This is a genomic window from Streptomyces sp. DF42 (genome assembly GCF_058267695.1).
Genome location: NZ_CM177859.1, coordinates 5474534 through 5699778, shown reverse-complemented (window position 1 = coordinate 5699778; position 225245 = coordinate 5474534). Strand labels below are relative to the sequence as shown.

The 225245-nt window shown below is 70.0% G+C and carries 206 protein-coding genes, 3 rRNA genes and 16 pseudogenes (2 of these 225 running past the window's edge); 98 read left to right on the top strand and 127 right to left on the bottom strand.

All coding sequences use genetic code 11. The features are described from left to right. The 4 genes from ACYUED_RS26150 to ACYUED_RS26135 form a co-directional block, all read left to right on the top strand. Positions 1–490: the 3' portion of a hypothetical protein gene (locus tag ACYUED_RS26150; protein WP_491285559.1), read on the top strand. It extends 167 nt beyond the left edge of the window; the window shows 490 of its 657 coding nt (coding positions 168–657); the start codon falls outside the window, past its left edge; the stop codon is at positions 488–490. Between the two features lie 64 nt (positions 491–554). Continuing rightward, a complete protein-coding gene (locus tag ACYUED_RS26145; RefSeq protein WP_491285558.1) occupies positions 555–839 on the top strand; it encodes a hypothetical protein in 285 nt (94 codons plus the stop codon). A gap of 100 nt (positions 840–939) precedes the next feature. Continuing rightward, positions 940–1617: a hypothetical protein gene (locus ACYUED_RS26140; RefSeq protein ID WP_491285557.1), complete on the top strand. Its 678-nt coding sequence runs from the start codon at positions 940–942 to the stop codon at positions 1615–1617. 421 nt (positions 1618–2038) lie between these two features. Continuing rightward, positions 2039–3472: a PE-PGRS family protein gene (locus ACYUED_RS26135; protein ID WP_266592434.1), complete on the top strand. Its 1434-nt coding sequence runs from the start codon at positions 2039–2041 to the stop codon at positions 3470–3472. Positions 3473–3765: 293 nt separating this feature from the next. Here ACYUED_RS26135 and ACYUED_RS26130 read toward each other — a convergent pair whose 3' ends face one another. After that, a complete protein-coding gene (locus tag ACYUED_RS26130; protein ID WP_491285556.1) occupies positions 3766–4605 on the bottom strand; it encodes a hypothetical protein in 840 nt (279 codons plus the stop codon). A gap of 39 nt (positions 4606–4644) precedes the next feature. Beyond that, on the bottom strand, positions 4645–4905 hold the full coding sequence (locus tag ACYUED_RS26125) for a hypothetical protein (protein WP_266844567.1): 261 nt from the start codon (positions 4903–4905) through the stop codon (positions 4645–4647). A 206-nt stretch (positions 4906–5111) separates the two neighbouring features. On the opposite strand from ACYUED_RS26125, the gene ACYUED_RS26120 reads away from it, so the two are divergent. Then, entirely contained in the window at positions 5112–5372 is a 261-nt protein-coding gene (locus ACYUED_RS26120) for a WXG100 family type VII secretion target (RefSeq protein WP_266519330.1), read from the top strand. Positions 5373–5654: 282 nt separating this feature from the next. Here ACYUED_RS26120 and ACYUED_RS26115 read toward each other — a convergent pair whose 3' ends face one another. From ACYUED_RS26115 to ACYUED_RS26085, 7 genes are all read right to left on the bottom strand, one after another. After that, positions 5655–5957, bottom strand: a complete 303-nt coding sequence (locus ACYUED_RS26115; protein ID WP_491285555.1) for a hypothetical protein — start codon at positions 5955–5957, stop codon at positions 5655–5657. Continuing rightward, complete coding sequence (locus tag ACYUED_RS26110; protein ID WP_491285554.1) at positions 5954–6460, bottom strand: DUF3592 domain-containing protein; 507 nt, start codon at positions 6458–6460, stop codon at positions 5954–5956. Before ACYUED_RS26110 ends, ACYUED_RS26115 begins: the two co-directional genes overlap by 4 nt. 127 nt (positions 6461–6587) lie before the next feature. Next, positions 6588–6830, bottom strand: a complete 243-nt coding sequence (locus ACYUED_RS26105) for a hypothetical protein (protein WP_491285553.1) — start codon at positions 6828–6830, stop codon at positions 6588–6590. Positions 6831–6919: 89 nt separating this feature from the next. Continuing rightward, positions 6920–11392 (bottom strand): FtsK/SpoIIIE domain-containing protein, encoded by a 4473-nt coding sequence (locus ACYUED_RS26100; protein ID WP_491294439.1) that lies wholly within the window; start codon positions 11390–11392, stop codon positions 6920–6922. A 153-nt stretch (positions 11393–11545) separates the two neighbouring features. Then, positions 11546–11683 carry a hypothetical protein gene (locus ACYUED_RS26095; RefSeq protein WP_491285552.1) on the bottom strand — a complete coding sequence of 46 codons (138 nt, stop codon included), beginning with the start codon at positions 11681–11683 and terminating at the stop codon, positions 11546–11548. A gap of 161 nt (positions 11684–11844) precedes the next feature. After that, the gene (locus ACYUED_RS26090) at positions 11845–13650 is read right to left on the bottom strand and encodes a serine/threonine-protein kinase (RefSeq protein WP_491285551.1); all 1806 of its coding nucleotides are present in this window, start codon (positions 13648–13650) and stop codon (positions 11845–11847) included. A 67-nt stretch (positions 13651–13717) separates the two neighbouring features. After that, entirely contained in the window at positions 13718–14566 is an 849-nt protein-coding gene (locus tag ACYUED_RS26085) for a menaquinone biosynthetic enzyme MqnA/MqnD family protein (protein WP_491285550.1), read from the bottom strand. A 307-nt stretch (positions 14567–14873) separates the two neighbouring features. Here ACYUED_RS26085 and ACYUED_RS26080 point away from each other — a divergent pair, with 307 nt between their 5' ends. Beyond that, complete coding sequence (locus ACYUED_RS26080) at positions 14874–15077, top strand: cold-shock protein (protein WP_003992177.1); 204 nt, start codon at positions 14874–14876, stop codon at positions 15075–15077. A gap of 147 nt (positions 15078–15224) precedes the next feature. Here the strand turns inward: ACYUED_RS26080 and ACYUED_RS26075 are convergent, their stop codons facing one another. Next, positions 15225–15797, bottom strand: coding sequence for a helix-turn-helix domain-containing protein (locus ACYUED_RS26075; RefSeq protein ID WP_491285549.1), 573 nt, complete (start codon positions 15795–15797; stop codon positions 15225–15227). 68 nt (positions 15798–15865) lie between these two features. Between ACYUED_RS26075 and ACYUED_RS26070 the strand changes: the two genes are divergently transcribed. Genes ACYUED_RS26070 through ACYUED_RS26060 form a run of 3 tightly spaced genes read left to right on the top strand, consistent with a single transcriptional unit; the run spans position 15866 to position 17626 of the window. Beyond that, a complete protein-coding gene (locus ACYUED_RS26070) occupies positions 15866–16606 on the top strand; it encodes an AzlC family ABC transporter permease (protein ID WP_491285548.1) in 741 nt (246 codons plus the stop codon). Further along, positions 16603–16917: an AzlD domain-containing protein gene (locus ACYUED_RS26065; RefSeq protein ID WP_491285547.1), complete on the top strand. Its 315-nt coding sequence runs from the start codon at positions 16603–16605 to the stop codon at positions 16915–16917. The genes ACYUED_RS26070 and ACYUED_RS26065 overlap by 4 nt, the downstream gene beginning before the upstream one ends. A gap of 58 nt (positions 16918–16975) precedes the next feature. Next, on the top strand, positions 16976–17626 hold the full coding sequence (locus ACYUED_RS26060; protein WP_491285546.1) for a class I SAM-dependent DNA methyltransferase: 651 nt from the start codon (positions 16976–16978) through the stop codon (positions 17624–17626). Between the two features lie 135 nt (positions 17627–17761). Here the strand turns inward: ACYUED_RS26060 and ACYUED_RS26055 are convergent, their stop codons facing one another. Further along, positions 17762–19681, bottom strand: coding sequence for an AMP-dependent synthetase/ligase (locus ACYUED_RS26055; protein ID WP_491285545.1), 1920 nt, complete (start codon positions 19679–19681; stop codon positions 17762–17764). Between the two features lie 103 nt (positions 19682–19784). After that, positions 19785–21524 (bottom strand): AMP-dependent synthetase/ligase, encoded by a 1740-nt coding sequence (locus tag ACYUED_RS26050; RefSeq protein WP_491285544.1) that lies wholly within the window; start codon positions 21522–21524, stop codon positions 19785–19787. A 303-nt stretch (positions 21525–21827) separates the two neighbouring features. Here ACYUED_RS26050 and ACYUED_RS26045 point away from each other — a divergent pair. Continuing rightward, positions 21828–22055: pseudogene (locus ACYUED_RS26045) on the top strand (SDR family oxidoreductase); the annotation flags it as partial. Continuing rightward, positions 22055–22421, top strand: a pseudogene (locus ACYUED_RS26040) (hypothetical protein); the annotation flags it as partial. The pseudogenes ACYUED_RS26045 and ACYUED_RS26040, both read left to right, overlap by 1 nt. Before the next feature lie 30 nt (positions 22422–22451). Here ACYUED_RS26040 and ACYUED_RS26035 read toward each other — a convergent pair. The 7 genes from ACYUED_RS26035 to ACYUED_RS26005 all read right to left on the bottom strand — a co-directional run bounded on the left by ACYUED_RS26035 (position 22452) and on the right by ACYUED_RS26005 (position 27216). Beyond that, positions 22452–23102 carry a TetR/AcrR family transcriptional regulator gene (locus tag ACYUED_RS26035; protein WP_491285543.1) on the bottom strand — a complete coding sequence of 217 codons (651 nt, stop codon included), beginning with the start codon at positions 23100–23102 and terminating at the stop codon, positions 22452–22454. A 51-nt stretch (positions 23103–23153) separates the two neighbouring features. Further along, positions 23154–23459 carry a DUF4229 domain-containing protein gene (locus ACYUED_RS26030; protein WP_491285542.1) on the bottom strand — a complete coding sequence of 102 codons (306 nt, stop codon included), beginning with the start codon at positions 23457–23459 and terminating at the stop codon, positions 23154–23156. A gap of 117 nt (positions 23460–23576) precedes the next feature. Next, the gene (locus tag ACYUED_RS26025; RefSeq protein ID WP_491285541.1) at positions 23577–24101 is read right to left on the bottom strand and encodes a GNAT family N-acetyltransferase; all 525 of its coding nucleotides are present in this window, start codon (positions 24099–24101) and stop codon (positions 23577–23579) included. Between the two features lie 20 nt (positions 24102–24121). Continuing rightward, on the bottom strand, positions 24122–24772 hold the full coding sequence (locus tag ACYUED_RS26020; RefSeq protein ID WP_491285540.1) for a UdgX family uracil-DNA binding protein: 651 nt from the start codon (positions 24770–24772) through the stop codon (positions 24122–24124). Positions 24773–24803: 31 nt separating this feature from the next. Continuing rightward, positions 24804–25967 carry an aminofutalosine synthase MqnE gene (gene mqnE / locus ACYUED_RS26015; protein WP_491285539.1) on the bottom strand — a complete coding sequence of 388 codons (1164 nt, stop codon included), beginning with the start codon at positions 25965–25967 and terminating at the stop codon, positions 24804–24806. 53 nt (positions 25968–26020) lie between these two features. Beyond that, positions 26021–26476 (bottom strand): Lrp/AsnC family transcriptional regulator, encoded by a 456-nt coding sequence (locus tag ACYUED_RS26010; protein WP_491285538.1) that lies wholly within the window; start codon positions 26474–26476, stop codon positions 26021–26023. A gap of 56 nt (positions 26477–26532) precedes the next feature. Beyond that, the gene (locus ACYUED_RS26005) at positions 26533–27216 is read right to left on the bottom strand and encodes a UbiX family flavin prenyltransferase (RefSeq protein ID WP_491285537.1); all 684 of its coding nucleotides are present in this window, start codon (positions 27214–27216) and stop codon (positions 26533–26535) included. A 90-nt stretch (positions 27217–27306) separates the two neighbouring features. Here ACYUED_RS26005 and ACYUED_RS26000 point away from each other — a divergent pair, with 90 nt between their 5' ends. Continuing rightward, entirely contained in the window at positions 27307–27912 is a 606-nt protein-coding gene (locus tag ACYUED_RS26000; protein WP_491285536.1) for a rhomboid family intramembrane serine protease, read from the top strand. Between the two features lie 223 nt (positions 27913–28135). On the opposite strand, the gene mqnP is transcribed toward ACYUED_RS26000, so the two are convergent. The 3 genes from mqnP to ACYUED_RS25985 are packed head-to-tail and all read right to left on the bottom strand — an operon-like array spanning position 28136 to position 30930. After that, positions 28136–29038, bottom strand: a complete 903-nt coding sequence (gene mqnP, locus ACYUED_RS25995; protein WP_491285535.1) for a menaquinone biosynthesis prenyltransferase MqnP — start codon at positions 29036–29038, stop codon at positions 28136–28138. Beyond that, complete coding sequence (locus tag ACYUED_RS25990; RefSeq protein WP_491285534.1) at positions 29035–30489, bottom strand: menaquinone biosynthesis decarboxylase; 1455 nt, start codon at positions 30487–30489, stop codon at positions 29035–29037. The genes mqnP and ACYUED_RS25990 overlap by 4 nt, the downstream gene beginning before the upstream one ends. A gap of 57 nt (positions 30490–30546) precedes the next feature. After that, the gene (locus ACYUED_RS25985; protein ID WP_491285533.1) at positions 30547–30930 is read right to left on the bottom strand and encodes a hypothetical protein; all 384 of its coding nucleotides are present in this window, start codon (positions 30928–30930) and stop codon (positions 30547–30549) included. A gap of 136 nt (positions 30931–31066) precedes the next feature. Between ACYUED_RS25985 and ACYUED_RS25980 the strand changes: the two genes are divergently transcribed. Beyond that, positions 31067–31489, top strand: coding sequence for a PLD nuclease N-terminal domain-containing protein (locus tag ACYUED_RS25980; RefSeq protein ID WP_491285532.1), 423 nt, complete (start codon positions 31067–31069; stop codon positions 31487–31489). Between the two features lie 91 nt (positions 31490–31580). On the opposite strand, the gene ACYUED_RS25975 is transcribed toward ACYUED_RS25980, so the two are convergent. Next, positions 31581–32501 carry a hypothetical protein gene (locus tag ACYUED_RS25975; protein ID WP_491285531.1) on the bottom strand — a complete coding sequence of 307 codons (921 nt, stop codon included), beginning with the start codon at positions 32499–32501 and terminating at the stop codon, positions 31581–31583. A gap of 174 nt (positions 32502–32675) precedes the next feature. Between ACYUED_RS25975 and ACYUED_RS25970 the strand changes: the two are divergent. Continuing rightward, positions 32676–32909 (top strand): annotated as a pseudogene (locus ACYUED_RS25970) (cytosine permease); the annotation flags it as partial. A gap of 77 nt (positions 32910–32986) precedes the next feature. On the opposite strand, the gene ACYUED_RS25965 reads toward ACYUED_RS25970, so the two are convergent. Further along, positions 32987–33322, bottom strand: a complete 336-nt coding sequence (locus ACYUED_RS25965) for an ArsR/SmtB family transcription factor (RefSeq protein ID WP_491285530.1) — start codon at positions 33320–33322, stop codon at positions 32987–32989. A gap of 96 nt (positions 33323–33418) precedes the next feature. Between ACYUED_RS25965 and ACYUED_RS25960 the strand changes: the two genes are divergently transcribed. After that, on the top strand, positions 33419–34402 hold the full coding sequence (locus ACYUED_RS25960; protein ID WP_491285529.1) for a quinone oxidoreductase family protein: 984 nt from the start codon (positions 33419–33421) through the stop codon (positions 34400–34402). Positions 34403–34460: 58 nt separating this feature from the next. On the opposite strand, the gene ACYUED_RS25955 is transcribed toward ACYUED_RS25960, so the two are convergent. After that, complete coding sequence (locus ACYUED_RS25955) at positions 34461–34763, bottom strand: hypothetical protein (protein ID WP_491285528.1); 303 nt, start codon at positions 34761–34763, stop codon at positions 34461–34463. 117 nt (positions 34764–34880) lie between these two features. Between ACYUED_RS25955 and ACYUED_RS25950 the strand changes: the two genes are divergently transcribed. The 4 genes and pseudogenes from ACYUED_RS25950 to ACYUED_RS25935 all read left to right on the top strand — a co-directional run. Continuing rightward, positions 34881–35594, top strand: a complete 714-nt coding sequence (locus tag ACYUED_RS25950) for a MerR family transcriptional regulator (protein WP_491285527.1) — start codon at positions 34881–34883, stop codon at positions 35592–35594. A gap of 60 nt (positions 35595–35654) precedes the next feature. Further along, positions 35655–36329 carry a hypothetical protein gene (locus ACYUED_RS25945; RefSeq protein WP_491285526.1) on the top strand — a complete coding sequence of 225 codons (675 nt, stop codon included), beginning with the start codon at positions 35655–35657 and terminating at the stop codon, positions 36327–36329. 168 nt (positions 36330–36497) lie between these two features. Next, positions 36498–37397, top strand: a complete 900-nt coding sequence (locus ACYUED_RS25940) for a transglutaminase-like domain-containing protein (RefSeq protein ID WP_491285525.1) — start codon at positions 36498–36500, stop codon at positions 37395–37397. Positions 37398–37499: 102 nt separating this feature from the next. Further along, positions 37500–39617, top strand: a pseudogene (locus tag ACYUED_RS25935) (DUF4158 domain-containing protein); the annotation flags it as partial. Positions 39618–39971: 354 nt separating this feature from the next. Here the strand turns inward: ACYUED_RS25935 and ACYUED_RS25930 are convergent. Together ACYUED_RS25930 and ACYUED_RS25925 are read right to left on the bottom strand one after the other, a co-directional pair. Continuing rightward, the gene (locus ACYUED_RS25930) at positions 39972–42137 is read right to left on the bottom strand and encodes a right-handed parallel beta-helix repeat-containing protein (RefSeq protein ID WP_491285524.1); all 2166 of its coding nucleotides are present in this window, start codon (positions 42135–42137) and stop codon (positions 39972–39974) included. After that, positions 42035–42604 carry a hypothetical protein gene (locus ACYUED_RS25925; RefSeq protein ID WP_491285523.1) on the bottom strand — a complete coding sequence of 190 codons (570 nt, stop codon included), beginning with the start codon at positions 42602–42604 and terminating at the stop codon, positions 42035–42037. Before ACYUED_RS25925 ends, ACYUED_RS25930 begins: the two co-directional genes overlap by 103 nt. Positions 42605–43278: 674 nt before the next feature. On the opposite strand from ACYUED_RS25925, the pseudogene ACYUED_RS25920 reads away from it, so the two are divergent. The 5 genes and pseudogenes from ACYUED_RS25920 to ACYUED_RS25900 all read left to right on the top strand — a co-directional run. After that, a pseudogene (locus ACYUED_RS25920) lies at positions 43279–43527 on the top strand (ADP-ribosylglycohydrolase family protein); the annotation flags it as partial. Between the two features lie 261 nt (positions 43528–43788). Then, a complete protein-coding gene (locus ACYUED_RS25915; protein WP_491285522.1) occupies positions 43789–44373 on the top strand; it encodes a recombinase family protein in 585 nt (194 codons plus the stop codon). A 429-nt stretch (positions 44374–44802) separates the two neighbouring features. Next, positions 44803–44934 (top strand): annotated as a pseudogene (locus ACYUED_RS25910) (site-specific integrase); the annotation flags it as partial. 116 nt (positions 44935–45050) lie between these two features. Next, positions 45051–45509, top strand: coding sequence for a nucleoside deaminase (locus ACYUED_RS25905; protein ID WP_491285520.1), 459 nt, complete (start codon positions 45051–45053; stop codon positions 45507–45509). A 73-nt stretch (positions 45510–45582) separates the two neighbouring features. Continuing rightward, the gene (locus ACYUED_RS25900; protein WP_491294438.1) at positions 45583–46536 is read left to right on the top strand and encodes an isopenicillin N synthase family dioxygenase; all 954 of its coding nucleotides are present in this window, start codon (positions 45583–45585) and stop codon (positions 46534–46536) included. On the opposite strand, the gene ACYUED_RS25895 is transcribed toward ACYUED_RS25900, so the two are convergent. From ACYUED_RS25895 to hemL, 8 genes are all read right to left on the bottom strand, one after another. Further along, positions 46523–46915, bottom strand: a complete 393-nt coding sequence (locus ACYUED_RS25895) for an SRPBCC domain-containing protein (RefSeq protein WP_491285518.1) — start codon at positions 46913–46915, stop codon at positions 46523–46525. The two genes, ACYUED_RS25900 and ACYUED_RS25895, sit on opposite strands and share 14 nt — an antisense overlap. A gap of 62 nt (positions 46916–46977) precedes the next feature. Continuing rightward, positions 46978–48078, bottom strand: a complete 1101-nt coding sequence (ccsB, locus tag ACYUED_RS25890; RefSeq protein WP_491285516.1) for a c-type cytochrome biogenesis protein CcsB — start codon at positions 48076–48078, stop codon at positions 46978–46980. Further along, positions 48075–49814, bottom strand: a complete 1740-nt coding sequence (resB, locus tag ACYUED_RS25885; RefSeq protein ID WP_491285514.1) for a cytochrome c biogenesis protein ResB — start codon at positions 49812–49814, stop codon at positions 48075–48077. The genes ccsB and resB overlap by 4 nt, the downstream gene beginning before the upstream one ends. A gap of 3 nt (positions 49815–49817) precedes the next feature. Then, positions 49818–50588 carry a cytochrome c biogenesis CcdA family protein gene (locus ACYUED_RS25880; protein ID WP_266519249.1) on the bottom strand — a complete coding sequence of 257 codons (771 nt, stop codon included), beginning with the start codon at positions 50586–50588 and terminating at the stop codon, positions 49818–49820. Position 50589: 1 nt separating this feature from the next. Next, positions 50590–51210: a TlpA family protein disulfide reductase gene (locus ACYUED_RS25875; protein ID WP_491285512.1), complete on the bottom strand. Its 621-nt coding sequence runs from the start codon at positions 51208–51210 to the stop codon at positions 50590–50592. Positions 51211–51276: 66 nt separating this feature from the next. Next, positions 51277–52593, bottom strand: a complete 1317-nt coding sequence (locus tag ACYUED_RS25870) for a polysaccharide deacetylase family protein (RefSeq protein ID WP_491294437.1) — start codon at positions 52591–52593, stop codon at positions 51277–51279. Positions 52594–52847: 254 nt separating this feature from the next. Further along, the gene (locus ACYUED_RS25865) at positions 52848–53546 is read right to left on the bottom strand and encodes a histidine phosphatase family protein (RefSeq protein WP_491285510.1); all 699 of its coding nucleotides are present in this window, start codon (positions 53544–53546) and stop codon (positions 52848–52850) included. Beyond that, positions 53543–54862, bottom strand: a complete 1320-nt coding sequence (gene hemL, locus ACYUED_RS25860; protein WP_491285508.1) for a glutamate-1-semialdehyde 2,1-aminomutase — start codon at positions 54860–54862, stop codon at positions 53543–53545. Before hemL ends, ACYUED_RS25865 begins: the two co-directional genes overlap by 4 nt. A gap of 338 nt (positions 54863–55200) precedes the next feature. Between hemL and ACYUED_RS25855 the strand changes: the two genes are divergently transcribed. Further along, positions 55201–55836: a hypothetical protein gene (locus ACYUED_RS25855; protein WP_266519239.1), complete on the top strand. Its 636-nt coding sequence runs from the start codon at positions 55201–55203 to the stop codon at positions 55834–55836. 506 nt (positions 55837–56342) lie between these two features. Here the strand turns inward: ACYUED_RS25855 and ACYUED_RS25850 are convergent. Continuing rightward, a complete protein-coding gene (locus ACYUED_RS25850; RefSeq protein ID WP_491285506.1) occupies positions 56343–57677 on the bottom strand; it encodes an alpha/beta hydrolase in 1335 nt (444 codons plus the stop codon). Positions 57678–57745: 68 nt separating this feature from the next. Here ACYUED_RS25850 and ACYUED_RS25845 point away from each other — a divergent pair, with 68 nt between their 5' ends. Then, entirely contained in the window at positions 57746–58363 is a 618-nt protein-coding gene (locus ACYUED_RS25845; protein WP_491285504.1) for a TetR/AcrR family transcriptional regulator, read from the top strand. Positions 58364–58367: 4 nt separating this feature from the next. Next, the gene (locus tag ACYUED_RS25840) at positions 58368–58871 is read left to right on the top strand and encodes a LysR family transcriptional regulator (RefSeq protein WP_491294436.1); all 504 of its coding nucleotides are present in this window, start codon (positions 58368–58370) and stop codon (positions 58869–58871) included. On the opposite strand, the pseudogene ACYUED_RS25835 reads toward ACYUED_RS25840, so the two are convergent. The 4 genes and pseudogenes from ACYUED_RS25835 to ACYUED_RS25820 form a co-directional block, all read right to left on the bottom strand. Next, a pseudogene (locus ACYUED_RS25835) lies at positions 58862–59248 on the bottom strand (WbqC family protein); the annotation flags it as partial. The gene ACYUED_RS25840 and the pseudogene ACYUED_RS25835 overlap by 10 nt on opposite strands. Continuing rightward, positions 59190–59878: pseudogene (locus ACYUED_RS25830) on the bottom strand (YdcF family protein). The pseudogenes ACYUED_RS25830 and ACYUED_RS25835, both read right to left, overlap by 59 nt. Continuing rightward, positions 59875–60243 (bottom strand): annotated as a pseudogene (locus ACYUED_RS25825) (hypothetical protein); the annotation flags it as partial. The pseudogenes ACYUED_RS25830 and ACYUED_RS25825, both read right to left, overlap by 4 nt. Positions 60244–60885: 642 nt before the next feature. Next, a complete protein-coding gene (locus ACYUED_RS25820; protein WP_491285502.1) occupies positions 60886–61266 on the bottom strand; it encodes a winged helix-turn-helix transcriptional regulator in 381 nt (126 codons plus the stop codon). Positions 61267–61422: 156 nt separating this feature from the next. Between ACYUED_RS25820 and ACYUED_RS25815 the strand changes: the two genes are divergently transcribed. Further along, entirely contained in the window at positions 61423–61830 is a 408-nt protein-coding gene (locus tag ACYUED_RS25815; protein WP_491285500.1) for a RidA family protein, read from the top strand. Positions 61831–61887: 57 nt separating this feature from the next. Here the strand turns inward: ACYUED_RS25815 and ACYUED_RS25810 are convergent, their stop codons facing one another. Further along, the gene (locus tag ACYUED_RS25810; protein ID WP_491285498.1) at positions 61888–62361 is read right to left on the bottom strand and encodes an SRPBCC family protein; all 474 of its coding nucleotides are present in this window, start codon (positions 62359–62361) and stop codon (positions 61888–61890) included. A 163-nt stretch (positions 62362–62524) separates the two neighbouring features. On the opposite strand from ACYUED_RS25810, the gene ACYUED_RS25805 reads away from it, so the two are divergent. From ACYUED_RS25805 to ACYUED_RS25780, 6 genes are all read left to right on the top strand, one after another. Further along, complete coding sequence (locus ACYUED_RS25805; protein ID WP_491285496.1) at positions 62525–64051, top strand: FAD-dependent oxidoreductase; 1527 nt, start codon at positions 62525–62527, stop codon at positions 64049–64051. A 355-nt stretch (positions 64052–64406) separates the two neighbouring features. Next, positions 64407–65084 (top strand): HemK2/MTQ2 family protein methyltransferase, encoded by a 678-nt coding sequence (locus ACYUED_RS25800; RefSeq protein ID WP_491285494.1) that lies wholly within the window; start codon positions 64407–64409, stop codon positions 65082–65084. Further along, positions 65068–65343 (top strand): CDGSH iron-sulfur domain-containing protein, encoded by a 276-nt coding sequence (locus tag ACYUED_RS25795; RefSeq protein ID WP_491285492.1) that lies wholly within the window; start codon positions 65068–65070, stop codon positions 65341–65343. The genes ACYUED_RS25800 and ACYUED_RS25795 overlap by 17 nt, the downstream gene beginning before the upstream one ends. 137 nt (positions 65344–65480) lie before the next feature. Beyond that, positions 65481–66464 carry an iron-containing redox enzyme family protein gene (locus ACYUED_RS25790; protein ID WP_491285490.1) on the top strand — a complete coding sequence of 328 codons (984 nt, stop codon included), beginning with the start codon at positions 65481–65483 and terminating at the stop codon, positions 66462–66464. A 126-nt stretch (positions 66465–66590) separates the two neighbouring features. Further along, positions 66591–68072, top strand: a complete 1482-nt coding sequence (locus ACYUED_RS25785) for an aminotransferase class I/II-fold pyridoxal phosphate-dependent enzyme (RefSeq protein ID WP_491285488.1) — start codon at positions 66591–66593, stop codon at positions 68070–68072. 55 nt (positions 68073–68127) lie between these two features. Continuing rightward, complete coding sequence (locus ACYUED_RS25780) at positions 68128–68694, top strand: cysteine hydrolase family protein (RefSeq protein WP_491285486.1); 567 nt, start codon at positions 68128–68130, stop codon at positions 68692–68694. A 57-nt stretch (positions 68695–68751) separates the two neighbouring features. On the opposite strand, the gene ACYUED_RS25775 is transcribed toward ACYUED_RS25780, so the two are convergent. From ACYUED_RS25775 to ACYUED_RS25755, 5 genes are all read right to left on the bottom strand, one after another. Further along, positions 68752–68880 (bottom strand): hypothetical protein, encoded by a 129-nt coding sequence (locus tag ACYUED_RS25775; protein WP_491285485.1) that lies wholly within the window; start codon positions 68878–68880, stop codon positions 68752–68754. A 20-nt stretch (positions 68881–68900) separates the two neighbouring features. Then, positions 68901–70388, bottom strand: a complete 1488-nt coding sequence (locus ACYUED_RS25770) for a sensor histidine kinase (RefSeq protein ID WP_491285483.1) — start codon at positions 70386–70388, stop codon at positions 68901–68903. Next, a complete protein-coding gene (locus ACYUED_RS25765) occupies positions 70389–71102 on the bottom strand; it encodes a response regulator transcription factor (protein ID WP_491294434.1) in 714 nt (237 codons plus the stop codon). 128 nt (positions 71103–71230) lie between these two features. Then, positions 71231–71824 carry an FMN reductase gene (locus tag ACYUED_RS25760; RefSeq protein WP_491285482.1) on the bottom strand — a complete coding sequence of 198 codons (594 nt, stop codon included), beginning with the start codon at positions 71822–71824 and terminating at the stop codon, positions 71231–71233. 43 nt (positions 71825–71867) lie between these two features. Further along, on the bottom strand, positions 71868–72962 hold the full coding sequence (locus tag ACYUED_RS25755; RefSeq protein ID WP_491285480.1) for an LLM class flavin-dependent oxidoreductase: 1095 nt from the start codon (positions 72960–72962) through the stop codon (positions 71868–71870). Between the two features lie 114 nt (positions 72963–73076). On the opposite strand from ACYUED_RS25755, the gene ACYUED_RS25750 reads away from it, so the two are divergent. Continuing rightward, positions 73077–73910, top strand: coding sequence for a DUF6597 domain-containing transcriptional factor (locus ACYUED_RS25750; RefSeq protein WP_491285478.1), 834 nt, complete (start codon positions 73077–73079; stop codon positions 73908–73910). A 138-nt stretch (positions 73911–74048) separates the two neighbouring features. After that, positions 74049–75473, top strand: a complete 1425-nt coding sequence (locus ACYUED_RS25745; protein WP_491285476.1) for an MFS transporter — start codon at positions 74049–74051, stop codon at positions 75471–75473. 35 nt (positions 75474–75508) lie between these two features. Here ACYUED_RS25745 and ACYUED_RS25740 read toward each other — a convergent pair whose 3' ends face one another. Beyond that, the gene (locus ACYUED_RS25740; RefSeq protein WP_491285474.1) at positions 75509–76399 is read right to left on the bottom strand and encodes an NADP-dependent oxidoreductase; all 891 of its coding nucleotides are present in this window, start codon (positions 76397–76399) and stop codon (positions 75509–75511) included. A gap of 124 nt (positions 76400–76523) precedes the next feature. On the opposite strand from ACYUED_RS25740, the pseudogene ACYUED_RS25735 reads away from it, so the two are divergent. Then, positions 76524–76919 (top strand): annotated as a pseudogene (locus ACYUED_RS25735) (winged helix-turn-helix transcriptional regulator); the annotation flags it as partial. Positions 76920–76987: 68 nt separating this feature from the next. On the opposite strand, the gene ACYUED_RS25730 reads toward ACYUED_RS25735, so the two are convergent. Beyond that, the gene (locus ACYUED_RS25730) at positions 76988–77461 is read right to left on the bottom strand and encodes a MarR family winged helix-turn-helix transcriptional regulator (RefSeq protein ID WP_491285473.1); all 474 of its coding nucleotides are present in this window, start codon (positions 77459–77461) and stop codon (positions 76988–76990) included. Between the two features lie 48 nt (positions 77462–77509). Then, entirely contained in the window at positions 77510–78013 is a 504-nt protein-coding gene (locus ACYUED_RS25725; protein WP_491285471.1) for a hypothetical protein, read from the bottom strand. Positions 78014–78143: 130 nt separating this feature from the next. Between ACYUED_RS25725 and ACYUED_RS25720 the strand changes: the two genes are divergently transcribed. The 4 genes from ACYUED_RS25720 (at position 78144) to ACYUED_RS25705 (ending at position 80769) form a co-directional block, all read left to right on the top strand. Next, positions 78144–78482 carry a YnfA family protein gene (locus ACYUED_RS25720; RefSeq protein WP_491285470.1) on the top strand — a complete coding sequence of 113 codons (339 nt, stop codon included), beginning with the start codon at positions 78144–78146 and terminating at the stop codon, positions 78480–78482. Between the two features lie 70 nt (positions 78483–78552). After that, entirely contained in the window at positions 78553–79329 is a 777-nt protein-coding gene (locus ACYUED_RS25715) for an SDR family NAD(P)-dependent oxidoreductase (protein WP_491285468.1), read from the top strand. Continuing rightward, positions 79329–79475 carry a hypothetical protein gene (locus tag ACYUED_RS25710; protein ID WP_491285467.1) on the top strand — a complete coding sequence of 49 codons (147 nt, stop codon included), beginning with the start codon at positions 79329–79331 and terminating at the stop codon, positions 79473–79475. The genes ACYUED_RS25715 and ACYUED_RS25710 overlap by 1 nt, the downstream gene beginning before the upstream one ends. 28 nt (positions 79476–79503) lie before the next feature. Continuing rightward, complete coding sequence (locus ACYUED_RS25705) at positions 79504–80769, top strand: tyrosine-protein phosphatase (protein ID WP_491285465.1); 1266 nt, start codon at positions 79504–79506, stop codon at positions 80767–80769. Positions 80770–80826: 57 nt separating this feature from the next. Here the strand turns inward: ACYUED_RS25705 and ACYUED_RS25700 are convergent, their stop codons facing one another. After that, complete coding sequence (locus ACYUED_RS25700) at positions 80827–82020, bottom strand: RtcB family protein (protein WP_491285463.1); 1194 nt, start codon at positions 82018–82020, stop codon at positions 80827–80829. Positions 82021–82225: 205 nt separating this feature from the next. On the opposite strand from ACYUED_RS25700, the gene ACYUED_RS25695 reads away from it, so the two are divergent. From ACYUED_RS25695 to ACYUED_RS25685, 3 genes are all read left to right on the top strand, one after another. Continuing rightward, a complete protein-coding gene (locus tag ACYUED_RS25695; RefSeq protein ID WP_491285461.1) occupies positions 82226–83080 on the top strand; it encodes a DUF3558 domain-containing protein in 855 nt (284 codons plus the stop codon). Positions 83081–83213: 133 nt separating this feature from the next. Beyond that, the gene (locus ACYUED_RS25690) at positions 83214–84128 is read left to right on the top strand and encodes a DUF3558 family protein (protein WP_491285459.1); all 915 of its coding nucleotides are present in this window, start codon (positions 83214–83216) and stop codon (positions 84126–84128) included. 183 nt (positions 84129–84311) lie between these two features. After that, the gene (locus ACYUED_RS25685; protein ID WP_491294433.1) at positions 84312–85667 is read left to right on the top strand and encodes a DUF2637 domain-containing protein; all 1356 of its coding nucleotides are present in this window, start codon (positions 84312–84314) and stop codon (positions 85665–85667) included. Between the two features lie 79 nt (positions 85668–85746). Here the strand turns inward: ACYUED_RS25685 and lysS are convergent, their stop codons facing one another. Then, positions 85747–87513, bottom strand: coding sequence for a lysine--tRNA ligase (lysS, locus tag ACYUED_RS25680; protein ID WP_491285458.1), 1767 nt, complete (start codon positions 87511–87513; stop codon positions 85747–85749). Between the two features lie 217 nt (positions 87514–87730). On the opposite strand from lysS, the gene argS reads away from it, so the two are divergent. After that, a complete protein-coding gene (argS, locus tag ACYUED_RS25675) occupies positions 87731–89497 on the top strand; it encodes an arginine--tRNA ligase (protein WP_491285457.1) in 1767 nt (588 codons plus the stop codon). A gap of 208 nt (positions 89498–89705) precedes the next feature. Beyond that, positions 89706–90488: a DUF4253 domain-containing protein gene (locus ACYUED_RS25670; RefSeq protein WP_491285455.1), complete on the top strand. Its 783-nt coding sequence runs from the start codon at positions 89706–89708 to the stop codon at positions 90486–90488. Between the two features lie 310 nt (positions 90489–90798). Here the strand turns inward: ACYUED_RS25670 and ACYUED_RS25665 are convergent, their stop codons facing one another. Together ACYUED_RS25665 and ACYUED_RS25660 are read right to left on the bottom strand one after the other, a co-directional pair. After that, on the bottom strand, positions 90799–93579 hold the full coding sequence (locus ACYUED_RS25665; RefSeq protein WP_491285453.1) for an ABC transporter substrate-binding protein: 2781 nt from the start codon (positions 93577–93579) through the stop codon (positions 90799–90801). 151 nt (positions 93580–93730) lie between these two features. Then, the gene (locus ACYUED_RS25660; RefSeq protein ID WP_491285452.1) at positions 93731–94633 is read right to left on the bottom strand and encodes an SAM-dependent methyltransferase; all 903 of its coding nucleotides are present in this window, start codon (positions 94631–94633) and stop codon (positions 93731–93733) included. Between the two features lie 313 nt (positions 94634–94946). Here ACYUED_RS25660 and ACYUED_RS25655 point away from each other — a divergent pair, with 313 nt between their 5' ends. Beyond that, entirely contained in the window at positions 94947–95129 is a 183-nt protein-coding gene (locus ACYUED_RS25655) for a hypothetical protein (RefSeq protein ID WP_491285451.1), read from the top strand. Positions 95130–95148: 19 nt separating this feature from the next. On the opposite strand, the gene hemB is transcribed toward ACYUED_RS25655, so the two are convergent. Further along, a complete protein-coding gene (hemB, locus tag ACYUED_RS25650; RefSeq protein ID WP_491285449.1) occupies positions 95149–96141 on the bottom strand; it encodes a porphobilinogen synthase in 993 nt (330 codons plus the stop codon). Between the two features lie 183 nt (positions 96142–96324). Here hemB and ACYUED_RS25645 point away from each other — a divergent pair, with 183 nt between their 5' ends. Continuing rightward, entirely contained in the window at positions 96325–97716 is a 1392-nt protein-coding gene (locus ACYUED_RS25645; protein WP_491285447.1) for an FAD-binding oxidoreductase, read from the top strand. Between the two features lie 99 nt (positions 97717–97815). Here ACYUED_RS25645 and ACYUED_RS25640 read toward each other — a convergent pair whose 3' ends face one another. From ACYUED_RS25640 to ACYUED_RS25620, 5 genes are all read right to left on the bottom strand, one after another. After that, a complete protein-coding gene (locus tag ACYUED_RS25640) occupies positions 97816–99519 on the bottom strand; it encodes a bifunctional uroporphyrinogen-III C-methyltransferase/uroporphyrinogen-III synthase (protein WP_491285446.1) in 1704 nt (567 codons plus the stop codon). Beyond that, complete coding sequence (gene hemC, locus ACYUED_RS25635) at positions 99516–100487, bottom strand: hydroxymethylbilane synthase (RefSeq protein ID WP_491285445.1); 972 nt, start codon at positions 100485–100487, stop codon at positions 99516–99518. Before hemC ends, ACYUED_RS25640 begins: the two co-directional genes overlap by 4 nt. After that, complete coding sequence (locus ACYUED_RS25630) at positions 100484–102280, bottom strand: glutamyl-tRNA reductase (protein ID WP_491285443.1); 1797 nt, start codon at positions 102278–102280, stop codon at positions 100484–100486. The genes hemC and ACYUED_RS25630 overlap by 4 nt, the downstream gene beginning before the upstream one ends. Then, positions 102277–103041, bottom strand: coding sequence for a redox-sensing transcriptional repressor Rex (locus ACYUED_RS25625; RefSeq protein WP_491285441.1), 765 nt, complete (start codon positions 103039–103041; stop codon positions 102277–102279). The genes ACYUED_RS25630 and ACYUED_RS25625 overlap by 4 nt, the downstream gene beginning before the upstream one ends. Before the next feature lie 247 nt (positions 103042–103288). Next, the gene (locus ACYUED_RS25620) at positions 103289–103570 is read right to left on the bottom strand and encodes a glutaredoxin family protein (RefSeq protein WP_491285439.1); all 282 of its coding nucleotides are present in this window, start codon (positions 103568–103570) and stop codon (positions 103289–103291) included. Between the two features lie 166 nt (positions 103571–103736). On the opposite strand from ACYUED_RS25620, the gene ACYUED_RS25615 reads away from it, so the two are divergent. The 3 genes from ACYUED_RS25615 (at position 103737) to ACYUED_RS25605 (ending at position 107208) form a co-directional block, all read left to right on the top strand. Next, positions 103737–104648, top strand: coding sequence for an HAD family hydrolase (locus ACYUED_RS25615; RefSeq protein ID WP_491285437.1), 912 nt, complete (start codon positions 103737–103739; stop codon positions 104646–104648). 336 nt (positions 104649–104984) lie between these two features. Continuing rightward, positions 104985–105758 (top strand): ECF subfamily RNA polymerase sigma factor, BldN family, encoded by a 774-nt coding sequence (locus ACYUED_RS25610; protein WP_491285435.1) that lies wholly within the window; start codon positions 104985–104987, stop codon positions 105756–105758. Between the two features lie 226 nt (positions 105759–105984). After that, positions 105985–107208: a DUF5667 domain-containing protein gene (locus ACYUED_RS25605; RefSeq protein WP_491285433.1), complete on the top strand. Its 1224-nt coding sequence runs from the start codon at positions 105985–105987 to the stop codon at positions 107206–107208. Between the two features lie 114 nt (positions 107209–107322). Here ACYUED_RS25605 and ACYUED_RS25600 read toward each other — a convergent pair whose 3' ends face one another. The 5 genes from ACYUED_RS25600 to ACYUED_RS25580 all read right to left on the bottom strand — a co-directional run bounded on the left by ACYUED_RS25600 (position 107323) and on the right by ACYUED_RS25580 (position 111137). After that, positions 107323–108375: a lysophospholipid acyltransferase family protein gene (locus ACYUED_RS25600; RefSeq protein ID WP_491285432.1), complete on the bottom strand. Its 1053-nt coding sequence runs from the start codon at positions 108373–108375 to the stop codon at positions 107323–107325. Between the two features lie 14 nt (positions 108376–108389). Next, positions 108390–109451: an NAD-dependent epimerase/dehydratase family protein gene (locus tag ACYUED_RS25595; RefSeq protein ID WP_491285430.1), complete on the bottom strand. Its 1062-nt coding sequence runs from the start codon at positions 109449–109451 to the stop codon at positions 108390–108392. Between the two features lie 280 nt (positions 109452–109731). Then, the gene (locus ACYUED_RS25590; RefSeq protein ID WP_003948845.1) at positions 109732–109830 is read right to left on the bottom strand and encodes a 30S ribosomal protein bS22; all 99 of its coding nucleotides are present in this window, start codon (positions 109828–109830) and stop codon (positions 109732–109734) included. A gap of 152 nt (positions 109831–109982) precedes the next feature. Then, positions 109983–110192, bottom strand: a complete 210-nt coding sequence (locus ACYUED_RS25585; RefSeq protein ID WP_016437488.1) for a helix-turn-helix domain-containing protein — start codon at positions 110190–110192, stop codon at positions 109983–109985. Between the two features lie 129 nt (positions 110193–110321). After that, a complete protein-coding gene (locus ACYUED_RS25580; protein ID WP_491285384.1) occupies positions 110322–111137 on the bottom strand; it encodes a phosphatase in 816 nt (271 codons plus the stop codon). A 208-nt stretch (positions 111138–111345) separates the two neighbouring features. On the opposite strand from ACYUED_RS25580, the gene ACYUED_RS25575 reads away from it, so the two are divergent. Then, positions 111346–111786 (top strand): hypothetical protein, encoded by a 441-nt coding sequence (locus ACYUED_RS25575; RefSeq protein WP_491285382.1) that lies wholly within the window; start codon positions 111346–111348, stop codon positions 111784–111786. A 36-nt stretch (positions 111787–111822) separates the two neighbouring features. Here the strand turns inward: ACYUED_RS25575 and ACYUED_RS25570 are convergent, their stop codons facing one another. From ACYUED_RS25570 to ACYUED_RS25540, 7 genes are all read right to left on the bottom strand, one after another. Beyond that, complete coding sequence (locus ACYUED_RS25570) at positions 111823–112995, bottom strand: acetoin utilization protein AcuC (protein WP_491285381.1); 1173 nt, start codon at positions 112993–112995, stop codon at positions 111823–111825. Continuing rightward, positions 112946–114163: an MFS transporter gene (locus ACYUED_RS25565; protein WP_491285379.1), complete on the bottom strand. Its 1218-nt coding sequence runs from the start codon at positions 114161–114163 to the stop codon at positions 112946–112948. The genes ACYUED_RS25570 and ACYUED_RS25565 overlap by 50 nt, the downstream gene beginning before the upstream one ends. Before the next feature lie 78 nt (positions 114164–114241). Beyond that, entirely contained in the window at positions 114242–114934 is a 693-nt protein-coding gene (locus ACYUED_RS25560) for a VC0807 family protein (protein WP_491285377.1), read from the bottom strand. A 69-nt stretch (positions 114935–115003) separates the two neighbouring features. Next, entirely contained in the window at positions 115004–115648 is a 645-nt protein-coding gene (locus ACYUED_RS25555) for an HAD family hydrolase (RefSeq protein ID WP_491285375.1), read from the bottom strand. Between the two features lie 60 nt (positions 115649–115708). Next, a 5S ribosomal RNA gene (gene rrf, locus ACYUED_RS25550) occupies positions 115709–115825 on the bottom strand. A gap of 95 nt (positions 115826–115920) precedes the next feature. Next, positions 115921–119038: ribosomal RNA gene (locus tag ACYUED_RS25545) — 23S ribosomal RNA — on the bottom strand. Positions 119039–119354: 316 nt separating this feature from the next. Continuing rightward, positions 119355–120880: ribosomal RNA gene (locus ACYUED_RS25540) — 16S ribosomal RNA — on the bottom strand. The 16S, 23S and 5S rRNA genes sit together here, the layout of an rRNA operon. An 846-nt stretch (positions 120881–121726) precedes the next feature. On the opposite strand from ACYUED_RS25540, the gene trpS reads away from it, so the two are divergent. Both trpS and ACYUED_RS25530 read left to right on the top strand, forming a co-directional pair. After that, positions 121727–122794, top strand: coding sequence for a tryptophan--tRNA ligase (trpS, locus tag ACYUED_RS25535; protein WP_491285373.1), 1068 nt, complete (start codon positions 121727–121729; stop codon positions 122792–122794). Between the two features lie 106 nt (positions 122795–122900). Further along, positions 122901–123053, top strand: coding sequence for a hypothetical protein (locus ACYUED_RS25530; RefSeq protein ID WP_491285371.1), 153 nt, complete (start codon positions 122901–122903; stop codon positions 123051–123053). A gap of 16 nt (positions 123054–123069) precedes the next feature. Here the strand turns inward: ACYUED_RS25530 and proC are convergent, their stop codons facing one another. The 3 genes from proC to ACYUED_RS25515 all read right to left on the bottom strand — a co-directional run bounded on the left by proC (position 123070) and on the right by ACYUED_RS25515 (position 125738). Continuing rightward, positions 123070–123882 (bottom strand): pyrroline-5-carboxylate reductase, encoded by an 813-nt coding sequence (gene proC, locus ACYUED_RS25525; RefSeq protein ID WP_491285369.1) that lies wholly within the window; start codon positions 123880–123882, stop codon positions 123070–123072. A 267-nt stretch (positions 123883–124149) separates the two neighbouring features. Further along, on the bottom strand, positions 124150–124944 hold the full coding sequence (locus tag ACYUED_RS25520) for an ABC transporter permease (RefSeq protein WP_491285367.1): 795 nt from the start codon (positions 124942–124944) through the stop codon (positions 124150–124152). Then, positions 124941–125738, bottom strand: coding sequence for an ABC transporter ATP-binding protein (locus ACYUED_RS25515; RefSeq protein WP_491285365.1), 798 nt, complete (start codon positions 125736–125738; stop codon positions 124941–124943). Before ACYUED_RS25515 ends, ACYUED_RS25520 begins: the two co-directional genes overlap by 4 nt. A gap of 232 nt (positions 125739–125970) precedes the next feature. Here ACYUED_RS25515 and ACYUED_RS25510 point away from each other — a divergent pair. After that, a pseudogene (locus tag ACYUED_RS25510) lies at positions 125971–126361 on the top strand (STAS domain-containing protein); the annotation flags it as partial. On the opposite strand, the gene ACYUED_RS25505 reads toward ACYUED_RS25510, so the two are convergent. The 4 genes from ACYUED_RS25505 to ACYUED_RS25490 all read right to left on the bottom strand — a co-directional run bounded on the left by ACYUED_RS25505 (position 126325) and on the right by ACYUED_RS25490 (position 128515). Then, on the bottom strand, positions 126325–127095 hold the full coding sequence (locus ACYUED_RS25505) for a class I SAM-dependent methyltransferase (protein WP_491285363.1): 771 nt from the start codon (positions 127093–127095) through the stop codon (positions 126325–126327). The pseudogene ACYUED_RS25510 and the gene ACYUED_RS25505 sit on opposite strands and share 37 nt — an antisense overlap. A gap of 200 nt (positions 127096–127295) precedes the next feature. After that, positions 127296–127793, bottom strand: a complete 498-nt coding sequence (locus ACYUED_RS25500) for an EamA/RhaT family transporter (protein ID WP_491285361.1) — start codon at positions 127791–127793, stop codon at positions 127296–127298. Between the two features lie 42 nt (positions 127794–127835). Beyond that, positions 127836–128180 (bottom strand): SH3 domain-containing protein, encoded by a 345-nt coding sequence (locus ACYUED_RS25495; protein WP_491285359.1) that lies wholly within the window; start codon positions 128178–128180, stop codon positions 127836–127838. A gap of 26 nt (positions 128181–128206) precedes the next feature. Beyond that, on the bottom strand, positions 128207–128515 hold the full coding sequence (locus ACYUED_RS25490; RefSeq protein WP_491285357.1) for an SH3 domain-containing protein: 309 nt from the start codon (positions 128513–128515) through the stop codon (positions 128207–128209). 182 nt (positions 128516–128697) lie between these two features. On the opposite strand from ACYUED_RS25490, the gene ACYUED_RS25485 reads away from it, so the two are divergent. Next, entirely contained in the window at positions 128698–130791 is a 2094-nt protein-coding gene (locus ACYUED_RS25485; RefSeq protein WP_491285355.1) for a serine/threonine-protein kinase, read from the top strand. 80 nt (positions 130792–130871) lie between these two features. On the opposite strand, the gene ilvD is transcribed toward ACYUED_RS25485, so the two are convergent. The 4 genes from ilvD to ACYUED_RS25465 all read right to left on the bottom strand — a co-directional run bounded on the left by ilvD (position 130872) and on the right by ACYUED_RS25465 (position 135407). Beyond that, positions 130872–132725: a dihydroxy-acid dehydratase gene (gene ilvD / locus ACYUED_RS25480; RefSeq protein WP_266519067.1), complete on the bottom strand. Its 1854-nt coding sequence runs from the start codon at positions 132723–132725 to the stop codon at positions 130872–130874. A gap of 161 nt (positions 132726–132886) precedes the next feature. Next, complete coding sequence (locus ACYUED_RS25475) at positions 132887–133501, bottom strand: TetR/AcrR family transcriptional regulator (RefSeq protein ID WP_491285353.1); 615 nt, start codon at positions 133499–133501, stop codon at positions 132887–132889. Next, positions 133498–134322, bottom strand: a complete 825-nt coding sequence (locus tag ACYUED_RS25470; RefSeq protein ID WP_491285351.1) for a sugar phosphate isomerase/epimerase family protein — start codon at positions 134320–134322, stop codon at positions 133498–133500. Before ACYUED_RS25470 ends, ACYUED_RS25475 begins: the two co-directional genes overlap by 4 nt. Positions 134323–134474: 152 nt before the next feature. Further along, complete coding sequence (locus ACYUED_RS25465; protein ID WP_491285349.1) at positions 134475–135407, bottom strand: Ppx/GppA family phosphatase; 933 nt, start codon at positions 135405–135407, stop codon at positions 134475–134477. 71 nt (positions 135408–135478) lie between these two features. Here ACYUED_RS25465 and ACYUED_RS25460 point away from each other — a divergent pair, with 71 nt between their 5' ends. After that, entirely contained in the window at positions 135479–136345 is an 867-nt protein-coding gene (locus tag ACYUED_RS25460) for a DUF3109 family protein (protein WP_491285347.1), read from the top strand. Between the two features lie 192 nt (positions 136346–136537). Here the strand turns inward: ACYUED_RS25460 and ACYUED_RS25455 are convergent, their stop codons facing one another. After that, positions 136538–138232 carry a BACON domain-containing protein gene (locus ACYUED_RS25455; protein WP_491285345.1) on the bottom strand — a complete coding sequence of 565 codons (1695 nt, stop codon included), beginning with the start codon at positions 138230–138232 and terminating at the stop codon, positions 136538–136540. 219 nt (positions 138233–138451) lie between these two features. Here ACYUED_RS25455 and radA point away from each other — a divergent pair, with 219 nt between their 5' ends. Both radA and disA read left to right on the top strand, forming a co-directional pair. After that, the gene (radA, locus tag ACYUED_RS25450) at positions 138452–139861 is read left to right on the top strand and encodes a DNA repair protein RadA (protein ID WP_491285343.1); all 1410 of its coding nucleotides are present in this window, start codon (positions 138452–138454) and stop codon (positions 139859–139861) included. An 80-nt stretch (positions 139862–139941) separates the two neighbouring features. Continuing rightward, positions 139942–141066, top strand: a complete 1125-nt coding sequence (disA, locus tag ACYUED_RS25445) for a DNA integrity scanning diadenylate cyclase DisA (RefSeq protein ID WP_266519052.1) — start codon at positions 139942–139944, stop codon at positions 141064–141066. Positions 141067–141305: 239 nt separating this feature from the next. Here disA and ACYUED_RS25440 read toward each other — a convergent pair whose 3' ends face one another. Next, positions 141306–142130: a hypothetical protein gene (locus tag ACYUED_RS25440; RefSeq protein ID WP_491285341.1), complete on the bottom strand. Its 825-nt coding sequence runs from the start codon at positions 142128–142130 to the stop codon at positions 141306–141308. Between the two features lie 166 nt (positions 142131–142296). On the opposite strand from ACYUED_RS25440, the gene ACYUED_RS25435 reads away from it, so the two are divergent. The 5 genes from ACYUED_RS25435 to cseC all read left to right on the top strand — a co-directional run bounded on the left by ACYUED_RS25435 (position 142297) and on the right by cseC (position 146866). Beyond that, positions 142297–143244, top strand: a complete 948-nt coding sequence (locus ACYUED_RS25435) for an HhH-GPD family protein (RefSeq protein ID WP_491285339.1) — start codon at positions 142297–142299, stop codon at positions 143242–143244. A 262-nt stretch (positions 143245–143506) separates the two neighbouring features. Beyond that, positions 143507–144046, top strand: a complete 540-nt coding sequence (locus ACYUED_RS25430) for a SigE family RNA polymerase sigma factor (protein ID WP_388841938.1) — start codon at positions 143507–143509, stop codon at positions 144044–144046. Then, a complete protein-coding gene (locus ACYUED_RS25425) occupies positions 144034–144687 on the top strand; it encodes a hypothetical protein (RefSeq protein ID WP_491285337.1) in 654 nt (217 codons plus the stop codon). Before ACYUED_RS25430 ends, ACYUED_RS25425 begins: the two co-directional genes overlap by 13 nt. Positions 144688–144797: 110 nt before the next feature. Beyond that, the gene (gene cseB, locus ACYUED_RS25420; RefSeq protein WP_491285335.1) at positions 144798–145502 is read left to right on the top strand and encodes a two-component system response regulator CseB; all 705 of its coding nucleotides are present in this window, start codon (positions 144798–144800) and stop codon (positions 145500–145502) included. Further along, positions 145391–146866, top strand: a complete 1476-nt coding sequence (cseC, locus tag ACYUED_RS25415; protein WP_491294432.1) for a two-component system sensor histidine kinase CseC — start codon at positions 145391–145393, stop codon at positions 146864–146866. The genes cseB and cseC overlap by 112 nt, the downstream gene beginning before the upstream one ends. 21 nt (positions 146867–146887) lie before the next feature. Here cseC and ACYUED_RS25410 read toward each other — a convergent pair whose 3' ends face one another. The 3 genes and pseudogenes from ACYUED_RS25410 to ACYUED_RS25400 form a co-directional block, all read right to left on the bottom strand. Further along, a complete protein-coding gene (locus tag ACYUED_RS25410; RefSeq protein WP_491285333.1) occupies positions 146888–147223 on the bottom strand; it encodes a hypothetical protein in 336 nt (111 codons plus the stop codon). 7 nt (positions 147224–147230) lie between these two features. Further along, a pseudogene (locus ACYUED_RS25405) lies at positions 147231–147398 on the bottom strand (helix-turn-helix transcriptional regulator); the annotation flags it as partial. Positions 147399–147514: 116 nt separating this feature from the next. Next, positions 147515–149095 carry an MDR family MFS transporter gene (locus ACYUED_RS25400; RefSeq protein ID WP_491285331.1) on the bottom strand — a complete coding sequence of 527 codons (1581 nt, stop codon included), beginning with the start codon at positions 149093–149095 and terminating at the stop codon, positions 147515–147517. Positions 149096–149218: 123 nt separating this feature from the next. Here ACYUED_RS25400 and ACYUED_RS25395 point away from each other — a divergent pair, with 123 nt between their 5' ends. Next, a complete protein-coding gene (locus ACYUED_RS25395; protein ID WP_491285329.1) occupies positions 149219–149830 on the top strand; it encodes a TetR/AcrR family transcriptional regulator in 612 nt (203 codons plus the stop codon). Here ACYUED_RS25395 and ACYUED_RS25390 read toward each other — a convergent pair. Continuing rightward, the gene (locus ACYUED_RS25390; protein WP_491285327.1) at positions 149827–150573 is read right to left on the bottom strand and encodes a M23 family metallopeptidase; all 747 of its coding nucleotides are present in this window, start codon (positions 150571–150573) and stop codon (positions 149827–149829) included. The two genes, ACYUED_RS25395 and ACYUED_RS25390, sit on opposite strands and share 4 nt — an antisense overlap. 637 nt (positions 150574–151210) lie before the next feature. On the opposite strand from ACYUED_RS25390, the gene ACYUED_RS25385 reads away from it, so the two are divergent. Continuing rightward, on the top strand, positions 151211–151810 hold the full coding sequence (locus tag ACYUED_RS25385) for an HAD family acid phosphatase (protein WP_491285326.1): 600 nt from the start codon (positions 151211–151213) through the stop codon (positions 151808–151810). Between the two features lie 133 nt (positions 151811–151943). Here the strand turns inward: ACYUED_RS25385 and ACYUED_RS25380 are convergent, their stop codons facing one another. Next, a complete protein-coding gene (locus ACYUED_RS25380) occupies positions 151944–154472 on the bottom strand; it encodes an ATP-dependent Clp protease ATP-binding subunit (protein WP_491285324.1) in 2529 nt (842 codons plus the stop codon). A 441-nt stretch (positions 154473–154913) separates the two neighbouring features. Here ACYUED_RS25380 and ACYUED_RS25375 point away from each other — a divergent pair, with 441 nt between their 5' ends. Beyond that, the gene (locus ACYUED_RS25375) at positions 154914–155522 is read left to right on the top strand and encodes an SCO3374 family protein (protein ID WP_491285322.1); all 609 of its coding nucleotides are present in this window, start codon (positions 154914–154916) and stop codon (positions 155520–155522) included. 8 nt (positions 155523–155530) lie between these two features. Here the strand turns inward: ACYUED_RS25375 and ACYUED_RS25370 are convergent, their stop codons facing one another. From ACYUED_RS25370 to ACYUED_RS25325, 10 genes are all read right to left on the bottom strand, one after another. Continuing rightward, positions 155531–155866, bottom strand: coding sequence for a histone-like nucleoid-structuring protein Lsr2 (locus ACYUED_RS25370; protein ID WP_491285320.1), 336 nt, complete (start codon positions 155864–155866; stop codon positions 155531–155533). A 318-nt stretch (positions 155867–156184) separates the two neighbouring features. Then, positions 156185–156736, bottom strand: a complete 552-nt coding sequence (locus tag ACYUED_RS25365) for an amino-acid N-acetyltransferase (RefSeq protein ID WP_491285318.1) — start codon at positions 156734–156736, stop codon at positions 156185–156187. Between the two features lie 9 nt (positions 156737–156745). Continuing rightward, entirely contained in the window at positions 156746–157153 is a 408-nt protein-coding gene (locus ACYUED_RS25360; RefSeq protein WP_491294430.1) for a BlaI/MecI/CopY family transcriptional regulator, read from the bottom strand. Positions 157154–157331: 178 nt separating this feature from the next. Continuing rightward, positions 157332–157511: a hypothetical protein gene (locus ACYUED_RS25355; RefSeq protein ID WP_491285315.1), complete on the bottom strand. Its 180-nt coding sequence runs from the start codon at positions 157509–157511 to the stop codon at positions 157332–157334. A 72-nt stretch (positions 157512–157583) separates the two neighbouring features. Then, positions 157584–158243 (bottom strand): hypothetical protein, encoded by a 660-nt coding sequence (locus tag ACYUED_RS25350; protein WP_491294429.1) that lies wholly within the window; start codon positions 158241–158243, stop codon positions 157584–157586. 129 nt (positions 158244–158372) lie between these two features. Next, positions 158373–159170: a type III pantothenate kinase gene (locus ACYUED_RS25345; protein WP_266519009.1), complete on the bottom strand. Its 798-nt coding sequence runs from the start codon at positions 159168–159170 to the stop codon at positions 158373–158375. A gap of 9 nt (positions 159171–159179) precedes the next feature. After that, complete coding sequence (gene nadC, locus ACYUED_RS25340; RefSeq protein WP_491285311.1) at positions 159180–160166, bottom strand: carboxylating nicotinate-nucleotide diphosphorylase; 987 nt, start codon at positions 160164–160166, stop codon at positions 159180–159182. Between the two features lie 5 nt (positions 160167–160171). Further along, entirely contained in the window at positions 160172–161902 is a 1731-nt protein-coding gene (locus ACYUED_RS25335) for an L-aspartate oxidase (RefSeq protein ID WP_491285309.1), read from the bottom strand. Further along, positions 161899–162900: a pantoate--beta-alanine ligase gene (panC, locus tag ACYUED_RS25330; protein WP_491285307.1), complete on the bottom strand. Its 1002-nt coding sequence runs from the start codon at positions 162898–162900 to the stop codon at positions 161899–161901. The genes ACYUED_RS25335 and panC overlap by 4 nt, the downstream gene beginning before the upstream one ends. After that, positions 162897–163844: a Rossmann-like and DUF2520 domain-containing protein gene (locus tag ACYUED_RS25325; protein ID WP_491285305.1), complete on the bottom strand. Its 948-nt coding sequence runs from the start codon at positions 163842–163844 to the stop codon at positions 162897–162899. The genes panC and ACYUED_RS25325 overlap by 4 nt, the downstream gene beginning before the upstream one ends. A gap of 185 nt (positions 163845–164029) precedes the next feature. Between ACYUED_RS25325 and ACYUED_RS25320 the strand changes: the two genes are divergently transcribed. Together ACYUED_RS25320 and ACYUED_RS25315 are read left to right on the top strand one after the other, a co-directional pair. After that, on the top strand, positions 164030–165250 hold the full coding sequence (locus tag ACYUED_RS25320) for a threonine aldolase family protein (RefSeq protein ID WP_491285303.1): 1221 nt from the start codon (positions 164030–164032) through the stop codon (positions 165248–165250). A gap of 240 nt (positions 165251–165490) precedes the next feature. Then, positions 165491–165621 (top strand): annotated as a pseudogene (locus tag ACYUED_RS25315) (transcriptional regulator); the annotation flags it as partial. A gap of 38 nt (positions 165622–165659) precedes the next feature. Here ACYUED_RS25315 and ACYUED_RS25310 read toward each other — a convergent pair. The 3 genes from ACYUED_RS25310 to ACYUED_RS25300 all read right to left on the bottom strand — a co-directional run bounded on the left by ACYUED_RS25310 (position 165660) and on the right by ACYUED_RS25300 (position 168290). After that, entirely contained in the window at positions 165660–166292 is a 633-nt protein-coding gene (locus tag ACYUED_RS25310; RefSeq protein WP_491285302.1) for an AAA family ATPase, read from the bottom strand. Between the two features lie 49 nt (positions 166293–166341). Next, a complete protein-coding gene (locus ACYUED_RS25305) occupies positions 166342–167013 on the bottom strand; it encodes a response regulator (protein ID WP_491285301.1) in 672 nt (223 codons plus the stop codon). A gap of 74 nt (positions 167014–167087) precedes the next feature. Next, on the bottom strand, positions 167088–168290 hold the full coding sequence (locus ACYUED_RS25300) for a sensor histidine kinase (RefSeq protein WP_491285299.1): 1203 nt from the start codon (positions 168288–168290) through the stop codon (positions 167088–167090). A gap of 118 nt (positions 168291–168408) precedes the next feature. On the opposite strand from ACYUED_RS25300, the gene ACYUED_RS25295 reads away from it, so the two are divergent. After that, on the top strand, positions 168409–169473 hold the full coding sequence (locus ACYUED_RS25295) for an SAM-dependent methyltransferase (protein ID WP_491285297.1): 1065 nt from the start codon (positions 168409–168411) through the stop codon (positions 169471–169473). A gap of 81 nt (positions 169474–169554) precedes the next feature. On the opposite strand, the gene ACYUED_RS25290 is transcribed toward ACYUED_RS25295, so the two are convergent. Beyond that, positions 169555–170706 carry an NADH-quinone oxidoreductase subunit D gene (locus ACYUED_RS25290; protein WP_491285296.1) on the bottom strand — a complete coding sequence of 384 codons (1152 nt, stop codon included), beginning with the start codon at positions 170704–170706 and terminating at the stop codon, positions 169555–169557. A gap of 31 nt (positions 170707–170737) precedes the next feature. Between ACYUED_RS25290 and ACYUED_RS25285 the strand changes: the two genes are divergently transcribed. Together ACYUED_RS25285 and ACYUED_RS25280 are read left to right on the top strand one after the other, a co-directional pair. Continuing rightward, complete coding sequence (locus tag ACYUED_RS25285) at positions 170738–171250, top strand: PH domain-containing protein (RefSeq protein ID WP_491285294.1); 513 nt, start codon at positions 170738–170740, stop codon at positions 171248–171250. Continuing rightward, complete coding sequence (locus ACYUED_RS25280; RefSeq protein WP_491285292.1) at positions 171247–172584, top strand: PH domain-containing protein; 1338 nt, start codon at positions 171247–171249, stop codon at positions 172582–172584. Before ACYUED_RS25285 ends, ACYUED_RS25280 begins: the two co-directional genes overlap by 4 nt. A 3-nt stretch (positions 172585–172587) precedes the next feature. Here the strand turns inward: ACYUED_RS25280 and ACYUED_RS25275 are convergent, their stop codons facing one another. Together ACYUED_RS25275 and ACYUED_RS25270 are read right to left on the bottom strand one after the other, a co-directional pair. After that, the gene (locus ACYUED_RS25275) at positions 172588–174108 is read right to left on the bottom strand and encodes a hypothetical protein (RefSeq protein ID WP_491285290.1); all 1521 of its coding nucleotides are present in this window, start codon (positions 174106–174108) and stop codon (positions 172588–172590) included. 135 nt (positions 174109–174243) lie between these two features. Continuing rightward, positions 174244–175371, bottom strand: coding sequence for an alpha/beta hydrolase (locus ACYUED_RS25270; protein WP_491285288.1), 1128 nt, complete (start codon positions 175369–175371; stop codon positions 174244–174246). A gap of 225 nt (positions 175372–175596) precedes the next feature. Here ACYUED_RS25270 and ACYUED_RS25265 point away from each other — a divergent pair, with 225 nt between their 5' ends. The 6 genes from ACYUED_RS25265 (at position 175597) to ACYUED_RS25240 (ending at position 180884) form a co-directional block, all read left to right on the top strand. Beyond that, a complete protein-coding gene (locus ACYUED_RS25265) occupies positions 175597–177408 on the top strand; it encodes a phosphatidylglycerol lysyltransferase domain-containing protein (protein WP_491285286.1) in 1812 nt (603 codons plus the stop codon). Positions 177409–177592: 184 nt separating this feature from the next. After that, positions 177593–178543, top strand: a complete 951-nt coding sequence (gene folP, locus ACYUED_RS25260; protein WP_491285284.1) for a dihydropteroate synthase — start codon at positions 177593–177595, stop codon at positions 178541–178543. Continuing rightward, complete coding sequence (locus ACYUED_RS25255) at positions 178540–179043, top strand: nuclear transport factor 2 family protein (protein ID WP_491285283.1); 504 nt, start codon at positions 178540–178542, stop codon at positions 179041–179043. Before folP ends, ACYUED_RS25255 begins: the two co-directional genes overlap by 4 nt. A gap of 315 nt (positions 179044–179358) precedes the next feature. Further along, complete coding sequence (folB, locus tag ACYUED_RS25250) at positions 179359–179718, top strand: dihydroneopterin aldolase (RefSeq protein ID WP_266518968.1); 360 nt, start codon at positions 179359–179361, stop codon at positions 179716–179718. After that, a complete protein-coding gene (gene folK / locus ACYUED_RS25245; RefSeq protein WP_491285281.1) occupies positions 179715–180326 on the top strand; it encodes a 2-amino-4-hydroxy-6-hydroxymethyldihydropteridine diphosphokinase in 612 nt (203 codons plus the stop codon). The genes folB and folK overlap by 4 nt, the downstream gene beginning before the upstream one ends. A 72-nt stretch (positions 180327–180398) precedes the next feature. Further along, positions 180399–180884: a DUF3180 domain-containing protein gene (locus ACYUED_RS25240; RefSeq protein ID WP_266518964.1), complete on the top strand. Its 486-nt coding sequence runs from the start codon at positions 180399–180401 to the stop codon at positions 180882–180884. A 54-nt stretch (positions 180885–180938) separates the two neighbouring features. On the opposite strand, the gene folE is transcribed toward ACYUED_RS25240, so the two are convergent. From folE to dacB, 6 genes are all read right to left on the bottom strand, one after another. Continuing rightward, positions 180939–181544 carry a GTP cyclohydrolase I FolE gene (folE, locus tag ACYUED_RS25235; protein ID WP_491285279.1) on the bottom strand — a complete coding sequence of 202 codons (606 nt, stop codon included), beginning with the start codon at positions 181542–181544 and terminating at the stop codon, positions 180939–180941. Positions 181545–181687: 143 nt separating this feature from the next. Further along, positions 181688–183727 carry an ATP-dependent zinc metalloprotease FtsH gene (gene ftsH, locus ACYUED_RS25230; protein ID WP_491285277.1) on the bottom strand — a complete coding sequence of 680 codons (2040 nt, stop codon included), beginning with the start codon at positions 183725–183727 and terminating at the stop codon, positions 181688–181690. Positions 183728–183910: 183 nt separating this feature from the next. Next, positions 183911–184471 (bottom strand): hypoxanthine phosphoribosyltransferase, encoded by a 561-nt coding sequence (gene hpt, locus ACYUED_RS25225; RefSeq protein WP_491294426.1) that lies wholly within the window; start codon positions 184469–184471, stop codon positions 183911–183913. A 52-nt stretch (positions 184472–184523) separates the two neighbouring features. Next, positions 184524–185567 (bottom strand): tRNA lysidine(34) synthetase TilS, encoded by a 1044-nt coding sequence (tilS, locus tag ACYUED_RS25220; protein ID WP_491285275.1) that lies wholly within the window; start codon positions 185565–185567, stop codon positions 184524–184526. Positions 185568–185779: 212 nt separating this feature from the next. Continuing rightward, positions 185780–186904, bottom strand: coding sequence for a zinc-dependent metalloprotease (locus ACYUED_RS25215; RefSeq protein ID WP_491285273.1), 1125 nt, complete (start codon positions 186902–186904; stop codon positions 185780–185782). Between the two features lie 91 nt (positions 186905–186995). Then, positions 186996–188708: a D-alanyl-D-alanine carboxypeptidase/D-alanyl-D-alanine endopeptidase gene (gene dacB, locus ACYUED_RS25210; RefSeq protein ID WP_491285271.1), complete on the bottom strand. Its 1713-nt coding sequence runs from the start codon at positions 188706–188708 to the stop codon at positions 186996–186998. A 79-nt stretch (positions 188709–188787) separates the two neighbouring features. On the opposite strand from dacB, the gene ACYUED_RS25205 reads away from it, so the two are divergent. Beyond that, on the top strand, positions 188788–189279 hold the full coding sequence (locus tag ACYUED_RS25205; protein WP_266518949.1) for an inorganic diphosphatase: 492 nt from the start codon (positions 188788–188790) through the stop codon (positions 189277–189279). 150 nt (positions 189280–189429) lie between these two features. Beyond that, positions 189430–191100 (top strand): threonine/serine exporter family protein, encoded by a 1671-nt coding sequence (locus ACYUED_RS25200; protein ID WP_491285269.1) that lies wholly within the window; start codon positions 189430–189432, stop codon positions 191098–191100. A gap of 57 nt (positions 191101–191157) precedes the next feature. Here ACYUED_RS25200 and ACYUED_RS25195 read toward each other — a convergent pair whose 3' ends face one another. Further along, a complete protein-coding gene (locus ACYUED_RS25195; protein WP_491285267.1) occupies positions 191158–192069 on the bottom strand; it encodes a DedA family protein in 912 nt (303 codons plus the stop codon). Positions 192070–192210: 141 nt separating this feature from the next. Between ACYUED_RS25195 and ACYUED_RS25190 the strand changes: the two genes are divergently transcribed. Next, positions 192211–192576, top strand: a complete 366-nt coding sequence (locus tag ACYUED_RS25190; RefSeq protein WP_266518943.1) for a YbjQ family protein — start codon at positions 192211–192213, stop codon at positions 192574–192576. An 18-nt stretch (positions 192577–192594) separates the two neighbouring features. Here the strand turns inward: ACYUED_RS25190 and ACYUED_RS25185 are convergent, their stop codons facing one another. Continuing rightward, positions 192595–193356: a MerR family transcriptional regulator gene (locus tag ACYUED_RS25185; protein WP_491285265.1), complete on the bottom strand. Its 762-nt coding sequence runs from the start codon at positions 193354–193356 to the stop codon at positions 192595–192597. A 229-nt stretch (positions 193357–193585) separates the two neighbouring features. On the opposite strand from ACYUED_RS25185, the pseudogene ACYUED_RS25180 reads away from it, so the two are divergent. Beyond that, positions 193586–194327 (top strand): annotated as a pseudogene (locus ACYUED_RS25180) (chloride channel protein); the annotation flags it as partial. A 36-nt stretch (positions 194328–194363) separates the two neighbouring features. Further along, the gene (gene gad, locus ACYUED_RS25175) at positions 194364–195764 is read left to right on the top strand and encodes a glutamate decarboxylase (protein WP_491294425.1); all 1401 of its coding nucleotides are present in this window, start codon (positions 194364–194366) and stop codon (positions 195762–195764) included. 4 nt (positions 195765–195768) lie between these two features. On the opposite strand, the pseudogene ACYUED_RS25170 reads toward gad, so the two are convergent. From ACYUED_RS25170 to ACYUED_RS25145, 6 genes and pseudogenes are all read right to left on the bottom strand, one after another. Further along, positions 195769–196547, bottom strand: a pseudogene (locus tag ACYUED_RS25170) (ABC transporter permease). Then, complete coding sequence (locus tag ACYUED_RS25165; RefSeq protein WP_491285263.1) at positions 196544–197521, bottom strand: ATP-binding cassette domain-containing protein; 978 nt, start codon at positions 197519–197521, stop codon at positions 196544–196546. The pseudogene ACYUED_RS25170 and the gene ACYUED_RS25165 overlap by 4 nt, the downstream one beginning before the upstream one ends. 72 nt (positions 197522–197593) lie before the next feature. Next, complete coding sequence (locus ACYUED_RS25160) at positions 197594–198235, bottom strand: PadR family transcriptional regulator (RefSeq protein WP_491285261.1); 642 nt, start codon at positions 198233–198235, stop codon at positions 197594–197596. Positions 198236–198263: 28 nt separating this feature from the next. After that, entirely contained in the window at positions 198264–198800 is a 537-nt protein-coding gene (locus tag ACYUED_RS25155; protein ID WP_491285260.1) for a DinB family protein, read from the bottom strand. Positions 198801–198940: 140 nt separating this feature from the next. Further along, a complete protein-coding gene (locus tag ACYUED_RS25150) occupies positions 198941–200401 on the bottom strand; it encodes an aldehyde dehydrogenase family protein (RefSeq protein WP_491285258.1) in 1461 nt (486 codons plus the stop codon). A 110-nt stretch (positions 200402–200511) separates the two neighbouring features. Next, positions 200512–201348, bottom strand: coding sequence for a Sco1979 family transcriptional regulator (locus tag ACYUED_RS25145; RefSeq protein ID WP_491294424.1), 837 nt, complete (start codon positions 201346–201348; stop codon positions 200512–200514). Between the two features lie 321 nt (positions 201349–201669). On the opposite strand from ACYUED_RS25145, the gene ACYUED_RS25140 reads away from it, so the two are divergent. Beyond that, positions 201670–202185 (top strand): ATP-binding protein, encoded by a 516-nt coding sequence (locus ACYUED_RS25140; RefSeq protein WP_491285257.1) that lies wholly within the window; start codon positions 201670–201672, stop codon positions 202183–202185. Between the two features lie 122 nt (positions 202186–202307). On the opposite strand, the gene ACYUED_RS25135 is transcribed toward ACYUED_RS25140, so the two are convergent. Continuing rightward, positions 202308–202526: a DUF397 domain-containing protein gene (locus ACYUED_RS25135; RefSeq protein WP_266520520.1), complete on the bottom strand. Its 219-nt coding sequence runs from the start codon at positions 202524–202526 to the stop codon at positions 202308–202310. A gap of 399 nt (positions 202527–202925) precedes the next feature. Here ACYUED_RS25135 and rpmB point away from each other — a divergent pair. The 4 genes and pseudogenes from rpmB to ACYUED_RS25115 form a co-directional block, all read left to right on the top strand. Beyond that, a pseudogene (gene rpmB, locus ACYUED_RS25130) lies at positions 202926–203153 on the top strand (50S ribosomal protein L28); the annotation flags it as partial. Positions 203154–203162: 9 nt separating this feature from the next. Next, positions 203163–203468: a 30S ribosomal protein S14 gene (rpsN, locus tag ACYUED_RS25125; protein WP_491294422.1), complete on the top strand. Its 306-nt coding sequence runs from the start codon at positions 203163–203165 to the stop codon at positions 203466–203468. Positions 203469–203581: 113 nt separating this feature from the next. Beyond that, positions 203582–204106: a hypothetical protein gene (locus ACYUED_RS25120; protein WP_491285256.1), complete on the top strand. Its 525-nt coding sequence runs from the start codon at positions 203582–203584 to the stop codon at positions 204104–204106. Between the two features lie 106 nt (positions 204107–204212). After that, on the top strand, positions 204213–204761 hold the full coding sequence (locus ACYUED_RS25115) for a DUF4232 domain-containing protein (RefSeq protein ID WP_491285254.1): 549 nt from the start codon (positions 204213–204215) through the stop codon (positions 204759–204761). A 47-nt stretch (positions 204762–204808) separates the two neighbouring features. Here the strand turns inward: ACYUED_RS25115 and ACYUED_RS25110 are convergent, their stop codons facing one another. Then, complete coding sequence (locus ACYUED_RS25110; protein ID WP_491285252.1) at positions 204809–205963, bottom strand: DUF2786 domain-containing protein; 1155 nt, start codon at positions 205961–205963, stop codon at positions 204809–204811. Between the two features lie 53 nt (positions 205964–206016). Between ACYUED_RS25110 and ACYUED_RS25105 the strand changes: the two genes are divergently transcribed. From ACYUED_RS25105 to ACYUED_RS25095, 3 genes are all read left to right on the top strand, one after another. After that, positions 206017–206319 carry a 30S ribosomal protein S14 gene (locus tag ACYUED_RS25105; RefSeq protein WP_491294421.1) on the top strand — a complete coding sequence of 101 codons (303 nt, stop codon included), beginning with the start codon at positions 206017–206019 and terminating at the stop codon, positions 206317–206319. A 61-nt stretch (positions 206320–206380) separates the two neighbouring features. Then, positions 206381–207112, top strand: a complete 732-nt coding sequence (locus ACYUED_RS25100; protein ID WP_491285250.1) for a Clp protease N-terminal domain-containing protein — start codon at positions 206381–206383, stop codon at positions 207110–207112. 51 nt (positions 207113–207163) lie between these two features. Further along, entirely contained in the window at positions 207164–208855 is a 1692-nt protein-coding gene (locus ACYUED_RS25095) for a bifunctional 3'-5' exonuclease/DNA polymerase (RefSeq protein ID WP_491285248.1), read from the top strand. Between the two features lie 356 nt (positions 208856–209211). Here ACYUED_RS25095 and ACYUED_RS25090 read toward each other — a convergent pair whose 3' ends face one another. Next, on the bottom strand, positions 209212–212283 hold the full coding sequence (locus ACYUED_RS25090) for an AfsR/SARP family transcriptional regulator (protein WP_491294420.1): 3072 nt from the start codon (positions 212281–212283) through the stop codon (positions 209212–209214). Positions 212284–212626: 343 nt separating this feature from the next. Further along, the gene (locus tag ACYUED_RS25085) at positions 212627–213526 is read right to left on the bottom strand and encodes a glycosyltransferase family 2 protein (RefSeq protein ID WP_491285246.1); all 900 of its coding nucleotides are present in this window, start codon (positions 213524–213526) and stop codon (positions 212627–212629) included. Positions 213527–213926: 400 nt separating this feature from the next. Here ACYUED_RS25085 and ACYUED_RS25080 point away from each other — a divergent pair, with 400 nt between their 5' ends. Then, on the top strand, positions 213927–214859 hold the full coding sequence (locus ACYUED_RS25080) for an NAD-dependent epimerase/dehydratase family protein (RefSeq protein ID WP_491294418.1): 933 nt from the start codon (positions 213927–213929) through the stop codon (positions 214857–214859). A gap of 283 nt (positions 214860–215142) precedes the next feature. Here ACYUED_RS25080 and ACYUED_RS25075 read toward each other — a convergent pair whose 3' ends face one another. Then, positions 215143–216771 (bottom strand): serine/threonine protein kinase, encoded by a 1629-nt coding sequence (locus ACYUED_RS25075; protein WP_491285244.1) that lies wholly within the window; start codon positions 216769–216771, stop codon positions 215143–215145. Positions 216772–216944: 173 nt separating this feature from the next. Between ACYUED_RS25075 and ACYUED_RS25070 the strand changes: the two genes are divergently transcribed. Further along, the gene (locus ACYUED_RS25070) at positions 216945–217739 is read left to right on the top strand and encodes an FHA domain-containing protein (protein WP_491285242.1); all 795 of its coding nucleotides are present in this window, start codon (positions 216945–216947) and stop codon (positions 217737–217739) included. Positions 217740–217794: 55 nt separating this feature from the next. Here ACYUED_RS25070 and ACYUED_RS25065 read toward each other — a convergent pair whose 3' ends face one another. From ACYUED_RS25065 to ACYUED_RS25055, 3 genes are all read right to left on the bottom strand, one after another. Beyond that, positions 217795–218022 carry a hypothetical protein gene (locus tag ACYUED_RS25065; protein WP_491285240.1) on the bottom strand — a complete coding sequence of 76 codons (228 nt, stop codon included), beginning with the start codon at positions 218020–218022 and terminating at the stop codon, positions 217795–217797. 31 nt (positions 218023–218053) lie between these two features. Continuing rightward, entirely contained in the window at positions 218054–220408 is a 2355-nt protein-coding gene (locus ACYUED_RS25060; protein ID WP_491285238.1) for a hypothetical protein, read from the bottom strand. Positions 220409–220489: 81 nt separating this feature from the next. Continuing rightward, a complete protein-coding gene (locus ACYUED_RS25055) occupies positions 220490–221224 on the bottom strand; it encodes a Crp/Fnr family transcriptional regulator (protein ID WP_491285236.1) in 735 nt (244 codons plus the stop codon). Between the two features lie 185 nt (positions 221225–221409). On the opposite strand from ACYUED_RS25055, the gene ACYUED_RS25050 reads away from it, so the two are divergent. The 5 genes in view from ACYUED_RS25050 to ACYUED_RS25030 are tightly spaced (at most 14 nt apart) and all read left to right on the top strand, a layout consistent with a single transcriptional unit that may run on beyond the window. Beyond that, positions 221410–222153 (top strand): hypothetical protein, encoded by a 744-nt coding sequence (locus tag ACYUED_RS25050; protein WP_491285234.1) that lies wholly within the window; start codon positions 221410–221412, stop codon positions 222151–222153. Positions 222154–222162: 9 nt separating this feature from the next. Then, on the top strand, positions 222163–222579 hold the full coding sequence (locus ACYUED_RS25045) for a hypothetical protein (protein ID WP_491285232.1): 417 nt from the start codon (positions 222163–222165) through the stop codon (positions 222577–222579). Continuing rightward, on the top strand, positions 222576–223778 hold the full coding sequence (locus ACYUED_RS25040) for a protein phosphatase 2C domain-containing protein (protein ID WP_491285230.1): 1203 nt from the start codon (positions 222576–222578) through the stop codon (positions 223776–223778). The genes ACYUED_RS25045 and ACYUED_RS25040 overlap by 4 nt, the downstream gene beginning before the upstream one ends. Further along, positions 223775–224917, top strand: a complete 1143-nt coding sequence (locus tag ACYUED_RS25035; protein ID WP_491285228.1) for a hypothetical protein — start codon at positions 223775–223777, stop codon at positions 224915–224917. Before ACYUED_RS25040 ends, ACYUED_RS25035 begins: the two co-directional genes overlap by 4 nt. A gap of 14 nt (positions 224918–224931) precedes the next feature. Further along, positions 224932–225245, top strand: the 5' end (the start) of a protein-coding gene (locus tag ACYUED_RS25030; RefSeq protein WP_491285226.1) for a vWA domain-containing protein. 337 nt of this gene lie beyond the right edge of the window; only the first 314 of its 651 coding nucleotides appear in the window; its start codon is at positions 224932–224934; the stop codon falls past the right edge of the window.

Sequence of the window (225245 nt, the reverse complement as noted above, 5' to 3'; positions counted from 1 at the left end):
CGCCGAGCGGAACTTCGGCCTCGTCATCGCCTCCCGTGGCTCATTCGTCGCCTTCACCGTCATCGTCGCCGGCATGTTCTGGAGCGCCGAGGACGACCAGCGCTGGACCCAGGACAAGGTCGTGCACGAGACAGAGAAGATCGCGGCCGACATGGAGAGCGGCGGGCAGGCACCCGGCGACAGCGACACCCCGGGCGCAGGCAGCTTCAAGACCCTGGTGGACACCGAGGTGCAGGCCGTCGTGAAGGGCAGCGGCCTCGGCCTGAGCGACGACTTCGCCACCCCTCCCCCGGGCGCCGTGGACAGCTACGTCATCACCGGCACCAAAGCCGACGACCGGACAGGGGAAGCGCAGCCCACCAAGTACCGGGCCTGCCTCGTCATCACCTCGGCGGACCCCGTCCCCAACGGCCTGCCCACAACCTCCGGTATCAGCGCGGACGTTCACGACTACGCGATCAAGACCAAGGTCATTTCGGGCAGGTGCTGAGAGCTTCGGCTGAAGCACCTGCGTCAATTCGACGGACAGACGAACAGAAGATTGAGGCCCACTCATGCCCGTGCCCCTGGAAGATCGCCTGGACTACATGTGCCGCCAGGACATGAACGCGATCGAGAGTGCGGTGAACGAAATCCGCACCGCTATGAAGAACGTCGACAACATGCTGCCGAAGACCTGGATCGGCAAGAAGGCCGACAACTGGCGCGCCGATCACGAGGGCCGCATGAAGCGGCTGAAGACGCTGTTCGACTCGTTCCCGGCGGAGGAGAACCGACTGGTGGAGCAAGCCCGCCGTAAGCAGTCGCAGATGGACAACAAGGGGCATGGTGGGGCTTGACCTCGGGCCCGGCTCCACAGAGGGAAGGGCGCTTGGCGCAAGCTAGGGTGGCTCGGTGTGGTGATGGGGCGGCAGCCCAGCACAGCGAGCAGGGAGACACATGGTGTTCGGCAAGAGCAGAGACGTCGACGAGCCTCCCGTCCCCGTAGTGCCCTGGGCCGATGCATGGGAGTTCGCCATCGGTGACGAGGAACGGCCCGCGGCCGGCCGGCGCAAGCGGCCCGTACTCGGCGTCCGGGCGTTCAGGGTCCCGCACGGCGGAGGAATGCAGCGGGTCAACGCCCCCTGCGCCTTCTTCCCTCCGCAAGGGTCCACGAACGATCTGCGCCTGTACGAAGACGCTGAGGGCCGCGCCCTTCTTTGCTCCGTCGACGGCCCCGAGGAGGCGGACGGCGCACGCCACTACCGCGTTCGTGACGGGCAGGGCCGGATCGTCGGCACGGTCCGCCGCATCCCGCCGCTCAAGCACGCCCTCAAGCCGACCTGGCGTCTTGAGCAACCCAGCCGTCCCGAGATCGTGAGCAGTGCGGAGTGGGCCAAGGGCGGGGTGACCGAGATGGTCCAGAAGGGCGCCGGCAAGTTGCTGCTGGGGGCCGTGCAGGCAGTGGCCGACATGGGGGCGGAGGGCGGCGACCAGCCCGGCAGGTCGCGCGTCCTCGAATGGAAGGCCGACGGTGAGCTGGTGATGACGTCGGACGGTCATCAGCGGTTCCTGCTCAGGGCGGACTGGCTGGACCGCCGCCTGGTCTTCGCCTATGCGCTCCTGCGTAGCTCCTGAACGCGGGGTGAGCGACAGTGACGTTCGGCCGCAGGCTGCCCCGGTGGAGCCGCCGATGGAGTCCGTCGACTGGCGATCGGTGATCCGGGCGGAGAGGGCGGCGACCATGGTTCCGGGCCGCGCACGCTGGAGCGGCGCGCCGCCGACGAGGTGGTGATGGTCTCGGCGGGCAGGGTAGGTCTCCGTGCGGGCGGGATGGCTGGACCGCCGCCTGGCGCTTGCGTCCCCGCTCGTGGGGTGACCGCTGAGCGTGGTGTGAGGGGGGCCTGAATCGCCCGAGGCACATGTGCACTCATGTAAAGGCACCATGGGCAGCGGCCGTTCGCCCCAACAGTCCCCTCCGTATCATGGTGCCGCCGCTCCCCACCGAATCCGAGCGGCTCTGTGTTAAAGGCTGTTGGGGGATGAAGCAAGCATGGGCATGAGGAATGTCAACCCGGACGACCTGGACCAGCTTGCGAAGCTCCTGGACGGTCGTGGGGGTATGCAGGACAAGCTGGACGAGGCATTCACCAGGGCGTCCCAGCTCGGCGTCACGAGCAAGCTGACCTCGCTCAAGCCCCTGCGCAGTTGGGTCACGGACGCGGCACCCGACCTCCGCAAGCGGGCCGTCTTCGCCCGGCTGGAGAGCGGCGACCCCCAAGCCGGCCTGCTCTGGGCCGGGTTCAGTGCCAAGGACATGGAGAAGTACAAGACGGAGCTCGGGCCGGACGCCCTGCTGCTGGCCAACTCCGTTGCCGCCAGCGACGATCCGAACGCCTACAAGTTCAAACGGCAGCCCGACGAGTCCCTGGCGGACTGGGTAGAGCGGCTGCAGGCCCACGCGATCTCCCAGATACCCGGTCTCCAGCCGCACGAGGAGACCATCGCCACCATGATCGGCCTCTACGGTGACTGGGGCTCCGTGACCGCCGCCACCGCCGTCGTCACCATCCAGGGCGCGGGGCTCACCAAGACGCTGCTCGGCAACTCCCTCAAGGCAGGCGCGCTGCGCACCTGGAAGACCCGCCTTGGCGTGGTCATGCGGGGTTCCGACAGCGGGCTCATCCGCTCGGCCGGCAATGGCCTGATCAAGTGGACTCCGAAGATTCGCTCCCTGAGCGCCCCCGGCTCCTGGCTGCCCGGACAGCTCGGCTCGATCTTCGGCCGGAGCTCCGCCTACCAGAGCCTCTCCCGCGTGCCGCTGACGTCCGGCCTCCGCGGTGACCTGATCGGCCAGGGCTACAACTGGGCCCGCTCCACCCCTCTCATGAACAGCCTCCGGGCCAACGGCGTCATCGACTTCCTGGTCGGCTCGGACGAGGCCGCCAAGATGTACGGCGGTTTCACACACTCGGGGCAGGCCGTCGCCCGGGCCGGAAACGCCAGCCTGATCAAGGTCTTCAGCAAGGCCGCCAACAGCCAGCGGTTCGCCAACTCCTTCGCGGAGGCCACGAACGCGGCGCGGGGAGCCGGCGCCCTGCGTACCGGCCTCGGCGCCGCGGCGAAGACCGCCGGATTCCTCCGCGGGGCGGGCATCGTCGGCGGCGTGCTGTCCACCGGCTACAGCGCCGCCAACGTCATCTCGCAGGGCAACCCGGTCACCGCCTTCAAGAAGAACGGCGCCGCGTACGTCGCCGACGTCGCGGAGGTCGGCTTCAACGCCTCGCTGACGGCCGCCATGGTCGCCCCGAACCCGGTGACCATCGGCCTGGCCGTGGGCACCGGCCTCATCTACGGCGGCGCAAAGGTGGTCCAGCACTGGGACGACATCAAGAAGGGCGCGGGAGAGGCAACCAAGTGGGTCGGTGACAAGGCAAAGGATCTGGGCAAGTCCATCGCCAAGTCCAAGGCGAATCCCATGAACTGGTTCTGACCGGCCGGCGGTCACCCCACGCCAACATCGGTCCCCGCACCACCGCAGCCGCCCGCACAGCACGAACACCCCCATCGTGACGAGCAGCTCGGCACACATAACCGGTCAGCCGGGCACCACGCCGCTCACCTCGCGCCGCTCAGCCCTGCATCCACTGACACCCGATCTTGAGGCCCTGGAGAAGGCCTCATCGAGTTTGTCCTGCATCCCGGCTCTGCCGTCAAACAGCTTGGCGAGCCGGTCCAGGTCGTCCCGGGTTAACGTTCCTCATGCTCGGCTCCGGATCTCTGCCGTCACTCGCCCCCGGTCGGCAGCTCTTCCTTGTCCGGCAGCAAATCCGTGATCTTCTCCCAGACCTCGGCCGAGTTGGAGCGAACCAGAACGAGTTGGCTGTCCGGGCCGACCTGGCCCGGCATGATCGGCTCCTCGGGCTGCTCGCGGATCCAGTAGCCGAGGGGCCCGCAGTCCCAGACGGCGAGAGCGCGGATCATGGTGGATGTCTGGCCGTCGTGCCTGCCGTCCCAGGCGGTCGTGATGCGCCAGGTGGCGTTGAGGGAGAGGACCAGGTCCAGGAACTGGCCTAGGGCCGGATCCTTGAGGTTTGTGTCCGCCTCGACGAGTGCCTTGCTTACGAGTTCGCGCGTCGCGTCGTCGTCCTCGCCCGGTTCCTCCAGCGCCACGAACGCGGCGTCCAGCGCCGCCATCTTCGTCACGAGGCGCACCTCGGGGGCGCCCTCCTCGGGCTTCTCCCCGCGATGCAGGTTGACCTTGCGGGCCAGTTCCCAGACGAGGGTGTTGGGTTCGATGGAGACGTACTCCGACTCCTCCTCGCCCGGCCAGCCGTCGTGCGAGATGACGGCTTCCTGGCCCACGACCACGCCGTGGTTGACCGGGCCGTGCTCGCCGGTGACCTCGACCTGGATCATCACCATGGGGTCGGCCAGCGTGCCGAGCAAGTCACGCAGCAGCGGCGCCAGTTCTCCCTCTTCGCCGACCAGGCCGATGCGCTGGAGCTCGACGAGTGACTCCCACAGTTCCTCGGGTGGTGTCTCGCCGTCCAGGAGGTGCGCGAAGACGGCGATGTGGTGGTCGGCCAGGCGGAAACGGGCTCGGGAGCTGTCGTACGAAGGCACTGGGCTGGGTTCCTTCCGCGAGGCGGCGTCAGCGCCGGCTCACTTCTTCTGGTTCTGCAGGTCCTTGGCGTCCTTGGTGCACTGGTGCGCCTCGTCGCGGAGTGCCTGGGCAACTGTGCCGCACGTCGTCTGCCAGCTCTTCAGCTTGCCGCGCACGTGATCCGCGTTCGGGCCCGACCAGGATTTCATGCCGACCGTGCTGTGCTTCTTGGCAGTGTCGACGAGGGCGTCGATATGGTCGGCCAGCGACCTCAACTGGCTGGCGCGGTGGTTGAGTTCCTGAATGTCAGGATTTGCCATAGCAGCCTCCCCCGCTGACTAAGAGCCTCAGCATACCGATCCATGGGTCTCCTTTTACCTGGACCCTCCCGCCCGGATGACCACGGTTTGTTCACCGGATGATCAGATCTCCGGCAGCACTGGACGACGGCTATGTGTGGTGCGGTAGCGTCCACTGTTGCAAACGGACAGTCCGGTTGCCTCTGAACCACACGGGGAGGATCGCCATGGATCGCGGTGCAGATCTTCAGCAACTCCGGGAGCTTTCCAAGCTCTTCGCTCACAAGGCTCACGACCTCCAGGTCCTGATCAAGGACCTGGACGGCAAGACGAGCCACAGCGAGGGCTTCTGGAAGGGCCCGAAGGCCGACCGTTTCCGCCACGACTGGCACGACGTCAAGCCGACGTTCTCGAAGTGGGTCGACACCCTGAACGAGGCCAGCAAGTCGGCGCAGACGAGTGCCGACAACATCGAGCGCGCCACCTGATCCCAGGCTGCCCGCGCGGATGACACTGCCCACCGGGGCGCCGGCCGAGAACCCACGGTTCCGAGTCGGCGCCCCGGCGGCGCGTTCAGGCCCCTTGGTGACACCTGCTCGCCCCTGGAGCAACCCCGCCGCCCGCCGTCCCCGTTGCCGCCCGAAGCGCGCACCGCGGAGACGAGCCTGCGAGCGGACGCGAATGCGATCGCATTCCGGAAGGGGCCGACCACGACGGTCGAAGTTCGACATCCCAGCCCAGGGCTCCGGTCCAGTGGAGAAGTCCGGTCCCTAGATCGCCTGGTGGTACATCCGAGCCTCGGTCGCCGACACCTTGTCCGGCTCGTTCCGGATGGCCGCGTCGATCACCGGAAGCAGCTTGTCGACCTGGTCATTCAGTCGTTTGTTGCGACCCTCCATCTCGCGGTGCCAGGCTCGCGCGTTCTTTCCGACCCAGACCTTGTCACCGCCGATGTCCTCGGTCGGGCGCTTGAGGGCGTCCCTGAGGCGGGCGACCTCCTTGGCGAGGGCACCGCGCAACTTCACCAGGTCCGCTTTTCTCGGATTGTCGACCTTGGGCTCGGAGCCGGTCACAGGTGTTCCCTCTCGTTCTCCGGTTTCTCCGCCATGTCCGCCTGCTTCCGGTCGGACAACAGTCTGCGCCGCCGTATGGTGAGGAAAATCGTCCCCGCCAGGAAGAACGCGGACACGATCAGTGACACCAGCATCGGCAGGGTCAGGACCGGTGGATTCTTCACCCAGGCCGTGGTGAGCACTCGGGTGGGGTCCTGCGGGTCGTAGGTGACCGATACGAGCTTTCCGGTCGCCAGGCCGCCGGGGCGTCTGCCGCCCCAGTCGCTCAGTGTCGGGTCGACCTCGCCCTTGGGGCCCTTGAACTGGATTTGGATGTTGCCGGGGCTACCGAAGTGGTCCCTCGGTGAGGACGTCACCTCCGCCCACGTGGCGACTCCGCGCGAACGCAGGTCGCTGACGAGCGAGTGCGCGGGAAGGGAGAAAGCGAGGAAAATACCGAGGGCCACGAGGAACAGGGTGAACAGCGTCAGGATCAGTCGCCGCTGTGGCACCGGCTGTCGCACAAGGGCGATCTTCCTACGTGACTCCTCCAACCGGGCTTTCTGTTCGCCGGTGTTCGGAGGCGGAGTCCAATCGTTCCGCGACCGCTTCGTCCTCTTCTTCTTCACTATGAGATCCGGTTTCCGTGAGTCACAACCCGAGCCGGCCGCCGACTGTCTTGGCAGCGCCGCCGATGCTCTTGCCGACATCCTTGACCGCGTTGGTGACGGCATGAATGGCCTTCTTGCCCGTATCGGTGTTGAGGGCGTAATAGGCGGCGTACCCAAGGCCGGCACCCACCAGGATGCCCGCTCCCACGGCCCAGCCGACCGGGCCACCGGAAGCGGCACCGGCACCGGCACCGGCACCGGCACCGGCACCGGCACCGGCCACGATCAGCGCCTCAGTGCCTCAGTGCCCCAAGTGGCGGCCATTCCGACGCCGAGAGACGCGACGTTCGACGTGACGGCGACATCGTGCGCTCAGCCGTTCATGACCCCCTGAATCGGCATGAACGACCCACCCGACACGAACAGGCCGCTGCCCGCCGATCCGCCGCCGCTGTTCGCGGGGAGGCGGATGCCGAAGAGTTCGCCGTCCGACGGGCTCTGCGGGGTCAGCAGCACGCCGTTGCGGGACTTGCGGGCCTCGACGGCGAAGCCTCGGTACTGACCGGAGAGGCTGTCCGTCGTGCCGGCCGCGAGCAGGCCGATGCCGCCGTCGGCGCCCTTGCGGACGACTGCCTCCAGGGCCTCGTCGAGGCTTGTGTCGTAGAGGAGTTCGGCGTCGTCGGCGACGACCACGTAGGAGCCGTTCGGCGCCTTGGCGGTCAGCTCTTCCAGGTCGTCCTCGCGGCTGTCGGCGTTGAGCACGCCCAGGACACCGTCCCTGCCCTCCAGGTCACGGAGCGGGGAGCGGCGCGGGGTGACCAGTACCACCGGGGTCCCGGCGCGCAGCAGCGACTCGGTCGCGGCCAGCAGCAGTGTGGAGCGGCCCGACTTGGGCGGCCCCGCGATGACGAAGCCGGGGCCGCTCTCCTCCAGGTCGACGCCGACGGGGTGGAGTTCGTCGCCGCCGACGCCGATCAGTGCCCAGAGGCGGGACGACGGGGCGAAGTCGGGGTCCAGGGCCAGTGCTTCCGACGCCGTGATGCGGGACGGCAGTGCGTCCACCCGCAGAGGGCGGCGGTCGGCGGGAATACGGGCGTAACGTGCTCGCGCCTCCTCCGCGATCTCGCGCAGGGCGCGCACCTGCGCCTGACCCGCCGGGTCCTCGGCCAGAAGGCCGATCTGGGTCTCGTTCACGCCTGTGTCGGTGATCCGCAGCGCACGGCCCGGAGGCATGTTCTTCGGGACCTCGCGAGGCTGGAGTCCGGCCGTGGCGTAGTCGCTCGGGTCGGCGAAACGCATGACGAGCCGGTCCGCGAAGGCGGAGGAGACATGACCGCTGAGGCCGCTGCGGTCGGCCGTCATGACCACTTTCAGCCCCACTGCCGAACCTTCACGGAAAATTCGCTGGGCCGCTTCGAGCAGCGAGCCGTAGTTGTAGTTCTCGAAGGTGGAGGCGAAGCCCTCCCAGCTGTCCAGGAGGAGCACCATCCACGGCAGCCGGTCCTCCGGCGCCGCTGCGGCACGCTGCTCGGCGGTGCTGGACGCGCCCTCCATCGCGAGCAGGCGCTGCCGGCGGGCGATCTCCGCGAGCAGGCGGTCGATGAGACGTCGTACGCGGTCGGGTTCGTCGCGGGTGACCACGGCGCCCACGTGCGGCAGGCGCATCAGCGGCAGGAGGGCGTTGGAGCCGCAGTCGATGCCGTAGAGGTGCACGTCGTGCGGGGAAGTGGCGCGAGCCAGCGAACCGGCCAGCGTGCGCAGGGCCGTCGAGCGGCCGGAGCGGGCACCGCCGAGCAGCAGCGTGTGTTCGCCGTGGACCGGGTCCAGGGCGAGCGGCGTGCGGCTCTGCCTCGCGGGAAGGTCGATGAGGCCGTACGGGATCGGTGCCACGTCGGCACCGGAGCCCGCCGCCCCGTATGCCTCCAGTTCCTGCAGGGTCACCTGCTCCCCCAGCGGCGGCAGCCACGGGCTGCGCTGTTCGCCGTAGCCCATGCGGGCCGCGCCGTCGCGGACCGCGTCGACCAGGACCGCCAGGTCGGTGACCATGGTGCCGTCGTCGTCGGCCTGGTTCTGCTTGGGGAGCGGGCGGCTGTAGGCGTTCCAGGCCAGGGGCTGGAGCGTAGCCTTCGGGCCGGTCTGGCCCGTTGCCGGGCGGCGGCCACCGATACGGGCCGACTGCACGCCGACCAGGGACTGGGCGCCGGAGCGGACATACATGCGACCGGGGGTCGACTTCGCGATGGCGCCCGAGTCCGGGGCGTCGATGACGTCCTGGGATTCCGAGGCGTCCGTTACGCGCAGCGCGATCCTGAGGTTCGTGTTGGCCCGGATGTCCGCGCTCACCACACCCGCCGGGCGCTGTGTCGCCAGCACCAGGTGCACGCCCAGTGAACGGCCTCGACGGGCGATGTCGACCAGGCCCGCGATGAAGTCCGGGAGTTCGGCGACCAGGGAGGCGAACTCGTCGATCACCAGCACCAGTCGGGGCATCGGCTCCAGCTCGGGGCGGAGCTTGCGGGTGTCGTTGTAGTCCTCGATGTCCTTGGCGGCCGCGTCGAAGAGGATCCGCTCGCGCCGGTGCAGCTCTGCCGCGAGCGAGGCCAGGGCCCGCTCGGTCAGGTGGGCGTCGAGGTCGCTGACCATGCCGACGGTGTGGGGCAGCCGGGCGCAGTCCATGAAGGCGCTGCCGCCCTTGTAGTCGATGAGGACGTAGTTCAGGGCGTCCGGACGGTTCGCCACCGCGAGTGAGGCGATGATCGTCTGCAGCAGCTCCGACTTACCGGCACCCGTCGTACCGGCCACCAGCGCGTGCGGTCCGTCCCTGCGGATGTCCAGGACGAACGGGCCGTCCGCCGCGATGCCGATCGGGGCGGCGGTCGTGGCGCCACCCGTGTGCCAGATGCGTTCCACGTCCGCACCCGTGGGGTTGGGCATGTTCAGCAGGTTCAGCAGCCGGGCCGAGGTCGGCAATGCGGCGCCGGCGTCGTCGCGGCTGACGTCCCGCACCGGTGCCAGGGAGCGGGCGAGCAGCTCGCACCACTCGTAGGTGACCTGGTCCGCCAGGATGTCGCCCACGCCCTCCATGCCGTAGCCGCGCACCCGGACGTGGTGGGCGGCGTCGGGGGACCAGGCGACGACGGCCTTGCACTCCTCGGGGAGGAGTCGCTCGTCCTCGTCGATGCAGAGGGCGATGATGCCGTACTGCGGTCCCTCGGTGAGGAGTTGGGGGACGCCGGGGACGCGGCGGAGGAGGCGTGCGCCGTCCAGGATGAGCAGGATGTTGGCGTCCGGGTACAGCTGCCCCATGGCGTTCTGCTGTTCGCGGGCCGCCTTGCGGCGGGTCAGCTCGTTCAGCAGCTCGTTGACCCTGCGGGTGATGCCCTCGGAGTCGAAGCCGACCAACGCCACGCAGTCCTGCCCCTGTTCGGGGTTGGTGTGGGGCAGCCAGTGGGTCCAGTGCCACTCGGCTCCGGCCGCCTGGGTCGCCGACAGGGACACGAGGGAGAGGTCCCGGGGGCTGTGCAGTACGGCGGCCTGGACGCTGATCCACCGGGCGGTGGCCATCGCCCGTGCGCGGTCACCGGCGATGCCGACGACGCCGAGCCTGGCGAAGGGGAGGGTGACCGGGACGTCCGGCAGGACCGGGGGCTGCGGGGTGTCCTCGTCGCCCGACAGGCCGCCGCGCGCCAGGGCGAGTTCCACGTCGGACTCCAGCCCGCCGACGCCGATCCTGAGCAGCATCGCGTCGGGGTCGGTGAGACGGCGCTCCCACAGGCGACGACGCGGGCCGGTGGCGAAGAGCAGGATCTCGGCCGGGTCGGGGGCGTCCTGGCGGCGGGCGCGCTGCTCCTCCTTGCCGAGGACGGCCAGTTCGGCCTTGTGTTGCGCGAGGTCCTTCTTGTACTGCTTCAGCGAGGTCTTGTCCTTCTTCTTGCCCTCGCGGTTCTCGCTGATCCACTGGCCGAGCATCATCAGCGGGCTCATGAGGCAGAACGCCAGCATGTAGACCTGTTTGGTGACGAAGTACATGCCCAGCCCGAAGAACAGGGGCATGATCGCCATGAGGAGCTGGAACTTGGCCTTCTCCCCCTTGCCGGGCGGGACCGGCACCACGAGCCGTCGACGTGGTCTGAGGGGGGACAGCCTGGGCGGGCGGTTGTAGGCGAGGCCGCCTTCGCTCATCAGGGACAGATGCGCGTCGGGTTCGGCCACCCGGTCGAGGACGAGGAGCGAGTCGCCGACCCGGACGACGCCGCCGAGCGGCCAGGACGCCCCGGTCTCCACCGCTTCGTCGTCGAGCAGTACCTCGGCGCCGCCTTCGGCGCTGACCTTGGTGTCGCCCTGCAAGTCGATCGTCACCCGGAGCGCGACCTGCGGCAGCGACGGGTCCGACACGGGCAACGTGCAGGTCGGCGCGGATCCCACGGTTGCCGCTCCCACGCCCAGCCGGACCACCCGGCCGGCCGCGGGTCCGCCGGCCACCCTCAACTCGTACTGGCCGACCGGCTCGCCCTTGCGCAGGAGCGGGCCTATCGAGTCGTCCACGGAGACGCGCATGCCGTCGCGCAGTACGGTGGCGGCCGGTGCCGCCGGATCGCAGTACAGACCGTCGGCCCACAGCGAGGGAGCCCGGGTGTCGGCCGCTCCGTAGCCGGGCATCGGGACCGCGGTGGTGCCCGGCATCTGCACCACGTTCCCCGCACCGTGGCCTGGGTGGGGTGCGGGGTGCCCGAGGGCCGCCCCCAACACCTCCGCGACGTCGCCGGCGGTGGCCATGTCGTCCGTTGCGATCACAACGTCGTGCGGCTCACCACCTTCCTGCACGACCGTGACCAGCATCCGCATGGCGGTCATCCTCCCGTCGGCCCCTGTGGCCACCTGCGTTACATCAGCTAACGGAGACTAATGGCAGTGGCTGCTTCCGCGCTCGGCCGCCCGTGCATCGGGCGTCGGGCGACGAGCGGCGGACACCGGCCGCCGGACCGCCGGCATCGCATGTCAGACCGTCGGCATCGCGTAGCTGTCCGGCCCGTTCGTCACCATCAGCCGGTTTCCGGAGAGCGCGATCTGCCAGTCGTCGCTTCTGTCCTTGTCGTCGGGCCAGGTCCAGCGGACCCGGCCGGTCTTGGCATCCATGCCAGAGACACCGCCCGCCAGGGAACTGCCGACGCTGCAGAGCGTCGTGCCTGCCCGGAGGAACGCTGTCGCAGACACACTAGTGATCGACGGTACGCATGGGAGCGGCGGGCCCGCTGATCCCCCGCTCGTCAGATACCCGAACCTTGGGGCGAAGCCCTCTACTCCACCCGCGACATCCGAGCCGCAGGGTTCCCCTCCGCCTCGCTGTCCGACACGTACTTCAGATCGTCCCCCACCCGCGACAACCGCACTGTGTGCGCCGCCGGGTTGCATCCCGCGTGGTTGGACTTCGCGCCCACCGACGTCGCGACGATCTGCTTCTTCGTGACCGTCTTGACGGTCAGTACGTCGTTGCAGACGCCGCCGAGCTGGTCGGTCTGGCGGAGTCGGCCCAACTCCTCGCCCACGCCCGCCTGGTGGACGGTCAGCCGGAAGGTGCCGACCGGCAAGGCGCCGTCGAGGGCGAGGCCCTGGCCCTCCCAGGTGCCGAGGTAGGTGGCGGGGACGGCGGGCGGGGCGCCGGCCGCCGTCCTGGAACCCTCACTCGGCGTCGCACTCTGAGCGGTACTCGGCGCCGCACTCGAAGCCGCAGTGGGCGCCGGCGAGTACGCCCCCCGGCCACCTCCCGCATCGTTGTGGCCGCCGCTGCCCGGCAGCAGGTCGAACACGAACACCGACCCCACCGTCACCGCCGCCAGCGCTCCCGCGACCGCCAGCGCCACCGTGCAGCTCAGCCGGCGTCCCCGTCCGCCGTCCCCCGGCGTGGACGCCGCGGCCACGGACACGGAGAGCCTGCCCGGCCGCTGTTCGACGGGAGGTGCGTCGCGCGGCTCGGGTACGGAGGCAGGCGCAGGCGCAGCCGCCGGCATCACCGGCGCCGGCCCGAACTCCCCCGCCGTCGGCCGCCCGGCCTCATTTCCACCGGCCGTCGCCCCATCTGCGCCGGTTGCCGCCTCATCCCCACCGGTCGCCACACCGTCCCCACCGGTGGTCGCCTCATCCCCATCAGCCGGCACTGCGTCCCCGACCGAAGGACTGCTGAACCCCACCGGCCCGGAAGCCGCCTCTCTCACCTCAAGGTTCAGCAGCTGTACGGCGCTACGGCTCACCTGCTCCACCAGCGCCCCCGGCAGCCATCCGCCCGCCACCATCCGCGCCGCCCCCTCGGGAGCGATCCGCCGTGCCACCTCGCCCGGAGTCGGCCGCTGCGTCGGATCCTTGGTCAGGCAGGACTCCACCACCTCCCGCAACTCACCGCTCAGCGAGCCGAGTTCGGGCTCCTCGTGGACGACCTTGTAGAGGAGCGCGGCGGACGAGTCACCGGGAAACGGCGGTTCCCCCGTCGCCGCGTACGCCAGCACCGCTCCCAGCGAGAAGACGTCGGCCGCGCCCGTGGCGCCCTTGCCGAGGATCTGCTCGGGGGACATGTAGCCGGGCGAGCCGATCGAGACGCCGGTCGAGGTGAGGGACGTCGTGCCGTCCGTGGCCCGGGCGATCCCGAAGTCGATCAAGAGGGGGCCGTCGAGGGTCAGCAGGACGTTCGACGGCTTCACATCCCGGTGTACGAGGCCCAGTTCGTGCACCGCCGCAAGCGCTTCCGCGAGGCCCGCGCCCAGGACCCGTACGGAATGCAGGGGCAGTTGACCGTTGTCCGTGACCGCCCCCGACAGTGACGGGCCCGCCGCGTACGCCGTCGCGACCCACGGCACCCCGGCCTCGGGGTCCGCGTCCAGGACGGGCGCCGTCCATGCTCCGCCCACCCGGCGCGCGGCCTCGACCTCACGGCGGAAGCGGGCCCGGAACTCCTCGTCGAGCGCGAAGTGCGGGTGCACGATCTTGACCGCGACGGTGCGGCCCCCGGCGCTGCGGCCCAGATAGACGCGGCCCATCCCGCCGGAGCCGAGCCGGCCGAGCAGCCGGTAGGGCCCCACGACGGTGGGCTCTTCGACCCCGAGCGGCTGCATGACCCCCACCCCTCCCCCGTGTCCCCCGTAACGACGAGAAAAGGGTAGTGCGCCGTTCCCCGGCGGCTTACGGCTGCAGCAGCTCCACCTTCACATCCGCCGGGAATCCCGTGGTCGGCCCCACGCGCCGGGCGAATTCCGTGACCGCCGCCAGCTGCGGGCCCCCGAAGCGGAAGTCGAGCGTCGTGAAGTACTGCTCCAGGATCCGCTCGTCGAAGGCTTCCCAGCGGGCCGCCTGCTCTGCGACCTTGCCGACCTCCTCCAGGGAGAGGTTGAGGGAGGCGAGGAAGGCCTCGTGGACCTTGCGGGTGATCTCCGGTTCGCGCGCGAGGTAGTCGCGGCGGGCGGCCCAGACGGCGAAGACGAAGGGGAGGCCCGTCCACTCCTTCCACAGCGTGCCGAGGTCGTGCACCTCAAGGCCGAACCGCGGCCCGTCGAGGAGGTTCGCCCGCAGGGCCGCGTCCCCGATGAGTACGGCCGCTTCGGCCTCCTGCATCATCAGGCTGAGGTCGGGCGGGCAGACGTAGTAGTCGGGCTGGACGCCGTAACGCTCGGCGAGGAGCAGCTGTGCGAGACGGACGGAGGTGCGCGAGGTCGACCCGAGGGCGACCCGGCGGCCGTCCAGCTGGTCCAGCGGGACCTGCGAGACGATCACGCAGGACATCACCGGGCCGTCGCATCCCACCGCGATGTCCGGGAAGGCGACCAGGTCGTCCGCGTTCTTGAGGAACTCGACCAGGGTGATGGGCGCGATGTCGAGGTCTCCCTGCACCAACTGCTCACTGAGCTTCTCCGGGGTGTCCTTCGTCAGCTCGAAGTCGAGGAGCGTGCCCGTCCTCGCGAGCCCCCAGTACAGAGGCAGGCAGTTCAGGAACTGGATGTGGCCGACGCGCGGCCGGGTGCGAGAATTGTCCACATCGCGAGGCTAGACCCTATGGGGTACGGTGCACCCTTCAGGGTGGTGCGGCGCCTTTGCCGTGTCCCGTCAGCCCCATGCGGCACTTTCAAACGTTCGGGTGACGTGATCTTGCCCTCTATTGCTTTCGGCTGCCTGCGTGCTAGGCTCGCCGCAAGTTGCAGTTTGGTTTCCCTTGCAGTACAGAGCCTGCGGAGCATGTAACCGCGGGCTCTAGTCGTTTTCAGACGTATGCAGTAGTGCGGGACTTGTTTTCACACTTGCAGGGTTCTGGAGCAGGGCAACCCTTTGGGCCCAAGGAGGGCTTATGGCTACCGGAACCGTGAAGTGGTTCAACGCCGAAAAGGGCTTTGGCTTCATCGCCCAAGAAGGCGGCGGCCCCGACGTCTTCGTTCACTACTCGGCGATCAATGCGAGCGGCTTCCGTTCGCTGGAGGAGAACCAGCAGGTCTCCTTCGACGTGACCCAGGGTCCGAAGGGACCGCAGGCGGAGAACGTCACCCCCGTCTGAGTCTTCGGTCTTCGGAGCATGGTGCTTTGATCCGGAACAGATAGCAGTACCCAAGGAGCCCCGTGCCGCAAGGCAACGGGGCTCCTGCCTTTCCCCCACAGCCACACAGCTCATACGCGAGAACGCGCACGTGTCATGCGCGAGAGTTCACACGTGCTGCATCACCAGCACGAATGCCGTCCCGGGTGCCAGCGCCTCGTACCTGTGCGGCACGTCTCCCCGGTAGGCCATGTAGTCCCCCGGGCCGAGCTCCGCCTGTTCGTCCGGCGGGCCCGCCTTCACCCGGCCGGCACTGACCACGATGTGTTCGACGGTCCCCGGAATGTGCGGTCGGGAGTCGCGGACGGTGCCGGGCTCCAGCCGGACGGAGTAAATGTCCCGGCGGGCTCCCGGCGGGCTTGCCGACAGCAGGGTGGCCAGATAGCTGGACTGCTCGGAGTGCACAGTGGGCCCCTCACCTGCCCGGATCACCTGAACGGCCGGAGCCGGCGGCTCCACCAGCGCACTGAACGGCACGCCGAGCGCCACCGCCAGCGCCCAGATCGTCTCCATGCTCGGATTCCCGCTCGCCGCCTCCAGCTGGGACAGCGTGGACTTGGCGATCCCGGCCCGTTTGGCCAGCTCGGACAGGGAGAGCCCGGCCCGGGTGCGCTCGCGCCTCAGCGCCGCGGCGATCCAGTCGAGGGGGAGACGGGAGGGCGGAGGCGGCGCGTCGGACATGTTGTTCGCTCCATCGGTACGATCGTTCGCCTTGACGAACACAGTAGCTGCTGTCCATTCTAGAGAACATGCGTTCGCTGCAACGAACACTCGGCAAGGGTCCCGGCAGTGGCATCGGCAGAGGCATCGGCAGGGGACTTCGCAGAGGCATCAGCAATGACCTCGTCCGTGACAGCTCACTCGTCTGGCTCGCGAGCGGCATCGTCGGTGTGTCCTTCGGCGCGATCTCCGTGGCCGGCGGTCTGCCGGTGTGGGTTCCGGTGGTGATGTCGCTGGTGGTGTACGCGGGATCGGCCCAGTTCAGCGCGGTGGGCGTGCTGCTGGCCGGGGGCGGTCCATTCGCCGCGGCCGCCACGGGCCTGCTCCTGAACACCCGGACGGCGGCGTTCGGCCTCGCGGTGGCGGACATCCTCGGCCGGGGGCGCGCGGCGCGGTTGCTGGGCGCCCATCTGGTCACCGACGAGACGGTGGCCTTCGCTCTCGCCCAGCCGGATCCGGTACGGCGCCGGGCGGCGTTCTGGGTCTCGGGCATCGGCCTGTTCGTCGTGTGGAACGTGGGCGTCCTGGCCGGAGCGCTGGCCGGGGACGCCCTCGGGGACACGGCGGCGTACGGCCTGGACGCGGCCTTCCCCGCGGTGCTCGTGGCGCTGGTCCTGCCCACCCTGCGCGAGGACGCGCGGATACGCCGGTGTGCGCTGCTCGGTGCCGCAGTCGCCCTGGCGGTGACGCCGGCCGTTCCAGCGGGGGTGCCGGTGCTGATGGCACTGGCCGGACTCTTCGTGTACGGCCGTAAGGAGGTGGCGAAATGAACGCGACCGTTGCGCTGATCCTGGCTCTGGCAGTGGGGACGTACGCCTTCCGGCTGGTGGGGCCCGTGTTGCACGGGCGGGTGGAACTCCCGGTACGGCTCCAGGAGTTGATGGCGGCCGGCGCGGTCGTCCTGCTCGTCGCGCTGCTGGCGACGGGGGCGCTGACCGAGGGCGGCGGGTTCGCCGGGTGGGCGCGGCCGGGCGGGGTGCTGGTGGCGGGTGTGCTGGCCTGGCGGCGGGCGCCGTTCGCGGTGGTGGTGCTGGGGGCGGCGGTGACCACCGCGGTGCTGCGGATGGCCGGGGTGGGGTGAGCGGCCGGGTGCCGGGGCGGGGCGGGGCTGTCAGTGGCCGCGGGTAGCGTCCCCGGCCATGACCGACACCGACTTCCTCAACGCCACCCGCACCTTCTACGACGCCGTGGCCGACGACTACGCCGACCAGTTCCGCGACGGGCTCACCCACCGGCCCCTGGACCGGGCCCTGCTCACCGCCTACGCCGAACTCGTGGGCGGTGACGGGCCCGTGGCCGACCTTGGATGCGGACCGGGCCGGACCACCGGGTATCTCGCCTCGCTCGGTCTGCAGGTGTTCGGGCTGGACCTGTCGGAGGGGATGCTGTCGATCGCGCGCCGCGAGAACCCGGGGCTGCGGTTCGACCAGGGGTCGATGCTGGACCTAGACCATGCGGACGGCAGCCTGGCCGGTGTCGTCTCCTACTACTCCTCCATCCACACCCCTGTGGACCGGCTCCCGTCCCTGTTCGCCGAGTTCCACCGTGTGCTGGCCCCCGGCGGTCACCTCCTGCTCGCCTTCCAGGCCGGAGACCTACCGCGCCGCCACGACAACCCGTGGGGCCACCCGGTCTCGCTGGACTTCCAGCGGCGCCGCCCGGAACACATGGCGGACCTGCTGACGGAGGCCGGGTTCACGCTGCTGTCCCGGACCGTGCGCGAACCGGACGAGGAGCTCGCGGAGCCGGTCCCGCAGGCCTGCCTCATCGCCCGCAAGCCCCGCGCGTAGGCCCGTAACCCGGCAGGCGACGTTTGCCCGTGAGGGGGCGGCGTCGGGTGCTATTGCCCGGTGCGGCGAGTGGGGGCACCTCCCACCGAGGGGCCCCTGCCCGGGCTCACCGTGTGACGGGGGCGGGCGGGCGGCTCAGCGCTCGTACAACGCCTCCACGTGCGCCGCGAAGTCGCGCATCACCGTCTCCCGGCGCAGCTTCATCGACGGCGTGAGATGGCCCGCCTCCTCCGTGAAGTCCCCGGGGACGATGACGAAGCGGCGGATGGACTCCGGGCGGGAGACCAGTTTGTTCGCCTCGTCCACCGCTCGCTGCAGGATCGCCTTCAACTCGTCGTCGTCGACCAGGAGTTCGGCGGGAACGGGGTGCCTGCCGTTCATCCGGCGCCAGTGGCTGACGCCCTCCATGTCCAGGGTGATGAGCGCGGCGATGTAGGGGCGGCGGTCCCCGACGACCATGCACTGGGAGATCAGGGGGTGCGAGCGGAGCCAGTTCTCCAGGGGGGCCGGCGCGGTGTTCTTGCCGCCCGCGGTGATCAGGATCTCCTTCTTGCGGCCGGTGATGGTGAGGTAGCCCTCGTCGTCCAGGCGGCCGATGTCGCCGGTCGGGAACCAGCCGTCCGTCTGGGCCGGGATCACCCCGCCGCCCTGCGGGTCCCAGTAGCCGCGGAAGACCTGGCCGCCGCTGAGCAGGATCTCGCCGTCGGCCGCGATACGGACCTTCGTGCCGGGCATCGGCCAACCGACCGTGCCCAGGCGGGGTTTGAGGGGTGGGGTGACCGTGGCGGCGCCGGTGGACTCGGTGAGACCGTACCCCTCGTAGATCTCCATGCCCGCGCCCGCGTAGAAGGCCGCGAGGCGGCGGCCGAGCGGGGAGCCGCCGGAGATGAGGTGGCGGATCCTGCCGCCCATGGCGTTGCGGATGCGGCGGTAGACGAGCTGGTCGTAGAAGGCACGGGACGTCTTCAGTGCGGCGCTCGGGCCGGAGCCCGTGCCGGCGTGGCGGGCCTCCATCGCCTCGCCGTAGCGGACGGCGACACTCGCCGCGCGGTCGAAGGCGGACGCACGGCCGCCGGACTCCGCCTTGGCCCGCGCGTTGTTGTAGATCTTCTCCAGCATGTAGGGGATGCAGAGGAGGAAGGTCGGGCGGAACGTGGCCAGGTCGGCCAGGAGGCCTTCCGCGTCCAGGCCCGGTGCGTGGCCCAGGCGGACCCGGGCCCGGATGCAGGCGATCGCCACCATGCGGCCGAAGACGTGCGACATGGGGAGGAAGAGGAGGGTGGCCGGGTCCTCCGTCGACTTCGACTTGAAGATCGGGTAGAGGAGTTCGGTCGCGTTGTCGACCTCCGAGAGGAAGTTGCCGTGCGTGAGCACGCAGCCCTTGGGGCGGCCGGTGGTGCCCGAGGTGTAGATCACGGTGGCGAGCGTGTCGGGGACCAGCATGCCGCGCCGTACGGCGACCTCCTGCTCGGGGACGGGCGCCCCGAGTTCGGCCAGGCGCTCCAGGTGCCCCTTCTCGACGATCCACATGTGGCGCAGGTCGGGCAGCCGGCTCAACTCCGGGCCGAGGGCCGCGGCCTGGCCCACGTTCTCGGTCACCAGGGCGACGGCGCCGGAGTCCTGGAGGATCCACCGCGTCTGGAAGACGGAGGACGTGGGGTAGATCGGCACGGTGACGAGGCCCGCGGCCCAGGCGGCGAAGTCGAGGAGCGTCCACTCGTAGATCGTCCGCGCCATGACGGCGATACGGTCGCCGGGGACCAGCCCTTCCGAGATCAGCCCCTTGGCCAGCGACATGACCTGCGCCGCGAACTCCGCCGCCGTCACGTCCGCCCAGTCCCCGTCCTGCGTACGGTGGCTGAGGACGCGCGCGTCGGGCGCGGCGTCCGCGTTGTCGAACGGCAGGTCGGCGAGCGAGCCGTGGGTGGGCGGCGCGACGAGCGGCGGCACGGACGCCTCGCGCACCTCCCCGCCCAGCCGCCGGATCTCGGGCTCGACGAGTTGGGGCACACCGTCGTAGTCGGACGCGGACGGGTAGGGCACGGACACGGACATGGCAGCTCCTGGGGCGTGCAGCTCGATTCCGCTCTGCTGTGATGTACGTGCAGTGCGTGCCGAGACGTTCACCGGCGGTGCGCGGCTCAAGGGTTACCGCGGGTTAGAACGGCGATCGTACGATGCCCGGATGGGGAGTTGGTGCGGGCCCTCCGGGGGTTTTGCGGTGGGGTTGTGCCGTGGCCTGCCCGTTTGTCGTCTGCGGGATCGTCGTCGCTGGTCGCGCCCACGTGGCGGAACCGCATATCGATACAGCCCCGCGCCCCTGAACGATTGCGCCGTTCCCCCGCGCTCCTGGGGGGGTGTCCGGCGGATCAGGTCGGCTCTTGCGGCCGGTGATGGTGAGGTAGCCCTCCTCGTCCAGCTGCCCGATGTCGCCGGTGGCGAGCCAGCCGTCGACGGTCGCCGGGACGACCCCGCCCGCGCTCAGGTCCCAGTAGCCGCGCAGCACGTGGTCGCCGGCCAGCAGGATCTCGCCGTCGGCCGCGATGCGGACCCTGGTGCCGGGCAGCGGCCAGCCCACCGTGCCCAGGCGGGGCTTCAGGGGCGGGGAGACGGTGGACGCGCCCGTCGTCTCCGTCAGGCCGTAGCCCTCGTAGATCTCGATGCCGGCTCCGGCGTAGAAGGAGGCGAGCCGTCGGCCCAGTGGGGAGCCGCCGGAGATCATGTAGCGGACCCTGCCGCCCATGGCGTTGCGGATACGGCGGTAGACGAGCGGGTCGTAGAAGGAGCGGGCCGCCTTCAGTGAGGCACTCGGGCCGGGGCCCGTGCCCGCCTTGCCGGCCTCCTTCGCCTCGCCGTAGCGGCAGGCCACGCCCACCGCGCGGTCGAAGGACGTGACCCGGCCACCGGCCTCGGCCCTCGCGCGGGCCACGTTGAACACCTTCTCCAGCATGTACGGGATGGCGACCAGGCAGGTCGGCCGGAAGCTCGCCAGGTCGGGCAGCAGTTCCTCCGACTTCAGGCTCGGCGCGTGCCCGAGGCGCACCCGGGCGCGGATACAGGCGACCGCCACCATGCGCCCGAAGATGTGCGACATCGGCAGGAAGTGCAGGACCGCGGCCTCCTCGCTCGTGCGCGCCCGGAACACGGGATAGAGGAGTTCGACAGCGTTGTCGATCTCCGCGAAGAAGTTGCCGTGCGTGATCGCGCAGCCCGTGGGGCGGCCGGTGGTGCCCGACGTGTAGACGACGGTGGCCAGGGTGTCCGGGCCGAGCATCCCGCGCCGTACGGCCACCTCCTGGTCCGGCACCTGTGCGCCGTACTCGCCCAGGCGCTCCACATGGCCCCTCTCGATGACCCACAGGTGCCGCAGGTCCGGCACCCGGTCGAGTTCGGGGCCCAGGGTCGCGGCCTGCGCGGCGGTCTCCGTGACGAGCGCGGCGGCGCCGGAGTCCTGGAGGATCCACCGGGCCTGGAAGGCGGAGGAGGTGGGGTAGATCGGCACGGTGACGAGGCCCGCGGCCCAGGCGGCGAAGTCGAGGAGCGTCCACTCGTAGACGGTCCGTGCCATGACGGCGATGCGGTCCCCGGGGGCCAGCCCCTCGGCGATCAGGCCCTTCGCCACCGCCAGTACCTCGTCGGCGAACCCGGCCGCCGTCACGTCCGACCACCGGCCCGACTCGGTCCTGCGGCTGAGGACGTTGTCGCCGGGGGCGATGCGCGCGTTGTCGAAGGGCAGGTCGGCGAGCGAACCGTGCGTCAGCCGCGGGACGAAGGGCGGTACGGAGACCTCGCGCACCTTTCCGTCCTGCCGCAGGAGTTCGGGCTCCACGAGAACCGGCGTGCCGTCGTACGTCGTGGAGTGGACCGCCACCGGTGTGGACGGGTGCGAGGTGGACACGGGCGATCCCAGAGGTTCAACGGAGGTGCCCTGCACGAGAGTTGCCGCAGGTCAGGGGAGGAGATCGTACGGCGCTCGCGTGATGAGGCGGTGGAAGTCCGGCGATTGTCCGGCGGTGGGGATGCGTCGGGGATGTGCAATCTCGTGGCTTTTCTTGCCGATAGCGCCCTACCGGGCGGTATGGTGAGCGATTTTCACCTTCTGGCCTCTACTTACCTCGGGTAACCTGACTTTGGAGTAAGTAGACCGTCCGCGTGGGGAGTTATGGACATGGCCGACCGCTATCTGCCGTGGAGGTCCAGAGGGCACGGGGTGACGGCCGACGCGGTCGCACCCGGCTTCATCGAGACGACCATGACGGCGGCCGTCCCGCTGTTCATCCGTGCGGCGCGGCGCCGGATGAACTCCCTTGCCCAGGGCGGCCTTCCGGCGGACGCCGCCGAGACCACGGCCTGGCTCGCGCTCACGGCGTCGGGTGCGGTCAACGGTCAGGTGGTACGGGTCTGCGGCCAGAGTCTGCTGGGGGCGTGATGTCGGTGTCCGTCGTCCTGCCCGGTGCCCCCGCGCTCGGTCCCCTGCTCGCCCGCGGTGCGCTGCTGTCCCCCTTCAAACGCCCGCGCCCGGACGCCGAGTTCCCCCGCGACCGGCTCGTCCTGCCCGGACTGCGCATCGACCTCTCGCGGCTCGCGGCGTACGAGCGGGTCTGCGGCTTCGCGACCGGCGACGACGCGCTGCCGCTCACCTATCCGCATGTGCTGGGCTTTCCGCTGGCCATGCGGCTGATGAGCGACCGGGGCTTCCCGCTGCCGCTGCTCGGTCTCGTCCACACGTCGATCGCGATCACCCGGCGGCGGGCGACGGCGGCCACCGGGGCGTACGAACTTGCCGTGTACGTCGTCCGGCGTCCGCCTTACCGCGTGACAGGTGTCATGGTTCCGGCGTGGGGGGCGGCGCCCACGGGCGCCCTTCCATGAGGTTGCCCAGCCCCGCCCAGGCGAAGTTCATCAGGGTGGCCGCCGCCTGGCGGGCCGTGGTGGCGGGGGTGGCGTTGGCCCAGGCGGCCAGCGACTCGGCGGCGCCGACCAGGGCCTCGGCAAGGCCTGCGACCTCACGCTCGGGGAGGTCGGGGTCGCGGTGGGCCTCCCGGGCCGCGACCACGATCAGCTCCGTGACGAACGCGACGATCTCCTCGCGCATCGCGGTGACCTCGGCCGCGAACGGTTCGCGGGTACGGGCCTGGAGGTGCAGCACCGCCCAGCCGTCCGGGTGCTGCCCGGTGTGCGTGAAGAACGCCCGCAGCCCTTCCCAGAGTTGGCGGTCGGCCGGCACGTCGGGCCGTACGCCGGCCCGGACCGCCTGCACGAGCGCCTTCGCCTCCCGGCGGATGCAGGCGGTGAACAGGTCTTCCTTCGAGTTCAGGTACAGATAGACCAACGGCTTGGACACGCCCGCCAGTTCGGCGATCTCGTCCATCGACGCGGCCATGTATCCGCGCTGCCCGAAGGTCCGCACGGCGGCGTCGATCATCTGCTGCTCACGGACCGCGCGCGGCATCCGCTTGGTCTTCACGGCACCCATGGGGCAAGGGTAATTGGGCGGCCGTACTCCCAACCCCCGCGCGCGTAACGACTACGACCGCGAGGTCTGCCCCTGCGCCCGCGCCGCGTCGTCCGCGTCGTCCTCCTGGGCGGCGTTCGCCTCAAGGTTGGCCTTCATCCGGTCGACCCGCTCGACGACCTGTACGGAGGCCCGGTCCCGCTCCTTGCGCAGCACCACGAAGCTGATCGGGGCCGAGATCAGGAGGGACAGCAGGACGACCCACATGCCGTTGGAGTCACCGAGTCCGCGCGGGACGACGCCGGAGTAGACGAGGCCCCAGACGACCACGAGGCAGCCCGCGAAGATCCCGAGGCGCATCAGCGTGTAGCGGAGCATGTCAATCCACTCTTCCGGTTCCAAAAAGGGGCACCGTCCAGTGAAGCACGCCGGGCCTGCGATCTTCGACGGGGGTCGGACGCAGGCGGACGGGGTCGGACAGGGGTCGGACGGGGATCAGGTGAGCGGCAGCAGCATGAAGACGTCGTCCCGGTCGTCGCCGGGAGCGACGCGGATCGCGCCGGGAATGCGGCCGACCTCCTTGTAGCCGCAGGAGCCGTAGAAGCGCTCCAGGCCGTTCCCGCCGCGGCAGGTCAGCCGTATCGCGTCGGTGCCGGGGAAGCCGCGGGCGGCGTCGGCGGCGGCCGCCAGCAGGTCGCGGCCGTAGCCGCGGCCCTGGTGCCGGGGGTGCACCATCACCGTGTACAGCCACACCCAGTGCGTCATCAGCCGATGGGTGTTGAAGCCGAAGAAGGCGGTGGCGGCCACCCGCCCCTCCTCGTCGTGCCCGACCAGGAGCCGGGTGCGCCCCTCGGCCATCCCCACGAAGTGCCTGACCAGCTCGGGACGTATCTCCTCGCGCGCCACGGGCGGCACGAAGCCCACGGAGCCACCGGCGTTGGAGACGTCGGTCCACAGGTCGAGGATGCCGTCCCGCAGGACGGGGCCGACGGCCGGGTCAAGAGTGAAAGTAAGGGACACCGCGCCATAGTACGGATTACCTACAGCAGGCGCGCCGCCACCTCGAGATCTGAGACGAGGCCCCGGTACGCCGCCTCCCGGTCGTCCGCCCGCAGCACCGACGACGGATGCACGGTCGGCACCAGCCGCTCCCGGCGCCCGTGGATCTCCTCCTCCAGCACCGTCCCGCGCACCTGCGTGACCTTGAACGACGAGCCCAGCAGTGCCTTCCCCGCCGTCGCGCCCAGCACCACGATCAGCTCGGGTTCGACGACCGCAAGCTCGGCGGCGAGCCACGGCCCGCACGCGGCCGTCTCGCGCAGGGTGGGCGCCTTGTGGATACGGCGCTTGCGGGGCTCGGCCCGGGTGAACTTGAAGTGCTTGACGGCGTTGGTGACGTAGGCCTCGGAGGGGTCGATGCCGGCCTCTTCGAGCGCCCGGTCCAGCAGCTTCCCCGCGGGACCGACGAACGGCCTGCCCCGACGGTCCTCCTGGTCGCCGGGCTGTTCGCCCACGAGCATGACGCGCGCGTGGGCGGTGCCCTCGCCGAACACCGTCTGCGTGGCGTCCCGGTGCAGGGGACAGCCCCGGCAGTCGGCGGCGGCGCGCCGGAGGGCGGGGAGACCGCCGCGGCCGGGGAGGAAGGGCTCGGCCGTGTAGGCGTCCTCGGGCGCTGTCGTACGAGGGCTCACGCCCGCCGGGTACCCCCGCGCCCCGAAGGACTCACACCCGCATCGGCTGCGGCGCCTCCCGACGCGACGCGTCCGGGCCGTCGTACTCCCTGATGATCTCGTACCGCGTGTTCCGCTCCACCGGCCTGAAGCCCGCGTCCCGGATGAGGTCCAGGAGGTCTTCGCGGGTCAGCTTGTTCGGCGTGCCGTAGTTGTCGGCGTCGTGGGTGATCTTGTACTCGACGACCGAGCCGTCCATGTCGTCCGCGCCGTGCTGGAGGGCGAGCTGGGCGGTCTGGACGCCGTGCATCACCCAGAAGACCTTGACGTGCGGGACGTTGTCGAACAGCAGCCGGGAGACCGCGAAGGTCTTGAGGGCTTCCGCGCCGGTGGCCATCTGGGTGCGGGCCTGCAGCCGGTTGCGTACCTTGCCGTCCTTCAGGTCCACGAAGTCGTGCTGGTAGCGCAGCGGGATGAAGACCTGGAAACCGCCGGTCTCGTCCTGGAGTTCACGCAGCCGCAGGACGTGGTCGACGCGGTGACGGGGCTCCTCGATGTGGCCGTACAGCATGGTGCACGGGGTCTTGAGACCCTTCTCGTGCGCCAGGCGGTGGATGCGCGACCAGTCCTCCCAGTGGGTGCGGTGGTCGACGATGTGCTGCCTGACCTCCCAGTCGAAGATCTCCGCGCCGCCGCCCGTGAGCGACTCCAGGCCCGCGTCGATCAGCTCGTCCAGGATCTCCGAAGCCGACAGACCGCTGATCGTCTCGAAGTGGTGGATCTCGGTGGCCGTGAACGCCTTGAGCGAGACGTCCGGCAGGGCGGCCTTCAGCTCCCGCAGCGAACGCGGGTAGTAGCGCCACGGCAGGTTCGGGTGCAGGCCGTTGACGATGTGCAGCTCGGTGAGGTTCTCGCCCTCCATCGCCTTGGCGAGCTTCACCGCCTCCTCGATGCGCATCGTGTACGCGTCCTTCTCGCCCGGCTTGCGCTGGAACGAGCAGTAGGCGCAGGACGCCGTGCACACGTTGGTCATGTTGAGGTGGCGGTTGACGTTGAAGTGGACGACGTCGCCGTTCTTGCGCGTGCGCACCTCGTGCGCGAGGCCGCCGAGCCACGCCAGGTCGTCCGACTCGTACAGCGCGACGCCGTCCTCACGGGTCAGCCGTTCACCGGCCCTGACCTTCTCCTCCAGCTCGCGCTTGAGCCCGACGTCCATGCCCACACCTCTCTCCGACGACCCCCGCAGAAACCACTTCGACAACCGTACGTCTACGCCTCTTCCGGCAGCTCCCCGACCCGGTTCTCCCACTTCGTGGAGAGCACGATGGTGGTACGGGTCCGGGACACGCCCTTGGTGCCGCTGAGCCGACGGATGGTCTTCTCCAGCCCGTCGACGTCCGGGGAACGCACCTTGAGCATGTACGAGTCGTCGCCCGCGATGAACCAGCAGTCCTCGATCTCGCTGAGGTCCTTCAGCCGGGCGGCCACGTCCTCGTGGTCGGCCGCGTCGGACAGCGAGATGCCGATGAGGGCGGTGACGCCGAGGCCGAGGGAGGCGGAGTCGACGGTGGCGCGGTAGCCGGTGATGACGCCGGCCGCCTCCAGCCGGTTGATGCGGTCGGTGACGCTGGGTCCCGACAGACCGACGAGGCGCCCCAGCTCCGCGTAGGAGGCCCGGCCGTTCTCCCTCAGGGCCTGGATGAGCTGCCTGTCCACCGCGTCCATGCGATCGAAGCCTTCCGCTGAAGAGTTCCCGAAGTGATGAGAGGTGAGAGGTACTGCTACCGGCCCGGTGCGCCGCCGCCCAGTTCGCCCTTCCACCGCCGGTAGAGGCCGTGCTCGACGCCCGCCGCGTCCAGCACCCGTCCGGCGACGAAGTCCACGAGGTCCTGGATGTGGGTCGCCCCCGCATAGAAGCCCGGTGAGGCCGGCACGACACTCGCGCCGGCGTCGTCCAGGGTGACGAGATGGCGCAGGGTCTGGCCGCTGAGCGGGGTCTCTCGTACGGCCACGACCAGCGGGCGGCGCTCCTTCAGGGTGACACTCGCCGCCCGCTGCAACAGGTCCTTGGAGAGGCCGAGCGCGACACCGGCGACGCAGGCCGTGGAGGCGGGCACGATCAGCATGCCCTTGCTCGGATACGACCCCGAGGACGGGCCGGCGGCGAGATCCCCCGCGCTCCAGTGCCGTACGCCCTCGATGCCCACCGGAAAGGTCCCGGGCTTTCCGTCGGCGCCCCGGGACAGCCATTCGCGCAGGTCGTCCTGCCAGTGGGCGTCCCGGAAGGGGATCCCCGTCTCGTCCAACAGGGTGAGCCGCGAGGCCCGGCTGACCACCAGGTCCACGCTCTCGCCGGCGTCGAGCAGCGCGCGCAGCACCGAGGCGGCATAGGGGGTGCCGGAAGCGCCGGAGACCCCTACGATCCAAGGCGTACGCGGCGTCTCTCCTGGCTTGACTGGGTTCACGACACCGAGCCTATCCGGCGTCGCGGGATGGGAACCGGCCAAGGGGGTCCGGGCGTTCCCTGGAGGGGACGAGGGAGCAGTGGGGGTGCCATGTCGGGGACGGAGCTCGAGTGGTCGCGCGCGGATCGCGCGAAGGCCGCGGCCAAGCTGATGGTGGGCTGGATCGCGCTGCTGTGGCTGCTGGAAGTGGTCGACGTGGTCAGCGGCCACGCACTGGACGGCCTGGGCATCACACCGCGCGAGCCGTCCGAACTGATCGACGTCGTCCCGGCCGCGTTCATCCACTTCGGCTTCGCCCATGTGGCCGCCAACAGCGTGCCGCTGCTGGTCATGGGCTTTCTCGCGGCCCTGGGCGGTCTGCGCCGGTTCGCCGCGGTGTGCCTGGTCGTCATCGTGGCCGACGGGCTGGGTGTGTGGCTCATGGCCCCGGCGCACAGCAACACGGCGGGCGCCTCCGGCCTGATCTTCGGCCTCTTCGGCTTCCTGCTGGTCAGCGGCTTCGTGGAGCGCCGCCCGCTCGGCGTCGTGGTCGGCCTGCTGGTGGGTGCGGTCTGGGGCGGCTCTATCCTGTTCGGCCTCTCCCCACTGCAGACGGGCGTCAGCTGGCAGGCCCACCTCATCGGCCTGGCGACAGGCGTGGCGACGGCGTTCTGGTTCGGCCGCCGGTCCCGCACCGCCCCGGCGCTCATACGGTGATCCCGCGCACCTTCGGCCTGGCGACGAGCCCGCCAACGGCCTCCTGACTCCGCCGCCCACCCCCACCACCCCGGCGCTCACACAATGAGCCCGCCACACGGTGAGCCCGCGCAGCATCGGCCTGGCGACGAGCCCGGCAACGGGCCCGGCAACGGGCCCGGCAAGGGCGTCGTGGCTCCGCCACCGACCCCCCACCACCCCGGCGCTCACACGGCCAGTCCCGCTACACGGTGAGTCCGCGCACCAGCAGGTCCAGGAGCGCGCAGGCGAACAGGGCGATCCCGATGAAGCCGTTGACGCTGAAGAACGCCCGGTTCAGGCGGGTCAGGTCGTGCGGGCGCACGATGGAGTGCTCGTAGACGAACGCGCCGGCGACGATCATCAGGCCGACCCAGAAGAAGCCGCCCGCGTCCGTCACCACCGCATACCAGACGAAGAGCGCCGTGGTCACCGTGTGGCAGGCCCGGGCGCCCCAGACGGCGGCCGGGATGCCGAAGCGGGCCGGGACCGACAGGACGCCGATCTCGCGGTCGGTCTCGACGTCCTGGCAGGCGTAGATCAGGTCGAAGCCGCCGATCCAGATGCCGACCGCGAGGCCGAGGATCGTGGCGTCCCAGGACCACTCCCCGCTGATCGCGAGCCAGCCGCCGATGGGGCCCATGGCCTGAGCGAGGCCGAGGATGGCCTGGGGGAAGTTCGTGAAGCGTTTCCCGTACGGATAGACCACCATCGGGATCACCGCGATGGGCGCCAGGGCGAGGCAGAGCGGGTTCAGCAGGGCCGCCGAGCCCAGGAAGACCACCAGGGCGATCAGGGCGCCGGTCCAGGCGTGCTTCACCGTCATCGCGCCGGTGACCAGTTCGCGGTGTGCCGTGCGCGGGTTACGGGCGTCGATCTCGCGGTCGATGATCCGGTTGACCGCCATGGCGAAGGTACGCAGGCCCACCATGCAGATGGTGACCAGGAGCAGCCGCCCCCAGTGGATGTTCCGGTCCCACTGGAACATCGCGCTGAGCGCGGCGATGTAGGCGAAGGGCAGGGCGAAGACCGAGTGCTCGATCATCACCAGGCGGAGGAACGCCTTGGTGCGTCCTGGCTGCGGGATCGCGGCGGAGGCGCTGCTCATGAAAGGCCGTACTCCTTCCAGCGGCGGTCGACCTTCGCCGCCGTATCGGGGTCGGACAGGACCATGTCGGGCCAGCCGCCGTCGCGCGTGTAGCCCTCCTCGGGCCACTTCTTCGTCGCGTCGATGCCCGCCTTGCCGCCCCAGAACTGCTGGTAGGAGGCATGGTCGAGATGGTCGACGGGGCCTTCGACGACGCTGAGGTCACGGGCGTAGTCCGTGTTGCCGAGCGCGCGCCACGCGACCTCGTGGAGGTCGTGGACGTCGCAGTCGGCGTCCACGACCACGATCAGCTTCGTCAGGGACATCATGTGTGCCCCCCAGACTGCGTGCATGACCTTCTGGGCGTGCTTCGGGTACTTCTTGTCGATCGAGACGATCGCGCAGTTGTGGAAGCCGCCCGCCTCCGGCAGGTGGTAGTCCACGATGTCGGGCACGATGATCTTGAGGAGGGGGAGAAAGAATCGCTCGGTCGCACGGCCCAGCGGACCGTCCTCCGTCGGGGGGCGGCCTACGACGATCGACTGAAGCAGCGGCCGCTTCCGCATCGTCACGCAGTCGATCTTCAGCGCGGGGAAGGGCTCCTGCGGGGTGTAGAACCCGGTGTGGTCGCCGAAGGGGCCCTCGGGGAGCATCTCGCCGGGCTCCAGCCAGCCCTCGATGACGACCTCAGCCTGCGCGGGCACCTGCAGCGGGACCGTCTTGCAGTCGACCATCTCAATCCGCTTGCCGGCGATGAACCCGGCGAAGAGGTACTCGTCGATGTCGCCGGGGAGCGGGGCCGTGGAGGCGTACGTCACCGCCGGCGGGCAGCCGAAGGCGATCGCGACCGGCAGCCGCTCGCCCCGCCTCGCCGCGACCTGGTAGTGGTTGCGGCTGTCCTTGTGGATCTGCCAGTGCATGCCGATGGTGCGCCGGTCGTGGCGCTGCAACCGGTAGAGACCCAGATTCCGGATGCCGCTCTCCGGGTCCTTGGTGTGGGTGAGCCCGAGGTTGAAGAACGAGCCGCCGTCCTGGGGCCAGGTGAACAGCGCGGGCAGGGCGTCGAGGTCGACGTCGTCGCCGGTGAGGACGACCTCCTGCACGGGGGCCTCCTTCACCTTCTTCGGCGGTACGTGCGTCATCGCGCCGAGCTTCCCGAAGGCCTCGCGGACGCCGACGAAGCCGTGCGGCAGTTCGGGGCGGAGCAGCCCGCCGATCTTCTCGCTGATCTCTCCGTACGACTTCAGCCCGAGGGCCTTGAGCAGCCGTCGGTCCGTCCCGAAGACGTTCATCGCGAGGGGCATCGCGGAGCCCTTCACGTTCTCGAAGAGCAGCGCCGGACCCCCGGACTTCTGCACCCGGTCGACGATCTCCCCGACCTCCAGATACGGGTCCACCTCGACCTTGATGCGCTTGAGGTCACCCTCGCGTTCCAATGCCCTGAGCAGGGAGCGAAGATCGTCGTAAGCCATGCGTCCCAGTATCGCCGAGCCCCTCGGGCATCCGACGCCCGCCCCGCCCGCCGACGCTCAGCCCCGGGCCCGTTCCAGGTCGGCCGCATGGCGCCGCAGCCGATCGCTCACCACACCCGTGGCCAGCAGCACACCGCCGACGGTGGCGAGCGGGGTGGCCAGCACGAGGGCGGTCACGGGCTTGGGCCAGTCGCGGGCGGCGGCGCAGCGCCGCGCGTCCTCATAACCGTTGCGGCCGACGTACACGTCCTCCCGGTCGGCGAAGGCCTGTGCGGTGCAGTCCGTGTTCCCGTACTTCCCGTAGTGCAGCTCGTACGGCCTGAACAGTTGCCAGGCGGCGTAGCCCCACAGGAGCGCAGCCAGGCCGAGCAGGCCGAAACCCCAGCTCCTGAGCCTGTCCGTGCCGGCACGGAAGCGTTCTTCGACGGCTGCCGGATGCAAGGTGTCCTCCCCCGTAGCGTCTGCCGGCAACGGCTGCCGACCGCCTGATCGTGGAGATTTTGCCCACCCGCTACCCTGACCGCGTCACCGGGGCCGCCGAGCGCCCCGTCACCGTCTCCTGGGGGATCGCACCACCATGATCAGGTATCTGCCGTTCCTGCTGGTCCTGGCGCTGTGGATCTATGCCTTCATCGACTGTCTGAACACCCCCGAGGAGCAGGTGCGCGGGCTGCCCAAGGTGGTCTGGGTCGTCATCATCCTGCTGTTCGGTGAGGTGCTGGTCGGACCGATCGCCTGGCTGGTCGCGGGCAAGTACCGCGGGCCCGTCCCGGCCAGCGGCTCCACGCCTTCCGAGTGGCACCGCAACCACCGCGCCGAGTTCGTCGCACCCGACGACAATCCCGAGTTCCTGAAGTCCCTCAAGGAGGACAACAAGAAGGACGAGGCCCTGCTCAAGGACTGGGAGGCCGATCTGCGCCGCCGCGAGGAGGCCCTCAGGCGCCAGGAGCAGGAGAAGCGGGACGGGAAGACGGAGCAGAAGCCCGACGGCGAGGAGTGAGGCGCGGGTACGTGCGAGCGGCGGCGGGCGGTCACGGATCACCGTGACCGCCCGCCGCCGTGTGCTGCGATGTGCTGCGTTGTGCCGGGGATCAGGGGTTGCCGTCACCGCGGCACTGGGTGATCGCGCTGCAACCGCGGGTGTAGGCGTTCGCGGAGGGCGAGTCGAGGGGCGTGTTGTAGTTCCAGCCGGCGTTGGCGTCCGAGGCCGGGTCGTACGCGACGGCCGCCACGTGGTTCGGGTTGGCCACGAACTGGTCGTAGGTGAACGTGGGGAGGTCGTTGAGGAAGCCGCCGCGCCGGTAGTGGGCGGTCATCGTGTAGATGCGCACGCCGATGATCGCGGAGGTCGGGATGTGGTGGGTGTACGCCCACTCGTCCTGGACCTGGTAGGTGTTCTGCATGGCCGCGTCGCCGCGGAGCTGGTCCGGGACGTACATCGCGTTCTGCGCGAAAGTGGGGTCGATCAGGTAGACGTAGCTGTGCCCGGTGATCGTGCCGTTCAGGCAGCGGTACATGAGGAAGGGACCGACGCCCGGAAGAAGGGCGTAGGCCGCGAGCTGTCCGTTGGTGCAGGCGGCGGCGACCGAGTTCCTGGCCAGTTCGACGTTCCCCTGGCTGCTCGCGAAGGACTCGCTCATGCTCAGCGAGCCCGAGGTCGAGATGAACCCACTGTCCATGGCGCCCCCGCCGCCGTGCACGTGGGTCTGGAGGTCGTAGTTCTCACCCCGGGCCGTGAAGCCGGTGTCGAAGACGCCCTGGTTGTTGTCCGCGACCGGCGGGCGGGAGTCGCCGCGGTACAGGGTCGTCGGGAACTCGCGTTGCGGCACGATGTTCTCGTTGTGCAGGGTGGGGCAGGTGCCCCCGTCGGAAGAAGATGCACCCGACGAGGGACCGCCCGCGCAGGGATAGTCGGTCGCCTGGGCGCTCGACAACGGACCGAAGAGGGTGGCGAGCACCGCAAGCAGAGCCGCGGCGACCGTCCCCGTGATGGTGTGTTTGCGAAGTGACATGGCTCAAGACTTAAGAACCCGGGAGTTGAAAGGCAGCCCCCTCCCATCACTGCAATCAATCCCGTCCGCCCCAATCAATCCCGTCCGCCCCGACAAGGTGTACGTCGGCGGGCCCCCCGAAGCGGACGGTGCGCCCCTGTGCCCGGACCGGCCGGAACCGGACACTTACCTCGCATGACGACCGCTCCCGCCGACTCCTCCGGCACCCTCGCCCCCGCATACGGTGACAAGGTCATCGCCGTCGAGACGGCGGGCTCCGAGCCCATCCCCGACGCCGAACGCCATGGCTCCCCGCTCCAGCTGCTGTGGACCTGGGCCTCGCCCAACATCGAGTTCGCGACCGTCTTCATCGGCGTGATCTCGGTGCTGTTCTTCGGCCTGAGCTTCTGGCAGGCCACGGCCGCCATCGTCCTCGGCACCGCGCTGGGCGCGATCACGCAGGGCGTGCTGTCCCTGGACGGGCTTCGGTGTGCCGCAGATGGGGTTCAGGCCGTCGGCTCGTCCCGCAGGACGAGGTCCAGCAGACCCGGGAAGCGGGCCTCGAACTCCGCCCGCCGCAGGCGGTTGACCCGGCGGGGTCCCTCGTCGCGCTGCTCGACCAGACCCGCGCCCCGCAGCACCACGAAGTGATGGCTGAGCGCCGCCTTGCCGACCGGCACGTCGAAGCTTCCGCAGCTGCGCGACCACTCCGCCGAGCCCGCCAGCTCCCTGACGAGGCTGATGCGGACGGGATCGGCGAGCGCGGCGAGCGCGGTCTGGACGGAGACGTTGCCGGGGTGGGTGTGCTCGGGGGCGGCCCGATGACTGGTGCGCTGCGTCATGCGGGGCTCCTTCACGCCTTGCCGAGTGTTCGACGAAAACCATACACTCACTAGTGTTCGCTTTTCATTGAACACTCGAGTCAGGGGTGGTGCGTCATGCGCGCGGTCGAGATCCAGGAGTACGGCGGTCCCGAGGTCCTGAAGGTCGTGGAGGCCGAGGTGCCCGAGCCGGGCTCCGGCCAGGTGAGCATCGACGTGGCGTACACCGGGATCAACTTCGCCGACCTCAAGGCGCGCGGGGAGGGCTACCGGGTGCCGCGGTTGCCCTTCGTCCCCGGGCTCGAAGCCTCCGGGCGGATCCGGGCCGTCGGCGAGGGCGTCACCGGGCTGTCCGTCGGCCAGGAGGTGACCGCCATGACGGAGGGCGGCGCCTACGCGGACGTGGTGGTGGCGAGCGCCTCGGCGGTGTTCCCGGTCCCGGCCGGCATCGATCTGCGTACGGCGGCGACATTGCCGACCGTGCTGCCGACGGCGTACGCCCTGGTGCACGCCGTGGGCCGACTGCAGCGCGGGGAGACGGTACTCGTGCAGGGCGCGGCGGGCGGAGTGGGCACGGCGGTGGGGCAGTTGGCGAAGGCCGCGGGCGCCGGCAGGGTGTACGGGGTGGTGTCGGGCGAGGCCAAGGCCGCCTACGCGCGCGAGTACGGGTACGACGAGGTGTTCGTCGGGGAGTTCACGGACGCCGTGCGGGCCGAGACGGGCGGCCGCGGGGTCGACCTCGCCCTCGACCCGGTCGGCGGGGAGACCCTCCGGTCGAGCCTGGCCTCGCTCGCGGTCTTCGGGCGCCTGGTCTCCTTCGGCAACGCGAGCTCGGCGCCGGCGTGGACCGTGGGGCAGCCCGAGCTGTACCCGAGGGGTGTCTCCGTCGGCGGATTCTCGATCCTGACCCTGGCGCAGACGGCTCCGGGCGAGCTGCGTTCGCTCGCCGAGCTGGCTTTCGCGAAGGCGCTGGACGGCACGGTGTCGTTGCCGGTGACGGCGGAGTTCGGGCTGGAGGAAGCGGCGGAGGCGCACCGGCTGATGGGCACCCGCACGAGCACGGGCAAGCTGCTGCTCAGGGTGAACGCCCAGGTGTATTGATCACGCCCTCGGGCGCCGCGGCAGGCCCGTGTGCCGGGACTGCGTGTCCGAGCCGCGGTCAGCCCTCCGGGTCGGCCTCCAGCCACGTCAGCTGCATGTCGTCGAGGAGGGACTCCGGCGGCCGTCCCGAAGCGTGCGCGTTGATCTCCACCTGCACCGTCGCCCAGCATCCGAGACTCATGACGAGGACGCGCAGGCCCTCCGTGCCGAAGCGCTCCAGGACGTCGTCGGCGCAGTCCAGCGCCTCCTGGGCGACCCGTTCGGCCGGGTAGCTGCCGACCGCCCTGCGCAGCAGGTCGATGGAGAGACGGGAGACCTCCGGGGCGAGGGCGGCCAGGCGCTGGTCCTCTTCTTCGTCCACGCCCTCACCGTAGGCGAAGAGGTCGTTCTCGTGCGGTTTCCACCTGGAATTTGCCTGTTGGTGAAGATCCGGCAAGCGTGCCGACCGAGTCGCCCCGCGACCGTAGTCTTCGGACAGATGACGAACACCGACCACCTCCGCCCCGTCGACCTCGCCCGCCTGGCCGGTGTCTCCACCCAGCAGATCCGCACCTACGAGGACGCGGGCGTCCTTCCCCCGGCCGTCCGTACCGGGTCCGGCCACCGCACCTTCACCGATGCGCACCGGCGCGCGCTGCTGACGTACCGGGCCTTGCTGAAGGGGTACGGACCGGTCGCGGCGACCCGGATCATGCGGACCGTGCACGCCGGGGACACCCCCGGCGCCCTCGCCCTGGTGGATGCCGCGCATGCCGCCCTGCACACCGAGCGGTCCGATCTCCGGGCGTCCGGCGAGGCGTTGGAGGCGCTGGCGCGCGCGGAACCGCAGCCGGCGCCCGGCCCCGGCGGGCTGCGCGTCGGAGAGGTCGCCGCGCTGCTCGGCGTGCGGCCGTCCGCGCTGCGGGTGTGGGAGGAGGCGGGGCTGCTCGCGCCGGGGCGGGAGCGGGGGACCCGGTATCGCACGTACGGCCCGGGGGACGTACGGGACGCCCGGCTGGTCCAGACCCTGCGCCGCAGCGACTATCTCCTCGACCAGATCCGCCCGGTCCTGGAGGGCCTGCGCCGGGAGGGCAGCAGCGAGGCACTGCGGGCGGCGATCACCGCACGCGGCCAGGCGCTGACGGAGCGGACGCGGGCGATGCTCGAAGGGGCGGGGATGTTGTACGAGTACCTCGCGGCCGACTTCTCCTGATCGCCAACGCCCCTTCCGTGACCGTACAGTTGACGGTCCATCCGGCAGGAGTGGGACATCATGGTGAGGTTTCTCCGCTGGTTCCGAAGCCAGGACACCGGGGTGAAGGCGGCGCTCATCACGCTCACCGGCACGCTGACGGCGGCCCTGATCACGGCGACGGTGACGCTGGTCGTCGCGCTGAACCGCCCGCCGACCGCGAGCGGCACGCCCTCACCCGCGACGCCGCCCCTGACGACGCCCGCCTCCGAAACCCCGGCCCCCGGCCCCACGACGGCCCCCTCCCGCCCGGACCCGCCCGAGCCGACGACCGCACCGCCGTCCACGCCCCGGGAGACCTCCGCCCCGGCTTCGGCCCCGGCCCCCGCCCCGACCGCGGAGAGCCGGGTGCGCTGGCAGGGCTCCCTGCGACTGGACGGGACCGCGGGTGTGCGGGGCTGGTTCCTGGACGACGCACCGCCCGACCGGGCCCCCGTGGGCGACCTCGCCGTCCAGGGAGCCGCCCAGCTCTACGGCGCCTACGCCCTCGTCCGCTGGACCGACTCCCGGCCGCCGACGCGGGCGCAGTGCGCCACGCTCCTCAACACCCGGCTGGGGCAGCAGTCGTTGGACGTGCAGAAGGGCGACCGGGCCTGTGTCGGCACGGAGAACCTGCGGGTCGCCGCTGTCGAGGTGACCGGCATCCCGGACCCCGACCACATCGACCTCGCCGTGACGGTGTGGCAGCGCGCATGACACCGCACGCGACCGGCGCCCCCTTCAACAGCCCTCTTCAGCCGGCCCGTTCAACCAGCCCCTTCAACCACTCCCTCCAACTGGACAATTCGCGGGGGATTTTGACACCGTGAACCGCACCGGCCCGTATTCGAACACGTGGCCGATGACGCCTTCGGGAGGCCCGTCGTGTCGCTCGACTTCCATGCCTCGCACAGCACCTTCTCCGACCCCGGCGATCTCGCCCGCCTCTACGCCGACCTGCCGCGCGACCCCGCCCAACTCGCCTGTATCTCCCGGAACTTGCTCATCCACCGCCTGGAGGGCGAGCTCTTCGGCCACGCCCACCCCACCGACCGCCTGCACAACGACGCCGAGACCCGCTACGTCGACGGCATCCTGCGGATCCTCGTCGGGCGCAACGACGCACCGCTGGACCGGCGGCGCGAGGTGGGCGACCGGTTCGTCGGGATCTGCCGGGACTTCTCGCTGCTGCACTGCTCGCTGCTGCGGCACGCGGGCGTCCCGGCCCGCATCCGGATCGGCTTCGCCGACTACTGGGGGTCCGACGGCTTCCACGGCGATCACGTCGTCACCGAGTACTGGGACGAGGAACGCGGCTGGCTGTTCGCCGACGCCCAGCTCGCCGACCCCTTCGTCACCGACCACTGGAAGGTCGACTTCGACCCCATGGACGTACCGCGCGACCGCTTCCTCGTCGCGGGTGAGGCATGGCGGGAGATCCGCGAGCGCGGCGCGGATCCGGCGACCTTCGGACTGCACGGACCCGAGGAGGGGCCGTTCTGGGGCGAGCGGTACGTGTCCGGCAGCATCCGGCTCGACCTCGCGGCGCTGAACAAGGTCGAGACCCTCCTGTGGGACGTGTGGGGAGAGGCCGAGGGCGAGCCCGGGGAGCCCCTGCCCGAACCGGCCCGCGCCTTCTACGACCGGGTGGCCCCCGTCGTGAGCGGCGACGTGTCCCTGGCCGCGGCACGGCGGCTGTTCGCCGAGGACGACACCCTGCGCACCCCGAGGACGGTGACGAGCTACGCCCCCTTCAACGGACCGAGCCTGGTCACCCTCCGCTGAGCCATCACGGGGTGCCGGTAAGAATGCTGTCACCAGCCGCAAACGGCGGTGATCTTGCGACGGGGTCACCCGTGTGGGTGAGTCCTGGGCCGTACGGCTGCGGTGGGTCTGCGACGACGATCGGAGATCGTGGCCCGTACTCCGTTGGATCTGGACGAACTCGTCGAGCACTGGACGCTGTTGAAGGACGAGCAGGCGCTCGTGTCCGGCAAGCGCGGTGCGACGAGACTGGGCTTCGCCGTGCTGCTGAAGTTCCATACGCAGTATGGCCGGTTTCCCCGGAACCGGGCAGAGCTGCCCGGTGAGGCCGTGGAGTTCGTCGCCCGGCAGGTGCAGGTTCCTGCCTCGGAGCTGGAGTCCTACGACTGGACGGGCCGTACGGTCGAGTACCACCGTGCGCAGATCCGGGAGCACCTCGGTTTCCGTGAGTGCAGCGTCGCGGACGCGGAGAAGCTGACGGCGTATCTGGCCGAGCACGTCGCGCACAAGGAGCGCAGGCCCGAGCAGGTCCGGGTGGAACTGCTGGTGCGCTGTCGCGAGGAGAGTATCGAGCCGCCCACCTCGGGCCGGTGCGACCGGATCGTGGGGGCCGCTTTGCGTGCGGCCGAGGAGTCACTGACTGCCCTGGTCTCCTCACGGCTGACCGTGGAGAGCATTGAGCGGATCGTGGCTCTGGTGGCCGGCGCCGACCAGGACGACGCCGGACCCGCGAGTGGCGGTACGGAGGGCGAGGACGCGCCGCCGGTGCTGGCGAAGGTCAAGGAAGCGCCGGGCAATGTGAGCCTGGAGACGATGCTCACCGAGATCGACAAGCTCCTGGCGGTGCGGGCGATCGGTCTGCCACGGGATCTGTTCATCGACGTTGCGCCGAAGGTCGTGGCGGGCTGGCGGGCGCGGGCTGCGGTGGAGTCGCCTTCCCATCTGCGGACGCACCCGGTGGCTCTGCGGGTGAGCTTGCTGGCCGCGCTGTTGCACGAGCGGGAGCGGGAGATCACCGACACGCTGGTGGAGCTGCTGATCTCCACGGTGCACCGGATCGGGGCGCGGGCGGAGAAGAAGGTCACCGAGCAGCTCATCAACGCGTTCAAGAAGGTGTCGGGCAAGGAGAACATCCTCTTCAAGCTCGCCGAGGCGTCGCTCGGCACCCCGGAGGGGACGGTGCGGCAGGTCGTGTTCCCGGCGGTGTCCGGGGGCGAGGCGACGCTGCGGGAGCTGGTGCACGAGTTCAAGACCCGGGGGCCGGTCTACCGGCGGACGGTGCAGACGACGCTGAAGGCGTCGTATACCAACCACTACCGGCGCGGGCTGATCAAGCTGCTGGACGTGCTGGAGTTCCGTTCCTCCAACCATGCTCACCGGCCGGTGATCGAGGCGTTGGCGCTGGTGGCGCGGTACGCGAACGCGGGGAACACGACGTACTACCCGCTGGGCGAGACGGTGCCAGCCCACAAGGCGATGGGTGGGGACTGGGCGGAGGTCGTGCACCGTGCCGACAAGCGGGGCCGGCGCCGGGTGGTGCGCATGGTCTACGAGGTTGTCGCCTTCCAGGCCCTGCGCGATCAGCTCAAGTGCAAGGAGATCTGGGTGGTCGGCGCCGACAAGTGGCGCAACCCGGACGAGGACCTGCCGCAGGACTTCGAGGCGAGGCGGGCGGAGAACTACAGGGAGCTGCGCAAGCCGCTGGACGCCGCGGTGTTCGTCGACGAGCTGCGCGAGCAGATGACGGCCGAGCTGGCCCTGCTCAACGACGGGATGCCGAAGCTGTCCTGGCTGGACATCGCCGAGCGGAAGTCCGGGGCGATCCGGCTGACGGCGGCCGAGGCCCAGCCCGAGCCGCGCAATCTGCGCAGGATCAAGGCCGAGGTACAGAGGCGGTGGGGCATCGTGCCGCTCGTCGACATGCTGAAGGAAGCGGTGCTGCGGACCGGCTGCCTGGACGCGGTCACCTCCGTCTCCGGCGGCGGCAGCCTCTCGCCGGAGGTGCTTGCCGAACGGCTGCTGCTGGTCATCTACGCGTACGGCACGAACACCGGGATCAAGGCCGTGGCGTCCGGCGGCCACGGCCACACCGAGGACGAGCTGCGGTACGTGCGGCGCCGGTACCTGTCGGCAGAGGCCGCCCGCGCCATCGCCATCCAGATCGTGAACGCCACCTTCACCGCCCGCAGCACCGAGTTGTGGGGACAGGGCTCGACCGCGGTCGCCTCCGACTCCACGCACGTCCGCGCATACCCCGTCCGCCCCCTGATACGGAGAGCCTTCTCGTGTATTGGTGCGGCCTGCCCACAACCGCCCGCCATGCGCGTAGCGACGCCGCGAGAGGCCGCACTGACCCTGCCGGCCTGCTCATCCGTGGAAAAGCCATGCGTTCCCTGCACGGTGTCATACCGTCACGACGCGTTGTGTGCTCCCATAGTTGGCGTGGCGTTGGCGACACGGGAGTCATGCTGGAACACGCGCCGCCTTCGAAGTGCCACCGGCCCGCTGTGTCGTCAACGTTCACCACGCTCAGCTGACCCACTGTCGGATTCGATGAGATGCGGCATCCCCGATATCAGTTCCGTCCGCCTCCGCCTATTCCAACAGGTGCGCCTTTCTCATCTTGTCAAGAAGTGCGTTGAAATCTTTTTTCAGCTGGTCAATGTCAGTCGCATTCGAGTTCGTCTGTTTTTCCGCGCGCTGTGGAAGCGGTTCAATGCACCATTTGTTTGCGGGATCATCCAAGTCATAGAGCGTCTGCCAAACTAGGTGCTTGTCGTTAGTCACGCTTCCAACGCTCTGGGCGTGGTTGTCCCAGGGATCCAGATCACCGGAGACATTGAGCTTCGGTTCCAACGGGCCACCGGCGATGTAGGCGGTCAGCCGATACAGGAAGCCATTGGGCTGCGTCGGCCTGACGGTTTGCCCTATGGGGTAGTGCGTCCGAGGAACCCAGTCAATACAACCAGAATTCGTTGACTCCCTTGACCCCCTTCCACACGCAGCCTTCACCGCCCACCCGATCGGGCCGCCTCGGCGCGTTGCATTATCGACGGCATTGAGGATCAGATCACCCGGTAGGTAGAAGTTGCAGCTACCCACACGGATATTGAAGGGATCCCCGTTAGGAACAACACAGATTCGCCGCTCACCGTAGAGGTAGTTTCCAATCCAGGCTTCCGGAAGCATCAGCGCGCCGGGACGCGGACCGTTTTCGTACGCGGTTTGATAGTACGTATGGAACTGCCCATTACTCAGAAGGGACGTTTCTATCCTGCCCTTGAGAGGGTCACGAGGATCGAGAGGGTTGTCACGATCCGGAGCTGGCAGGACTTCGGTACGGAAGAGGGAATCTCCCGCGTCTTTCAACTTGCCGTCCACCGTCGTAGACTGAAAGTCCTGAATGATCAGAGAATTTCCATTATTTCCGAGGGTGTTGGACGTTACGACCGTGGGCTCCAGTTTACCCAAGCACAGCCATGTCACACCGGTATCTTGTGTGCCATCTTGTGTCAGGCTCCCTTTCGTTGTGTTCCAATCAGGCTCACGATTAGGGTGGGCAGAATCTGTGCCAATAGTACGCCCGGCAGTTTGCGCTTCATATCGATATCCTTGCGCTTTGGAAGGATTCCCGTTGCGTAGAATCCCGCCCGTCCTCAGCTCGCCCTTGTCGATGTCGATCCCACCGGAGACGTTCCGATACAATTGCACTTTGGAAAAGTTATTTGTCACTTTCAGGACAGAGGGTCCAGGTCCTCCTCTGACGGCGCCATAGCCCCAGTACGTTGAGTCCGGGGTGATATCCATGTCCCCTCCGACTACAGCGGTATGCCCATCCCCCTTGAATACCGCTGGTGCATCCACTTCGGCGTAGCAACCGACGTACACGGACCACGCGGCATCGTGGTCGGAGCTGATGTTTCGGTGTTTGTTTGCTGCGGTGTGACACGAAACGAAGGTGCAGCCAAGGTATGACTCGTCGTGAATTCCATCACGCCCATTATCTGTGGCGGAAACATTCATGACCAGCATGGAATTGGTCTCATCTTTACCCACACTGCCGATGTCGAGCCCATGTTGGCCATTGCCATAGATAAGGCAATCACGTATCTGCGTGAGGTTGGCATTTACTTGCGGCGTGAAGCCAGGCGCATCGCCTGCGTATATCGTTATTCCGTTGCGCCTGAAGCCAGCTATCCGCACCTTCTCGATCCACGTGCCGCCCGCCAGAACTCGTACGCCATCCATCTGCGGAGTCTGGTAGAGATCGGAATCGTCGGTACCCCTCCTTTGTAGGGGTTTCGACTCGAGGGTGAACTGGCGCAGCACAGCATAGTCAGCACGACCGCGATCGGGCGATCCGGTCCCGATCGAAAAGCCCGTCAGGGCAATTGCGCAATAAACTGTCTCTCTCGCGCCTGTTGCTCCGACTTGACCGATACTACCTCCGATACCCGGAGGGTCATGTTGGGGTGGATTAGTCCTGGTGGAAAGGTTGAAATCGCCGCCTTTAACATCCGCGATTATTCGGGAAGTTCCTCTGAAGCCGAAGCCGGCTCCCTCCAGAATGCAGCCGTTCGAGACGACAAGAGGCTTCTTAATCACGTAGTCGCCCGGAGGAAGGTAGACGACTTTGCCGTCGGACAACGGGCTATCCGTCATCTTTCCGAGTCGCATTGCGCAGTCCAGGGCATCTTGGAGCGCGTCCGTGTCGTCGGGGTGCTCGGCCGTTCCATCCCCTGCCGCTCCGAAATCAAGCACGTCAGCCGCGTGTCGCGGCGGGGCCGGATTGTCACCATGCCCGAAGCGTCACAGTCACCGATCCAATTCGGAGCGCTGATGCAGTCTTTTTTTGTCGGATCGTCAGCGCGCACGGCGTTAGCGCGCACGAGTTTTCCCGAACTGTTGACGCCAACCGCGCCAGGCTTTCCGGGGCCCAGGCCGCCGAAAGCAACGTCGCCTATTCGGAAAACGACACCGCCTATTTGAACATCGACCTTCGCCCTGGCGGCCGCCGTCTGCAGAGCAATCCCAAAGAACGGAAGGGTATGCAACGTCTGCAACGTCTCGTCGCTGGGGGGGTTGTTGCTCTGCGGGACAGCAGGGGCGACTGCAGGGCTGACGGCGGTGACCGGTGATCCGGGGGTGGTCGGTGATTTGGTGATGCGGACCGCCTGGCCGGCTGTGACCTTCTGTGCGGCTTGCATGGTCACAATGACGATGTCCATCGGAACTTCTCTTCCGTTGAGACTTCGTTGGCAAACGCAGGTCCAGGGAACACGTCAGTTCCGGGAGCGGCCTCAGCGGCGGCCGGGCGCTGGTCCCTGCTAATCGGCGCCGGAGGTAATACTGAATCCTTTATGGGCGCCTCCTCTAAGGATAGGCGCGTCGGGCCGTCCCGGCGATTTCAAGCGGCCTTTGGAGATCGCGCACCACCGCAGGGCGCCCTGGTCCGGGCACCGCAAAGACGACGCCAACGCGCCCATACGCGACGCCCTCGTATCCATGAACTCAGGCCCCTCTCCCACGTCCCGGCGCGAAAGTGATGCTGGTCTTGCCGGTCAGGCGGCGGGCACCGATGGCCAGGTCGCGCCAGGTCGCCATCCCCGCGTGGGAGTTGAGATCCGGGCCGCCTGCTTCGAGCGGTTATTTTCGAAGTCATGTTCGAAAGGGTCGCCGCCGGTGGAGCCGCTGGCCAGCCGTAGCCGCCCGATGTCCTGCCGAGCGGCATACCGCGAGCCGCGTGCATGTGCGTGCTGCCGCCCGGCAGTTCAGGCGACCCGCGGCATGAGGTAGCCGTGGGTGATGTCACGGCCTTCGGGGAGCTGGGACTTGCGGCGGGAGGCAGAGGAACGCGTCACCCGGGCAAGTGATTCTGCCGTTGCAACGGTGACCTCTGGCCTGCCTGGGCTCCGCAGTCTGGGCCCCTGCGCACCACGGCCAGCTTCGACGACGTGATACGCGCGGCGATTGACCTTGGCGGTGACACGGACACCGTCGCCGCGGGCAAAGACCTCGCGGGGGCGTACTACGGGCTGGATGCAATCCCCGCCCACTGGCCCCAGCTGCTCCATGTCCCCTGCCAGGATTCGACGGACGAGTGCTGTACCTGGCAGATCTGCTCCACCCTGCACGCTGCCTCGAAAGCTGAACCGGGTCTTGCTCATCAATCGACTGATTGATGAGCAAGATCGGTAAGTGGCGGCGCGCGACCGGATCGACGCCGGATCATGCCCATAAAACGGTGTCAGAAAGTCGATGTGCTCAAGAACTTGAGGAGCGCCCTTTTCTGTACGATCCGTACGGCCGGAACGGGGGCGAGGAGATCGGCGGCGTCGTCGTCCTGGGGTGGCTGCACCTGCCAGGACCGGCAGCCTCGTGGGATACGCACGCGTGTCCACCAAAGGGGCAGTTGCTCGACCGGCAGATCCAAGCACTCAACACAGCGGGCTGCATCCGGATCTTCTCCGACAAGAAGTCCGGCAAGAACGCCGAACGCGAGGAACTGTGGAAGGCCCTCGACTACCTGCGCGAGGGCGACACCCTCGTCGTCCCGTCGCTGGACCGGCTCGGCCGTTCCATCCAGGACCTCATCGCGATCGTGTCCGGCCTGCGCAAGCGTGGCATCGGCTTCACCTCGCTGAACGAGGCGCTCGACACGACCACGCCCGGCGGGCGCCTGGTCTTCCACGTGTTCGCGGCCCTGGCGGAGTTCATCCGCGAACTCATCGTCCAGGGCACCAACGAGGGCCTGGACGCCGCCCGTGCCCGTGGCGTCCGGCTCGGCCGCCCGCCGGCGATGACGGAGGAGCAGGTACGTCACGCCCGCGACCTGCTCGCCCGCCCGGAGAACACCGTCACCTCGATTGCGAAGCTCCTCGGCGTCTCCAGGAACACGATCTACAACTACGTGCCCGAGCTGAAGGGCGGTCGCCTCGCGCTCGCTGAAGCGACGAGCACGCCGGAACTGCCCCAACCCACCAGGTCCGGGGACTGATCACGACCCCGAGGGAGCCCTGAGCTTCGCCCGGAGCGCCATGGAGAACGCCGCAACCCTCCGCACGGCCCCCGTGCCCCACATGCCCTCGCGCAGTGCGCGCGCCCGCAGGGCTGGGTGTTGGAAACACGTACTAGCTCACGCCCTCGGGCGCTGAACCACGCCGCAGCCGAAGCAGACCCAGCTGCCGTCAGTCCTAGCTTTCATAGTGCGCTTGCACTTGGGGCAGGTCACAGACCCCTCCTCCTTCAGAGCTACGCAAACCGGCTAATAATGATGAGTCTGGGTCCATGCTCTATCCAGTCAACGGCCTTGTCTAGGGCGACGAAAAGGACAAGCGCGTACGCGCTCGGCACACCCGACCGCGGTCTATGCGGCCCGCGCGTTCACCGGCGGCGCCCGAACCGGCCGCTGGCTGGCCTCTCGCCCGCCCGGCTACTGCCCCGCCTGCTGCGCGGCCGCACTTGCGGCCCGGTGTTCGTCACCCACCGCTGGCCCGGCCCCGGCAAGGTCGTCGCCCCGCGCGACGTGTGCCCGGACACCGGGTTAGCACGGCTGTCGGCGGCCGGTTCACACGTACGGCCCGCGCGCAAGATCACCGCCGTTTGCGGCTGGTGACAGCGTTCTTACCGGCACCCCATCACGCCGCATTGCCCCGGCGCCGCCGCCACAGCAGCATGAGAGGCATGGATCACGCACAGGCACGCACCTGGCTCGCGACCGCGGTCGAGGAGGCCCGTGCCGGGTCGGCGGAGGGCGGCATCCCGATCGGCGCCGCCCTCTACGGCGCCGACGGCACCCTCCTCGGCCGCGGCCGCAACCGGCGCGTCCAGGACGACGACCCGTCGATGCACGCGGAGACGGCCGCGTTCCGCGCGTCGGGACGGCAGCGGTCGTATCGCGGTACGACCATGGTGACCACCCTCTCGCCGTGCTGGTACTGCTCCGGTCTGGTCCGCCAGTTCGGCATCTCACGCGTCGTGGTCGGCGAGGCCGCCACCTTCCACGGCGGGCACGACTGGCTGGCCGAGCACGGCGTGGAGATCGTGCTGCTCGACGACCCCGAGTGCATCGGCATGATGCGGGACTTCGTCACCAACCATCCGGCACTGTGGAACGAGGACATCGGTGAGTGACGCACCTGCCCCCCGAACCCCCACCCGTACCCCGACCCGAAGCACCGCCCCCGTCCCGACCCGTGTCCCGACGATCGACCTGCGGCCCTGGCTGTCCGGCGATCCCGAGGCCCGCGCGGGGATCGCCGAGACCGTCGACGAGGCCCTGCAGACCGCCGGGTTCCTGCTGGTCACCGGGCACGGTGTGGACCCGGCACTGCGTTCCTCGATCCGGGAGGCCGCCCGTACGTTCTTCCGGCAGCCCGTCGACACCAAGCAGCCGTACGCGGCGAAGGTCGGCGGCCGCGGCTGGCTCGGGCCGGGCGCGGAGGCCAACGGCTACTCGGAGGGCACCGAGACCCCGCCGGACCTGAAGGAGTCGCTGACCTTCGCCACGCACGAGCCCTTCGAGGACCCGGTGGTCAACGCGGAGTGGTACGCGCCCAACGTGTGGCCGGCCCAGGTGCCCGGACTCAGGGTGCTGTGCGAGGAGTACCTGGAGCTGATGGGCGACCTGGAGAAACTGCTCCTCTCCCTCCTCGGTGAGGCTCTCGGCCTCGAACCGGACTTCTTCTCCCGGCACATGGACCACCCGACGTACGGCTTCAACATCAACTGGTACCCGGGCACCGAGGTGGTCGGCGAGCCGCAGCCGGGCCAGTTCCGCATCGGCCCGCACACCGACTTCGGGACCGTCACGATCCTGGACCGGCAGGCGGGCAAGGGCGGGCTGCAGGTCTACACGGACCCCGCGGACGGAGGCGTCGGCTGGGAGGACGCCCCGTACGATCCCGACGCCTTCACCGTCAACATCGGTGATCTGATGGCCCGTTGGACCGGCGACCGCTGGCGCTCGGGCCGCCACCGTGTGCTGCCTCCGCCCGCGGACGCGCCCGCCGAGGAGCTGATGTCCCTCGTCTACTTCGGCGAGTGCACACCGGGCACGATCGTGGAGTCCGTACCGGCGCCGGTGGGGCGGGTGGCGTACGAGCCGGTGGACTCGCACGTGTACCTGCGGGAGAAGCTGGACTCGATCACGGTGGGCTGATCAGCCGCTCGAAGCGGGCCCGCCAGCGCTCCTCGGACTCGGCCTCGCCCCGGAACTCGTGGGTGAAGCGCACAGCCGTGCCGTCGTCCCCGTCCCGTTCGAGATGGAAGCGGATCCGGCCGCCGTCACCCAGCGTGTACTCGGCGACCCGGTCCACGTCCCACGCGGTGACCTGGCCGCTCCCCACGTCACGAAGGGTGACCCCGCCGCCGAGCCGGGGTTCGAGGACGTCGGCGGCGGCGAACCACCGCGCGAGCCCCTCCGGGGCGGCCACCGCCTCCCAGACCTGCTCCACGGGCCTGGGGACCCGCACCAGGAAGTGCAGGAGGTGCGTGCTCCCGTGGGTCTGGCTGGTGCCCTGTTCTATCGAACCGGTCATGTACACCAGCCTGACCCGCCGGGCGGCGTCGCGCACGTGCCCGGCTCACGCCTCGCGCCCGCTCACACCCCCGCGTAGGAGTGCTTGCCGGAGACGAAGATGTTCACGCCGTAGTAGTTGAACAGCCAGCAGCCGAAGGCGATCAGGGCCAGGTAGGCGGCCTTGCGGCCCTTCCAGCCGGCCGTGGCGCGGGCGTGCAGGTAGCAGGCGTAGGCGACCCAGGTGATGAACGCCCACGTCTCCTTCGGGTCCCAGCCCCAATAACGGCCCCAGGCCGACTCGGCCCAGATCGCGCCCGCGATGATCGTGAACGTCCACAGCGGGAAGACGGCAGCGTTGATGCGGTACGAGAACTTGTCCAGGGAGGACGAGGCGGGCAGCCGCTCCAGGAAGGACGTGGCGAAGCGGCCGGGCGTGCCGCCGTTCTCCAGCTTGCTCTCGTACGAGTCCTTGAAGAGGTAGAGGAGCGTGCCGACCGCGCCCACGTAGAAGACCGCGCCGCACAGGATCGCGGTGGAGACGTGGATGTAGAGCCAGTACGAGTGGAGGGCGGGAACCAACTGGTCACTGGCGGTGTACAAGACAGTGACGGCGATGCCGAGGTCGAGGAGGACCGTGGTGATCAGGAACAGGCCGAGCCAGCGGATGTTCTTCTTCAGCGCGAGCAGCGTGAGGTACACGCCGACGGCGACGGTGGAGAAGGTGATGTTGAACTCGTACATGTTGCCCCACGGCGCCCGCTCCACCGAGGCCGCGCGGGCGACCACACCGGCGAGGTGCACGAGGAAGGCGAGCACGGTGAGCGAGATGGCGATACGCCCGTAGAGGTCGCCCTGCTCGTCCCCGCCGTGCGCCCCGGGCCCGTCGGGCACGTCACGCGCACCGGCCGAGGCCCGTACGACGACCTTGGGCCGCTCCAGCACGGCGGTCCCGCCGGCCTTCTGCACGGTGACGGCCGGGGCTTTCCCGGACTTCTCGGCACCGGGGGTGAGCGCCGCGGCGGTGCGGCCGACCCGGCTGCGGCTGCCGAAGAGCCATTCGGCGATGTACGCGAAGAAGGCCAGGGTGTAGACGGCCATCGCGGAGTAGATCAGCGTGTTGCTGATGTTCGCGAGGTGTTCGTTGGTGGCCGTGGCCAACTCGGTTCCGGCGGCGAGAGTCATGTCGTCTCAGCCCCTTCGGCAGGGAGGACTTGGGGGTCGGGGGTGGTGGTGTCGTCTTGGTCCGGGGAGCCGGCGTCGGCCTGCCCGTCGGGCTCGGGCGCGCCCGGCGCCCGGTCGTACAGGATCCCGGCGAGGTCGCCGAGTTCCTCGGGTACCTTCGCGGACTCGCTGCGGCCGAGTCCGGCCATCTCCACGACCGTCACACCGTCGGCGCCCTTCACCGCCCGTACCCACACGCGGCGGCGCTGGATGAACAGGGAGCCGGCGAGGCCGAAGATGGCGGTGAGGGCACCGCCGAGCGCCCACGTGGTGCCGGCCTGCTGGACGACCTGGAAGTTCGCCCACTGCTTGGTGCCTTCGTAGGTGATCGAGCCGGCGCCGTTGGGGAGCTTCATGGTCTGGCCGGGCCTGAGGTTGTCCCTGAGCTGGGCGCCCTTGGCGTCCTTGAACCCCTTCACATGCGCCTTGTCGAGCTGGTACACGCTCTGCGGGATGCCCGAGTCGACACCGAGGTCACCGTGGAACGGGGTCAGGTTCAGCACCGGGTTGTTCAGTGCCGGGAAGGTGGAGGCCGTCTCGCTGCCCTTGGTGTACGTCGGCAGGAAGAAGGCCGAGATGCCCAGCTGCTCCCTGACGCCCTGGGCGTTCCTGTAGCCGTCGAGGACCTTGGCCACACCGGTGGAGGTGACGTTGGGGTCGAGCGGCAGGAGGGGCACGGCGTCGCGGTAGATGACGTTGCCCCTGCCGTCGCGGACGGTGATGAGGGGCGCGTAGCCGTGGGCGGTGAGGTAGACCTTCGCGTCGCCGACCTCCAGCGGCTCGTTGACCTTGACGAGGTCCGTCCGGCCCTTGCCGTAGGCGCCCACGCTGTAGGTGAGACTCGCCTGGTAGGTGCGCGGCGTCCCCCGGTTCGGACCGCTCTTCTCATAGGTGCCCGTGAACTTGTCCAGGTGGAAGCTGAACGGCACGAGGTCGTCGGCGGTGAAGAGGTTGCCGGACTTGAAGTCGTCGTACTGGGTGGTGGTGTTGGAGAAGCCGCCGCCCTCGACGACCAGCTTGTTGCCCTCGGACTTGAACAACTGGCCCCAGGCGAAGGCGGTCAGCAGCACGATCAGCGCGATGTGGAAGGCGAGGTTGCCGACCTCCCGCAGATAGCCCTTCTCGGCGGCGACGGCGTCACCGTCGAGGTGGGCGCGGAAGCGGCGCTTGCTGAGGAGGGCGAGCGCGGTCTCACGGACCTGCTCCGGCTCGGTCTCGGTGCGCCAGGTGGTGTAGGCGGGCAGTCGGGTCAGCCGCTTGGGCGCGCCCGGCGGGCGGCCGCGCAGCTGGCCGATGAACTGCCAGGTGCGCGGGATGATGCAGCCGATGAGGGAGACGAACAGCAGGATGTAGATCGCGGAGAACCACACCGAGCTGTAGACGTGGAAGAGGCCGAGCCTGTCGTAGACCGGTGCGAGGAAGGTGTGGGCCTTGCGGAAGTCGGCGACCTTCGTCTCGTCGATGCCGGTCTGCGGGATCAGCGAGCCGGGGATCGCGCCGAGGGAGAGAAGCAGGAGCAGGAGCAGCGCGACCCGCATGGAGGTGAGCTGCCGCCAGAACCAGCGGGCCCAGCCGATCACGCCCAGGGAGGGCAGGTTCGGCAGGTCCTCCCTGGGAGCGGTGGAGAGCTGGGAGCCGGCGGCGCCGAGGTCGTCGTCGACACGCTCGGGGGTCGTACCGGTTGTGGTCTTGCTCATCGATCAGATCCCCACGGTGAAGCCGGTGGACCAGGACTGCATGTCCTGCACGATGCGGTCCCAGGCGCCGGTGAGCAGCAGCAGACCGGTCACGATCATCATCGTGCCGCCGATCCGCATCACCCAGACATAGTGGCGCTTGACCCAGCCGAAGGCGCCGAGCGCCTTGCGGAAGGCGACCGCGGCGAGCACGAACGGCACACCGAGGCCGAGGCAGTAGGCGACGGTCAGTATGGCCCCGCGGCCCGCGCTGCCCTGCTGGGAGGAGAGGGCGATCACGGAGGCGAGGGTCGGGCCGATGCACGGGGTCCAGCCGATGCCGAACAGCGCGCCGAGCAGCGGTGCGCCGGCCAGCCCGGCGGCGGGCCTGCGGTGGAAGCGGAACTCCCGCTGGGTCATCCAGGGCATCAGCCCCATGAAGAAGACACCCATGAGGATCATGAGCGCGCCCAGCACCTTGCTCAGGACGCCCTTGTTGTCCTGGAGGGTGTCGCCGAAGTAGCCGAACAGGGCGCCGCTGGAGACGAACACGGCGGTGAAACCGAGTACGAAGAGGGAGGCGCCGGCGACCATCCGGCCGCGTCGGGCCTCGGCGAGGTCGGTGCCGGCCACCCCGGTGACGTACGACAGATAGCCGGGGACGAGCGGCAGGACGCACGGGGAGAAGAAGGAGACGAGTCCGCCGAGCAGGGCGATGGGCAGGGCGACCAGCAGGGCGCCGTTGAGCACCGTGTCGTTGAGGCCCGGTTCGGCGAGTGTGGTGAGTGGGCTCACGTCACTTCTCCGCGAGGACCGGGTCGATCATCCTGCGCAGCTTTTCCTCGCTGAGCGCGGCCAGCGAACGCGCGGCGATCTTGCCCTCGCGGTCGAGGACGAGAGTGGAGGGGATCGCCTGCGGGTTGAGGGTGCCCTTCTTGAAACGGAGCATCAGTTTGCCCGTGGGGTCGTACAGGCTGGGGAACCCGACGCCGTACCGCTGCTCGAAGGCGCGGGCGCCCGCGGTGCTGGTGTCACGGGTGTTGATGCCGACGAACTGGACGTCCTTGGCCAGGTCCTGGGAGACCTTCTCGAAGCCCGGCGCCTCGGCGCGGCAGGGGGGGCACCAGGAGCCCCACACGTTCAGCACCACGACCTTGCCCTTGTAGGAGGCGACGTCGAGTTGTTTGCCGTCCACCGTCTTGCCGGACAGGTCGGGCGCCTGGGCGCGCTCCCCCTTCTTGGCGGTGGAGATGCCGTCCTTGCCCATCACGAAGTTGGTGTCACCGCCTCCGCCGGAGGTGCCTCCGGAGGAGCAGGCGGACATCAGCAGCGTGGCGACCGCGGCACCGGCGGTGGTCAGGACGGCTCGGCGACGTGCGCGGTTCGAGCGCGACGGGGCACGGCTTGCGGCACTCATGTGAAAAGTTTCGCATGCCCGTTCCAGGGATCTTGCGCACCCCCCTTGCGGAGGGACAACCACATGTCAGGCGCCCTGCCCGGAGGTCGAGGAGGAGGTCGACGAGGACGTCGAGGACGTGGTCGAGGAGGAGGTCGAGGAGGTGTCCTTCAGGAACGTCTTCCAGCCGCCGACCGGCTGCTGTCCGACATCGAGCGTACGCAGCTTGGCGAGCACCTCCGGCTTCTGTACGTCCATCCAGTCGACGAACTGCCGGAAGGACACCATGCGTACGTCCGCGCCCTTCTCCTTCTCCTGCGCGATGTACTTGAACGCCGCCTCGACGGAGTCCATGTAGATGCCGCCGTTCCAGTGCTCGAAGTGGTTGCCGACGAAGAACGGTGCCCGATTCGTCTCGTATGCCCGCTTGAAGCCTGATATGTAGGCCTGCGTGGACTGGGTGCGCCAGGCCGGGTAGTTGTAGGCGGGCGCGTTGGTCGAGTTGACCGACTGGTTGGCGAGCATGTTGTAGTCCATCGACAGGACCTCGAAGGACCGCCCGGGGAAGGGGACCTGCTGCAGCGGCAGGTCCCACACGCCCTGCTTCTTGTCGGGCCAGACCTGGCGGCCGCCGGGCGAGGAGGCGTCGTAGCGCCAGCCGAGCTTCTTGGCGGTGGGCAGCAGGTTGTTCTGGCCGAGCAGACAGGGGGTGCGACCGCCGACGAGCTCCTTGTCGTAGTCGAAGGGCAGCGAAGGCAGGTCGGTCCAGCCGGTGTTGGTCCGCCACTCCTTGACGAAGGCCTTCGCCTGCTGGATCTCGCTCTGCCACTGGGCGGGCGTCCAGTTGCCGACGGTGCCGTAGCCGGAGCAGAAGTGGCCGTTGAAGTGGGTGCCTATCTCGTGCCCTTCGAGCCAGGCGCGGTGGACGTTGGCCAGCGTGGCCTTGACGTGCTCGTCGGTGAGGTAGCCGATGTCGGAGGCACCGCGCGGGTTGTTCGGCGGGTTGTAGAGACGCTTCTTCGACTCGGGCAGCAGATAGAGCCCGGAGAGGAAGAAGGTCATGGAGGCCTGGTGCTGCTTGGCGAGGTCGAGGAAACGGGGGAAGAGACCGTTGCCGACCTCGCCGGCGCCGTCCCAGGAGAAGATCACGAACTGGGGCGGCATCTGGCCGGGTTCCAGTGGCTCGGGCTTGCCCGGCTGGTGGGGCTGCTTGCCGGTGAAGGAGGTCGAGCCGTCACCGAGGGGGCGGGCGGGGTGCGACGGCTTGCCGGATCCGCCGCCGTGGGAACCCGGAGTAGGGGTGGACCCGTCTGACTGCGTGAGGGTGCCGCAGCCCGAGAGTCCGACGGCGGCCGCGGCTCCCGCACCGAGACCGAGCATTCCCCTGCGGGAGAGAGCGCGCATTCCAACCCCATTCGTCATGTGCCCTGATTGTCACTTAGTCAGAGGACATGACGAACGGGGAGGTTCCCCTCGATCACACCGATCTCGCAACAAACGTCACGAACGCGTCAGGGAACCCAAAGGGAATGTCCATCCCCCCGGAATCGAGGGTTCCGACGCGGAGTTCCGACGCCGACGCCGGCACGAACTCCTACTTGACCTCCTACGCGGACTCCTTTACGGACTCCTTTGCGGACTCCTTTGCGGACGGTCTCTTACGCGCCGTAGGCCTTCGACTTCCCCTGCACCGGCTTGGCACCGGCCCGGAGATGGGCGGGTACGAGGTCGATGGCCGGCTCGCTGTAGCCGACGGACACGAGCTTGTCGCCCTGGTACGTGAAGCTCGTCAGCGAGGCGAGTGTGCACTGCCGCTTGCGCGGGTCGTGCCACAGCCGCCGCTTCTCGACGTACGACCGCACGATCCAGATCGGCAGCTGATGACTGACCAGCACGGCCTCGTGCCCACGCGCCTGGTCCTTGGCGGAGTCCAGCGCCCGCATCATCCGTACGACGATGTCGACGTACGGCTCGCCCCAGGACGGCTTGAACGGGTTGACGAGGTGCTTCCAGTTCCCGGGCTTGCGCAGCGCGCCGTCGCCCACCCCGAAGGTCTTGCCCTGGAAGACGTTGTCGGCCTCGATGAGGCGCTCGTCGGTGGCGAGGTCGAGCCCGTGCGCCTTGGCGATCGGGGTCGCCGTCTCCTGCGCCCGCTCCAGCGGGGAGGCGCAGACGTAGGTGATGTCGCGGGGCGCGAGGTGCTCGGCGACCCGGTCGGCCATCTGCCGTCCGAGCTCGGACAGGTGGTACCCGGCGAGCCGCCCGTAGAGCACCCCGTCCGGGTTGGCGACCTCACCGTGCCGCATGACGTGTACGACCGTGATGTCGCTGCCCGCCGTGTTGTTGCTGTCGCTCATGCTGCCGTGGCCTCCGCCGCCGCTCGGGCCGCCGCCGGAAGGGCGTCGGCGATGCGCTGTACGGCCTGTTCGTCGTGGGCCGTGGACACGAACCAGGACTCGAAGGACGAGGGCGGCAGATAGACGCCCTGCGCCAGCATCGAGTGGAAGAACGCGGTGTAGCGGAAGGACTCCTGCTTCTTGGCGTCCTCGTAGTCGCGGACCTCACGGTCCGCGAAGAAGACGGAGAACATGTTGGAGGCGTTCTGCAGCCGGTGCGCGACGCCCTCCTTGGTGAGCGCCTCGGTGACGAGCGACCGGACGGTCTCCGACACCGCGTCGACGGTGTCGTAGGCGGCGTCGTCGAGGAGCCGAAGCTGGGCGAGGCCGGCCGCGGTGGCGACCGGGTTACCGGAGAGGGTGCCGGCCTGGTAGACGGGCCCGGCGGGCGCGAGGTGCGCCATCACCTCGGCACGACCGCCGAAGGCGGCGGCCGGGAAGCCGCCCCCCATCACCTTCCCGAAGGTCATCAGGTCGGGCCTGACCCCATCGATCCCGAACCACCCGGCACGGCTGGTCCGGAAGCCTGTCATGACCTCGTCGGAGATGAAGAGTGCGCCGTTCTTCGAGCAGGCGTCCTTCAGTCCCTGGTTGAAGCCGGGCCGCGGCGGTACGACGCCCATGTTCCCGGGCGAGGCCTCGGTGATCACGCAGGCGATCTCACCGGGGTGCCGGTGGAAGGCCTCGTGGACGGCCTCCAGGTCGTTGTAGGGAAGGACGATGGTGTCGCCGGCCTGGGCGCCGGTGACGCCGGGGGTGTCGGGCAGCGCGAAGGTCGCCACACCGCTGCCCGCCGCGGCCAGCAGTGAGTCGACGTGACCGTGGTAACACCCGGCGAACTTGATCACCTTGGTGCGTCGCGTGAACCCGCGGGCGAGCCGGATGGCGCTCATGGTGGCCTCGGTCCCGCTGGACACGAGCCGCACCTGCTCAAGGGGCTCGATCCGCCCGACCATCTCCTCGGCGAGGGCGACCTCGCCCTCGCCGGGCGTCCCGAAGGAGGTACCGCGCGAGACGGCGTCCTGAACGGCCGCGACGACCTCGGGGCGGGAGTGCCCGAGGATCATCGGACCCCAGGAACACACCAGGTCGACGTACTCCCGCCCGTCCGCGTCCGTCAGGTACGGACCCGTACCCGACACCATGAACCGGGGCGTACCGCCCACGGCACGGAAGGCGCGCACCGGGGAGTTCACGCCGCCGGGCGTGACGGCCGCGGCCCGGTCGAACAGTGCCTGCGAGACAGGCGCTTCGTATGAATAAGGCAGTTCGCTCATGACCTGCGACTTCTCCGACCTTCTCCGACTTACCCGGCTCCGGTTGCAAGGGACATCCTCAGGGTAGGCCAGGGTGAGCGGGCGGCAGCGAGCGCTGCTGCTGACCCGAGGGACAGTCGCCGCCCCGCGCGATCTGCGAAACTGGGACCTGATACACACAGCTCAAACGGCCCTGGCGTACGTATAGGTGTACGGAGGCTTGTTCAGAGGCTGCGAAGATCCTGCGGACAGGTGTTTCAGCGCACGTTTCGGCGGGCGGCCGTGGGGGAGGTCACTGACACGATGATCGGGTTGCGCGGCGGGGGCCACGCATCCTAGAAAAGCAGTCGGGTGGAGATATGCATCGCGGTGGCGGACTGGGCGAGGGGACTGACGACCTGGGTCCTCGACGTGCCCGGCGGGGAAAGCACCGACGCGAGGCGGAGGAGGCCGAAGCCCGTCAGGCGCAGGGTGTACCGATTGAGCCCGAGCGGATCGACCGGCGGATCGACCGGCGGGGCGAGCCGCTCCGGGCGGGGAGCAGGAATGGTGGTCGGGTGGGGGTGACGTACAAGTACTTCGGCGCGCCGGACGGCGCGACCGCGGCCCGCGTCCCGATCTCGATGCGCCCCGAGGAACTCGGCGGCGACGAACTCGGCATGAACGGCATGTTCACCAAGATCAAACCGGAGACGATGGCGGCGATGGTGCTGACGGGCATCGAAGGCGTGCCGTTGAACAAGGTGCCCCCGCTGGAACTGGTCGTCCTGCACCCCGACTACGCGGTGGTCAAGCTCCCCATGACGGTCGTCGACCCCCTGCGCGGCATAGGCGAGGAAGCCGTGGGCGCGGCAGCCTTCATCTGGTCGACGGTCCCGGACCGTGGCGGCCCACGCGACGCGTTCAACGTCTACCAACTGCTGCACGAGTGGCAGGACTTCAGCCATCGGCTGCATGAGGCGGGGCATCAGCCTTATTGCCTTGTGTGGCCGTGACCTGGGGTTTCGGTCGTTTCGGGCGGGGTCTTCGGGCCTCGCCCTTTTTGGTGCTGGAGAGGGGTCGTTAGGCGGGCAGGGCACATTGAGGGCACATTGGTTTTGCTGGGGGTGCTGATGTGCCCTGGGCGGCAGGCCGGTCGCCGTCGTCTTCCGCCTCTGCTCCCGTTTCCGTGAAGGGCGCCGCCGCTGTGGGTGAGTGGGGCATCGCTGGTTCTCCAGAGCTCGGTCTGCCGGATCCGGCCTGACCACACCGAGACTGTCGAGCGGAGAGCTGATCGTCAGCTCCCTTTTATCGGAGCAATCAATTCCGCTTTACTGGGCAATCAGTTCCGCGCGGAGCGGCTGCAACGCCGCAAATCGCCGGAGCCAGGCGGCTTCCGATCAATGGGGAACCCAGCTCGCCCATGAGCCGCGGGAGCCGCGCCCGGGGACACGCCGAGACTGCCATGATCGGGAGTTACACCGAAGAAGGTCTTACAGTCCCGTGCCGGGCGGCAACGTCTTCATTTGTGGTCGCGCAGGAAGGTAGGGATCTCGTCGCGGATCGGGTAGTTCGGCAGGGGGGCTGGCTTGTCCTGAAGGAACGCAGTGATGACGGCGACAGCCCGGTCATTGTTGTTGTCGAGGCCGTTCCACATGTGGTGTCCGACTCCAGGCATGTACTGCGCGCGCTGGAGGGCGGGGTCGTTGGCAAGCGCGGCGGTCGCCCATTGACGGACCTGGGAGGAGCACTCGGCGATCATCAGCATCGCGGGGGTCCGTGAGCGCCTCAGTTGCGGGGCGATGGAGGGTGAGTCCTTGACCGTCTGCTGGATGCGGAGGCTGGCGGCGGGACTGAAGGAGAAGTTCTGTGCGGTGTCCTCGGTGGGGATGCGGTGCGCGTCGCGCGCGCAGTAGGCGGATGCCGTGTCGCTGCCGAGGTCGGCGGCGGTGAAGGCGTTGTCGCCCTCGGCCTGCCCGATCAGTCCGGTGTCGGGGGTGAGGAGTCCGAGTCGCATGAGGCCGAATGCCACGGCGTACCGGGGAACGTGCGTCGATCGCGGTCCGGTCGGTGCCGGCGCGAGGCCCCGTGCGGATGCTCGGCCCTTGTGCCCGGTGATGTGTGCGGTGGGGCCGTCCATGGGCCCGGGCTCGGCGATGATCGCCCGGTGCAGGCGTGCGGCGACGCCAGGGTCGGCCAGGGCTCGGGTGAGCACGACTCCGCCGCCGGAGAATCCGAGGATGTCGACCTTGCCCTTGTCCAGGTGGTCGACGAAGGCGGCGAGGTCACGGACCGATCTGGAGATCGTGTACTGGTCCATGGTGAGCAGGTCGCTTCGTCCGCCACCGGCCTGTTCGTAGGCGTAGACGTCATAGCCCTGGCGTGCCAGGAGTCGCAGAAACCGGTGGTCTTGCACCGAGATGCCGCGGACGGGTCCTCCATGGAGGTACACGAACGGGACGGGATGCCGGGGGCCGGGGTTCGCGGGCGGGTAGTGATACACCGCGACCCGGCTGCCCGTGGCCAGGTTCCAGTGCTGAGTGGACACGAGCGGCAGCGCGGGCGGGTACCGCCGGGCCGTCGGCACGGTCGGGATGCAGACCGTCGCCGTCAACGCCGCCGCGACGATCACCGGCAGGAACGGCACGAGCCTCGTCGGCCAGGTGCGGTGCCGGCCCCGCCACAGCGCGAGGACAGTCCCGGCCCCGAGGGTCGTCAACCACGCGGCGAGCCCCGAACCTGCCCCGTCCGTGAGGGCGATCAGTGCAAGAAAGACGACGACCAGCGTCACGACGGCGGCCAGGGCCAGCAGTAAGCGTCCGGTGAAGCGGACGAGACGTATGGCTGACGTGGGCACAGCGAACCTCCGACAGTTTCAGAACACCGTTTCAAAACGACGTTATCAAAGAAGGTAGGCTGCTGACCGTGGGTAGGCCCAGAACGAACGACGAGGCCGTCAAGGAGCGGCTCGTGGAGTGCGCGACCGAGATGCTCGCCACCCGTCCGCGAGAGTCGGTCACGGTCCGCGCCGTGGCCGCTGCTGCCGAGGCGTCGACGACAGCGGTGTACTCGTTGTTCGGTGGCAAGGACGGGCTGATCGGTGCGGTCCGCGATAGAGCTGTCGCCGGCCTGTTCCAGGACGTGTCGGCGGTGCAGACGTCCGCGGACCCTCTCGCCGACCTCTACGCGCTGGCCGTCGCCTACCGTCGTTGGGGGTGCGGACACAGCCACCTGTACACGGTGCTCTTCGGTGGTGTGCAGTCCTTCGACCCGTCGGGAGAGGTCGGTGCCAGTGACCCGATCCGTCCGCTCCTCTCCGCAATCGATCGTGCCTTGACGGCGTCCGTCCTCGCTGGCGACGCAACGGCGATCGCCCTGTCGATCTGGGCAACCCTGCACGGGCTCGTGACCCTCGAACTGGCCGGGGCCCTCGACGCCACCACGGCCGAGGCCGCATTCCGCTCGTCGATTCACGCCACGCTGCGCGGATGGACGGCCGCGGAGGTGTTCCGCAGTCTTCGCCAAGCCGAACTCGCTCGGTGACAGGATCAGGGCCGGTATCCGGACTCTCCCCCAGCCCGCTCTGAGCCGGCAGATCAGGGCGCTGGAAAGGGACATCGGCGCTGCATTGCTCGAACGCAACAGCCGGGGCTGCCGGTTGACCCCCGTCGGTGAGGTCGTGGCCCGTGAGGCCGGCGAGCTGCTGGCCCACGCGGACGCGTCGCGGGAACGGATCCGCGCGGCCGTCGGCGGACGGCAGGGGCAACTGCGCCTGGCCCTGACCCGCTCCGCCCGCGGCGGTCCCGTCGACGCCCTCCTCGCCGAGTTCCGTACCCTCCATCCGGACGTGGATCTGGTCGTACGGACGGGATGGACCGCGCACAACATCACCGAGCTGCCGGCCGGAAGGCTGGACGCCGCCTTCATACGGCCGCCACTGGACGGCGAGGGCCTGGAGTGCCGGCACCCGATCGTCGATGCCCTCGCCAGGTCGGCCACACGGTCCGACTCGTCGAGCGCGTCCAGGACCTCGGACACCGCACCCCAGTAGGGGCTGCGGCCGTAGTACTGGCGGACGAGAAGTTGGACCGTCCGGCGCGAGCGACGCGGATCAACGAGCCGTGCCTGGCTGATCAGCGTCGGGCGCCCGTGGGGAAGGTGCGTCGGGAGCGTGAGCCACTGCTGTCGGGATGGATCGTCCAGCGCGACGAGACGGGCGCGGTGCTGGTAGTCGCGCCGGGCGAACTGCACGTCGCCCAGGACGATCCACAGGTCGGCGGAGAACAGCTTGGCCAGCGTGGCCAGCCGGGGAAACAGGTTCGGTTGGTGGATCGCGCACAGCTCGTCCGATGCATCGGCGCTGGGCGGCTCAGGTGCTGATGAGGCGACTGTCGAAGCCGGCGCCCAGGAGGCGCTCGTAAGCGTCATACACATCCCCCGGTACGTCCTGCTCGACGGCAAAGCCCAGCTTCGGGTACTCGATCACCCGTTGCAGGTCACCGACGAGCATGTCGACGACGAGCTTCTCGTCGCCGATGGACTTGATGTAGTCGTCCAACTCCAGCGGCTCGGAGGCGCACACGACCTCAGCCTCGGGCCACAGCTTGCGGCAGGTCGCATACGAGCAGCGCTCCATGTACGGCTTGGAGATCAGCAGCAGCGACTGCACTTCCACCCCGGCCTCGGCCAGCAGCTCGCGGGAGAAGGTGATGTTCTGGCCGGTGTTGGCGGCCTTCGACTCCACGATGATCGCCTCGTCCGGCACCCCCGGCTCAGCGCGTGCTCGCGGTAGTGGACGGCCTCGCCGCGCGGGAAGCGAGCGCGGGTGGTGGGGCTGTTGCCGCCGCTGAAGACCACGACCGGGAAAAGGCCAGCGCGATAAAGGTCGACCGCATTAGTCGCGACCCCAAGGTCGTGGCTGCCCAGGCCAATCGCCGCCGAGCAGGGCCGCAGCTCGTGGCCCATCTGGTGGTAATTCCAGATCAGCGTCGCGTCGTGGAACTGCTCGTCGGTGATCTGGCGCTGCTGGTGCTCCGGCACTGGCACTCCCTGGCTCATCCTTGCTGGCCCTTTCGGATGCCCTCAATACTGCGCAGCTGGTGGCTCAGCCCGTACTGCCGGGCCACCTGTGCCGCCTGATCGAGGACGGACAGCCCATCATTCCGGGTCGCCGCATCCGACAGAAGGATGTGCCCGTACGCGGTGTCCAGCCTCACCCGCTGCATCGGGGAGTCGACCGTGCCGGTGGTGCGCGCGATGTCGATGTAGTGCAGTGCCTGCTTCAGGTCGCCGGCACCGCGACAGGCCAGGACCAGCTTCTGGTGGGCGACCGACCAGTCCTCCGGCTCGCCCAGGTCCTCGAAGGCACGAGTGGCGGCCGTCATCGCGTTGGTGGCGTACTCGTTGTCGCCCTCCTTGCTCAGCTACCGACCCGCCCAAGTGATCGAGGCCGTCCGGCAGCTGCGTGAGGCGGGCGCCGTGACGACGGAACCTCGTGCCATCAACGCTAAGACGCGAGTGAGCCTTGCGACGACGGCACCCTCTACCCGTCCGTCAGCCGAGCAAGGCGCCCTCTGGTGAGAGGCCGCGAAAGCACATCCAGGGCACATGAGCCTGGGAAACGGCGTTGATAGGTGAGAACTAACGAGAGGAGTTTTCCCAGGTCAACGCGCCTTCCTTGCGAATCCCCAGGTCAGCGCCCTCCCGCCCCCAATCGCTGCACGAGTGGCAGGCCTTCAGCCACAGGTGGCATGAGGCGGGGCATCAGCCGTACTGCCTGGTGTGGCCCTGAGCTGGGGTTTTCGCTGGTAGCGGGCGGGGTCTTCGGGCCTCGCCCTTTTTGGTGCCGGAAGGGGGCCGTCAGACGGCCAGGGCACAGTGAGAGCACATGGGTTGGGCCGGGGGACCGATGTGCCCTCAAGCACCACGGACCGACCGTCGCGATGCCGCAGCGCGGGTTCGGTCTCTTCCGAGGCAGGGCGGCGGTCTGATCCCGAAGGCCGGCGGCCGCCTGCTCGATGGCAAGAGCGTCAACGCCGGGACACGGACCCCGCACGCACCGACCGTCAGGTCTCGAAGCGCCGCCGGGCGGACTCGATGTGCCGGAAGTACTGGTGCGTCCAGTCGCACATCCCGTCGACCGTCGCCCGCAGTCCGCGGCCCGCTTCGGTGAGCGTGTACTCGACGCGGGGCGGGACGGTGGGGTGGACGGTTCGCTCGGCCAGGCCGTTGCGCTCCAGCATGCGCAGGTTCTGGGTGAGCATCTTGTGGCTGATGCCCTCGACCCGGCCGCGTAGCTCGCTGAAGCGCAGGGTGCCCTCCCCCAGGGCCTCGATGATCAACAGCGCCCATTTGTTGGCGACCTCGGAGAAGATCTCCCGCGCCAGGGAATCGGCGCGCCGTAGGTCTGCATCCTCGGCCGAGCCGCTGAACTGCTTGGTCACCATCAGGTTCCCCAGTCACCGAAAAGTGCGTTCTTCCATGTCAACGCACACTCTCCTACGGTTCCTGAGTAACCACAAGAGACCGCGTTGGTCTGGTCTGACGAACACGGTGACGAACACGGGCCTGCACACAGGAGCCCGGGCAAGGAGACGGACAGCATGGCCATCACTCTGAAGAACCCCGATGGACTGCCGAAAATCGATGTCTACCGGCAGGTGGCGATCGCGTCCGGTTCGAAGCTGGTCTTCGTCGCCGGGCAGGTCGCCTGGGACGCGGAAGGTGCCACGGTCGGCGAGGGCGACCTCGCCGCCCAGGTTGAGCAGTGCTACCTCAACGTCGCCACCGCGCTGGGCGAGGCCGGCGGTTCCTTCGACGACGTGGCGAAACTGACCTTCTACGTCGTCGACTGGACTGCCGACAAGATGCCCCCGCTCCTGGAGGGGATCTCCCGGGCGGCCGCGAAGCTGGGACTCACTCCGGTGCCGCCGGCCACGCTGATCGGCGTCGCCGCCCTGGACGTCCCCGAGCATCTGGTCGAGATCGAGGCCACCGCAGTCCTCGACTGACGGGGGCCACGAGCGCCGTCACGGCCGACACCGTCAGGGGGTCCGTCCGCGGGTCCGTCAGAGGGTCCTGCCGGGGTTCTCGGGGCGGATGCGTCCGCGCCAGCCGCCGGTGGTGCCGCCGGTCTCGACGTAGTCCTTGAAGCGGTGCAGGTCTCCCGTCACCCGTCGGCCGATCACACCGAGGGCGTCCGCGCCCTTCTCGGCGACGCCGGTGGGCTCCAGGTCCATCGTCAGCTCGACCCTGGTGTGCGTGTCGTCCAGCCGCTCGAACCGGACGGATCCGCGCTGCCGGGTGTCGCCGCCGACGGACCGCCAGGTGATCCGGTCGTCCGGCAGCTGGTCGACGATCTCCGTGTCGAACTCGCGCCGCACTCCGCCGATGCTGGTGGTCCAGTGGTTGTGCCGGTCGTCGAGCTGAGTGACCTGCTCGACGCCTTCCATGAAGTTCGGGAAATCCTCGAACTGAGTCCACTGGTCGTACGCCCTGCGGAGCGGAACCTCCACGTCGACCGCTTCCTTGACCGTGCTCATGGGGTCCTCCTCGTCGGCTTCAGTAGGTGTGCGGGACGCCGGGTACCCGGGAAAGCCGAGCGAAGACCGTGTCGTCGCGGCCGACGTGTCACCCCGCGCGTACGCCGCCGAAGTGGTCCCGTGGTGCCGCGTAGTACGCCGTGAGGGCGGGAACCCGGCGGCCATGAACGCTGACGCAGGAATCCGGGGGCCGTACTGGATCGAGTCCGCGCCGCCGGGAGAACCCGCTCCACCGCCGTCCGGTGACCTCGTCGTCGACGTGGCCGTCGTCGGGGGCGGCATCGCCGGGCTGAGCACGGCCTGGGAACTGGTCCGGCAGGGGCGCGAGGTGGCCGTGCTGGAAGCCGACCGTCTCGCCGCCGGGGTGACGGGCCGGACGACGGCCAAGCTGAGCGCCCTGCACACGCTGGTCTACGACCGTCTCCGCCGCACCCGCGGCGCCGAAGGAGCGCGGCTGTACGCGCAGTCGCAGTCGGCCGCGATCAGGCACGCCGCCGAACTCGTGGAGGAGTTGGACATCGACTGCGACTGGGAGGAGGCGGCCGCCTTCACGTATGCCGAGAACCCCCGGGGCGTCGGGGAGTTGCGGGCCGAGGCGGAGGCGGCGCGGGCGGCGGGACTGCCGGCCTCGTTCGTCACCGACACGGAACTGCCGTTCCCGGTGGCCGGTGCGGTCCGGGTGAGGAGGCAGGCGCAGTTCCATCCGCGGAAGTACCTGCTGGCACTCGCGGACGACCTGCGCCGGCGCGGCGGTGCCGTCCACGAGGGCACCCGCGTCGTCGGTCTCACCGAGGGCGAGCCCTGCGTCCTGTCGACCGACGTGGGCGTGTCGGTGCGCGCGAACGAGGTGGTGGTCGCCACGCACTACCCCGTCTTCGACCGGGCCCTTCTGTTCACCCGGCTCTCCCCTCGCCGTGAGCTGGTCGTGGCCGCGACCATCGACGAGAGCCGGGCCCCGCGCGACATGTACATCACGCCGGAGGACGGCACCCGCTCCGTCCGCAGCGCACCGTACGGAGACGGCGAGCGTCTGCTGATCGTCACCGGGGAGCACTTCACCCCCGGCACGGCGGACGTCGAAGAACGCTTCGCCCGCCTGTCGGCCTGGGCCACCGACCACTTCGAGGGCCTGACCTTCACCCACCGCTGGGCCACGCAGGACAACGACTCCACCGACTCCGTGCCCCTCGTCGGGCCGCTCCACCCCGGCAGCCGCCACGCGTACGTGGCCACCGGGTTCGGCGGCTGGGGTCTGAGCGGCGGCATCATGGCGGGCTGCCTGCTCAGCGACCTCATGGCCGGCCGGGACGTCCCGTGGGCCGGTCTGTACGACCCGCGGCGCCTGCGCTCCGTGATCCGCGAGGGGACGTCCTTCCTGAAGCATCAGGCCCAGGTGGCCCGGCACTTCGTCGGCGACCGGCTGCCGCCCCTGAGCGGGCCCGGACTCCAGGACATCTCTCCCGGCGACGGCGCCGTGGTGCGGCTGGACGGGCACCCGTGCGCCGTGTACCGGGACGAGGACGGTCACCTTCAGGCGGTCTCGGCGACCTGCACGCACCTGGGCTGCCTCGTGGCCTTCAACCGCGCGGAACGGGCCTGGGAATGCCCGTGCCACGGCTCCCGTTTCGCCCCGGACGGACACATCCTCCAGGGGCCTGCCGTCCGCCCACTGGACACACGCGACATCTGACGGAGAGGGCGCCCTCGGCCCGCGGCCCATCCCGTCCCCGTATCGGACCCATCCCGTGCAAGCGGCGTCCCCGGCCGCACACGCCCGGCCGGCACGACCGGCACGACCGGCACCCGCCGCTCGTTACGTCTGCGGCCGAGGGGTACCCGTGGGACGCTGCCGGCTCGTAGCCGGGCAGCGCCGCCCGTTCCCTTCCCGACCTCGGAGCCCTCGTGAAGGCGCACGTCAGCAACCCCACGCTCAAGAGGTCCCCCGAGCCCTCCACCATCCGAACACCGGCCCGCGACGACCCCCACGACCTCGCCCCGGCCCCGCCGGCACAGTCACCGACGGCGTCGGGGCGGCGGTGACGTCCATGGCAGCCGAATGCTCGATCGCCGCCGCCCCGCTGCGCTACTGGGTCCCCCGGGGTGTCTATCGCCCGCAGGCCGACACGCGGCTTCTGGGGCGGGCCCTGCGCCGTGAGTCGATCACGGCACGGACGGACGTACTGGACCTGGGCACCGGCAGCGGGGTGCTCGCGGTGGAGGCGGCGCGGCTCGGCGGCCGGGTCACCGCGGTGGACATCTCCTGGCGGGCGATCGCGGTCGCCTGGTTCAACGCCCTGCTGAACGGACAGACCCTGCGCGTACGCCACGGCGACCTGGCGTCGGGGGTTCCCGGCCGCCGTTTCGACCTGGTGCTCGCGAACCCGCCGTACGTCCCCGCTCCGGGCCAGGCGCCGCCCCGGGGGATCGCCCGGGCCTGGGACGCCGGTCCGGACGGCCGCCTGCTGATCGACCGCGTCTGCGACAGCGCGCCGAGGGTCCTGCGGCCGACGGGGACGCTGCTGATCGTGCAGTCGGACCTGTGCGGCGTGGACGCCACACAGGCCCGCCTGGCGGGGGCGGGCCTGCGCGGGGACGTGGCCGACCGGTTCCGGGTCCCCTACGGCCGTGTGCTGCACTCACGGCTCGGCTGGCTGCGCGAGCGGGGGCTGACGGACGGCAGTACGACGGAGGAGCTGGTGGTGATCCGTGCCGAACACGCCTGAACGCCCGCGCCGGATCCGCGTCCAGCGGGACGGGCCCCTGCTGATCGAGGGGCCGGTCGAAGTGGTCGGCGAGAACGGCGAGGTGACGGTGTCCGACCGCTTCACGGTCGCCGTCTGCACCTGCCGTCGCAGCCGGCTCTTCCCCTGGTGCGACACCAGCCACCGCCGCCGCACCGCACCGCGGACCCCGGAGACCGACTCGGAAGCGACCGCTGCGCAAGAGGAAGCGAGCCCTACGCAAGAGGGCGGTGCCGCATGACCGGCACCCGATCCAGCACCCGATCCGGCACCCGATCCGAATCGCAATCCCGGTCCCAGGCCCAGCCCCAGGTTCGGCCCCGGCCCCGGCAGCGGTCCCCCCGTCTGCCCGAGCCGCGCGGGCCGCTCTCCGCCGCGGTGACGGCCCTGCTGCGGGAATCGCCCCAGGCAGGCGTCCCCGCCCCCTCCCCCGACGACTGCCACCCCTACGGCGACGACCTGCAGCTCGCCCTGTATCTCCTCTACGAGCTGCACTACCAGGGCTTCCAGGACGTCCCCGACAGCCTTGAGTGGGACAGCGGTCTGCTGGCCTGCCGCGGCGCGATCGAGAGCCGCTTCCTCGGCGCACTGCGCGAGGACGTGCCGATGGCCGGCGCCGACACGGCCCAGCAGGCGCTGAACGAGCTCCAGATCGAACCGGCCGGCGACGACGGTACGAGCGTCTCGCACTTCCTCCACGACGAAGGCGACCTCGGCCACCTGCGCGAATACGCGGCGCTGCGCTCGCTCTACCACCTCAAGGAGGCGGACCCGCACGCCTGGGTCATCCCCCGGCTGCACGGGCGGGCGAAGGCGGCGATGGTGGCGGTGGAGTTCGACGAGTTTGGTGCGGGCCGTGCGGACGAGATCCACGCGGAACTGTTCGCCGACCTGATGGCGGACCTGGACCTGGACACGGCGTACGGGCACTACGTCGACGCGGCCCCGGCCGAGGCGCTCGCCACCGTCAACCTGATGTCGCTCCTCGGCCTGCACCGGGCGCTGCGCGGCGCGCTCGTCGGCCACTTCGCCGCCGTCGAGGTGACCTCGCCCCCCGCCTCCCGCCGCCTCGCCGAGGCCATGCGGCGAGCGGGCGCCGGACCGGCGGCCGTACGGTTCTACACCGAGCACGTCGAGGCCGACGCCGTGCACGAACAGGTCGTACGACACGACGTCGTCGGGGGTCTCCTGGAGAGCGAACCGGGCCTGGAGACCGACGTGACCTTCGGGATACGGGCGACCACCCATCTGGAGAACCGTCTGGCGGCCGGGCTGCTGAAGGCCTGGCGGGCCGGTGCGACGGCGCTGCGCGGACCGGGCCTGGCACCCCGCGCCGCACCCACCCGCGCCCCACGCCCGTGAAGGAAGTCCGGCGGCTCGCCGTGAGCGTGCCATGCGGCACCGGCGCCGTACCGATGCCGTGCACACGCCTCGCGCCGGCCGACGAGTCGCGCGGTACAGCGGCTACGGACGGGGAACCCGGCACCCATGGCTCCGAACCACGACGAGGCCCCCGTCCTCGACGCACTTGCCCGGTATCGCGACGCCGACGAGATGGGCTTCTCTCCTCCCGGCCACAAACAGGCTCGCGGCGCGGACCCCCGCGCGCGGGCGGTGCTGGGTGACGCCGTCTACCACGGCGACGTCCTGGCCGACGGCGGCCTCGACGACCGGATGTCCCGTGGGCAGGTGCTGGAGCGTGCCGAGAAGCTGATGGCCGACGCGGTGCACGCGGACCACACGTTCTTCTCGACCTGTGGCAGTTCCCTCTCGGTGAAGGCCGCGATGCTGGCGGTGACCTGTCCGGGGCACCGCCTCCTCGTCGGGCGGGACGCGCACAAGTCGGTGGTCGCCGGGCTCATCCTGTCCGGCGTCGAGCCGGTCTGGGTGGAACCCCAGTGGGACGCCTCCCGGCATCTGGCCCACCCCCCGTCCGCGGCCGCCTACGAGAAGGCGTTCCGTGAGTTTCCCGATGCCGACGGTGCCCTGGTGACCAGTCCGACGCCGTACGGCGCCGCGGCCGACCTCTCGGGCATCGCCGACGCCTGTCACCGCCTCGGCAAACCGCTCATCGTGGACGAGGCGTGGGGTGCGCACCTTCCCTTCCACGACGATCTGCCGTCGTGGGCCATGGACGCGGGCGCCGACATCTGCGTGACCAGCATCCACAAGATGGGCAGCGGCCTGGAACAGGGCTCGGTCTTCCATCTCCGGGGCGATCTGATCGACCCCGCCGAACTGGCCTCGCGCGCGGACCTCCTCGGCACGACCAGCCCCAACGTCCTGATCTACGCCGGTATCGACGCCTGGCGCCGTCAGATGGTGCAGTATGGTCACGAACTCCTCGGCGGGGCACTGGAGTTGGCGGCACACACCCGTAAGGCCATCGAGGAGATCGACGGCTTCCACGTCAATGACGCGGCCGACTTCTGCGGCCCCGCCCTCGCCGCGGACTTCGACCCGCTGCCGGTCGTCATGGACATCAGCGCGCTGGGTGTCGGCGGCTACCGGGCAGCCGACTGGCTGCGGGCGAGCCATCACCTCGACGTTCATCTGAACGACCACCGCCGCATCGCCGCGCAGCTCACCCACGCCGACGACGAGCGGACGGCCGCGCGTCTCCTCGCCGCCCTGACCGATCTCGCGGCCCACGCCGACGACCTGCGAGGCGCCCCCGAGGTCGCCGTCCCCTCCCCCGCCGGTCTCCGGCTCGAGCAGGCCCGCCTGCCCCGCGACGCCTATTTCGCGCGCCATACGGACGTCCCGGCCGGCGAGGCCGCGGGCAGGATCGCCGCCGAGATGATCACCCCCTATCCGCCCGGCATCCCCGTCGTGCTGCCCGGCGAACGGCTCACCGAGCCGGTCCTCGAGTACCTGACCACGGGCGTGAACGCCGGCATGTTCCTGCCGGATCCGGCCGACCCGCGCCTGGACACCGTGCGGGTCGTCGACGAACAGGCGGACCGCTGAAACCCGCCGCTCGCGGCCTGCGCGCACGACCGAACAGGGCAGCGCTGGAGGCACCATGGACCGCTCCGGAGAGACCACGGGACTCGCTCTCGTCGTGATCGACATGATCAACACCTACGATCACGAGGACGCCGACCTGCTGGTGCCGTCCGCCCGCCAGGTCGTGCCCGTCCTGGCGGACCTGATCGGCCGGGCCCGTCGCGCCGACGTGCCGGTGATCTACGCCAACGACAACTTCGGCCGCTGGCGCTCCCACCACGGAGAGCTCGTCGAGGCCGCGCTGGCCAGGCCCCACGCCGATCTGATCGAACCGATCCGGCCCGACGACGACTCACTGTTCGTGGTGAAGGCCCGCCACTCCGTCTTCCACGAGACGCCCTTGTCGTACCTGCTGTGGCGACTGGGCGTCGGACACGTCGTGCTGAGCGGCCAGGTCACCGAGCAGTGCGTCCTCTACTCGGCCCTGGACGCCCACATCCGCCATCTGCGGGTCACGGTGGCCGACCACGCCGTAGCCACCATTCACCCTCATCTGGGAGCCGCCGCCCTGGAAATGATGGAACGCAACATGGGCGCACGGATCGTCCCGGCAGAGAAGATCGACTTCTCCGCCGCCGACTAGCCCGGGAACCGCGGCGGCCGGTGAGCACGACACCAGTCGGGGCTGCACCGGTGAGCTCTACATGAGATCCCCGTCGCCGATGCACTTGTCGTGCTGTGCGAGCGGCCGCACCGCGCGGCTCAGTTCCACCAGTACGTCGTCGACGGCGGCGACCCGGGCGACTCCGGCCCGCGCTCCGCCCTTCACCCCGACCGACGCTCCACCCTTCACCCCCGGCCCACGCTCCGCCCCTCACCCCGGCCGACGCTCCACCCCTCGCCCCCGGCCGACGCTCCGCCCCCCGGCACCCCGCCCACCGTGAAGCCGATCACCGCCCCGCCCCCGTCGCGGCGGAACGCGAACGGTGCTCCGCCGTGTGCCATGGCCACCTCCCGCACGATCGACAGGCCCAGCCCGGACCCGGGCAGTGAGCGGGCGTCGGCCGCGCGGTAGAAGCGGTCGAAGATGCGGATCAGGTCGCAGTCGGCGATTCCGGGGCCCCGGTCGAGGACCTCGACGCGGACCGTGCCCGGCCGGGCGGGGCCGGAGACGGCGATCTCGATGGGGCCCGTGCCGTCGCGGTCGAACTTGGCCGCGTTCTCCACAAGGTTGGAGATCGCGCGCTGCAGCATCCCGGGGCGGCCGTCGGTCGTCGTGTCGCCGCTCGCGCGGACGGTGACCTCACGTCCGGTGCGACGGCGGGCGAGGCCCGCGACGTCCTCGGCGATGTCCGCGAGGTCGACCCGCTGGGGCGGCTCGTTGTCGGACTGCCCGGCCGCCAGGTCCACCAGTTCGTTGACCAGGTCGGTCAGTTCGCGCGCCTCCTGGCTCAGGTCCGCGACCAGGTCGTCGCGGCTGGCCGGGGGCAGTTCGTCGATGCGGCGCAGCAGCGAGATGTTCGTACGGAGCGAGGTGAGCGGGGTGCGCAGTTCGTGCCCGGCGTCCTGGACCAGGCGGCGCTGGTCCTCCTCGGACTGGGCGAGGCGGCCCAGCATGCGGTCGAAGGCGCGGCCGAGGCGGCCCACCTCGTCGTAGCCGGCCACGGGCACCTCGATGCCGAGGCGGCGGGTGCGGGCGACGTCCTCGGCGGCCGAGGTGAGAATGATCAGGCGGCGGGTGATGCGCCGGGCCAGCCACCATCCGAACAGGCCGGCCGCCGTCACGACCGCGGCCATCAGGATCAGCGTGCGCTGCTGCAGCGCCCGCAGCAGGTCCTCGGTGTCGCTGAACTCCTGCGCGACCTGCACCGCGCCCCGCCCGTCGCCGAGGGAGACGGTCGCGATCCGATAGACGTCCTGGGCGACGTCGACGTCCTTGTGCTCGGCCATCTTCGCGGAGTCGTTCGCGGCGGCGACGGACCGGTCGGCGGCGGTGATCGGCAGTCCGGGGCTGCCGGGGTCGACGACGGTGCCGTCCCGCCCCAGTACCTGCACGTCCGTACGCGCGGGCCGCACGATGTCGTGGCCCGGCGCCGAGGAGGAGAAGTCGTCCGTCGTCATCCGGTGCTGGCGCACCTCGTCCCGCAGGTCCTGCACGACCTGGTCGAACACGGACTCCTGGTCGACCCGCACCAGCCGGGCGGCGGCCCCGTACGACAGCACACCGACCAGTACCGTGACGGCGGCGGTGACCGCGGCGAACGACACCGCGAACGTGGTGCGCAGGGAGACCAGCCCCGGCCGCCGTCTGGCCAGCAGCCGCCGCAGCCTGCCCACTCAGTCCTCCCGCAGCACGTAACCCACACCGCGCACCGTGTGGATCAGCGCCGGTGCCCCCGGCTGGTCGAGCTTGCGGCGCAGATAGCCGACGTAGACGGCGAGGTTCTTGGAACCGGGCCCGAAGTCGTAGCCCCAGATGCGGTCGTAGATGGTGGAGTGGTCGAGGACGATTCCGGCGTTGCGGACCAGGAGCTCCAGCAGTTCGAACTCGGTGCGGGTCAGCTCCAGTTCGCGCTCCTCGCGCCAGGCGCGCCGCGCCTGCACGTCCATGCGCAGGCCGGCGGCCTCGATCTGCCGGTCGGGGACCTGCGGCTGCTTGCCGGGGGCGCCTGCCGGGGCCGCCGCCCCGCTGTCCGTGCTGGTCCGGCGCAGCAGGGCCCGCAGCCGCGCGAAGACCTCCTCGACGTCGAACGGCTTGACCACGTAGTCGTCGGCGCCCGCGTCCAGGCCCGCGATGCGGTCCGCGGTCTCGACGAGGGCGGTGAGCATGAGGATCGGGGTGCGGTCGCCCTCGGCGCGCAGCACCCGGCAGACCTGGAGCCCGTCGATGCCGGGCATCATCACGTCCAGCAGGAGCACGTCCGGCGGGGTCCTGTGGGCCTGCGCCAGCGCCTCCACGCCGTCGGCGACCGCGGTGACCTGATAGCCCTCCAGGCTGAGGGCCCGCTCCAGGGCGTGACGGATGGCGCGGTCGTCTTCGGCGAGCAGCACAGTTTGGGGCACGCCCCCATAGTGCCAAGGGCCCGGAGTGCCGCGCCGTGATGAGCAGCTCACCCGGGACCCTTCTTACTGGCCTCTCACCCCTGTGACGCAACCGGGACCCTGCCCCTACCGTCCTCTCACCCTGCGGGCCGAAGGGCGGCGAGCCGCTGCTCGAACGGCACGAGGTCGGGCTCCGCCTTCCTGGCGGCGGCCCCCGCGGCCAGCCCGGTCATCAGCGCCGCCAGTTCCTGAGCGGCCCGCTCGATCCGTCCGTCCAGTCCCTCCGCGCCCCAGTCCTCCGAGGCGGCGTAGACCCCGGTCGGGACGACCACCGCCCGCAGGTAGGCGAAGAGCGGTCGCAGCGCGTGCTCCAGCACCAGGGAGTGCCGCGCCGTACCGCCGGTCGCGGCGATCAGCACGGGCGTGCCCGCCAGCGCGTCCTTGTCGAGCACGTCGAAGAAGGACTTGAACAGTCCGCTGTACGACGCCGAGAAGACGGGGGTGACGACCACGAGCCCGTCGGCCTCGGTCACCGCCTCCAGCGCGGCGGACAGGTTCCGGCCGGGGAACCCGTTGGTGACGTGGTGCGCGATCTCCACGGCGAGGTCGCGCAGCTCGACGACCTGCACCTCGGCAGGGGTCTGCCGGCCCACCGCGGCGGCGAGGCGGTCGCCCAGCAGCCGGGTGGACGACGGGACACTCAGCCCCGCCGAGACGACGACGAGTTTCATGCAGCGGCCTCCTTCTCCTTCATACGGCGGCCTCGTTCTCCGCTCATACGGCGGCGGCCTCGTCCTTCTCGGCGGCGGCCAGCAGGGTCGCGTGGGTCGGCGCCTCGGGCACGTTCGCGGGGCGCCCGGCCGCGAACTCCTTGCGCAGCACCGGCACGACCTCCTCGCCCAGCATGTCGAGCTGTTCGAGCACGGTCTTCAGCGGCAGCCCCGCATGGTCGAGCAGGAACAGCTGGCGCTGGTAGTCACCGGCGTACTCGCTAAAGCTCAGCGTCTTCTCGATCACCTGCTGAGGCGAGCCGACGGTGAGCGGGGTCTGGTCGGTGAAGTCCTCCAGGGAGGGCCCATGGCCGTAGACCGGCGCGTTGTCGAAGTACGGCCGGAACTCCCGCACCGCGTCCTGCGAGTTGCGCCGCATGAACACCTGTCCGCCGAGGCCGACGATCGCCTGCTCGGGCGTGCCGTGCCCGTAGTGCGCGTACCGCTGCCGGTACAGCTCGACCATCCGCTTGGTGTGGTCGGCCGGCCAGAAGATGTTGTTGTGGAAGAAGCCGTCGCCGTAGTAGGCCGCCTGCTCGGCGATCTCGGGCGAGCGGATGGAGCCGTGCCAGACGAAGGGCGGTACGTCGTCCAGCGGCCGGGGCGTGGAGGTGAAGCCCTGCAGCGGTGTGCGGAACGTGCCCTCCCAGTCGACGACGTCCTCGCGCCACAGCCGGTGCAGGAGCGCGTAGTTCTCGACGGCGAGGTTGATGCCCTGCCGGATGTCCTTGCCGAACCAGGGGTAGACCGGGCCGGTGTTGCCGCGGCCCATCATCAGGTCGACCCGGCCGTCGGCCAGGTGCTGCAGCATCGCGAAGTCCTCGGCGATCTTCACCGGGTCGTTGGTGGTGATCAGCGTCGTGGAGGTGGAGAGGATCAGCTTCTCCGTCCGCGCCGCGACATAACCGAGCATCGTGGTCGGCGACGACGGGACGAACGGCGGGTTGTGGTGCTCGCCCGTCGCGAAGACGTCGAGGCCGACCTCCTCGGCCTTCAGCGCGATGGCGACCATGGCCTTGATGCGCTCGCGCTCGGTCGGCGTACGGCCGGTCGTCGGGTCCGGCGTGACATCGCCGACGCTGAAGATCCCGAACTGCATGGTCTCTCACCCTCCAGGTTGTTGACGGTTCAACTATACCCGGGAACGACGACCCAGCCCCCCCGTATTCCGCACCCCGAGGCGACTGTCGGTGCCCCGTCCTACGATCGCGACATGGCCGCCCCACGCCGAGACACCCGAGGCATCGTCGGCGCCGCGGACTTCCTCGCGCGCGTGGACTTCCGCCGCCCCGAGCCCGCCGAACCGCTGCGCCGCCATGTCGAGCACTACTGGCTGATCGACTGGGACCTCCGGGAACCGTACGTCTCGCAGGTGGTCCCCCACCCCGCCGTCCACATCGTCTTCCAGCAGTTCGAGGGCCAGGAGCCTCGCGTGGAGATCGCGGGCATCCAGCACGGCCTGTTCACGCAGAAGCTGGAGGGGCGCGGACGGGTGTGCGGCATCAAGTTCAGACCGGGCGCCTTCCGGCCCTTCGCGCCCGGACGGGCGGTGAGCGAGTGGACGGGCCTGCGGGTCTTCTCCCCCGAGGTCTTCCCGGAGGTCTTCCCGCAGACCGACCTCGCCGCCGTCCTCACCCCGGACGACGAGGGGGCCCGCATCGCCGCCCTCGACGCATTCCTCCTCGCCCTGGACCCGCGCCCCGACCCCCAGGCCGACCTCGCGACGGCCCTGGTCGACCGCATCCGCACCGACCGCACGATCCGCCGCGTCGCCGACTTCGCCCACGCCGAGGGCATGTCCGTACGACTGCTGCAACGCCTCTTCGCCGGGTACGTCGGCGTGGGCCCCAAGTGGGTCATCCTGCGCTACCGCATCCACGAGGCCCTGGAGCACGCGGAGACGGACCGGGAGGTGGACTGGGCCGCCCTGGCGGCCGACCTCGGCTACGCCGACCAGGCCCATCTGGTACGGGACTTCACGGCGACGGTGGGAGTACCACCCACCGCCTACGCCGCCGATCCGACGGCTTCGGCTCCAGGCTCCTAGGCGCTGCGGCGCGTCAGGCGCGCCCCGGTCCGCCGCGTGCCGGAGCCCGGCCCCGCACCCCGGCCCGGCGACCGGCCGAGGCCGACCTCCGACGATTTTCCCTTGACGACCGGGAGAACAGCCCGGATATTTATCTGCGTGACGCAGACTCTTCGTAACGCAGATGAATCTCCGACCCTCCGCACCCGTGCCCGCACCCGCTGGGCCGTCCTCGCCGTCGTCCTGGCCGCCGACGTCCTCGACCTCCTCGACGCGACGATCACCAACATCGCCGCGCCCACGATCACGCGGGACCTCGGCGGCGGCGTGAGTCTCGTGCAGTGGCTCGGCGCCTCGTACGCCCTCGCGCTCGGTGTGCTGCTGGTGCCCGGCGGACGGCTCGGCGACAGGTTCGGGCGCCGGCGGCTGTTCCTGATCGGACTCGCCGGGTTCGTGGCCGCGTCGGTCGCGTGCGGGCTGGCCCCGACTCCGGCGTTCCTGGTCGTGGCCCGCCTGATCCAGGGAGCCTTCGGGGCCCTCCTCGTCCCACAGGGCTTCGGAATCCTCGGCGCGGCCTGGCCGCGCGAGGAGATCGGCAAGGCGTTCAGCCTGTTCGGGCCGGTGATGGGACTGTCCGCGGTGGGCGGCCCGATCCTCGCCGGCTTCCTGGTCGACGCGGACGTCGCGGGCCTGGGCTGGCGCCCCATGTTCCTGATCAACCTGCTTCTGGGCTCAGCCGCGCTGCTCGCCGCCGCCCGCCTGCTCCCCCGCGACACCGGTGACCCCTCCGTCTCCGTCGACGTCCCGGGCTCCGCCCTGCTCGCGGGTGCCATGCTCGGCCTGCTCGGCGGGCTCATCGACGGCTCGGCGGCCGGCTGGACCTCCCGGCCGCTCGCCCTGCTCCTGCTCGGCCTCGCCCTGTTCGCCGCCTTCTGCCACCGCCAGCGCACCGCCGCCGACCCTCTGATCCGCCCGTCCCTGCTCCGCAACCGCGGCTTCACCTCGGGCCTGATCCTCGGCATCCTCGCCTTCGCCGCGGTCGCCGGCCTTCTCTACGTCGTCTCCCTCTACTTCCAGCAGGGCCTCGGCCGCTCCCCCGCCGGCACCGCACTCGGCCTGATCCCGCTCTCCGCGGGCATCGTCGTCGCGTCCATCGCCTGCTACCGGTTGATCCACACCTACGGACGGCTGCTGGTCGTCGCGGGCCTGCTGATCATCCTGGCGGGCTGCGGCTACCTGGCGGCACTCGCGGGCGGGGCTGCCGCTCCCGGCAGCTGGGCCCTCGTTCCGCCGCTCCTCCTGATCGGCCTCGGCATGGGCACCTGCTTCGGCACGGTCTACGACGTCACCATCGGAGACATCGCCCCCGAGGAGGCGGGCAGCGCGAGCGGCTCGCTCAACGCGGTACAGCAGCTGGCCAACGCGATGGGCGCCGCCGCCGTGACGACCGTGTACTTCAAGGCGGCCGAGGACGGCGAACCCCACGCCCTGCTCGCGAGCCTCGCCGTGGTCGCCGCGGCCGTCACCCTGTGCCTGCCTCTCGTACGACTGCTGCCGCGCAGGGCTCCCGCGCAGGATCACTAGGGAGCCCGCGGACGAGCGCGGTTGCAGGCGGGGCACTAGGGGACCAGGACCACCCGGCCCCGCACCCCGCCTTCCGCGAGGCGGGCGTGCGCCTTGGCCGCCTCCTCCAGGGCGTAGGTCTCGGCCACCCTCAGCGACAGCAGCCCCTCGTCGACCAGCGCCGCGAGTTCCGCGAGGCGGGCCCCGTCGGCGCTCACCTCCACCGCACCGGTCCGCACCCCGCGCACCGACGCCGGGGCCGCCTGCGGGATGACGCCCAGGTACGCACCCCCGTCCCGCACCCACTCCAGCGCCGCCTCACCGAGGATCGCCGTGTCCAGCACGGCATCGACGCTCCCCGCCCCGACGGCACCGGACGTGAAGTGCGCCGCCCCCAGGGACCGTACGAACTCCTCGTCGCCCTCCCTGGCCAGCGCGGTCACCGACACCCCGCGGTGGGCGGCGAGCTGGACGGCGAAGGCGCCGACCGCACCGGCCGCGCCCGTCACCAGCAGCGACTGTCCGGCCGTCAACTCCAGTAGATCCAGGGCCTGTACGGCGGTCAGCGCGTTCAGTGGCAGCGTCGCCGCGTGCACGGCGTCGACGGTGGCCGGCGCCTTGGCCACCGCGTCCGTGTCCACGACGACGTACTCGGCATGCGCGCCCAGCGGCTTCACCATGCCGTAGTCGAGGGCGACCACCTCGTCACCGACGCTCCACGCGGTGGCGACGCCCGTCGCGTCCACCGTCCCGGCGACGTCCCAGCCGAACCCGATCTGCTTGCCCGCACCGCCGAAGAACCCGGCCCGCACCCCCGCGTCCACCGGATTCAGCGCGGCCGCCGCGACCTTGATCCGCACCTGACGAGCACCCGGCTCGGGCATCTCCACGTCCACGACCTCCACGGCCTCGGGGCCGCCGAACGTCCTCACCACTGCAGCACGCATGATCAGTTCTCCTGGAATCGGGGTTCTTCGTAGGGTTTCTGTTCTGCTGCAACAACCGTAGGAAGAGTTACTATCCAGGAGGAAGTAGTTACCTGAAGGTGCCTACCTCACCGGGAGGAGAGCCATGGCGACCATGACAGCGGCCCAGAAGCGCGAACAGGCCCGCACCGAGTACGACGCATTCATCCGCGCCTGCCCCACCAACCAGCTCCTCGACCGCCTCAGCGACAAATGGGTCAGCCTCGTCGTCGCGGCCCTCGCCGCCGGCCCGATGCGCTACAGCGACCTCAGCCGCAAGATCGCCGGCGTGAGCCCCAAGATGCTGACGCAGACGGTGCGTTCGCTGGAGCGCGACGGCATCCTCACCCGCACGGTCACTCCGTCCGTCCCGGTCCGCGTCGACTACGAACTCACCGAACTCGGCGGCAGTCTCGCCCAGTTGATGACCGCCGTGAAGACCTGGGCCGAGACCCACTTCGACGAGGTGCACGAGGCCCGGGAGCGCTACGACACCGAGACCGCCGGGACTGCCGGAACCGCCACCGCCGCAGCCGGTGCCGCGCGGCAGGGCGGGGCGTCCAGGCGGCCCTAGACCTCGCCGGCCCGCAGCCGCGCGACCTGCTCCCCGCTGAACCGCACCGTCCGCCGCATGTGCCCGATGACCACGGCCAGTTCGGCGTCGTCGAGCCCGTCGAAGAGGGCGGACCACCCGCCGCCCAGCCGGTCCCACATCCGCCCGAACTCGGCGATCCGCTCCGGCACGGTCGCCACGAGCACCCGCCGCCGATCGGCCGCGTCCCGCTCCCGTACGACGTAACCCGCCTTCTCCAGCCGGTCCACCAGCCGCGTCGCCGACCCGGTCGTCAGGCCCGTCATCTCGGCGACCCGGCCGGTCGTCACCGGCCCGCCCTCCAGCGTCAGCAGGTTCAGACACTGCAGATCGGTCGGATGCAGCCCGAGATGGTCGGCGACGGCCTGGTTGAACAGGGCGTACGAGGCCATGTAGCGGCGCGAGACGTTCGACAACTCGTCGAGCAGCCGCTCGCGCGTGTTCCCGGCCATGTCGGCTCCTCTTCGTCTGCGCCGTGCAGAGATCGTACGAGAGGCTCTCTAGAAGTAGTACTCGTCCCCGGTGTCCAGCACGAGCACCCGCTGCTGATCGTTCTGCCGATTGCGGTCGACGGCGCCCCCGCCCCATGCCGTGTCGATCTCCAGCAGCACCTCGGACGGCGCATCCCGCAGCCGTACGCCCAGCCTGATCTCTTCGCCCACGTCGTCCGCGGCGAGCGCCCCCACCCGGCACAGCACCACCGCCGCCGCCGACCGCGCACACCCGGCCGGCAGTGCCTGCCCGTCCACCAGCGGCTTCGACCAGCGCAGTCGCACCGTCGCGTCCGGCACGCCGGACGGCCCGTGATTGCGCGGCGTGACCCGCACGTCCACCCGGCCCCCGGCCAGCGATACGGCACCGTGATAGGCCAGATCCGCCTCAGGACCGCCCACGGCACCGACAGCAGCCGTGGCGGTCGGTACGGCCGCCGCACCGACCGCCGCCACAGCCGCACCCACGGCCCGGACCGCGAACACCCGCATGCCACTCACCGTCCTCCGCATACCACCCACTCCTCACCGCACCGGGGGTCGTACGGATGTATCCCCCGCGCAGCCCGCCCCAGGCGCCGTCCATCAGGTGACGCGGGCAGCGGGCAGCCGGCATGCGAGGCCGGCATGCGAGGCTGCGGACATGCTCATCGCCCGCTCCGCCGCCCTCTTCGTCGTGGCCGCCCTCTTCGAGATCGGCGGCGCCTGGCTCGTCTGGCAGGGCGTGCGCGAACACCGCGGCTGGCTGTGGATCACCGGCGGCATCCTCGCCCTCGGCGCCTACGGCTTCGTCGCCACCTTCCAGCCCGACGCCCACTTCGGCCGCATCCTCGCCGCATACGGCGGGATCTTCGTGGCCGGCTCGATCCTGTGGGGCACGGTCGCCGACGGCTACCGCCCCGACCGCTGGGACGTGACGGGCGCGCTGGTCTGCCTCGCGGGCATGGCAGTGATCATGTGGGCGCCGCGGAACGGCGGCTGACGACCTCTATACCCTGGACGCCAGGTCGATCCCTCGATCCCCGAACGCCCCCGCGCACGAGGAGCACCTCATGGCCACCGCCGCACCGTCCGCCGCCTCCCGCATCGCCGTCGTCACCGGTGCGAGCAGCGGAATCGGCGCAGCCACGGCCCGGCAGCTCGCCGCGGCCGGCTACCGCGTCGTCCTCACCGCCCGCCGCAAGGACCGGATCGAAGCGCTGGCCGAGGAGATCAACACGGCCGGCCACTCCGCCGCCGCGTACCAGCTGGACGTCACGGACCGTGCCGCGGTCGACGAGTTCGCTACGGCGTTCAAGACGATCGGCGTGCTGGTCAACAACGCCGGCGGCGCGCTCGGCGCCGACCCGGTCGCGACCGGCGACCCGGCCGACTGGCGCACGATGTACGAGACGAACGTCATCGGCACCCTGAACATCACCCAGGCCCTGCTGCCCAAGCTCGTCGAGAGCGGCGACGGCACGGTCGTGGTCGTCTCCTCCACCGCGGGACTCAGCACGTACGAGGGCGGTGCGGGCTACGTCGCCGCCAAGCACGGCGAACACGTCCTCGCCGAGACCCTCCGCCTGGAGATCGTCGGCCGGCCGGTCCGCGTCATCGAGATCGCCCCCGGCATGGTGAAGACGGACGAGTTCGCACTCACCCGCTTCGGCGGCGACGAGGAGAAGGCGACGAAGGTGTACGAGGGCGTGGCCGATCCCCTCACGGCCGACGACGTGGCGGACACGATCACCTGGGCGGTCACCCGCCCCAGCCACGTCAACGTCGACCTCCTGGTCCTCCGCCCCCGCGCCCAGGCCTCCAACACGAAGGTCCACAGGGAACTGTGATGCCGGGCCCGGACGAGACCGACAAGCAGCGCCTGGCCCTGGAGAAGAAGCGCGAACGCTACGTCTGGTACTACCTCGCCTACTTCCTCTTCGGCATCCACATCGTGGCGTTCGTGATGATCTACGCGGTGCTGCACGCCAAGTAGTGGCACGCGCACCGTAGGGTCACAGCCTGTGGACAGACACCTCGCTTTCGACGGCCTGCACAACTTCCGTGACCTGGGCGGCTATTCGACCCCGGACGGCCACCGGATCCGCCCCGGCCGCCTGTACCGCGCGGACTCCCTGGGCAAGCTGGCCGAGGGCACGGCGGACTGGGACCGCTTCCTGTCCCTCGGCGTCCGCACGGTCATCGACCTGCGCCACCCCTGGGAGGCCGAGGACAGGGGCCGTGTCCCCGCCCACCCGTCCTTCACGTACCACAACCTGAGCATCGAGCACCGCCCGTACGACCAGGCCGCGCTCACCCCGGACATCGATCCGGACCCGTACCTCGCGGAGCGCTACATGGAGGTGGCCCAGGACGGCGTCAAGGAGATCCGCCGGGCCCTGGAACTGGTCGCGGAGTCGGCCGAATCAGGCACCCCGCTGGTCTTCCACTGCGCTTCGGGCAAGGACCGCACGGGCCAATTGGCGGCGCTGATCCTCGGGTTGCTGGGCATCCCGGAAACGACCGTCATCGAGGACTTCAGCCTCACGGAACTGGCGACCCCGGGCATCCGCGCCAGCTGGTCGAGACGAAACGACGGCCGCGTGCCGACATGGCCGGGCTTCGGCCGTGCCCCGGGTGCGGTGATGCGCACGTTCCTCGCCGCCATGACGGCGCGCCACGGTTCGGCCGAGAACTACGTGTCGCGGGAACTGTCCATGGACGCACGGGTGTTGGCCACGACCCTGCGCAGGGCCCTCCTGGAGCCCCGCCCCACCGCCGCGCCCGCGCCGACGTACCGCAAGGCCACCCCGTCCGACGCCCCCGTCCTCGCCCGCCTCCACGACTCGTCCGCCCTCTGGCAACTGGCCCGGGGCATCGACCAGTGGCGGCCCGGCGCGAAGGACGAGACCCACTTCCGCACCCGTATGCGGGAGGGCGAGGTCTGGCTGGCCCACTCCGGCGATCACCTGGCCGGCGCCTGGGAACTGTGGTGGGACGACCCGGCGGCCTGGGGCGCCCGCCCCGCCGACGCGGGCTACATCCACCGCCTGATGACAACCCCGCACACAGCTCCGCCGTCCACGGGCCGCCACATGCTGGCGGAAGCGGAGTCCCGCATCGCCGCGAAGGGCCGCCCGTACGCCCGCCTCGACTGCCTGTCCACCAACCCCCGCCTCCGCGCGTACTACAAGTCGGCGGGCTACACGGTGGTCGACGAACAGCGCGCGAAGGACGGCGGGGTGGGGAGCCCGTACGCGGTGACGCTGCTGGAGAAGCGGCTGCGTTGACGGAAAAGGGCCCGAGCCGGCTCGGCTCGGGCCCTTCAGAGGGGGGCGGCACGCGTGTCAGCCCTTCACGCAGACAACCTGCTTCAGCTTCGCCACGACCTCCACGAGGTCCCGCTGCTGGTCGATGACCTGCTCGATCGGCTTGTACGCACCCGGGATCTCGTCCACCACACCGGAGTCCTTGCGGCACTCCACGCCCCGCGTCTGCTCCTCCAGATCCTTCGTCGAGAAGCGCCGCTTGGCAGCGTTGCGGCTCATGCGCCGACCGGCGCCGTGCGAGGCCGAGTTGAAGGACTTCTCGTTGCCGAGGCCCTTCACGATGTACGAGCCGGTGCCCATCGAGCCCGGAATGATGCCGTACTCCCCGACGCGGGCGCTGATGGCCCCCTTGCGCGTGACGAGCAGATCCATGCCCTCGTAGCGCTCGGCACTTACGTAGTTGTGATGGCAGCTGATCTCCGGCTCGAAGGTGACCTTCGCCTTCTTGAACTCACGGCGGATCACCTCCTTGGAGAGCGCCATCATGATGGCGCGGTTGTATTTCGCATACTCCTGAGCCCAGAACAGGTCGTGCCTGTACGCCGCCATCTGCGGCGTGTCTGCCACGAAGACAGCGAGATCCCGGTCAATCAAGCCCTGATTGTGCGGCAGCTTCTGGGCAACTCCAATGTGGTGCTCAGCCAGCTCCTTACCGATATTTCGAGAGCCGGAGTGGAGCACGACCCAGACCGAATTGTCCGAATCGAGGCAAAGCTCCCAGAAATGATTCCCTTGGCCAAGGGTTCCCATTTGCGTAGTCGCCCGCTCCCGTCGAAACTTCACCGCCTCGGCGACCCCGTCGAACCGCCCCCAGAAGTCGTCCCACCCCCCGGTGGCCATCCCGTGGAACCGTCCCGGCTCCACCGGACTGTCGTGCATCCCCCGCCCCACCGGTATCGCCTGCTCGATCTTCGAGCGCAGGCGGGACAGGTCACCGGGGAGGTCATTGGCCGTCAGCGACGTCTTCACCGCCGACATACCGCACCCGATATCCACTCCCACCGCCGCAGGACACACGGCCCCCTGCATGGCGATGACGGACCCGACCGTCGCACCCTTCCCGTAGTGCACGTCCGGCATGACGGCGAGGCCCTTGATCCACGGCAGGGTCGCCACGTTGCGCAGCTGCTGCAGGGCCACGTCCTCGACCGTCGCCGGGTCGGTCCATATGCGGATCGGAACCTTGGCGCCCGGCATTTCCACGTACGACATATCGTCCTCATTCCCCCGGAAACACAACAGAAGTCTGGAATCGCAAAACCGGCGCCAAGGTCGCTGAAATGGGACAGCGGACCGGCGTCCACGGCAGTGCGTGCGATACACATTGTCCTCAGGGGACGCCCCCGCGCGGCAAGCGATTTACCAGCGGGGACACCGAAGCCACGGCCACAGAGCCGCCATCGAGAGGAGCCCGACCGTGCAGCGGAAGGTGTTTGTATCCGGCATCGCCGCGCTGCTCGTGGCGTTGCTGGCCGGCTGCACCGGCGGCTCGAACGAGGGCGGTTCGACGGACAACTCCAATCCGGGTGACACCGGCACGGCGACGGCCGCGGCCCAGCCGGGCAAGTACCGCACGCTCCCCGAGCCGTGCAGTGCCGTCGACGAGGACACTCTCGACACACTGCTGCCCGGCATCCGGCAGATCACCGACGCGGAGCAGCGCCAGAAGGCCTACGAGGGCGATGCGACGCTGACGTACGACACCGACCGCAAGGTGGGCTGCCGTTGGAAGGTCGAGTCGGCGGATGCGACGGACCATCTCCTCGTCGACTTCGAGCGCGTCGTCTCCTACGACAACGCGGTGAGCGACGACAACGAGGCGCAGGTGGTGTTCGCGGAGAGGCTGACGGCGGCCGACCTTCCCGAGCCGGCGAGTTCGAGCCCCACGTCCAGCCCCACGTCCAGCCCTACGTCCAACCCCGGCTCCAGTGCCCCTTCCACGAGCAGCGCCGACCCCGATTCCTCACCCTCCGCCACCGCCTCTGTCTCTGCCTCGGGTTCCGCCTCCTCCTCCGGGGCTCCGTCCGATCTCCAGCCCCGTACCCTCACCGATCTCGGTGACGAGGCGTTCCTGGACGACGCGCTGAGCGGCTCCGGTTCAACGGCTCAGCAGCGCACGGTGACTGTGGCGTTCCGCACGTCCAACGTCATTGTGACCATCCAGTACGAGGAGCAGCCGGCCACCGTCGGCGTTGCCCCCGACAGCAAGGAAATGCAGGACAGGGCCCGGAATCTGGCCGCGCAGCTGTCGGACACGCTGGGCGGTCAGTGACCCTGCGCCCGTCCCGTACGCCCGTCTTCAAAGCGCAGGAAGCAGAAGCACACAGTTTCCTCACCGCGTACCGTGGCCCCTCGGACCCGAACCCGCCGACCGCAGGAACCACAGCGTCATGAGTGAAGGAACCATGCAGCGACGAGCAGAGCGAGACCAGCGCAGCCAGCGAGATCTGCGAGTGAGGCGCTCAGGCCGCCTCCTTGCCGGGGCGGTCGCAGTGCCCGTGATGGTGTTCGCCGCCGGCTGCTCCTCGGACTCCGGCTCCGGTGACGGGGGCAGCAAGGGCGCGAGCGCCGGTGAGACGGCGGCGGCGACCGCGAGCACGGCGCCGACGGTGCAGGCCGCGGCGTACCGGAAGTTGCCGGACTCGTGCGGGGTGTTGTCGAAGAAGACGCTGACCTCGTTGGTGCCGGAGGGCGCAAAGTCCGGCAAGCAGGGCAAGTCAAATGATTCGACGCGCGCGAGCTGTTCCTGGAACAGTCTGGACAACAACGGCGTGAAGGGCTCGCAGTTCCGTTGGCTCAATGTCTCGCTGCTGCGATTCGAATCGGACGCCCAGCGCGGTGAGGGTGCCAAGTTGGCGCACGCCTACTACGAGAAGCAGGTCAAGGACGCCCAGTCGGTCGAGGGCGCGAAGAACGCGAAGACCGAGCCGGTCTCCGGGACGGGCGACGAGGCGACGCTGGTGCGTTACGACCTGAAGAAGAAGGAGGGTTCCTTCAAGCAGCAGACGGTCGTGACGCGGGTCGAGAACGTGGTGATCACGCTCGACTACAACGGTGCGGGTCTGGCCGGTGAGAAGACCCCGAGCGCGGACACGCTGGCGAAGGCCGCGGAGTCGGCGGCCAAGGAGGCGGTCGCCGCGGTGTCGGCCGCGAACGGCGACGGTGGCGCGGGCACAGGCGGCGGCTCGGGTTCGGGCACGGCGAAGCCCTCGCCTTCCAAGTCGGCGTCGAAGTCGGCCTCCGCGTCACCTTCGAAGGCCTCGAACCCCTCGAAGTCCGCTTCGGCCTCCCCGTCCTCCTCAGCGTCGAAGAAGAGCTGACTGTCACACCTGGACGGCAACTCGCAGCTCAGCACCGCCTTTTGATGGAGCCCGGGCCCCTGAGGGGACCGGGCTCCACCCGTCCCGCCGCCTCGTGGGACGCACACATGTGCCACTCTGTTGCGCGCAACAACACGCAAGGGGAGGGGAGTACGGGTGGCCGCGCCACTGCAGCTGACTCGGATGCACCGCGTTCTCATCGCGGTGGTCGTTTCCGGCGCCGTGATCATCGCCGGCATCGGCTTCGCCGGTTCGTACGCGGCGGTCCGCGAGTTGGCCCTGAAGAAGGGCTTCGGGAACTTCTCCTACGTCTTCCCGATCGGTATCGACGCAGGTATCTGTGTCCTGCTGGCCCTTGATCTCCTGCTCACCTGGATACGCATACCGTTCCCGCTGCTGCGGCAGACGGCCTGGCTGCTGACGGCGGCGACGATCGCCTTCAACGGCGCGGCGGCCTGGCCGGACCCGCTGGGCGTGGGCATGCACGCGGTGATCCCGATCCTCTTCGTCGTCTCCGTCGAGGCGGCCCGGCATGCGATCGGCCGTATCGCCGACATCACGGCCGACAAGCACATGGAGGGCGTGCGGCTGACGCGCTGGCTCCTGTCCCCGGTGCCGACGTTTCTCCTGTGGCGGCGGATGAAACTGTGGGAGCTGCGCTCCTACGAGCAGGTCATCAAGCTGGAGCAGGACCGCCTCGTCTACCAGGCCCGCCTGCACTCCCGCTTCGGGCGCGCGTGGCGCCGCAAGGCCCCCGTGGAGTCCCTGATGCCCCTGCGCCTGGCCCGCTACGGCGTCCCGCTCGCGGAGACGGCCCCCTCGGGCCTCGCGGCGGCGGGCATCGAAGCCGTACTGCTGCCGCCCGCCCCGCAGCCCGCCCTGGCGCCGGCCGACGCGGCGGTGAACAGTCGCACCCCCGAGACGGCACCCGTCGTACAGAACGCGGCCCCTGCCCGGGAACAGCGTCCCGCTCCCGGGGGCGGCGACGAACCCCCCGAGCAGCCGGACTACGCCGAGCAGCAGAGTCCGTGGCTCCAGGCACGGGACCCCCAGTCCGTCGCGTACCAGGGCGGCTACGACCCGACGTACGACCCGGACACGGCGTACCTGGAGTGGTACGCGGAGCAGCAGCAGGCCGAGCAGTTCCAGGCGCGGCAGCAGTTCGAGGAACAGCGGCGGTTCGAGCAGCAGGGGTTCGAACGGCAGGCGTTCCCGCAGCAGCAGTTCGAGGAGCCGTCGGCCCCGGCCCCGGAGCCCGTCCCTGAGCCTTCTCCGGAGGACACGGGTACCTTCCCGATCCCGTCCGGTCCGGGCCGTACCCGTGAGATGGGTGCGGGCGGCGGCACGGAACTGACCGAGGAGGACTACTACCTGGTCTTCAAGAAGTCGATAGACGGCAGCTACCCGACTTCGGGCCAGTTCAGGGGCGACGTGGAAGCGACGTACGGCACCACGCTCCCGCAGCGCGAGGCCGAGCGGATGGTCAACCGCTTCACCAACCGCCACACGGCGGAACTCCAGGAAGACCACATCGCCTGAGCACGAAAACCACGAAGAAGGCCACGAAAAAGGCCACGAAAAAGGGGCTCTCAGCCGAGAGCCCCTTTCTTCTTACCGCCTACCTTCCGAGCAGGGTCCGCACCCGCTCCTGTCCCACCGCCAGGAGCAGCGTGGGCAGTCGCGGTCCCGTGTCGCGTCCCACCAGCAGGTGGTAGAGGAGCGCGAAGAACGCGCGCTGGGCGGTCTTGATCTCGGCCGGCAGTTCCTTGGGCGTGGCGTCGGCGGGGAAGCCGGCCTGCACCTTGGGTACGCCGTAGACGAGGTGGGTGAGTCCGTCGAGCGACCAGTTCTCGGCGAGTCCTTCGAGCAGGAGGCTCAGTGACCGCTGGGAGGCCTCGTCGAGGGACTTCAGCAGGTCGGCGTCGGGTTCGTCGCGCACGATGGTCCGCTGGTCGGCGGGGACGTGCGTGTTGATCCAGGCCTCGGCCTTGTCGTAGCGCGGGCGGGCTTCGTCGAGGGCGGTGAGCGGGTCCGAGGGGTCGAGTTCGCTCAGGATGCGCAGCGCCTGGTCCTCGTGTCCCGCGGTGATGTCGGCGACCGAGGCCAGCGTCCGGTACGGCAGCGGGCGCGGGGTCCTGGGCAGTTCACCGGCGGCCGTGCCCACGGCGCGCGAGTGGGCCGCGAGGTCCGCGGGCAGCGCGGTGCCGTCGGTGACCTTCGCGTCGAGCTTGTCCCACTCGTCGTAGAGGCGCTGGATCTCCTGGTCGAAGGCGATCTTGAAGGACTGGTTGGGCCGGCGGCGGGCGTAGAGCCAGCGCAGGATCTGCGGCTCCATGATCTTCAGGGCGTCGGCGGCGGTCGGCACGCCGCCCCTCGACGAGGACATCTTCGCCATGCCGCTGATGCCCACGAAGGCGTACATCGGGCCGATGGGCTGCTTGCCGTCGAAGATCCCGACGATCTGGCCGCCGACCTGGAACGAGGACCCGGGGGAGGAGTGGTCGACGCCGCTCGGCTCGAAGACGACGCCCTCGTAGGCCCAGCGCATCGGCCAGTCGACCTTCCAGACCAGCTTGCCGCGGTTGAACTCGTTGAGCCGGACGGTCTCGGAGAAGCCGCACGCGGTGCAGGCGTACGTCAGCTCGGTCGTGTCGTCGTCGTACGAGGTGACCGTCGTCAGGTCCTTCTCGCAGTTGCCGCAGTAGGGCTTGTACGGGAAGTAGCCGACGGTGCCGCCGCTGCCGTCGTCCTCGCTCGCCGCGCCGGAGCCCTCCTCGGCCTCCAGCTCGGCCTCGTCGAGGGGCTTCTGCTGCTGCTTCTTCGCCGGGGCCTTCTTGGTGCGGTACTGGTCGAGGATCGCGTCGATGTCGGCGCGGTGCCTGATGGCGTGCAGGATCTGCTCGCGGTACACGCCGGAGGTGTACTGCGCGGTCTGGCTGATCCCGTCGAACTCGACGCCCAGCTCGGCGAGCGACTCGACCATGGCGGCCTTGAAGTGCTCGGCCCAGTTCGGGTGGGCGGAGCCCTTGGGGGCGGGCACGGACGTCAGCGGCTTGCCGATGTGCTCGGCCCACGATTCGTCGACGCCCGCGATGCCGGCCGGCACCTTGCGGTAGCGGTCGTAGTCGTCCCAGGAGATCAGGTGCCGGACCTGGCGCCCGCGCCGCCGGATCTCGTCGGCGACGAGGTGCGGGGTCATGACCTCGCGCAGGTTGCCGAGGTGGATCGGACCCGACGGGGAGAGTCCGGACGCTACGACGACGACCGGAGCGGTAGCGAGTGATGTCGCTGCGCCCGGGGCCCGACGCTCCGACTCTTCGATGACGTCATCGGCGAAACGGGAGACCCAGTCGGCGGTCTCGGTGCTCTGAGCCACGATCGGCACGTCCTTCTTTCTCCGGGGCGGCCAGTACGGTCAAACGGCCACGGCCCCCAGTTTAGGCGGGGCACCCTCCTCCAACGGGCGCGGGACTGTCCCGGTATGCGGCTCCGCCGTGCGGGCGCGACGAGCCCGCACCCTCCCGCAGTCAAAAAAACCGCTTCACCCCCCATGGGATACTGGCCACGTCTATCAATCCCACGAGGAGAACGGCTCCCACCCCATGACCTCGGTCACGTCACTCACGGATCTCGTCAACCAGCGCCTCGCCGACGCCCTCACTTCCTCCCTCCCGGAAGCCGACGGAGTCGACCCGCTGCTGCGACGTAGTGACCGGGCCGACTTCCAGGCCAACGGCGTCCTCGCGCTGGCCAAGAAGGCGAAGGCGAACCCTCGGGAGCTGGCGACGCAGGTCGTCGGCGGCATCGTCACCGGTGACGTGGTCGAGGACGTCGAGGTCTCCGGGCCCGGCTTCCTGAACATCACGATCGCGGACAAGGCGATCACCGAGAACCTCGCCGCGCGGTACGCGGACGGTGAGCGGCTCGGTGTGCCGCTGAAGGAGAACGCGGGCATCACGGTCGTCGACTACGCCCAGCCGAACGTGGCGAAGGAGATGCACGTCGGTCACCTGCGGTCGGCGGTCATCGGTGACGCCCTGCGCGGCATGCTCGACTTCACCGGCGAGACGACGATCGGCCGGCACCACATCGGCGACTGGGGCACCCAGTTCGGCATGCTCATCCAGTACCTGTTCGAGAACCCCGGCGAGCTGGCCCCGGCGGCCGACGTCGACGGCGAGCAGGCGATGAGCAACCTGAACCGGGTGTACAAGGCCTCGCGTGCGGTCTTCGACTCGGACGAGGAGTTCAAGGAGCGGGCACGGAAGCGGGTCGTCGCCCTGCAGTCCGGTGACAAGGAGACGCTCGAACTGTGGCAGCAGTTCGTGGACGAGTCGAAGGTCTACTTCTACTCGGTCTTCGAGAAGCTGGACATGGAGATCCGCGACGAGGAGATCGTCGGCGAGTCCGCGTACAACGAGGGCATGCCCGAGACCGCCCGCCTCCTGGAGGAGATGGGTGTCGCGGTGCGCTCCGAGGGTGCGCTCGTCGTCTTCTTCGACGAGATCCGCGGCAAGGACGACCAGCCGGTTCCGCTGATCGTGCAGAAGGCGGACGGCGGCTTCGGCTACGCGGCCTCCGACCTGACCGCGATCCGCAACCGTGTCTTCGACCTGCATGCGTCGACGCTGCTGTACGTCGTGGACGTACGCCAGTCCCTGCACTTCAGGATGGTCTTCGAGACGGCCCGGCGGGCGGGCTGGCTGCGCGACGGGGTCACCGCGCACAACATGGGCTACGGCACGGTGCTCGGCGCGGACGGCAAGCCGTTCAAGACGCGTGAGGGCGAGACCGTACGGCTGGAGGATCTGCTGGACGAGGCGGTCGAGCGGGCCACCGCGGTCGTGCGCGAGAAGGCCGAGAAGGTGGGCCTCGCCGAGGAGGAGATCGTCGAGAACGGCCGGTACGTCGGGATCGGCGCCGTGAAGTACGCGGACCTGTCGACGTCGCCGAACAGGGACTACAAGTTCGACCTGGACCAGATGGTGTCGTTGAACGGCGAGACGAGCGTGTACCTGCAGTACGCGTACGCCCGTATCCGGTCCATCTTCGGCAAGGCCGGCGACCGCACCCCGCTCGCCCACCCGGAGCTCGAACTCGCCCCGGCGGAGCGGGCGCTCGGTCTGCACCTGGACGCGTTCGGCGAGACGGTCTTCGAGTCGGCGGCGGAGTACGCGCCGCACAGGGTGGCCGCGTACCTCTACCAACTGGCGTCCCTGTACACGACGTTCTACGACCAGTGCCCGGTGGTGAAGCCCGCCCCCGCGCAGGAGGTGGCGGAGAACCGGCTGTTCCTGTGCGACCTGACGGCCCGCACTCTGCACCGGGGCATGGCCCTGCTGGGCATCCGGACGCCCGAGCGGCTCTGAGCCGCCTGTCGGCACGACGCGCGACGGCCCGTCCTCTCCTCTCGGGGAGGGCGGGCCGTCGGCGTCGTCGGCTACCCGAGGTCGGCTAGCAGGGGTAGAAGACGCTGTTGTCGTTGGCGAGCCGCGGTGACGGCCGGCGTCGCGCAGGGCAGGCAGGCAGGGCAGGCAGGGCAGGGTGATGTCAGTGGCTCCCCCTACAGTCACTGACATGGCGACTCTTCCCAATCCCCTGCCGAATCTCACGTCCCTCGGCCTCGACCTCCCGCCCGGCGGGCTGGTCGACGCGACCGACGACGGGTCCTGGCACGAGCCGCTGCTGTGGCTGGCGGACGGCCCGGCGGCGCCCGGCGACCGGGCCGCGCTCCAGCGGACCGCACCGGCCGTCGGCCTGCTCCCGGTCGTCCTCGATGTCGGCGCCGGCCACGGTGGGCCGGAGCTGTGGCAGTTGATGCCCGCGGAGATGTCGTATCCGGGTGATCACGACGCCGAGGAGGTCCTGGAGGACTTCTGGGACGAGTGCGCGGAGGAGGACGTGGACTGGCCGGGCCTGGCCGACACTCGCCACACCGGCACCGGCACCGGCACGGACCCCGAATCCGTTGCCTCCGACATCGTGGACTCCCTGCTCGATGGCGGCGGGCCGGTCAGGGAACCCCGCCTCGCGCTCGTCCCGGCGCGCCGCAGCGCCGACATCCCGACGGCGATCGGCTGGACGGGCCCCGTGAACCACGAGGGCGACACCGCCCGGCTGTCCGCGGTGTTGCGCTCCTGGGAGGACCGGTTCGGCATACGGGTCGTGGCGCTCGGCTTCGACCACCTGCTGGTGTCCGTCGCAGCGCCGCCCACCACCCTCGCCGACGCCCAGGCCCTGGCCGCCGAGCACGTCGCGTTCTGCCCGGACAACATCTGGCAGGGCAGCGACCCGACCCTGACCGCGTACGCCGAGCACCAGCTCCTCAACCAGCCGGCCTGGCACTTCTGGTGGGACTGACGGTCCGCCCGGCCCTCGGACCGGCACGCGGTCGGAGTCGCCCCCCGCCTTTTGTCCTGGGCGGGCCCATTCCTCTTGTTCCAGGTGGGGGACGCTCCCGCATGCGTCGCCGCTCGTCCGGCGTTCGTTCTCGTTCTTCAGAGGACGGCGAGAAGCCCCTTCAGGAGCGCGAGCACACCGCTGAGCAGGGCGCCAACAATCATCTGAGACCTGCATGTGCGGAATGTGAAGTTTCTACCGCTCTCGATAACGCCGCATGATCGCCCGCGTTACGGGTCGCAGATGCGCCACGGCCTACTTCTTCCTCCACTCACCCCGCCCCTGCCACCACTCCCGCACCCGCCACATCCGTCTGTGCCTTCTCCGGCCCGGGGCACCAGCCGTTCTGGTGCTGTCTGCCCGCCACCCCGCAGAAGCCGATCTGCTTCGGCGCCTTCGGCCCCTGCACCCGCTGTACGGAGATGAGCTTGTCGAGGGGGACCTGCCGGTCCACCACCCCGCCGAAGTCGATGGCCCCGCTCTCCCCGTCGAAGGCGCTGTCGCCGTGGATGCTGCCGAGGGCCTTCCAGACGGCGCCCGGGGTGATCGGCATCCGGTTCGGGGAGCCCGGGAGGGTGGCGATGGCCTTGAGGTAGAGGTTGACCGCGTCGAAGGCGAGCGTGGCGTGTCCGTCCAGGGAGGAGTTCTCCACGCGCTCGCACTCGTCCTTGAAGAGCACCTTCATGATGCTGTAGAGATCGCTGGGCTCGTCGCAGGAGCTCACTCCCTGGGTGAAGTCCAGGAAGTCGTACGGGATTCGGGGATACGCGCCCCGCCGGTCGGGGTCGGCGGCGAGCCGGGCGATGTCGTCGCCGGCGAGGAAGGCGGGCGACTCGGACCCGCAGGAGTCGTTGGTGGCGGACAGGACGGTCTCGAAGTCCTCGGAGCGGCCGGCGAAGAAGATCAGGCCCGGGTAGTGGCAGGCCCCGGCACCGATCTCGTTGGCCGCCGGGTAGCCGGAGATCGAGGCGGAGGCGGTGGACGGCTTGTAGCCCTGCTTGTCGACCTTGAAGCCGGCGTCGGCGAAGGACTTCGCGGCGTCGTCGCGCAGGTTCTTGCTGTACTCGTCGGTCCGGTCGGCGGAGTAGACGATGCGCACCCGGCGCTGCAGCGCGCCGCCGCTGTCGTCGGCCAGATGTCTGCCGTAGGCGGCGGCGACCGCGGCCTCGCGGCGGTTCTGCGGGGACACCTGGTAGTACAGGGGCGAGTGGTCCTCGAGGGAGTCCGCGGAGAGGGTCGTGGCCACCATCGGCAGGCCGATCCGGGTCAGTTCGCCGATGGTGGTGATCGTCGCGGCACGGCTCTGGTCGAGGCCGGTGACGCCGACGATGGTCGGGTCGGCGCGCATCATCCGCTCGATCTGGCGGACCACTTCCGGCCCGTGCGCCATCCCGGAACCGGCGCTCGCCAGGAAGACCCGCAGCACCGGATCGTTCGGACCGCGCCGGTCCAACTGCCGCCGCTGCGCGCTCGCCACCCCCTGGAGTGCCTCCCTCGCGTAGGAGAGGAGGCTGGCCGCCTTGCCCTGTCCGGGACTGCTGAGCAGCGCCGAGAGATGGACGAGGGTGACGACCGGCCGGCCGGGGGCGTCGCGGTGCATCTCCTCCGCCCGCTCGTTCTGCCGGTCGATGACGTCGAGCGTCTTCTTCAGGCTCGCGTCGCCGGAGCCGAAGGCGTAGCCGTGCGGTGCCACACCGACGCACTCGTGGGTGTCCGCCTTCCACTCGACGGTCGCGGCGTCGGGATCGGAGCGGGACAGCCCGCAGTGCGCCCGCTCCCACCGCTGCTCGGGTATCGGGTTCAGCCGCCAGCCGACCGCGCCGGCCACCAGCGTGAGAGCCACGACCACGGTCAGCGCGGTCACCCGGCGGCGCGCCCAGCCCGGGGCCGGATCGACCTTGAACCGCAGGGCCGGCCGCAGATTGTCGTCGTGCCGTCTGTGGTCGGGGTGTGCGGGGTCCAGTACGTCCGGGACCTCCACCGGCAGATACCAGTCCTCGGCGCTGCGCCCCCGTCTGGCGGCGACGAACCTGGCGCCCCAGTTCAGGACCAGGTCGTCCACCAGCAGGCCCGGCCGCGGCCCCGACCGGTCGTGGGCCCGGTAGGTGGCGATGACGAGCAGCGGGTCGAAGTCACCGGTCTTGATGCGTACGTCGATGAGGCAACGGATCAGCTCCTGGCCGAAGTTGTCGTCCGTGACCCCCTTCAGGAACGCCACGCAGTACGTCGTACGGCGCCACGCGCGGCGCCGCCACACACGGCGCCGGTAGGCCACCCGCAGGTCCTCCAGGAAGGCGTTGACGAGCAGCTTGCCGACCTGGTCCGGGTTCTCGTGCTCGAAGCGCGGCTGGGTCAGCCGCAGGGCGAACCCGGCGAGGGTGCCGGGGTCGCGGGGCGCCATGTAGGGCTGGCGCAGCAGCCACCGGTACTCGGCGCCCACGGCCCGCCAGGCCCGGAACCACAGCACCGGCAGCACATGCAGCCCGAACAGCCAGGCCCACCACGGCACCTTGCCCTCGAGGGCCACCTCGGTGGTGGGGTGCCGCAGCACGCGGAAGAAGCCCCGGCGCTGGAGTTCCCGGGTCTGCAGCCGGCGCAGCAGCTCGCGGTCGGGCTGCCCGGTCAGCGGATCGGGGGTGTCGTTGGTCTCCAGCAGCCAGTTGACGAGACCGAAGCGGCGGAACAGCACCCGCGCGTCGCGGCTGTTGCTCGGGGAGGCGAACTCCTTGGCCAGCTCGACCAGAACGCGCCGGTACAGTTCGGCCCGCCGCCAGTCGTCCGCCAGGTCGGCGCGTTCCTCGTCCACCTTGGCGCGCATCTCGGCCATGTCGATGGACTTGTGCGGGATGCGCCGCGGTTCGGCGTCGTTGAAGGAGCCCTCGACCGTCCTGGCCAGGTCGGCGAGCTCACTCTGCTCCCGGCCCACCAGCAGGACGACGGGCAGGCCGTCCCGGCCTTCGGTCGCCTCGGGGAACTCTCCACGCTTCGGGCGGCGGACAAGCCTGTGCAGCAGCGCGAAGAGTCTGTCGGCGTGCTCGAAGACGGGTGCCATGGCCCCGGGACCCTAATGACGGCCGAACAGCGTTCGACCCACTGCCACCAGTCCTTCACACCCGTCTCCGCATTCCGGCCGAAAATGATCGGACACTGACCATGACAGGCCGAAATTGCCCCCTCCAGGAGTCTTCGGGAACGTTTTCCGGTCAGCCCTTGCCGCCGACCGCCGCGTACACGTTGATGTCAGCGTCCGTGACGTCGTTGATGTCGGCGTAGCGCACCTTCTCGATGTCGTCGAGGGCCGCCAGGTAGGAGGCGTCGGGCTGCTCCGGGACGGGAGCGGCGTCGTCGGCGCGCCAGTGGTGGGCGGGGACCACGCCGGGATCCGCCAACTCCAGGGAGTTCTCCGTGAAGAACCGCGCGACCTCCGCCTCGGAACGCAGTACGAAGGTGAATCCCCGCTCGGTGTAGGTGCGCTGGACCGCGCGGATGTTCTCGGGGTTGAGGTCCTCGGTGAGATGGCTGAGCACCAGCCGGCTCCCGGACGGAAGCGCCTCGACGAGTTCGCGCACGATCGGGTACGCCTCCTCGTCCTCGACGAAGTGCAGGAGTGCCACGAGGCACAGCGCGACGGGCCGGTCGAAGTCCAGCGTCTTCGCGGCCTGTTCGAGGATCTGCGCGGGGTTCTTGAAGTCGGCGTCGATGTAGTCCGTACGGCCCTCGGGCCCACTCGTGAGCAGCGCCCGCGCGTGGGCGAGCACCACCGGGTCGTTGTCGACGTACACGACCCGCGAGTCGGGGGCGATCCGCTGGGCGATCTGGTGGACGTTCTCCGCGGTGGGCAGGCCGGTACCGATGTCGAGGAACTGGCGTATGCCGTGGTCCTCGGCCAGCGTGTTCACCGCCCGCCGCAGGAAGTCGCGGTTGTGCCGTACGTCGAGGTAGCCGCGCGGGTTGGCGGCGAGTGCGGCGGCGGCCGCCGCCCGGTCGACGGGGTAGTTGTCCTTGCCGCCGAGGAAGACGTCGTAGACGCGGGCGGGGTGCGCCTTGGTGGTGTCGATCCTCCTTCTCAGCTCGGCGGGATCCTGGCTGAGGGCGTCACCGGACATGGGCGTCTCCGTGGCGAGTCGGGGTGGTCTTCACGGGCCGACGACGAGGTCGTCCAGGAGCCGACGGCCGGTCGTCAACAACCTAACTCCCGGCGGAACTTGATGGTGCCCGTGCCGTGATCTCACGGCTCCGGAGCAGGCCCGGGGCCGGCGAAGCGTCCCGGACCGCGCCTCCGGGACATGACGTCCCAGCAGGTCAGAGGGCATCCCGCCGGTCCGGCGTCCCGAATCGCGCGGGGAGTGTGGCGAGCCGGGCCGTTCACGACGCAGGCTGGTGCCCCGACCCCCAGTTCGCCATCGAGAGGGCCGCGCCATGTCCGCATCCCCCACCCGCATCCGAGCCCGCCTGCTCCTCGCCGCGACGGCCGCACTCGCCGCGCTCGTGCTCGCGGCGTGCAAGGACGGCGAGGGCCTGCGCGACGAGGGACCGTCGTCCGTGAGCAGTCCCACCTCGCACTCGGCCCCCGGGCGGGCTCCCTCGCCGTCGGCCCCGTGAGCGCCGCTCCCGCCGGTGCTCAGCGCAGCTTCTGCGCGGCCTCCACGGCCCAGTACGTCAGGATGTTCTGCGCGCCCGCCCGCCTGATGCCGGTCAGCGTCTCCAGGATCGCCCGGTCGCGGTCGATCCAGCCCTTCTCGGCGGCGGCCTCGACCATCGAGTACTCGCCGGAGATCTGGTAGGCGGCCACCGGCACGTCCACGGCGTCGGCGACGCGCGCCAGGACGTCGAGGTAGGGCCCGGCCGGCTTGACCATCACCATGTCGGCGCCCTCTTCGAGATCGAGCGCCAGCTCCCGCAGGGACTCGCGGACGTTCGCCGGATCCTGCTGGTAGGTCTTGCGGTCGCCCTTCAGCGACGAGCCGACGGCCTCGCGGAACGGCCCGTAGAAGGCGGACGCGTACTTCGCGGTGTAGGCGAGGATCGCGACGTCCTCCCGCCCGATCTGGTCGAGCGCGTCACGGACGACCCCGATCTGCCCGTCCATCATCCCGCTCGGCCCCACCACATGGGCGCCCGCGTCGGCCTGGACCTGCGCCATCTCGGCGTACCGCTCAAGGGTGGCGTCGTTGTCGACGCGCCCTTCTGCGTCGAGCACCCCGCAATGCCCGTGATCGGTGGTCTCGTCGAGACACAGATCGGACATGACGAGCAGGTCGTCGCCCACCTCGGCCCGCACGTCGCGGATCGCGACCTGCAGAATCCCGGCAGGATCCGTCCCCGGCGTCCCGAGGGCGTCCTTCTTCTCCTCCTCCGGCACGCCGAACAGCATGATCCCGGAGATCCCGGCCGCCACCGCCTCGGCGGCCGCCTTCTTCAGGCTGTCGCGCGTGTGCTGTACGACGCCGGGCATGGCGGCGATCGGCACGGGCTCGCTCACGCCCTCGCGCACGAATGCCGGGAGGATGAAGTCCGCAGGGTGCAGCCGGGTCTCGGCGACCATGCGCCGCATGACGGGAGTGGTGCGCAGCCGCCGCGGCCGGGTGCCGGGAAAGGATCCGTACGTCGTCATGGCGCCTACGCTACGCCCGGCTCAGGGGCGCCTTTGCCGACGGACCGTCGGCGCCCGGACACCCGCCATGCGCCCCTCACACCCCGGGTCCATCCTGAGAGAGCCGACCGAACGAGGGGACCCCGACGGCCCCTCCCGCCACCTGCCGCCGCCGTCCCTCCGTCACGCACCGCGGAGGACGAGATGACCACCACCCACCACACCCCGGACCTGTTCGCCCTGTCCGAGATCCACGGGCCCGTCCTGCGCCCGGGCGACGACGCCTACGTCGCCGAGGTCACCGGCTTCAACCTGGCCGCCATCCACCGTCCCGACATCGTGGTCGGAGCCAAGGGCACCGACGACGTCGTCACGGCGATGCGCTGGGCCGCGGCCACCGGCACACCGGTCGCCGTCCAGGCCACCGGCCACGGCGCGAACTTCCCGATCGACGGCGGGCTGCTCATCAGCACCACCCGCCTGACGGACGTGACGATCGACCCGGCCGGACGGACGGCGACGGTCGCCGCCGGCGCGAAGTGGCGCCACGTCCTGGAGGCGGCCGCCCCGCACGGTCTCGCCCCGCTCAACGGCTCCTCCTCGGACGCGGGCGTCGTCGGCTACACGCTGGGCGGCGGTCTCCCCATCCTCGGCCGGGCCTACGGCTACGCGGCCGACCGGGTCCGTTCCTTCCAGGTGGTCACCCCCGACGCCGGGCTGCGCACGGCGACCGCCGACACCGAACCCGACCTCTTCTGGGCCCTGCGCGGCGGCAAGGGCAACGTGGGTGTGGTCACCGAGCTGACCTTCGACCTGCTCCCGCTCGCCACGGTGCTGGGCGGCGGCATCTACTTCTCCGGCGAAGACGCGGAGGCGGTGCTCCGCACCTGGACCGACTGGACGACCACGCTCCCCATCGAGATGTGCAGCGCGTACACCCTCCTGCGCCTCCCGCCGATCCCGGAGATCCCCGAGCCCCTGCGCGGCGGCTTCTGGTCTCGCGTCGCCCTGGCCTGGACCGGCGACGCGGAGGAGGGCGAGCACCTGCTGGCACCCCTGCGCGAGGCCGCCCCGGTCGTCCTCGACACCGTGGAGGTGATGCCGTACGCGGCCATGGACCGCATCTACATGGACCCGCAGGACCCGCTCCCCGCCCGCGAAGCCTGCACCCTTCTCAGGGCCCTGCCCCCGGACGCCCTCACGACGTTCCTCGGCCAGGCGGGCCCGGTGGTCCCCGACCTCCCGCTCCTCCTGGTCGAACTCCGCCACATGGGCGGCGAACTCTCCCGCCCCGCCGACATCGAGGACGCCATCTGCGCCCGCGACGCCAGCTACATCCTGGAAACGGTCGGCGTCCTGCCCGACGCCGAGTTCGCGGCAGCCGTGGAATCAGCGACGAGTGCCCTCCACACCGCGATGGCCCCGCACAGCACGGGCCACACGATGGTCAACCTCCACGGCACACCGGGGAACGAGAGGGACCGGGCGCGCGCCTGGACGGACGAGGTCTACGCCCGCCTGAGCCACACGAAGGCGACATACGACCCAGGCAACCTGCTGCGCTTCGGGCATACGGTGACCCCACAACCCGCGTGAGCGCATCCGGCCCGTCCGGCGCCCGAGGACGAGGCCTCTTCAGAGCCGAAGCGGGGGCCCGGGGGCGCAGCGCCCCAGGGACGCGCACCCCCGACCGCCTCAGGTCGTACGACGCCGCCGGGCCCCCGGCCGCCGCTCACTCGGACGGGTAACCGCATCGCCGGCCTCCTGTGCGGCGGCCCGCCGCCGCAGCCCGAAGTCCGCCAGCGCCTCGGCCAGCCTGTGCACGGACGGCTCCGGAGCCATCACGTCCACCCGCAGCCCGTGCTCCTCGGCGGTCTTCGCGGTGGCCGGACCGATACAGGCGATCACCGTCACGTTGTGCGGCTTCCCGGCGATACCCACCAGGTTGCGCACGGTGGAGGACGATGTGAAGAGAACGGCGTCGAAGCCACCCCCCTTGATCGCCTCCCGGGTGTCGGCCGGCGGCGGCGACGCCCGCACGGTCCGGTACGCGGTGACGTCGTCGACCTCCCAGCCCAGCTCGATGAGCCCGGCGACAAGGGTCTCCGTGGCGATGTCCGCCCGCGGCAGGAACACCCGGTCGATCGGATCGAAAACGGGGTCGTACGGCGGCCAGTCCTCCAGCAGCCCCGCAGCCGACTGCTCCCCGCTGGGCACCAGATCCGGCTTCACGCCAAAGGCGACCAGCGCCTTCGCCGTCTGCTCGCCCACCGCGGCGACCTTGATCCCCGCGAAGGCCCGCGCGTCGAGCCCGTACTCCTCGAACTTCTCCCGTACGGCCTTGACCGCGTTCACCGAGGTGAAGGCGATCCACTCGTAGCGCCCGGTGACGAGCCCCTTCACGGCCCGCTCCAGCTGCTGGGGCGTGCGCGGCGGCTCGACGGCGATGGTCGGCACCTCGTGCGGCACGGCCCCGTAGGACCGCAGCTGGTCGGAGAGCGAGGCCGCCTGCTCCTTCGTACGCGGCACGAGAACCTTCCAGCCGAACAGCGGCTTGGACTCGAACCACGACAACTGGTCGCGCTGGGCGGCGGCGGAACGCTCACCGACCACGGCTATCACCGGCCGGCCGCCCTCGGGCGACGGCAGCACCTTGGCCTGCTTCAGGGTCTGCGCGATGGTGCCGAGCGTGGCCGTCCAGGTCCGCTGACGAGTGGTCGTACCAGCCACCGTCACGGTCATCGACGTATCGGGCTTACGGCCTGCCGACACCAGTTCACCGGCGGCGGCACCGACGGAGTCCAGCGTCGTCGACACGACCACGGTCCCGTCCGACGCCCCCACCTCCGTCCAGCACCGGTCCGAGGCCGTGCGGGCGTCGACGAACCGCACGTCCGCGCCCTCGGCGTCCCGCAGCGGAACACCTGCGTACGCGGGCACGCCGACGGCGGTGGCGACACCGGGCACCACCTCGAAGGGCACGCCGGCGCGGGCGCAGGCGAGCATCTCCTCGGCGGCGTACGTGTCGAGTCCGGGATCCCCGGACACCGCACGCACGACCCGCCTGCCGCCCCGCGCGGCCTCCATGACAAGATGTGCGGCATCCCGTACCACGGGGACTCCAGCGGTTGTTGACGAACCGTCAACAACCGCCAGCTGAGGTGTGCCCGTGCCCGGAAGCGGGTCCGACGAAGGGCCCCCGTCCGTGTGCACCTCGGCGGCGCCCTGTCTGGCGTGCTGACGCACCACGTCGAGCACGTCGTGCTCGGCGACCAGTACGTCCGCGTTCGCCAGCGCCTCCACGGCGCGCAGAGTCAGCAGTCCCGGATCCCCGGGTCCGGCACCGAGGAAGGTGACGTGCCCGTGATCGAGGCCGGTGGGAAGGGTGGTGGGGCTCACTGTGCTCGCTCCCCCATCAGACCGGCCGCGCCCTGGGCAAGCATCTCGGCCGCGAGTTCACGGCCGAGCGCCATTGCTTGGTCGTACGTCTCGGGCACGGGACCGGTGGTGGACAGCTGCACCGTACGCGTGCCGTCGGTCGTACCGACTATGCCGCGCAGGCGCATTTCGTTGACAATCTGCCCGTCGGCCAGAAGGTCGGCCAGCGCGCCCACAGGGGCGCTGCACCCGGCCTCCAGGGCGGCGAGCAGTGACCTTTCGGCGGTCACGGCGGCCCGCGTGAACGGGTCGTCGAGTTCGCCGAGTGCCGCGATCAGGTCAGTGTCTTGGGCGGTGTTCCCCGCCCTGCACTCGATCGCCAGCGCCCCCTGGCCGGGGGCGGGCAGAACCGTGTCGACCGACAGGAAGTCGGTCACTTCGTCGATCCGGCCTATCCGGCTGAGGCCGGCGGCGGCGAGGACGACGGCGTCCAGCTCACCGTCCCGCACATACCGGATCCGGGTGTCGACGTTGCCCCGTATCGGGACCGTCTGTATGTCCAGCGCGTGGCTGCGCGCGTACGCGTTCAGCTGCGCCATGCGGCGCGGCGAACCCGTACCGATGCGCGCGCCGCGCGGCAGGTCGGTGAACTTCAGCGCGTCCCGGGCGACGATCACGTCGCGCGGGTCCTCACGCGGCGGGACGGCGGCCAGCGCCAGTTCCGCGGGCTGCGCGGTGGGCAGGTCCTTGAGCGAATGAACCGCGAAGTCGACCTCACCCCGCAGCAGTGCGTCACGCAGCGCCGTGACGAACACTCCCGTGCCGCCGATCTGCGCGAGGTGCTCGCGGGAGGTGTCGCCGTAGGTGGTGATCTCGACGAGCTCGACGGGCCGTCCGGTCACCTGGCTCACGGCGTCCGCCACTTGCCCGGACTGGGCCATGGCGAGTCTGCTTCGCCTGGTCCCGAGTCTCAGTGCCTTGCTGTTCATGCTGGCCCTCGGTTCTTGCTGATCTCTGAGTCGTTTTCGGCCCGGGAGACGGCGGCCACCGCCTCCTGGTCGAGGTCGAACAGGGTGCGCAGCGCGTCCGCGTACCCGGCGCCGCCGGGCTCGGCCGCGAGCTGCTTGACCCGTACGGTCGGCGCGTGCAGCAGCTTGTCGACGACGCGCTTGACGGTCTGGGTGATCTCGCCGCGGTGCTTGTCGTCGAGCCCGGGCAGCCGCCCCTCCAGCCGCGCGATCTCGCTCGCGACGACGTCGGCGGCCATCGTCCGCAGGGCGACCACGGTGGGCGTGATGTGCGCGGCCCGGAGCGCCGCCCCGAAGGCCGCGACCTCGTCGGAGACGATGCGGCGGACCTGGTCGACGTCGGCGGCCATCGGTGCGTCGGCGGAAGCCTCGGCCAGCGATTCGATGTCCACCAGCCGCACCCCGGCCAGCCGGTGCACGGCCGCGTCGATGTCGCGGGGCATCGCGAGGTCGAGGAGGAAGAGGACGGGCGTGGGGCGCGGGGCCTCGACGACCGGCTCGGGCTTACGGCGCTCGGGGATGCGGCCGACGGAGGCGGCGAGGGCGGCGAGCGCCGCGATGGCCTCGGCGTCCTCGGCGGGGTCCAGCACGACGACCGGGGCGGGCGCAGGGGTGGAGCTCTGCGGCCGCGGGGCGTTGTCCACCCAGGCCGCGTGCTGCTCCAGCTCGGAGGCGGCCATTCCGGCCACGGCGGCCTCGCCTAGCACGGAGAAACCGGTGGTGGCCTGCACGGCGGGCAGATCGAGCGGACACCCTGCCTCGGCACCGAGGCCGGCGGGCGCGAACTCATCGGGTACGACGGACTCGGCGGCCGGGACCGACGGGCCGGACGCGGCCGTCGTCGCCGCTGCCGCTGTCGTACGGCCGAAGCCGCCGTCCGCCTGCCCCGCGCTCCCGCCCGACACGCCCGGCGTGCGGCCCTCGGCCGCCCCCGCGATCGTCTCCGCCGAGAGCACCAGCCCGGTCGCCCCCGTACAGGACACCACGACGTCGGCACGTGTCAGCTCGGCCGGCACCGCACCCATCGGTACCGCGCGGGCCGCCACGTCCGTGCCGTCACCCTCGGTGAGTATCTGTGCGAGCCGCTGAGCCCGGTCCGCGGTGCGGTTGGCGATCACGATCTCGGTGACCCCGGCCCGCGCGAGCGTGGCGGCGGCCAGCGAGGACATCGAGCCGGCACCGATGACCAGCGCCTTCTTACCGCGGGCCCACGCCTGGACGTCGGCTCCGGCGGACAACTGCTCCAGGCCGAAGGTGACCAGAGACTGCCCGGCCCGGTCGATGCCGGTCTCGGAGTGGGCACGCTTGCCGACCCGCAGCGCCTGCTGGAACAGGTCGTTCAGCAGCCGTCCCGCGGTGTGCAGGTCCTGCGCCTTGGCCAGCGAGTCCTTTATCTGCCCGAGGATCTGCCCCTCGCCCACGACCATGGAGTCCAGCCCGCACGCCACCGAGAACAGGTGATGGACGGCCCGGTCCTCGTAGTGGACGTAGAGGTAGGGCGTGAGCTCTTCCAGGCCCACCCCGCTGTGCTGGGCGAGCAGCGTGGACAGCTCGGCGACACCGGCGTGGAACTTGTCGACGTCGGCGTACAGCTCGATGCGGTTGCAGGTGGCCAGGACCGCTGCCTCGGTGGCGGGCTCGGCGGCGACCGTGTCCTGCAGCAGCTTGATCTGGGCGTCCGCGCTCAGTGCGGCCCGTTCCAGGACGCTGACCGGGGCGCTGCGGTGGCTCAGCCCGACGACGAGGAGACTCATGCCGGCATCACGGCGGGTACGTCCCCGTCCGGGCCCTGCTCGGTGGACTCCTTGCTGCGGGCGGCAGCCGGTCCCGCGCCGTCGCTCGCCGCGGCCTCCTCGCCGGCCTTGCGCTGCTCGTGGAAGGCGAGGATCTGCAGCTCGATCGAGAGATCGACCTTGCGTACGTCGACGCCGTCCGGGACGGTCAGCACGGTCGGCGCGAAGTTCAGGATGGAGGTGACGCCGGCGGCCACGAGCCGGTCGCAGACCGGCTGGGCGGCACCGGCGGGGGTGGCGATGACGCCGATGCTCACGCCGTTGTCGTCGATGATCTTTTCCAGCTCATCGGAGTGCTGCACCCGGATCCCCGCGACGGGCTTGCCGGCCATCGCCGGGTCTGCGTCTATGAGGGCCGCGACACGGAACCCGCGGGAGGCGAACCCGCCGTAGTTGGCCAGGGCGGCGCCGAGATTGCCGATACCGACGATCACAACCGGCCAGTCCTGGGTGAGCCCCAGCTCACGCGAGATCTGGTAGACGAGATACTCGACGTCGTAGCCCACACCACGGGTGCCGTACGACCCCAGGTACGAGAAGTCCTTGCGCAGCTTCGCGGAGTTGACGCCCGCGGCGGCGGCGAGTTCCTCGGACGAAACCGTGGGTACCGAGCGCTCCGACAGTCCGGTCAGCGCGCGGAGGTACAGCGGAAGCCTGGCGACGGTGGCCTCGGGAATCCCTCGGCTACGGGTCGCCGGTCGGTGAGATCGGCCAGTTGCCACGGTGCTCCTGCGGGTAGAGCGGGGCTGTAGGCGGTCACACGTACCCAGACCGCCCCGTCGACAGCAGGCTATGTCTTTGTGAACGCGTGCACAAAGATGGTGTCCGTTTTGCCCGGCCAACGTGACCGGGGTCACGCACACGCGTCCCAGGCGCATCCCAGGGGGCAAAACCGCCACGCTCCTCGTGAATCCCGCCCCCGAGACCAGATCGCCATCGATCCTAAGCGACGTTCCGTACAGTCTTGTACTAGTCGGTCAGTTCTTTGCGGAGCCGGCCCTCGTCCACCCGCCAGAAGGTGTGCTGCAGGCCGTCGACCAGCACCACGGGGATCTGCTCCCAGTACTCGTCGTGGAGCCCCTTGTCCTGGGTGATGTCCTTCTCCTCCCAGGTAACGCCGAGTTCGCCGCAGACCTTCCCGACCACCAGCCGCGCGTCGTCGCACAGATGGCAGTCGGGTTTGCCGATGAGAGTGACCGTCCGCTCGTGCGGAGCGGGCTTACGTCGAAAGAGGGGACTCATGTCAGCCATTCTCGCGCGCGAGACCCCGACGGCGGGACACCCCGCGAAACCGCCGCGGGGAGGGCAACGAACGGGCGCATCGCATCAGTTCTTTAACGACACGGTCGCGGAGAGTTCACAGCTTCCAAACCTCTCGCGTCCGGAGGCACCGAACAAACTGGCTATGCTCACGGTCATGGCCGCTCTCGGATGGCTCACTCCCCGTAGGCGCTCCGCCACGGCGCGGAGCGTGTTGGCAGGCGAGGCCTCTGCGGAGGCAGCGCGCAAGTCCTCGCAGGACATCCCCCCGGAGGAACCGGTCTTCCCGGTACTCGGCGACGACAAGGCTGCCGCCTTCTTCGATCTCGACAACACCGTCATGCAGGGCGCCGCTCTCTTCCACTTCGGCCGGGGCCTGTACAAGCGGAAGTTCTTCGAGACCCGCGATCTCGCCAAGTTCGCCTGGCAGCAGGCATGGTTCCGGCTGGCCGGCGTCGAGGACCCCGAGCACATGCAGGAGGCCCGCGACTCGGCCCTGTCCATCGTGAAGGGCCACCGCGTCGCCGAACTGCAGTCGATCGGCGAGGAGATCTACGACGAGTACATGGCGGAGCGGATCTGGCCGGGCACACGCGCACTCGCCCAGGCACACCTGGACGCGGGCCAGAAGGTGTGGCTGGTCACGGCGGCGCCGGTGGAGATCGCCACGGTGATCGCCCGCCGCCTCGGCCTCACCGGCGCCCTGGGCACGGTGGCCGAGTCCGTCGACGGCGTCTACACGGGCAAGCTGGTGGGCGAGCCCCTGCACGGCCCGGCCAAGGCGGAGGCGGTTCGCGCGCTGGCCGCGGCGGAGGGCCTGGACCTGACCCGCTGCGCCGCCTACAGCGACAGCCACAACGACATCCCGATGCTGTCCCTGGTCGGCCACCCCTACGCCATCAACCCGGACAGCAAGCTCCGCAAGCACGCCCGCAACCTGGACTGGCGCCTGCGCGACTACCGCACGGGCCGCAAGGCGGCCAAGGTCGGCATCCCGGCAGCAGCCGGCGTCGGCGCGGTGGCAGGGGGAACGGCGGCGGCGATCGCACTGCACAAACGCCGCCGCTGACATCGGAGCAGCACGACGCAGCACGACACGGCGGGTCGGGTCGGGTTTCCCGGCCCGCCCTGCGTTTATCCAGTCCCATTGGCTGCACACGGCCACAACACGCCCTGTTCTCACTCGTAATCCGAACCATTTCGATCAACAACCGGTCACACAACGGCACTTGGTCGGGCGTGAATCGGTTACAGAAGCGACGTAATCGATGATTTGAGCAACTGGGTGTAGCAGCGCCTGCACGAAGCGTTATTCTCCTCAGACGCAAACCGGTACCCCTCCGTCGCTACGACGGGTGAAAGGTCCCGCACTGCACGTGATGGAAGCTCTGCCTCTGGGAGTCCCGTGTACCCACACGTCGGGGTTGACGCCTCGGGCCTGGCTACGCTGCGCGCAACGGTCCTAGACCTGTTGCGCGGCTTCGTCCCCACCGCGTACGCCGTCCCCGCCCTTGCCGTTGCCAACACCCCCGTCGGCCCGTGCTACGCGCTCGCCGACGGCAGCGCCGCCGTCGGCAGGCGCAGCCGCACGGCCGGCACCGCCACCACCCGCCGTCCGGCCGCGGACAGCGACAGCGCCCGCATGATGGACCTGGTCGAACGCGCCCAGGCCGGCGAGGCCGACGCCTTCGGCCGCCTCTACGACCAGTACAGCGACACCGTGTACCGGTACATCTACTACCGCGTCGGCGGCAAGGCCACCGCCGAGGACCTCACCAGTGAGACGTTCCTGCGCGCCCTGCGCCGTATCGGGACCTTCACCTGGCAGGGTCGTGACTTCGGCGCCTGGCTGGTCACCATCGCCCGCAACCTCGTGGCCGACCACTTCAAGTCCAGTCGCTTCCGCCTGGAGGTGACGACCGGCGAGATGCTCGACGCCAACGAGGTCGAGCGCTCCCCCGAGGACTCCGTCCTGGAGTCCCTCTCCAACGCCGCGCTCCTCGACGCCGTACGCCGGCTCAACCCCCAGCAGCAGGAGTGCGTGACCCTCCGCTTTCTCCAGGGCCTCTCCGTCGCCGAGACCGCTCGGGTGATGGGCAAGAACGAGGGTGCCATCAAGACCCTTCAGTACCGAGCCGTACGTACCCTGGCCCGCCTCCTCCCGGACGACGTCCGCTGACGCTCAGTGATACCCAACTAGCAGTCAGTGAAAGTGCGTTGACTTTCCGTTCCGATCATCCGCCGTCCGTAACCCAAGTGCCGACACGCTCGTTGTGCGGGATGCAGGCTCCCTGTGGTCACTCCCTGGCCGTCTTCGATCGCTGGATCGTGTGGATGTGGTCAGAGCGTGCAACCCTCAGGACCCCCTGGGGAGTCGACCGTCATGATGAGAGGAGGTGCCGCCAGTGATCGCGAACGTATCGGCACACCGGCGGGCGAACGCCTTCGCCCAGGCCCTGGAGGAGCAGTCGGACCGGGGCACGGCGGCCGAGCAGTCCGAGGGGCCGCAACCGGCCCCGGCTGCTGCGGAACAGTCCGAGCACGGCCGTTTGTTGGTCCTCACGGAGGGTCTCGGCGAGCTGCCAAGACCGGAGCTGGACCCTGAGGTCAAGGTCGTCCAGCGAGCTCAGCTGGTGGCCGCGTTCGAGGCCATGCTGCAGGAGGGCGCCGGTGGCGAGGCGTCGGATGCTTCGGTACCCCAGCAGCGCTCCCGCGGTGTCCACCGCGCGAGCACACTGGGCAAACTGCGACCCCGGTCGCGGCTGACCAAGGGGCTGGCCGCGGGCGGGCTGAGCGTGGGCGTCGCGGCGGGCGCCTTCGGCGGAGTCGCCGCGGCCAGCTCGGACGCGCTGCCCGGCGACTCGCTCTACGGGCTCAAGCGAGGCATCGAGGACTTCAAGCTCAACTACATGTCCGAGGGGGACGACCAGCGCGGCGTGGCCTACCTCGACCAGGCGTCCACCCGGCTGAATGAAGCCCGCCGTCTGATGGAGCGCGGCCGCGGCGGCGCCCAGCTCGACCACGAGTCCCTCGGCGAGATCCGCCGTACCCTGGCGGGCATGACGCACGACGCGTCCGAGGGCCATCGGCTGCTGCACGAGGCGTACGAGCGCGACCCCGAGTCCCTGGGCCCCATCCAGGCACTCTCCGCCTTCTCGCGCTCGCACCGCGACGCCTGGGGCGCCCTGCGCCAAAGGCTTCCGGTGCAGCTCGGGGACGTCAGCAACCAGCTGTCGTCGGTGTTCGACGCCATAGACGAAGAGGTCGCCCCCCTGCAGTCCCTGCTGCCGCAGTCCCCGGCCCAGGGCGGCGGCGACGGCAAGCGACACGCCTCGGGGACGGCGTCCAAGGGCACCTCCGGCTCCGGTCGGCGGTCGACGACGCCCAGCACCGGCAGCGGCACCTCCGAAGGCGGCCATTCCAGCAGCCCCAGCCAGTCGGCCGGGTCCACCGGAGAGGGCCTGCTCGGAGGCAGCACCGGAGGCCTGCTCGACCCGCCCAAGGACAGCGGCAGTGCCTCCCCGTCCGCAAGCAAGCCCCCTACCAGCGAACCGGACGTGACGATCCCACCACTCCTCCCGGGCCTGCTCCCGGGCCTCGGCATCGACAGCGAGGACACCGGCCAGTAGTCAGGTATCCGGCCAGTCGTCAGGTAGGGCGATGGGGGCGTCTCTCTCAGGAGAGACGCCCCCATCGCCGTACCCAAAACCCTGCGGCGCCCCCCGGAGCCCTCCCGAGCCCCCTCAGAAGAACACCGACCTCCGCTGCACCAGCAATTTGTAGAGGGTGTGCTGGATCTGTTCCCGTACCTGGTCGGTCAGGTTGAACATCAGCATCGGGTCCTCGCCGGCCTCCGGCGGATAGCCGTCCGTCCTGATCGGCTCGCCGAACTGGATCGTCCACTTCGTCGGCAACGGGATCGCCCCCAGCGGGCCCAGCCACGGAAACGTCGGCGTCAGCGGGAAGTACGGGAAGCCGAGCAGCCGCGCCAACGTCTTCGCGTTGCCGATCATCGGGTAGATCTCCTCGGCCCCGACGATCGAGCACGGGATGATCGGCGTGCCGTGCCGCAGCGCCGTGGAGACGAAGCCGCCACGGCCGAAGCGCTGGAGCTTGTAGCGCTCGCTGAAGGGCTTGCCGATGCCCTTGAAGCCCTCCGGCATGACTCCGACCAGCTCGCCCTGCCCCAGCAGCCGATCGGCGTCCTCCGCGCAGGCCAGGGTGTGGCCGAGCTTGCGGGCCAGTTCGTTGACCACGGGGAGCATGAACACCAGGTCCGCCGCCAGCAGCCGCAGATGGCGGCCGGCGGGGTGGTTGTCGTGGACGGCGACCTGCATCATCAGGCCGTCCAGCGGGAGAGTCCCGGAGTGGTTGGCGACGATCAGCGCGCCGCCGTCCGACGGGATGTTCTCGATGCCCTTCACCTCGACCCGGAAGTACTTCTCGTACACCGGGCGCAGCATCGACATCAGGACCTGGTCGGTCAACTCCTCGTCGTAACCGAAGTCGTCGACCTCGTAGTCGCCCGTGAGGCGGCGGCGCAGGAAGGAGAGGCCGCCGGCGATGCGCCGCTCCACACCACCGTCGTTCTGCGCCTGCTGCGGCGGCTGTTCCTCATGCGTCACGGGAACATCATGCTGCGCAGACGCCCTGCCTGGCAGGGGCTGGACGTCCCCGACCAGCGCGGGTTCCGTGGTCCTGCGTCGGCTGCCCACGCCCCGGCGCCGCGGCGGCCGCGGTACGGCACTCCCGCGGGACCGGTCGTCGTCGAACGGAATGACCTTGGCGTCCGCCATCGTTGATGCGCTCCTCAGTTGGCGCTCTGCGTCGGGGGGTGACCGCTGCCCGGGACGGGCAGCGCGGCGATCCGGTCGACGGCCCCCGCGAGGGCCTCCGGCGGCAGGAGCCCGGGTCCGTGACTGCGCGCGAAGTCCGCGAAGGTCTCCGCCGTCGTGTACTTCGGCTTGAATCCGAGCGTCTCACGCATCTGGTCCGTCGCCACGACCCGGCCGTGGGTGAGCAGCCGGATCTGTTCGGGCGAGAAGTCGGTCATGCCCAGCGTGCGCACCAGGGACCCCGCCCAGGTGACCGCCGGCAGCAGCAGCGGCACCGTGGGACGGCCGAGCCGCCTGGAGCACTGGGAGAGCAACAGGACCCCGTCGCCGGCGATGTTGAAGGTGCCGCTGTTGAGCGTGCCCCGCGCCGGCTCCAGCGAGGCGATGCGCAGCACCTCCATGACGTCGTCCTCGTGCACGAACTGCAGCCGCGGGTCGTAGCCGAACACGGTCGGCAGGACCGGCAGCGAGAAGTACGAGGCGAGCGGTGTGTCCGCCGCGGGTCCCAGGATGTTGGCGAACCGCAGCACACAGACGGCCACGTCGGGCCGGCGCCGCGCGAAGCCCCGTACATACCCCTCGACCTCGACCGTGTCCTTGGCGAAGCCGCCGCTGGGCAGGGACTTGGGCGGGGTCGTCTCGGTGAACACCGCGGGATCGCGGGGCGCGGACCCGTACACGTTCGTACTGGACTTCACGACGAGGCGCTTGACGTTCTGCGACTTCTGGCAGGCGCCGAGCAGCTGCATCGTGCCGATGACGTTGGTCTCCTTGACCACGGTCCGGCTGCCGCTGCCGAGCCCCGTCGCGCTCACGTCCATGTGGACGACCGTGTCGGCGCCGGTCTCGGCGAGCACGCGCGCAATGGTGGGCTGCCGGATGTCCGCCAGGATGAAGTCGGCTCCCCCCAGGTGGTGCTCGGGTCGCACCGCGTCCACGGCGATGACCCGGTCAACGTCCGGGTCACGCTGGATCCGTCGTACGAACCGGCCCCCCAGCCTGCGGGCCACTCCGGTCACGAGCACGACCTTGCCCAAGATCTGCGCCTTCCTTCCAGCCCATCCGGTACTCGTAGCCTGCCGTGTTCCCCGTGTGCGGCCAACCTAGCGGGTCGATGTTGCGCTGTGATGACCGCCCAATGCACGACGTGACGACATCCACAGACGTACGAACAGACCAGGCCATGTGAAACCTGTGCGTACGCACAGGGCTTGTGCGCGGTCCCGTGTGCTTCTGGGGGCTTGTGTGAACACCAAACGCCTGTGGCCCCCCACCGGTTGCGGTGGGGGGCCACAGAACACGCTTCTGGAGCGTCGCCTACTTCTTGTTGCGACGCTGAACGCGCGTGCGCTTCAGCAGCTTGCGGTGCTTCTTCTTCGCCATCCGCTTGCGCCGCTTCTTGATAACAGAGCCCACGACAACCCTCGCTCACTTCTCATCACTCGGCGTTGGGCGCCATGGGCCCATACGACCTACAAGGGGCCAGCCTACCCGTCCGAGCGCTGAGGTCGTAATCGAGGGCGCCGGGGAGATCCAGAAGTGCCCTGAGGATCCCCCCGGGGCAGTCGTCAGGCGGTTTCCACCCCCACATAACTCTCGCGGAGGTACTCGTGAACCGCGTTCTCGGGGACGCGGAAGGACCGCCCCACCCTGATCGCGGGCAGATGACCGCTGTGCACCAACCGGTACACGGTCATCTTCGACACTCGCATCACCGAGGCGACCTCCGCCACGGTAAGGAACTGAACCTCGCTCAGAGGCCTCTGCTCAGCAGCCATGACACACCTGAACCTTCCGCACTCGACGGCCACCGGCTTCCCCTTCCGGTGACTCTTCGTCGCTGCGTGCTCACTCCCCAATGTAGGGGCGGGTGATGCGAGTGGGGAAGAGGTGCACCCATCGGCGGCCTACTGTGACAGACACGCTCGATTGAGTACGTAGCGGGTAAGCGGCCGGTAGTAATCAGACCGCACAGCGTCATCAAGTGGAACTACTACGGACACGGACCCCTCAGCCTCCCCCACGAAGAGCGCGGGGTCGTCCGTATCGGCAAGACCAATGGCCTCGAACCCCAGCTGACCTGCCCCGCAGACCCAGCCGTGATCCCCGACGACCAGCTCGGGAAGCGGCCCTCCGGCCTCGGCCGCGGCCGCCAGAGCGGTACGAACCGGGAGCGGAGAGTGCGTGTGCACGCCGGTCGCACAACCGGGGCGAGCAGCACCGGGTTCCCGCACCAGCGCGACTCCCTGTACGTAGTCAAGGTTGTACGTGCGTAGACCGAACCGGGTCGTTATGTCGACACAGTGGCCATGCGCCGGTGTGAGGACGGTACATCCCGCCGCCGACAGCGCGTCCGCCAAGGCGGCGTAGAACCCGAGCAGGCGGTGCTGGTGGCCGGTGCCGAGGAGCACGGGGGCGCTGCGCTGGGCCGCAACGGCGAGACGGTCCGCGAAGGCATCCAGAGCGATCAGAGTGCGCTCCGGATCGATCAGATCATGGCCTGAGACATGTCGAGGATCGGCCGAGACCCCGCACTTGTCCGCCATCAACTCGATCAGATCCCGCTGGCTCCATGTCCATTCGGGATCAAGTCCGAGCAGTACGCGCGGATCGCGGGCGGCGAAGAGCCGATAGCTACGGAGGCTCTCCTCACGGGAGGTGGCCACGGACCCGGCGAGACGGGCGGCCAGGAGATGGGCGCGCAGGGCTCCGGTGCTCAACACGTCTCGATGGTGGCGGACCGGAATGGGGAGGGCCATGCGAACGGGCAAACACCGCACAGTTGGCGTAACGACGCCTGTGACACCGGTGACAGAACAGCGACACAACGGCCCACAACCGTCGTGGGGGCTCCCTGGTCTCACCCTGCGTGGACGGCAACGACCAACCGTCCCAAGCACTTTGACCAGGACATCAAACAGGGGGAACACCATGAAGTCGATCCGCAGCAAGGCAGCCACCGCCGGCGCCCTCGCCGTCCTCGCCCTCGGCGGCACGCTCGCCGCCACCACCCCGGCCTCGGCGGCGCCCGCCGGGGCCTACAACGGAGCCTGCGGCAAGGGCTACGACGTCGTCATGTCCACGCCGATCAAGTCCTCTCAGACCGCCGTTGCCGCCACCACGTACGTGACCTACAACCCCGCGGCCAAGCAGATGTGCGCCGTCACGGTGCGCCACAACCCCGGCGCCCGCGTGTTCATGGAGGTCACCCTGGACACCTGGCCGACCAGCAACGCCCCGGCGAGGGACTCCGGCTCCTACACCAGCTACGCCGGCCCGGTGTACAAGGACCTCCCCGACGCCGGCGTGTGCATGACCTGGAGCGGCTCGATCGACATCAACTACAACTCGGACATCGGCCTCTGCCCCTGACCCGACGGCTACCGGCGTGGTCGACCCCCGGGTCGGCTACGCCAGCAGCCCCCGCAGGGGGAACACCGCCCGCCGCGTCGCCAGCACCGCCTGGTCCAGCCGGTCCGCGGGGTCGTACCCCTCGTCCCACCCGGCGAAGGCCACCGGCCACCGCCCGTCCGTCATCCGCGCCGGCGCCAACTGCCGTGTCCGCGCGAACACTTCCTGCCGCCAGCCCTCCGGGATCATCGTCTCCGGCGCGACCTCCCGCCCCGCGGCGATCGCCACGAGGTGCGTCCACGACCGCGGCACGACCTCGACGACCGCGTATCCGCCGCCGCCGAGCGCGACCCACCTGCCGTCGGCGTACTCGTGCGCGAGCTCATGGCAGGCGACCTGCACGGCACGCTGGGCGTCCAGCGACACGGCCAGGTGCGCGAGCGGATCCTCGAAATGCGTGTCGGCCCCGTGCTGCGTCACCAGCACCTGCGGCCGGAAATCGGCGATCAGTTCCGGTACGACGGCGTGGAAGGCCCGCAGCCATCCGGCATCCCCGGTCCCGGCGGGCAGCGCGAGGTTCACGGCCGAGCCCTCCGCCGAGTCGGAGCCCGTCTCCTCCGGCCACCCGGTTTGCGGAAACAGCGTCCGCGGATGCTCGTGCAGCGAGATCGTCAGAACGCGCGGATCCTCCCAGAAGGCCGCCTGCACCCCGTCCCCGTGATGCACGTCCACATCGACGTAGGCGACCCGCTCGGCTCCCAGCTCCAGCAGCCGGGCGATGGCGAGCGAGGCGTCGTTGTAGATGCAGAACCCGGACGCACCCCCGGGCATCGCATGATGCAGGCCGCCCGCGAAGTTCACCGCGTGCAGCGCCTCGCCGCGCCACACCGCCTCGGCCGCGCCCACCGACTGCCCGGCGATCAGCGCGGACACGTCGTGCATCCCCGCAAAGGCGGGATCGTCGATCGTCCCGAGCCCGTACGCCCCGTCGGCCGCCTCCGGATCCACCGAAGCCGCCTTCACGGCCTCGACGTAGTCCTCCCGGTGGACAAGCCGCAGGGTCGACTCCCCGGCGGATTTCGCCGCCACCACGTCGACGTGCTTGTCGAGCCCGAAGGCATCGACGAGGTGCCTGGTAAGGGCGAGCCGGACCGGATCCATCGGATGGTCCGGACCGAAGTCATAGCCCGTTACTGCCTCGTCCCACATCAACTGTGCGCGGCCGCTCATGCCCGCCACCGTATCGGTCCGGTTGAGGAGCGAACGAACGGGCGTACAACAGGGTCACCAACACCAACACCATCGGCACGACCATCGCCCCGCGATAGCTCCACGTGTCGCCCAGCGCCCCCACCAGCGGCGAGCCGACCAGGAAGCCGACGTAGTTGAAGACGTTCAGCCGGGCGACAGCGGCGTCGGACGCGTGCGGGAACAGCCGTCCGGCGGCCGCGAAGGTCTGCGGCACCAGCACGCACAGTCCGAGCCCCAGCAGCGTGAACCCGAGCATCCCGACCCACGCGCCGGGCGCCACCGCCACCACGGCGAACCCGAGCGCCGCCACCACCGCCCCCAGCCGCACCGCCATCACGGCCCCGAACCGCCGTACCCCCAAGTCCCCCAGCGACCGCCCCACCAGCGTGGTCACCATGTAGACGTTGTACGGCACCGTCGACAACTGCTCCGAACTCCCGAGCACGTCCTTCAGGTACTTGGCGCTCCAGTTGGAGACGGTCGAGTCCCCGATGTAGGCGAAGGTCATCACCAGACACAGCGGCAGCAGCAGCTTGAAGACGACGGACTGGCCCTCGCCCGCCTCGACCGTCTGCCCGCCGGAGCCGGCCTCCCCGCCGACGTACCACCGACTCCCGACCAGCGTGGCCGGCAACAGCACCCCGACGACCGGCAGATACGACGCCCACAGCGCCAGATGCCAGTGCGCCCCCGCCCAGGCCAGCGAGGCGCCCATGATCCCGCCGAGGCTGAACACGGCATGGAAGCTGAGCATGATGCTGCGCCCGTACGCCCGCTGCAGGCTCACCCCGAGCATGTTCATCGAGGCGTCGAGCCCGCCCACGGCAAGCCCGAACGCGCCCAGCGCGATCCCCAGCTCGGCCCGGTTCTCCCCCCACCCGACCCCGAGGAGGGCCAGCAGCACGACAGGCTGCAGGCACCTCAGCAGCAGACTCGGCGGTATCCGCTTCACCAACTGCTCGGCCGTCACGCTCCCGACGCCGGCCAGGACGGGCACGGCGGCCAGGAAGGCGGGCAGCAGCGCGTCGGAGACGGCGTACCGGTCCTGGATGGCCGGGATGCGCGTCACCAGCAGGGCAAAGGTGGCGCCCTGAGCGAAGAAGCTGAACGCCAAAGAGGCCCTACCGCGCCGCAGCACATCTGTCATGGCGGCGAGCGTAAGGCCCCGGGCAACCCGTGGGTAGATCAAGCCAAAGATGAATTTCTCTCAGCTTTGTCCGTGCGCTCAGGCGACGACGGCGATTTCGGGCTCAGACGCGTTCGCGGTCTTCGTCTCGTCGGCGAGCATCCGCTCCATGGGCCCGGCGCCGAAGGCACCGCCGACAACCATCCCGAGCACGATCGCGACGACCAGGAAGACCCCACCGAGCCAGACCATGGTGTCCACGGGAATCGTGTACGCGCCCACGACCCGCGCGATGCACTCACCGAGCAGCGCCACACCCCAGATCACGGAGAAGACCCGCTCCTTGCGCCTGAAGTCCGCCGACCCGGCCGCGCCTCCGCCCACCAGGCGCTGCCAGGCGGCCTCCTTCGCCGCATCCCCCTTCACCAGGAAGGGCTTGAGGCCCGCGGTCATCATCGGCTTGCCGAGCGCCACGGAGACCAGGATGCCGATCGCGACCGTGCTGCTGACCCCGCCGTCCTTGGCGAGCATCAGCCGGGGGTCGCCGGTGACGAAGCTGAGCAGCAGTCCGACGACGTTCACGACGAGGATGAGAAGCGCCAGCCCGTTGGTCGCCCGCTCCTTGACCACGCTCCACACCGTCCGCGCGGCCGGCACCACGCTGCTCCAGGCGAGCGCCGCGAACGTGCTCATCCCGAAGCCGTCCTTGAACAGGTAGTACGAACCGAGGGGTACCGCCACGTCCACGATCAGCGGGGTGAAGGGGTTCTTCTTGTTCGTCTTCGTCGTCATGCCCTCAGCTTGCCGTCCGGCACCCCGGCGCCAGTAGGAACGATCGTCCGGAGCTCGGCATGACAAATGTCAGACCAGCAAGTCAGCCAACTCACCCATGCTTGAGAAGAGTTGAGTCGCTCCTACGAGCCTCTCGGCAGGCGTCATGGCGGTGAAGCCGAAGACGTCCATCCCGGCCGCGACAGCCGCCTGCACCCCGAGCGGACTGTCCTCGACCACCACACACCGCTCCGGCGCGACCCCCATCCGCTCGGCGGCATAGAGGAACAGGTCCGGCGCCGGCTTCCCGCGCCCGACATCCTGCGAACTGAAGATCCGCCCGTCCTCGAACCACCGGTCAAGTCCGGTCGTCCGGTGCCCCACCCGGATCCGCTCATGACTCCCCGAGGACGCGACACAGTACGGCACCCCGTCAGCGGCCAGCTTCTCCACAAGCCCGACGGCCCCGTCGACCGGCTCCAACTCCCTCTCGAACGCGGCGAACACGTGCGCGTGAAAGACGTCGTCGAAGTCGTCCGGAAGGCGCTGCCCGGTCCGCTCCCGAACGAGGTCATGGATTCGGTGCATGGCAGAGCCCATGTAGTCGCGAAGCGAGTCCTCGTAGGAGGTCGGGTGCCCGAGCTCGGTGAGATAGGCGGCCAGGAGCCGGTTGGAAATCGGCTCGCTGTCGACGAGCACTCCGTCGTTGTCCAAGATCACGAGGTCATAGCGCATACCATGAGCCTAAACGCAGAAAACCCCCGTGCCGATGGCACGGGGGTTTTCGCAATGATTGTTCGGCGGCGTCCTACTCTCCCACAGGGTCCCCCCTGCAGTACCATCGGCGCTGTAAGGCTTAGCTTCCGGGTTCGGAATGTAACCGGGCGTTTCCCTCACGCTATAACCACCGAAACACTATGAAACTGTTGAACCTGCCGCACCGTTGTCGTGGCCCGACAACGGGGCTGTTCGTGGTTTCAGAACCAACACAGTGGACGCGAGCAACTGAGGACAAGCCCTCGGCCTATTAGTACCGGTCACCTCCACCCATTACTGGGCTTCCAGATCCGGCCTATCAACCCAGTCGTCTACTGGGAGCCTTACCCCATCAAGTGGGTGGGAATACTCATCTCGAAGCAGGCTTCCCGCTTAGATGCTTTCAGCGGTTATCCCTCCCGAACGTAGCCAACCAGCCATGCCCTTGGCAGAACAACTGGCACACCAGAGGTTCGTCCGTCCCGGTCCTCTCGTACTAGGGACAGCCCTTCTCAATATTCCTGCGCGCGCAGCGGATAGGGACCGAACTGTCTCACGACGTTCTAAACCCAGCTCGCGTACCGCTTTAATGGGCGAACAGCCCAACCCTTGGGACCGACTCCAGCCCCAGGATGCGACGAGCCGACATCGAGGTGCCAAACCATCCCGTCGATATGGACTCTTGGGGAAGATCAGCCTGTTATCCCCGGGGTACCTTTTATCCGTTGAGCGACGGCGCTTCCACAAGCCACCGCCGGATCACTAGTCCCGACTTTCGTCCCTGCTCGACCCGTCGGTCTCACAGTCAAGCTCCCTTGTGCACTTACACTCAACACCTGATTGCCAACCAGGCTGAGGGAACCTTTGGGCGCCTCCGTTACTCTTTAGGAGGCAACCGCCCCAGTTAAACTACCCATCAGACACTGTCCCTGATCCGGATCACGGACCCAGGTTAGACATCCAGCACGACCAGACTGGTATTTCAACGACGACTCCCCCTGAACTGGCGTCCAGAGTTCACAGTCTCCCAGCTATCCTACACAAGCCGAACCGAACACCAATATCAAACTGTAGTAAAGGTCCCGGGGTCTTTCCGTCCTGCTGCGCGAAACGAGCATCTTTACTCGTAGTGCAATTTCACCGGGCCTATGGTTGAGACAGTCGAGAAGTCGTTACGCCATTCGTGCAGGTCGGAACTTACCCGACAAGGAATTTCGCTACCTTAGGATGGTTATAGTTACCACCGCCGTTTACTGGCGCTTAAGTTCTCAGCTTCGCACGCCCGAAAGCGCACTAACCGGTCCCCTTAACGTTCCAGCACCGGGCAGGCGTCAGTCCGTATACATCGCCTTACGGCTTCGCACGGACCTGTGTTTTTAGTAAACAGTCGCTTCTCGCTGGTCTCTGCGGCCACCCCCAGCTCAGACAGAAAATGTCATCACCAGTGATGGCCCCCCTTCTCCCGAAGTTACGGGGGCATTTTGCCGAGTTCCTTAACCATAGTTCACCCGAACGCCTCGGTATTCTCTACCTGACCACCTGAGTCGGTTTAGGGTACGGGCCGCCATGAAACTCGCTAGAGGCTTTTCTCGACAGCATAGGATCATCCACTTCACCACAATCGGCTCGGCATCAGGTCTCACCCACATGCCATCCGGATTTACCTGGATGACGGGCTACACCCTTACCCCGGGACAACCACCGCCCGGGCTGGACTACCTTCCTGCGTCACCCCATCACTCACCTACTACAAGTCTGGTCCGTCGGCTCCACCACTTTCCATTCCCCGAAGGGTCCGGAACGGCTTCACGGACTTAGCATCGCCTGATTCAATGTTTGACGCTTCACAGCGGGTACCGGAATATCAACCGGTTATCCATCGACTACGCCTGTCGGCCTCGCCTTAGGTCCCGACTTACCCTGGGCAGATCAGCTTGACCCAGGAACCCTTAGTCAATCGGCGCACACGTTTCTCACGTGTGTATCGCTACTCATGCCTGCATTCTCACTCGTGAACCGTCCACCACTGCCTTCCGGCGCGGCTTCACCCGGCACACGACGCTCCCCTACCCATCACAGCGGGCGTTGGCCCTCATGCTGCAATGACACGACTTCGGCGGTACGCTTGAGCCCCGCTACATTGTCGGCGCGGAATCACTAGACCAGTGAGCTATTACGCACTCTTTCAAGGGTGGCTGCTTCTAAGCCAACCTCCTGGTTGTCTGTGCGACTCCACATCCTTTCCCACTTAGCGTACGCTTAGGGGCCTTAGTCGATGCTCTGGGCTGTTTCCCTCTCGACCATGGAGCTTATCCCCCACAGTCTCACTGCCGCGCTCTCACTTACCGGCATTCGGAGTTTGGCTAAGGTCAGTAACCCGGTAGGGCCCATCGCCTATCCAGTGCTCTACCTCCGGCAAGAAACACACGACGCTGCACCTAAATGCATTTCGGGGAGAACCAGCTATCACGGAGTTTGATTGGCCTTTCACCCCTAACCACAGGTCATCCCCCAGGTTTTCAACCCTGGTGGGTTCGGTCCTCCACGAAGTCTTACCTCCGCTTCAACCTGCCCATGGCTAGATCACTCCGCTTCGGGTCTTGAGCGCGCTACTAAAACGCCCTATTCGGACTCGCTTTCGCTACGGCTTCCCCACTCGGGTTAACCTCGCAACACACCGCAAACTCGCAGGCTCATTCTTCAAAAGGCACGCAGTCACGAGAATGTGCAAGCACATTCCGACGCTCCCACGGCTTGTAGGCACACGGTTTCAGGTACTATTTCACTCCGCTCCCGCGGTACTTTTCACCATTCCCTCACGGTACTATCCGCTATCGGTCACCAGGGAATATTTAGGCTTAGCGGGTGGTCCCGCCAGATTCACACGGGATTTCTCGGGCCCCGTGCTACTTGGGTGTCTCTCAAACGAGCCGCTGATGTTTCGACTACGGGGGTCTTACCCTCTACGCCGGACCTTTCGCATGTCCTTCGCCTACATCAACGGTTTCTGACTCGTCTCACGGCCGGCAGACCGTAAAAGAGAGATCCCACAACCCCGTATACGCAACCCCTGCCGGGTCTCACACGCATACGGTTTGGCCTCATCCGGTTTCGCTCGCCACTACTCCCGGAATCACGGTTGTTTTCTCTTCCTGCGGGTACTGAGATGTTTCACTTCCCCGCGTTCCCTCCACTTGCCCTATGTGTTCAGGCAAGGGTGACAGCCCATGACGACTGCCGGGTTTCCCCATTCGGACACCCCCGGATCAAAGCCTGGTTGACGACTCCCCGGGGCCTATCGTGGCCTCCCACGTCCTTCATCGGTTCCTGGTGCCAAGGCATCCACCGTGCGCCCTTAAAAACTTGGCCACAGATGCTCGCGTCCACTGTGCAGTTCTCAAACAACGACCAGCCACCCATCACCCCGCCACACTCGGCGAGTTCACTGGGGCCGGCACTGAAGGCAGCTAACAATCAGCCGTACCCTCAGACACCCAACAGCGTGCCCGGCACCCCCCACCACTCATGATCAGCTTTCCACGCCCCGAAGAGCAGTACTCACAGCCTGAGATGACCGAAGATGCCGAATAATCAACGTTCCACCCATGAGCAACCACCGTCGAACGTGTGCCGACGTAATGGCCCTGGACCACCAGGCACGCCTGGCGGTCTAGATGCTCCTTAGAAAGGAGGTGATCCAGCCGCACCTTCCGGTACGGCTACCTTGTTACGACTTCGTCCCAATCGCCAGTCCCACCTTCGACAGCTCCCTCCCACAAGGGGTTGGGCCACCGGCTTCGGGTGTTACCGACTTTCGTGACGTGACGGGCGGTGTGTACAAGGCCCGGGAACGTATTCACCGCAGCAATGCTGATCTGCGATTACTAGCAACTCCGACTTCATGGGGTCGAGTTGCAGACCCCAATCCGAACTGAGACCGGCTTTTTGAGATTCGCTCCACCTCACGGTATCGCAGCTCATTGTACCGGCCATTGTAGCACGTGTGCAGCCCAAGACATAAGGGGCATGATGACTTGACGTCGTCCCCACCTTCCTCCGAGTTGACCCCGGCGGTCTCCTGTGAGTCCCCATCACCCCGAAGGGCATGCTGGCAACACAGGACAAGGGTTGCGCTCGTTGCGGGACTTAACCCAACATCTCACGACACGAGCTGACGACAGCCATGCACCACCTGTACACCGACCACAAGGGGGGCACCATCTCTGATGCTTTCCGGCGTATGTCAAGCCTTGGTAAGGTTCTTCGCGTTGCGTCGAATTAAGCCACATGCTCCGCTGCTTGTGCGGGCCCCCGTCAATTCCTTTGAGTTTTAGCCTTGCGGCCGTACTCCCCAGGCGGGGAACTTAATGCGTTAGCTGCGGCACCGACGACGTGGAATGTCGCCAACACCTAGTTCCCACCGTTTACGGCGTGGACTACCAGGGTATCTAATCCTGTTCGCTCCCCACGCTTTCGCTCCTCAGCGTCAGTAATGGCCCAGAGATCCGCCTTCGCCACCGGTGTTCCTCCTGATATCTGCGCATTTCACCGCTACACCAGGAATTCCGATCTCCCCTACCACACTCTAGCTAGCCCGTATCGAATGCAGACCCGGGGTTAAGCCCCGGGCTTTCACACCCGACGTGACAAGCCGCCTACGAGCTCTTTACGCCCAATAATTCCGGACAACGCTTGCGCCCTACGTATTACCGCGGCTGCTGGCACGTAGTTAGCCGGCGCTTCTTCTGCAGGTACCGTCACTTTCGCTTCTTCCCTGCTGAAAGAGGTTTACAACCCGAAGGCCGTCATCCCTCACGCGGCGTCGCTGCATCAGGCTTTCGCCCATTGTGCAATATTCCCCACTGCTGCCTCCCGTAGGAGTCTGGGCCGTGTCTCAGTCCCAGTGTGGCCGGTCGCCCTCTCAGGCCGGCTACCCGTCGTCGCCTTGGTGAGCCATTACCTCACCAACAAGCTGATAGGCCGCGGGCTCATCCTTCACCGCCGGAGCTTTCAACCACCACCCATGCGAGTGACAGTGATATCCGGTATTAGACCCCGTTTCCAGGGCTTGTCCCAGAGTGAAGGGCAGATTGCCCACGTGTTACTCACCCGTTCGCCACTAATCCACCCCGAAGGGCTTCATCGTTCGACTTGCATGTGTTAAGCACGCCGCCAGCGTTCGTCCTGAGCCAGGATCAAACTCTCCGTGAATGTTGTCCCGTAATCGGGATGACACCACGAGAGCGGAACAGCCGGGCGGAATAAGCCCAGCCGTTCACAGCGTCCTCGCTGTGTTTTACTTCAAAGGAACCTCGACCACCGGAAGATTCCGGCGGACGGGGTATCAACATATCTGGCGTTGATTTTTGGCACGCTGTTGAGTTCTCAAGGAACGGACGCTTCCTTTGTACTCACCCTCTCGGGCTTTCCTCCGGGCGCTTCCCTTCGGTCTTGCGTTTCCGACTCTATCAGACCGTTTCCCGATCCGATTTCCTCGGTGCTTTCCAGGTTTCCGCTTTCGCGTTTCCCTTTCCGGCGGTTCCGACTCTATCAGATCCTTTCGGGCCTGACTCCCAGTCAGCGGGCTTGTCCTCGCGGCCCTCGGGCCGTTCCGACGAGTGAGACTTTAGCGGATTCCCGGCCCCCGAGCTAATCGGGGTCCGCGTCCTTTCGAACGTGGATTCCTCATTTCGCGAATACACACGCCAATGACACGGCGCCCAGACAGATTTCGACTGGTCGCCGAGTCGTGGTTGGTACTTGCGGAATGGTTGTCCGGGGACCGACCGGAGTCGGCGCTCACGTCGAACAACTCGGAGAACACTACGTAGCGGAAGAGGGCGTGTCAACTTGACTTCGGACGGCACCCGGGAGGCGTACTCTGTGCGGCATGACTACGTGTACGTGCACCCAGCTGTGGTGGGCCGCCTGACGGCGGCCGTGCTCACGTATGCGTTCAACGGCCGCCGACTCGGCGGCCGTTCTCGTTTCTCCCTCCAGAGCTCCTGAGGGTCGGCCGGCCGGGGACGGCGGCCTCGACCAGGAGGTGGAGCAGGGATGGGACGGGTTTTCAGTGGAGTCAAGCCGACCGGGCACTTGACGCTGGGGAACTACCTGGGAGCCATGCGGCAGTGGGCCGCGGTGGACCAGCACCGAGCGGACGCACTGTTCTGCGTCGTGGATCTGCATGCCCTGACCGTGGACCACGATCCGGCGCGGGTGCGCAGGCTCAGTAGGCAGGCGGCGACGCTGTTGCTCGCGGTGGGACTCGATCCGGCGCTGTGCACCGTGTATCTGCAGAGTCACGTCGACGAACACGCACGGCTGTCGTATCTGCTCGAGTGTGTGGCGACCGACGGCGAGATGCGGCGGATGATCCAGTACAAGGAGAAGGCCGCGCGCGAGCGAGAGCGGGGCGGGAGTGTGCGGCTGTCCCTGCTGACCTACCCGGTGCTGATGGCGGCGGACATCCTGGCGTACGGGGCTCACGAGGTACCGGTCGGGGACGACCAGGCTCAGCATGTGGAGCTGGCTCGGGATCTGGCGGTGCGGTTCAACCAGCGGTACGGGCATACGTTCGTGGTGCCTCGGGCCACGCTTCCGCCGGTGGCGGCACGGGTCATGAACCTGCAGGAGCCGGCTTCGAAGATGGGCAAGTCCGACGACTCCGGGCCGGGGATCGTCTATCTGCTCGACGAGCCGGACGTGGTGCGGAAGAAGGTCATGCGGGCCGTGACCGACAGTGGGCAGGACGTCGTCTACGACCGGGAGGAGCGACCGGGGGTCGCGAATCTGCTGGAGATCCTGGCTGCCTGTACGGGTGGGAACCCGGAGGAGCTGAGCGGTGTATATGAGACGTACGGGTCCTTGAAGAAGGACACCGCGGAGGCCGTGGTCGAGCTCCTCAGGCCCGTACAGGAGAGGCACAGGGCGCTGTGCGCCGATCCCGGTTACGTGGAGGGGGTGCTGCGGGATGGTGCGGAGAGGGCGCGGGCGATGGCCCGGCCGACCGTCGATGCCGCTTATCGCGCGATCGGGTTGCTGCCGCCTGCTGCGGATACAGGTGACGGTGCGGCCGGTGCCGATGCGGGCGATACGGGCGTCGCGCTGAACGCCGCACGGTAGGCGCGAGGGCTGGTGGCGAGGCTCGATGCGATGCGAAGTGCGGGCGCATCGTGACCTCGCTGCCGAAGCCGGCGCGGCGGGCGGAGCTGCGCGGGGACATTCCTGCGTGGGTGGCCAGGTCGGCGACACGTTCGATCCGGAGGGCGCGTTCGGCTGGTGGCGGAGTGCGGGCGAGGTCGCGCAGGTCTCGGTGGTATCGCTGCACGGGGCGGATTCGCGCCTGGTGACCACGAAGGAGGTGATGGGAGCGGCGGGGTGACCGCCCCCGGAGGGTGTCAGTCCTTCTTGCCGGAGGCCAGTTCGCGGCTGCGGTCGCGGGCGGCTTCGAGGGCGGCGATGAGAGCGGCTCGCACGCCGTGGTTCTCGAGTTCGCGGATGGCGTTGATGGTCGTGCCCGCGGGAGAGGTGACGTTCTCGCGGAGCTTGACCGGGTGTTCGCCGCTGTCGCGGAGCATCGTCGCCGCGCCGATCGCGGACTGGACGATCAGGTCGTGGGCCTTGTCGCGGGGCAGGCCGAGCAGGATGCCGGCGTCCGTCATGGCTTCGACGAGGTAGAAGAAGTACGCCGGGCCCGAGCCGGAGAGTGCGGTGCAGGCGTCCTGCTGGGACTCGGGGACGCGGAGGGTCTTGCCGACGGCGCCGAAGATCTCCTCGGCGTGGGCGAGGTGGTCGGACGTGGCGTGGGTGCCGGCGGAGATGACGGACATGGCCTCGTCCACGAGAGCGGGGGTGTTCGTCATGACGCGGACGACGGGGGTGCCGGCGGCCAGGCGCTCCTCGAAGAAGGAGGTGGGGATACCGGCGGCTCCGCTGATGATCAGGCGGTCGGCGGGGACGTGCGGGGCGAGGTCGTCCAGGAGGGTGCCCATGTCCTGCGGCTTGACCGTGAGGATCAGCGTGTCGGCGGACTTGGCGGCTTCCGGGTTGGTGACCGGGGTGACTCCGTAGCGGGCGCGGAGTTCCTCGGCTCGCTCCGGGCGGCGGGCGGTGACCAGGAGGTCGGCGGGGTCCCAGCCGCCGCGGATCATTCCGCTGAGCAGGGCTTCGCCGATCTTGCCGGTGCCGAGGACTGCGACTTTCTGGGTCATGCTGGGGTGCCCTCCGGGGGTGCGTCGTCCGGGGTCCATCCTCGCACCGGGGGCGGGAGGGCGGCTTGGGCGTCCGGTGGGCGGAACGTTGCCCTGCGGGTGGCCGTCGGGCCTTTCTCGCCCCGCCGCCTCTACCCGTCCCATCCCCAGGGGCTCTGCGCCTTCGACCCCGCCAAGGTGCTCCGCGCCCTCGACCCTCGATCGGCCTGAACGGCCTCGTCCTCAAGCGCCGGACGGGCTGAGTCGTACGGATCGGCGTTCGGGACGTCACGCCGTCCTGCGCCTCAGTGTTGCCGCGCCCAGGCCCAGGACCAGCAGGGCGCAGCCCGCCACGATCAGGGCGTCCCGTACGAAGTTGGCTGTCATGTCCGTGTGATTGAGGACCTCGTTCATGCCGTCCACGGCGTAGGACATGGGGAGGACATTCGAGATGGCTTCCAGGGCCGGGTGCATGCTGTCGCGGGGGGTGAACAGGCCGCAGAGGAGGAGCTGGGGGAAGATCACGGCCGGCATGAACTGGACGGCCTGGAACTCGGAGGCCGCGAAGGCCGAGACGAAGAGGCCGAGAGCGGTGCCGAGGAGGGCGTCCAGGAGGGCGACCAGGAGCAGCAGCCAGGGGCTGCCGGTGACGTCCAGGCCGAGGAACCAGAGCGCGAGGCCCGTGGCCAGGGCGGATTGGATGATCGCGAGAGTGCCGAAGGCCAGGGCGTAGCCCGCGATCAGGTCGCCCTTGCCCAGTGGCATGGCGAGGAGGCGTTCGAGGGTGCCTGAGGTGCGTTCGCGCAGGGTGGCGATGGACGTGACCAGGAACATCGTGATGAGGGGGAAGATGCCGAGGAGTGACGCGCCGATGTTGTCGAAGGTGCGCGGGCTGCCGTCGAAGACGTAGCGCAGCAGGAACAGCATCACGCAGGGGACGAGGAGCATCAGCGCGATGGTGCGCGGGTCGTGGCGCAGCTGGCGCAGGACCCGGGCCGCCGTGGCGGTGGTGCGGGCGGCGTTCAGGGAGCCGGTGGGGGTGGGGGGCGTCGTCGTGCCGGTCGTGGTCGTCGTCGTACTCATCGGGTGGTCTCCTTCTTGCGGGCGGCGGCGGTCGCCTCGTCGACCAGGTGCAGGAAGGCTGCCTCGACTGTTGCGGAGCCGGTGCGGGTGCGCAGGGCGTCGGGGGTGTCGTCGGCGAGGATCTCGCCGTCGCGCATCAGGAGGAGGCGGTGGCAGCGCTCGGCCTCGTCCATGACGTGGGAGGAGATGAGGAGGGTCGCGCCGCGGTCGGCGGCGAGGGAGTGGAAGAGGTTCCACAGCTCGCGGCGCAGGACCGGGTCCAGCCCGACGGTGGGTTCGTCGAGGACGAGGAGTTCCGGGGCGCCCAGGAGCGCCACGGCCAGGGAGACGCGGCTGCGCTGGCCGCCGGAGAGGTTGCCGGCGAGGGAGTCGGCGTGGCTGGTGAGGTCGACGTCGTTGAGGACGCGGTCAGTGTCCTGACGGCGGTCGGCGGCGCTGCGGCCCGGGGCCAGGATCGCCGTGAAGTAGTCGAGGTTCTGGCGGACCGTCAGGTCGTCGTAGACGGAGGGCGCCTGGGTGACGTAGCCGATGCGGGTGCGGAGGGTGGGGTGGCCGGCCGGGCTGCCCAGGACCTCCAGGGTGCCGGTGACCTTGGCCTGGGTGCCGACGATCGAGCGCATGAGGGTTGATTTGCCGCAGCCCGAGGGGCCGAGGAGGCCGGTGATCTGGCCGCGCGGGACAGTGCAGTCGAGGTCGCGCAGGACGGTGCGGGGGCCGCGGACGACGGTGAGGCCTTCGGCTCGGACGGCGGGCGCGGGGGGATCCGCGGGCGGACTCGGCGGATAATTCATCATGCGATGAATAATGCTCTCGCGCGGTGGTGCCGTCAAGCGGCATCGCCGGGGGGCGTGTGCGGCGGCGCAGGCGCGTGGAGGTGTGATCGGAGGCGCAGGGTCCGGTTGGCGTGCGTCGGCGTTCACCGGCCGGAAACGCGAGCGGGATGCGGAACCAACTCCCGTTCCCGACAATGGATTTCCCTTCGTCGTGCCCTCCCGGCTCGGCGCCCACGCATCTGCCGTTCATCGACGGGAGGTGCGGGGGCTGTGGCGGAAGCATCGCGGGGAGGCCGTGGTGCTGGTTGGTGACGGCCGGGGCGATCGTGGTGGGGAACCCGCTGGAGGGGGTGGTGGTCGGGCTGACGCTGGCCGTGGCGAAGACGGCGTGGGACACCAGCCAGGTGCAGGTGGAGACCGAGGACCGGGGCGAGGCGAGGATCGTCGTACGGGTGCTGGGGCATGCGACGTTCCTGCGGCTGCCGAAGCTGCTGGACGCGTTGGAGGCGCTGCCGCACGACCGGCAGGTGCGGTTGGACCTGGGCGGTCTGCGGCATGCGGACCACGCGTGTGCGGCGGCCCTGGAGGGGTGGGCCGCCGCGCGGGGTCACGGGTTGGTGGCCACGAGCAGTTCGACGACGTAGGTCTCCTCGACGACCCCGTCCGGGAAGGCGGCGAGCAGGTGGCCCCGCTCCTCGGCGAGGAAGGCGGTGCTGTTCTCCTCGCCGTGGACCAGGAAGATCGAGTGGCTGCCGATGTTGGCGAGGTGGGTGTCGACGGGGACGCGGCGGCTCCAGCGCACCCGGCGGTCGGAGAACCGGAGGCGGCCGGTGGGGTCGGCGAGGGCGGAGCGGTCGCCGCCGCCGTTTCTGTCCACGCCCCTGTCGATGCCGAAGTGACGTCCGATCCGGACGGACTGCTCGTCGATCCACGGGACGTCAGGGGCGCTCCTGTTCCACCACAGCGCGAGCGCTCCGCCCGGCCGCAGTACCCGCAGGGCCTCCGGCACCGAGCGGGCGGGCTCGGTCCAGTGCCAGGCCTGGGCGTAGGTCAGGAGGTCGGCGGAGGCGGAGGCGAGCGGGAGGTCGTTGCCGTTGCCCCTCACGATCGGGATTCCGGGGTGGGCGCGGCGGAACTCGGCCGCCATGCCGTCGCCGGGTTCCACCGCGACGACGTCCGCACCGCGAGCGGCCAGGAGCGCGGTCGCGATGCCGGTGCCGGCGCCGATGTCCGCCACGCGCGCGCCCTTGAGCAGCCGGCCGGCGAGGTCCTCGATCGCGTCGAAGAGGGCCGGTGGGTAGGCGGGGCGGTTGGCTGCGTACTGGGCTGCTGCGGCGTTGAAGGAGTGGGCGCGGGTGGGCTGCGACGAGGCGGTCATGAGGCCATGGTGGCGCGGGTTGGGTGCAGGGGGCAGCGAGTTTTTGGTGAGAAGGCGATGGCCCCCGGCGAGCGAGGGTGGCCCAGGGGGTGTTGTTCGGATCAGGTCCGCCGTGCGGAGCGGTGCGTCCTGGCCGGCCCGAGCGGGGTCCGATGCGCGTGCATGGCGTCGCGCGGCAGACGTGAGTGTGGCGGCAGGGCCTAGCGGCGGCGCCTCTTCGACGGGTTGCCCGTGCGGCGGGTGCTGCGCTTCTTGTGCCGGCTGAGGGCTGCCTCGTACTCCTCGCGATGGAGTTTCTCGCCGGGGGCCTCGGTGAGGGAGCGGAAGAAATAGGCGAGGAGGGAGCCGACGAAGCCGATGGCGAGCAGGCCGCGGAGGGAGGACTGGCGCTCGGGGTCGGGGCGCTTGGCGAAGGCGTCCCAGGTGTGGCGGAAGGCGAGGGCACTGCAGATCGCGAACATCGCGACGACGAGGACGCTCACGAAGGCGCCGGTGTCCGCGAGTTGGAGGCCTTCGAAGGCGAAACGAAGGACCAGGCAGGAGGCGGCGGCGGTCGCCAGGGAACCGACGGCGACCCCGGTGCGACGGGCGGTGTAGCCGTTGTCGTGCTCCACCCAGGTGGTGCCGAAGAAGCGCAGGGGTTCTGGGCGGGGGCCTGGGGAGCCCGCGGTGTCCTGGGTGCCGGTTTCGTCGCTCACAGGACGATTATGGCTCCGGGGCGGGCGCGGGCTCCCGTGGGATCAGGCGCAGCGGGGGGCTATGTAGCCGTCACTGCCGGTGTTGACGTAGGCGTCCGCGACGAACTCGCCGTTGTCGACGTTGTCCCAGATGTTCGACGTGCCGTAGTAGCCCGACACCGTCGTACCCGGCGTCTGGCAGTAAATCGGGACCTTCGCGCCCACGGGCAGCTGGCGGACGATGCTGTACTGGGTGCCCGGACCGCTGCGCACGTTGAGTTGCACGCCGGGTGCGGTGTCGTAGTAGCGCAGTGAGGCCGCGTTCGCCGTGGCTGCCGAGCCGAGCACCATGAGGAGGGCTCCGGCGGCGCCGGCGAGCAGGACGGATCGGCGTCTTCGGGATGTCATCCGGTTCTCCGGGTGGTGAGAGGCAGTCAGCCGCAGCGGGAAGCGACGTAGCCGTCGCTGCCGGTGAGTACGTACGCGTCCGAGATGTACTCGCCATTGCTGACGTTGTCCCAGATGTTCGAGGTGCCGTACGGGCCCGCCACATTCGTCCCCGGCGTCTGGCAGTAGATCGGCACACGGGAGCCCTCGGGCAGCACGCGGACGACTGTGTAGTTGGTGCCGGGGCCGCTGCGGACATTGACTCGGAAGCCCGGTGCGACCTGATACGTCTTCACGGTCGCTGCGGCGATCGCCTCGCCGGCCCCTACCGCTTCTTCTGCGCGGTCAACAGACATGAAAAACCTCCCCCGTTGGACCCCATGAACGCCATGGGGCCCCGATGATTCCCATAAAACACGCCATGAAACACACGTACGCAACTCGCACACGAAGGCTAGCAAGCCGCCTCCGTCTCGTACGAGTCATCGACTAGGCTCCGTGCGTCGCGCGCGCGGAAGAACAGCACGGGGGTGGTTCCATGGCGCCACAGCAGAACACGGGAGCGGGCGCGGAAGCGGAACATCCCGCATACGCCGGGCACTACCGTCTGGAGTCATGTCTCGGCTCGGGCGGAATGGGTGTCGTACACCTGGCCCGGAGCACCTCGGGGATGAAGCTCGCGGTAAAGGTCGTACACGGCCAGTTCGCCAGGGATCCCGAGTTCAGGGGGCGTTTTCGGCAGGAAGTGGCCGCGGCTCGCAAAGTCAGCGGCGCCTTTACGGCTTCCGTCGTCGACGCCGACCCGGAAGCCGAACGGCCCTGGATGGCCACCTTGTTCATCCCCGGCCCGACCCTTTCCGATCATGTGAAGCGGAATGGGGCGATGCCTCCGGCGCAGCTGCGCCGTCTGATGGCGGGACTCGCCGAGGCACTGCGCGACATTCACCGTGTCGGCGTCGTGCACAGGGATCTGAAGCCGAGCAATGTGCTGCTCGCCGAGGACGGTCCGAAGGTCATCGACTTCGGCATTTCTCGGCCAAAGGACAGTGAACTGCGGACCGAGACGGGCAAGTTGATCGGCACTCCGCCGTTCATGGCGCCCGAGCAGTTCAGAAGGCCCCGCGAAGTCGGCCCCGCCGCCGATGTGTTCGCGCTCGGGTCCGTGATGGTCCACGCGGCGACCGGGCGCGGGCCGTTCGACTCCGACAGCCCGTACGTCGTCGCCTACCAGGTCGTGCACGACGAGCCGGACCTGGCCGGCGTACCGGGGAATCTCGCGCCGCTCGTGCTGCGTTGCCTCGCCAAGGAGCCCGAGGACCGGCCCACACCGGACGAGTTGATGCACGAGTTGCGCTCTGTCGCGGCCTCGTACGACACGCAGGCGTTCATACCGGCACAGCGCACGGGACAGGTGACGAGACCCGAGCCCGGCGGTGAGCCGGAGCGGCGGGCCGCCCCGGGCTCGCGCAGAAAGTGGATCCTGGCCGCCGTCACGCTCGGCGTCGTCGCGGTCGCCGCGTTCGCCTCGGTTCCGCTGCTGAACGGCGGCGGCCCCACGGCGGAGAGCGGCACTGCACGGAGCGGCTCTCCCGAGAGCCGGTTCAGCGGCTGGGACGCGAAGCCTGTTTCCGCCGACGCGGGCATGCCGCAGTGTTCGTCCGGAGCGGGACGGCTGGTGTGTGCCCAGCGCGGGGTCGTCTTCGCTCTCGATCCGTCCGACGGCAGCCTTGTGTGGCGGCACTCCGTCGCCGACACGGTCAGGAACGGACCACCGGTCGTGTCGGGCGGTCTCGTCCAGCCGCTGACGGACCGGCGCGAGCACCTGACGGCACTCGATCCCGCCTCGGGCAGGGTGAGCTGGCAGCGGAGCCTGTCCGCGTACCGCGGGCTGCAGAGCGCCGGCGGCATGCTGCTCGTCACCGGCACCGACGCGTCGGTCACGGGCGTGGACAGTTCCTCGGGCCGGACGAAATGGAAACGGAACTTCACCGGCCGGCGTGATCCCTACTTCGCCTCGTTCCCCGGAAATCCCCTCGCCTACACGACGTACACCTCCGACGCGTCGAAGACCCGGGTCACCGCCGTGGATCCGACCACGGGCGACGTGCGGTGGGACGCACGGCTCAAGGGCGACCTCACGCCCGTCGGCGCCGACGACGGGTCGGTCTACTTCCTGGCCGTCGACCGCGCCGAGGGCACCACGACAGCGGTCGTCCGCTACTCGCCGGCTTCCCGGACCTCACACCGAATGGCGCTTCCGGTACCGCTCGTGGACGCCCGGGCCTCCGTGCGCGGGGGCGTCGTCCACCTCCTCGCCGCCGGCGGCTCGCTGGAGGCCGTCGACATGAACACCCGCAAGCTCCTGTGGCACGTCGAGACCTCGGTGAACCGGGGTTCCGAGCCGGTCGCCGACTCCCGCCACGTGTACGTCACGACCGCCGACGGGCGTCTGCTGGCCATTGACGCGCACAAGGGGACCTTCGCCGGACAGACCCCGCCGCGCCCCGGCGTGAACTCGGGCCAGGTCGTGGCCTCCCTGCCCCAGCCCGTGATCATCGGCACCCACGTCTACGCCACCGCCCCGGACGGCACCGTCTTCGCCGTGGACGCCCGCAAGCCCTCCGCCTGGTGACACAAGGGCGGGCCGCCCCCGAAGAGACGGCCCGCCCGGAAAATCCTCAGCCCGGCCGAACGCTCGGCCCGGCCAACCGCTCAGCCCAGCTTCGACACGTCCCGCACCGCGCCCTTGTCCGCGCTGGTGGCCATCGCCGCGTAGGCCCGCAGCGCCGCCGACACCTTGCGCTCGCGGTTCTTCGGGGCGTACACGCCGCCCAACGCCTGCTCGCGGCGGGCGAGTTCGGCGTCGTCGACCAGGAGGTCGATCGTGCGGTTCGGGATGTCGATGCGGATGCGGTCGCCGTCCTGGACCAGGGCGATGGTGCCGCCGGAGGCCGCCTCGGGGGAGGCGTGGCCGATGGACAGGCCCGACGTGCCGCCGGAGAAGCGGCCGTCCGTGATCAGTGCGCAGGTCTTGCCGAGGCCGCGGCCCTTGAGGAAGGACGTCGGGTAGAGCATCTCCTGCATGCCGGGGCCGCCCTTGGGCCCCTCGTAGCGGATGACCACCACGTCGCCGTCGGTCACCTGCTTGTTGAGGATCTTCTCGACGGCCTCCTCCTGCGACTCGCAGACGACCGCCGGGCCCTCGAAGGTCCAGATCGACTCGTCGACGCCGGCGGTCTTCACGACGCAGCCGTCGACCGCCAGGTTGCCCTTGAGGACCGCCAGGCCGCCGTCCTTCGAGTAGGCGTGCTCCGCGGAACGGATGCAGCCCTCGGCCGCGTCCTCGTCCAGCGCCGCCCAGCGCTCGGACTGCGAGAAGGCCTCGGCGGAGCGGACGCAGCCCGGGGCCGCGTGCCACAGTTCGAGCGCCTTCGGCGACGGGGAGCCGCCGCGCACGTCCCAGGTCTTCAGCCAGTCCGCCAGGGAGGGGCTGTGGACCGAGTGCACGTCCTCGTTCAGGAGGCCGGCCCGGTGCAGTTCGCCCAGCAGGGCCGGGATACCGCCCGCGCGGTGCACGTCCTCCATGTAGTAGGTGCGGTTCTTGGCGACGTTCGGGGCGACCTTCGCGAGGCACGGCACGCGGCGCGAGACCTCGTTGATCTCCTCCAGGCCGAAGGGGACGCCCGCCTCCTGGGCCGCCGCCAGCAGGTGCAGGATCGTGTTGGTGGAGCCGCCCATCGCGATGTCCAGGGCCATCGCGTTCTCGAAGGCCGCGATGGTGGCGACGTTGCGCGGCAGGACCGTCTCGTCGTCCTGCTCGTAGTAGCGGCGGGTGACGTCCATGACCGTGCGGGCCGCGTCGACGTACAGCTGCTTACGAGCCGTGTGGGTGGCCAGGACCGAGCCGTTGCCGGGGAGCGAGAGCCCGATGGCCTCCGTGAGGCAGTTCATCGAGTTGGCGGTGAACATGCCGGAGCAGGAACCGCAGGTCGGACAGGCGTTCTCCTCGATACGGAGGATGTCCTCGTCCGAGATCTTGTCGTTCACGGCGTCGGAGATCGCGTCGACCAGGTCGAGCGTACGAACCGTGCCGTCGACGAGCGTCGCGCGGCCGGACTCCATCGGGCCGCCGGAGACGAAGACCGTGGGGATGTTCAGGCGCAGGGCCGCGTTCAGCATGCCCGGGGTGATCTTGTCGCAGTTGGAGATGCAGATCAGGGCGTCGGCGCAGTGCGCCTCGACCATGTACTCCACGCTGTCGGCGATCAGGTCGCGGGAGGGGAGCGAGTAGAGCATCCCTCCGTGTCCCATCGCGATGCCGTCGTCGACGGCGATCGTGTTGAACTCGCGCGGGATGCCGCCGGCCTCGACGATCGCCTCGCTGACGATCCTGCCGACCGGCTGCAGGTGGGTGTGGCCCGGCACGAACTCCGTGAAGGAGTTGGCGACCGCGATGATCGGCTTGCGGCCGATGTCCGCGCCGGGTACACCGGAGGCGCGCATAAGGGCGCGGGCGCCCGCCATGTTGCGGCCGTGGGTGACTGTGCGGGACCTCAGCTCGGGCATCGTCGCTCGCTCCTTCGGAGAGTTCTGACTGAGTCGAGCGTACGCCCGTTGCTCCAAGGGATGGACACCGTGTCCGGAATGCGGGATACACGTCTCGTTCAGAGGTCACGGACCGGCCGGAGAATGACCGGAGGCGGGACGGAAACGGACCGGAGGCCGGGTCAGGGCCCGGTCAGATGCCCGTGCACCACGGGTGCCACCCGCGCGATGATCTGCTCGACGTCCGCCGACGCCAGCGGTTCCACCTTGATCACGTAGCGCAGCATCGCGCATCCCACGAGCTGCGCGGCCGCCAGCTCGGCCCGAAGCTCCGCGTCGGGCAGGTCCAGTTGGGGGGCGATGCGGCGCAGCAGCTGGGAGGCGATCAGCCGGCGGAAGACTGCGGCGGCGGCCTCGTTGTTCACGGCGGAGCGCACGATCGCCAGCAGGGGCGTACGGGTGGTGGGGTTCTCCCAGATGCCGAAGATGAAGCGGGTGAGCCGCTCTCCGACCTCGGCCTGCGGGCCGTCGGCGAGTGCCTCCGGCGCGTTCAGCGCGGGCGCGAAGGCGACCTCGATCGCCGCCTCGAAGACCTGCTCCTTGGTGCCGAAGTAGTGGTGCACCAGCGCCGAGTCCACACCGGCCGCCTTCGCGATGCCCCGTACCGACGTCTTCTCGTATCCGCGTTCGGAGAACTCCTCGCGGGCGACGGTCAGGATGCGGTCGCGGGTGTCGGCGGACTCCGTACGCGTACGACGTCCCCGGCGACGGGCGGTCGGGTCGGGCGCCTCGGTCACCGCCGGGGCACCTTGGCCGCGGACGCCAGATGAAGGCGCGTGAAGGCCAGCGCCTCCGCCAGATCGGCCTCGCGTTCCGCGCCGGACATCGCGCGCCGGGTGTTCACCTCGATGACGACGTGACCGTCGAAGCCGGTCAGGGCGAGACGCTCCAGCAGCTCGGCGCAGGGCTGGGTGCCGCGGCCCGGGACGAGGTGCTCGTCCTTGGCCGATCCCCTGCCGTCGGCCAGGTGGACGTGTCCGAGGCGGTCGCCCATGCGGTCGACCATGTGCATCGCGTCGGAGCGGGCCGTCGCGCTGTGACTGAGGTCGATCGTGAAGTGACGGTAGTCCTCCTTCGTCACGTCCCAGTCGGGGGCGTACGCGAGCATCTCGCGGTCGCGGTAGCGCCAGGGGTACATGTTCTCGACGGCGAACCGTACGTCCGTCTCGTTCGCCATGCGCCAGATGCCGTTCACGAAGTCGCGGGCGTACTGGCGCTGCCAGCGGAAAGGGGGGTGCACGACGACCGTGGTCGCCCCCAGCTTCTCCGCCGCCGCCCGTGCGCGCTGGAGCTTGACCCACGGGTCGGTGGACCACACCCGTTGCGTGATGAGCAGGCAGGGGGCGTGCACGGCCAGGACCGGGATCCGGTGGTAGTCACTGAGTCTGCGCAGTGCCTCTATGTCCTGGCTGACCGGGTCGGTCCACACCATGACCTCGACCCCGTCGTATCCGAGGCGCGCGGCGATCTCGAAGGCCGTCGCCGTGGACTCCGGGTACACGGAGGCCGTGGACAGCGCGACCTTCGCATCAGGGATGCGCACGACTGGCTCCGCCATGGGGGACAGGTTACGGGTTGGCGTTGGCTGCTGCGGGGCGCCTCTTGGCCGTTGTGGGGTTCGCCACGGGCGGGTGCGCGTCGATCGTGGGTGCTCGCGCCCCGCGGCGCGGCCGCGAGTGGCACAGCCCCGCGCCCTTTCGGGGCGCGCGCCTACGCCGAACCCATGTGATCGAGCCGGCGCAGGATCACGCCCTCCCTCAGGGCCCACGGGCAGATTTCGAGGCTCTCCACGCCGAACAGGTCCATCGCGCCCTCGGCCACCAGCGCGCCCGCGAGGAGCTGGCCCGCGCGGCCCTCCGAGACTCCGGGGAGTTCGGCCCGCTGGGCCACCGACATGCCTGCGAGCTGGGGGACCCAGGCCTCCAGCGACTCGCGCTTCAGGTCACGCTGGACGTACAGGCCCTCCGTGGACCGTGCCGCTCCGGCGATGCGCGCCAGTTGCTTGAACGTCTTCGACGTGGCCACCACATGATCCGGGGCGCCGAAGCGGGTGAACTCGCCCACCGTGCGGGCGATCTGGGCGCGTACGTGCCGGCGCAGGGCCCGTATGGACTCCGGGTCGGGCGGATCGCCGGGAAGCCAGCCGTTGGTGAGGCGGCCGGCGCCGAGCGGCAGGGAGACGGCCGCGTCGGGCTCCTCGTCCATGCCGTAGGCGATCTCCAGAGAACCGCCGCCGATGTCGAGGACGAGCAGCTTGCCCACGGACCAGCCGAACCAGCGGCGGGCGGCGAGAAAGGTGAGCCGCGCCTCCTCGGCGCCGGTGAGGACCTGAAGCTCGACGCCGGTCTCGGCCTTCACGCGCGCGAGGACGTCGTCGGCGTTGCTGGCCTCGCGCACCGCGGAGGTCGCGAACGGCAGCACGTCCTCGACGCCCTTGTCCTCGGCGGCCTGCAGGCACTCGTGGACGACGGCGATGAGCTTGTCGACCCCGTCGGGGCCGATGGCTCCGGACTCGTCGAGGAGTTGGGCAAGGCGCAGCTCCGCCTTGTGCGAATGCGCGGGCAGGGGGCGCGCGCCCGGGTGCGCATCCACCACCAGCAGATGCACCGTGTTCGATCCCACGTCGAGGACACCGAGTCTCATGTACGGAACGCTACTGCCAGCTGGGCGCTCTTCCGTATTCGATGGGGCGTCGGGAGCCTTACGCTGGTCCTGTGCCAAAGACGAAAACGGCCAAGGCCGACAAGTCGGCAGGGTCTGCCGAGTCCGCCAAGCGTTCTTCACAGGTGAAGCCAACGAAGCAGGCGACGATGTCGAAAAAGGCCCGGAAAGCCGACGAGAAGGGCCTGGACTTCGCACGCGCATGGGTGGAGTTTCCGGATCCGGCAGACGACGAACAGGTCTTCCGGTGCGATCTGACATGGCTGACCTCCCGGTGGAACTGCATCTTCGGCAGCGGCTGCCAGGGCATCCAGGCGGGCCGCGCGGACGACGGGTGCTGCACGCTGGGCGCGCACTTCTCCGACGAGGACGACGAGAAGCGCGTGGCCGGGCATGTGGCGAGGCTCACGCCGGAGATCTGGCAGAACCATGACGAGGGCATGGAGCACGGCTGGGTCTCGGAGGACGAGGACGGCGACCGGCAGACCCGTCCCTTCCAGGGCTCGTGCATCTTCCAGAACCGGCCCGGGTTCGCGGCCGGCGCTGGCTGCTCGCTGCACATCCTGGCCCTGAAGGAGGGCCGCGAGCCGCTGGAGACCAAGCCGGACGTGTGCTGGCAGCTGCCGGTGAGGCGGACGTACGACTGGATCGACCGGCCCGACGACACACGCGTGCTGCAGGTGTCGATCGGTGAGTACGACCGCCGGGGCTGGGGTCCGGGCGGCCACGACCTGCACTGGTGGTGCACGTCGGCGACCTCGGCGCACGGCGCGGGCGACCCGGTGTACGTCTCCTACCGGGCTGAGCTGACCGAGTTGATGGGCAAGGCGGGATACGACCGCCTCGTCGAGCTGTGCGAGGAGCGGCTGGCCTCCCAGCTGCCGCTGCTGGCAGCGCATCCGGCGGACCCGGTCGGCTAGGGCGGGCCGGGCTTGTCGCGGGAGAGGACGCCTCACTGCCGGCCTGACCGGGATGTGCATCGGGATCGCGACCGGGGCAGCGCTGCGGGGTTGCCCCCGGAGGAGTGCGGGCCGGGGCCCCGCTTCTGAGAGGTGCGGGCCGGACGCACGCGGCGCCGGGCCGGTCCGGCGGCCGGCCGTCGGGGCCCGCGCTCATGACGTCGTGGGGCTCGGGTCCTCGCCGTCGCCGGGTGGTGGCGTCGAGCCGGTCGGGGCCGTGGGGGCGGAGGCCGTCGGCGTGGGGTCCGGGCCGTGCGAGGAGGGCGGGGCGCTCGGGGTGGGGTCCGAGGGTGCCGAGGTGGTCGGGGTCGGGTGGGAGGACGGAGGGTTCTCGGGGCCGCTCGGACCGGGGGCGGTAGGGCTGGGCGCGGTGCCGTAGCCCTCGATGGTCACGACGGCGCCGGCCGGTGCCACCGCCACCTGTGCGCGCCAGGAGCCGGACGGCTCGCGCAGATGGTCGACGTACACCTTGATCGTCAACGATTCGCCGGATGCGAGCGTTCCCGACGACTGGCTCAGGTAGAGCCAGGAGGCTCCCGTGGACGCGGACCAGCGCACCGGTCCGGGTCCGGTCGCGGTGAGGGTGACGAGCGTGGTGTCGCCGTTGCTGCCGGCCGAGACGTCGAGGCGTCCGGTGCCCTTTCCCATGGCGCCGGCGACGCTGAGGACCTCCACGGAGACGTCCGGTTCGTTGCCCTTGCCGAAGCGGCCGCCGGGCGTGGTGCGGGCGTTGCCGGCGTTCTCGTAGCCGCCGCCCGTCGCCTCTCCGGCGAGGCTGTCGGGGCCGTGTGCCTCGCTGGCGGTGACGGAGCGGCCGGCGGTGCCCGCGTCGGCCGGTGAGCCCCGGTAGGCGGCCCACAGCGCGAGCACGGGGGCCGCCACCACGGTGGCGACGACCGTCGTGGTGACGGCACGCGCGCGTAGGCGGTCCCGGCGGGCGGCGCGGTCCTTGGGGTCCATCGGGAAGCCGCGCCGGTCGAAGCGGGGGACGGCGGCGCCACGCGCGCGTGGATGGCGGGAGAGCGCCACGTGCAGGGCCGCGCCGGGTGCCTCCAGGACGGGCAGCTCGGCAGGGGTGACCATCGCACCGGGCCAGCGGCCGGGGACCGCGCGTTCGGCGCTGCGGCGACAGCGCGGGCAGTCGTCGACGTGCCGGACCAGCTCCTTGCGCAGGGCCGAGCTGAGCACCAACTCGTTGTCGCCGGTGAGCCGGGCGACGCTCGGGCAGCCGCCGGTCTCGACGACGGCGAGGGCCGCGCGCGTGCGCTCCACCTCGCAGGCGGCGGAGGCGAGCAGTTCGCGGGCGGTGGTGAGGTCCAGGCCGAGCACGGCGGCGACCTCGTGGGCGGCGAGGTGGTGGCGCACGGCGAGTTCGAGCGCCTCGCGCTGTTCCGGAGTGGTGCCGGCGGCCTCCGGCCAGGCCAGCAGGGCGAGTTCACTGCGGCGCTGTTCCTGGACCTCGTCGGCCACGGGAGGTTCGGCGGAGCGCTTCCGCTCCGCGCCGCCCCGGCCCGCCGCATGGGTGCTCAGACGTTTCTGCTTGGCCTCGGCCAGCTTGCGCAGACAGGCCCAGCGGGCCAGCGCGTACAACCAGGCCCGGCGGTCCCCCGACGTCTCCGGGCCGCGACGCCGCTCGGCGAGCGCGAGAGCCTCGCCGAGGGCCGCGGTCGCCGCGTCGTGGTCGCACAGCACGGACAGGCAGTAGGTGAACAGCCCGTCCAGATACGGCTCGTAGCGAGCGGGCGGCCGCTGCGCCAGCGTGCGCGCCGCTGCGCGGTCGCGCGCCTCCCGGCGCGCCCGGTGTGCGCCGGTGATGCGGGTCGAGGTCTCCGGACTGCTGCTCGTCATCCGTGGACCGTAGGCGGCGGAGACCAGGGGCTTCTTCCCCCTTGCGCACATTTACTCCGTACGGGTGAAACGATCCCTCAATAGGGGACAGGAACCTTTCGCTCCGTGGCTGGTTCGCGGTGTGACTGGCTGGTTTACGCCAGGCGCCGCGGCTCACGCGCTCGGTACGGCGCCCCTGCCGGACCCGGGTTGTCAGTGCCGCCGGTTACGGTTCTCGACATGGCTGCCCGTACCAAGACCACCAAGGACCGCCCGTCCTACCGCTGCAAGGAATGCGGCTGGCAGACGGCCAAGTGGCTCGGTCGCTGCCCCGAGTGCCAGGCCTGGGGGACGATCGAGGAGTACGGCGCGCCCGCGGTCCGTACGACGGCTCCGGGCCGAGTGACCACGTCCGCGGTGCCCATCGGCCAGGTCGACGGCCGGCAGGCCACCGCCCGCTCGACCGGCGTGCCCGAGCTGGACCGGGTGCTGGGCGGCGGGCTCGTGCCCGGCGCGGTGGTGCTGCTCGCGGGCGAGCCCGGCGTCGGCAAGTCGACGCTGCTGCTGGACGTCGCGGCCAAGTCGGCGAGCGACGAGCACCGCACGCTGTACGTCACGGGTGAGGAGTCGGCGAGCCAGGTGCGGATGCGCGCCGACCGCATCAAGGCCATCGACGACCATCTGTATCTGGCCGCCGAGACCGATCTGGCCGCCGTGCTCGGGCACTTGGACGCGGTGAAGCCGTCGCTTCTCATCCTCGACTCGGTGCAGACCGTCGCCTCCCCGGAGATCGACGGCGCCCCCGGCGGCATGGCACAGGTCCGCGAGGTCGCCGGCGCGCTCATCCGCGCCTCCAAGGAGCGCGGGATGTCGACGCTCCTTGTGGGCCATGTCACCAAGGACGGCGCTATCGCGGGCCCGCGCCTTCTCGAACACCTCGTGGACGTCGTCCTGAGCTTCGAGGGAGACCGGCACGCGCGCCTGCGTCTCGTACGGGGCGTCAAGAACCGCTACGGCGCCACGGACGAGGTCGGCTGCTTCGAACTGCACGACGAGGGCATCACGGGCCTTGCCGACCCAAGCGGACTTTTCCTGACCAGACGTGACGAACCGGTCCCCGGCACCTGTCTGACGGTCACCCTGGAGGGCCGCCGCCCCCTCGTCGCCGAAGTCCAGGCGCTCACCGTCGACTCGCAGATCCCCTCCCCACGGCGTACGACGTCCGGTCTGGAGACCTCCCGCGTCTCGATGATGCTCGCGGTACTGGAGCAGCGCGGCCGGATCAGCGCGCTCGGCAAGCGGGACATCTACTCCGCGACGGTCGGCGGAGTGAAGCTCTCCGAGCCCGCCGCCGACCTCGCCGTCGCCCTCGCGCTGGCGTCGGCCGCGAGCGACACCCCGCTCCCCAAGAACCTGGTCGCGATCGGCGAGGTCGGCCTCGCGGGCGAGGTCAGACGGGTCACGGGCGTCCAGCGCCGGCTCGCCGAAGCCCACCGTCTGGGCTTCACGCACGCGCTCGTTCCGGGCGACCCCGGCAAGATCCCTCCGGGCATGAAGGTCCTGGAAGTAGCCGACATAGGGGACGCTCTGAGGGTCCTTCCGCGCTCCCGTCGCCGAGAGGCCCCACAGGACGAGGAGGACCGCCGGTAGACTTTGCCCTGGTCTCGCCCATCCGTACGAACCAAGTGTGCGAAACGGGGGCGTCCCAGAAACGCGACCGGAGGAGTGCAGTGGCAGCCAACGACCGGGCAGCAGCTCCCGGAAAGTCCGGTGGGAGTTCCGGTGCCGATGGCCTGATGCGCGCCTCGCTGAGCGCCGTGGCTCCCGGTACCGGCCTGCGCGACGGCCTTGAGCGCGTACTCCGCGGCAACACCGGCGGACTCATCGTGCTCGGCTTCGACAAGACCGTCGAAACCATGTGCACGGGCGGTTTCGTGCTCGACGTCGAGTTCACGGCCACGCGCCTGCGCGAGCTGTGCAAGCTCGACGGCGGCATCGTGCTGTCCTCGGACCTGTCGAAGATCCTGCGGGCGGGCGTGCAGTTCCTGCCCGACGCGACGATCCCGACCGAGGAGACCGGCACCCGGCACCGCACGGCGGACCGCGTCTCGAAGCAGGTCGGCTTCCCGGTCGTCTCCGTCTCCCAGTCGATGCGCCTGATCGCCCTCTACGTCGACGGCCAGCGCCGCGTCCTGGAGGACTCCGCGGCGATCCTGTCCCGGGCCAACCAGGCCCTGGCGACCCTGGAGCGCTACAAGCTCCGCCTGGACGAGGTCGCGGGCACGCTGTCGGCGCTGGAGATCGAGGACCTGGTGACGGTCCGCGATGTGTCGGCGGTGGCGCAGCGCCTGGAGATGGTGCGTCGCATCGCCACCGAAATCGCCGAATACGTGGTCGAACTGGGCACCGACGGGCGTCTGCTGGCCCTGCAGCTCGACGAGTTGATCGCCGGCGTGGAGCCCGAGCGTGAGCTGGTGGTCCGGGACTACGTCCCCGAGCCCACGGCCAAGCGCTCGCGCACGGTCGACGAGGCGCTCTACGAACTCAACGCCCTCGCCCACGCCGAGCTCCTCGAACTGCCCACGGTGGCAAGGGCGCTGGGATACACCGGCGCTCCGGAAACCCTGGACTCGGCGGTCTCGCCGCGCGGCTTCCGCCTGCTGGCCAAGGTGCCGCGTCTGCCGGGCGCCATCATCGACCGTCTTGTGGAGCACTTCGGCGGACTGCAGAAGCTGCTCGCCGCGAGCGTCGACGACCTGCAGACCGTCGACGGCGTCGGCGAGGCACGCGCCCGGAGCGTGCGCGAGGGGCTGTCCAGGCTGGCGGAGTCCTCGATCCTGGAGCGGTACGTCTGACAGGTACGTCTGCGAGATGCGCCTCGGACCTACGCCTGAGAGGGGCGTCCGAGCGGTACACCTGAGCGGTGCACTTCAGACGTACGCCTGCCAGGTGCGTCCGAGGCGGAGTCCTCGATCCTGGAGCGGTACGTCTGACAGGTACGTCTGCGAGATGCGCCTCAGACGTACGCCTGAGAGGTGCGGACGAGCGGTGCGCCTGAGCGGTGCCCTGTCCGGGAAACGTCCGGGGAAGGCACTCAGTCCGCCTTGATCAGGAACGACGTCTGCGCCTTCGCGAACCCCGCAGCCGTCGCCTCCACCAGGTACGTGCCGGCCGCGGCCGATCCCGCCGGGGGCGTCGCGCACCCGGGAGCGCTCGGCTTGCGGTCCCACTTCAGGGTGTACGTGATGCTGCTGCGCGCCGGCGCCCGGAACACCAGGCTGCCGGAGCCCTCGGGGCAGTCGGCCGAGGACCAGTAGTCGTCGTCACTGCCGGCCTCGGTGATCGTCAACACCGCGCTCTTCGGCCCGAGATCGACCTTGCAGTCGCCGGCGGAGGAGTTCGTGGCGGTCAGCAGCAGGGTGGGCGTCTGGCCGGGCGAGTAGGTGTTGCGGAGGCTGCGGACGGTCAACTCCACGCCGCTCGCGGTGCAGTTGGGCAGTGTGGAACCCGTCGCGACCGTGTCGTCTCTGCCGACCCCGATGCTGGGGCCGCCAACGGCCGCCCCGCCACCCGCGCCCTCGGAACCACCGGTCCCGGAACCGGAGCCAGAACCCCCCGAACCACCGGACCCCGAACTGCCCCCGGAATCGGCCCCGCTGGAGCCGCCGCCGCTCGACTCGTTCCGCCCGCCCGGCGCCTGGCTGATCGCCGGCCCCGAACCCGAGGGCCCGGGCGTGATCGTCGAGGGGGAGGGATTCTTGTTGCTGGAGCCGCCGTTGTCCTTCTTGCCGCCGCCGCCCGACGTGACGATCCACGTGATCAGCAGCGCCAACAAGGCGCACACAGACACGAGTACGGCCCTCCGGCGCCAGTAGATGGTGGAGGGAAGCGGCCCGACAGGATTGCGCATAGATCCCACGGCGCAAACTGTACGAGAGATCGGCCCGTGCGCCTGCCCCACCCGCCGCCAGTGCGTCAACTTTTCCGGATCATCATCCCGGTTCGCGGGACGTGCCGGCCCGCACGACGCACCGCACGCTCGACGACCGCCCAACCGCCCGGCGCCGTGGCAGGATCGGTAGGCCATGACTGCGCCAACGAAGCCCCCGCACGGCAGCCCCGCCGACGACGCTGCCGACGCCCTCGCGGGCTCCCCTCTCGGCGAGGACCTGCACTCCCCCGTCATCGACTGGTTCGACGAACACGCCCGTGACCTTCCGTGGCGGCTCCCGGAAGCCGGCCCCTGGGGCGTGATGGTCAGCGAGTTCATGCTGCAGCAGACACCGGTGAGCCGCGTGCTGCCCGTGTACGAGCAGTGGCTGGCCCGCTGGCCACGCCCCGCCGACCTGGCCGAGGAGGCCCCCGGCGAGGCGGTCCGCGCCTGGGGCCGGCTCGGCTACCCGCGCCGCGCCCTGAGGCTGCACGGCGCCGCCGTAGCCATAACGGAGCGGCACGGCGGGGACGTACCCACCGACCACGCCCAGCTCCTCGCGCTGCCCGGTATCGGCGAGTACACGGCCGCGGCGGTCGCCTCGTTCGCGTACGGGCAGCGGCACGCGGTGCTCGACACGAACGTCCGCCGGGTCTTCGCGCGTGCGGTCACCGGCGTCCAGTACCCGCCGAACGCCACCACCGCCGCCGAACGCAAGCTCGCCCGCGCCCTGTTGCCCGAGGACGAGCCGACCGCCGCCCGATGGGCCGCCGCCTCCATGGAACTCGGCGCGCTGATCTGCACCGCCAAGAACGAGACATGCCACCGCTGTCCCATCGCCGCGCAGTGCGCGTGGCGGCTGGCGGGCAAGCCCGAGCACACGGGGCCGCCGCGACGCGGGCAGACGTACGCGGGGACGGACCGGCAGGTGCGCGGCAAGCTGCTCGCCGTACTGCGCGAGGCCCATGCACCCGTGCCGCACACGGTCCTGGACCGGGTGTGGCACGAACCGGTGCAGCGCGCGCGGGCGCTCGACGGGCTCGTCTCGGACGGACTCGTGGAGCCCCTTCCCGGTGGTTTGTATCGGCTGCCGTTGACGTAACCGCTCGTAACATCACGGCACCTCACCCTGCATCGCCCTACCAAATCGCCCTATACCAACGCGATTCGGTGCACGCGTTTACCCCGTTCCTACGTCCGTTACACAACCGACGGACAGCCGATTGCCAGCCGAGCGTTGCTTCGGACAACGCCGTGACAACACCTCCGTAGCTTCATCTGCGTACCCGGTGGACCGGGACGGCTACGGAAGAGACCGACGGCGAACAGGCCGGCCGGGAACGGGGATCGGGAGGCGGTTCGACATGGCGCAGGGCGAGGTGCTCGAGTTCGAGGAGTATGTCCGCACCCGGCAGGACGCGCTGTTGCGCAGTGCCCGCCGACTGGTCCCGGACCCGGTGGACGCACAGGACCTGCTCCAGACGGCGCTGGTCCGCACGTACGGCCGCTGGGAGGGCATCGCGGACAAGCGGCTCGCCGACGCCTACCTGCGACGCGTGATGATCAACACGCGGACCGAGTGGTGGCGGGCGCGGAAGCTGGAGGAGGTCCCGACCGAGCAGCTGCCGGACGCCTCGGTCGACGACTCCACCGAGCAGCACGCGGACCGGGCTCTGCTCATGGACATCATGAAAGTTCTCGCACCGAAGCAGCGCAGCGTGGTTGTCCTGCGACACTGGGAGCAGATGTCAACGGAGGAGACGGCCGCCGCACTCGGCATGTCGGCCGGAACGGTCAAGAGCACGCTGCACCGGGCGCTCGCCCGGCTCCGTGAGGAGCTGGAGAGCCGCGATCTGGACGCACGCGCGCTGGAGCGTGGGGAGCGGGAGCGTTGCGCGGTCTGACGGACTCGGGCCGAGGGACCTTGCAGGCGGCGTTCACGGCAGTGGCCGTGCTCGCCGCCCTCGCCCTTTTCGTCTCCGCGTGCGCCACCGGCGGCACCGGCGCGCGTGACGAGGGCCCCGCGCACACGGACACGGGGGCGGGCGCCGCCTCGGTGGCGGGCGCCCTGCCCTCACCCGCGCCCAGCGCCCCGAAGACCATGGCCCGGGCGGACGCGGTCAGTCTCGTCAAGGACGACCCGTCGGTCTCGGCGGAGGTCAAGCGGGATCTGAAGCCGTGCGTCGCTGACGAGTACCCGGTCGACGTGTCGTACGGCGACCTGACCTCCGGGTCGGCGGACGACGTCGTGGTGAATGTACTGACCTGCGGTGATGCTGTGGGGGTCGGCTCGTATGTGTATCGCGAGGAAGGCGGTCGGTACGAGAATGTGTTCAAGGTCGAGGAACCCCCGGTCTACACGGAGATAGACCGCGGCGATCTGGTGGTGACCAAGCAGGTGTACGAGAAGGGTGACCCGGTGTCGAGTCCGTCCGGTGAGAACGTGCTCACGTATCGCTGGAACCTGGGCCGCTTCACCGAGGAGTACCGGACGCACAACGACTACAGCAACGCCGTCGGAAGCAACGCGTCGCCTTCGTCGTGAACCGATCGGACCACTCGGATCGATCCCTCATCAGCGGTACGTACACCGCGACCCGCACGTGAACACCTTGACCACGAGACCACGAGACCACGAGGACTGAGAGCACCGGGATGGCAGACCAGACCCACGTCCTGTTCGTCGAGGACGACGATGTCATCCGTGAGGCCACCCAGCTCGCCCTGGAGCGGGACGGCTTCGCGGTCACGGCGATGCCCGACGGGATCACGGGCCTGGAGGCGTTCCGGGCGAACCGCCCCGACATCGCGCTGCTCGACGTCATGGTGCCCGGCCTCGACGGGGTCAGTCTGTGCCGCCGTATCCGCGACGACTCGACCGTGCCGGTGATCATGCTGTCGGCGCGGGCCGACTCGATCGACGTGGTGCTGGGCCTGGAGGCGGGCGCCGACGACTACGTGACCAAGCCGTTCGACGGTGCCGTGCTGGTCGCGCGCATCCGGGCGGTGCTGCGGCGCTTCGGCCACGCGGGCGGCGGCGACAGGACGGACGAGGCCGGCTCCGAGATGGCCGGCGGTGTGCTGAGCTTCGGCGACCTGGAGATCGACACCGAGGGCATGGAGGTGCGCCGGGCCGGGCAGCCGGTCGGGCTGACGCCGACCGAGATGCGGCTCCTGCTGGAGTTCTCCTCGGCGCCGGGCACGGTCCTGTCGCGCGACAAGCTGCTGGAGCGGGTGTGGGACTACGGCTGGGGCGGGGACACGCGCGTGGTGGACGTCCATGTGCAGCGACTGCGTACGAAGATCGGCCAGGACCGGATCGAGACGGTCCGCGGCTTCGGCTACAAGTTGAAGGCCTGAGCGGGGACATCAGGGACATGCGGGGGACTTTCTGGAGCCCGGCCACTGCGGACGACGCGGGCGGTACGGGCATTCGTACGGGCCTCAGGTGGAAGCTCAGCGCGGCGATCGCGCTGGTCGGCGCCCTGGTGGCGGTCGCACTGAGCCTCGTCGTGCACAACGCGGCGCGGGTCTCGATGCTGGACAACGCGCGCGACCTCGCGGACGAGCGCATCAAGATCGCGCAGCGCACCTACGAGCTGTCCAACCGGCCGAACTTCCCGAACGTCAAGATCGACGACCCTCGGCTGCCGCCTGCGCTGCGGGCGAAGGTCGAGGAGGGCCGGCGGGCGACGTACGTCACCGACCGGCACGACGGGGTGCCGGACATCTGGGCCGCCGTGCCGGTCAAGGACGGGCACGTCCTCTCGCTGCACACGGAGTTCACCGACCGCAGCACGGACATCCTCAAGGACCTCGACCAGGCCCTGGTGATCGGCTCCATCGCGGTCGTCCTGGGCGGCAGCGCGCTGGGCGTGCTCATCGGCGGTCAGCTCTCGCGGCGGCTGCGCAAGGCGGCGGCCGCGGCGAACCAGGTCGCCGGAGGCGAGTCGGACGTGCGGGTGCGGGACGCGATCGGCGGGGTCGTACGGGACGAGACCGACGACCTGGCGCGCGCGGTGGACGCCATGGCCGACACGCTGCAGAAGCGGCTGGAGGCCGAGCGCCGGGTCACCGCCGACATCGCGCACGAGCTGCGCACCCCGGTGACCGGGCTGCTGACGGCGGCCGAACTGCTTCCGCCCGGCCGCCCGACCGAGCTGGTCCTGGACCGCGCGAAGGCCATGCGCACCCTCGTCGAGGACGTCCTGGAGGTGGCCCGCCTCGACAGCGCGTCCGAGCGGGCCGAGCTGCAGGACATCCTGCTCGGCGAGTTCGTGACGCGGCGGGTGGCGGCCAAGGACCCGGCCGTCGAGGTGCGGGTGGTGCACGAGTCGATGGTCACGACCGATCCCCGGCGTCTGGAGCGGGTGCTGCTCAACCTGCTCGCCAATGCCGCCCGGCACGCCAAGCCGCCGATCCAGGTCACGGTCGAGGGCCGGGTCATCCGGGTGCGCGACCACGGCCCCGGCTTCCCCGCCGACCTCCTCGCCGAGGGCCCGAGCCGGTTCCGTACGGGCGCCGCGGACCGCGCGGGACGGGGGCACGGTCTGGGTCTCACCATCGCCGCCGGCCAGGCCCGCGTGATGGGCGCCCGCCTGACCTTCCGCAACGTGCGCCCGGCGGGTGCCCCCGACGACGTACCGGCCGAGGGCGCGGTGGCGGTGCTGTGGCTGCCGGAGCACGCACCGACGAACACGGGCAGCTATCAGATGCTGCCCTAGCCGCAGCCCCAGCTCTGTCCCTCACAGGTCCCCCACCAGCAGCTCCTCCCCCCGGGAAGGCCTCAGACCGTCCGCCCGGCCCGCGAAGTACCGCTTCTCCAGATCCGCCGCCGACACGTGCCGGACCTCTCGGAAGCCGGCCTCACGGGCGAGGGCGAGGAGCTGCGGCGGCCGGTAGAAGCTGAGGAAGGGCGTACCGGCGCTTCGGGTGCCCTCCATCGCGACCCTGAGCTGGGCGCGTTGGTCCGGCTCGACGTCCTCGATCGGCCGCAGGAAGGTCGTGACCAGCGTCGAGCCCTCAGCGAGGGCCGCGACGAGCCGAAAGGTCGCCCGGATCGCCTCCGGGCTGAGGTACATCGTGACCCCGGCGGTGCGTCAGATACCGGCCGGGCGTCTCGTCGTACGCCGCCTTGAAGGCCCGTAGGAAGTGGTGGCGCGAGTATCCGGCGTGCGCGGCCACCGCGCCCAGGTCCAGCTCCGGATCGGCCCAGTCGCGGTCCATGGCGTCCTTGGCCAGCCGCAACTGCCGCATCGTGACCATGAGTCCGATGGTGGCACGGGGCACTGGCAACGACCCCCGGGCCGGGTCAGGCATGACGAAGGCCCCCGGGGCGGACACCTGCCGGGGGCCTTCGGCTCACTGTGCGGTCAGACGGCCTCGACCACCGGCGGCTGCACTGCCGCGCCGTCCGCCGGACCCTCCTCCGGCTTCGGTCCCGTCCCGCGCAGCGCGACCTCCTTCACGAAGACCGCCGCCACCAGCGCGACGACCGCGACGATCGCGCCGAGCAGGAAGGCCGAGTGGGTGCCCGCGGACACCGCGTGCTGGTACGCCTCGCGCACCGCCGTCGGCAGCTTCTCCAGGCTCTTCGCGTCCAGCGAGGCCGACTTCTCGGTGATCTTCGCGCCCAGTGCCCCGGCCCGCTCGGTCATGACGTCCTGGACGCGGTTGTTGAACAGGGCGCCCATGATCGCGACTCCGAAGGAGGAGCCGAGCGTACGGAACAGGGTGGTCGACGAGGACGCGACGCCCATGTCCTTCATCTCGACGCTGTTCTGCGCGACCAGCATGGTGATCTGCATCAGGCAGCCCATGCCGAGCCCGACGACCGCCATGAACACACCGGACATGAACCGCGAGGTCCCGGTGTCCATCGTGGACAGCAGGTACAGCCCGACGATCATCAGGACGCTGCCGACGATCGGGAACGCCTTGTACTTGCCGGTGTTGGTGGTCACCCGTCCGGCCACCATCGAGGTGACCAGCATCGCGCCGAGCATCGGCAGGAGCAGCAGCCCGGAGTTGGTCGCGGAGGCACCCTGCACGGACTGCTGGTACAGCGGCAGGAACAGCGTCGCGCCGAACATCACGAAGCCGGTGATGAAGCCGATGACCGACATCAGCGTGAAGTTGCGGCTGCGGAAGATGTGCAGCGGCACGACCGGCTCCGCCGCCTTGGTCTGCCAGAACACGAACCCGATCAGCGCGGCCACACCGATGCCGATGAGCTCCATGATCCGCGCGGACGTCCAGGCGTACTGCGAGCCGCCCCAGGTGGTGACGAGCACGATGGAGGTGATGCCCACGGTCAGCAGCACGACGCCGAGGTAGTCGATGCCCGCCTGGGAGCGCTTCTTCGGCAGGTGCAGTACGACGCTGATGAGAGCGAGGGAGACCACGCCGAGCGGCAGGTTGATGTAGAAGGACCAGCGCCAGCCCCAGTTGTCGGTGATGGTGCCGCCGACCAACGGGCCGCCGATCATCGCGAGCGCCATGACGCCGGCCATCATGCCCTGGTACTTGCCGCGCTCCCGCGGCGGAATCAGGTCGCCGATGATCGCCATGACGCCGACCATCAGGCCGCCGGCGCCGAGACCCTGCACGGCCCGGAAGCCGATCAGCTCGCCCATGTTCTGGGCCATGCCGCTGAGCGCGGAGCCGATCAGGAAGATCACGATCGAGGTCATGAAGGTGGCCTTGCGGCCGTACATGTCACCGAGCTTGCCCCAGACCGGGGTGGACGCCGCGGTGGCCAGCGTGTACGCCGTCACCACCCACGCCAGGTGCTCGAGTCCGCCGAGCTCGCCCACGATCGTCGGCATCGCCGTGCCCACGATCATGTTGTCGAGCATCGCGAGCATCATGGTGATCATGAGCGCGAGCAGCACCACGCGCACGCTCTTCGGTTGTTTCTCGGGCTTCGTCTCGACTGTCTGCGTGTCCGCCATCGTCCCCACTCCCTGGGCGTTCCCCCCGGCCAGCTACTTACTTGCCGCCCGGCTAGTTGACTACACTGGGAAGGTAGACCCGTAACTAGCCGGGCGTCAAGTAAGTTTCTCGGGAGTGCAAGGATGGGCGGCACCATGGACGGCACCAAGCAGCAGCGCCGCGGAGACACCCGCCAGCGCATCCAGGACGTCGCGCTCGAACTCTTCGCCGAGCAGGGCTACGAGAAGACGTCGTTGCGCGAGATCGCCGAGCGCCTCGACGTCACCAAGGCGGCGCTCTACTACCACTTCAAGACGAAGGAAGAGATCCTCGTCAGCATCTTCGAGGACCTCTCACAGCCGATCGTGGAACTGATCGAGTGGGGCGGAAACCAGCCGCAGACGCTGGAGACCAAGCACGAGATCATCCGCCGCTACAGCGACGCCCTCGCGGGCGCGACCCCGCTCTTCCGCTTCATGCAGGAGAACCAGGGGACGGTGAAGGAACTGAGCATCGGCGAGACGTTCCGCAGCCGCATGATGGGCATGCGCGACATCCTCATCGACCCTCAGGCGGAACTGATCGACCAGGTCCGCTGCGTCAGCGCGATGTTCACGCTGCACGCCGGGATGTTCGTCCTCAACGACATCGAGGGCGACCCCGAGGACAAGCGCAAGGCGGTCCTCGAAGTCGCCACGGACCTGGTGACTCAGGCACACCAGGCCTCGCACCCGTCCCCGACGCGCCCGTCCTAGAGGGACAGGCCCTTGGCGCGCAGGAAGGCGACCGGGTCGACGGCCGAGCCGAAGTTCGGGGTCTTACGGATCTCGAAGTGCAGGTGCGGGCCGCTGGAGTTGCCCGTGTTGCCGGACCGGGCTATGTGCTGGCCGGTGGCGACGACCTGGCCGACCCTGACGTCGATCCGCGACAGGTGGGCGTACTGCGAGTAGGTGCCGTTGCCGTGCCTGATGACGATGGCGTTGCCGTACGCGGGGCCGTCGCCTGCGCCGTTCCCGCCGGTCTTGACGACCGTGCCGCCGTGGGCGGCGACGACGTCCGTGCCGCTGGACACGGCGAAGTCCTGCCCACTGTGGGTGGACTGCCACATGCCGCCGGCCTGGTTGAACTTCGCGGACAGCTTGTACTTCTTCACCGGGTGCACCCAGGAGACAGCCTTCTTGGCCGCGGCGGCCCTCTTGGCAGCGGCCTTCTTGGCCAGGGCGGCCTTCTTGGCAGCGGCCTTCTTCTTCGCGGCCGCCTGCTCCTTCACCTTCGCGCTCGCGGCGGCCTTGGCGGCCTTGGCCTGCGCGGCGGCCTGCGCCTCGACGGCGCTCGCGGCGCTGGAGGCGGAGGTGGCGCTGGAGGCGGAGGTGGCGTCGGCGGCGGCCGCGACCCCGGCGCCCAGCACGACCGACACTCCCAGGCCGGCGGCCAGGACGGCTGCGCGGGTGCGGAGCTGGGACGTACGGGAGGAACGGGACGTGAGACGCGAAGACATAGAAACCTCGGGAAGACGGGGACAGAAGAACCACCCGGCGCACAGGCGGCCGTCGGGTGGACCATCCCTTGGTAACCCCGAGACCCACGGAGCCCAAAACCCGCGATCTACGACGGAAGCTAGTACTTCATCGCAAAACTTCCCACTTCTTGACACAACGCCCATCAGGGACAGACCCGGAACCAATCCACCCCACGACGACAAAACCGCCCCCGAGGCTCCAAGCCAAAAGTCCTTTTTGCCCGCATTGGAGCTCCCACTATCCGCCCTAGTAACGGACAAATCGCCTGTGCGGCATGTCACCGGACGGCAAGATCCACATCCTCCGCAATGTGACCGGGACTACCCCTGCCGCCCCCTCAACGAGGCCCGGGGGAAGGCCGCATGGACCCGCCGGCCATGACACCGGGCTCGCGTCCCGTCCGGTCCGCGGTGGCCGCCACTCACGCCCGTCGGCCGGCCGAACGGCCAGAGCCACCACGGGACTTGAAGCCCCCCGGCCATCAAGGTCCACGCCGTTGTGTGACGCACATCTCTGGTCACCTACCCTTCGGTAACCCTACGGTTCCCCTCGCGCCACCCTCGCCACCGAACATGCACCAGACAACGGCATATTGACGCGAGAGGACCCCCACCCATGACAAGCCGACGCCCCTGGGCGCGCCGCGCAGCGGTCACCGCAGTCTCCGCTTCCGCCCTCATGGCACTGGCCGCCCCCGCCAACGCGGCGGCGAGCACCGAAGACGTCGACCACGCGACCTGGCAGAAGGACTGCCAGACGGTGATGGACCAGGCCCTGCCCTACCTGAAGCAGCGCATCGCCGCGGCCAGGCCGGGCGAGAAGCAGGCGATCGTCTTCGACATCGACAACACCACGCTGGAGACCGACTTCGGCTTCAGCTTCCCGCAGCCGGCCAACAAGCCCGTCCTGAACCTGGCCGAGTACGCCCAGGCGCACGGCGTCTCCCTGTTCTTCGTCACCGCCCGCCCCGGCATCATCTACCCGCCCACCGAGTGGAACCTGGAGCACGACGGCTACGACGTCTCCGGCCTCTACGTCCGCGGCCTGTTCGACCTGTTCAAGGACGTCGCCACCTACAAGACCGCCCAGCGCGTCGACATCGAGAACAAGGGCTACACGATCATCGCGAACGTCGGCAACAGCGCCACCGACCTGTCGGGCGGGCACGCCGAGAAGGCCTTCAAACTCCCGGACTACGACGGCCAGTTGTCCTGACCGCCGGGTGGGCTCCCTCCGTCTCGGGAGTCACGGGAACGACGGACCTCCCCCACCCCTGCTTCCTCTGACCATGCGAAGAGGGCCGGTGCCCAACGGCACCGGCCCTCTTCGTCGGCTCAACCCCGCAGGGTCACGCCTCCTTGCTCAGGTTGGGTCCTGCCCCACCCGCGGCCTGCTCGATCGGCGGGGCGTCGGGCAGCGCCGACTTCTCCTCGCCGCGGAAGGTGAAGGTCTGGGCCTCGCCCTCGCCCTCGGTGTCGACGACCACGATGTGACCGGGACGCAGCTCGCCGAAGAGGATCTTCTCCGACAGCGTGTCCTCGATCTCGCGCTGGATGGTGCGACGCAGCGGACGCGCACCCAGCACCTGGTCGTAACCCTTGGTGGACAGCAGCTCCTTGGCGGACTGGGAGAGCTCGATGCCCATGTCCCGGTCCTTGAGGCGCTCGTCCACCTTCGCCACCATCAGGTCGACGATCGAGAGGATGTCGGCCTGGGTCAGCTGCGGGAAGACGACCACGTCGTCGACGCGGTTGAGGAACTCGGGGCGGAAGTGCTGCTTGAGCTCGTCCGAGACCTTGTTCTTCATGCGCTCGTAGTTGGACTTGGTGTCACCCGCGGCCGCGAAGCCCAGGTTGAAGCCCTTGGAGATGTCCCGGGTGCCGAGGTTGGTCGTCATGATGATGACCGTGTTCTTGAAGTCCACGACCCGGCCCTGGGAGTCGGTCAGACGACCGTCCTCCAGGATCTGCAGCAGCGAGTTGAAGATGTCCGGGTGGGCCTTCTCGACCTCGTCGAACAGCACGACGGAGAACGGCTTGCGGCGCACCTTCTCGGTCAGCTGGCCGCCCTCTTCGTAGCCCACGTATCCGGGGGGCGAACCGAAGAGGCGCGACACCGTGTGCTTCTCGCTGAACTCCGACATGTCGAGGGAGATCAGCGCGTCCTCGTCACCGAAGAGGAACTCGGCGAGGGCCTTGGAGAGCTCGGTCTTACCGACACCGGACGGGCCGGCGAAGATGAACGAACCACCGGGACGCTTCGGGTCCTTGAGGCCCGCACGCGTACGACGGATCGCCTTCGACAGCGCCTTGACGGCGTCGACCTGGCCGATGACCCGCTTGTGGAGCTCGTCCTCCATGCGCAGCAGACGCGAGGACTCCTCCTCGGTCAGCTTGAAGACCGGGATGCCGGTGGCCGTCGCGAGGACCTCGGCGATCAGCTCGCCGTCGACCTCGGCGACGACGTCCATGTCGCCGGCCTTCCACTCCTTCTCCCGCTTGGCCTTGGCGGCCAGGAGCTGCTTCTCCTTGTCGCGGAGGGAGGCGGCCTTCTCGAAGTCCTGCGAGTCGATCGCGGACTCCTTGTCGCGGCGCACGCCCGCGATCTTCTCGTCGAACTCCCGCAGGTCCGGCGGCGCGGTCATCCGGCGGATGCGCATCCGGGAACCGGCCTCGTCGATCAGGTCGATCGCCTTGTCCGGCAGGAAGCGGTCCGAGATGTACCGGTCGGCCAGGGTGGCGGCCTGGACCAGCGCCTCGTCCGTGATGGAGACGCGGTGGTGGGCCTCGTACCGGTCACGCAGACCCTTGAGGATCTCGATCGTGTGCGGCAGGGACGGCTCGGCGACCTGGATGGGCTGGAAACGGCGCTCGAGGGCGGCGTCCTTCTCCAGGTGCTTGCGGTACTCGTCCAGCGTGGTGGCGCCGATGGTCTGCAGCTCACCGCGGGCCAGCATCGGCTTCAGGATCGAAGCGGCGTCGATGGCGCCCTCGGCGGCACCCGCACCGACCAGCGTGTGCAGCTCGTCGATGAACAGGATGATGTCGCCGCGGGTGCGGATCTCCTTGAGGACCTTCTTCAGGCGCTCCTCGAAGTCACCGCGGTAGCGGGAGCCGGCGACCAGCGCGCCGAGGTCCAGGGTGTAGAGGTGCTTGTCCTTGAGGGTCTCGGGCACCTCGCCCTTGACGATGGCCTGGGCGAGGCCTTCGACGACGGCGGTCTTGCCGACGCCGGGCTCACCGATCAGGACCGGGTTGTTCTTGGTACGGCGGGACAGCACCTGCATGACCCGCTCGATCTCCTTCTCGCGCCCGATGACCGGGTCGAGCTTGGACTCACGAGCGGCCTGGGTGAGGTTCCGGCCGAACTGGTCGAGGACCAGGGACGTCGAGGGGGTGCCCTCGGCAGGGCCGCCACTGGCGCCGGCGGTCTCCTTGCCCTGGTAACCGGAGAGCAGCTGGATGACCTGCTGCCGCACCCGGTTGAGATCGGCACCCAGCTTGACCAGGACCTGGGCGGCGACGCCCTCGCCCTCACGGATCAGGCCGAGCAGGATGTGCTCCGTGCCGATGTAGTTGTGGCCGAGCTGGAGGGCCTCGCGGAGCGACAGCTCCAGGACCTTCTTGGCACGGGGGGTGAAGGGGATGTGCCCGGACGGGGCCTGCTGGCCCTGGCCGATGATCTCCTCCACCTGCTGGCGGACCGCCTCGAGCGAAATCCCGAGGCTCTCAAGGGCCTTGGCGGCGACACCCTCACCCTCGTGGATCAGGCCCAGGAGGATGTGCTCGGTGCCGATGTAGTTGTGGTTGAGCATCCGGGCTTCTTCCTGAGCCAGGACGACAACCCGCCGCGCGCGGTCGGTGAACCTCTCGAACATCGTTAATCGCTCCTCAGAGCGGTCAGGCAGTGGGGGGAACTTCCCCTCTCTGTCCTTCCGCAGCTTAGTCCCGCAAGCGGGGACCGCTCATTCCAACTGCCGACACCGGACCGAGAACCAACACTGCCTCCTGACCCCGAACGCCGACATCTGCTCCAACCCGATGGTGCGAGACGATGTTCCCGCAGGCCAGGTGGTTACCCTCACCATCAGTACGCCGATGGCGAACGTGAGACGCCCTGTCCTGCGTGTCGCCCCCTCCCACTAGGGATGTCTTACCCGCTGGGACTGACACTCCATGCCGTGCGCACCGGTTCCCTCCGCTACGGGCGAACAACCTTGCGCCACCCCACACCCCCGCGCGCCCTTATTTCCGGCACTCTGCGCATCCGACAGAACACTCAGCGTAACTCGCGGGCCTTTCCGGCGGTTGCGCTTGGCATGGTTGGCAGCCTCTCCATTGTCCCGCTCCCCCGTCGGCCGCTCGACCCGGTGGATCCCGTGGATCCGGTCGGTCGGGCCCGCCGTTGGTACGAGAACGAACTGGGCTGGGCGACCGTGCCCGCGCGGGCTGATCGCCCCGGAGCTCCGCTACGGCTTCGCGTGGGCGACCGCTTCGACGTCCTGGACGTGCCGGCTGAGGCGGGCCGCGCGGGCCTGCGCCATCTCGCGCCGGCGTCGCCGGTGGCCGTGCAGGGTGACCGGATGCGGCTGCTGGTGGCGACGGGGAGCGCCGACGAACTGCCGGGGCTGCTGGCCTGGCTGGAATGGGGCGCGCTCACGCTCGATCTGACCGCGACCGGCGAAGGCGGCGTCATGGATGCGCCGCTGCTGCCCCGGCTGGGGCGCCCGGGCACCCTGCAGGGGGCCGCCGTGTGGCTGCGACCCCCCGAGCCGGGGTGCGAGGTCGAGGCCTCGCTGCCGGCGCTGTCGGCCATGGGGGGCGGTGGGGGCGCCCCCGACCTGGTACGACTTGTGGACACGGTGGCCACGCATTGCCACCGGCTACGGCTGCGGCGCGTGTGCGCCGAGCCCTTGGCCCTGCCGTAGGCCATCGGTCAGGCGTTGGCCTTCTCGTAGGCCTCGCGGATGGACGCGGGAACACGGCCGCGGTCGTTGACCTCGTAACCGTTCTCCTTCGCCCACGCGCGGATCTGCGCGGTGTCCTGGCTGCCGCTGGAAGCGGCGCGCGCCTTTCCGCGTCCGCCCGAAGCACGGCCTCCGGTACGACGACCACCCTTCACGTAAGCGTCGAGAAGGCCACGGAGCTTGTCCGCATTGGCCGTCGTGAGATCGATCTCGTAAGTCTTGCCGTCCAACGCGAACGTGACGGTCTCGTCCGCCTCGCCGCCGTCGAGGTCATCGACAAGAAGGACCTGAACCTTCTGTGCCACCGGATTTCCTTTCATCGATAACTTGAGGGCCGGGGGCCTGCGGCGTCCGCCGTTTCGCCGTCCCCTGTTATATGCAGTACTGCAGTACGTCGGAAAGCAAACCGCTTTTGGGGGAAAAACACAAACCCCTCGGAGAGACCGGCTGAGAGACCGGCTGAGAGACGGACTGAGAGCTGACTGAGATGCGAGCCGAGAGAGCGGCCGTGGCATCGCTGCGAACCAAGCGGGAGACGGACGGCCCATCCCGTCCGGAAACATACGCGTTTCGGACATAGGGAACCTGGGCACGCCGGCGGAATACACCGCGGTGATCGGTGATCACAGATGCAGAAGCATCCGGCTGTTGCCCAAGGTGTTCGGTTTCACCCGTTCGAGACCCAGGAACTCCGCTACGCCCTCGTCATAGGAACGCAGTAGCTCCGCGTAGACATCGGTGTCGACGGGCGTCTCGCCGATCTCGACGAAGCCGTGCTTGGCGAAGAAGTCCACTTCGAAGGTGAGACAGAAAACGCGCCGAACGCCCAGCCAGCGCGCGGTGTGCAGCAACTTCTGCAGCAGCTGGTGTCCGACACCGGCGCCCTGCATGCCGGGCTTCACGGCGAGAGTACGGACTTCCGCGAGGTCTTCCCACATCACGTGCAGCGCGCCGCAGCCGACCACCTCGGCGTTGTCGTCCCGTTCGGCGATCCAGAACTCCTGGATGTCCTCGTAAAGCGTCACCGTTGCTTTGTCGAGCAGGATGCTGCCGCGGACGTACGTGTCAAGGAGACGGCGCACGGCCGGGACATCGCTGGTGCGGGCCCTCCGGACAGTGATGGCTTTAGCGCTGACTTCGGGGCCTTCGGGGCCTTCGGGACTCTCTGCTGACATGTGCGGACGCTATCGCCCGTCGCGCTCCTGCGCCGACCCGGGGTTCTCACGGGCGGTTTCGCCGCCGGTATCCGAGGCCGCTTCGGAGGTTTCGGGCCCTTGGACCATGCGTACGGCGTCGCTGAGGGCCTGTCGCTGTTCCTCGCTCATCATCCCGAAGAAGGCGACGAGAGCGGCGGCGGGGTTGTCGCTCTGCGACCAGGCGTCGTTCATCAGAGCAGCCGCGTAGGCGGCCCTGGTGGAGACGGCCTCATATCGATAGGCCCGGCCTTCGGCCTCTCGGCGGACCCAGCCCTTCTGATGGAGATTGTCCAAAACGGTCATCACCGTGGTGTAGGCGATGGACCGTTCCTGCTGAAGGTCTTCCAGGACTTCTCGAACGGTCACCGGGCGGTTCCACTTCCACACCCGCGTCATGACCGCGTCTTCGAGTTCTCCCAATGGGCGAGGCACACCTCAGCACAATAGTGGGAGAACTCCCCATTGGCGTGCCGGACGTGCGCATTTGCCAACAAACAGGAACAAAAAGGGCGTACGACTCGGAAAGCGCGAGCACGCGCGGGAGTCGTACGCCGGTGGGGCGCCGCGGGAGAGGTCAGCCGTCGGTCTTCGGGGAGGGCGCCCGGGCGCCCTCGGTGCGCGCGAGGACGGCGTCGACGGCCGCGTCCTCCTTGGCCTTGTTGGCCCCGCCCTGGGTCTTCACGATCACCCGGATCACGCCGATGAAGAACACGGCCATGACGATCGGGGGCACAAGCGCGGAGACGTAGTCCATGCGTCCAGGGTAGCCACGGGCCGCGGGGGCGGACGGGGCGGGGTTGGTGAGGTTCCGGGCGGTTCGGGCGTCTCAGCCCGCGGCGAGGTGACGGGGCGGGTTGGAGCCGGACGGCGGGGCCGGTTTGCGGCGGGGGAAGACCTCGCCCGGGGTCGGGATGGGGCGGCCAGGTTTCGGGGCGGCCGGGGCGGGCGCCGGCTTGGGAGCAGCGGGCTTCTGGGCGGGCCTCTTCTCGGGCTTCCTGGCGGGATCCCGCTCCGCACCCTCGGCGGGGTCCGCCACGATGCCGCTCAGGCCGCCGGGAAGGGCCGTGAGGCCGCTGCGGGCGGCGGGGACGGTCGGGAGGGCCGTGCGGGCCGTTCCGCGCGCGAGACGGGCGCGGAGGTCCTGCTCCGCGAGCATCCGGCAGCGGCCGAGGAGGACGGAGGCGGCCGGGTTGCCGCGCAGGGCGCGCAGGGCGGCGAGGTCGTCGGGTTCCGGGCGGTACCCGGCCGCCAGCGCCTCCTCCAGGAGGACGAGGTAGCCGGCGGTGGTGCCGGGCAGGGCGGCGCGGTAGCGCGCGAGGTCGGCCACCAGGAAGGCGCGCAGTCGGGCACCCTCACGCATCGCCTCGTCGAGGGACTCGGCCAGGCGGAGGCAGTCCTGGACGTCGCCGGCGGGAGTGGGGCCGGGCTGGAGGGCGAGGGCGAGAGCGCGGCGGAGCACACGCAGCTCCTCCGCGCCGAACGCCATGCCGCCGCGGGATCCGTATGGCGTGGGCATGCGCCGACGATACGCGCTAATCAGACAAATTCGACATATTTCAACAAAGGGGGCGGGTGTGGCGCGACCGAGCCACCCGGTTGCGCCACGGGGCCCCTCTCACATGCGCGACACGTTCCGCTCGTACACGAGCCGCAGCCCGACCAGGGTCAGCCAGGGCTCGTGCTCGTCGATCACCGACGACTCCCCGAGGACCATCGGCGCCAGTCCGCCGGTCGCGATCACCGTCACCTCGTCCGGATCGGCGGCCAGTTCCCGCGCCATGCGGCCCACGACCCCGTCGACCTGTCCGGCGAACCCGTAGATGATGCCGGACTGCATCGCCTCGACGGTGTTCTTCCCGATCACGCTCCGCGGCCGCGCCACCTCGATCTTCCGCAGCTGCGCACCGCGCACGCCCAGTGCCTCGACGGAGATCTCGATGCCCGGTGCGATGACCCCGCCGACGTACTCCCCGCGCGCGGAGACCGCGTCGAACGTCGTCGCCGTACCGAAGTCCACGACGATCGCCGGCCCCCCGTACAGCTCGACCGCCGCCACCGCGTTGATGATGCGGTCGGCGCCGACCTCCTTGGGGTTGTCGGTGAGGATCGGCACGCCCGTCTTCACGCCCGGCTCCACCAGCACCGCGGGCACGTCGCCGTAGTACCGGCGGGTCACCTCACGCAGCTCGTGCAGCACGGACGGCACGGTCGCGCAGATCGCGATCCCGTCGATGCCGTCACCCAGCTCGTCGCCGAGCAGCGGGTGCATGCCCATCAGGCCCTGCAGCAGCACCGCCAGCTCGTCCGCCGTGCGGCGCGCGTCCGTGGAGATGCGCCAGTGCTCGACGATGTCGTCCCCGTCGAACAGGCCCAGGACGGTGTGCGTGTTCCCTACGTCGATCGTCAGCAGCATGGCCGGTACCTACTCCGCCGCTCGCAGGTCGAGACCGATGTCGAGGATCGGCGAGGAGTGGGTCAGGGCGCCCACGGCGAGGTAGTCCACGCCGGTGTCGGCGTACGTCCTCGCGTTCGCCAGGGTGAGCCGGCCCGACGCCTCCAGGGCGGCGCGGCCGTGCACCAGGGCCACCGCCTCCTCGCACTCGCCGGGCGTGAAGTTGTCCAGCAGGATCAGGTCGGCGCCGGCGTCGACGACCTCGCGCAGCTGGTGCAGGGTGTCGACCTCGACCTCGATCGGCACCTCCGGGAAGGCCTCCCGTACGGCCTTGAAGGCCTGTGCGACGCCGCCCGCGGCGACGACGTGGTTGTCCTTGACGAGTGCCGCGTCCGAGAGCGACATCCGGTGGTTGACACCGCCGCCGCACCGTACGGCGAACTTCTCCAGGGACCTGAGCCCCGGAGTCGTCTTGCGGGTGTCGCGGACCTTCGTCCTCGTGCTTTCCAGGGCGTCGGCCCACGCCCGGGTGGCGGTCGCGATGCCGGACAGCCGGCACAGGAGGTTGAGCGCGCTGCGCTCGGCGGTGAGCAGGTCACGCGTGCGCGTGGTGACCGACAGGAGCTTCTGCCCGGCCTCCACCCGGTCGCCGTCCTCCACGTGCCGCTCGACCTCGAACTCGTCCGTGCAGACCACCGAGATCACCGCCTCGGCGACCCTGAGGCCCGCCACGACGCCCGCTTCACGCGCGGTGAAGTCGGCGGTGGCGACGGCCTCTTCGGGGATGGTCGCGACGGTCGTCACGTCCAGGCCGTGGTCGAGGTCCTCCTGGATGGCGACGTTGGCGATGTCCTCGACCTCAACGGGGTCGAGTCCGGCGTCGGCCAGCAGCTGCGCGAGCGCGGGATCGAGCCCGCACTCCAGATATTCCGCCGCGCTGTCGGCGCTGTCGGCGCCACAGGCGCAGCCGTCGCCGCAGCCGCCGTTCGGCGCGAGGGGGAGGTCGGGGGTGCTCACTTCTGTCACTGCTCCTGGGGACGGTGCGCAGGCTGGGGCTGCCGGGTCGGGGGGAAGTCTGCGGTATCGGTGGTGTGTACGGCGAGCGTGCGGTCCGGATTGAGCCGTACGACGATGTGGCGTCGCCATGCCGTGTCGTCGCGATCGGCACGGTCCTCGCGCCAGTGGCAGCCGCGCGTCTCTTCGCGCAGCCGGGCGGCGGCGACCAGGACACGGGCCACGCACAGGAGGTTGGTGGCCTCCCAGGTGTCGACGCCGGGCTCGGACGTCTTGCCGTTCTCGGCCAGGGCGTCGCGGGCTTCGGTGTGCAGCTGCTGGAGCTGTCCTGCGGCCTTGTCGAGGGAGTCGGCGGAGCGCAGGACGCCCGCGCCGTCGGTCATGATGCGCTGGACCGCGAACCGGTCCTCGGGGGCGAGCAGCGGGTGCGCGGGCACCTCGGGGAACTCGACCGGCTCGGGCACGCGCGCGTGGAGGCCGTTGTCCGCGTACGTCGCCGCGATGTCGGCGGCGATGCGCTCGGCGTAGACGAGGCCCTCCAGGAGGGAGTTGGAGGCGAGCCGGTTCGCTCCGTGCACGCCGGTGCAGGCGACCTCTCCGCAGGCGTACAGGCCCGGGACGGTCGTACGGCCCCGGGAGTCGGCGCGGACGCCGCCGGAGGCGTAGTGGGCGGCCGGGGCGATCGGGATGGGCTCGGTGACCGGGTCGATGCCGTGGGCGCGGCACGCGGCGAGGATCGTCGGGAAGCGGTGCTCCCACATGTCGGCGCCGAAGTGCCGGGCGTCGAGGAACATGTGCTCGGCGTCCCGCTCCTGCATCCGGCGCATGATGCCCTTGGCGACGATGTCCCGGGGAGCCAGCTCGGCCAGCTCGTGCTGCCCGACCATGAAGCGCACCCCGTCGGCGTCGACCAGGTGGGCGCCCTCGCCGCGTACGGCCTCCGAGACCAGGGGCTGCTGGCCCTCCGCGTCCGGACCGAGGAACAGCACGGTCGGGTGGAACTGCACGAACTCGAGGTCGGAGACCTCCGCGCCCGCGCGCAGGGCGAGCGCCACTCCGTCGCCGGTGGACACCGAGGGGTTGGTGGTCGCGGAGTACACCTGGCCCATGCCGCCGGTCGCGAGGACCACCGATGGGGCGTGCACGGCGCCCACCCCGTCGTGCTGGCCCTCGCCCATGACGTGCAGGCTCACGCCCGCGGTGCGGCCGTCGGCGTCCGTCAGGAGGTCCAGCACGAGCGCGTTCTCGATCGTGCGCACACCCCGCGCGCGTGCCGCCTCGACCAGGGCCCGGGAGATCTCCGCGCCGGTCGCGTCGCCGCCGGCGTGCGCGATGCGCCGGCGGTGGTGGCCGCCCTCGCGGGTGAGCTGCAGGTCGCCCTCTTCGGACTCGTCGAAGTGCGCGCCGGTGGCGATGAGCCGCCGCACGGCGTCCGGGCCCTCCGTGACGAGGATCCGTACGGCCTCCTCGTCGCACAGGCCCGCACCGGCCACCAGGGTGTCGTCCTGGTGCTGTTGCGGGGTGTCGCCCTCGCCGAGGGCCGCGGCGATGCCGCCCTGGGCCCAGCGGGTGGAGCCGTCGTCGAGGCGGGCCTTGGTGACGACGACGGTGCGCAGACCGGCTGCCTCGCAGCGCAGGGCCGCGGTGAGTCCGGCGACGCCCGAGCCGACGACCACGACGTCCGCGGCGATGGACCACCCGGGCGCGGGCGCGTGCAGTCGTATGCCTGTGCTGGTCACGAGGCGGCTCCGAAGGTTCCGAAAACGAGTGGGATGTTGTCGATCAGCCGGGTCGTGCCGACCCGGGCGGCGATGGCGAGGACGGCCTCGCCGTCGAAGTCGTCCTCGATCTCGGTGAAGTCGGACGGGTCGACGAGGGCCAGGTAGTCCAGTTCGAGCGGCGGGGAGAGCCGCGCGGCGTCGTCGAGGACCAGCCGGGCGGCCGCGCGGACGGCCGACGGGGCGCCCGGGAGCGCCTTGGCGACGGCGTGCGCGTCGGCGGCCGCGCGGGACTCGCCTATGGCGCTGAGCGCCTCGGCACGCGCGTGTGTGGCGGGCACTTCGCGCGCTCGGGCGCGCAGCGCCTCCTGGGCGGCGTGCCGGTCGCTGCCCGCGAACAGCGCGCGGGACAGGCTGAGCGCGGTGCGCCGCTGCTCCGGCGAGAGGTAGCGGTTGCGGCTGGAAAGCGCGAGGCCGTCGTCCTCGCGCACGGTGGGTACGCCGACGATCTCGATGCCGAAGTTCAGGTCCCGCACCATGCGGCGGATCAGGGCGAGCTGCTGGGCGTCCTTCTGGCCGTACAGGGCGACGTCGGGACGGGTGAGGTGCAGCAGCTTGGCGACGACGGTGAGCATGCCGTCGAAGTGGCCGGGGCGGGAGGTGCCCTCCAGGCGCTCCCCCATGGGGCCCGCGCTGATGCGGACCTGGGGCTCGCCGTCCGGGTAGACCTCGTCCACGGAAGGGGCGAACACGACGTCCGCGCCGGACAGTTCGGCCAGCTTGACGTCGGCGTCCAGGATGCGCGGATAGCGGTCGAGGTCCTCGCCCGCGCCGAACTGGAGAGGGTTCACGAAGACGGTGACGACAACCTCGCCGTCGCTCCCTGCGATCTCGCGCGCGGTGCGGACGAGGGTGGCGTGGCCCTCGTGCAGGGCGCCCATGGTCATCACCACGGCGCGGCGGCCGGTACGCGTGCGTGCGTGCAGTTGGTCGGCGGTGCTCAGGAGGGTGGTGGTCATCGGGCGTCTCCCTCGGTCCCGTCGGTCCTGCCGGTCCCGCCGGTCCCGTCGGCGAGCACTCCGAGGAGGTCCTCGGCGAGCTCCGGCTTCAGCAGCCCGTGGGCGAGCGCCCGGTCGGCGGTGGCCCGCGCCATCGCCAGGTAGCCGGCGACGGTCTGCGGGGCGTGCCTGCGCAGCTCGGCGACGTGTGCGGCGACCGTGCCGGCGTCCCCGCGTGCGACGGGGCCGGTCAGGGCCGCGTCGCCCGAGCGCAGGGCGTTGTCGAGGGCGGCGCCGAGCAGCGGGCCGAGCATCCGGTCAGGGGCCGCGACGCCCGCCTCGCGCAGCAGCTCCATGGACTGGGCGACCAGTGTCACCAGGTGGTTCGCGCCCAGCGCGAGCGCCGCGTGGTACAGCGGGCGCATCTCCTCGGCGATCCACTCCGGTTCGCCGCCCATCTCGATGACGAGGGCCTCGGCGGCCAGCCGCAGCTCCTCGCGGGCGGTGACGCCGAACGAGCAGCCCGCCAGGCGCTGGACGTCCACGGGCGTGCCCGTGAAGGTCATCGCGGGGTGCAGGGCCAGCGGGAGCCCGCCCGCGCGCAGTGCGGGGTCCAGGACCTTCGCGCCGTAGCGCCCGGAGGTGTGCACGAGCAGCTGCCCCGGCCGGACGGCCCCGGTCTCCGCGAGGCCCTCGACCAGCCCGGGCAGTGTGTCGTCGGGGACGGTCAGCAGGACCAGGTCGGCGCGTCGCAGGACCTCGGCGGGCGCCACGAGCGGCACGTCGGGGAGCATCTGCGCGGCACGCTTGCGGGAGGCGTCGGAGACTCCGGAGACGGCCACGGGGCGGTGCCCGGCGAGTTGGAGGGAGGCGGCGAGTGCGGGGCCGACCCGGCCGGCGCCGACCACGCCGACGGTGAGCCGTGCGGGACGGTCCCTGGGGTCTGGCTGTTGGCTTGTAGTCACGCGACGGCGGCCTTCCCGTTCCAGTCCGCTCCGGGTACCGGACGATTTCTCGTCATGTTAACGCGATAGGTTCGAGCGGCGTCCGGTTGTCCACAGGCTGTGGGTTTCCACACGTCGGCGACGGAGGGGAAAACCTGTGGAAATCCGGGTGCCCGCGCGGACCGGTGCCAGGCATGATCCGGGCCATGAGTGATGCGCCGGAGCAGGTCGAGCAGTTGTCCGAGGAAGAGCGACTCGAGCGGCGCCGGGAGAGGCGTATCAGCGCGCACCGGAACGCGGAGCGCGTGTTCGGGCGCCCCGGCTTCCTGAACACGCTCCGGGAGCGCCTGACGCTCCTCGACGGGCTGGACGACGTGTACGACCTCGACGAGTTGTCGGACATCTACGGCGACGGCGTGGTCGAGGCCTTGGAGACGAAGGTCGCCGGGCTGCTCGGCCTGGAGGCCGCCGCGTTCTTCCCGACGGGCACGATGGCCCAGCAGGTGGCTCTGCGCTGCTGGGCGGGCCGCACCGGCAGCCCCACGGTCGCCCTGCACGCACTGGCCCACCCCGAGGTGCACGAGCGGAACGCGCTCAGCCAGGTCAGCGGCCTGCGCCCGGTCCGCGTGACGAGCGAGCCACGGCTCCCCACCGCGGACGAGGTACGCGACTTCGAGGAGCCCTTCGGGACGCTGATGCTCGAACTGCCGCTCAGGGACGCCGGTTTCCTACTGCCCTCCTGGGAGGAGCTCACCGAGGTCGTGGACGCGGCGCACGACCGCGACGCGGTGGTGCACTTCGACGGCGCGCGCCTGTGGGAGTCCACCGTCCACTTCGGCCACCCCCTGGACGAGATCGCGGGCCTGGCGGACAGCGTGTACGTGTCGTTCTACAAGTCCCTGGGCGGCTATGGCGGCGCCGTGCTCGCCGGTCCGAAGACGCTGATCGACGAGGCGAAGGTCTGGCGCCACCGGTACGGGGGCCGGCTCTTCCAGCAGTTCCCGACGGTCCTGTCGGCCCTCGCCGGCCTGGAGCGGGAGCTGCCCCGGCTGCCCGAGTACGTCGCCCACGCGCGCGTGGTGGCCGGCGCGCTGCGCGAGGGGTTCGCGGCGGCGGGGGTCCCGTGGACGCGCGTCCATCCCGAGGTGCCGCACACCAACGAGTTCCAGGTCTGGCTCCCGTACGACGTCGACGTCCTCTCGGAGGCCGCGATCCGGCAGGGCGAGGAGACGAAGACGCTCCTGTTCGCCGATGCCTGGGACGAGAAGGGCCCGGGAGTTGCCCTCACCGAGGTGAACGTCCGCGCCGCGGCCCTGCAGTGGACGCCCGACGACGTGAAGGCGGCGGTCGCGGAATTCGTGTCCCGCCTCACCGAGGAGGCCGGCAAGGCGGGAGCAGGCGGTGCGACGGGGGCGGTCGGCCGGTAGAGCGCCGCCGCAGACGCAGCCACCGGCCCCGCGCCGCACGTATCCGTCCGTGGGCCGAACGCCCGGCGACGACCGCGCGGAACTGCCGGTACTCGCACCGCTCCCGCACGACCTGCCGGTCATGGGACCCGCGCGCGGCGGGGACGGGCTCGCCGAGCTGCCGGGCACGGTAGGTGTCGAGGAGGTGCTGCGGCCTGCTCATGGCCGATCGCCTTCTCGGGACGTGTTCCCGGGACGTGTTCCCGTCATCTCGGCGTCCTGAAGATGGCAGGCCTGATCACCACCCGCCGCCGCGGACGGTACGTCCTGACCAGCTGGACGTCACGGTGGCGGCCCGGCTGGGCAGCGACTTCCTGGAAGGGATCCTCCGCCGGAGCAGGTCCGCCGGAGCACGCCCTCGAAAAGCCCGTCAGTCGAAGCGGATGTGCCTGATCCCCACGCGCACCTGCCGGAGCCGCGTCCGCAGTGCGCCCTCGTTGTTCGGCCGCAGCCGCAGCCCCGCGAGCACGGCGATGCGGTCCGCCGTCTTCGGCACGGTCGTGTCGTCCGTCCACAGGTGCTCGGCGAACTCCGGCTCCTGCAGCCGTTCCAGGCAGTGGTCGAGCTGCTGCACGGCCCAGGTCTCCCTGCCCAGGCCGGAGTTCTTCCCGGTGACGTACTGGAGGAGGTGCCCGAAGCCGCGCTCGCGCAGCCGCTCGATGACGGTGTCGCGCTGCGCGAGGAGGGTGAAGTGGCGTACGTCGTGGCCGAGTTCGTGCAGCCTGCCCACGGTCTCCCCGAAGTAGCCGGAGTCCGTGACCGTCATGGGCGCGATCACGACCCCGTCATGGCGGGTGAGGGCGAGGTCGAGCACCTCGACGACGCCCTGCCGCCAGGAGGCCAGGTCCTGGAAGTTGCCGCGCAGTTCGGGCGGCAGCATCCGGCGCAGGCCGAACCCGGCGTGCTCGGGGTCGCAGACGACGCTGCCGGGCAACCGCCGCTGGATCTCGTGCGCGGTCTGTGTCTTGCCGCCCCCGAAGGGGCCGTTGATCCACAGGAGCATGCGCAGACCCTAGTGGGCGGCGGTTACGCGCGACCGACGTCCCCGCGGATCAGCCGTGCCCGCCCGCGCGCACCAGCCCGGTCTCGTACGCCAGGACCACCACCTGCACCCGGTCGCGCAGCCCCAGCTTGGTGAGGATGCGGCCGACATGGGTCTTCACCGTCGCCTCGGACAGCACGAGCCGGGCCGCGATCTCCCCGTTCGACAGGCCCTGCGCGACCAGGATCATGACCTCGCGCTCGCGCTCGGTGAGCCGCTCCAGCTCCTTGTGCCGGGGCTCCTGGCCGCCGCTCGGCAGCATCGGCGCGAACCGGTCGAGGAGCCGGCGCGTGGTCGAGGGCGCCACCACCGCGTCACCGCTGTGTACGGCACGGATGGCGGCGAGGAGCTCGCCCGGCGGCACGTCCTTGAGCATGAAGCCGGAGGCGCCCGCTTTCAGTCCCGAGAAGGCGTACTCGTCGAGGTCGAAGGTGGTCAGGATCAGCACCTTCGGCGGCTCGGGCTCCGAGCAGATGCGCCGGGTGGTCTCCACGCCGTCCAGCTTTGGCATGCGCACGTCCATCAGGACGACGTCGACGGCCGTCGAGCGCAGCACCTGAAGGGCCTCGACGCCGTCCCCCGCCTCCGCGACGACCTCCATGTCCGGCTGTGCGGCAAGCACCATCCGGAACCCGGTGCGCAGCAGCACCTGGTCGTCGACGAGCATCACGCGGATCGCCATCGGGGCCTCTTCCGTTCTCTTCCGGCTGTGCGGGGCAGGGTCGTTACAGGTGTCAACACGGGACGTACGCAACGTCAGTGTGCGGGTTTCAGCGGCAGCAGCGCACTGATGCGGAATCCGCCGCCGGGGCGCGGGCCGGCGTCCAGGGTGCCGCCGACCATACCGACCCGTTCGCGCATGCCGATCAGGCCGTGGCCCTGCCCGTCGGCGCCGCCCTCCTCGTACAGCTCGTGCGGGGCGCCCTTGCCGTCGTCCTCGACGAGCAGGCCGAGACCGTCGTCGAAGTAGACCAGGCGCACGCTCGCGCCCGTGTTGGGCCCGCCGTGCTTGCGCGTGTTGGTGAGCGCCTCCTGCACGATGCGGTACGCGGTCAGCTCGACGCCGCTGGGCAGCGGGCGCGGGGTGCCCTCGACCTTGAAGTCGACGGGCAGACCGGAGGTGCGGCACTGCTCGACCAGGTCGTCGATCTGCTCGACGTCGGGCTGCGGGACGTACTCGCCGACCTCCTTGTGCTCGCCGGTGCGCAGCACGCCCAGCAGGCGGCGCATCTCGGCGAGGGCCTGGCGGCCGGTGGAGGAAATGGTCTCCAGGGCCTTCTTCGCCTGGTCGGGAGCGGCGTCCAGGACGTAGGCGGCGCCGTCCGCCTGCACCACCATCACCGACACGTTGTGCGCGACCACGTCGTGCAACTCGCGCGCGATGCGGGCGCGTTCGGCCGCGACCGCGACCTTGGCCTGCGCCTCGCGCTCCTTCTCCAGCCGGGCGGCGCGCTCCTCCAGCTGCGCGAAGTAGGCACGCCGGGTGCGGATCGAGTCGCCGAGCACCCAGGCGAGCGCGAAGGGCACGGTCATGAAGACCGTAGTCGCGAGGTTGCCCAGGCCGCTGGAGTGCTCGTTCGGCCAACGCAGTTGAGCCATGGGGGCCGCGCACAGGCCCACGGCGAGCGCGAGCCACGAGGCCCAGCGGGCTCCCGTCGCGGCCACCGTGTAGACGATCACCAGCATGGCGAAGTCCGCGGCCGTCGTCGCGACGTCCAGTGCCACCTGCGCCACGCCGAGCCCGATCGTCAGCAGCAGCATCTTCTCCGGCATGCGGCGGCGCAGCGCGATCACCAGGCAGAGCAGGAGCACGATCGGAACGATCACGGCCGGGGAGTCCGTGCCCCGGGCCTCCCGGCGGGCGACCTCGCCCACCAGCGAGATCCCGAACAGGAAGACGGCCCAGAAGCTGTCGACCCCTGTCGGGTGCCTGCGGAGGAAGTCATAGAGGCGCTGCACGTAACCCAGCGTAGGGAAGCGTGATGCGTGCATGGGTCAACCGGAGGACCGATCCGCACCCGGTGCGCCTACTCCCCAAGGTGGAGGCCCCATTCTCCTGAGCGCCTAGCCTGGGCCTGTGACGGGAGAGACATCGGGCCGGTGGCAGGGTTGGCGGGCGGCGGCCGAGGCCGCCCTGTACGGGCCGGGCGGCTTCTATCGCAGGCCCGAGGGCCCGGCCGGGCACTTCCGTACGTCCGTGCATGCGTCGCCGCTCTTCGCCGAGGCGGTGGCCCGGCTGTTGTGCCGGGTCGACACGGCCCTGGACCGGCCCGCCTCGCTCGCCTTCGTCGACATGGCCGCGGGGCGAGGCGAACTGGCCGGCGGCGTGCTGGCCGCGCTGCCCACAGAAGTGGCGGCACGCACGCGTGCGTACGCCGTCGAGATCGCCGACCGCCCTCAGGGCCTCGACGACCGGATCGAGTGGCTCACCGAACCGCCGCGGGGCGTCACGGGGCTGCTGTTCGCCAACGAGTGGCTGGACAATGTCCCGGTGGACGTCGTCGAAGTGGACTCCGAGGGTGCGCCGCGGCGGGTGCTCGTACGCGAGGACGGGACCGAGCGGCTCGGGGATCGCGTCGGCGGCACGGATACGGCTGCGGATACGGAGGCGGGCGCGGAAGCGCAGTGGCTCGCCCGGTGGTGGCCGCTGCCGGCCGAGAAGGGGCTGCGGGCCGAGATCGGTCTCCCCCGGGACGAGGCCTGGGCGGCCGCGGTCTCCTCGCTCGACCGTGGGCTCGCGGTCGCCGTCGACTACGCGCACACCCTGGAAGCGCGCCCCCCGTTCGGAACGCTCACCGGCTTTCGCGCGGGGCGCGGGACGGACCCCGTGCCGGACGGCTCGTGCGACATCACGGCGCACGTGGCACTGGACGCATGTGCGCTCCCCGACGCGCGCCTGCTCCCGCAAGGTGAAGCGCTGCGCGCCCTGGGCCTCTCCGGCGCACGCCCCCCGCTCACGCTCGCCTCGACCGACCCCTTGGCCTACGTACGCGCCCTCGCGGGCGCCGGCGAGGCAGCCGAGCTCACCGCGACGGGCGGGCTGGGCGACTTCGGGTGGCTTCTCCAGCCGGTTGGAATTCCGGACCCACTGGACCGTCCACTCGGCCACCCACAACGGTCGGGGCTCGGTGAGCGGGCCTGACGGCTACTTGTCGGCCACTTCTACTCGTCGGCTATGTGCCGGCTGCTTCTGCTCATCGGCTGCTTGTCGGTTGCTTGCCGACTACTTGTCGATGTCCCCGACCACGAAGAACAGCGATCCCAGGATCGCCACCATGTCCGCGACCAGGGTCCCCGGCAGCAGTTCCACGAGCGCCTGGATGTTGTTGTACGAGGCCGAGCGCAGCTTCAGCCGGTACGGGGTCTTCTCGCCCTTGCTGACGAGGTAGTAGCCGTTGATGCCGAGGGGGTTCTCGGTCCAGGCGTAGGTGTGGCCCTCGGGCGCCTTCAGGACCTTGGGGAGCCGCTGGTTGATCGGCCCGGGCGGCAGGTCGGCGAGCCGGTCGAGACAGGCGTCGGCGAGGTCGAGGGCGACGTGGGTCTGCTCCAGGAGCACCTCGAAGCGGGCGAGGCAGTCGCCCTCCCGCCGGGTGACGACCTTCAGGGTGTCCTGCAGCTCGCCGTACGCGAGGTACGGCTCGTCGCGCCGCAGGTCGAAGTCGACGCCCGAGGCGCGCGCGATCGGGCCGCTCACGCCGTACGCGTGCACGGCCTCCGGCGCGAGCGCGCCGACGCCCCGGGTGCGCCCCCGGAAGATCTCGTTGCCGAGCACCAGGTCGTCGTAGACGTCCATGCGCGAGCGCACGGCGGCGACGGCGCCACGCGCACGCGCGGCCCAGCCCGCCGGCAGGTCCTCCTTCAGGCCGCCGACGCGGTTGAACATGTAGTGCATACGGCCGCCGGAGACCTCCTCCATGACGTTCTGGAGGACCTCACGCTCCCGGAACGCGTAGAAGACCGGCGTGATGCCGCCGAGTTCCAGCGGGTACGAGCCCAGGAACATCAGATGGTTGAGCACCCGGTTGAGCTCCGCCAGCAGCGTGCGCGTCCACACCGCGCGCGTGGGGACCTCCATGCCGAGCATGCGCTCCACGGCGAGGACCACACCCAGCTCGTTCGAGAAGGCCGACAGCCAGTCGTGGCGGTTGGCGAGCATGATGATCTGGCGGTAGTCGCGCGCCTCGAAGAGCTTCTCGGCGCCGCGGTGCATGTACCCGATCACCGGCTCCGCGTGCATGATGCGCTCGCCGTCCAGCACCAGTCGCAGCCGCAGTACGCCGTGCGTGGACGGATGCTGCGGTCCGATGTTGAGCACCATGTCGGTGCTCTCCGCGGCGCCGCCGATACCGACCGTGGTCTCCGTCGTGGGAGTCATGGACACAGTCTCTCCTACGTACTCTGGCGTCATGGAGACGGGGAGCCCGCTGAACACGGGGACGACGGGGGACGAATCGGTGCAGCCGGAGTGGATCGGGCTGCCGCCCGGACTGCTGCGGATGCGCCGGCTGCTGCTGGTGGTGTGGCTGGGGCTACTGGCCCTCGCCCTGGGGCTGCTGCTCGGACTGCTCGCGGGAGCCGTCTGGGCCGCCTTCGCGCTGCTGCCGCTCGCGCTGATCGCCTGGGGCTGGGTGCTGCTCGGCCGCAACTGGCGCTCGTGGCGGTACGCCGAGCGCGCCGACGACCTCCTGATCAGCCGGGGCGTGCTGTGGCGCGAGGAGACCGTCGTGCCGTACGGGCGGATGCAGCTGGTCGAGGTGACCTCCGGGCCGGTCGAGCGACACTTCGGGCTGGCCAGCGTGCAGCTGCACACCGCGGCCGCCGCGACCGACGCGACCATCCCGGGCCTCGACCCGGCCGAGGCGGAGCGGCTGCGCGACCGGCTCAGCGAACTCGGCGAGGCCCGATCGGCGGGCCTGTGACCGCGCCGGGCGTCGACGACGCCGTACGCGCGAAGGAACCCGTCACCGAACGGCGGCTGCACCCCGTGACGCCCCTGAGGCGGGCGTGGGCGCCGGTTGCCGTTGTCATCGGGTGGGCGGTGCACGACCCCGACCAGGCGCAGCACCAGCTGACGCGGCTGACGACCACCACCCTGCTGATCGCACTCGCCGTCCTCGTCCCGGCCGCCGCCCTCTACGGTTTCCTCACCTGGTGGTTCACGCACTTCGCGGTGGCCGACGGCGAACTGCGCATCCGTACCGGCCTGTTGTTCCGGCGCACCGCGCACATCCGGCTGGAACGCATCCAGGCCGTCGACGTCACCCAGCCGCTCCTCGCGCGCGTGGCGGGCGTCGCCAAACTGAAACTCGACGTCATAGGCGCCGACAAGAAGGACGAACTCGCCTTCCTGGGAGAGCGCGAGGCGCGTGCCCTGCGCGCGGAGCTCCTCGCTCAGGCGGCCGGTTTCGCACCCGAGACGGCGCACGAGGTCGGCGAGGCACCCGCGCGCGAGCTGCTGCGCACTCCCCCGTTCGACCTCGCGATCTCCGTCGTGCTGACGGGCGCCACCTGGGGCTCCCTGGTCGCCGCCCTCGTCGTACCGCCCCTCCTGTGGCTGGCCACCCACAGTGTGTGGACCGTCCTCGCGACGGCCCTGCCGCTGCTGGGCGCGGCGGGCGCGAGCAGCGTGGGGCGGTTCGTCGGCGAGTACGACTGGACGGTGGGCGAGTCGCCGGACGGGCTGCGCATCGACCACGGGCTGCTCGACCGTACGCACGAGACGGTGCCGCCCGGCCGGGTGCAGACCGTGCGGATCGTGGAGCCGTTGCTGTGGCGGCGGCGCGGATGGGTACGGGTGGAGCTGGATGTGGCCGGATCGTCCAACTCCGTGCTGGTGCCGGTCGCTCCGCGGGCGGTCGCAGAGTCGGTCGTCGCGCGCGTGCTGCCCGGTGTGACCGTGCCGTCGGCAAAGGAGCTGTCACGGCCCCCTCGCCGGGCCGGACGCTGCGTACCGGTGTGGTGGCGGGGGTACGGCCTCGCCGTCACCGACACGGTGTTCGCCACCCGCCACGGACTGCTGCGACGGAGCCTGGCGCTCGTCCCGCACGCGAAGGTGCAGAGCGTACGGCTCACTCAGGGACCCTGGCGGCGACTGTGGCGGCTTGCCGACGTGCATGTGGACACGGGGGCCAACAAGACCGTGACAGCTCGGCTGCGGGGCACTCAGGAGGCGGCGGAGTTGCTGCGGGCGCAGGCCGAGAGGTCACGGACGGGACGCAGGGACGCGCGCCCCGACCGCTGGATGGCGTCGTAGACGTCAGGAAGCCGCGCTGCGCAGTCCCTGCAGGTCGATCTGCTCGGTCTCGTCGTGGGCCGTCAGGTCGATCACCTGGCCCACCGCGCGCGCTTTCTCGTCGGCCGGCCTGAACTCCGACTCGGCCTCGGCCTTGTGCAGGGCGAGCGCCTCCTGGCCGACCACATCGGCGAGGTCCTCGTTCTGCACGGCCTCCAGGGCGTCCCCGGTCTGCTCCGCCTTCGTACCGAAGAAGTCGAACCCGCCCTCGACCGACGGGCGTCGCACGGGCGCGGCCGGCACCACGGCCACCGCGGTCGGCTCGACGAAGTGACCGGCGGGCCGGCGCACGGGCCGGCCGGACGGGGCGTGCCCTGCCGAAGTGGTGGCGGCCGCGCGCTCATGCCCGTCGACCGCCTCGGGCTGCCCCTGCGCCTCGTCCTCCTGCGTCGCGGCCTCCGTGCCTGCGTCGGCGGCGGCACCGGTGGCGCCGGGCGCCGTCCCGGTCGCCGTGGCCGCCTCCGTCGTGGCGGAACCGGCCTTCGCCTGCACCGGCTCGCGCTTACGGGAGGCGTGACCCTTGGTGGGACCGTCGCCCTTCGGGGAGCCGTCGTCGTCGGGCGAAGAGTCGTCCTTCGCGGCGTCCTGGCTCTTCGGGGAGCCGTCCTCCGACAGCTCGGCCTCCGACAGCGCGTCCGCCGGCGACCCGTCCTCCGGAGCAACGTCGTCCGAAGCAACGCCCTCGGGGAAAGCTTCCTCCAGCAAGGCGCCTTCCAGGGAGTTGTCAGTGGCCGGGGCGTCCGCCTCGGAGCCGTCCTCCGGGGAACCCTCACCGCCCTCGTCGAACCGCTTGAGTGCCGCCTTCGCCCGCAGGAACAGCTGGGAACCCTGCGGAGAGAAGACCGCGGGATCCTCCGGCGTCTCGTCGGCCTGCGTCGTGCCGTCCGCGTCGTCCGAGCCGTCCACGGCCTCGATGGCGTCGGCGCCGGTGTCGACCGAGGCAGCCACAGCCTCGGTCTCCTCCGCGAGTTCCGCCTCCGCGAGGGCGTCGTCCACCGGCACGGGCGGCAGCGCGCGTGGCTGAGGCACCCCGGCCTCTATCTCGAGCAGACGGCGGCCCTCCAGGGCACTCGCGCGCTCGGTCTCCGCGGTGGCGTACCGCCGCAGCAGCGCCGCGTGTTCGTTGCGCAGTCCCGCCAGCTCCGTGCGCTTGGCCCGCAGCCGCTGCTCGAGCTTGGCGCGCAGTTCGCGCGACTCCTCGAGGTCGGTCTCCAGTTCGGCGACCCGCTCCTCGTGCCGCCACTCGTCGCTCGCACGCGCGCGCGTAAGGTCGGCGACCTGTTTGCCGGCCTGGGTGTCCCAGCGGCGCATGACGGCCGCGCCCACGACCGCCGTCGCCGCGGCGAGCGCGGCGATGACGCGGAGCACGGCGTGCTGTGTGAACACCCAGGGGCCGAAGGCACAGACGAAGGAGACGCCTGCGATCGCCGACGGTGGCAGCAGCCTGTGCAAGGGCGGGGAATGGCGGTGACGTCCACGTGGCATGGCCAGAAACTTACCGCGAGTAGGCGAACCTTGGTGCCCCGCCCCGCAAAAACACAGCCATCCCGAAACGTTCACGGCGCATCAGGAATTGTCCCTCCCCGAATTCAGCAAGATCATCATCGGCCGTAACCCCCGTCACCGGTCGCTCAGCCGCCCGCTGATCCACTGCAGCGTCGCCGGAATCTCCCGCCGCCAGGTGTTGAAGTTGTGCCCGCCGCTTTCGAGGATGATCGACGAGATCCTTGTCAGCTTGGTGGCCTGCACACGCTCTATGAACTTCAGGGTCGACTTGTAGTTGGATTCCCCGATCCTGCTGCTGGTGACGAGCAGCGAAGTGTCGGGCGCCGGCAGATGCTTGATGCACCACCACAGGTCGGCGCGATTGCGCAGCGCCTTGTCGCCGCGGAAGAGATCGCCCGTGGTGGGGTCGACCGGCGCCTTGTAGTACGGCGACAGGCCCGCCCCCGCCGCGTACGACCCGGGGTGGTGCATGGCGAGCTTCAGGGCGCAGTAGCCGCCCGTGGAGTCGCCGATGATGCCCCAGCTGCCCGGTTTCCTGCCCACCCGGTAGTGCGCGAGTACGGCGTCGGGCAGATCCTTCGCGAAGAACGTCTCCGTCTGCGGACCGCCCGGGACGTCCACGCATTCCGTGTCCCGGGGCGGCGCCACCGTCGGCCGCAGCATCACAAGGATCATCGGCTGCATACGGCCGCTCTTCGCGAGCTCCTGGGCGGTGCGCGGGTAGTGCAGTTTGTCCACGAGCGCCTGGGCGGTTCCCGGATATCCCGTCAGAACCACGGCCGCGGGAAACGTACGCGTGCGGTACTGCGGCTGAAAGTACTCCGGCGGCAGGTACACGTACGCGGGAGTGGCGATTTTCGTCGTACGGCCGACGATGTCGACCTTCTGGACCTGACCGCCGATCTGTGGCCGGGAACCGCCCACTCCACTCACGCGTGCCGTGTCGACCACTTCGAGGGGGCCGCCCGAACCGCCGAGCCCCGTGTGGTTCACGACCACGCCCTGGTCCTTCTCCTGGCCGAACAGGTCCGCCCAGCTGGCGTAGAACCCGAAGGCCTGGTTGGCGGCGAGGCCCACCGAGGCGAACAGGGCCAGCTGGGTGCCGAGCAGCAGGCCGACGCGCCCGCTGACGGCTCGCCAGTTCCGCCGCGCCAGACGCGGCCACAGCCACACCGTGCCCGCGAACAGCACCACGGCGAACGCGACTGCCAGCCACAGCACTTTGTTGCTCGTAAGACCCATGACCTGCTTCCTGCCTGCGGTTTCCACCCGGCTCCCCCCGCTCCTTCGCGAGAGCTTGTCCGGGACTTTCCTCGGCCTTTGGACCGGCTTTGGGAAGAGGCTGGAACCTCTACCCTCAAGACACCGTCCTAGAGGGCGCAATGTCGCCGGATGCCCGAATCGGGACCGGACCCAAGATCTCTCGCGGAACTACGGGATGCGATGTCTGTCAGGACAGATGAGGAAATGTCGGGTGGGGTTCCCTCCCGAACACACAGCGCGCGGCGCGTATTCCGTGGTCCGCGCCCCGAGGCGGTCCCCGTCCTCGTCGCCAGAGCCTGCGCACTCGTAGGCGTTCTGGACATCGCCGCGGGCGTCTTCCCGCGCTTCAGGCACAGCCGTATGCACAGCCTCGCGGAGGTGCTGCCCGGCTCGTTCGGCCCGTTCGCGGCCGCGCTCTCGCTCAGCGCGGGGATCCTGCTGCTGCTGCTCGCGCACGGCCTCAGGCGGTGCAAGCGGCGGGCCTGGCGCGCCGCGGTGGCGCTGCTTCCGGCGGGTGCTGTGGGGCAGTTCACATATCGCCACTCCATGATCGGAGTGGTCATCTCGCTGCTGCTGCTCGCGCCGCTGCTGCGCCACCGCGACCAGTTCGCGGCGCTGCCCGATCCGCGCAGCCGCTGGCGTGCGCTCGCCAACTTCGTCCTCATGGGCGCCGGTTCCCTCGTGCTCGGACTGATCATCGTCAGCGTCCACCCGAACCGGATGGTCGGCGACCCGAGCCTGGCCGATCGCATTACCCACGTCCTGTACGGCCTGTTCGGCTTCGAGGGCCCGGTCGAGTACCAGGGCAACACCTCGTGGACGGTCGCCTTCTCACTGGGCGCCCTCGGCCTGATCACCGCCGTGACGACGATCTACCTCGCCTTCCGGCCCGAACACCCGGCCGCGCGTCTGACCGAGGACGACGAGGAGCGCCTGCGTGCCCTGCTGGTGAAGCACGGCCGCCGCGACTCCCTCGGCCACTTCGCGCTGCGCCGCGACAAGGCGGTCGTCTTCTCGCCCAGCGGCAAGGCGGCGGTGACGTACCGGGTGGTGTCCGGGGTGATGCTCGCCAGCGGTGACCCCATCGGCGACGTGGAGGCCTGGCCGGGTGCCATCGAGCGCTTCATGGACGAGGCCAGGGCTCACTCCTGGACGCCGGCCGTCATGGGCTGCTCGGAGACGGGCGGCGAGGTGTGGACCCGTGAGACCGGCCTCGACGCCCTCGAACTGGGCGACGAGGCGGTGGTGGACGTCGCGGATTTCTCCCTCGCCGGCCGCGCGATGCGCAACGTGCGGCAGATGGTCAAGCGCATCGAGCGCGCCGGTTACGAAACCCGGGTACGACGTGTCCGTGACGTCGGCGAGGCCGAGCTGGAGCGGATCCGGCAGGCCGCCGAGGACTGGCGCGGCACCGACACGGAGCGCGGCTTCTCGATGGCCCTCGGCCGCATCGGCGACGGCGCCGACGGCGACTGCCTGATCGCCACCGCCCACAAGGCGGACGACCAACCGGGTGCGTACGGCGACCTGAAGGCGATCCTGCACTTCGTCCCGTGGGGCGAGGACGGCGTGTCCCTGGACCTGATGCGCCGCGACCGTTCGGCCGACCCCGGTATGAACGAACTCCTCATCGTCGCGGCCCTCCAGGCGGCGCCGAAACTCGCCATCACGCGCGTGTCGCTCAACTTCGCCATGTTCCGCGCGGCACTCGCGCGTGGCGAGAAGATCGGCGCGGGCCCGGTGCTGCGCGCCTGGCGCGGGCTGCTGGTGTTCCTCTCCCGCTGGTTCCAGATCGAGTCCCTGTACAAGTTCAACGCGAAGTTCCAGCCCCGCTGGGAACCGCGCTTCGTCGTCTACCGCGCGTCGGCCGACCTGCCGCGCATCGGCTTCGCCGCCATGCAGGCGGAGGGCTTCGTCACCCTCGCCCTCCCGCTGCCGCGCTTCCTGCGCCGTCGCAAGGCCGCCCCGCGCGCGTGCACCCACGCCGTCGCGGAGCGGGACGTACGCGCGGCGTGAGCGGGCGACCGGACAACCGGCGGCCCGGCCGACCGTGACGGGCCGGCCGGAGCGGAAGCCTCGCCCCTCGGGCCCGGGGCTTCCGCTCGGGCCGCGGCGGGGGGCTCCGGCTCCGGCCGGGGCGGTGAGCTTCCACTCCCCGCCGTGGCGGTTCGCGGGCGGGCCCTGGGCCTACGCTGAACGTATGAGCAAGCAGAACGGACGCGGGCGCGTCGCCGGCCTGCCGGAATGGGACCGCTGTGCGGTCATGGGGGTCGTGAACGTCACACCCGACTCCTTCTCCGACGGCGGCCGCTTCTTCGACACGACGGCCGCCGTCAAACACGGTCTCGAACTGGTCGCCGAGGGCGCGGACCTGGTCGACGTCGGCGGCGAGTCCACCCGTCCCGGCGCCACCCGCGTCGACGAGGCCGAGGAACTCAAGCGCGTCATCCCCGTCGTCCGCGGCCTCGCCTCGGAGGGCGTCACCGTCTCCGTCGACACCATGCGCGCGTCCGTCGCCGCACGGGCCCTCGCCGCAGGCGCCGGCCTCGTCAACGACGTCAGCGGCGGCCTCGCGGACCCCACGATGATCCCGGTGGTGGCAGAGGCCGGCGCCCCCTTCGTCGTCATGCACTGGCGCGGCTTCCTGGAGGGCGGCAACGTCAAGGGCGTGTACGACGACGTCGTCACCGAGGTCGTCGACGAACTGCACGCACGCGTGGAGGCCGTTCTGGCGGGCGGCGTCGCCCCCGACCGCATCGTCGTCGACCCTGGCCTCGGCTTCTCCAAGGACGCCGAGCACGACCTCGTCCTGCTGGCCCATCTCGACCGCCTGCTCGGCCTCGGTCACCCCCTGCTCGTCGCCGCCTCCCGCAAGCGGTTCCTCGGGCGCGTGCTGGCCGGACCGGAGGGGGCACCGCCGCCCGCGCGCGAGCGCGACGCCGCCACGGCCGCCGTCTCCGCACTCGCGGCGCACGCCGGAGCGTGGGCGGTACGCGTGCACGAGGTGCGCGCGACGGCGGACGCCGTACAGGTCGCACGCGCTGTGGAAGAGGCGCGCGCCGCGGGCATCGCGCCGGGCGCCGCCCCCGTGAGCGAGGCGCAGACGACGGAGCGCGCCCCCGGCGCACACGGTGCAGAAGGAGCCCGGTGAGCGCCCCCCACACCGACGTCGAGCAGGTGGAAGCAGCCAACACCACCTTCTACGAGACGATGGAGCGCGGTGACTTCGAGGAACTGTCCTCGCTCTGGCTCGCCCCGTCCGACCTGGGCGTCGACGAGGAGTACCACGATCCGGCGGACGTCGGCGTGGTCTCGTGCGTGCACCCCGGCTGGCCCGCGCTCACCGGCCGCGGCGAGGTCCTGCGGTCGTACGCGCTGATCATGGCGAACACCGACTACATCCAGTTCTTCCTCACCGACGTGCACGTCTCCGTCACCGGCGACACCGCCCTGGTGAACTGCACCGAGAACATCCTCAGCGGCGGCCCCGCCCCCGAGGGCGGCGACGAACTCGGCCCGCTGGTCGGCCAGCTGGTGGTCGCCACCAATGTGTTCCGCCGCACCCCCGCCGGCTGGAAGCTCTGGTCCCACCACGCCTCCCCGGTAATGGCCGAAAACGACGAGGCCGAGGACGACGACACGCCGACCTGAGCGGGTAGGCGCCCTTTGACGGCAGCCGGTGGCAGCCGGTGAGGGCAGCCGGCCGGACGTGCTCGCGCGACCGGCCGGAACTCACTGGGACCAAGAAGTGGTTGGAATCACGGACCCCTGGGTAGGGGCGGCTACCAACCCGTGAGCCGCCGGGTTCCCCAGGGAGAACACCCGATGAACCTCCTGGTCCCGGCGCAGGCCCACGCCCCCGTGGCCCGGTCCTGTCAGTGCCCGCAGGTAGATTCGTTTGAGGCCGGTGTGCCGTCCGCACACGGTACGCACCGGCCGTTACCGACGATTGCAGGAGTGATTCGCGTGGATCGTGTCGCGCTGCGCGGCCTCAAGGCCCGCGGGCACCACGGTGTGTTCCCCAGGGAGCGTGAGGAGGGCCAGACCTTCATCGTGGACCTCGTCCTCGGCCTGGACACCCGCCCGGCCGCCGCCGACGACGACCTGGCGAAGACAGTGCATTACGGCATCGTGGCGGAGGAGGTCGTGGCCGTCGTCCAGGGCGAGCCCGTCAATCTCATCGAGACGCTCGCCGAGCGCATCGCCCAGGCCTGTCTGAAGCACGACGGGGTCCAGGAAATCGAGGTCTGCGTCCACAAACCGGACGCGCCGATCACGGTCCCCTTCGACGACGTGACCGTCACCATCACCCGGAGCCGAGTATGACCGCGTCCTTCACCGAGGGTCACAGCGACCCGACCGTACAGCCGGTACCCGCCTCCGTCGTGGCGCAGGTGGACGCCGCCGACACGACCCTCCACAATCCGAAACGGGCCGTGGTCTCCCTCGGCGCGAACCTCGGCAACCGGCTGGAGACCCTCCAGGGCGCGATCGACGCGCTGGAGGACACGCCGGGCGTCCGCATCAAGGCCGTCTCACCGGTGTACGAGACGGAGCCCTGGGGAGTCGAGCCCGGCAGCCAGCCGGCGTACTTCAACGCGGTCGTGGTCCTGAAGACCACCCTCCCCCCGTCCTCGCTCCTGGAGCGGGCCCACGCGGTCGAGGAGGCCTTCCACCGCGTACGCGACGAGCGCTGGGGAGCCCGCACCCTCGACGTCGACATCGTCGCGTACGCCGACGTCGTCGACGACGACCCGCATCTCACACTCCCTCACCCCCGCGCCCACGAGCGCGCGTTCGTCCTCGTCCCCTGGCACGACGTCGACCCCGACGCCCGGCTGCCCGGCCGCGGAACGGTCGCCGATCTCCTGGACGCCGTCACCCGCGAAGGCGTGACGCCGCGCAAGGACCTGGAACTCCACCTGCCCGAGTAGTCGTTAAGGTCAGGACGACCACTGTTTGCGGGACGGACGGTCCGCAGGACCTGGGGGAGCTGAAAAGACACCGTGAGAGAGCTGCGCATCAGGGTGCTGGCAGGCGTGTTCATCGTGGCCGGAATCCTGTCCTGGGCGGGGGCCCGCCTCTGGAACTCGATCGGGACCCTCCCCAGCGTCCCCCTGGCCGCCCCCATCGTCCTCGCCCTGATCGCGGTGGTCCTGCTGGCCACCGCGTTCTCGCTTCGGGCCCGCTTCAAGGCCCAGCGCGAGCGCCGCCCCGAGGCCAAGGGCGTCGACCCCATGATGGCGGCCCGTGCGGTCGTCTTCGGCCAGGCCAGCGCCCTGGTGGCCGCCCTCGTCGCCGGTATGTACGGCGGTACGGGCGTCTTCCTCCTGGAGCTCCTCGACATCCCCGCCCGCCGCGACCAGGCGATCTACGCCGGCTTCGCGGTAGTGGCGGGCATCGCGGTCATAGTGGCGGCCATCTTCCTGGAGCGCGTGTGCCGGCTCCCGGAGGACGACGAGAACAACAACGGGGCGGCGACGACGGCCTGAGGCGGGCCCCACCGGGCTCCACCGGGCCCCGCCGTCCAACTCGCCCGCCCGGCGTCAGCGCGCCATGATCAGGCTCATCGCCTCGTTGCGGGTGGCCGGATCACGCAGCTGGCCGCGCACCGCCGACGTTATGGTCTTGGCCCCGGGCTTGCGGACGCCCCGCATCGACATGCACATGTGCTCGCACTCGACGACGACGATCACGCCACGCGGCTCCAGAATCTCCATCAGGGAGTCGGCGATCTGCGTGGTGAGACGTTCCTGCACCTGAGGCCGGCGGGCGAACACGTCCACGAGCCGGGCCAGCTTCGACAGGCCCGTGATCTTGCCGTCGACGGACGGGATGTAACCGACGTGGGCGACACCGACGAACGGCACCAGATGATGCTCACAGGAGCTCAGGACCTCGATGTCCTTCACGAGCACCATCTCGTCGTGCCCCAGATCGAACGTCGTCGTCAGCACGTCCTCGGGCTTCTGCCACAGCCCCGCGAAGATCTCCCGGTAGGCCCGCGCCACCCGCGCCGGCGTCTCCCTGAGTCCCTCCCGGTCGGGATCCTCGCCGACCGCGATCAGCAGTTCGCGTACGGCGTTTTCGGCGCGCTTCTCGTCGAAATCGCCGATCGAACCCTCGCCGTCGAGCGTCACGGGGTCGGTCATGTGGTGCCTCGTTCCTGTGCGGGTCACACGTGTGGGCCACGCGCCTCATCTGCGGACATACGGAAGTGCCGCGCCCCCCAGGCTAGAACCTGGGGGGCGCGGCAGTCATTCCGGGCCTGACGAGGCCGCCGGGAGAGCGGTGGTCAGCTCTCCGGACGATCCTCCGGGGCCGACTCGGTCACCGGAGCGGACTCCGCAGCGGTGGCCTTGGCGGTGGTGATCGCCGGGGTCGCGCCGTTGGCACCGTTCGTCAGTGCGAGCTCCTTGGGGGAGAGCACCGGCGGACGGGTGGACGGCGTGCGGCGGGAGGAACCGGTCCAGGCCGGCCGCGGGGGACGCTTGACGATGGGAGCGAAGACCTCAGCGATCTGCTCCTTGTTCAGCGTCTCCTTCTCCAGCAACTGGAGGACCAACTGGTCTAGGACGTCGCGGTTCTCGACCAGGATCTCCCAGGCCTCGTTGTGCGCCGTCTCGATGAGCTTCTTGACCTCTTCGTCGACCAGCGCGGCGACCTCTTCCGAGTAGTCACGCGGGTGCGACATCTCCCGGCCCAGGAACGGCTCGCTGTTGTCGCCACCGAACTTGATGGCACCGAGACGCTCGGTCATGCCGTACTGCGTGACCATCGCGCGGGCCGTGGTGGTGGCCTTCTCGATGTCGTTCGCAGCGCCCGTCGTCGGGTCGTGGAAGACGAGCTCCTCGGCCGCACGGCCGCCCAGCATGTAGGCCAGCTGGTCCAGCATCTCGTTGCGGGTCGTGGAGTACTTGTCCTCGTCCGGCAGGACCATGGTGTAACCGAGGGCCCGGCCGCGCGACAGGATCGTGATCTTGTGGACCGGGTCGGAGTTGGGGGAAGCCGCCGCGACCAGGGCGTGTCCGCCCTCGTGGTACGCGGTGATCTTCTTCTCCTTGTCCGACATGATCCGGGTCCGCTTCTGCGGGCCCGCCACCACGCGGTCGATCGCCTCGTCCAGGCTGAGGTTGTCGATCAGCTTCTTGTCGCTGCGCGCCGTGAGCAGCGCGGCCTCGTTGAGGACGTTGCTCAGGTCGGCGCCGGTGAAGCCGGGGGTACGACGGGCGACGGCCGCGAGGTCGACGTCCTGGGCGACCGGCTTGCCCTTCTGGTGAACCTTGAGGATCTCCAGACGGCCCTGCAGGTCCGGCGGGTCGACCGCGATCTGGCGGTCGAAGCGTCCGGGACGCAGCAGCGCCGGGTCGAGGATGTCCGGACGGTTCGTGGCGGCGATGAGAATCACACCGCCCTTGACGTCGAAGCCGTCCATCTCGACGAGCAGCTGGTTCAGCGTCTGCTCGCGCTCGTCGTGACCACCGCCGAGGCCGGCACCGCGGTGGCGGCCGACCGCATCGATCTCGTCGACGAAGACGATCGCCGGAGCGTTCGCCTTGGCCTGCTCGAACAGGTCACGGACTCGGGAGGCACCGACACCGACGAACATCTCGACGAAGTCGGAACCGGAGATCGAGTAGAAGGGCACCCCGGCCTCGCCGGCCACGGCGCGCGCGAGCAGCGTCTTGCCGGTACCGGGACGGCCGTAGAGGAGCACGCCCTTGGGGATCTTGGCACCGACGGCCTGGAACTTCGCCGGTTCCTGCAGGAACTCCTTGATCTCGTGGAGCTCCTCGACGGCCTCGTCACAGCCCGCGACGTCCGAGAACGTCGTCTTGGGAGTGTCCTTGGTGATGAGCTTGGCCTTCGACTTGCCGAAGTTCATGACCCGGGAGCCGCCGCCCTGCATCTGATTCATCAGGAACAGGAAGACGACCACGATGAGGACGAAGGGGAGCAGGGAGAGCAGGATGCCCAGGAAGGGGTTCTGCTTCGACGGCGAAACGGTGTAGCCGTCCGGGATCTGCTTGTCCTGGTATTTGGTCTGCAGCGTGTTGGCGATGGTCACGCCCTGATCGCCGATGTAGCTCGCCTGGATCTTCGAGCTGCCCTCGACCTTTACACCGTTCTTGAGCTGGACCTTGACGGTCTGCTCGTCGCCGGTGGTCAGCTTGGCTGATTCGACCTTGTTGTCATTGATCGCTGCCACGACCTGGCCGGTGTCCACCGTCTTGTAGCCGCCGGACGAGCCGACGACCTGCATCAACACGACCACGGCAAGGACGGCCAGCACGATCCACATGACCGGCCCACGGAAGTATCGCTTCACGTCCATCCATACGGAGCGGTGTCGCCCCGTCCCTCCTGCCATAGTGAGTTTGATAAGACAGTTCTTCTGACGGTACCCCAGCATTGTGGCCCGCAGCCGCACGGGACGGCTGCCAAACCCGTCTGCATGCTCCAACGGCGCGAAACCTGCTGGGGTTCCCGATCGTCCTACAAAGAAGGCACTGCTGGCTCAGCCGCCGTAGACGTGGGGCGCGAGCGTACCGACGAACGGGAGGTTGCGGTACTTCTCGGCGTAGTCGAGGCCGTAACCCACGACGAACTCGTTCGGGATGTCGAAGCCGACCCACTCCACCTCGATCGCGACCTTGGCGGCGTCCGGCTTGCGCAGCAGCGTGCACACCTTGAGCGACTCCGGCTCGCGGGAGCCGAGGTTGGACAGCAGCCAGGACAGCGTCAGGCCGGAGTCGATGATGTCCTCGACGATCAGGACGTGCCTGCCCTTGATGTCGGTGTCGAGGTCCTTGAGGATCCGCACCACACCGGAGGACTGGGTGCCCGCGCCGTACGACGACACGGCCATCCAGTCCATGGTGACGGGGGTGGACAGCGCCCGGGCGAGGTCGGCCATGACCATCACGGCGCCCTTGAGCACACCGACGATGAGCAGGTCCTTGCCCGCGTACTCCGCGTCGATCTTCGCGGCGAGCTCTGCCAGCTTCGCGTCGATCTCTTCCTTGGTGATGAGCACCTCTTTGAGGTCGGTGCCCATGTCTTTCGCGTCCACCCGCATCACTTTCGGTCGTCCCACCGGCCGCCCAGCACCCCCCGAAGGGGGCAAGGTTTCAGCCTTGCCGAATCACCAGTCTGCCACCCTGGCGCTGCGCGACGACTTTGCCCGGGAGATTGATGGCTCCCTGGCCGCGCCAGCCGGTGATCAGCCGGTCGACTTCCTCGATGTGACGGGCGAACAGCGAACCGGCGGGCGCCCCGGCCTGGATGGCGGCCCTGCGCAGGATGCGACGGCGCACGGCGGGCGGCAGGGCGAAGAGCTTGGCGCACTCCAGCAGCCCTGTGGCGTCGCGCACAGTGGCATCGGCCTGGCCGGCCCATGCGTCGAGGGCGTCGGCGTCGTCGCGGGAGAGCTGGGCGGTGCGGGCGAGAGCCTCCACGACTCCCTTGCCGAGCGCCTTCTCCAGGGCGGGCAGGCCTTCGTGGCGCAGCCGGGAGCGGGTGTACGCGGGATCCGCGTTGTGGGGGTCGTCCCAGACGGGGAGCGACTGGACCATGCAGGCCTTGCGGGCGGTCTGCCGGTCGAGCTGGAGGAAGGGGCGCCGGTAACGGCCGTCGGCCCCCGAGACCGCGGCCATTCCGGACAGGGAGCGGATGCCGGAGCCGCGGGCGAGGCCGAGCAGGACGGTCTCGGCCTGGTCGTCGCGGGTGTGGCCGAGCAGGACCGCGGTGGCGCCGTGACGCAGGGCCGCGGCGTCGAGGGCGGCGTACCGGGCGTCACGCGCGGCGGCTTCGGGCCCCCCTGCGCGGCCGACGGTCACGGCGACGGAGTCGACCGGGTCGAGGCCGAGTTGGCGCAGCCGCAGTCCGACTTCCTCGGCTCGCAGGTCGGAGCCGGGCTGCAGGCCGTGGTCGACGGTGACGCCGCCGGCGCGGATGCCGAGTTTGGGTGCCTCGAACGCGAGGGCGGAGGCGAGGGCCATGGAGTCGGCGCCGCCGGAGCACGCCACGAGCACGAGCGGCGAGGGCCGGCGCTCGTGCGGGGTCTGCTCGACGAGCCCGGGGGCCCTGGAGGTCGTCTTTTGGTCGTTGAGGAGGTCGTGCAGGACGTGGCGGACCGCCAGGCGTATCGCCGCGACCGCAGGATGGGGACCCATGTCCGGTTCCCTTCATGAAGTTGTCGGGGGGTGAGCCCGGGGTCGGTCACTCAGAGTGTGTAGATGGTGACAGAACCGGGGCGTTCCCCGAGCATCGCACGCCTACCCATCGCTCACGGTCCCTCGGACGGGTGATCTGAGGGGCGTTCGCCTGCCGTCGGCCGGATTCGTTTCACGACCTTCCTACGGCGTTCACCACTCGCCTACGGCGTTCACGACTCGGGCTTGCGGTGCACCCGCGCGACCCAGTCCGCCGGTTTGGCGATCTCCGACTTCGTCGGGAGGGTGTTCGGGGACGTCCACACGCGGTTGAAGCCGTCCATGCCCACCTCGTCCACGACCGCCCGTACGAAACGCTCGCCGTCGCGGTACTGCCTGAGTTTGGCGTCCAGGCCCAGCAGCTTGCGCAGGGCCGTGTCCAGTCGCGAGGCACCCTTCGCCCGGCGCTGCTGGAACTTCTCGCGGATTTCGGCGACGCTCGGCACGACATCCGGACCGACGCCGTCCATCACGAAGTCGGCGTGGCCCTCCAGGAGCGACATCACGGCCGTGAGGCGTCCGAGGATCTCCCGCTGCGCCGGGGTCTGCACGATCTCCACGAAGGAGCGCCCGCCGTCGTCCTCCTCGGCCTCGGGGCGTCCGCCGGCGAGGGACTGGGCGGCTTCGCGGATGCGCTCCAGGACGGTCATGGGGTCGACGTCGGTCTCCCCCAAGAAAGACTGGATTTCGCCCTCCAGGTGGTCGCGCAGCCAGGGCACCGCGCTGAACTGCGTGCGGTGCGTCTCCTCGTGCAGGCAGACCCACAGGCGGAAGTCGTGAGGCTCGACGTCGAGTTCACGCTCCACGTGCACGATGTTCGGGGCGACGAGGAGCAGCCGGCCGCCGCCTTTCTCCCCGGCGGGGAGTTCGCGGGTGGCGGGGGCGAAGGTCTCGTACTGGCCGAGGACCCGGGAGGCCAGGAACGACAGCAGCATTCCCAGTTCGACGCCGGTGACCTTGCCACCGACGGCGCCGAGGACCGCGCCGCCGGGGGTGTTGCCGCGCCGTTCCTGCATCTTGTCCAGAAGCGGCTTGAGGATTTCCCGGAAGCCGGCGACGTTCGCCCGGACCCAGCCGGGGCGGTCGACGACGAGGACCGGGGTGTCGTGGGTCTCCTCCGTGCCCATACGGGTGAAGCCCCGGACGTGTCCCTCCGCGGACTTGGCATGCCTGCGCAGTTCCGCGACGACGGCCCGGGCCTCGTCGCGGCTCACGTCGGGGCCCGGCCGCACGAGCCGGGTCGCGGTCGCGACCGCGAGATTCCAGTCGACCATCTCGGCACCACCGATGCTCGTCATGCGTCAACGGTACGTGAGCGTTCCCACTTGGGGCAGGCCGCAGAGGTCGACTGCGGCCTGCGTCGGTCGGCGGGGCGACTTCCCGCGGCGGTCACCCGCAGCCGCACGCCGCCAGAGCGGTGGCCGTTCTGTCCAACGCGGACTGGGCCGCCCCCGCACTGGTCGTGTCCGTCGCCAGGAACGCGAACGCCAGCAGGCGGCCGTCCTGGTCGACCACCGTTCCCGCCAGCGTGTTCACACCCGTCAGGGTGCCCGTCTTCGCCCGTACGACTCCTGCCGCGCCGTCGGCGTAGCGGGTGGTCAGGGTGCCGGTGAAGCCGGCCACCGGAAGGCCCGTCAGGACCGGCCGGAGTTCGGGGTGGGAGGGATCGCCCGCCTTCACCAGCAGGGCCGTGAGCAGGTCGGCCGTCAGTCTGTCGTCCCGGTTGAGGCCGCTGCCGTCGTGGAACTCGGCGCCCTTGAGGGGGAGTTCGAGCCTCTTCAGAGCGCCGGCGATCGCGGACGCACCGCCGGCGAAGCTCGCGGGCTTCCCCGTCGCGACGGCCGTCTGGCGGGCTAGGGCCTCGGCGATGTCGTTGTCGCTGTTGGTCAGCATGCGCTCGACCAGGGCCGAGAGCGGGGGTGAGGTGACGGTCGCGAGGTTCTCGGCCCGGGTCGTCGCCTTGGACGGGCCGGGGGACGTGGTCGTGATGCCGCGCTTCCCGAGGAACGTGGCGAAGTTCCGGGCCGCGTCCGCCGCCGGGTCCGTCACGCGCTTGGCGGGGCCGCTCGTCGAGTCGTTGATGCGGCCTTCGTCGGCCATCAGGGCACTCACGGGCGCGAGGTTGCCGTCGACGCCGATGGGGTGCAGCGCGGGGCCCGCGAACAGGGTGGTGTCGTAGGAGAGCGTCACCGACCGCACATCGCGCTTCTTCAGCGCCTTCGCCGTTTTGTCGGCCAGGTCCCGGAGGCTCGCCCAGCCCTCTCCGCTCCCGGCTTCGCCCTGGCCGGAGGTGTCCCCGCCCGTCTTGCGGGCCGTCAGGGTCGGGTCGCCGCCGCCGACCAGGACGAGTTCCCCGGTGTCGGGCTCCAGGTCCGCGCGGGTGGTCAGGCGGTGGTCGGCGCCCATCGCCGAGAGGGCGGCGACCGCGGTGGCGATCTTGGTGGTGGAGGCGGGGGTCAGGGCCTCGTCGGCGCCGGTGCCGTAGAGGCGCTTGCCGCTGGCGATGTCGACGACCGCGCCGGCGTGGCGGGAGCCGAGCGCCGTGTTCCCCAGCAGCGGCCCCAGGACGTCGGAGAGGGCGGGACCGGTCGGGGCCGACTTGACGGCGTTGGTGGCGCCACCCAGGCCGGTCAGGACGGAGGCGGCGCTGGGGGCGGATCGGGGTGCCCCGGCCGCCGTGCCGGATGAATCAGACGTATCGGAATTGCGGCCGTGATCTCCGCCACCCGTTCGTTCCAGGGCAACTGCGCGGTCCGCCTCGGCCGTACGCTGACCGGTGGAGTCCCAGGGGCCGACGGCGGTCGCCACGGTGACGGCCAGCGCCACACCGGCGGTGGCGGCGCCCGCGGTGTACTGCCAGGTCCCCACGGACTTCGTCCGTGTGTTCCGGCTGAGCTGCTTCCGTGCGGGCCACGCCCGCGCGAGCTGCGGTTTCGCCGCGGCCGCGGCCCGTTCGAGGCCCGGTCGTACGGCGTTCGCGGCTCGTTCGAGCTGCGGGCGTACGGTCCCGGCGGCCCGTGCCAGATGCGGTCGGACGGCGTTCGCCGCCCGCGCCACATGCGGTCTCGCGGCCCGCCAAGGCCTCAGCTCAGGCACGACCACCAGCCCCTTTCGCGATCACACACCTGCGTGAGGGACACTTAACCATCAGAACTATGTGTTGATCATGGAGGAGCCACCGGTGGAGTTCGACGTCACGATCGAGATCCCGAAGGGTTCGCGGAACAAGTACGAGGTGGACCACGAGACCGGTCGGATCCGCCTGGACCGTCGACTCTTCACCTCGACCGCCTACCCGACCGACTACGGCTTCGTCGAGAACACCCTCGGCGAGGACGGTGACCCGCTGGACGCGCTGGTCATCCTGGACGAGCCGACGTTCCCCGGCTGCCTGATCAAGTGCCGCGCGATCGGCATGTTCCGGATGACGGACGAGGCCGGCGGCGACGACAAGCTGCTGTGCGTGCCGGCGACGGACCCGCGCCAGGAGCACCTGCGTGACATCCACCACGTGTCGGAGTTCGACCGCCTGGAGATCCAGCACTTCTTCGAGGTCTACAAGGACCTGGAGCCGGGCAAGTCCGTCGAGGGCGCCAACTGGGTGGGCCGTACGGACGCCGAGATCGAGATCGAGCGCTCCTACAAGCGGTTCAAGGAGACGGGCGGCCACTGAGCTCTGAGTCGTGCACCGGGCCGTACGCGCACGCGTGCGGCCCGTCGCCCGACCACCGCCCCTCAACGAGACGCTACGCGTCGCCCCTTCTCGACTTTCTGTGCGCATACTGGGCGTTGCTGCACGCGTCGTACAGGGAGCGTTACTCAAGTGACGGAGGCGGAGGACCGCAAGCCGCAGTCGGACGAGGTCAGAGGCACGTTCGACCCCGAGATCACATCCGAGTTCGCCATTCCCGCGGGCTTCGCCGCCCCCAGGGTCGTCGCCGAACCGGAGACCACGTCCGAGTTCGCCGTCCCCGACGGGCTGGACGTCCCGCAGTCGTCGGCCGCCGATGCCGAGGGTTCCGCGTTCAGTACGCCGAACACCTACAGCTCCAGGCTCGCCCCGGCCGCGTTCACGCCGGCGTCCGGCATACCGGTGGTCAGCCTCACCAAGGACCTGCCCTGGCAGGACCGGATGCGCACGATGCTGCGGATGCCGGTGGCCGAGCGGCCCGCGCCGGAGCCGGTGCCGAAGGCGGAGGAGGGCGGTCCGGCCGTCCCGCGCGTGCTCGACCTGACCCTGCGTATCGGCGAGTTGCTGCTGGCCGGCGGTGAGGGCGCCGAGGACGTGGAGGCCGCGATGTTCGCGGTGTGCCGCTCCTACGGGCTGGACCGCTGTGAGCCGAACGTCACCTTCACACTGCTGGCGATCTCGTACCAGCCGTCCCTGGTGGACGACCCCGTGTCGGCGTCCAGGACGGTGCGGCGCCGGGCCACCGACTACACGCGGCTGGCGGCCGTGTTCCACCTGGTGGACGACCTCAGCGACGCGGAGACCCACCTCTCGCTTGAGGAGGCCTACCGGCGGCTCGCGGAGATCCGCCGCAACCGGCATCCCTACCCCGGCTGGGTGCTGACCGGGGCGGGCGGGCTGCTCGCGGGCGCCGCCTCCGTGCTGGTCGGCGGTGACGTGAGCGTGTTCCTCGCGGCCATGCTGGGCGCGATGCTCGGCGACCGGCTGGCCTGGCTGTGTGCGGGGCGCGGGCTGCCGGAGTTCTACCAGTTCACGGTCGCCGCGATGCCGCCCGCGGCCATCGGGGTCGCGCTGACCGCCGCCCACGCCGACGTCAAGGCGTCCGCCGTCATCACCGGTGGGCTGTTCGCGCTGCTGCCGGGGCGGGCGCTGGTGGCGGGCGTCCAGGACGGGCTGACCGGCTTCTACATCACCGCGTCGGCGCGGCTGCTGGAGGTCATGTACCTGTTCGTCGGCATCGTCGTCGGTGTGCTCGTGGTCCTGTACTTCGGGGTGAACCTGGGGGCCAATCTCAACCCCGACGTGGCCCTGAGCATCGACCCGCGGCCCGGGTGGCAGATCGGTGCGTCGATGCTTCTGTCGTTGACGTTCGCCGTGCTGTTGCAGCAGGAACGGTCCACCGTGCTGTGGGTGACGTTGAACGGTGGCGTCGCCTGGTCGGTGTACGGCGCGCTGCACTACACCGGCGGGATCTCGCCGGTCGCCTCCACGGCCGTGGCGGCGGGGCTGGTCGGCCTGTTCGGGCAGCTGCTGTCGCGGTACCGGTTCGCTTCCGCGCTGCCGTTCACGACTGCGGCGATCGGGCCCCTGCTGCCGGGTTCCGCCACCTACTTCGGCCTGTTGTCGATCGCCCAGAACGAGGTCGACAAGGGGCTGGTCTCCTTGGCCACGGCCGCGTCCCTCGCCATGGCCATCGCCATCGGGGTCAATCTCGGGTCGGAGATCTCGCGGCTGTTCCTGCGGATTCCCGGCGGGGCTTCAGCGGCGGGACGGCGGGCTGCGAAACGGACCCGGGGATTCTGAGCGCCTGGGCGGCGGCCCCGCATGTCGACACAGCCCCACGCCCCCCGAGGGGCGCTTTCAGTAACCCTGGTTGTACGGGTACTGCTGGTTCTGCTGGTCGCCGTACTGGCCCTGCTGGTCGCCGTACTGGCCCTGCTGGTACGTCTGCTGCGGGTACTGCTGGGCGTAGTGCTGGTTCGGGTCGTACGGCTGCGGCTGCTGCTGCCGCGGCGGCGGCGGCTGCTGCTGGTACTGCTGGTGGTAGCCCTGGTCGTCGGCCGGCGGGATGCGGCGCAGCTGGGTCGTCGCGTCGTCCATGACGGGCGCGGCCTGCTGGTGCCGGGCCGGAGCGGGTGCCCCGGGGTCCTTCCTGGCCTTGGAGCGGGCGCGCAGGAACTCGATGACGATCGGGATCACCGAGATGAGGACGATCAGGATGAGGATCGCCTCAATGTTCTTGTTGACGAAGTCGATCTTGCCGAGCCAGGAGCCGAGCAGGGTGACACCGGCGCCCCACAGGACGCCTCCGATGACGTTGAAGGTCAGGAACGAGCGGTACTTCATGCCGCTGACGCCGGCGATGATCGGCGTGAACGTGCGCACCACGGGTACGAAGCGGGCCAGGACCAGGGACTTGGGGCCGTACTTCTCGAAGAACTCGTGGGCCTTGACCACGTTCTCCTGCTTGAAGAGGCGGGAGTCGGGCCGGTTGAAGAGCGAGGGGCCGACCTTCTTGCCGAACATGTAGCCCGCCTGGTCGCCCAGGATCGCGGCGACGCAGATCAGGGCGATGGCGGCCCACAGCGGGAAGTTCAGCTGGTCGGTCGTGATCAGCAGGCCGGTGGTGAACAGCAGCGAGTCGCCCGGCAGGAAGAAGCCGATGAGCAGGCCCGACTCCGCGAAGACGATGAGGAGCAGACCCCAGATGCCGAACGTGTCCAGGAGGTGGTTCGGATCCAGCCAGCTCGGGCCGAGGGCAAGCGTCGTCACGGTTCCGGGCTCCTGAGGGGTGGAGGAAGGTACAGCGTCCTTGTACGGGCGCCCAAAGCTATCAACGCAGGGTGTCCGCCCCAGGTTCCACGGGTGTCCCCAGGATGCACTGTGCGCCGACTGGCACGAAGCTGTGGGGCTATGGGCATCGATGAATACGGCGGCGGTCAGGGCCCTCAGCCCGACGTGCTGGTCGTGACGACGAACGACGTACCCGGACACCGCGTTCAGGAGGTCCTCGGCGAGGTCTTCGGCCTGACGGTGCGCTCCCGGCATCTGGGGAGCCAGATCGGCGCGGGACTGAAGTCGATGATCGGCGGTGAACTCAAGGGGCTCACCAAGACACTGGTGCAGACCCGAAACCAGGCCATGGAGCGGCTCGTCGAGCAGGCACGCGCGCGTGGGGCCAACGCGGTGCTGATGTTCCGCTTCGACGTGACCGAGGCCGCGGACCTGGGCACCGAGGTGTGCGCGTACGGGACCGCGGTGGTCCTGGCCCGGGAGTAGGACGCCCGGGCCAGGACGCTACGCGCTACGGCGGGACGCGTTCGCCTCGATCGCGTCCCTGAGGTGCTCGGCGAGCCCGGGGTGCATGGCGTCGTAGAACGCCTTGAAGCGCTCGTCGGAGACGTACATGCCGCCGAGGCAGCGGTGCATCTCGTACGGGCACTCGTAGAACCACCTGCTGATGTGCTGCCGGTGTTCCTCGGCCAGGTCCGTCGCGGCCTCGCCGGCCGGCGGCTCACCGGCGGCCACCAGGGCGGCGTAACGCTCGCTCCAGGAGTCGACCTCGGCCTGCAGTCGCTTCCAGTCCTCCTTGGTGTAGGTGGCCGCGCGGCGCTGTGACTCGGCGTACGCCTCCGTGCCGCCCCAGCGCTGTTCCGCCTCCTCCGCGTACTGCTCGGGGTCCTTGTCGCCGAAGACCTCGAACCTCTCCTCGGGTGTCAGGTTGATGCCCATCGTGCGTGCCTCCATGGCGTGCTCCACGGCCGCCGCCATCTTCTGCAGCCTCTCGATCCGGGCGGTCAGCAGCTCGTGCTGGCGGCGCAGGTGCGCGCGCGGGTCCGCGGCCGGGTCGTCGAGCAGGGCGGCGACCTCGTCGAGCGGGAAGCCGAGCTCCCGGTAGAACAGGATCTGCTGCAGCCGGTCGAGGTCGGCGTCGCTGTAGCGCCGGTGGCCCGCGTGGCTGCGCTCGCTCGGGACGAGCAGGCCGATGTCGTCGTAATGGTGCAGCGTGCGCACCGTGACGCCGGCGAAGCCCGCGACCTGTCCGACGGAGTAGCTCACTTCGTCCGCTCCTTTCTTGTGACGCACTCCACGGTGGGGCCTCACGTGACGTGAGGTGCAAGTCCGATTTCCGGAGCAATCCGTTCCAGATGTAGCGCCCCTTTTGTCCGCTTATGGTGGGCCGGTGGCTCACGACACCACGCAGCAGGCGCCCGCCGCCCCCGCGGCACCGGCACGCGCGTTGCCGCCGTTGATCCTGCCCGCTCTCGTGGCGGGCGTGGGCGCGAGCTTCTCCGAGGCGCCGGCCGGGCGGCAGCTGAAGGGGCTGGTGTGGGACCACGTGTTCGGTCCGCTGGTGGCCGTCGGGGCGGGCGCCCTGACGGCCACCCTGGTGGCGGAGCCGAGCTTCGACCTGCACCCGCCCCCGATGGGCCGACCCGGCTGGGGCGATCTGCCGGCCGCGCTGGTGATCGCCACGCCGGCGGCGGCGCTCGGTAGGTGCGCGGCCTGCGCCTTCCAGCCGGTCCACGGCGTCTTCCGGCGCCTCAGGCACCCGACGGTGGCGCTTCCCGGCCGACCGGCTCGTCCTGGGGCTGCCGGGCGCCCTGAGAGGGCATCCGACGCGCCTCAAGGGGCTGGACGAGATCGCGGAGCCGGCGCGTGATCCGGACGGCTGGTCGGCGGGCGGGGTTCGCCCCGATGGCCGTGGTGAAACTGGCCACGCTGCTCGGCGCGGCGTCCTGCGGCTTCCGGGGCGGACGGATCTTCCCGGCGGTGTTCGTCGGCGCCGCCTCGGGGCTGGGCGCGCACGCCCTCTTACCGGCCGTTCACCCGGCGCTCGGTGTCGCCATGGGCGTACTGGGCACACTCCTCGCCGTCACCCGCCGGGCCTGGGTGAGCCTGTTCACGGCAGCGGTGCTGGTGTCCTCACCCTCGATCATCGCCGTGTTGCGCTTCGCCTCGCTGCCCGCCTGGCTGCTGGTGGCCGGCCGGCCCAGATGCAACTGCGTACCGACGGAACCCCGTTCCGCCGGCACCCGCTCTTCGAACGACAAGGAGACAAGGTCATGGCACTCCACAAGGGCCCCCAGAAGCGCGACGAGCGCCCGGTGTCGGTCAATCCCTTCTTCGGGGAGGCCAACCCGGTCGCCGGCATGACCGACGCGCCACCCAGGCACCGGCTCCCGGACGCGGCCATGCCTCCGATGACGGCGTATCAGCTGGTGCACGACGAGCTGATGCTGGACGGCAACGCACGGCTGAATCTCGCCACGTTCGTGACCACCTGGATGGAGCCGCAGGCCGGCGTCCTGATGGCGGAGTGCCGGGACAAGAACATGATCGACAAGGACGAGTACCCGCGCACCGCCGAGCTGGAGCAGCGGTGTGTGGCGATGCTCGCCGACCTGTGGAACGCGCCCGATCCGTCGACGGCAGTGGGCTGTTCGACGACCGGCTCCAGCGAGGCGTGCATGCTCGCCGGGATGGCGCTCAAGCGCCGCTGGAGCAAGCGGAACCCCACCCCGGGGGCGCGGCCCAACCTGGTGATGGGCGTCAACGTCCAGGTGTGCTGGGACAAGTTCTGCAACTTCTGGGAGGTGGAGGCCCGCCAGGTGCCCATGGACGGGGACCGCTTCCACCTCGATCCGCAGGCCGCCGCCGACCTGTGCGACGAGAACACCATCGGGGTCGTCGGCATCCTCGGCTCGACCTTCGACGGCTCCTACGAGCCCATCGCGGACCTGTGCGCGGCGCTCGACGCCCTCCAGGAGCGCACCGGCCTGGACATCCCGGTGCACGTGGACGGCGCGTCCGGCGGCATGGTCGCCCCCTTCCTCGACCCGGACGTGGTCTGGGACTTCCGCCTCCCGCGCGTGGCGTCCATCAACACCTCGGGGCACAAGTACGGACTGGTCTACCCGGGCGTCGGCTGGGCGCTGTGGCGTGACAAGGAGGCGCTGCCCGAGGACCTCGTCTTCCGCGTCAACTACCTGGGCGGCGACATGCCGACCTTCGCCCTCAACTTCTCGCGCCCCGGCGCCCAGGTCGTCGCGCAGTACTACACGTTCCTGCGACTGGGCCGCGAGGGCTTCCGGGCCGTGCAGCAGACGACGCGGGACGTGGCCGTGGGCATCGCCGAACGCGTCGAGGCGCTCGGCGACTTCCGGCTGCTGACCCGGGGCGAAGAACTGCCCGTCTTCGCCTTCACGACGGCCGAGGGCGTGGATTCGTACGACGTCTTCGACGTGTCCCGGCGGATGCGGGAGAGCGGCTGGCTGGTGCCCGCGTACACCTTCCCGCCGAACCGGCAGGACCTGTCCGTGCTGCGGGTGGTGTGCCGCAACGGCTTCTCGACGGACCTCGCCGACCTGTTCGTGGAGGACCTGACACGGCTGCTGCCGGAACTGCGCCGTCAGCCGTACCCGTTCACCGGGGACAAGGGCACGGCCACCGGCTTCCACCACTGACGCGCTATCGACCGAGGCGCGCGAACCGCCGCAGGGCGAGCGGGAAGAACACCGCCAGCAGCCCCAGCGGCCAGCAGACGGCCGCCCACACATGCCCCGGCTCCCCGCCGGGGCCGCCCAGCAGGTCCCGTACGGCCGTCGTGGTCTGGGACATCGGGTTCCACTCGACGACCGTGCCGAGCCAGCCGGGCATCGAGCCGGGCGTGGCGATCGCGTTGGAGAGGAAACCGACCGGCCAGACCAGGATCTGCACGGCCTGCACCAGCTCGGGCTTCCCGGCGACCAGGGCGAGCTGGATGCCGATCCACAGCATGGCGAACCGGAGGAGCAGCAACAGGCCCATCGCGCCCAGGAACGCGGCCGGGGAGCCGTGCACGCGCCAGCCGAGGGCGTGCCCGACACCGACGAGGACCGCGAGGCCGACGGCCGACGGCCGACGGCCGACTGGAGCATGTCGGCGGCCGAACGCCCCACCAGGATCGCGCCGTTGGCCATCGGCAGCGAGCGGAAGCGGTCCACGACACCCTTGTTGAGATCCTGGGTGACGTTGAGCATCGTGCCCTCCAGGCCGAAGGCCATGGTGAGCGCGAGCATGCCAGGCACCAGGTAGTCCACATAGCCGCCGGCCACTCCGCGTCCGCCGCCCATCAGGTACCCGAACATCAGCAGCAGCATCACGGGGAAGACCAGGCCGACGAGCACCTGCACGGGCTGCCGTGCCCAGTGGTCGAGTTCGCGGCGGGTCATGGTCCAGCAGTCGGTCAGTGCGTAGGCGCTGCTCATGCGGCGGCCTCCTTCGTGCGGTCGTCCCGCTGCACAGGTCCCGTCGGTCCCGTCAGGTGCAGGAACACCTCGTCGAGCGTGGGCCGGCGCAGACCGACGTCCTCGGCCTCGATACCGGCGTCCTCCAGGGCGCGTACGACGCCGGAGAGCGCCGCCATACGGTCGGTGACGGGGGCACTGAGCAGCCGGCGGTCCGGGTCGACCGAGATCTCGGCCTTCTCCACCGGCAACAGCGCGACCGCCGCGCCCAGTTGACCCGCGTCGCGCAGCACCACGTCGATGCGGTCGCCGCCGGTGGCCGCCTTGAGGGCGTCCGCCGTGCCGTCGGCGATCACCCGGCCGGCGTCGACAACCGAGATGCGGTCGGCGAGCTGGTCCGCCTCCTCCAGGTACTGGGTGGTGAGCAGGACCGTCGTACCGCCACCGGCCAGGGCGCGGACCGACGCCCACACCTCGGCGCGGCCGCGCGGATCGAGGCCGGTCGTCGGCTCGTCCAGGAACAGCACCTCCGGGTCCCTGATCAGCGAGGCGGCCAGATCCAGGCGGCGCCGCATGCCGCCGCTGTAGGCGCGCACCGGCTTGCGGCCGGTGTCGGTGAGGCCGAAGCGCTCCAGGAGTTCGCCGGCCCGCACGCGCGCGGGGCGGCCGCCCAGGTGGTACAGGCGGCCGAACATCTCCAGGTTCTGCCGGCCGCTCAGCTCCTCGTCGAGGGCCGCGTGCTGGCCGAGCAGGCCGATGCGCAGCCGCACCGCCCGGCCCTCGGCCATGACGTCGTGGCCGGCCACCTCGATGCGGCCCGCGTCGGGCGCGAGCAGGGTGGACAGGATGCGGACCAGGGTTGTCTTGCCCGCGCCGTTCGGGCCCAGGACTGCCTGCACCGTGCCGCGGGCGACGGTGAGGTCCAGCCCGTCCAGTGCGTGTTTCTCGCCGTACCTCTTGCGTGCTCCGTCGACGGTGATCGCCGCGTCGGCCACTGCCACTCCCTCGTTAGTCAAACTTGTCTACCGCTCGAAAGTAACGCCGCCGAGGCGATTGGTCAAACTTGATTAGTGGTCGTCCCCGGGATGGCGCTCCCCCGTGGCGTACGGGTTCTCGTCTCCCTCGGCCAGCACGCCGACGAACGGCTCGCCCTCCCCCGCGAACGTGTACGCCCCGCCCTCGATCCGGCCGATCAGCCCCTCGGTCCACGCGGCCTCGGCATCGGCCGTATGCACCCAGAGGTTCATGATCTCGCCGATGTGGCCGAGCTGTTCGGGGCCGCCCTCCGGCACGTAGTGCTCGGTGACGGCCCCTCGCCACTCCTCGCTGCGCCGGACCCGCTCCTTCAGCAGGGCCACCACCTCGGCACGCGGCAGGTCGACCATGAAGCCGATGGCCGCCGACTTCACGTCCATCTTCTGGTCGTAGGAGGTCAGCGCCTCGCGCAGCAGCCGGAGGAACTCCTCGGTACCCCAGTCGGTGATCTCGTACTCCGTGCGCGGCGGCCCGCCGGCCGTGGACGGCGCGATCTCGTGCGCGTGCAGCAACCCCTGCTTCGCCAGCTGCTTCAGGGCGTGGTAGATCGAGCCTGGCTTGGCGTTGGACCACTCGTGCGCCCCCCAGTACTCCAGGTCGCTCCGCACCTGGTAGCCGTGGGCCCGCCCGTGCTGGCGGACCGCGCCCAGCACGAGGAGACGGATAGTTGACATGCGGTCCAGGTTATGGCCTCGTACGGCCTCACTCTTCGGCGAGCGCCACCAGCTCGAACGCCGTCTTCCCGTCCAGGGACTCCCGGATGATGTCGGCGTGCCCGGCATGCCGGGCGGTCTCGCGGATCAGATGCAGGCACAGCCAGCGCATGGAGACGCGCCCCTCCGGCGGGAACCAGGGCTGGTCCGGGAGCGGGAAGGTGTCGTCCAGGCTCGGCACCGAGCGGATCCAGGCCTCGGTCTCGGCGGCGACCTTCTCCCAGTACGCGAGCTGCGACTCGACGGTCTCACCGTCGAGGAGCGCGAAGCACTCGTGCCAGTTCGACGGATCACGGTGCACGGCCGGCGACTCGCCCCGCGCGCGGGCCACCCAGCCCTGCTCGGTCTCCGCGACGTGCTTCACCAGACCCGCCAGGGACAGCTCACTGACGCTGGGGCGGGACGAGGCCTGCTCGTCCGTCAGCCCGAGCACCGCCCGGCGGATGCCGCCGCGCTGTTCCGCCAGGAAGGACAGCAGCGCCCCCCGCTCGTCGCCCCGCTCCTCGACCAGTACGTGAGTGACCATGACCGCCGCCTTTCGCCGGTGGCAGGAAGTCCGTCCCCCTGCCTGACACCGACGAAGCTACGGGCGATTTAGGTCAGACTCTGTCCTCAATGGCGCGCCGCGGTCACGAAGACCGGAAGATCACGAAGAACCAGTGGGCACTAGAACGGGAACCCGCTCCTGCCGTGCTGCACCGAGATCCACTTCAGGGTGGTGAAGGATTCGATGGTCGTCTCGCCGTTCAGCCGGCCCAGACCGGAGCTCTTCTCGCCGCCGAAGGGCACGAGGGGCTCGTCGTGCACGGTGCCGTCGTTCACGTGGAACATGCCGGTGTCGATCTGCTTGGCGAAGGCGACACCCCGCTCCACGTCGCCCGTGTGGACGGCGCCGCTCAGGCCGTACGGCGTGTCGTTGGCGAGGCGTACGGCCTCCTCCTCGCCGTCGAAGGGGATGAGGAAGACGACCGGGCCGAAGACCTCCTGCCGCAGCAGGGCCGAGTCGGCGGGGACGCCGGTGAGGACCGAGGGCTCGACCAGGTTGTCGGTGGTCGTGCCGCGCAGCAGGGCCGTCGCACCCTCGGCGACCGCCTGCTCGACGACACCCGAAAGAGCGTCCGCCTGCGAGGAGTTGATGACCGGGCCGATGACGGTCTGCGGGTCGCGCGGGTCGCCCGCCTTGAGGGTCTTCACCTTGGCGACGAACTTCTCCGTGAACTCGTCGGCGATCGCACGGTCGACCAGGACGCGGTTGGCGGCCATGCAGACCTGGCCCTGATGGACGTACCGGCTGAAGACCGCCGCGTCGACCGCGTAGTCGATGTCGGCGTCGTCGAGGACCACGATCGCGCTGTTGCCGCCGAGTTCGAGGACCGAGCGCTTGAAGTGCGAGGCGCAGACGGTGGCCACGTGGCGGCCGACCTTGTCGGAGCCGGTGAAGGAGATGACCTTCACGATCGGGTGCTCGATGAAGGCGTCGCCGATCTCCGCTATGTCCGTGATGACGACGTTGAGCAGACCGCCCGGGAGCCCCGCGTCCTCGAAGATCTTCGCGACCAGGGAGCCGCCGGTGATCGGGGTGTTCTGGTGGGGCTTGAGCACCACGCCGTTGCCGAGGGCCAGGGCCGGGGCGACCGACTTGATCGACAGCAGGAAGGGGAAGTTGAAGGGGCTGATGACGCCCACCACGCCGACCGGGACGCGGTAGAGGCGGTTCTCCTTGCCGTCCACCGGCGACGGGAGGATCTTGCCCTCGGGGCGCAGCGCCCACTGGATCGACTCGCGCAGGAACTCCTTGGCGAGGTGGAGTTCGAAGCCGGCCTTCAGACGGGTGCCACCGAGCTCGGCGATGATCAGCTCGGTGATCTCCTGCTCGCGCTCCTCGATCAGCCGCAGCGCCTTCTCGAACACCGCGCGGCGGGCGTACGGGTTGATCTTCGCCCACTGCTTCTGGGCGCGGGCCGCCGCCTGGTACGCATCGTCGACCTCGTCGACCGTGGCTATCGTGATCGACGCCAGCTTCTCGCCGTCGTACGGATTGAAGTCGATGATGTCCCAGGATCCCGTGCCCGGGCGCCACTCACCGTCGATGTACTGCTGAGCCAGGTCGGTGAAGTACGACGACATGTGATCCCCAAATCGCTAGCAGACACGATCAACGTCACGGTCTGATCACACGTCATCGTACGGGCGCCGCAAGCGGGTTGGGGACTGAGAGCGAAGTTGTGGGGAGAACCCTAGGAGAGCTGGAGGAGGCCTCGAAGAAGGTCGCGGCTCTCGTCCGGCCCGGGGCTGTCCTGCTGGAGCTCCTTCAGCGCCTTCTCGTACTGGCCGACGTCCTCTTGCTTGTCCAGATAGAGCGCACTGGTGAGCTGCTCCAGATAGACGACGTCCGACAGGTCGGACTCCGGGAAGCTGAGGATCGTGAACGCGCCGCTTTCGCCCGAGTGACCGCCGAAGCCGAACGGCATGATCTGCAGCCGTACGTTCGGTCGTGCCGAGATCTCGATCAGGTGCTGGAGCTGACCGCGCATCACCTCGCGGTCGCCGTACGGGCGGCGCAGGGCGGCCTCGTCCAGGATGACGTGGAAGTCGGGCGCATGCTCGGAGACGAGGTTCTTCTGCCGCTCCAGGCGCAGCTCCACACGCTTCTCGATGTCGGCGGGGCTCGCCCCCCTCATCCCTCGCCGCACGACCGCACGTGCATACGCCTCGGTCTGCAGCAGGCCGTGCACGAACTGCACCTCGTAGGCCCGGATCAGATGCGCCGCGCCCTCCAGGCCCACATAGGTGGGGAACCAGCTCGGCAGCACGTCCGAGTAACTGTGCCACCAGCCCGCGACGTTGGCCTCGCGGGCGAGGGACAGGAGCTGGGTGCGCTCCTGCTCGTCCGTGATGCCGTACAGCGTCAACAGGTCTTCGACATCACGCGTCTTGAAGCTCACCCGGCCCAGTTCCATCCGGCTGATCTTCGACTCGGACGCGCGGATCGAGTAGCCCGCCGCCTCGCGGGTGATGCCGCGCGCTTCGCGCAGCCGCCTGAGTTGCGAGCCGAGCAGCATACGCCGCACCACCGATCCGGGCTCTCCCACGCTCACGTTCGCCAGCCTCCCCACCGCCTTCAGGGGCCGAAGTCTGCCACTAAAACACTCCGAGCAGTACTCGTCCGATTACAGAGAAGAGAGGAAGTCGAAGATTCCGCCCAGGAAGCGGGAAGGAGTTGGGAAGGAGAGGGAGAGAAGATGGCGGAAAAAATGACCAAGAAGCGGTACGGGAACGTCCAATTCGGTCACGTGCACGTGCATCTGCACCTTGCATCTGCACCGCGCATCCGAAACCATGGTCCCGCGCAACCGCTGCATCGCAACGACCGCGAACACCGGGGAGTGCCTCGCATGGGGACGAATGGATCGACCATGCTCGAGCCGTTACGGCAGGGCCTTCCGCCGCTGGATCCCGCAGCCGTGTCCAACGCCGCATCCTGCGCCCTTCCCGCCCGCTACGAAGCAGTGCGCGAGGCAAGACGCTTCACCCGCAGAACCCTCGACCAGTGGGACACGGGCGACCGCTTCGACGATGTCTGTCTGGTGGTCTCCGAGCTGGTCACCAACTCCCTGCGGCACGGCCTGCCGGCGGGCAGCCTGTGTACGGCGGAGCAGACCCCGCCCGTGCGTCTGCACCTGATGCGCTGGACCGAGCGACTGGTGTGCGCGGTACGCGACCCGAGCCACGCGAGCCCGGTCGCCCGGAAGGCGGACGACTTCTCCGCCGAGTCGGGCCGCGGCCTGTTCCTCGTCGACTCCTTCGCCGACAGCTGGGGCTGGCACCCGATGGCCGGCACGCTCGGCGGCAAGGTCGTCTGGGCGCTGTTCCGGCTGCCGCACGCGTCTCAGCCGCTGCCCGCGCAATGACGAACCCCGGCGTCCACTGACGCCGGGGTTCTACGCGCGTTACGCCGCACAAGGCACCGATTGCCCCGAGTTGCCTCGGGCCCTGACTCGGGCTCGGGCCCTGACTCGGGCTCGGCCGAGCGTCAGCCCACCACGAGGTGGTCGAACTCGCCGTCCTTGACGCCCAGGAGCATCGCCTCGATCTCGGCGCGCGTGTAGACGAGCGCCGGACCTTCGGGGAAGCGCGAGTTGCGGACGGCCACGTCTCCGCCGGGCAGTCTGGCGAACTCCACGCAGGATCCCTGCGAGTTGCTGTGCAGGCTCTTCTGCCAGGCCACCCCGTTCAGCTCCGTGGCCGCCATGCCGTTGTACACGTCGTGGTCCACAGGTCGCTCCCCGGTGGTGCGGTGGCCTTGGGGCCATTGATGCAGCGGTCAACTGGTCCGGATCATAGCCGTGTTCACGTGCGGATGCGTGAGCAGATGCACGTGCACGAGGGGTGGTGCTGCGGTTACAGATGTGGCGCACGAGGCCTGACATGGTCGTACGCGCTTCTACATCCGCTCCAGCGTCTGCCCCGGCGCCCGCATCACATGCCGGGCCGCCCCCGTACGCACACTAGGAAGAGACGCACGCCGCGGCCTTCCTGTTCCCCCGTCCGCACATGTTCCGGTATTTCGGCCCGCCGGGCGCAGCGTTGCCGTGGGTTACTGAAAATGAATTCCATTAGCGACAGTGACTCCAGGAGAGGTACGACACCCATGTCCGCGCACTGCATGCTGACCGGCGCCCGGCCCGGCTTCGGCAACCGCATCTCCCGCTCCCACCGGCGGACGTCCCGCCGCTTCGACCCCAACATCTAGAGCAAGCGGTACTGGCTGCCGGGCGAGGGCCGGCACGTGCGGCTGCGGCTGAGCACGAAGGGGATCAGGACCGTGGACGCGATCGGCGTCGAGGCGGCCGTGGCGCGGATCCGTGCGCCGGGGGGTGCGGGTCTGATGGCCAAGCAGCGCAAGATCGCGAAGAACGAGCAGCGGCGGGAGATCGTCGCCCGGCACGCCGAGCGCCGCGCAGAGCTGAAGGAGACCATCCGGCGGCCGTCGTCGACGGAGGCCGAACGGCTCGCCGCCCAGCGGGAGTTGCGGCGCCAGCCGCGCGACGCCGGCCCGACGCGCGTACGCAACCGCGACCAGGTGGACGGACGGCCGCGCGGGTACTTCCGGGTCTTCGGGCTGTCGCGGGTGTCGCTGCGGGAACAGGCGCACGCCGGACATCTGCCGGGTGTGCGCAAGTCCTCCTGGTAAATCTCACAGGCGCTCCCCATGGGGCGGGCGGTCGCTGCTGGTAGCTTGCTGCGGGCGTTTCGGCCACGCGGCCGGGCGACCGGCCACCGCCCGCTACAGCTTGGGAGCTTCCAGTGACTTCGGCGACCTTCACGCGTCCCTCTCGCGCGGTGTCGCGCCGGCAGGTGCGGATCGCGGCGGCGGCCGCCGGGCTTGCGGGCGCGCTCGTACTGACCGCGTGCAGCGGCCGCGACTCCACGGACGACTCCTCGTCCAGCCCCTCCTCCTCCGCGGCCTCGACGGCGGACACGGGCGGTGGCACGGGCGGGGCGACGAGCGCGTCCGGCGACCTGCAGGGCAGCTGGCTCGCCACGACCGGTGGCAAGGCCGTGGCGCTGGTGATCACCGACAAGAAGGCCGGGCTCTTCTCGACCGGCGGGACCGTGTGCAGCGGGACCGCGGGCAAGGAAGCCAGCATGGAGATGATCCGCCTCACCTGCACGGACGGGAGCAAGGACCGGGCGACGGGGATGGTCGACTCCGTGTCCAAGGGCTCATTGAAGATCACCTGGTCGGGCAGTGTCGGCAAGGAGACGTACACCAAGTCGAAGGGCGGCGGCCTGCCGACGGGGCTGCCCACGGCGAGCCTCGGACAGTAGTCGAACAGTAGTCAGGCAGGGGCGGGCAACCGCCCCTGCGGGTGCGTGCGTGATGATCCATGCACGCGATCACCGGCGTCACGCCGCAGAGCATCAGAGGACCCATATGCGCGCCACCCCGATCACCGTCGCCGCCCTCGCCGCGGCCCTGCTGCTGACCGCTTGCGACGACAACGGCGGTGACGGCGGCACGAGCAGCGACGCGAGCAAGAGCGGCACGAGCGAGAGCAAGGCCGGTGACGCCTGCACGCTCGACGGCGTCGGCGTGCAGGTTGCCGCGAGCGCGGCCCCGGGCGCCGGGGACTCCGGCAATGTCACCGTCACGATCACCAACCGCGGCTCCAAGTGCACCCTGAACGGCTTCCCGGGTGTCGGCCTCCACGCCGGCGACGACTCCAGCACCGTCCCTGCCGACAAGGCCGCCAAGGCCCAGAAGCTGACCCTCGCCAAGGACGCGACCGCCTCCTTCACCATCGCCTACGTCCGGGGCGAGGCCGGCGGAAGCAAGAGCCTCGCGGTGAAGACCGTGACGTTCACCCTGCCCGGCTCCAGCGCCGCCCACAGCTTCAAGTGGTCCTACGGCGACGTCGCTCTCAAGGGCGGCGCGAGCAGCCCGAACGCCTCGGTGACCGCCTTCCAGCAGGCCGGCGACTGACGCCCGTACCTCTCACGCCCGTACGTCTTCACGGAAGCCGTGGGTATTCACGGAAGCCGTGGCCGGGGGCCCACTTGCGCCCGGTCCGCGGCCTGCGCGCCCTCGGTCCAGCCTGCGGCATCGCTCACCCCGCGCAGGCGGGACGTGGTCGTCTGCGGGAACATGCGGTCCGTGTGCGCGGTGACCGCGACCTCGCGGGAGGCCAGCACCGGGAGCAGGTCGTCGGTCACCTGCGTCTCGGCCGCCGCAGCCAGGCGCGTGCCTATCCGGTGGGCGTAGGCCGCGAGGAAGGACTGCCGGAAGGTCTTGGTGCGTCTGCGGCCGCCCGCCCGCTGGGCCGTCTCCGCCTTCGTCATGGCCGTCGTGGCCTGCACGAGGAGCGAGGTGTACAGGAGCTCGACCACTTCCAGGTCCGCCTCGAAGCCGACGACGGTGGAGAAGCCCAGCGGCTCGTTCCACACGGCCCGGCAGTGGTTCGCGGTGGCCACCGCATCCAGCAGCACCGCCTTCGCCTGCTCGTACGGCGCCTCGACGCCGATCCGGCACGCTCCGGGGGTGTCGGGGGACGGCGCCCGGGCGGCGAGCAGCGCCTCGTCGATGCTGTGCCGGGCCATCAGCTCCTGCGCCTTCGCGGACAGTGCCTCCGCCTCCTGGGGGAAGCCGGTCGCCTCCGCCTTGGCGAGCAGTGCGCGGATACGGGTGAGCATGCGCGACTCGGATCCCGGACCGGCGTCGGCACCGGCACCGGACTGCCGCGTGGGCTCGTCGAGGGGTTCGAGGGCCGGCAGGCGCAGCAGCAGGCGGTACAGCTCCAGGACGGTCGTCGCGTGCGTGAAGCGGTCGGTGCGCGGTGGCGGGCCTACGGCCTCGGCTTCGGCCGCTTCGGCGGTGAGCTCGTCCAGCTGCGCGGTCCAGCGGGTGCCGCGCGGGCGGTCGTCGGGCCTCTGCGCGCGGATCAGCGCCGACGCCAGGCGTACGTGTACGTCCTCCAGCTCGCGCCGCACCATCCGGACGAGGTCGGCGGGCTGCCAGCCGCGCCGCCATGCCGTCGCCACGAACTCCCGGCCGCGGTCGGTGAGTTCTTCGTCGGCTGCCGGGTGCGCGGCCAGCAGGGAGGCGCCCGCGTCGAGGGCGGTGTCGGTCTCGGCGTACAGGGCGGCCCGGAAGGCGCTTTCGACGGTGCTGGAGGCAGTGCTGCTCACTCGTCGATCGTGCCACGAGGCACTGACATTGAAGCGGGGCCGGCCGGTCGCGGATCGGGGCCTCGCCCACCTGCCCGCGGGATCAGCGCCTCGGAGCGGGCGAAAGGGGATTCGCCCGGCACGCCGTGCGCCGCGCCGAGCTGAAGGAGACCATCCGGCGGCCGTCGTCGACGGAGGCCGAACGGCTCACCGCCCAGCGGGAGTTGCGGCGCCGGCGGCGAGGAGCGGCATCCGACTGGACTGGTCGGCCTGACGTCGCGTTCTCCCGGGCTGGTCTCGCTCCCCGCGATTCGGGCAGCGTTCGGCGTGGCCTGCGCGGTGTTCGTGCGGCAACCGAGGCAGCGGCACGCGCGTGAGGCGGTAACTGTTGTCAACCGAGGGTTGACACCCCTAGCCCTGTCAACCTAGGGTTGACACATGTCGACGAATCCGACCACGTCGTCCGTACGTCTCGACGACCTCATCGCAGCCATCAAGAAGGTTCACTCCGAACCCCTCGACCAACTCCAGGACGCGGTCATCGCCGCCGATCACCTCGGTGAAGTGGCCGACCACCTGATCGGTCACTTCGTGGACCAGGCCCGGCGGTCCGGCGCCTCCTGGACGGACATCGGCCAGAGCATGGGCGTCACCCGGCAGGCCGCGCAGAAGCGGTTCGTGCCCAAGGAGTCGACCGCCCTCGACCCGAACCAGGGCTTCGGCCGCTACACGCCGCGCGCCCGCAACGTGGTGATGACCGCCCACAACCAGGCCAAGACCACCGGCAACACCGAGGTCCTGCCCGCGCATCTGGCCCTCGGCCTGCTCGCCGAACCGGAGGGCCTGGCCGCCAAGGCGATCGTCCAGCAGGGCGTCTCCCTCGACTCCGTGCGCGAGGCGGCGGCCGCCACGCTCCCGCCGGCCGCCGAGGAGGTCCCGGAGCTCGTCCCGTACGCCTCCGACGCCAAGAAGGTCCTGGAACTCACCTTCCGCGAGGCCCTGCGCCTCGGGCACAACTACGTCGGCACCGAGCACATCCTGCTGGCCCTGCTGGAGTTCGAGAATGGGTCCGGAGTGCTGGCCGGCCTCGGTCTGGCGAAGGAACCGGTGGAGACCGATCTCGCCAAGGCGCTCGCGGGCTATCTGAAGATCCCGGGCGAGGAGGGCTGAGGCCGCCGCCTGCGGAGGCCGTTGTCAGACCCCCCTGCGACACTCGCCGTCATGACCGATCGCTGGGCGCTCGCTCCGGCCGAGGACGGTGGCGTGGAGATCGCCCCCCTCGGTCCGGACGGGCTGCTCGCCGGACCGGTCCGCTGGGAGCCCGACCTCGCCACGGCCGTGCGGGTGCGGCCCGAGGTCGCGCGCTGGGTGTGGCGTTCCACCGCAGAGGTCTATCCGCGCCTGCTCGCCACGGGGGTGCGGGTGGAGCGGTGCTACGACATCGAGGACGCCGAGACCCTCCTGCTCGGCCACGAGGGACGGTACGGGGAGCCCCACTCGGCGGCGGCCGCCCTGGCCCGGCTGCGCGGTGGCCCCGTACCGCCCGACCCGCCGCAGCGCTCCGCCGAGCCCGGCGCGCAGTCCCCGCTCTTCGAACCGCAGACCGTCCATGTGCCGCTGCCCGACCTGGCCGAGGTGTATGCCGAGCAGCAGCGCCGGCACGACGCCACCGCGCACCCCGACCGGATGCGGCTGCTGACCGCGGCCGAGTCGGCGGGCATGCTGATCGCCGCCGAGATGAACCGGGCGGGACTGCCGTGGAGCGCCGACGTGCACCGCCGGCTGCTGAACGAACTCCTCGGCGAGCGGTACGCGGGCGGTGGCGAGCCCCGCCGCCTCGCCGAACTGGCCGACGAGGTGTCCACCGCCTTCGGGCGCCGCGTCCGGCCGGATCTGCCCGCCGACGTCATCAAGGCGTTCGCGCGGGCCGGGATCAAGGTCAGGTCGACCCGGCGCTGGGAGATCGAGTCCGTAGACCACCCGGCTGTGAAGCCGCTGCTGGAGTACAAGAAGCTGTACCGGATCTGGGTCGCTCACGGCTGGTCCTGGCTGCAGGACTGGGTGCGCGACGGCCGGTTCAGACCCGAGTTCCTCGCGGGCGGGACCGTCACGGGCAGGTGGGTCACCAACGGTGGGGGCGCGCTGCAGATCCCCAAGGTGATCCGGCGGGCCGCCGTCGCCGACCCCGGCTGGCGGCTCGTCGTCGCGGACGCCGATCAGATGGAGCCACGTGTACTCGCGGCGATCTCCCGCGACCCGGGGCTCATGGAGGTGGCCGGCCGCGAGAGCGACCTCTACCAGTCCGTCTCCGACCGGGCCTTCTCCGGCGACCGAGCCCAGGCCAAGCTCGCCGTACTGGGCGCGGTCTACGGCCAGACCTCCGGCGACGGCCTGAAGAACCTCGCCGCGCTCAGACGCCGCTTCCCCAGGGCGGTGGCGTACGTCGACGACGCGGCGCGCGCGGGCGAGGAGGGACGGCTCGTGCGGACCTGGCTGGGGCGGACCTGCCCGCCCGCCGCCGGGGCGGGCGACGAAGCGGCGGAGGAGGCGGGCATCCCGCAGGACGAACCGGCCGAGACCCCCGCCGGGACCGACTGGGTGCCGGGCTACGCCTCCACCAACGCCCGCGCCCGCGGCCGCTTCGCCCGCAACTTCGTCGTCCAGGGCAGCGCTGCCGACTGGGCCCTGCTGCTGCTCGCCGCACTGCGCCAGGCCTGCGCGGACATGGCGGCCGAGCTGGTCTTCTTCCAGCACGACGAGGTGATCGTGCACTGCCCCGAGCGGGAGGCGGAGGCAGTGGTGACGGCGATCCGGGAGGCGGCTGAGCTGGCGGGGCGACTGACCTTCGGGGAGACGCCGGTACGGTTCCCGTTCACCACGGCGGTGGTGGAGTGCTATGCCGACGCGAAGTGAGCGGTACGCGGTCGCGGTACGCGGTGAGCGGTGGGGGTCGGCCCGGCGGGAGGCGGGAGTCGGCCCGGCAGACGACGACGGGAGGCAACCGGCGGACGACGACGGGAGTCGGCCCCGCAGACAACGGGTGGCGGCCCCGCAGACAACGGGTGGCGGCGGCAGACCGGATGGCGGCAGACGACGACGGCTGCAGACCGGCAGACGACGGCGGGCGGCGGACGACAGACGGCAGGAGTCGGCCCCGCAGACGACGGGTGGCAGGCGACGGGCGACAGGCCGGCGGGGTGACGGGGGCCGGTGCGACTGGAGTCGGCCCAGTGAACGGCAGTGGCAGGCGGCGGGTCGGCGTTCGGGAGTCAGTGGGTTTCGGGGTCGGCCAGTAGTTCTCTCAGTTCCGTCACCACCGTCTTCTCGTCCGTCCCGTCCAGGGCGTCGAGCGCCGCGCGCCATTCCTCGTAAGCCTCCAGCGCATGGCCCCGCTCCCGCAGCAGGAGGCCGTACTGATGGCGCACGAGACCGCTCGTGTAGCGGTCGGCGCGGGCGTTCGCGCGGCGGAGCAGTTCGGCGCACTCGCCGCCGGCCCGGTCCGTACGGCCGAGCAGCCTCAGCGCGCGCACCAGCCCGAGCCGGGTCTGCGACTCTCCGTGCCAGTCGCCGTGTCCGCCCAGGATGCGCAGGCTCTCCTCGAAGTGCGGGACGGCGGCGACCGGTTCGCCGAGGGTGAGATGGGCGTACCCGATGTTGCAGTGCGCGGAGTGCTGCACGATCACGGCACCGATCTCGTGGCCGATGGCGAGCGAGCGCCGGTGCTGCTCGATCGCGGCCCGCGGATCGGTGTGCTCGTACAGGTTGCCGAGGTGGCTGCGGGTCACGGCCTCGCCGTGCGGGTCGTTCAACTGCCGTGAGTACTCCAGGCTCTGGCGCAGGGCCCGCCGGGACTCCTCGTAACGGCCGAGCCCTTCGAGCAGCAGGCCCCGGTTGTTGAGGCAGCGGCGCATCCAGGAGACGCGGTCGAGCCGCCGCCAGATCGCCAGTGCCCGGTCGTTGAGGTCGAGGGCCTCGCTCTGCTGCCCGGTCAGGAAGTGCAGGCCGGCCAGGTCCCCCAGCGCGTATGCCTCGGCGGCCTCGTCACCGAGCCGGCGCGCCACGCTCAGAGCGGCCCGGCCGAGCACCTCCATCTCGGCGACACGGCCACTGCGCTGCACATACGGGAAGAAGAGGCGGATCAGTACCGAGATGCGGGCGGCCCTCAGTTCGTCGGTGTCCTCGGCGTGCCGCTCGACCAGCGTGACGACGTTTCCCAGCTCCATGTCGCCCCAGGCGAAGGCCTGTCCGGAGGATTCGAAGCCGGGTAGGGCGGCCACGTGTGCCACGTGGTCCGGCGGCTGGGCCGCGGTCGGGCGGCGGCGGTCGTCCTGGTCGAGGCCCGGTTCGACGAGCGCGGCGAGGGCGAGTTCGGCCGCGGCGGCGTACCAGGGCAGGGCGGAGTCGACGGCGTCGGTCTCGTCCGCGGCGAGTTCGCGGGCGAAGTCGCGCACCAGGTCGTGCGGGGCGTAACGGCCGTACGCCGTCTCCTCCAGGAGGGCCACGTCGACGAGCCGGTCCAACGCGGCCTCGGCGCGGCGCGCGTCGATGCCGACGAGGTGGGCGAGCAGGGGCGCGCCGTACGCGGGCAGATCGAGGGCGCCGATGCCGCGCAGCACGAGGGCGGCATCCCGGTCGGCCTCCCGCTCCGAGGCGGCGAGCGCGTCATGGGCGACGGCCAGGGAGCGGCGGACGCTCAGGTCGTCGTACTCCAGATGGTGCAACCGCCCCTCGGTGGCGGCCAGTTGACCGGCGAGCACCTCAGGGGTGAGCGCGCGGCGGGCGGCGAGGCGGGCCGCGACGATGCGCAGGGCGAGCGGGAGGCGGCCGGCGAGTTCGACGAGGGGGTGGGCGGCGTCGAGGGCGCTGCGGCCGGAGAGCGCCCGCAGCAGCGCGGCGCTCTCCTCGTCACTCAAGGGGGTGAGCGGGAAGCGGCGGGCGCCGTCGAGGGCGGTCAGCGGCGAACGACTGGTGACGATCACGGCGCACCCGGCGCCCGCCGGCAGCAGCGGCCGCACCTGTGCGGCGTTCGCGGCGTCGTCCAGGACCAGCAGCGTGCGGGTCGGCGCGAGCAGCGAGCGCAGCAACGCGGCGGCCGCGTCCGGGTGTTCGGGGATGCGGCGGGGCTCTGTGCCCAGGTCGCGGAGCAGGGCGGTGAGCGCCTGCGCGGAGGTGAGCGGGGTCATGCCGGGGGTGGCGCCGTGCAGGTTGACGTACAGCTGACCGTCGGGGAAACGTTCCCGCAGCTGATGGGATACGTGCAGGGCGAGGGCGCTCTTGCCCACGCCGGCCATGCCGTTGATGACCGTGAGGGCGTGACTGCGCCGGTCGAGCAGGGCCCGGTGCAGGTCGGTCTGTTCGGGCGTGCGGCCGGTGAAGTGGGGAGGTGGCGGGGGGAGTTGCGCCGGCGCGGGTGGCATGGGGGATGACGTGGCGGGTGGCACCCGGCCCTCGACCGGGCGCGAGAGCCCATGCGCACCACCCGTACCGCTTTTGTCGTGGGGTGCGGGTGGCCGGGGCGGGCGTTGCCCGCCGTCGGCGCCTGCCGGGCCGTCGGCCCCTTTCAGTACCTCCGTATGCGCCTCGCGTACCGCCGCGCCCGGTTCGACACCCAGTTCCTCCACCAGGCGGGTGCGCAGGTCGCGGTGGACGGCAAGGGCCTCGGCCTGCCGGCCGGTGCGGTGCAGGGCGAGCATCAGCTGGCGGTGGAAGGCCTCGCGCAGTGGATGCTCGGCTGTCAGGGCGGCCAACTCCGGTACGAGTACGTCCAGTCGGGCGCTGTCGGCAGCCAGCTCGGCGTCGTGGCGCCATTCCAGAAGCAGCAGCCTCGCCTCCTGCAGCCGCTGGACGAAGGCGTATCCGCTCAGCTCGGCGGGGAGCCCGCTGAGCGGGGTGCCGCGCCACAGCGCGAGCGCGGACATGCACTCGCGCACGGTCCGCTCCCAGTCGCGGTCGGCGTGCGCACCGCGTGCCGCCGCGACATGGCGTTCGAAGACATGGACGTCCAGTTCGCCCTGTTCGACCCTCAGCACATATCCGGGCGGCACGGCCCGCAGCCGCTCGGGGTCGTCCAGCAGCCGCCGCAGCCGGGCCACGTGGTTGTGCAGCGAGGCCTGTGCGGAGGCGGGCGGCGCCCCGCCCCACAGCGCGTCCTTGAGCGTCTCGACGGAGACGACGCGGCCGGCTTCGAGGAGCAGGGCGGCAAGGAGGGTACGGACCTTGGGGCTGCCGATCGCGTTGACACCGGCCTCGTCGTCGGCGACGCCGGACACACCTGGGGCGCTCTGGACGTCGTACAGAACCGGCGGTCCCAGCAGTCCGAAGCGCAGCTCGTGCCGCCTCACGCCGTCCACTGCGTTTCCGCCTTCTTGGCGGATTTCCGCCCTGTCACGACGGTTTCCCGCCACCCATTGCTCGACGGTCTCCGTTCGAATCCGCCGCGGCTGCGGCCGTCCGGCGTCGGCGGCCGGCGGCTTCACGCCAATCGACCGACGCCTGAACGCAGACCCGTTGGCCACATGTTAGCGATCCGTTGGCAGCACCTGATGTGATCACTTCATCGGATCTGGCCCGGGGGTGCGCGCGTAGAACGCGTAACTCGGGGGAGTGTCGCTGCCGCGGCCGGATCCGGGGACACGAGAGGGTCCCGGTCGGCGGAGGTGAGCGACCGGGACCCTCGTCCTGCCTTCAGATGACGGGCGGCCGGCCCAGCCGGGCGAGCCGCCACACCGTCCGCCAGCGCATGGGCCGCCGCTTGCCGGCCGGCTCCCGCAGCCCCTCGACGAACCCGCCGAACCAGGCCCGCAGACCGGCTCGCGAGCGGGTCCGCAGGAGTGTGAGCAGCGTCCAGATCCCCAGGTGGACCGGGATCAGGGGGATGGGCAGTCGGCGGCGGACCAGCCACACCCGGTTGCGGGCGTTCACGCGGTAGTAGATGGCGTGCCGGGCCGGTGAGGTCTTCGGGTGCTGGAGCAGCAGTTCGGGTGCGTACAGGATCCGCCAGCCGGCGTCGGTGGCGCGCCAGGCCAGGTCGGTTTCCTCGTGGGCGAAGAAGAACTCGGCGGGCCAGTCGCCGATCTCGTCGAGCATGGCCGTGCGGAAGCCGTGGCCGCCACCAAGGAATCCGGTGACGTAGCCGCCCTTCATCGGGTCGGATGCGCCGATCCGGGGCACGTGCCGCTGCTGTGTCTCGCCGTGCTCGTCCGCGATGCGGAAGCCGACGATGCCGAGCTTCGGGTCGGCCGCGAAGTGGTCCCGTACCCGTCGCAGTACGTCCGCGTCGACGAGCAGCCCGTCATCGTCCAGTTCCACGACGACGTCCACGTCCCCGAACTCCCGCAGCCGGGCCAGCGCCTGGTTCCGGCCGCCGGGGCAGCCGAGGTTCTCGTCGAGTTCGAGGAGGGTGACCTCGCCGGGGAGCGCCAGGCGGTCGGCGAAGTCGGACAGCGGGCAGCCGTTGCCGACGACCACGATGCGGGCGGGGGCCAGATCCTGCTTGGCGACTGACTCCAGCAGGGCGTCGACCTCGTCGGGCCTGTTCCCCATGGTCACCACGGCGACGGCGATCCTCGGCGCCCGGTCCTCCATGTCCTTCACCCCATCCCGGCCACCGACGATTTCCGACCCGCGATGCTAGCCGTTCACGGTAAGGACTTCTTTAATACGCCGCGGGCGCCGGGTGTCGTGTTCCGGGCGCCCACCGGGCAGGGAGGTCGGTTCCCGCAGTCCGTGGGCCGGCCGACGGGTTCGCGGCGTCCGCGAAGGGCCGTCGGCAGGAGGTTGGCGCCCGCAGTCCGCAGACCGACCGACGAGTTCGCGGCCTCCGCACACCTCCTTGCCCCGTGGGGGAACACCCACGCCAGTTCCCCTTGGTTGACCAGGCGGTCGACGTCATGCTGGACGTGTTCGCCCGGCGCGACCCGGCCGAGTTCCACCGAGTGACCCTGTGCCCGCACCAGGCCCTGTGAGGAGCCGAACCTTGCCCACCGTGGTGATCACCGGCGCCGGCGGATTCGTCGGCCGCCATGTCGCTCGCGAGGCCGAACGCCAGGGCCTCACTGCACGGCTGACGGCCCATCGCAGCCAGGTGCGCACGAGCGGCGCGCCGGGCACGACGATCGTCCCCGCCGACCTGACCGACCCCGGTTCGCTGCACGGCCTGTGCGACGGCGCCGACGCCCTGCTGCACTGCGCCTCGCAGATCGGCGGCCCGGACGCGCTGTGCGAGGCGGTCAACGCCCGCGGCACGGCCGCGCTCGTGGCCGAGGCACACCGGGCCGGGGTCGGCCGCGTCGTCCACCTCAGCACCGCCGCCGTATACGGGCGGGGCACCTTCCTACAGGCCCGGCCACAGGACCTGGACCGCTCTCCGGTCTCGGTCACCTCGCGGACCCGGGCGGTCGGCGAGGACGCCGTACTCGCCGCGGGCGGCACGGTCGTACGCCCGCACCTCGTCTACGGCGAGGGGGACACACGGGTGGCACCCGCGCTGGCCCGGCTGCTGCGCGGTCTGCCCGGCACGGTGGAGGGCTGGCGCGCACGGGTGTCGCTGGTCGCCGCCGAGGACCTGGCCCGGGCGCTGGTCGCCGTCGCCCTGGCGCCCCGCGAACAGCTCACCGCGCCCGTCTACCACGCCTGTCACCCCGAACCCGTGCCCTGGCACACCGTCCTGGGCGCGGTCGGCGATGTCGCGTCCGTTGCCTGGCCGGAGCGGGACCTGACCCTCGACGAGGCGTACGAGTGGTTGCGGGCGCAGGGACGCTCGCGGCACGACCTGGACATGATGGTCACCGACCACTGGTTCGACAGCGAGCCGCTGTGGGCCGACCTCGACTGCACACCGGGCGCCTTCAGCGAGCGCTTCGCCCACTACGAGAGCTGGTACCGCCAGGCACTGGCCCCGGCGGCAACCGCCCTGTAGCCGGGGGGATGACGCACACGCCTGGCGGGAACGGCTGGCACCGGCTGCCCTCATCCTTGCGCTCAAACACAGAGACCCCCGAACACTCATTTACGAAACGTGCTCATCGTGCGACTGTGCTCGCACGCCCCACGCCCACCGGGATCGGAGCTGTCTCATCTCGGGGGCCCGTGCCTTGGCGGCCGGTCTATTGATGACCTGGTCAGACGGCTGCGGAAGACTACTGGCATCACGTTCGAGCCCCACCCATACCGGCACTCTGTCTCTACTTGGCCCGCTTGTTTCACTGCTTGACGGGGGTGTGGCCGTTCATGGCGAAGCGGGGGGCACACTGCTCGTCGGATCGGTCGCTCGCGTTCCAGACGCAGATCCACATCGTGTGGCCGACGTCTGAGATGAAATTTGTCTTCGCGGCGCCCCAGGAGGCATAGAACGTGTACGCGATGCCGTCGCTGCGGTAGAGCTCGGCGTCGCAACTTTGATTCAGGGAGGTATTGAGCACGCCTGCGAGTTCGCCGGAGCCGTTGTCGTCCAGCCAGGCGGAGCAGGCGGCGTCGTTGCCGACCCAGGAGGTGTCCGCCTCGGAGCCCTTGACCTGTGCCGGGTCGTCGCTGCCGTTGATACCACTCATCGACGACGAGGTGACGCGGGTGGCGGCTGCTGAGGACGCGGCGGTCGCGACGGGGCCAGAGGGCGAACGCGCGCTGGACGCGCGCGGCGGGACCGTCGTGTCGGTGGCGGCCGGGATGACCGGGGTCGGGCGCCCGGACTCCGCGGTGCGCGAGGCCGAACGGCTTGGGTTCGCGGAGGACGTCCGTGTCGCCCCGACCACGGGCTCGACGCTGACCGACGCGCTGCCGGACGGATGCGCAGCCCCTTTGTGCCGGGAAGCGGGCGGGACGAGCACGAACGCGGCGACGGCGCCGAGGGCGATCACTGCGGCGGTCGGGAGCAGGAGCAGGCGTTTGCGTGGGTGGCGAGGTACCGCGGCAGACGTGGGCCCGGTCTCAGGCATCGGATCCGAATCCAGGTCCGGCGGCGGGACGGTCTCCAGCTTGCCGACCGGCGTCGCGGCGAAGGCACGTCGCGAGGCGATGCGTGACATGACCTCGGAAGGCCAAGGGGGAGGCGGAACGCGCAGGTGTGCGCGGGCCGCCTCCGCCAGCTCGCCGGCGGTGGGGCGGGCTCCGGGGTCGGTCGCGAGACAGGACTCGACGACGGCGGCGAGGTCGGCGTCCACGGCGCGCAGCGGCTCGACGTCGGGGACGACGCCGGGCGTGCGGCCCGAGGCCGCGTAGAGCAGGAGCGCCGCGAGCGAGTAGACGTCCGCGGGCGCGTCCACGTCCTCGTCCCCGGCCTGCTGTTCCGGTGCCGAGAAGCCCTGCGTTCCGTAGCTGCCGCCGCCCTTGGTGAGCCTCGCCTGGTCCGCGGCGCGCGCGATGCCGAAGTCGATCAGCTTCACGCCGTCCCGCACCAGCATGACGTTGCCGGGCTTGACGTCGCGGTGCGCGATCCCGAGCGCGTGCACGGCCGACAGGTGAGCGGTCGCCTCGGCCAGCAGCAGCCACAGCGCCTCGGCGGGCAGCGGGCCACGCAGCCGGACCGCCTCGTCCACGGTGAGTCCGGGTAGGTACTCGGTGGCGAACCAGGGGCGTTCCGCGGTGCCGTCGCTCGCCAGCACCCGCGGCCCGACCCCGGTCGGCACCCGGTAGAGGATGCCGACCTCGCGTTCGAAACGCTCGCTGGAGACCAACCGTGACCGGACGCGCTTGACGGCGGCGTAGCCCTTGTCGGACGCCCCGAGATAGACCTCGCCCATGCCGCCGACGCCGAGCAGGCCGATGATGTTGAAGCTGCCGATCTCCTGCGGGTCGTCCGCGCCGAGCGGTTCGGCGATCGTGCTATCCATCATCAGCAGTTCCCCGACCGCTCGCGCTCACGGACGGGCAGGCTATCGAGCAAGTCAGGGCCAGGCAACACAAGTTGGCGGCGGGCGCGCCCTTGCCCGGCGTACACATCCGGCGGGAGGACCGGTCCTCGGAGTGCGTTCATACACTGACGCGAGCCGAGCCGGAGGTATGTGACATGGCGTACGGAAACTTTCCGCCCCAGATGCTGCCGCCGGGCAGTCCCTCCGACAGGGTGCCCTCGGCGCCGCCGGGGACGATCTTCGTACTGGGTCCGGAGGGCGGGTACGCCGTGCCGCCGCGCCGGTACACGCTGCTGTTCGGGCGCGACCGCGAGGACGTTCATGTGCCGGTCGGTGTCGACGACCCGACCGTCAGCCGTCGGCACGGCGTGTTCACCTGCACGGCCACGGACGGTGACTGGTGGCTGGTCAACACCGGCAATCTGCCGATCGAACTGCCCGACGGCGTGCTGATGCTCACCGGCCACAAGCGGCTCATCGAGTCCGGGTACACCCCGTTGGTGATCAACTCGTCCAAGCGGCGTTCGCACCTGGTGGAGGTCCGCGTCGCGGACGAGGACGACGAGCACCCACGCTCCACGAGCGGCGCGGAGACGGTGGACCCCGAGACGGTCTACGAACTCTCCCCGCAGGAGCGGCTGGTGCTCACCGCTCTCGCCCGGCGCTACCTGGAGGGCCACGATGCCTTCCCGCTCCCGCTGGCCTGGGAGGACACTGCCCGCCTGGTCAACGCCTCCCCTTACGTGACAAAGTCCTGGACCCACAAGTCGGTCGCGAACACGGTCGAGGACGTGCGCGAACGGCTGCACCGCCGGGGCGTGCGCGGACTGCTGCGCGACGAGGTCGGCGAGCCGGTCGGCTCGACACTCAGTGTCAACCTGATCAGGGAACTGCTGAAGACGGCGACGCTGAGCGCTCAGGACCTGGAGTTGCTGGCCGACAAGGACTGAGCGAACCGCAGCGTACGTGCCCCGGTCGATCGTCGGCCGGGGCACGCGGCGTTTCTCAGCCTTCCGCCTCACGCTCGGCTCCGGCGTTGTATGTGACGTGCATGATGCCGTGTTCGACCGCGAAGACGGCAGCCTGGTCCTTCGCCGAGTTCTCCTGCTGCGGCTGCGGCTGCGGCTGCTCAGGGCGGTGCGTCGTGGTCGTCACGCGGTTGTTGTCTCCTACGACGAAGGTGCCGGAGACGTCCCCGGTGTGGATGTCCCCGTGTGTGGATTCCGCGGGCATGGCAGGCCTTTCTTCCGGTCAGGAGCGGGGGTCAGACAGCGCCGCAGTCCGTCTGCAGGCTGTGCGAAGCCGAGTTCATCGCCGGGGCCTGACTCGACGGGTCGACCTCGGAATTCTTCGGATCGTTCTCGTACGACTGGTACAGGCTCTGGAGCTGCTGAGCGGCGGTCAGCATGTCGTCGAGGTCTGATACGACGGAGCTGTCCTGCGCTTGCGAGATGGCCCCCTGCAACGTGGACACGATGGAACCCAGGTCGCTGATGACGGTGCCGACCTTGGAGAGCACCGTGCTGTCGTCGGGAGCGGTGGACGTGGCGCCCGAGTTGTAGGAGGCCATGTCGCTGTTGTACGAGTCGACCGCGGCGGACGCGATAGCGGTGTCGGTGTTGAACTGCTGGGTCTCTGACGACAGTTCGGAGATGACGGTCGCGCACACGGGATCGACGGTGGGCTCGGTGCCGTCGGCCGGCAAGGTGTCGTCGATCGGGTTCGGAGTACTGACGGAGCTCGACGTGACGACTGGAGACGAGTTCGGCTGGTCGTTCGCGTACACCGCGGCACCCACGCCCAGCACGGCTACGAGGCCGAGCGTGCAGGCGAGGGCGAGTGCCGATATTCCGCCCTTGGCAGTCGCCGCGCCGGCGGCGGTGAGCGCCGTACGGCCTGTGCTCGTCCCGGTCGTGGTGCCCACGGTGTGCGGCGACCGGGCGACGGAAGGGTGCGCCGACGAGAGGTCGATCCGCTTCGGGCTCGGTGCGGCTGAGTGCGCGCCGGCCGTGTGGGCGGCGACGTGCGGCTGTGCGGAGGCATGGGACAGGTCGACCACCGGCCTCGCCGCGCGTGCGGGCAGGGCTGTGTGCGCGTGAGCCGAAGCGGCGGACGAGGAGACGGTCGGGTGGGTGATGGCCTGCGTGTGGACCGCGCCGTGCGTCGGGGTGAACGGGTGGACCGGCGGTGTGGTGGTCGGCGCCGCGTTGGCGACCTGGTGGGCCGCCGAATGCGCGTGCAGGGCGGTGAGTTCCCGCCACAGCACCTCCGCCTCCAGTACCAGGGCCGTCGTCTGTGCGGCCCGCCCGAGCGCCCTCCGGCGGGTGCGGGCCTCGCGCAGGAAGAACTCCTCTCCCTCCTTGTCCCCCGCGCTCTTCGCCGCTTTCCAACCGACTCCGAGCAGGCTGCCCCACGCGTCGAACTGCCGGGACAGCGCCAGCTTCGGGGAGGCGGCACGGGCCAGTGCCGCGCCGAGCTGGGCGTGTCCGCTCCGCTCCGCCCGCAGCACCGCGACGTCCAGAGCCTGGAAGTGTGCCGCGACGTCGTCCGGGGTGGTGTCCTTCGCCTCGACCCAGTCGGTGAGCGCCCGGCAGAGCCGGTCGGCGGGAAACTCCGTCGCCCGGCTCCTCCACACACACTCGGCGACGTCCGGCGGACAGCTGTAGCCGGTCTCCGAGGCGAGCAGCAGGCCGTGTCGCACCAGACCGTCGGCGAGCGCGTCGGAGTCCTGCAGGCCCAGCAGATCATCGAGATGCCGGGCGGCCAACTCGGCGCCGGACAGCGAGCCGAGCAGGTACAGCAGGTCGCGCTCCTCGGGCCGGAGCCTGTTCAGCAACGCGGGAAGCAGTTCGGGGAGATCGGCGATGCCCGGCAGGCCCTTGCCGGTCGCGGCCGACAGGGCGATGCGCCGCAGCTGGAGCGGGTTGCCGTCCACCGCGTCGCACAGCGCGTCCACGATCGGCGCCTCGTCGGGCCGCAGCTTGCGGGAGAGCAGCGTCCCCACCAGTTCCGCCGCCGCCGGGGCCTTCAGCCCTTCGAGCTGGATCGTGTGCACACCGTCGAGCGCCGACCGCTGCTGCGAGGTGAAGACGAACGTGGACTGCTCGGCCATGTCGAAGAGCCGGCGCAGGTCCTTCTCGTCGAGTCCCGCGTCGTCCAGGTAGATCCGCAGCCGCAGGGTCTTCAGATGCTCCTTCAGCACCTCCAGCGACGGCTTGTAGTTCGGCGCGTGGAAGCTGATGTCGAAGATCGCCTGCGCGATGTCATCAGCCGTACGTCCGCCGGCCTCGATATAGGCCACATCCTCGGGCCCGCTCGGCGTCTTGCACGCGAAGTGGCGCAGCAGCGCGCTCTTGCCGACCCCGGACGCGCCCCAGACCTGCACCAACTGACCTGCCTCGATGGCCTCTTGCACTACGCGCAGGTCCCGCTCTCGTCCGATCAGCGGCTCGACGGCCGACCGCGGCAGCTGGGAGATCGGCCGGCGCCTGACCGGATCCGGTAGCGGGCCCGTGTGCACGACGCTCACGTTGTTCTGGTTGCCTATGACCACCGTTCCGGACACGTCGCCGACCCGGATCCACTCGGGATCCTCCGGACCACCGTTGTTCTCTGGCATCTGCTTCCCCCGTCCTCTCCAACGCCCGGGTCCCGGCAGTTGGTCATGGTGGCGCCGACCCGCCGTGCGAACCCGGCGCTATTACGTGTTCGGCGAGATCGCCGACGATCCGGCGGGCCCGGCCGCGCCGGCGATCCGGGCGAGGTGATCCAGGTCGAGGATCGTGATCCTGCGGTAGCCGGTCACGACCGCGCCCGACTCCCGCAGCGCCCGCAGGGCCTTGTGGATCGACGACTCGGCCGCGCCGACCAAGGTGGCCATCTCCGGCTGTGACAACGGGAGTTGGGCTTCATTGCGGCCGGGACGCCCGTAGGTGACGGCCAGGTGGTGCAGGATCCTGGCCAGCCGCCCGAGCACGTCGCAACCGGTGAAGTCGACGATCCGGCCGGTCGCCGTGCGCAGCTTGGCCACCACACTCGCGCTGAGCGCGAGTCCTATGGCGGGATGCTGTTTCGTGCACTCCAGCAGTTCGGAACGGAGTATGTAGCGGGCCAGAACCCGGCCACAGGCGGTCACGGTGCCGACGCGCGGCTGACCGTCGATCCCGGCGAACTCCCCGACCAGGTCCCCGGCCATCCGCACGGCCAGCAGCGCTTCGCGGCCGTCCTGCGCACGCGCGGTGACCTTGACCATGCCGCCGAGCAGGAGCAGCGCGAAGTCCGAGGTGTCGGCCTCGCGGATGGTGATCTGACCAGCCGGGTAGGCCACGCCGTGGCCGAGTCCCATGAGGATCGCGCGGTCGGCCTCGTCGACTCTGCCGAGCAGCCCGGCCGGCGGCCAGTAGGCCACGGCCCCGCGAACCCGCGTGTTGCTCATCCGCCACCTCTCTTCCTCGTGCAGCCGAAGCCGCACAAGCCGTATTAGTAGCCGTTCTACCCGGGGACCCCTCCTCTACGGTCTCGTCAATCATCTTCTCGACACCGGATAACCGGACGACGGCAAATCGATCTTCGAATTGTCGGACCCCGATTGCCTGACCCCGTCGTGATCGCGGAGGAACTGTGAATCCGAAGTACGAATACCGCGCCCTGCTGGCGTGCGATATCGCGGGCTCCGCAGGCCGCGGCGAGCAGCGGCTGCAGGAGATCCGCAGAGTTCTGCATTCCGCGCTGTCCGACGCCCTGGCCATGGCGGATCTGAACGGGCGGGACTTCGTGTACGTCGACACCGGCGACGGCTGCCAACTCGTCGCCCCGCCCGCGCTGCCCAAGGCCAGACTGCTTTTCCCGCTGCTCCCGGAACTGGGCTCACGGATCCGCGAGCACAACAGGGACTCCGGCGCGGACACCCGGCTGCGGGTGCGGGCCGCGGTGCACGCGGGGGAGATCCGGCTCGATCCGGACGGCACCGTCTCCGGCGCCCCCTTCGAGGCGCTGGCCCGGCTGCTCGACTCGGCCCCGCTGCGGCACGCGACCCTGGCCGGTACCGGCGGCACTCCGCTGGCCGCGATCCTTTCGCACCACTTCTACGAGGAAACGGTCGGGCACGGCCACGAGGGGCTCGAAGCAGACGCCTTCACCGCGGCCGACGTCCGGGTCAAGGAGTACGCCGCGCGGGCCTGGCTCTGGTACCCGGGCAGTCCCGTCGGGCCGCAGGTCGGTGCCCGCCGGGATTCCGGCTCCGGCGAGCAGCTCGCGCAGCCCGGACCGCGGACCGTGGAGCAGTTCGTCCAGGCCACGGGAAACGGCACGGTCTTCGCCGTACACCGGGGCGATCAGTACATCCGCCACAACGACCGAGGTTGAGACGCGCTGATGAACGAGGAACTCGGTGAGCTGGCCGCGGGCGGCGCCACCGCTCTGGTCTCCGCCATGGGCACCGATCTCTGGCAGGAGGCGAAGAGGCTGATGAGCGGCGTCCTGGCACGGACTCGCGGCAGCCGCCGCAACGAGCTCTCCGTCGCGCTGAACCGGCAGTCGACCGCCGCGAGGGGAGCGGTCGAGGCCGGGGCAGTGCACTACTGGACCGAGGTCCTGTCCCAACTGCTCGACCAGAACCCGGATCTCGCCCAGGACGTGAGGGCCCTGGCCTCCCTGCGCACTGCAGAAAGGCCGGACATCGTGATCCAGGTCAATTCCGCCACCAATTCTGGTGAGGTATTCGCTGTGCAGAGCGGCACTCAGCACTTTGCCTCCGGTCCGAAATCCCGCAATTCCGAGGAGCAGCCGTGAGCCGGTACGACAGCCGGCGAGGCGGCCTCATGGACGGACGGGCGCGCGCGGTGCTGCTCGTGGCCGTCCTCATCGGGGCGTTCATCGAGGTAGGCACGGAGCATCGGCGGTACGGCCTGCTGGTGGACGGGTTCGCCCTCGCGGCAGTGGGTGTCGCCGGCGCGGCGGCCGTGCTGGCGTCGGAGTCCGCCGCGGCGCCGGCCCGGGAGCGGGATCGACTCGAACAGACATCCCGGCCCAGCGCAACGGTTCCGATCTGCCGCTACGTCACCGGCCCTGCGGCGCCGCAGTCCCAGCCCCCGCGACCCCAGCCGTTCCTGCGCGAGCGGCCGACCGATCTGAGCGTTCCCCGCTTCGGCGACGGTGCCCGTGCCCAGGGCTATCCCTGGCTGCTGCCGGAGCGCACGGTACAGAACGGAATCGCCGCCGACGAGGCCACGGTCGGTGCCTTCACCATCCGCGCAGCCTCCGTCATCGGGCCCGGCCACCGCTGCGGCTCGCTCGCCGAGCCGCGGCAGGACTCGTACCGGATCGGGCGGAGCCGGGACAGCCGGTACGCGATCGTGGCCGTGGCCGACGGCCTGTCCAGCGCGGCCTGGTCCGATGCCGGGGCCACCACGGCCTCCAGTCAGGCCGTCACCCTGCTGCGCGAACAGATCGAGACAGTGGGCTTCGGCGGGTTCGACGTCAAGGAGCTGTACGGGCGGATCGCGGAGTCGGTCGCCGCGCACGCGGCCGGACGTGGCGTCGACACCTCGCACCTGGCCACCGTACTGATCACCGCGGTGCTCGCCGAGCCGGACGCGAACGGCGTCGCGAAGGCCTGGGTCGGCTGGCTCGGCGACAGTTCGGCCTGGACGCTCGACCCGCGCGTCCCGCTGTGGCGGTTCTCCGCCGGCGAGGCCAAGGACCGCGCCGCCGAGGTGGTCTCGAACGAGGTCGCCGGGCGACTGCCGGACACCCCACAACTGGCCAGGGACCACTACCTCACGCTGGCTCCCGGCGCCGCCCTCGCCCTGGTCACGGACGGGATCGGCGACGCGTGGACGGACCCGGCGGGCAACGTCAACGAGTACTTCGCGAACGCCTGGCGCTCGCCGGTCCCGGCCACGCGGTTCACCGCCGACGTCGGCTTCGACGCACCGCAGTGCCTTGACGACCGCACCGCTGTCGTGCTCTGGAACGGTGACGGGGCATGACAGAACCCCATCTCATCGACGGCGCCGACAACAGTGTCGGCGACGGCCCGGCGGCCGACCCGCGGGGCTGGGCGTTGCCACGGACCGTGAGCGTCGGCGATCTCGGCCCCTTGGCCGAGCCGATCTCCGAACACAACGGCCAGGCCATCGCCGTAAGGCCACTGACGGACCATCCGGGCTGGCTGGCCAAGCTCTACCGGCCGGACCAGCACCCGGAGGACGCCCACCGGCTCGACCTGCTGATCTCGGCTCCGGGCACGCTGTCGGAGTCGGATCGCACGGTCCTGTACGCCGGGACGTGCTGGCCCGCGGCCCGGATCCACGGGCCCGGCAACCCGGCCGTCGGCTGCGTGATCCCGATGGCGCCCGAGCAGTACCGTTCCGAGCTGCGGCGCGGCGTCTTCAGCGACCACCGATTCGTGGAGATCGACTGGCTGGCGAAGTCCGACGAATCGATCCGGGGCGTCGGACTGCCGACCCCCGGCTTCGCCGGCAGGCTGGCCGCCTGCATCCAACTGACGGACCTCGCCGCGATCCTGGAACGTCTCGGGCTGGTCTACTCGGACTGGTCGTTCTCCAACGCCTTCTGGAGCCCGGATCAGCGCTCTGTCTACCTCATCGACGTCGATGGCTGTCAGCCGCAGAAGATGCCTGACCTCCACCAGCCGAACTGGGCCGACCCGCTCACGCCGCCGGGCACCGACGCGGACGAGTACACCGACCGCTACCGGCTCGGACTGCTCGTCGCCAAATGTCTGACGGGCCGACGTGACGCGCACGCCTTCCACACCGTCGCCGCGTCCCACTGGCAGAACCAGCCCGCCGTATCCGAAGTACTGCTCGACATGCTGCTCGCGACCGACCGCGAGCGACGGCCCTCGGCCGCTCAGCTGAACCAAGCGCTCAACAGCGGGCCCTATCTCAGGACCGCCCCACGTCCTCCACGCACCGCGCTGCCCCCGCTGCCCCCTCAGCCCACGCAGACTCCGATCCCGCAGTCCCCCGCCGGCACCGATGTGCCCGTGCAGGGACCCAAACCGGGGCCCCCCGAACCGCGTGAGTCCAACCCGCAGGTCGGCTGGATTCTCGTACTCGTCATAGCCGTGATCCTGCTCTTCATCATCGCCTCCAACCACTAGCTCAGAGGTGCACCATGTCACTCTGCCTGCCCACCTACGTGGTGATCGACGCGTCCTCGTCGATGAATCCCCACGAGGCAGTGCTCAACGCAACCCTCTCCCGCCTGCACTACAACCTCGCGACGAATCCACGCGTCTCGGAGTTCGCTCGAGTCAGCGTGATCGCCTTCTCCACCGACGTCCACGTGGTGATCCCCATGTCGGACATGGAGCAGGTGCCGGCCATGCCCGAGGTGATCTGCGGCGGGCGTACGGAGTACGGCAAGACCTTCGACCGGGTACGGGAGTGCATCGAACAGGACGTCAGCAACCTGAGGATGCAGAACCT

Excerpts from the sequence above, each read along its gene's own strand:
- ACYUED_RS26145 (WP_491285558.1), top strand. The coding sequence starts at position 555 with ATGCCCGTGCCCCTGGAAGATCGCCTGGACTACATGTGCCGCCAGGAC.
- ACYUED_RS26140 (WP_491285557.1), top strand. The coding sequence starts at position 940 with ATGGTGTTCGGCAAGAGCAGAGACGTCGACGAGCCTCCCGTCCCCGTA.
- ACYUED_RS26135 (WP_266592434.1), top strand. The coding sequence starts at position 2,039 with ATGAGGAATGTCAACCCGGACGACCTGGACCAGCTTGCGAAGCTCCTG.
- ACYUED_RS26125 (WP_266844567.1), bottom strand. The coding sequence starts at position 4,905 with ATGGCAAATCCTGACATTCAGGAACTCAACCACCGCGCCAGCCAGTTG.
- ACYUED_RS26120 (WP_266519330.1), top strand. The coding sequence starts at position 5,112 with ATGGATCGCGGTGCAGATCTTCAGCAACTCCGGGAGCTTTCCAAGCTC.
- ACYUED_RS26100 (WP_491294439.1), bottom strand. The coding sequence starts at position 11,392 with ATGCGGATGCTGGTCACGGTCGTGCAGGAAGGTGGTGAGCCGCACGAC.
- ACYUED_RS26095 (WP_491285552.1), bottom strand. The coding sequence starts at position 11,683 with ATGGATGCCAAGACCGGCCGGGTCCGCTGGACCTGGCCCGACGACAAG.
- ACYUED_RS26090 (WP_491285551.1), bottom strand. The coding sequence starts at position 13,650 with ATGCAGCCGCTCGGGGTCGAAGAGCCCACCGTCGTGGGGCCCTACCGG.
- ACYUED_RS26080 (WP_003992177.1), top strand. The coding sequence starts at position 14,874 with ATGGCTACCGGAACCGTGAAGTGGTTCAACGCCGAAAAGGGCTTTGGC.
- ACYUED_RS26075 (WP_491285549.1), bottom strand. The coding sequence starts at position 15,797 with ATGTCCGACGCGCCGCCTCCGCCCTCCCGTCTCCCCCTCGACTGGATC.
- ACYUED_RS26070 (WP_491285548.1), top strand. The coding sequence starts at position 15,866 with ATGCGTTCGCTGCAACGAACACTCGGCAAGGGTCCCGGCAGTGGCATC.
- ACYUED_RS26065 (WP_491285547.1), top strand. The coding sequence starts at position 16,603 with ATGAACGCGACCGTTGCGCTGATCCTGGCTCTGGCAGTGGGGACGTAC.
- ACYUED_RS26060 (WP_491285546.1), top strand. The coding sequence starts at position 16,976 with ATGACCGACACCGACTTCCTCAACGCCACCCGCACCTTCTACGACGCC.
- ACYUED_RS26055 (WP_491285545.1), bottom strand. The coding sequence starts at position 19,681 with ATGTCCGTGTCCGTGCCCTACCCGTCCGCGTCCGACTACGACGGTGTG.
- ACYUED_RS26035 (WP_491285543.1), bottom strand. The coding sequence starts at position 23,102 with ATGGGTGCCGTGAAGACCAAGCGGATGCCGCGCGCGGTCCGTGAGCAG.
- ACYUED_RS26030 (WP_491285542.1), bottom strand. The coding sequence starts at position 23,459 with ATGCTCCGCTACACGCTGATGCGCCTCGGGATCTTCGCGGGCTGCCTC.
- mqnE (WP_491285539.1), bottom strand. The coding sequence starts at position 25,967 with ATGGACGTCGGGCTCAAGCGCGAGCTGGAGGAGAAGGTCAGGGCCGGT.
- ACYUED_RS26010 (WP_491285538.1), bottom strand. The coding sequence starts at position 26,476 with ATGGACGCGGTGGACAGGCAGCTCATCCAGGCCCTGAGGGAGAACGGC.
- ACYUED_RS26000 (WP_491285536.1), top strand. The coding sequence starts at position 27,307 with ATGTCGGGGACGGAGCTCGAGTGGTCGCGCGCGGATCGCGCGAAGGCC.
- mqnP (WP_491285535.1), bottom strand. The coding sequence starts at position 29,038 with ATGAGCAGCGCCTCCGCCGCGATCCCGCAGCCAGGACGCACCAAGGCG.
- ACYUED_RS25990 (WP_491285534.1), bottom strand. The coding sequence starts at position 30,489 with ATGGCTTACGACGATCTTCGCTCCCTGCTCAGGGCATTGGAACGCGAG.
- ACYUED_RS25980 (WP_491285532.1), top strand. The coding sequence starts at position 31,067 with ATGATCAGGTATCTGCCGTTCCTGCTGGTCCTGGCGCTGTGGATCTAT.
- ACYUED_RS25975 (WP_491285531.1), bottom strand. The coding sequence starts at position 32,501 with ATGTCACTTCGCAAACACACCATCACGGGGACGGTCGCCGCGGCTCTG.
- ACYUED_RS25965 (WP_491285530.1), bottom strand. The coding sequence starts at position 33,322 with ATGACGCAGCGCACCAGTCATCGGGCCGCCCCCGAGCACACCCACCCC.
- ACYUED_RS25960 (WP_491285529.1), top strand. The coding sequence starts at position 33,419 with ATGCGCGCGGTCGAGATCCAGGAGTACGGCGGTCCCGAGGTCCTGAAG.
- ACYUED_RS25950 (WP_491285527.1), top strand. The coding sequence starts at position 34,881 with ATGACGAACACCGACCACCTCCGCCCCGTCGACCTCGCCCGCCTGGCC.
- ACYUED_RS25945 (WP_491285526.1), top strand. The coding sequence starts at position 35,655 with ATGGTGAGGTTTCTCCGCTGGTTCCGAAGCCAGGACACCGGGGTGAAG.
- ACYUED_RS25925 (WP_491285523.1), bottom strand. The coding sequence starts at position 42,604 with ATGGACATCGTCATTGTGACCATGCAAGCCGCACAGAAGGTCACAGCC.
- ACYUED_RS25905 (WP_491285520.1), top strand. The coding sequence starts at position 45,051 with ATGAGAGGCATGGATCACGCACAGGCACGCACCTGGCTCGCGACCGCG.
- ACYUED_RS25895 (WP_491285518.1), bottom strand. The coding sequence starts at position 46,915 with ATGACCGGTTCGATAGAACAGGGCACCAGCCAGACCCACGGGAGCACG.
- ccsB (WP_491285516.1), bottom strand. The coding sequence starts at position 48,078 with ATGACTCTCGCCGCCGGAACCGAGTTGGCCACGGCCACCAACGAACAC.
- resB (WP_491285514.1), bottom strand. The coding sequence starts at position 49,814 with ATGAGCAAGACCACAACCGGTACGACCCCCGAGCGTGTCGACGACGAC.
- ACYUED_RS25875 (WP_491285512.1), bottom strand. The coding sequence starts at position 51,210 with ATGAGTGCCGCAAGCCGTGCCCCGTCGCGCTCGAACCGCGCACGTCGC.
- ACYUED_RS25870 (WP_491294437.1), bottom strand. The coding sequence starts at position 52,593 with ATGCGCGCTCTCTCCCGCAGGGGAATGCTCGGTCTCGGTGCGGGAGCC.
- ACYUED_RS25865 (WP_491285510.1), bottom strand. The coding sequence starts at position 53,546 with ATGAGCGACAGCAACAACACGGCGGGCAGCGACATCACGGTCGTACAC.
- hemL (WP_491285508.1), bottom strand. The coding sequence starts at position 54,862 with ATGAGCGAACTGCCTTATTCATACGAAGCGCCTGTCTCGCAGGCACTG.
- ACYUED_RS25855 (WP_266519239.1), top strand. The coding sequence starts at position 55,201 with ATGCATCGCGGTGGCGGACTGGGCGAGGGGACTGACGACCTGGGTCCT.
- ACYUED_RS25820 (WP_491285502.1), bottom strand. The coding sequence starts at position 61,266 with ATGGTGACCAAGCAGTTCAGCGGCTCGGCCGAGGATGCAGACCTACGG.
- ACYUED_RS25815 (WP_491285500.1), top strand. The coding sequence starts at position 61,423 with ATGGCCATCACTCTGAAGAACCCCGATGGACTGCCGAAAATCGATGTC.
- ACYUED_RS25810 (WP_491285498.1), bottom strand. The coding sequence starts at position 62,361 with ATGAGCACGGTCAAGGAAGCGGTCGACGTGGAGGTTCCGCTCCGCAGG.
- ACYUED_RS25805 (WP_491285496.1), top strand. The coding sequence starts at position 62,525 with ATGAACGCTGACGCAGGAATCCGGGGGCCGTACTGGATCGAGTCCGCG.
- ACYUED_RS25800 (WP_491285494.1), top strand. The coding sequence starts at position 64,407 with ATGGCAGCCGAATGCTCGATCGCCGCCGCCCCGCTGCGCTACTGGGTC.
- ACYUED_RS25785 (WP_491285488.1), top strand. The coding sequence starts at position 66,591 with ATGGCTCCGAACCACGACGAGGCCCCCGTCCTCGACGCACTTGCCCGG.
- ACYUED_RS25780 (WP_491285486.1), top strand. The coding sequence starts at position 68,128 with ATGGACCGCTCCGGAGAGACCACGGGACTCGCTCTCGTCGTGATCGAC.
- ACYUED_RS25760 (WP_491285482.1), bottom strand. The coding sequence starts at position 71,824 with ATGAAACTCGTCGTCGTCTCGGCGGGGCTGAGTGTCCCGTCGTCCACC.
- ACYUED_RS25755 (WP_491285480.1), bottom strand. The coding sequence starts at position 72,962 with ATGCAGTTCGGGATCTTCAGCGTCGGCGATGTCACGCCGGACCCGACG.
- ACYUED_RS25750 (WP_491285478.1), top strand. The coding sequence starts at position 73,077 with ATGGCCGCCCCACGCCGAGACACCCGAGGCATCGTCGGCGCCGCGGAC.
- ACYUED_RS25740 (WP_491285474.1), bottom strand. The coding sequence starts at position 76,399 with ATGCGTGCTGCAGTGGTGAGGACGTTCGGCGGCCCCGAGGCCGTGGAG.
- ACYUED_RS25730 (WP_491285473.1), bottom strand. The coding sequence starts at position 77,461 with ATGGCCGGGAACACGCGCGAGCGGCTGCTCGACGAGTTGTCGAACGTC.
- ACYUED_RS25725 (WP_491285471.1), bottom strand. The coding sequence starts at position 78,013 with ATGCGGAGGACGGTGAGTGGCATGCGGGTGTTCGCGGTCCGGGCCGTG.
- ACYUED_RS25720 (WP_491285470.1), top strand. The coding sequence starts at position 78,144 with ATGCTCATCGCCCGCTCCGCCGCCCTCTTCGTCGTGGCCGCCCTCTTC.
- ACYUED_RS25715 (WP_491285468.1), top strand. The coding sequence starts at position 78,553 with ATGGCCACCGCCGCACCGTCCGCCGCCTCCCGCATCGCCGTCGTCACC.
- ACYUED_RS25710 (WP_491285467.1), top strand. The coding sequence starts at position 79,329 with ATGCCGGGCCCGGACGAGACCGACAAGCAGCGCCTGGCCCTGGAGAAG.
- ACYUED_RS25700 (WP_491285463.1), bottom strand. The coding sequence starts at position 82,020 with ATGTCGTACGTGGAAATGCCGGGCGCCAAGGTTCCGATCCGCATATGG.
- ACYUED_RS25690 (WP_491285459.1), top strand. The coding sequence starts at position 83,214 with ATGCAGCGACGAGCAGAGCGAGACCAGCGCAGCCAGCGAGATCTGCGA.
- ACYUED_RS25685 (WP_491294433.1), top strand. The coding sequence starts at position 84,312 with ATGCACCGCGTTCTCATCGCGGTGGTCGTTTCCGGCGCCGTGATCATC.
- argS (WP_491285457.1), top strand. The coding sequence starts at position 87,731 with ATGACCTCGGTCACGTCACTCACGGATCTCGTCAACCAGCGCCTCGCC.
- ACYUED_RS25670 (WP_491285455.1), top strand. The coding sequence starts at position 89,706 with ATGGCGACTCTTCCCAATCCCCTGCCGAATCTCACGTCCCTCGGCCTC.
- ACYUED_RS25665 (WP_491285453.1), bottom strand. The coding sequence starts at position 93,579 with ATGGCACCCGTCTTCGAGCACGCCGACAGACTCTTCGCGCTGCTGCAC.
- ACYUED_RS25660 (WP_491285452.1), bottom strand. The coding sequence starts at position 94,633 with ATGTCCGGTGACGCCCTCAGCCAGGATCCCGCCGAGCTGAGAAGGAGG.
- ACYUED_RS25655 (WP_491285451.1), top strand. The coding sequence starts at position 94,947 with ATGTCCGCATCCCCCACCCGCATCCGAGCCCGCCTGCTCCTCGCCGCG.
- hemB (WP_491285449.1), bottom strand. The coding sequence starts at position 96,141 with ATGACGACGTACGGATCCTTTCCCGGCACCCGGCCGCGGCGGCTGCGC.
- ACYUED_RS25645 (WP_491285447.1), top strand. The coding sequence starts at position 96,325 with ATGACCACCACCCACCACACCCCGGACCTGTTCGCCCTGTCCGAGATC.
- hemC (WP_491285445.1), bottom strand. The coding sequence starts at position 100,487 with ATGAACAGCAAGGCACTGAGACTCGGGACCAGGCGAAGCAGACTCGCC.
- ACYUED_RS25630 (WP_491285443.1), bottom strand. The coding sequence starts at position 102,280 with ATGAGTCTCCTCGTCGTCGGGCTGAGCCACCGCAGCGCCCCGGTCAGC.
- ACYUED_RS25620 (WP_491285439.1), bottom strand. The coding sequence starts at position 103,570 with ATGGCTGACATGAGTCCCCTCTTTCGACGTAAGCCCGCTCCGCACGAG.
- ACYUED_RS25615 (WP_491285437.1), top strand. The coding sequence starts at position 103,737 with ATGGCCGCTCTCGGATGGCTCACTCCCCGTAGGCGCTCCGCCACGGCG.
- ACYUED_RS25600 (WP_491285432.1), bottom strand. The coding sequence starts at position 108,375 with ATGGCGGACGCCAAGGTCATTCCGTTCGACGACGACCGGTCCCGCGGG.
- ACYUED_RS25585 (WP_016437488.1), bottom strand. The coding sequence starts at position 110,192 with ATGGCTGCTGAGCAGAGGCCTCTGAGCGAGGTTCAGTTCCTTACCGTG.
- ACYUED_RS25575 (WP_491285382.1), top strand. The coding sequence starts at position 111,346 with ATGAAGTCGATCCGCAGCAAGGCAGCCACCGCCGGCGCCCTCGCCGTC.
- ACYUED_RS25570 (WP_491285381.1), bottom strand. The coding sequence starts at position 112,995 with ATGAGCGGCCGCGCACAGTTGATGTGGGACGAGGCAGTAACGGGCTAT.
- ACYUED_RS25565 (WP_491285379.1), bottom strand. The coding sequence starts at position 114,163 with ATGACAGATGTGCTGCGGCGCGGTAGGGCCTCTTTGGCGTTCAGCTTC.
- ACYUED_RS25560 (WP_491285377.1), bottom strand. The coding sequence starts at position 114,934 with ATGACGACGAAGACGAACAAGAAGAACCCCTTCACCCCGCTGATCGTG.
- ACYUED_RS25555 (WP_491285375.1), bottom strand. The coding sequence starts at position 115,648 with ATGCGCTATGACCTCGTGATCTTGGACAACGACGGAGTGCTCGTCGAC.
- trpS (WP_491285373.1), top strand. The coding sequence starts at position 121,727 with ATGGGACGGGTTTTCAGTGGAGTCAAGCCGACCGGGCACTTGACGCTG.
- proC (WP_491285369.1), bottom strand. The coding sequence starts at position 123,882 with ATGACCCAGAAAGTCGCAGTCCTCGGCACCGGCAAGATCGGCGAAGCC.
- ACYUED_RS25520 (WP_491285367.1), bottom strand. The coding sequence starts at position 124,944 with ATGAGTACGACGACGACCACGACCGGCACGACGACGCCCCCCACCCCC.
- ACYUED_RS25515 (WP_491285365.1), bottom strand. The coding sequence starts at position 125,738 with ATGATGAATTATCCGCCGAGTCCGCCCGCGGATCCCCCCGCGCCCGCC.
- ACYUED_RS25505 (WP_491285363.1), bottom strand. The coding sequence starts at position 127,095 with ATGACCGCCTCGTCGCAGCCCACCCGCGCCCACTCCTTCAACGCCGCA.
- ACYUED_RS25495 (WP_491285359.1), bottom strand. The coding sequence starts at position 128,180 with ATGACATCCCGAAGACGCCGATCCGTCCTGCTCGCCGGCGCCGCCGGA.
- ACYUED_RS25490 (WP_491285357.1), bottom strand. The coding sequence starts at position 128,515 with ATGTCTGTTGACCGCGCAGAAGAAGCGGTAGGGGCCGGCGAGGCGATC.
- ACYUED_RS25485 (WP_491285355.1), top strand. The coding sequence starts at position 128,698 with ATGGCGCCACAGCAGAACACGGGAGCGGGCGCGGAAGCGGAACATCCC.
- ilvD (WP_266519067.1), bottom strand. The coding sequence starts at position 132,725 with ATGCCCGAGCTGAGGTCCCGCACAGTCACCCACGGCCGCAACATGGCG.
- ACYUED_RS25470 (WP_491285351.1), bottom strand. The coding sequence starts at position 134,322 with ATGGCGGAGCCAGTCGTGCGCATCCCTGATGCGAAGGTCGCGCTGTCC.
- ACYUED_RS25465 (WP_491285349.1), bottom strand. The coding sequence starts at position 135,407 with ATGAGACTCGGTGTCCTCGACGTGGGATCGAACACGGTGCATCTGCTG.
- ACYUED_RS25455 (WP_491285345.1), bottom strand. The coding sequence starts at position 138,232 with ATGACGAGCAGCAGTCCGGAGACCTCGACCCGCATCACCGGCGCACAC.
- radA (WP_491285343.1), top strand. The coding sequence starts at position 138,452 with ATGGCTGCCCGTACCAAGACCACCAAGGACCGCCCGTCCTACCGCTGC.
- ACYUED_RS25435 (WP_491285339.1), top strand. The coding sequence starts at position 142,297 with ATGACTGCGCCAACGAAGCCCCCGCACGGCAGCCCCGCCGACGACGCT.
- ACYUED_RS25430 (WP_388841938.1), top strand. The coding sequence starts at position 143,507 with ATGGCGCAGGGCGAGGTGCTCGAGTTCGAGGAGTATGTCCGCACCCGG.
- cseB (WP_491285335.1), top strand. The coding sequence starts at position 144,798 with ATGGCAGACCAGACCCACGTCCTGTTCGTCGAGGACGACGATGTCATC.
- ACYUED_RS25410 (WP_491285333.1), bottom strand. The coding sequence starts at position 147,223 with ATGTACCTCAGCCCGGAGGCGATCCGGGCGACCTTTCGGCTCGTCGCG.
- ACYUED_RS25400 (WP_491285331.1), bottom strand. The coding sequence starts at position 149,095 with ATGGCGGACACGCAGACAGTCGAGACGAAGCCCGAGAAACAACCGAAG.
- ACYUED_RS25395 (WP_491285329.1), top strand. The coding sequence starts at position 149,219 with ATGGGCGGCACCATGGACGGCACCAAGCAGCAGCGCCGCGGAGACACC.
- ACYUED_RS25390 (WP_491285327.1), bottom strand. The coding sequence starts at position 150,573 with ATGTCTTCGCGTCTCACGTCCCGTTCCTCCCGTACGTCCCAGCTCCGC.
- ACYUED_RS25385 (WP_491285326.1), top strand. The coding sequence starts at position 151,211 with ATGACAAGCCGACGCCCCTGGGCGCGCCGCGCAGCGGTCACCGCAGTC.
- ACYUED_RS25380 (WP_491285324.1), bottom strand. The coding sequence starts at position 154,472 with ATGTTCGAGAGGTTCACCGACCGCGCGCGGCGGGTTGTCGTCCTGGCT.
- ACYUED_RS25375 (WP_491285322.1), top strand. The coding sequence starts at position 154,914 with ATGGTTGGCAGCCTCTCCATTGTCCCGCTCCCCCGTCGGCCGCTCGAC.
- ACYUED_RS25365 (WP_491285318.1), bottom strand. The coding sequence starts at position 156,736 with ATGTCAGCAGAGAGTCCCGAAGGCCCCGAAGGCCCCGAAGTCAGCGCT.
- ACYUED_RS25360 (WP_491294430.1), bottom strand. The coding sequence starts at position 157,153 with ATGACGCGGGTGTGGAAGTGGAACCGCCCGGTGACCGTTCGAGAAGTC.
- ACYUED_RS25355 (WP_491285315.1), bottom strand. The coding sequence starts at position 157,511 with ATGGACTACGTCTCCGCGCTTGTGCCCCCGATCGTCATGGCCGTGTTC.
- ACYUED_RS25350 (WP_491294429.1), bottom strand. The coding sequence starts at position 158,243 with ATGGCGTTCGGCGCGGAGGAGCTGCGTGTGCTCCGCCGCGCTCTCGCC.
- ACYUED_RS25345 (WP_266519009.1), bottom strand. The coding sequence starts at position 159,170 with ATGCTGCTGACGATCGACGTAGGGAACACGCACACCGTCCTGGGCCTG.
- panC (WP_491285307.1), bottom strand. The coding sequence starts at position 162,900 with ATGACCACCACCCTCCTGAGCACCGCCGACCAACTGCACGCACGCACG.
- ACYUED_RS25320 (WP_491285303.1), top strand. The coding sequence starts at position 164,030 with ATGAGTGATGCGCCGGAGCAGGTCGAGCAGTTGTCCGAGGAAGAGCGA.
- ACYUED_RS25310 (WP_491285302.1), bottom strand. The coding sequence starts at position 166,292 with ATGCTCCTGTGGATCAACGGCCCCTTCGGGGGCGGCAAGACACAGACC.
- ACYUED_RS25305 (WP_491285301.1), bottom strand. The coding sequence starts at position 167,013 with ATGGCGATCCGCGTGATGCTCGTCGACGACCAGGTGCTGCTGCGCACC.
- ACYUED_RS25290 (WP_491285296.1), bottom strand. The coding sequence starts at position 170,706 with ATGACTCCCACGACGGAGACCACGGTCGGTATCGGCGGCGCCGCGGAG.
- ACYUED_RS25285 (WP_491285294.1), top strand. The coding sequence starts at position 170,738 with ATGGAGACGGGGAGCCCGCTGAACACGGGGACGACGGGGGACGAATCG.
- ACYUED_RS25275 (WP_491285290.1), bottom strand. The coding sequence starts at position 174,108 with ATGCCACGTGGACGTCACCGCCATTCCCCGCCCTTGCACAGGCTGCTG.
- ACYUED_RS25270 (WP_491285288.1), bottom strand. The coding sequence starts at position 175,371 with ATGGGTCTTACGAGCAACAAAGTGCTGTGGCTGGCAGTCGCGTTCGCC.
- ACYUED_RS25265 (WP_491285286.1), top strand. The coding sequence starts at position 175,597 with ATGTCGGGTGGGGTTCCCTCCCGAACACACAGCGCGCGGCGCGTATTC.
- folP (WP_491285284.1), top strand. The coding sequence starts at position 177,593 with ATGAGCAAGCAGAACGGACGCGGGCGCGTCGCCGGCCTGCCGGAATGG.
- folK (WP_491285281.1), top strand. The coding sequence starts at position 179,715 with ATGACCGCGTCCTTCACCGAGGGTCACAGCGACCCGACCGTACAGCCG.
- folE (WP_491285279.1), bottom strand. The coding sequence starts at position 181,544 with ATGACCGACCCCGTGACGCTCGACGGCGAGGGTTCGATCGGCGATTTC.
- ftsH (WP_491285277.1), bottom strand. The coding sequence starts at position 183,727 with ATGGACGTGAAGCGATACTTCCGTGGGCCGGTCATGTGGATCGTGCTG.
- hpt (WP_491294426.1), bottom strand. The coding sequence starts at position 184,471 with ATGCGGGTGGACGCGAAAGACATGGGCACCGACCTCAAAGAGGTGCTC.
- tilS (WP_491285275.1), bottom strand. The coding sequence starts at position 185,567 with ATGGGTCCCCATCCTGCGGTCGCGGCGATACGCCTGGCGGTCCGCCAC.
- ACYUED_RS25215 (WP_491285273.1), bottom strand. The coding sequence starts at position 186,904 with ATGACGAGCATCGGTGGTGCCGAGATGGTCGACTGGAATCTCGCGGTC.
- ACYUED_RS25190 (WP_266518943.1), top strand. The coding sequence starts at position 192,211 with ATGGGCATCGATGAATACGGCGGCGGTCAGGGCCCTCAGCCCGACGTG.
- gad (WP_491294425.1), top strand. The coding sequence starts at position 194,364 with ATGGCACTCCACAAGGGCCCCCAGAAGCGCGACGAGCGCCCGGTGTCG.
- ACYUED_RS25160 (WP_491285261.1), bottom strand. The coding sequence starts at position 198,235 with ATGTCAACTATCCGTCTCCTCGTGCTGGGCGCGGTCCGCCAGCACGGG.
- ACYUED_RS25155 (WP_491285260.1), bottom strand. The coding sequence starts at position 198,800 with ATGGTCACTCACGTACTGGTCGAGGAGCGGGGCGACGAGCGGGGGGCG.
- ACYUED_RS25150 (WP_491285258.1), bottom strand. The coding sequence starts at position 200,401 with ATGTCGTCGTACTTCACCGACCTGGCTCAGCAGTACATCGACGGTGAG.
- ACYUED_RS25140 (WP_491285257.1), top strand. The coding sequence starts at position 201,670 with ATGGGGACGAATGGATCGACCATGCTCGAGCCGTTACGGCAGGGCCTT.
- ACYUED_RS25135 (WP_266520520.1), bottom strand. The coding sequence starts at position 202,526 with ATGGCGGCCACGGAGCTGAACGGGGTGGCCTGGCAGAAGAGCCTGCAC.
- rpsN (WP_491294422.1), top strand. The coding sequence starts at position 203,163 with ATGGCCAAGCAGCGCAAGATCGCGAAGAACGAGCAGCGGCGGGAGATC.
- ACYUED_RS25115 (WP_491285254.1), top strand. The coding sequence starts at position 204,213 with ATGCGCGCCACCCCGATCACCGTCGCCGCCCTCGCCGCGGCCCTGCTG.
- ACYUED_RS25100 (WP_491285250.1), top strand. The coding sequence starts at position 206,381 with ATGTCGACGAATCCGACCACGTCGTCCGTACGTCTCGACGACCTCATC.
- ACYUED_RS25095 (WP_491285248.1), top strand. The coding sequence starts at position 207,164 with ATGACCGATCGCTGGGCGCTCGCTCCGGCCGAGGACGGTGGCGTGGAG.
- ACYUED_RS25085 (WP_491285246.1), bottom strand. The coding sequence starts at position 213,526 with ATGGAGGACCGGGCGCCGAGGATCGCCGTCGCCGTGGTGACCATGGGG.
- ACYUED_RS25075 (WP_491285244.1), bottom strand. The coding sequence starts at position 216,771 with ATGATGGATAGCACGATCGCCGAACCGCTCGGCGCGGACGACCCGCAG.
- ACYUED_RS25070 (WP_491285242.1), top strand. The coding sequence starts at position 216,945 with ATGGCGTACGGAAACTTTCCGCCCCAGATGCTGCCGCCGGGCAGTCCC.
- ACYUED_RS25065 (WP_491285240.1), bottom strand. The coding sequence starts at position 218,022 with ATGCCCGCGGAATCCACACACGGGGACATCCACACCGGGGACGTCTCC.
- ACYUED_RS25060 (WP_491285238.1), bottom strand. The coding sequence starts at position 220,408 with ATGCCAGAGAACAACGGTGGTCCGGAGGATCCCGAGTGGATCCGGGTC.
- ACYUED_RS25055 (WP_491285236.1), bottom strand. The coding sequence starts at position 221,224 with ATGAGCAACACGCGGGTTCGCGGGGCCGTGGCCTACTGGCCGCCGGCC.
- ACYUED_RS25045 (WP_491285232.1), top strand. The coding sequence starts at position 222,163 with ATGAACGAGGAACTCGGTGAGCTGGCCGCGGGCGGCGCCACCGCTCTG.
- ACYUED_RS25035 (WP_491285228.1), top strand. The coding sequence starts at position 223,775 with ATGACAGAACCCCATCTCATCGACGGCGCCGACAACAGTGTCGGCGAC.